Annotated in this window: 228 protein-coding genes, 4 tRNA genes and 3 pseudogenes (2 of these 235 only partly in view); 106 read left to right on the top strand and 129 right to left on the bottom strand. The window is 68.4% G+C overall.

Annotation, left to right across the window (positions count from 1 at the left end):
* Nucleotides 1–1621: the 3' portion of a serine hydrolase domain-containing protein gene (locus tag ACZ50N_RS11165; RefSeq protein ID WP_464475366.1), read on the top strand. It extends 62 nt beyond the left edge of the window; 1621 of the gene's 1683 nt are visible here — the last part of the coding sequence; its start codon lies off the left edge, out of view; it ends in the stop codon at nucleotides 1619–1621.
* Here the strand turns inward: ACZ50N_RS11165 and ACZ50N_RS11160 are convergent.
* On the bottom strand, nucleotides 1611–2360 hold the full coding sequence (locus ACZ50N_RS11160) for a glucosamine-6-phosphate deaminase (RefSeq protein WP_464475365.1): 750 nt from the start codon (nucleotides 2358–2360) through the stop codon (nucleotides 1611–1613). The genes ACZ50N_RS11165 and ACZ50N_RS11160 overlap by 11 nt on opposite strands.
* Before the next feature lie 116 nt (nucleotides 2361–2476).
* Here ACZ50N_RS11160 and ACZ50N_RS11155 point away from each other — a divergent pair, with 116 nt between their 5' ends.
* On the top strand, nucleotides 2477–3328 hold the full coding sequence (locus ACZ50N_RS11155; RefSeq protein ID WP_052765255.1) for a GntR family transcriptional regulator: 852 nt from the start codon (nucleotides 2477–2479) through the stop codon (nucleotides 3326–3328).
* A 19-nt stretch (nucleotides 3329–3347) separates the two neighbouring features.
* Here the strand turns inward: ACZ50N_RS11155 and nikE are convergent, their stop codons facing one another.
* Genes nikE through ACZ50N_RS11140 form a run of 3 tightly spaced genes read right to left on the bottom strand, consistent with a single transcriptional unit; the run spans nucleotide 3348 to nucleotide 6921 of the window.
* The gene (gene nikE, locus ACZ50N_RS11150; protein ID WP_464475364.1) at nucleotides 3348–5024 is read right to left on the bottom strand and encodes a nickel ABC transporter ATP-binding protein NikE; all 1677 of its coding nucleotides are present in this window, start codon (nucleotides 5022–5024) and stop codon (nucleotides 3348–3350) included.
* Nucleotides 5021–5968, bottom strand: coding sequence for an ABC transporter permease (locus ACZ50N_RS11145; RefSeq protein WP_053079283.1), 948 nt, complete (start codon nucleotides 5966–5968; stop codon nucleotides 5021–5023). Before ACZ50N_RS11145 ends, nikE begins: the two co-directional genes overlap by 4 nt.
* The gene (locus ACZ50N_RS11140) at nucleotides 5965–6921 is read right to left on the bottom strand and encodes an ABC transporter permease (protein WP_464475363.1); all 957 of its coding nucleotides are present in this window, start codon (nucleotides 6919–6921) and stop codon (nucleotides 5965–5967) included. The genes ACZ50N_RS11145 and ACZ50N_RS11140 overlap by 4 nt, the downstream gene beginning before the upstream one ends.
* Nucleotides 6922–7045: 124 nt before the next feature.
* Here ACZ50N_RS11140 and ACZ50N_RS11135 point away from each other — a divergent pair, with 124 nt between their 5' ends.
* From ACZ50N_RS11135 to lysA, 5 genes are all read left to right on the top strand, one after another.
* Nucleotides 7046–8683, top strand: a complete 1638-nt coding sequence (locus ACZ50N_RS11135; protein WP_464475362.1) for an ABC transporter substrate-binding protein — start codon at nucleotides 7046–7048, stop codon at nucleotides 8681–8683.
* A complete protein-coding gene (locus ACZ50N_RS11130; protein ID WP_464475361.1) occupies nucleotides 8683–10149 on the top strand; it encodes a leucyl aminopeptidase family protein in 1467 nt (488 codons plus the stop codon). The genes ACZ50N_RS11135 and ACZ50N_RS11130 overlap by 1 nt, the downstream gene beginning before the upstream one ends.
* Nucleotides 10150–10217: 68 nt before the next feature.
* A complete protein-coding gene (locus ACZ50N_RS11125; protein ID WP_052765251.1) occupies nucleotides 10218–11582 on the top strand; it encodes an aspartate aminotransferase family protein in 1365 nt (454 codons plus the stop codon).
* Complete coding sequence (locus ACZ50N_RS11120; RefSeq protein ID WP_464475360.1) at nucleotides 11572–13056, top strand: xylulokinase; 1485 nt, start codon at nucleotides 11572–11574, stop codon at nucleotides 13054–13056. The genes ACZ50N_RS11125 and ACZ50N_RS11120 overlap by 11 nt, the downstream gene beginning before the upstream one ends.
* Entirely contained in the window at nucleotides 13053–14342 is a 1290-nt protein-coding gene (gene lysA / locus ACZ50N_RS11115; RefSeq protein WP_464475359.1) for a diaminopimelate decarboxylase, read from the top strand. Before ACZ50N_RS11120 ends, lysA begins: the two co-directional genes overlap by 4 nt.
* Here lysA and ACZ50N_RS11110 read toward each other — a convergent pair.
* The 3 genes from ACZ50N_RS11110 to ACZ50N_RS11100 are packed head-to-tail and all read right to left on the bottom strand — an operon-like array spanning nucleotide 14339 to nucleotide 19406.
* Nucleotides 14339–14788, bottom strand: coding sequence for a nitroreductase family deazaflavin-dependent oxidoreductase (locus ACZ50N_RS11110; protein ID WP_073683784.1), 450 nt, complete (start codon nucleotides 14786–14788; stop codon nucleotides 14339–14341). The two genes, lysA and ACZ50N_RS11110, sit on opposite strands and share 4 nt — an antisense overlap.
* Nucleotides 14785–16560 carry an aspartate--tRNA ligase gene (gene aspS / locus ACZ50N_RS11105; RefSeq protein WP_464475358.1) on the bottom strand — a complete coding sequence of 592 codons (1776 nt, stop codon included), beginning with the start codon at nucleotides 16558–16560 and terminating at the stop codon, nucleotides 14785–14787. The genes ACZ50N_RS11110 and aspS overlap by 4 nt, the downstream gene beginning before the upstream one ends.
* A 59-nt stretch (nucleotides 16561–16619) precedes the next feature.
* Nucleotides 16620–19406, bottom strand: a complete 2787-nt coding sequence (locus ACZ50N_RS11100) for a helix-turn-helix transcriptional regulator (protein ID WP_464475357.1) — start codon at nucleotides 19404–19406, stop codon at nucleotides 16620–16622.
* A 25-nt stretch (nucleotides 19407–19431) separates the two neighbouring features.
* Here ACZ50N_RS11100 and ACZ50N_RS11095 point away from each other — a divergent pair, with 25 nt between their 5' ends.
* A complete protein-coding gene (locus ACZ50N_RS11095; RefSeq protein ID WP_464475620.1) occupies nucleotides 19432–19929 on the top strand; it encodes an SRPBCC family protein in 498 nt (165 codons plus the stop codon).
* Here the strand turns inward: ACZ50N_RS11095 and ACZ50N_RS11090 are convergent.
* Nucleotides 19923–21500 carry a carboxylesterase/lipase family protein gene (locus ACZ50N_RS11090; protein ID WP_464475356.1) on the bottom strand — a complete coding sequence of 526 codons (1578 nt, stop codon included), beginning with the start codon at nucleotides 21498–21500 and terminating at the stop codon, nucleotides 19923–19925. The two genes, ACZ50N_RS11095 and ACZ50N_RS11090, sit on opposite strands and share 7 nt — an antisense overlap.
* Between ACZ50N_RS11090 and ypfJ the strand changes: the two genes are divergently transcribed.
* Nucleotides 21481–22368 carry a KPN_02809 family neutral zinc metallopeptidase gene (gene ypfJ / locus ACZ50N_RS11085; RefSeq protein WP_464475355.1) on the top strand — a complete coding sequence of 296 codons (888 nt, stop codon included), beginning with the start codon at nucleotides 21481–21483 and terminating at the stop codon, nucleotides 22366–22368. The two genes, ACZ50N_RS11090 and ypfJ, sit on opposite strands and share 20 nt — an antisense overlap.
* Nucleotides 22361–23992, top strand: coding sequence for a DUF885 domain-containing protein (locus ACZ50N_RS11080; RefSeq protein WP_464475354.1), 1632 nt, complete (start codon nucleotides 22361–22363; stop codon nucleotides 23990–23992). Before ypfJ ends, ACZ50N_RS11080 begins: the two co-directional genes overlap by 8 nt.
* Here the strand turns inward: ACZ50N_RS11080 and ACZ50N_RS11075 are convergent, their stop codons facing one another.
* Nucleotides 23993–25015 (bottom strand): Rv2578c family radical SAM protein, encoded by a 1023-nt coding sequence (locus ACZ50N_RS11075; RefSeq protein WP_046365088.1) that lies wholly within the window; start codon nucleotides 25013–25015, stop codon nucleotides 23993–23995.
* Between the two features lie 55 nt (nucleotides 25016–25070).
* Between ACZ50N_RS11075 and helR the strand changes: the two genes are divergently transcribed.
* Nucleotides 25071–27278 (top strand): RNA polymerase recycling motor ATPase HelR, encoded by a 2208-nt coding sequence (gene helR / locus ACZ50N_RS11070; RefSeq protein ID WP_464475353.1) that lies wholly within the window; start codon nucleotides 25071–25073, stop codon nucleotides 27276–27278.
* Nucleotide 27279: 1 nt separating this feature from the next.
* On the opposite strand, the gene ACZ50N_RS11065 is transcribed toward helR, so the two are convergent.
* On the bottom strand, nucleotides 27280–27699 hold the full coding sequence (locus ACZ50N_RS11065) for an Rv2576c family protein (RefSeq protein ID WP_110814801.1): 420 nt from the start codon (nucleotides 27697–27699) through the stop codon (nucleotides 27280–27282).
* 276 nt (nucleotides 27700–27975) lie between these two features.
* Here ACZ50N_RS11065 and urtA point away from each other — a divergent pair, with 276 nt between their 5' ends.
* Genes urtA through urtE form a run of 5 tightly spaced genes read left to right on the top strand, consistent with a single transcriptional unit; the run spans nucleotide 27976 to nucleotide 32731 of the window.
* Nucleotides 27976–29241 (top strand): urea ABC transporter substrate-binding protein, encoded by a 1266-nt coding sequence (gene urtA / locus ACZ50N_RS11060; protein WP_464475352.1) that lies wholly within the window; start codon nucleotides 27976–27978, stop codon nucleotides 29239–29241.
* Nucleotides 29242–29245: 4 nt separating this feature from the next.
* Entirely contained in the window at nucleotides 29246–30130 is an 885-nt protein-coding gene (gene urtB, locus ACZ50N_RS11055) for an urea ABC transporter permease subunit UrtB (protein WP_464475351.1), read from the top strand.
* Nucleotides 30127–31227 (top strand): urea ABC transporter permease subunit UrtC, encoded by a 1101-nt coding sequence (urtC, locus tag ACZ50N_RS11050; protein WP_073684771.1) that lies wholly within the window; start codon nucleotides 30127–30129, stop codon nucleotides 31225–31227. The genes urtB and urtC overlap by 4 nt, the downstream gene beginning before the upstream one ends.
* Nucleotides 31224–32039, top strand: coding sequence for an urea ABC transporter ATP-binding protein UrtD (urtD, locus tag ACZ50N_RS11045; RefSeq protein WP_048423149.1), 816 nt, complete (start codon nucleotides 31224–31226; stop codon nucleotides 32037–32039). The genes urtC and urtD overlap by 4 nt, the downstream gene beginning before the upstream one ends.
* Nucleotides 32036–32731, top strand: coding sequence for an urea ABC transporter ATP-binding subunit UrtE (gene urtE / locus ACZ50N_RS11040; RefSeq protein ID WP_048423148.1), 696 nt, complete (start codon nucleotides 32036–32038; stop codon nucleotides 32729–32731). The genes urtD and urtE overlap by 4 nt, the downstream gene beginning before the upstream one ends.
* 217 nt (nucleotides 32732–32948) lie before the next feature.
* On the opposite strand, the gene hisS is transcribed toward urtE, so the two are convergent.
* Both hisS and ACZ50N_RS11030 read right to left on the bottom strand, forming a co-directional pair.
* The gene (gene hisS / locus ACZ50N_RS11035; RefSeq protein WP_464475350.1) at nucleotides 32949–34208 is read right to left on the bottom strand and encodes a histidine--tRNA ligase; all 1260 of its coding nucleotides are present in this window, start codon (nucleotides 34206–34208) and stop codon (nucleotides 32949–32951) included.
* Nucleotides 34205–34882 carry an MBL fold metallo-hydrolase gene (locus ACZ50N_RS11030; RefSeq protein WP_046365074.1) on the bottom strand — a complete coding sequence of 226 codons (678 nt, stop codon included), beginning with the start codon at nucleotides 34880–34882 and terminating at the stop codon, nucleotides 34205–34207. The genes hisS and ACZ50N_RS11030 overlap by 4 nt, the downstream gene beginning before the upstream one ends.
* A gap of 117 nt (nucleotides 34883–34999) precedes the next feature.
* Here ACZ50N_RS11030 and ACZ50N_RS11025 point away from each other — a divergent pair, with 117 nt between their 5' ends.
* A complete protein-coding gene (locus tag ACZ50N_RS11025) occupies nucleotides 35000–35896 on the top strand; it encodes a peptidylprolyl isomerase (RefSeq protein WP_048423147.1) in 897 nt (298 codons plus the stop codon).
* Nucleotides 35897–35902: 6 nt separating this feature from the next.
* Here ACZ50N_RS11025 and ACZ50N_RS11020 read toward each other — a convergent pair whose 3' ends face one another.
* The 6 genes from ACZ50N_RS11020 to yajC form a co-directional block, all read right to left on the bottom strand.
* Nucleotides 35903–38278, bottom strand: coding sequence for a RelA/SpoT family protein (locus ACZ50N_RS11020; protein ID WP_046365073.1), 2376 nt, complete (start codon nucleotides 38276–38278; stop codon nucleotides 35903–35905).
* Between the two features lie 51 nt (nucleotides 38279–38329).
* A complete protein-coding gene (locus ACZ50N_RS11015; RefSeq protein ID WP_046365072.1) occupies nucleotides 38330–38878 on the bottom strand; it encodes an adenine phosphoribosyltransferase in 549 nt (182 codons plus the stop codon).
* Nucleotides 38860–40524, bottom strand: coding sequence for an ABC transporter substrate-binding protein (locus tag ACZ50N_RS11010; RefSeq protein WP_464475349.1), 1665 nt, complete (start codon nucleotides 40522–40524; stop codon nucleotides 38860–38862). The genes ACZ50N_RS11015 and ACZ50N_RS11010 overlap by 19 nt, the downstream gene beginning before the upstream one ends.
* Nucleotides 40525–40539: 15 nt before the next feature.
* Complete coding sequence (gene secF, locus ACZ50N_RS11005) at nucleotides 40540–41823, bottom strand: protein translocase subunit SecF (RefSeq protein WP_464475348.1); 1284 nt, start codon at nucleotides 41821–41823, stop codon at nucleotides 40540–40542.
* A 3-nt stretch (nucleotides 41824–41826) separates the two neighbouring features.
* Entirely contained in the window at nucleotides 41827–43650 is a 1824-nt protein-coding gene (secD, locus tag ACZ50N_RS11000) for a protein translocase subunit SecD (RefSeq protein WP_464475347.1), read from the bottom strand.
* Between the two features lie 93 nt (nucleotides 43651–43743).
* A complete protein-coding gene (gene yajC / locus ACZ50N_RS10995; RefSeq protein WP_046364856.1) occupies nucleotides 43744–44088 on the bottom strand; it encodes a preprotein translocase subunit YajC in 345 nt (114 codons plus the stop codon).
* Between the two features lie 277 nt (nucleotides 44089–44365).
* Between yajC and gabT the strand changes: the two genes are divergently transcribed.
* Nucleotides 44366–45709: a 4-aminobutyrate--2-oxoglutarate transaminase gene (gene gabT / locus ACZ50N_RS10990; protein ID WP_464475346.1), complete on the top strand. Its 1344-nt coding sequence runs from the start codon at nucleotides 44366–44368 to the stop codon at nucleotides 45707–45709.
* A gap of 217 nt (nucleotides 45710–45926) precedes the next feature.
* Nucleotides 45927–49421, top strand: a complete 3495-nt coding sequence (gene car / locus ACZ50N_RS10985) for a carboxylic acid reductase (protein ID WP_464475345.1) — start codon at nucleotides 45927–45929, stop codon at nucleotides 49419–49421.
* Between the two features lies 1 nt (nucleotide 49422).
* Here car and ACZ50N_RS10980 read toward each other — a convergent pair whose 3' ends face one another.
* The 6 genes from ACZ50N_RS10980 to ACZ50N_RS10955 all read right to left on the bottom strand — a co-directional run bounded on the left by ACZ50N_RS10980 (nucleotide 49423) and on the right by ACZ50N_RS10955 (nucleotide 53455).
* Nucleotides 49423–50106 carry a hypothetical protein gene (locus tag ACZ50N_RS10980; RefSeq protein WP_464475344.1) on the bottom strand — a complete coding sequence of 228 codons (684 nt, stop codon included), beginning with the start codon at nucleotides 50104–50106 and terminating at the stop codon, nucleotides 49423–49425.
* A gap of 80 nt (nucleotides 50107–50186) precedes the next feature.
* The gene (locus ACZ50N_RS10975; protein ID WP_464475343.1) at nucleotides 50187–50573 is read right to left on the bottom strand and encodes a DUF1304 domain-containing protein; all 387 of its coding nucleotides are present in this window, start codon (nucleotides 50571–50573) and stop codon (nucleotides 50187–50189) included.
* A complete protein-coding gene (gene ruvB / locus ACZ50N_RS10970; protein ID WP_046364852.1) occupies nucleotides 50570–51646 on the bottom strand; it encodes a Holliday junction branch migration DNA helicase RuvB in 1077 nt (358 codons plus the stop codon). Before ruvB ends, ACZ50N_RS10975 begins: the two co-directional genes overlap by 4 nt.
* Nucleotides 51646–52233, bottom strand: a complete 588-nt coding sequence (gene ruvA / locus ACZ50N_RS10965) for a Holliday junction branch migration protein RuvA (protein ID WP_464475342.1) — start codon at nucleotides 52231–52233, stop codon at nucleotides 51646–51648. The genes ruvB and ruvA overlap by 1 nt, the downstream gene beginning before the upstream one ends.
* Nucleotides 52230–52811: a crossover junction endodeoxyribonuclease RuvC gene (ruvC, locus tag ACZ50N_RS10960; RefSeq protein WP_082164106.1), complete on the bottom strand. Its 582-nt coding sequence runs from the start codon at nucleotides 52809–52811 to the stop codon at nucleotides 52230–52232. Before ruvC ends, ruvA begins: the two co-directional genes overlap by 4 nt.
* Before the next feature lie 32 nt (nucleotides 52812–52843).
* On the bottom strand, nucleotides 52844–53455 hold the full coding sequence (locus ACZ50N_RS10955) for a TetR/AcrR family transcriptional regulator (protein WP_464475341.1): 612 nt from the start codon (nucleotides 53453–53455) through the stop codon (nucleotides 52844–52846).
* 63 nt (nucleotides 53456–53518) lie between these two features.
* On the opposite strand from ACZ50N_RS10955, the gene ACZ50N_RS10950 reads away from it, so the two are divergent.
* Nucleotides 53519–54367: an alpha/beta fold hydrolase gene (locus tag ACZ50N_RS10950; RefSeq protein ID WP_464475340.1), complete on the top strand. Its 849-nt coding sequence runs from the start codon at nucleotides 53519–53521 to the stop codon at nucleotides 54365–54367.
* On the opposite strand, the gene ACZ50N_RS10945 is transcribed toward ACZ50N_RS10950, so the two are convergent.
* The 10 genes from ACZ50N_RS10945 to ACZ50N_RS10900 form a co-directional block, all read right to left on the bottom strand.
* The gene (locus tag ACZ50N_RS10945; RefSeq protein WP_464475339.1) at nucleotides 54348–54716 is read right to left on the bottom strand and encodes a cupin domain-containing protein; all 369 of its coding nucleotides are present in this window, start codon (nucleotides 54714–54716) and stop codon (nucleotides 54348–54350) included. The genes ACZ50N_RS10950 and ACZ50N_RS10945 overlap by 20 nt on opposite strands.
* Nucleotides 54717–54744: 28 nt before the next feature.
* Nucleotides 54745–56163, bottom strand: a complete 1419-nt coding sequence (locus ACZ50N_RS10940) for an NAD(P)/FAD-dependent oxidoreductase (RefSeq protein WP_133414442.1) — start codon at nucleotides 56161–56163, stop codon at nucleotides 54745–54747.
* A 27-nt stretch (nucleotides 56164–56190) separates the two neighbouring features.
* On the bottom strand, nucleotides 56191–57288 hold the full coding sequence (locus ACZ50N_RS10935) for an ABC transporter ATP-binding protein (protein WP_464475338.1): 1098 nt from the start codon (nucleotides 57286–57288) through the stop codon (nucleotides 56191–56193).
* Entirely contained in the window at nucleotides 57278–58078 is an 801-nt protein-coding gene (locus ACZ50N_RS10930) for an ABC transporter permease (protein ID WP_046364845.1), read from the bottom strand. The genes ACZ50N_RS10935 and ACZ50N_RS10930 overlap by 11 nt, the downstream gene beginning before the upstream one ends.
* Complete coding sequence (locus ACZ50N_RS10925) at nucleotides 58075–58971, bottom strand: ABC transporter permease (protein ID WP_052765288.1); 897 nt, start codon at nucleotides 58969–58971, stop codon at nucleotides 58075–58077. Before ACZ50N_RS10925 ends, ACZ50N_RS10930 begins: the two co-directional genes overlap by 4 nt.
* 28 nt (nucleotides 58972–58999) lie before the next feature.
* Entirely contained in the window at nucleotides 59000–60118 is a 1119-nt protein-coding gene (locus ACZ50N_RS10920) for an ABC transporter substrate-binding protein (RefSeq protein ID WP_464475337.1), read from the bottom strand.
* A gap of 40 nt (nucleotides 60119–60158) precedes the next feature.
* Nucleotides 60159–60746 (bottom strand): type II toxin-antitoxin system RelB family anti-toxin, encoded by a 588-nt coding sequence (locus ACZ50N_RS10915; RefSeq protein ID WP_046364843.1) that lies wholly within the window; start codon nucleotides 60744–60746, stop codon nucleotides 60159–60161.
* 158 nt (nucleotides 60747–60904) lie between these two features.
* Entirely contained in the window at nucleotides 60905–62044 is a 1140-nt protein-coding gene (locus ACZ50N_RS10910; RefSeq protein ID WP_464475336.1) for an FAD-dependent oxidoreductase, read from the bottom strand.
* Between the two features lie 74 nt (nucleotides 62045–62118).
* Nucleotides 62119–62874 (bottom strand): YebC/PmpR family DNA-binding transcriptional regulator, encoded by a 756-nt coding sequence (locus ACZ50N_RS10905; protein ID WP_046364841.1) that lies wholly within the window; start codon nucleotides 62872–62874, stop codon nucleotides 62119–62121.
* Between the two features lie 86 nt (nucleotides 62875–62960).
* Nucleotides 62961–63560 (bottom strand): TetR/AcrR family transcriptional regulator, encoded by a 600-nt coding sequence (locus ACZ50N_RS10900; protein ID WP_464475619.1) that lies wholly within the window; start codon nucleotides 63558–63560, stop codon nucleotides 62961–62963.
* A 54-nt stretch (nucleotides 63561–63614) separates the two neighbouring features.
* Here ACZ50N_RS10900 and ACZ50N_RS10895 point away from each other — a divergent pair, with 54 nt between their 5' ends.
* Genes ACZ50N_RS10895 through ACZ50N_RS10885 form a run of 3 tightly spaced genes read left to right on the top strand, consistent with a single transcriptional unit; the run spans nucleotide 63615 to nucleotide 68311 of the window.
* Complete coding sequence (locus tag ACZ50N_RS10895; RefSeq protein WP_464475335.1) at nucleotides 63615–65366, top strand: CocE/NonD family hydrolase; 1752 nt, start codon at nucleotides 63615–63617, stop codon at nucleotides 65364–65366.
* Nucleotides 65367–65377: 11 nt separating this feature from the next.
* Complete coding sequence (locus tag ACZ50N_RS10890) at nucleotides 65378–66589, top strand: acyl-CoA dehydrogenase family protein (protein ID WP_464475334.1); 1212 nt, start codon at nucleotides 65378–65380, stop codon at nucleotides 66587–66589.
* Between the two features lie 60 nt (nucleotides 66590–66649).
* Nucleotides 66650–68311, top strand: a complete 1662-nt coding sequence (locus tag ACZ50N_RS10885; RefSeq protein WP_464475333.1) for a purine-cytosine permease family protein — start codon at nucleotides 66650–66652, stop codon at nucleotides 68309–68311.
* 48 nt (nucleotides 68312–68359) lie between these two features.
* On the opposite strand, the gene pdxT is transcribed toward ACZ50N_RS10885, so the two are convergent.
* The 12 genes from pdxT to ACZ50N_RS10825 form a co-directional block, all read right to left on the bottom strand.
* Complete coding sequence (gene pdxT / locus ACZ50N_RS10880) at nucleotides 68360–68947, bottom strand: pyridoxal 5'-phosphate synthase glutaminase subunit PdxT (RefSeq protein WP_133414447.1); 588 nt, start codon at nucleotides 68945–68947, stop codon at nucleotides 68360–68362.
* The gene (tesB, locus tag ACZ50N_RS10875) at nucleotides 68944–69792 is read right to left on the bottom strand and encodes an acyl-CoA thioesterase II (protein ID WP_464475332.1); all 849 of its coding nucleotides are present in this window, start codon (nucleotides 69790–69792) and stop codon (nucleotides 68944–68946) included. Before tesB ends, pdxT begins: the two co-directional genes overlap by 4 nt.
* A 10-nt stretch (nucleotides 69793–69802) precedes the next feature.
* Nucleotides 69803–70708: a pyridoxal 5'-phosphate synthase lyase subunit PdxS gene (pdxS, locus tag ACZ50N_RS10870; protein WP_046366064.1), complete on the bottom strand. Its 906-nt coding sequence runs from the start codon at nucleotides 70706–70708 to the stop codon at nucleotides 69803–69805.
* Between the two features lie 65 nt (nucleotides 70709–70773).
* Complete coding sequence (locus ACZ50N_RS10865) at nucleotides 70774–71811, bottom strand: NUDIX hydrolase (protein WP_464475331.1); 1038 nt, start codon at nucleotides 71809–71811, stop codon at nucleotides 70774–70776.
* Entirely contained in the window at nucleotides 71808–72938 is a 1131-nt protein-coding gene (locus ACZ50N_RS10860) for a glycosyltransferase family 4 protein (RefSeq protein ID WP_464475330.1), read from the bottom strand. The genes ACZ50N_RS10865 and ACZ50N_RS10860 overlap by 4 nt, the downstream gene beginning before the upstream one ends.
* Nucleotides 72938–73846: a phosphatidylinositol mannoside acyltransferase gene (locus tag ACZ50N_RS10855; RefSeq protein WP_046366061.1), complete on the bottom strand. Its 909-nt coding sequence runs from the start codon at nucleotides 73844–73846 to the stop codon at nucleotides 72938–72940. The genes ACZ50N_RS10860 and ACZ50N_RS10855 overlap by 1 nt, the downstream gene beginning before the upstream one ends.
* On the bottom strand, nucleotides 73843–74514 hold the full coding sequence (gene pgsA, locus ACZ50N_RS10850) for a phosphatidylinositol phosphate synthase (RefSeq protein ID WP_464475329.1): 672 nt from the start codon (nucleotides 74512–74514) through the stop codon (nucleotides 73843–73845). The genes ACZ50N_RS10855 and pgsA (ACZ50N_RS10850) overlap by 4 nt, the downstream gene beginning before the upstream one ends.
* Nucleotides 74511–75059 (bottom strand): ATP adenylyltransferase, encoded by a 549-nt coding sequence (locus ACZ50N_RS10845; RefSeq protein WP_133414450.1) that lies wholly within the window; start codon nucleotides 75057–75059, stop codon nucleotides 74511–74513. The genes pgsA (ACZ50N_RS10850) and ACZ50N_RS10845 overlap by 4 nt, the downstream gene beginning before the upstream one ends.
* Before the next feature lies 1 nt (nucleotide 75060).
* A complete protein-coding gene (gene thrS, locus ACZ50N_RS10840; protein WP_464475328.1) occupies nucleotides 75061–77130 on the bottom strand; it encodes a threonine--tRNA ligase in 2070 nt (689 codons plus the stop codon).
* An 88-nt stretch (nucleotides 77131–77218) separates the two neighbouring features.
* Complete coding sequence (locus tag ACZ50N_RS10835) at nucleotides 77219–77647, bottom strand: TIGR02611 family protein (RefSeq protein ID WP_046366057.1); 429 nt, start codon at nucleotides 77645–77647, stop codon at nucleotides 77219–77221.
* On the bottom strand, nucleotides 77644–78273 hold the full coding sequence (locus ACZ50N_RS10830; protein ID WP_046366056.1) for a PaaI family thioesterase: 630 nt from the start codon (nucleotides 78271–78273) through the stop codon (nucleotides 77644–77646). The genes ACZ50N_RS10835 and ACZ50N_RS10830 overlap by 4 nt, the downstream gene beginning before the upstream one ends.
* A gap of 21 nt (nucleotides 78274–78294) precedes the next feature.
* Nucleotides 78295–79146 (bottom strand): aldo/keto reductase, encoded by an 852-nt coding sequence (locus ACZ50N_RS10825; RefSeq protein ID WP_046366055.1) that lies wholly within the window; start codon nucleotides 79144–79146, stop codon nucleotides 78295–78297.
* A gap of 37 nt (nucleotides 79147–79183) precedes the next feature.
* On the opposite strand from ACZ50N_RS10825, the gene ACZ50N_RS10820 reads away from it, so the two are divergent.
* Together ACZ50N_RS10820 and ACZ50N_RS10815 are read left to right on the top strand one after the other, a co-directional pair.
* A complete protein-coding gene (locus ACZ50N_RS10820) occupies nucleotides 79184–79681 on the top strand; it encodes a DUF1990 domain-containing protein (protein WP_464475327.1) in 498 nt (165 codons plus the stop codon).
* A 110-nt stretch (nucleotides 79682–79791) separates the two neighbouring features.
* Nucleotides 79792–80511, top strand: a complete 720-nt coding sequence (locus ACZ50N_RS10815; RefSeq protein ID WP_413783435.1) for a GAF and ANTAR domain-containing protein — start codon at nucleotides 79792–79794, stop codon at nucleotides 80509–80511.
* 40 nt (nucleotides 80512–80551) lie between these two features.
* Here the strand turns inward: ACZ50N_RS10815 and ACZ50N_RS10810 are convergent, their stop codons facing one another.
* Nucleotides 80552–83101: a hypothetical protein gene (locus ACZ50N_RS10810; RefSeq protein WP_464475326.1), complete on the bottom strand. Its 2550-nt coding sequence runs from the start codon at nucleotides 83099–83101 to the stop codon at nucleotides 80552–80554.
* Nucleotides 83102–83208: 107 nt separating this feature from the next.
* Entirely contained in the window at nucleotides 83209–83574 is a 366-nt protein-coding gene (locus ACZ50N_RS10805; protein WP_464475325.1) for a hypothetical protein, read from the bottom strand.
* A 38-nt stretch (nucleotides 83575–83612) separates the two neighbouring features.
* Here ACZ50N_RS10805 and ACZ50N_RS10800 point away from each other — a divergent pair, with 38 nt between their 5' ends.
* The 4 genes and pseudogenes from ACZ50N_RS10800 to dosR all read left to right on the top strand — a co-directional run bounded on the left by ACZ50N_RS10800 (nucleotide 83613) and on the right by dosR (nucleotide 87116).
* Entirely contained in the window at nucleotides 83613–83888 is a 276-nt protein-coding gene (locus ACZ50N_RS10800; protein ID WP_133414881.1) for a hypothetical protein, read from the top strand.
* Between the two features lie 725 nt (nucleotides 83889–84613).
* Nucleotides 84614–85612 carry an Acg family FMN-binding oxidoreductase gene (locus ACZ50N_RS10795; RefSeq protein ID WP_464475324.1) on the top strand — a complete coding sequence of 333 codons (999 nt, stop codon included), beginning with the start codon at nucleotides 84614–84616 and terminating at the stop codon, nucleotides 85610–85612.
* Nucleotides 85609–85956 (top strand): annotated as a pseudogene (locus ACZ50N_RS10790) (universal stress protein); the annotation flags it as partial. The gene ACZ50N_RS10795 and the pseudogene ACZ50N_RS10790, both read left to right, overlap by 4 nt.
* A 500-nt stretch (nucleotides 85957–86456) precedes the next feature.
* Nucleotides 86457–87116 (top strand): hypoxia response regulator transcription factor DosR/DevR, encoded by a 660-nt coding sequence (dosR, locus tag ACZ50N_RS10785; RefSeq protein ID WP_046363089.1) that lies wholly within the window; start codon nucleotides 86457–86459, stop codon nucleotides 87114–87116.
* A 2-nt stretch (nucleotides 87117–87118) separates the two neighbouring features.
* Here the strand turns inward: dosR and ACZ50N_RS10780 are convergent, their stop codons facing one another.
* Nucleotides 87119–88759 (bottom strand): glycoside hydrolase family 13 protein, encoded by a 1641-nt coding sequence (locus ACZ50N_RS10780; protein WP_464475323.1) that lies wholly within the window; start codon nucleotides 88757–88759, stop codon nucleotides 87119–87121.
* 227 nt (nucleotides 88760–88986) lie between these two features.
* On the opposite strand from ACZ50N_RS10780, the gene ACZ50N_RS10775 reads away from it, so the two are divergent.
* The 12 genes from ACZ50N_RS10775 to ACZ50N_RS10720 all read left to right on the top strand — a co-directional run bounded on the left by ACZ50N_RS10775 (nucleotide 88987) and on the right by ACZ50N_RS10720 (nucleotide 101415).
* Nucleotides 88987–90297, top strand: a complete 1311-nt coding sequence (locus tag ACZ50N_RS10775; RefSeq protein WP_464475322.1) for an extracellular solute-binding protein — start codon at nucleotides 88987–88989, stop codon at nucleotides 90295–90297.
* On the top strand, nucleotides 90294–91226 hold the full coding sequence (locus ACZ50N_RS10770; protein WP_464475321.1) for a carbohydrate ABC transporter permease: 933 nt from the start codon (nucleotides 90294–90296) through the stop codon (nucleotides 91224–91226). Before ACZ50N_RS10775 ends, ACZ50N_RS10770 begins: the two co-directional genes overlap by 4 nt.
* Complete coding sequence (locus tag ACZ50N_RS10765; protein WP_046363085.1) at nucleotides 91223–92050, top strand: carbohydrate ABC transporter permease; 828 nt, start codon at nucleotides 91223–91225, stop codon at nucleotides 92048–92050. Before ACZ50N_RS10770 ends, ACZ50N_RS10765 begins: the two co-directional genes overlap by 4 nt.
* Nucleotides 92051–92054: 4 nt before the next feature.
* Nucleotides 92055–93254 (top strand): ABC transporter ATP-binding protein, encoded by a 1200-nt coding sequence (locus tag ACZ50N_RS10760; protein WP_464475320.1) that lies wholly within the window; start codon nucleotides 92055–92057, stop codon nucleotides 93252–93254.
* A gap of 20 nt (nucleotides 93255–93274) precedes the next feature.
* Nucleotides 93275–94534, top strand: a complete 1260-nt coding sequence (locus ACZ50N_RS10755; protein ID WP_464475319.1) for a DUF4032 domain-containing protein — start codon at nucleotides 93275–93277, stop codon at nucleotides 94532–94534.
* Between the two features lie 83 nt (nucleotides 94535–94617).
* Nucleotides 94618–95019, top strand: a complete 402-nt coding sequence (locus tag ACZ50N_RS10750; protein ID WP_464475318.1) for a TOBE domain-containing protein — start codon at nucleotides 94618–94620, stop codon at nucleotides 95017–95019.
* Nucleotides 95016–95762: a molybdate ABC transporter substrate-binding protein gene (gene modA, locus ACZ50N_RS10745; protein ID WP_464475317.1), complete on the top strand. Its 747-nt coding sequence runs from the start codon at nucleotides 95016–95018 to the stop codon at nucleotides 95760–95762. The genes ACZ50N_RS10750 and modA overlap by 4 nt, the downstream gene beginning before the upstream one ends.
* On the top strand, nucleotides 95759–96574 hold the full coding sequence (locus ACZ50N_RS10740; RefSeq protein WP_046363080.1) for an ABC transporter permease: 816 nt from the start codon (nucleotides 95759–95761) through the stop codon (nucleotides 96572–96574). The genes modA and ACZ50N_RS10740 overlap by 4 nt, the downstream gene beginning before the upstream one ends.
* The gene (locus tag ACZ50N_RS10735) at nucleotides 96571–97686 is read left to right on the top strand and encodes a sulfate/molybdate ABC transporter ATP-binding protein (RefSeq protein ID WP_464475316.1); all 1116 of its coding nucleotides are present in this window, start codon (nucleotides 96571–96573) and stop codon (nucleotides 97684–97686) included. The genes ACZ50N_RS10740 and ACZ50N_RS10735 overlap by 4 nt, the downstream gene beginning before the upstream one ends.
* An 86-nt stretch (nucleotides 97687–97772) precedes the next feature.
* Nucleotides 97773–100076: a putative bifunctional diguanylate cyclase/phosphodiesterase gene (locus tag ACZ50N_RS10730; protein WP_046363100.1), complete on the top strand. Its 2304-nt coding sequence runs from the start codon at nucleotides 97773–97775 to the stop codon at nucleotides 100074–100076.
* Nucleotides 100077–100130: 54 nt separating this feature from the next.
* Nucleotides 100131–100259, top strand: a complete 129-nt coding sequence (locus ACZ50N_RS10725; RefSeq protein ID WP_464475315.1) for a hypothetical protein — start codon at nucleotides 100131–100133, stop codon at nucleotides 100257–100259.
* A 358-nt stretch (nucleotides 100260–100617) separates the two neighbouring features.
* On the top strand, nucleotides 100618–101415 hold the full coding sequence (locus ACZ50N_RS10720) for a SigB/SigF/SigG family RNA polymerase sigma factor (protein ID WP_046363078.1): 798 nt from the start codon (nucleotides 100618–100620) through the stop codon (nucleotides 101413–101415).
* Between the two features lie 91 nt (nucleotides 101416–101506).
* On the opposite strand, the gene ACZ50N_RS10715 is transcribed toward ACZ50N_RS10720, so the two are convergent.
* The 4 genes from ACZ50N_RS10715 to ACZ50N_RS10700 all read right to left on the bottom strand — a co-directional run bounded on the left by ACZ50N_RS10715 (nucleotide 101507) and on the right by ACZ50N_RS10700 (nucleotide 104361).
* A complete protein-coding gene (locus tag ACZ50N_RS10715; RefSeq protein ID WP_046363077.1) occupies nucleotides 101507–101872 on the bottom strand; it encodes an STAS domain-containing protein in 366 nt (121 codons plus the stop codon).
* Nucleotides 101873–102007: 135 nt separating this feature from the next.
* Nucleotides 102008–102904, bottom strand: a complete 897-nt coding sequence (locus ACZ50N_RS10710) for a ferredoxin family protein (protein WP_133414874.1) — start codon at nucleotides 102902–102904, stop codon at nucleotides 102008–102010.
* Nucleotides 102904–104106: a cupin domain-containing protein gene (locus tag ACZ50N_RS10705; RefSeq protein WP_464475314.1), complete on the bottom strand. Its 1203-nt coding sequence runs from the start codon at nucleotides 104104–104106 to the stop codon at nucleotides 102904–102906. Before ACZ50N_RS10705 ends, ACZ50N_RS10710 begins: the two co-directional genes overlap by 1 nt.
* Nucleotides 104107–104115: 9 nt before the next feature.
* A complete protein-coding gene (locus ACZ50N_RS10700; protein ID WP_048423115.1) occupies nucleotides 104116–104361 on the bottom strand; it encodes a hypothetical protein in 246 nt (81 codons plus the stop codon).
* Nucleotides 104362–104593: 232 nt separating this feature from the next.
* On the opposite strand from ACZ50N_RS10700, the gene ACZ50N_RS10695 reads away from it, so the two are divergent.
* Nucleotides 104594–105865 carry a L,D-transpeptidase gene (locus ACZ50N_RS10695; protein ID WP_048423114.1) on the top strand — a complete coding sequence of 424 codons (1272 nt, stop codon included), beginning with the start codon at nucleotides 104594–104596 and terminating at the stop codon, nucleotides 105863–105865.
* Nucleotides 105866–105899: 34 nt separating this feature from the next.
* Here ACZ50N_RS10695 and ACZ50N_RS10690 read toward each other — a convergent pair whose 3' ends face one another.
* A complete protein-coding gene (locus ACZ50N_RS10690; protein WP_046363073.1) occupies nucleotides 105900–106196 on the bottom strand; it encodes a hypothetical protein in 297 nt (98 codons plus the stop codon).
* A 37-nt stretch (nucleotides 106197–106233) separates the two neighbouring features.
* A tRNA-Val gene (locus ACZ50N_RS10685) sits at nucleotides 106234–106308 on the bottom strand.
* Between the two features lie 311 nt (nucleotides 106309–106619).
* Between ACZ50N_RS10685 and ACZ50N_RS10680 the strand changes: the two genes are divergently transcribed.
* The 7 genes from ACZ50N_RS10680 (at nucleotide 106620) to ACZ50N_RS10650 (ending at nucleotide 108725) form a co-directional block, all read left to right on the top strand.
* Nucleotides 106620–106692, top strand: a tRNA-Gly gene (locus tag ACZ50N_RS10680).
* Between the two features lie 28 nt (nucleotides 106693–106720).
* A tRNA-Cys gene (locus ACZ50N_RS10675) sits at nucleotides 106721–106794 on the top strand.
* 12 nt (nucleotides 106795–106806) lie between these two features.
* A tRNA-Val gene (locus ACZ50N_RS10670) sits at nucleotides 106807–106881 on the top strand.
* A gap of 139 nt (nucleotides 106882–107020) precedes the next feature.
* Complete coding sequence (locus ACZ50N_RS10665) at nucleotides 107021–107407, top strand: hypothetical protein (RefSeq protein ID WP_046363061.1); 387 nt, start codon at nucleotides 107021–107023, stop codon at nucleotides 107405–107407.
* Nucleotides 107408–107456: 49 nt separating this feature from the next.
* Nucleotides 107457–107750, top strand: a complete 294-nt coding sequence (locus tag ACZ50N_RS10660; protein ID WP_413783408.1) for a hypothetical protein — start codon at nucleotides 107457–107459, stop codon at nucleotides 107748–107750.
* Between the two features lie 104 nt (nucleotides 107751–107854).
* The gene (locus ACZ50N_RS10655; protein ID WP_464475313.1) at nucleotides 107855–108055 is read left to right on the top strand and encodes a three-helix bundle dimerization domain-containing protein; all 201 of its coding nucleotides are present in this window, start codon (nucleotides 107855–107857) and stop codon (nucleotides 108053–108055) included.
* 244 nt (nucleotides 108056–108299) lie between these two features.
* The gene (locus tag ACZ50N_RS10650; RefSeq protein ID WP_046363058.1) at nucleotides 108300–108725 is read left to right on the top strand and encodes a hypothetical protein; all 426 of its coding nucleotides are present in this window, start codon (nucleotides 108300–108302) and stop codon (nucleotides 108723–108725) included.
* Here the strand turns inward: ACZ50N_RS10650 and ACZ50N_RS10645 are convergent.
* Entirely contained in the window at nucleotides 108718–109080 is a 363-nt protein-coding gene (locus ACZ50N_RS10645) for a helix-turn-helix domain-containing protein (RefSeq protein WP_046363057.1), read from the bottom strand. The genes ACZ50N_RS10650 and ACZ50N_RS10645 overlap by 8 nt on opposite strands.
* 78 nt (nucleotides 109081–109158) lie before the next feature.
* On the opposite strand from ACZ50N_RS10645, the gene ACZ50N_RS10640 reads away from it, so the two are divergent.
* The 5 genes from ACZ50N_RS10640 to ACZ50N_RS10620 are packed head-to-tail and all read left to right on the top strand — an operon-like array spanning nucleotide 109159 to nucleotide 111957.
* Entirely contained in the window at nucleotides 109159–109644 is a 486-nt protein-coding gene (locus tag ACZ50N_RS10640) for an SRPBCC family protein (protein ID WP_046363056.1), read from the top strand.
* A 31-nt stretch (nucleotides 109645–109675) separates the two neighbouring features.
* On the top strand, nucleotides 109676–110404 hold the full coding sequence (locus ACZ50N_RS10635; protein WP_046363055.1) for a Clp protease N-terminal domain-containing protein: 729 nt from the start codon (nucleotides 109676–109678) through the stop codon (nucleotides 110402–110404).
* 36 nt (nucleotides 110405–110440) lie between these two features.
* Entirely contained in the window at nucleotides 110441–110875 is a 435-nt protein-coding gene (locus tag ACZ50N_RS10630) for a PPOX class F420-dependent oxidoreductase (protein WP_464475312.1), read from the top strand.
* Between the two features lie 60 nt (nucleotides 110876–110935).
* On the top strand, nucleotides 110936–111430 hold the full coding sequence (locus ACZ50N_RS10625) for a hypothetical protein (protein ID WP_046363053.1): 495 nt from the start codon (nucleotides 110936–110938) through the stop codon (nucleotides 111428–111430).
* A complete protein-coding gene (locus ACZ50N_RS10620; RefSeq protein ID WP_046363052.1) occupies nucleotides 111415–111957 on the top strand; it encodes a GNAT family N-acetyltransferase in 543 nt (180 codons plus the stop codon). Before ACZ50N_RS10625 ends, ACZ50N_RS10620 begins: the two co-directional genes overlap by 16 nt.
* Here ACZ50N_RS10620 and zapE read toward each other — a convergent pair.
* The gene (gene zapE, locus ACZ50N_RS10615; protein WP_133414871.1) at nucleotides 111933–112982 is read right to left on the bottom strand and encodes a cell division protein ZapE; all 1050 of its coding nucleotides are present in this window, start codon (nucleotides 112980–112982) and stop codon (nucleotides 111933–111935) included. The genes ACZ50N_RS10620 and zapE overlap by 25 nt on opposite strands.
* A gap of 34 nt (nucleotides 112983–113016) precedes the next feature.
* On the opposite strand from zapE, the gene ACZ50N_RS10610 reads away from it, so the two are divergent.
* Genes ACZ50N_RS10610 through msrB form a run of 4 tightly spaced genes read left to right on the top strand, consistent with a single transcriptional unit; the run spans nucleotide 113017 to nucleotide 117090 of the window.
* Nucleotides 113017–113790, top strand: a complete 774-nt coding sequence (locus ACZ50N_RS10610; RefSeq protein WP_464475311.1) for a pyrimidine reductase family protein — start codon at nucleotides 113017–113019, stop codon at nucleotides 113788–113790.
* A gap of 23 nt (nucleotides 113791–113813) precedes the next feature.
* A complete protein-coding gene (locus tag ACZ50N_RS10605) occupies nucleotides 113814–115364 on the top strand; it encodes an alpha/beta fold hydrolase (protein ID WP_464475310.1) in 1551 nt (516 codons plus the stop codon).
* Between the two features lie 37 nt (nucleotides 115365–115401).
* Nucleotides 115402–116670 carry an arabinofuranan 3-O-arabinosyltransferase gene (gene aftC / locus ACZ50N_RS10600; protein WP_046363094.1) on the top strand — a complete coding sequence of 423 codons (1269 nt, stop codon included), beginning with the start codon at nucleotides 115402–115404 and terminating at the stop codon, nucleotides 116668–116670.
* 9 nt (nucleotides 116671–116679) lie between these two features.
* Nucleotides 116680–117090, top strand: a complete 411-nt coding sequence (gene msrB, locus ACZ50N_RS10595; protein ID WP_046363050.1) for a peptide-methionine (R)-S-oxide reductase MsrB — start codon at nucleotides 116680–116682, stop codon at nucleotides 117088–117090.
* Here msrB and ACZ50N_RS10590 read toward each other — a convergent pair.
* The 4 genes and pseudogenes from ACZ50N_RS10590 to hemE all read right to left on the bottom strand — a co-directional run bounded on the left by ACZ50N_RS10590 (nucleotide 117079) and on the right by hemE (nucleotide 122157).
* Nucleotides 117079–118299 (bottom strand): annotated as a pseudogene (locus tag ACZ50N_RS10590) (putative bifunctional diguanylate cyclase/phosphodiesterase). The gene msrB and the pseudogene ACZ50N_RS10590 sit on opposite strands and share 12 nt — an antisense overlap.
* Nucleotides 118300–119027: 728 nt before the next feature.
* Nucleotides 119028–119732, bottom strand: coding sequence for a hydrogen peroxide-dependent heme synthase (hemQ, locus tag ACZ50N_RS10585; protein ID WP_464475309.1), 705 nt, complete (start codon nucleotides 119730–119732; stop codon nucleotides 119028–119030).
* A 23-nt stretch (nucleotides 119733–119755) separates the two neighbouring features.
* Nucleotides 119756–121096, bottom strand: coding sequence for a protoporphyrinogen oxidase (locus tag ACZ50N_RS10580; protein ID WP_464475308.1), 1341 nt, complete (start codon nucleotides 121094–121096; stop codon nucleotides 119756–119758).
* Nucleotides 121093–122157 carry a uroporphyrinogen decarboxylase gene (gene hemE / locus ACZ50N_RS10575; protein WP_464475307.1) on the bottom strand — a complete coding sequence of 355 codons (1065 nt, stop codon included), beginning with the start codon at nucleotides 122155–122157 and terminating at the stop codon, nucleotides 121093–121095. Before hemE ends, ACZ50N_RS10580 begins: the two co-directional genes overlap by 4 nt.
* An 85-nt stretch (nucleotides 122158–122242) precedes the next feature.
* Between hemE and ACZ50N_RS10570 the strand changes: the two genes are divergently transcribed.
* Entirely contained in the window at nucleotides 122243–122824 is a 582-nt protein-coding gene (locus ACZ50N_RS10570) for a DUF3000 domain-containing protein (protein ID WP_046366792.1), read from the top strand.
* Between the two features lie 6 nt (nucleotides 122825–122830).
* Entirely contained in the window at nucleotides 122831–124108 is a 1278-nt protein-coding gene (locus tag ACZ50N_RS10565; RefSeq protein ID WP_133414864.1) for an HRDC domain-containing protein, read from the top strand.
* A 14-nt stretch (nucleotides 124109–124122) separates the two neighbouring features.
* On the opposite strand, the gene dxs is transcribed toward ACZ50N_RS10565, so the two are convergent.
* The 4 genes from dxs to ACZ50N_RS10545 form a co-directional block, all read right to left on the bottom strand.
* Nucleotides 124123–126036, bottom strand: coding sequence for a 1-deoxy-D-xylulose-5-phosphate synthase (gene dxs, locus ACZ50N_RS10560; RefSeq protein ID WP_046366320.1), 1914 nt, complete (start codon nucleotides 126034–126036; stop codon nucleotides 124123–124125).
* A 28-nt stretch (nucleotides 126037–126064) separates the two neighbouring features.
* Nucleotides 126065–127390 (bottom strand): Na+/H+ antiporter NhaA, encoded by a 1326-nt coding sequence (nhaA, locus tag ACZ50N_RS10555; protein WP_046366319.1) that lies wholly within the window; start codon nucleotides 127388–127390, stop codon nucleotides 126065–126067.
* Between the two features lie 63 nt (nucleotides 127391–127453).
* A complete protein-coding gene (locus tag ACZ50N_RS10550) occupies nucleotides 127454–128662 on the bottom strand; it encodes a class I SAM-dependent RNA methyltransferase (RefSeq protein WP_464475306.1) in 1209 nt (402 codons plus the stop codon).
* The gene (locus ACZ50N_RS10545) at nucleotides 128659–130662 is read right to left on the bottom strand and encodes an APC family permease (RefSeq protein ID WP_198529310.1); all 2004 of its coding nucleotides are present in this window, start codon (nucleotides 130660–130662) and stop codon (nucleotides 128659–128661) included. Before ACZ50N_RS10545 ends, ACZ50N_RS10550 begins: the two co-directional genes overlap by 4 nt.
* 110 nt (nucleotides 130663–130772) lie before the next feature.
* Between ACZ50N_RS10545 and ACZ50N_RS10540 the strand changes: the two genes are divergently transcribed.
* Both ACZ50N_RS10540 and ACZ50N_RS10535 read left to right on the top strand, forming a co-directional pair.
* Nucleotides 130773–131444, top strand: coding sequence for a potassium channel family protein (locus ACZ50N_RS10540; RefSeq protein ID WP_046366316.1), 672 nt, complete (start codon nucleotides 130773–130775; stop codon nucleotides 131442–131444).
* Nucleotides 131441–132106, top strand: a complete 666-nt coding sequence (locus ACZ50N_RS10535; protein ID WP_046366315.1) for a potassium channel family protein — start codon at nucleotides 131441–131443, stop codon at nucleotides 132104–132106. Before ACZ50N_RS10540 ends, ACZ50N_RS10535 begins: the two co-directional genes overlap by 4 nt.
* A gap of 6 nt (nucleotides 132107–132112) precedes the next feature.
* Here ACZ50N_RS10535 and ACZ50N_RS10530 read toward each other — a convergent pair whose 3' ends face one another.
* Nucleotides 132113–132823, bottom strand: coding sequence for a DUF3159 domain-containing protein (locus ACZ50N_RS10530; RefSeq protein ID WP_464475305.1), 711 nt, complete (start codon nucleotides 132821–132823; stop codon nucleotides 132113–132115).
* The gene (locus ACZ50N_RS10525) at nucleotides 132820–133191 is read right to left on the bottom strand and encodes an OB-fold nucleic acid binding domain-containing protein (RefSeq protein WP_046366313.1); all 372 of its coding nucleotides are present in this window, start codon (nucleotides 133189–133191) and stop codon (nucleotides 132820–132822) included. Before ACZ50N_RS10525 ends, ACZ50N_RS10530 begins: the two co-directional genes overlap by 4 nt.
* A gap of 135 nt (nucleotides 133192–133326) precedes the next feature.
* Between ACZ50N_RS10525 and ACZ50N_RS10520 the strand changes: the two genes are divergently transcribed.
* Nucleotides 133327–134043: an alpha/beta hydrolase gene (locus tag ACZ50N_RS10520; protein ID WP_464475304.1), complete on the top strand. Its 717-nt coding sequence runs from the start codon at nucleotides 133327–133329 to the stop codon at nucleotides 134041–134043.
* On the opposite strand, the gene ACZ50N_RS10515 is transcribed toward ACZ50N_RS10520, so the two are convergent.
* Complete coding sequence (locus ACZ50N_RS10515) at nucleotides 134040–134795, bottom strand: DUF3710 domain-containing protein (protein ID WP_464475303.1); 756 nt, start codon at nucleotides 134793–134795, stop codon at nucleotides 134040–134042. The genes ACZ50N_RS10520 and ACZ50N_RS10515 overlap by 4 nt on opposite strands.
* On the bottom strand, nucleotides 134782–135246 hold the full coding sequence (gene dut, locus ACZ50N_RS10510) for a dUTP diphosphatase (RefSeq protein ID WP_073684983.1): 465 nt from the start codon (nucleotides 135244–135246) through the stop codon (nucleotides 134782–134784). Before dut ends, ACZ50N_RS10515 begins: the two co-directional genes overlap by 14 nt.
* 25 nt (nucleotides 135247–135271) lie before the next feature.
* Between dut and ACZ50N_RS10505 the strand changes: the two genes are divergently transcribed.
* On the top strand, nucleotides 135272–135751 hold the full coding sequence (locus tag ACZ50N_RS10505; protein ID WP_046366511.1) for a DUF3093 domain-containing protein: 480 nt from the start codon (nucleotides 135272–135274) through the stop codon (nucleotides 135749–135751).
* Between the two features lie 75 nt (nucleotides 135752–135826).
* Here the strand turns inward: ACZ50N_RS10505 and ACZ50N_RS10500 are convergent, their stop codons facing one another.
* Entirely contained in the window at nucleotides 135827–136129 is a 303-nt protein-coding gene (locus ACZ50N_RS10500) for a DUF4193 domain-containing protein (RefSeq protein WP_046366510.1), read from the bottom strand.
* 179 nt (nucleotides 136130–136308) lie between these two features.
* Between ACZ50N_RS10500 and cei the strand changes: the two genes are divergently transcribed.
* A complete protein-coding gene (cei, locus tag ACZ50N_RS10495) occupies nucleotides 136309–136965 on the top strand; it encodes an envelope integrity protein Cei (RefSeq protein ID WP_046366509.1) in 657 nt (218 codons plus the stop codon).
* Nucleotides 136966–136967: 2 nt separating this feature from the next.
* On the opposite strand, the gene ACZ50N_RS10490 is transcribed toward cei, so the two are convergent.
* On the bottom strand, nucleotides 136968–137828 hold the full coding sequence (locus ACZ50N_RS10490; RefSeq protein ID WP_205879296.1) for an inositol monophosphatase family protein: 861 nt from the start codon (nucleotides 137826–137828) through the stop codon (nucleotides 136968–136970).
* Nucleotides 137829–137953: 125 nt separating this feature from the next.
* On the opposite strand from ACZ50N_RS10490, the gene ppgK reads away from it, so the two are divergent.
* The 3 genes from ppgK to ACZ50N_RS10475 all read left to right on the top strand — a co-directional run bounded on the left by ppgK (nucleotide 137954) and on the right by ACZ50N_RS10475 (nucleotide 141558).
* Nucleotides 137954–138757, top strand: coding sequence for a polyphosphate--glucose phosphotransferase (gene ppgK, locus ACZ50N_RS10485; protein WP_046366507.1), 804 nt, complete (start codon nucleotides 137954–137956; stop codon nucleotides 138755–138757).
* A gap of 197 nt (nucleotides 138758–138954) precedes the next feature.
* Entirely contained in the window at nucleotides 138955–140415 is a 1461-nt protein-coding gene (locus ACZ50N_RS10480; protein ID WP_073684987.1) for an RNA polymerase sigma factor, read from the top strand.
* Between the two features lie 57 nt (nucleotides 140416–140472).
* Nucleotides 140473–141558 carry a methyltransferase gene (locus ACZ50N_RS10475; protein WP_464475302.1) on the top strand — a complete coding sequence of 362 codons (1086 nt, stop codon included), beginning with the start codon at nucleotides 140473–140475 and terminating at the stop codon, nucleotides 141556–141558.
* On the opposite strand, the gene ACZ50N_RS10470 is transcribed toward ACZ50N_RS10475, so the two are convergent.
* Entirely contained in the window at nucleotides 141555–143201 is a 1647-nt protein-coding gene (locus ACZ50N_RS10470) for a hypothetical protein (protein ID WP_464475301.1), read from the bottom strand. The two genes, ACZ50N_RS10475 and ACZ50N_RS10470, sit on opposite strands and share 4 nt — an antisense overlap.
* Nucleotides 143202–143308: 107 nt before the next feature.
* On the opposite strand from ACZ50N_RS10470, the gene ACZ50N_RS10465 reads away from it, so the two are divergent.
* Nucleotides 143309–143725, top strand: a complete 417-nt coding sequence (locus ACZ50N_RS10465; protein ID WP_413783424.1) for a RidA family protein — start codon at nucleotides 143309–143311, stop codon at nucleotides 143723–143725.
* Here the strand turns inward: ACZ50N_RS10465 and ACZ50N_RS10460 are convergent.
* The gene (locus ACZ50N_RS10460; protein ID WP_464475300.1) at nucleotides 143662–144045 is read right to left on the bottom strand and encodes a DUF952 domain-containing protein; all 384 of its coding nucleotides are present in this window, start codon (nucleotides 144043–144045) and stop codon (nucleotides 143662–143664) included. The two genes, ACZ50N_RS10465 and ACZ50N_RS10460, sit on opposite strands and share 64 nt — an antisense overlap.
* 132 nt (nucleotides 144046–144177) lie before the next feature.
* On the opposite strand from ACZ50N_RS10460, the gene ACZ50N_RS10455 reads away from it, so the two are divergent.
* A complete protein-coding gene (locus ACZ50N_RS10455; RefSeq protein ID WP_046365044.1) occupies nucleotides 144178–144369 on the top strand; it encodes a DUF7455 domain-containing protein in 192 nt (63 codons plus the stop codon).
* Nucleotides 144370–144396: 27 nt separating this feature from the next.
* A complete protein-coding gene (locus tag ACZ50N_RS10450; RefSeq protein ID WP_464475299.1) occupies nucleotides 144397–145413 on the top strand; it encodes a YihY/virulence factor BrkB family protein in 1017 nt (338 codons plus the stop codon).
* Here the strand turns inward: ACZ50N_RS10450 and ACZ50N_RS10445 are convergent.
* Nucleotides 145403–145639: a DUF3039 domain-containing protein gene (locus ACZ50N_RS10445; protein WP_046365042.1), complete on the bottom strand. Its 237-nt coding sequence runs from the start codon at nucleotides 145637–145639 to the stop codon at nucleotides 145403–145405. The two genes, ACZ50N_RS10450 and ACZ50N_RS10445, sit on opposite strands and share 11 nt — an antisense overlap.
* 77 nt (nucleotides 145640–145716) lie before the next feature.
* Here ACZ50N_RS10445 and ACZ50N_RS10440 point away from each other — a divergent pair, with 77 nt between their 5' ends.
* From ACZ50N_RS10440 to ACZ50N_RS10430, 3 genes are all read left to right on the top strand, one after another.
* A complete protein-coding gene (locus ACZ50N_RS10440; protein ID WP_111511094.1) occupies nucleotides 145717–146118 on the top strand; it encodes a DUF3099 domain-containing protein in 402 nt (133 codons plus the stop codon).
* 147 nt (nucleotides 146119–146265) lie between these two features.
* Complete coding sequence (gene sigB, locus ACZ50N_RS10435; RefSeq protein ID WP_046365040.1) at nucleotides 146266–147225, top strand: sigma-70 family RNA polymerase sigma factor SigB; 960 nt, start codon at nucleotides 146266–146268, stop codon at nucleotides 147223–147225.
* 138 nt (nucleotides 147226–147363) lie between these two features.
* Nucleotides 147364–148053 (top strand): iron-dependent transcriptional repressor DtxR, encoded by a 690-nt coding sequence (locus ACZ50N_RS10430; RefSeq protein ID WP_046365039.1) that lies wholly within the window; start codon nucleotides 147364–147366, stop codon nucleotides 148051–148053.
* A gap of 3 nt (nucleotides 148054–148056) precedes the next feature.
* Here ACZ50N_RS10430 and ACZ50N_RS10425 read toward each other — a convergent pair whose 3' ends face one another.
* Nucleotides 148057–149106 (bottom strand): DUF4192 domain-containing protein, encoded by a 1050-nt coding sequence (locus ACZ50N_RS10425; protein ID WP_464475298.1) that lies wholly within the window; start codon nucleotides 149104–149106, stop codon nucleotides 148057–148059.
* 163 nt (nucleotides 149107–149269) lie between these two features.
* Here ACZ50N_RS10425 and sthA point away from each other — a divergent pair, with 163 nt between their 5' ends.
* Nucleotides 149270–150685, top strand: coding sequence for a Si-specific NAD(P)(+) transhydrogenase (gene sthA / locus ACZ50N_RS10420; RefSeq protein WP_046365037.1), 1416 nt, complete (start codon nucleotides 149270–149272; stop codon nucleotides 150683–150685).
* A gap of 4 nt (nucleotides 150686–150689) precedes the next feature.
* Here sthA and ACZ50N_RS10415 read toward each other — a convergent pair whose 3' ends face one another.
* Nucleotides 150690–151511: a trypsin-like serine peptidase gene (locus ACZ50N_RS10415; protein WP_046365036.1), complete on the bottom strand. Its 822-nt coding sequence runs from the start codon at nucleotides 151509–151511 to the stop codon at nucleotides 150690–150692.
* Nucleotides 151512–151687: 176 nt separating this feature from the next.
* On the opposite strand from ACZ50N_RS10415, the gene ACZ50N_RS10410 reads away from it, so the two are divergent.
* The 3 genes from ACZ50N_RS10410 to ACZ50N_RS10400 all read left to right on the top strand — a co-directional run bounded on the left by ACZ50N_RS10410 (nucleotide 151688) and on the right by ACZ50N_RS10400 (nucleotide 154511).
* A complete protein-coding gene (locus ACZ50N_RS10410) occupies nucleotides 151688–152677 on the top strand; it encodes a proteasome assembly chaperone family protein (RefSeq protein ID WP_046365035.1) in 990 nt (329 codons plus the stop codon).
* Between the two features lie 67 nt (nucleotides 152678–152744).
* A complete protein-coding gene (locus ACZ50N_RS10405) occupies nucleotides 152745–153767 on the top strand; it encodes an alpha/beta fold hydrolase (RefSeq protein ID WP_046365034.1) in 1023 nt (340 codons plus the stop codon).
* A 57-nt stretch (nucleotides 153768–153824) separates the two neighbouring features.
* A complete protein-coding gene (locus tag ACZ50N_RS10400; protein WP_464475297.1) occupies nucleotides 153825–154511 on the top strand; it encodes a PhzF family protein in 687 nt (228 codons plus the stop codon).
* 35 nt (nucleotides 154512–154546) lie between these two features.
* Here ACZ50N_RS10400 and nrdR read toward each other — a convergent pair whose 3' ends face one another.
* Nucleotides 154547–155011: a transcriptional regulator NrdR gene (gene nrdR, locus ACZ50N_RS10395; protein ID WP_046365049.1), complete on the bottom strand. Its 465-nt coding sequence runs from the start codon at nucleotides 155009–155011 to the stop codon at nucleotides 154547–154549.
* Between the two features lie 156 nt (nucleotides 155012–155167).
* On the bottom strand, nucleotides 155168–155656 hold the full coding sequence (locus ACZ50N_RS10390) for a LysM peptidoglycan-binding domain-containing protein (protein ID WP_237165649.1): 489 nt from the start codon (nucleotides 155654–155656) through the stop codon (nucleotides 155168–155170).
* Nucleotides 155657–155876: 220 nt separating this feature from the next.
* Between ACZ50N_RS10390 and lexA the strand changes: the two genes are divergently transcribed.
* Nucleotides 155877–156584, top strand: a complete 708-nt coding sequence (gene lexA, locus ACZ50N_RS10385) for a transcriptional repressor LexA (protein ID WP_046365032.1) — start codon at nucleotides 155877–155879, stop codon at nucleotides 156582–156584.
* 20 nt (nucleotides 156585–156604) lie between these two features.
* Here the strand turns inward: lexA and ACZ50N_RS10380 are convergent, their stop codons facing one another.
* Both ACZ50N_RS10380 and ACZ50N_RS10375 read right to left on the bottom strand, forming a co-directional pair.
* The gene (locus tag ACZ50N_RS10380; protein ID WP_464475296.1) at nucleotides 156605–158731 is read right to left on the bottom strand and encodes an LGFP repeat-containing protein; all 2127 of its coding nucleotides are present in this window, start codon (nucleotides 158729–158731) and stop codon (nucleotides 156605–156607) included.
* A gap of 136 nt (nucleotides 158732–158867) precedes the next feature.
* Nucleotides 158868–160043: an acyl-CoA dehydrogenase family protein gene (locus ACZ50N_RS10375; RefSeq protein WP_046365030.1), complete on the bottom strand. Its 1176-nt coding sequence runs from the start codon at nucleotides 160041–160043 to the stop codon at nucleotides 158868–158870.
* Nucleotides 160044–160204: 161 nt separating this feature from the next.
* Between ACZ50N_RS10375 and ACZ50N_RS10370 the strand changes: the two genes are divergently transcribed.
* Nucleotides 160205–162484 (top strand): molybdopterin-dependent oxidoreductase, encoded by a 2280-nt coding sequence (locus tag ACZ50N_RS10370; RefSeq protein WP_464475295.1) that lies wholly within the window; start codon nucleotides 160205–160207, stop codon nucleotides 162482–162484.
* On the opposite strand, the gene hflX is transcribed toward ACZ50N_RS10370, so the two are convergent.
* The 5 genes from hflX to ACZ50N_RS10345 are packed head-to-tail and all read right to left on the bottom strand — an operon-like array spanning nucleotide 162474 to nucleotide 167309.
* A complete protein-coding gene (gene hflX / locus ACZ50N_RS10365; protein ID WP_110814836.1) occupies nucleotides 162474–163886 on the bottom strand; it encodes a GTPase HflX in 1413 nt (470 codons plus the stop codon). The two genes, ACZ50N_RS10370 and hflX, sit on opposite strands and share 11 nt — an antisense overlap.
* Nucleotides 163887–163931: 45 nt before the next feature.
* The gene (dapF, locus tag ACZ50N_RS10360) at nucleotides 163932–164807 is read right to left on the bottom strand and encodes a diaminopimelate epimerase (RefSeq protein ID WP_048423576.1); all 876 of its coding nucleotides are present in this window, start codon (nucleotides 164805–164807) and stop codon (nucleotides 163932–163934) included.
* 4 nt (nucleotides 164808–164811) lie between these two features.
* The gene (gene miaA / locus ACZ50N_RS10355) at nucleotides 164812–165726 is read right to left on the bottom strand and encodes a tRNA (adenosine(37)-N6)-dimethylallyltransferase MiaA (RefSeq protein ID WP_046365026.1); all 915 of its coding nucleotides are present in this window, start codon (nucleotides 165724–165726) and stop codon (nucleotides 164812–164814) included.
* Nucleotides 165723–166409, bottom strand: a complete 687-nt coding sequence (locus ACZ50N_RS10350; RefSeq protein ID WP_464475294.1) for a class III extradiol ring-cleavage dioxygenase family protein — start codon at nucleotides 166407–166409, stop codon at nucleotides 165723–165725. The genes miaA and ACZ50N_RS10350 overlap by 4 nt, the downstream gene beginning before the upstream one ends.
* A gap of 24 nt (nucleotides 166410–166433) precedes the next feature.
* Nucleotides 166434–167309, bottom strand: coding sequence for a DMT family transporter (locus tag ACZ50N_RS10345; protein ID WP_464475293.1), 876 nt, complete (start codon nucleotides 167307–167309; stop codon nucleotides 166434–166436).
* A gap of 172 nt (nucleotides 167310–167481) precedes the next feature.
* Here ACZ50N_RS10345 and ACZ50N_RS10340 point away from each other — a divergent pair, with 172 nt between their 5' ends.
* Entirely contained in the window at nucleotides 167482–168864 is a 1383-nt protein-coding gene (locus ACZ50N_RS10340; protein WP_048423578.1) for a DUF349 domain-containing protein, read from the top strand.
* Between the two features lie 3 nt (nucleotides 168865–168867).
* Here ACZ50N_RS10340 and ACZ50N_RS10335 read toward each other — a convergent pair whose 3' ends face one another.
* Both ACZ50N_RS10335 and miaB read right to left on the bottom strand, forming a co-directional pair.
* The gene (locus ACZ50N_RS10335; protein ID WP_133414851.1) at nucleotides 168868–169470 is read right to left on the bottom strand and encodes an Rv2732c family membrane protein; all 603 of its coding nucleotides are present in this window, start codon (nucleotides 169468–169470) and stop codon (nucleotides 168868–168870) included.
* A complete protein-coding gene (gene miaB / locus ACZ50N_RS10330) occupies nucleotides 169458–171002 on the bottom strand; it encodes a tRNA (N6-isopentenyl adenosine(37)-C2)-methylthiotransferase MiaB (RefSeq protein ID WP_133414850.1) in 1545 nt (514 codons plus the stop codon). Before miaB ends, ACZ50N_RS10335 begins: the two co-directional genes overlap by 13 nt.
* Nucleotides 171003–171124: 122 nt before the next feature.
* Here miaB and ACZ50N_RS10325 point away from each other — a divergent pair, with 122 nt between their 5' ends.
* Genes ACZ50N_RS10325 through ACZ50N_RS10300 form a run of 6 tightly spaced genes read left to right on the top strand, consistent with a single transcriptional unit; the run spans nucleotide 171125 to nucleotide 174945 of the window.
* On the top strand, nucleotides 171125–171853 hold the full coding sequence (locus ACZ50N_RS10325; protein WP_082133428.1) for an amino acid ABC transporter ATP-binding protein: 729 nt from the start codon (nucleotides 171125–171127) through the stop codon (nucleotides 171851–171853).
* A 22-nt stretch (nucleotides 171854–171875) separates the two neighbouring features.
* Nucleotides 171876–172709 carry a glutamate ABC transporter substrate-binding protein gene (locus ACZ50N_RS10320; RefSeq protein WP_046365152.1) on the top strand — a complete coding sequence of 278 codons (834 nt, stop codon included), beginning with the start codon at nucleotides 171876–171878 and terminating at the stop codon, nucleotides 172707–172709.
* A gap of 19 nt (nucleotides 172710–172728) precedes the next feature.
* Nucleotides 172729–173409 carry an amino acid ABC transporter permease gene (locus ACZ50N_RS10315; protein ID WP_046365153.1) on the top strand — a complete coding sequence of 227 codons (681 nt, stop codon included), beginning with the start codon at nucleotides 172729–172731 and terminating at the stop codon, nucleotides 173407–173409.
* The gene (locus ACZ50N_RS10310) at nucleotides 173406–174284 is read left to right on the top strand and encodes an amino acid ABC transporter permease (RefSeq protein WP_046365154.1); all 879 of its coding nucleotides are present in this window, start codon (nucleotides 173406–173408) and stop codon (nucleotides 174282–174284) included. Before ACZ50N_RS10315 ends, ACZ50N_RS10310 begins: the two co-directional genes overlap by 4 nt.
* Complete coding sequence (locus tag ACZ50N_RS10305) at nucleotides 174281–174682, top strand: DUF1622 domain-containing protein (RefSeq protein WP_048423583.1); 402 nt, start codon at nucleotides 174281–174283, stop codon at nucleotides 174680–174682. Before ACZ50N_RS10310 ends, ACZ50N_RS10305 begins: the two co-directional genes overlap by 4 nt.
* On the top strand, nucleotides 174679–174945 hold the full coding sequence (locus tag ACZ50N_RS10300) for a hypothetical protein (protein ID WP_046365156.1): 267 nt from the start codon (nucleotides 174679–174681) through the stop codon (nucleotides 174943–174945). The genes ACZ50N_RS10305 and ACZ50N_RS10300 overlap by 4 nt, the downstream gene beginning before the upstream one ends.
* On the opposite strand, the gene ACZ50N_RS10295 is transcribed toward ACZ50N_RS10300, so the two are convergent.
* The 6 genes from ACZ50N_RS10295 to ACZ50N_RS10270 are packed head-to-tail and all read right to left on the bottom strand — an operon-like array spanning nucleotide 174932 to nucleotide 178128.
* Nucleotides 174932–175708 (bottom strand): CbtA family protein, encoded by a 777-nt coding sequence (locus ACZ50N_RS10295; protein ID WP_464475292.1) that lies wholly within the window; start codon nucleotides 175706–175708, stop codon nucleotides 174932–174934. The genes ACZ50N_RS10300 and ACZ50N_RS10295 overlap by 14 nt on opposite strands.
* Nucleotides 175699–175917 (bottom strand): CbtB domain-containing protein, encoded by a 219-nt coding sequence (locus ACZ50N_RS10290; protein ID WP_048423585.1) that lies wholly within the window; start codon nucleotides 175915–175917, stop codon nucleotides 175699–175701. The genes ACZ50N_RS10295 and ACZ50N_RS10290 overlap by 10 nt, the downstream gene beginning before the upstream one ends.
* 18 nt (nucleotides 175918–175935) lie before the next feature.
* Complete coding sequence (locus ACZ50N_RS10285; protein WP_464475291.1) at nucleotides 175936–176247, bottom strand: nitrile hydratase accessory protein; 312 nt, start codon at nucleotides 176245–176247, stop codon at nucleotides 175936–175938.
* Nucleotides 176244–176864 (bottom strand): nitrile hydratase subunit alpha, encoded by a 621-nt coding sequence (nthA, locus tag ACZ50N_RS10280; RefSeq protein ID WP_464475290.1) that lies wholly within the window; start codon nucleotides 176862–176864, stop codon nucleotides 176244–176246. Before nthA ends, ACZ50N_RS10285 begins: the two co-directional genes overlap by 4 nt.
* Nucleotides 176861–177595, bottom strand: a complete 735-nt coding sequence (gene nthB / locus ACZ50N_RS10275; protein ID WP_464475289.1) for a nitrile hydratase subunit beta — start codon at nucleotides 177593–177595, stop codon at nucleotides 176861–176863. The genes nthA and nthB overlap by 4 nt, the downstream gene beginning before the upstream one ends.
* Nucleotides 177595–178128, bottom strand: a complete 534-nt coding sequence (locus ACZ50N_RS10270; RefSeq protein ID WP_046365162.1) for a DUF1097 domain-containing protein — start codon at nucleotides 178126–178128, stop codon at nucleotides 177595–177597. Before ACZ50N_RS10270 ends, nthB begins: the two co-directional genes overlap by 1 nt.
* Nucleotides 178129–178491: 363 nt before the next feature.
* On the opposite strand from ACZ50N_RS10270, the gene ACZ50N_RS10265 reads away from it, so the two are divergent.
* Complete coding sequence (locus ACZ50N_RS10265; protein ID WP_464475288.1) at nucleotides 178492–179544, top strand: GlxA family transcriptional regulator; 1053 nt, start codon at nucleotides 178492–178494, stop codon at nucleotides 179542–179544.
* A gap of 9 nt (nucleotides 179545–179553) precedes the next feature.
* Here ACZ50N_RS10265 and recX read toward each other — a convergent pair whose 3' ends face one another.
* Nucleotides 179554–180084 (bottom strand): recombination regulator RecX, encoded by a 531-nt coding sequence (gene recX, locus ACZ50N_RS10260; protein ID WP_133414848.1) that lies wholly within the window; start codon nucleotides 180082–180084, stop codon nucleotides 179554–179556.
* Complete coding sequence (recA, locus tag ACZ50N_RS10255; RefSeq protein ID WP_046365165.1) at nucleotides 180050–181093, bottom strand: recombinase RecA; 1044 nt, start codon at nucleotides 181091–181093, stop codon at nucleotides 180050–180052. The genes recX and recA overlap by 35 nt, the downstream gene beginning before the upstream one ends.
* Before the next feature lie 192 nt (nucleotides 181094–181285).
* On the opposite strand from recA, the gene ACZ50N_RS10250 reads away from it, so the two are divergent.
* A complete protein-coding gene (locus tag ACZ50N_RS10250; protein WP_464475287.1) occupies nucleotides 181286–182182 on the top strand; it encodes an alpha/beta hydrolase in 897 nt (298 codons plus the stop codon).
* 27 nt (nucleotides 182183–182209) lie between these two features.
* Nucleotides 182210–183343 (top strand): GGDEF domain-containing protein, encoded by a 1134-nt coding sequence (locus ACZ50N_RS10245; protein ID WP_464475286.1) that lies wholly within the window; start codon nucleotides 182210–182212, stop codon nucleotides 183341–183343.
* Between the two features lie 16 nt (nucleotides 183344–183359).
* Here ACZ50N_RS10245 and ACZ50N_RS10240 read toward each other — a convergent pair whose 3' ends face one another.
* On the bottom strand, nucleotides 183360–183554 hold the full coding sequence (locus tag ACZ50N_RS10240; protein ID WP_046365168.1) for a DUF3046 domain-containing protein: 195 nt from the start codon (nucleotides 183552–183554) through the stop codon (nucleotides 183360–183362).
* A gap of 9 nt (nucleotides 183555–183563) precedes the next feature.
* On the bottom strand, nucleotides 183564–184736 hold the full coding sequence (locus tag ACZ50N_RS10235) for a glycosyltransferase (RefSeq protein WP_046365169.1): 1173 nt from the start codon (nucleotides 184734–184736) through the stop codon (nucleotides 183564–183566).
* A gap of 43 nt (nucleotides 184737–184779) precedes the next feature.
* Between ACZ50N_RS10235 and ACZ50N_RS10230 the strand changes: the two genes are divergently transcribed.
* A complete protein-coding gene (locus tag ACZ50N_RS10230; protein WP_048423592.1) occupies nucleotides 184780–185226 on the top strand; it encodes a limonene-1,2-epoxide hydrolase family protein in 447 nt (148 codons plus the stop codon).
* Between the two features lie 73 nt (nucleotides 185227–185299).
* Here ACZ50N_RS10230 and pspM read toward each other — a convergent pair whose 3' ends face one another.
* From pspM to pgsA (ACZ50N_RS10205), 5 genes are all read right to left on the bottom strand, one after another.
* Nucleotides 185300–186115 (bottom strand): phage shock envelope stress response protein PspM, encoded by an 816-nt coding sequence (gene pspM, locus ACZ50N_RS10225; RefSeq protein ID WP_464475285.1) that lies wholly within the window; start codon nucleotides 186113–186115, stop codon nucleotides 185300–185302.
* Between the two features lie 18 nt (nucleotides 186116–186133).
* Nucleotides 186134–186955 (bottom strand): phage shock protein PspA, encoded by an 822-nt coding sequence (gene pspA, locus ACZ50N_RS10220; protein WP_046365172.1) that lies wholly within the window; start codon nucleotides 186953–186955, stop codon nucleotides 186134–186136.
* 123 nt (nucleotides 186956–187078) lie between these two features.
* Complete coding sequence (gene clgR / locus ACZ50N_RS10215; protein ID WP_046365173.1) at nucleotides 187079–187411, bottom strand: transcriptional regulator ClgR; 333 nt, start codon at nucleotides 187409–187411, stop codon at nucleotides 187079–187081.
* An 82-nt stretch (nucleotides 187412–187493) separates the two neighbouring features.
* Nucleotides 187494–187997 carry a CinA family protein gene (locus ACZ50N_RS10210; RefSeq protein WP_464475284.1) on the bottom strand — a complete coding sequence of 168 codons (504 nt, stop codon included), beginning with the start codon at nucleotides 187995–187997 and terminating at the stop codon, nucleotides 187494–187496.
* Complete coding sequence (gene pgsA, locus ACZ50N_RS10205) at nucleotides 187975–188571, bottom strand: CDP-diacylglycerol--glycerol-3-phosphate 3-phosphatidyltransferase (protein WP_048423636.1); 597 nt, start codon at nucleotides 188569–188571, stop codon at nucleotides 187975–187977. Before pgsA (ACZ50N_RS10205) ends, ACZ50N_RS10210 begins: the two co-directional genes overlap by 23 nt.
* A gap of 42 nt (nucleotides 188572–188613) precedes the next feature.
* Between pgsA (ACZ50N_RS10205) and ACZ50N_RS10200 the strand changes: the two genes are divergently transcribed.
* A complete protein-coding gene (locus tag ACZ50N_RS10200) occupies nucleotides 188614–189135 on the top strand; it encodes an amino-acid N-acetyltransferase (protein WP_046366775.1) in 522 nt (173 codons plus the stop codon).
* Between the two features lie 12 nt (nucleotides 189136–189147).
* On the opposite strand, the gene ACZ50N_RS10195 is transcribed toward ACZ50N_RS10200, so the two are convergent.
* Nucleotides 189148–191697: an FtsK/SpoIIIE family DNA translocase gene (locus tag ACZ50N_RS10195; protein ID WP_464475283.1), complete on the bottom strand. Its 2550-nt coding sequence runs from the start codon at nucleotides 191695–191697 to the stop codon at nucleotides 189148–189150.
* Between the two features lie 163 nt (nucleotides 191698–191860).
* On the opposite strand from ACZ50N_RS10195, the gene ACZ50N_RS10190 reads away from it, so the two are divergent.
* The 4 genes from ACZ50N_RS10190 (at nucleotide 191861) to ACZ50N_RS10175 (ending at nucleotide 194666) form a co-directional block, all read left to right on the top strand.
* The gene (locus ACZ50N_RS10190; protein WP_046366551.1) at nucleotides 191861–192175 is read left to right on the top strand and encodes a putative quinol monooxygenase; all 315 of its coding nucleotides are present in this window, start codon (nucleotides 191861–191863) and stop codon (nucleotides 192173–192175) included.
* 19 nt (nucleotides 192176–192194) lie between these two features.
* Nucleotides 192195–193007, top strand: a complete 813-nt coding sequence (locus ACZ50N_RS10185) for a mycofactocin-coupled SDR family oxidoreductase (protein WP_464475282.1) — start codon at nucleotides 192195–192197, stop codon at nucleotides 193005–193007.
* The gene (locus ACZ50N_RS10180; RefSeq protein WP_464475281.1) at nucleotides 193004–193876 is read left to right on the top strand and encodes an SAM-dependent methyltransferase; all 873 of its coding nucleotides are present in this window, start codon (nucleotides 193004–193006) and stop codon (nucleotides 193874–193876) included. The genes ACZ50N_RS10185 and ACZ50N_RS10180 overlap by 4 nt, the downstream gene beginning before the upstream one ends.
* A 127-nt stretch (nucleotides 193877–194003) precedes the next feature.
* Entirely contained in the window at nucleotides 194004–194666 is a 663-nt protein-coding gene (locus tag ACZ50N_RS10175; RefSeq protein WP_464475280.1) for a response regulator transcription factor, read from the top strand.
* Here the strand turns inward: ACZ50N_RS10175 and ACZ50N_RS10170 are convergent.
* The 4 genes from ACZ50N_RS10170 to ACZ50N_RS10155 are packed head-to-tail and all read right to left on the bottom strand — an operon-like array spanning nucleotide 194663 to nucleotide 198806.
* Entirely contained in the window at nucleotides 194663–196339 is a 1677-nt protein-coding gene (locus tag ACZ50N_RS10170; protein ID WP_046366548.1) for a ribonuclease J, read from the bottom strand. The genes ACZ50N_RS10175 and ACZ50N_RS10170 overlap by 4 nt on opposite strands.
* Before the next feature lie 11 nt (nucleotides 196340–196350).
* Nucleotides 196351–197259 carry a 4-hydroxy-tetrahydrodipicolinate synthase gene (gene dapA / locus ACZ50N_RS10165; RefSeq protein ID WP_464475279.1) on the bottom strand — a complete coding sequence of 303 codons (909 nt, stop codon included), beginning with the start codon at nucleotides 197257–197259 and terminating at the stop codon, nucleotides 196351–196353.
* A gap of 19 nt (nucleotides 197260–197278) precedes the next feature.
* The gene (gene thyX / locus ACZ50N_RS10160; protein ID WP_464475278.1) at nucleotides 197279–198031 is read right to left on the bottom strand and encodes an FAD-dependent thymidylate synthase; all 753 of its coding nucleotides are present in this window, start codon (nucleotides 198029–198031) and stop codon (nucleotides 197279–197281) included.
* A 19-nt stretch (nucleotides 198032–198050) separates the two neighbouring features.
* Nucleotides 198051–198806 carry a FadR/GntR family transcriptional regulator gene (locus ACZ50N_RS10155; protein ID WP_236694264.1) on the bottom strand — a complete coding sequence of 252 codons (756 nt, stop codon included), beginning with the start codon at nucleotides 198804–198806 and terminating at the stop codon, nucleotides 198051–198053.
* Between the two features lie 105 nt (nucleotides 198807–198911).
* Between ACZ50N_RS10155 and ACZ50N_RS10150 the strand changes: the two genes are divergently transcribed.
* Together ACZ50N_RS10150 and ACZ50N_RS10145 are read left to right on the top strand one after the other, a co-directional pair.
* Nucleotides 198912–199817: a proline iminopeptidase-family hydrolase gene (locus ACZ50N_RS10150; protein ID WP_464475277.1), complete on the top strand. Its 906-nt coding sequence runs from the start codon at nucleotides 198912–198914 to the stop codon at nucleotides 199815–199817.
* Nucleotides 199814–201217: an APC family permease gene (locus tag ACZ50N_RS10145; RefSeq protein ID WP_464475276.1), complete on the top strand. Its 1404-nt coding sequence runs from the start codon at nucleotides 199814–199816 to the stop codon at nucleotides 201215–201217. The genes ACZ50N_RS10150 and ACZ50N_RS10145 overlap by 4 nt, the downstream gene beginning before the upstream one ends.
* A 2-nt stretch (nucleotides 201218–201219) precedes the next feature.
* Here ACZ50N_RS10145 and ACZ50N_RS10140 read toward each other — a convergent pair whose 3' ends face one another.
* Nucleotides 201220–202317: a GGDEF domain-containing protein gene (locus ACZ50N_RS10140; protein ID WP_464475275.1), complete on the bottom strand. Its 1098-nt coding sequence runs from the start codon at nucleotides 202315–202317 to the stop codon at nucleotides 201220–201222.
* A 122-nt stretch (nucleotides 202318–202439) separates the two neighbouring features.
* On the opposite strand from ACZ50N_RS10140, the gene ACZ50N_RS10135 reads away from it, so the two are divergent.
* On the top strand, nucleotides 202440–203030 hold the full coding sequence (locus ACZ50N_RS10135) for a tRNA-specific adenosine deaminase (RefSeq protein ID WP_464475274.1): 591 nt from the start codon (nucleotides 202440–202442) through the stop codon (nucleotides 203028–203030).
* Here ACZ50N_RS10135 and ACZ50N_RS10130 read toward each other — a convergent pair.
* Genes ACZ50N_RS10130 through ACZ50N_RS10115 form a run of 4 tightly spaced genes read right to left on the bottom strand, consistent with a single transcriptional unit; the run spans nucleotide 203027 to nucleotide 206426 of the window.
* The gene (locus ACZ50N_RS10130; RefSeq protein WP_464475273.1) at nucleotides 203027–203938 is read right to left on the bottom strand and encodes a haloalkane dehalogenase; all 912 of its coding nucleotides are present in this window, start codon (nucleotides 203936–203938) and stop codon (nucleotides 203027–203029) included. The genes ACZ50N_RS10135 and ACZ50N_RS10130 overlap by 4 nt on opposite strands.
* A 3-nt stretch (nucleotides 203939–203941) precedes the next feature.
* The gene (locus ACZ50N_RS10125) at nucleotides 203942–205150 is read right to left on the bottom strand and encodes a winged helix-turn-helix domain-containing protein (RefSeq protein WP_464475272.1); all 1209 of its coding nucleotides are present in this window, start codon (nucleotides 205148–205150) and stop codon (nucleotides 203942–203944) included.
* Nucleotides 205147–205626 carry a dihydrofolate reductase gene (locus ACZ50N_RS10120; RefSeq protein WP_046366138.1) on the bottom strand — a complete coding sequence of 160 codons (480 nt, stop codon included), beginning with the start codon at nucleotides 205624–205626 and terminating at the stop codon, nucleotides 205147–205149. The genes ACZ50N_RS10125 and ACZ50N_RS10120 overlap by 4 nt, the downstream gene beginning before the upstream one ends.
* Entirely contained in the window at nucleotides 205626–206426 is an 801-nt protein-coding gene (locus ACZ50N_RS10115; RefSeq protein WP_046366137.1) for a thymidylate synthase, read from the bottom strand. Before ACZ50N_RS10115 ends, ACZ50N_RS10120 begins: the two co-directional genes overlap by 1 nt.
* Before the next feature lie 43 nt (nucleotides 206427–206469).
* On the opposite strand from ACZ50N_RS10115, the gene ACZ50N_RS10110 reads away from it, so the two are divergent.
* Nucleotides 206470–207207, top strand: a complete 738-nt coding sequence (locus ACZ50N_RS10110; RefSeq protein WP_046366136.1) for an alpha/beta fold hydrolase — start codon at nucleotides 206470–206472, stop codon at nucleotides 207205–207207.
* Between the two features lie 5 nt (nucleotides 207208–207212).
* Complete coding sequence (locus ACZ50N_RS10105) at nucleotides 207213–208133, top strand: HpcH/HpaI aldolase/citrate lyase family protein (protein ID WP_046366145.1); 921 nt, start codon at nucleotides 207213–207215, stop codon at nucleotides 208131–208133.
* Between the two features lie 10 nt (nucleotides 208134–208143).
* On the opposite strand, the pseudogene ACZ50N_RS10100 reads toward ACZ50N_RS10105, so the two are convergent.
* The 4 genes and pseudogenes from ACZ50N_RS10100 to dapB form a co-directional block, all read right to left on the bottom strand.
* A pseudogene (locus tag ACZ50N_RS10100) lies at nucleotides 208144–208601 on the bottom strand (hypothetical protein).
* Nucleotides 208602–208637: 36 nt separating this feature from the next.
* Nucleotides 208638–209093, bottom strand: a complete 456-nt coding sequence (locus ACZ50N_RS10095) for a flavodoxin family protein (protein WP_046366134.1) — start codon at nucleotides 209091–209093, stop codon at nucleotides 208638–208640.
* Nucleotides 209090–209557 (bottom strand): hypothetical protein, encoded by a 468-nt coding sequence (locus ACZ50N_RS10090; protein WP_048423607.1) that lies wholly within the window; start codon nucleotides 209555–209557, stop codon nucleotides 209090–209092. Before ACZ50N_RS10090 ends, ACZ50N_RS10095 begins: the two co-directional genes overlap by 4 nt.
* Nucleotides 209554–210291, bottom strand: a complete 738-nt coding sequence (gene dapB / locus ACZ50N_RS10085; RefSeq protein WP_464468343.1) for a 4-hydroxy-tetrahydrodipicolinate reductase — start codon at nucleotides 210289–210291, stop codon at nucleotides 209554–209556. The genes ACZ50N_RS10090 and dapB overlap by 4 nt, the downstream gene beginning before the upstream one ends.
* A gap of 121 nt (nucleotides 210292–210412) precedes the next feature.
* On the opposite strand from dapB, the gene ACZ50N_RS10080 reads away from it, so the two are divergent.
* The 4 genes from ACZ50N_RS10080 (at nucleotide 210413) to ACZ50N_RS10065 (ending at nucleotide 213504) form a co-directional block, all read left to right on the top strand.
* Nucleotides 210413–211651, top strand: a complete 1239-nt coding sequence (locus tag ACZ50N_RS10080) for an HNH endonuclease signature motif containing protein (protein ID WP_464475271.1) — start codon at nucleotides 210413–210415, stop codon at nucleotides 211649–211651.
* Nucleotides 211652–211855: 204 nt separating this feature from the next.
* On the top strand, nucleotides 211856–212938 hold the full coding sequence (locus ACZ50N_RS10075) for an IS110 family RNA-guided transposase (protein ID WP_046362712.1): 1083 nt from the start codon (nucleotides 211856–211858) through the stop codon (nucleotides 212936–212938).
* A gap of 13 nt (nucleotides 212939–212951) precedes the next feature.
* Entirely contained in the window at nucleotides 212952–213116 is a 165-nt protein-coding gene (locus ACZ50N_RS10070; RefSeq protein WP_464475270.1) for a hypothetical protein, read from the top strand.
* 22 nt (nucleotides 213117–213138) lie between these two features.
* The gene (locus tag ACZ50N_RS10065; RefSeq protein WP_464475269.1) at nucleotides 213139–213504 is read left to right on the top strand and encodes a hypothetical protein; all 366 of its coding nucleotides are present in this window, start codon (nucleotides 213139–213141) and stop codon (nucleotides 213502–213504) included.
* Here ACZ50N_RS10065 and ACZ50N_RS10060 read toward each other — a convergent pair.
* The 9 genes from ACZ50N_RS10060 to ACZ50N_RS10020 are packed head-to-tail and all read right to left on the bottom strand — an operon-like array spanning nucleotide 213491 to nucleotide 221824.
* Nucleotides 213491–214333: a hypothetical protein gene (locus ACZ50N_RS10060; RefSeq protein ID WP_048423642.1), complete on the bottom strand. Its 843-nt coding sequence runs from the start codon at nucleotides 214331–214333 to the stop codon at nucleotides 213491–213493. The two genes, ACZ50N_RS10065 and ACZ50N_RS10060, sit on opposite strands and share 14 nt — an antisense overlap.
* Nucleotides 214330–215523, bottom strand: coding sequence for an NHL repeat-containing protein (locus ACZ50N_RS10055; protein WP_464475268.1), 1194 nt, complete (start codon nucleotides 215521–215523; stop codon nucleotides 214330–214332). The genes ACZ50N_RS10060 and ACZ50N_RS10055 overlap by 4 nt, the downstream gene beginning before the upstream one ends.
* On the bottom strand, nucleotides 215520–216383 hold the full coding sequence (locus ACZ50N_RS10050) for a NifU family protein (protein WP_464475267.1): 864 nt from the start codon (nucleotides 216381–216383) through the stop codon (nucleotides 215520–215522). Before ACZ50N_RS10050 ends, ACZ50N_RS10055 begins: the two co-directional genes overlap by 4 nt.
* Nucleotides 216380–217588, bottom strand: a complete 1209-nt coding sequence (locus ACZ50N_RS10045) for a tetratricopeptide repeat protein (protein WP_464475266.1) — start codon at nucleotides 217586–217588, stop codon at nucleotides 216380–216382. The genes ACZ50N_RS10050 and ACZ50N_RS10045 overlap by 4 nt, the downstream gene beginning before the upstream one ends.
* Nucleotides 217589–217605: 17 nt before the next feature.
* Nucleotides 217606–217797, bottom strand: a complete 192-nt coding sequence (locus tag ACZ50N_RS10040; RefSeq protein ID WP_236694266.1) for a hypothetical protein — start codon at nucleotides 217795–217797, stop codon at nucleotides 217606–217608.
* 5 nt (nucleotides 217798–217802) lie between these two features.
* Nucleotides 217803–218624: a hydrogenase maturation protease gene (locus tag ACZ50N_RS10035; protein ID WP_464475265.1), complete on the bottom strand. Its 822-nt coding sequence runs from the start codon at nucleotides 218622–218624 to the stop codon at nucleotides 217803–217805.
* Nucleotides 218625–218640: 16 nt separating this feature from the next.
* On the bottom strand, nucleotides 218641–220251 hold the full coding sequence (locus tag ACZ50N_RS10030; protein ID WP_046364082.1) for a nickel-dependent hydrogenase large subunit: 1611 nt from the start codon (nucleotides 220249–220251) through the stop codon (nucleotides 218641–218643).
* A 20-nt stretch (nucleotides 220252–220271) separates the two neighbouring features.
* Entirely contained in the window at nucleotides 220272–221237 is a 966-nt protein-coding gene (locus tag ACZ50N_RS10025; RefSeq protein WP_046364081.1) for an NADH-quinone oxidoreductase subunit B family protein, read from the bottom strand.
* A 59-nt stretch (nucleotides 221238–221296) separates the two neighbouring features.
* On the bottom strand, nucleotides 221297–221824 hold the full coding sequence (locus ACZ50N_RS10020) for a DUF1641 domain-containing protein (RefSeq protein WP_464475264.1): 528 nt from the start codon (nucleotides 221822–221824) through the stop codon (nucleotides 221297–221299).
* Between the two features lie 226 nt (nucleotides 221825–222050).
* Here ACZ50N_RS10020 and ACZ50N_RS10015 point away from each other — a divergent pair, with 226 nt between their 5' ends.
* Nucleotides 222051–223112 (top strand): AraC family transcriptional regulator, encoded by a 1062-nt coding sequence (locus tag ACZ50N_RS10015; protein ID WP_046364080.1) that lies wholly within the window; start codon nucleotides 222051–222053, stop codon nucleotides 223110–223112.
* A gap of 4 nt (nucleotides 223113–223116) precedes the next feature.
* On the opposite strand, the gene hypE is transcribed toward ACZ50N_RS10015, so the two are convergent.
* The 4 genes in view from hypE to hypF are tightly spaced (each overlapping or abutting the next) and all read right to left on the bottom strand, a layout consistent with a single transcriptional unit that may run on beyond the window.
* Entirely contained in the window at nucleotides 223117–224184 is a 1068-nt protein-coding gene (gene hypE / locus ACZ50N_RS10010) for a hydrogenase expression/formation protein HypE (RefSeq protein WP_046364079.1), read from the bottom strand.
* Nucleotides 224177–225271 carry a hydrogenase formation protein HypD gene (hypD, locus tag ACZ50N_RS10005; RefSeq protein ID WP_073682892.1) on the bottom strand — a complete coding sequence of 365 codons (1095 nt, stop codon included), beginning with the start codon at nucleotides 225269–225271 and terminating at the stop codon, nucleotides 224177–224179. Before hypD ends, hypE begins: the two co-directional genes overlap by 8 nt.
* Nucleotides 225268–225543: a HypC/HybG/HupF family hydrogenase formation chaperone gene (locus ACZ50N_RS10000; RefSeq protein ID WP_046364077.1), complete on the bottom strand. Its 276-nt coding sequence runs from the start codon at nucleotides 225541–225543 to the stop codon at nucleotides 225268–225270. Before ACZ50N_RS10000 ends, hypD begins: the two co-directional genes overlap by 4 nt.
* A protein-coding gene (hypF, locus tag ACZ50N_RS09995) for a carbamoyltransferase HypF (protein WP_464475263.1) crosses the window boundary here: on the bottom strand, nucleotides 225516–225623 show its 3' end. 2202 nt of this gene lie beyond the right edge of the window; the window shows 108 of its 2310 coding nt (coding positions 2203–2310); its start codon lies beyond the right edge, outside the window; its stop codon occupies nucleotides 225516–225518. Before hypF ends, ACZ50N_RS10000 begins: the two co-directional genes overlap by 28 nt.

The following is a 225623-nucleotide window of genomic DNA, read 5'->3' as shown; positions in this document are numbered from 1 at the left end:
GTGGTCGATCCCGGGAGGTGCGGTCACGGTCGTGGACCGACACGGTGAGGCCTTCACTCATTCGTTCGGCTACGCCGATTTGGCTGCCGGCATCGCCGTCGCTCCCCCGCATCGCTTCCAAATCGGCTCCATCAGTAAGACCTTCACTGCGATCGCGGCTCTGCGCGCCGTGCGGAGTGGACAGCTCTCCCTCGACGAGCCGGTGAGCGCCGTCCTGGACTGGCTGCCCGAACCCCTCGATGACGATTCACTCACAGTGCGCAGGTTGCTCAATCACACTGCGGGCCTGGTGTCCAGCGTCGACGCCGTGCCCGACGACATCGGTCAGGCGATCTCTTTTCGGGGCTCGCTGTCATCAGCTGCACCGGGCAGCTTCTTCCACTACTCCAATCTCGGGTACATCTTGACCGGCCTCGCAGTCGCTCAGATCTCCGGCCGGAGTCTGGTCGAGCTGGTCCGCGACGACATCCTGCGACCCCTGGGCATGTCGGACAGCACCGCCTGCGTCACCTACGACGACGACCCGGCAATGGCCCGCGGCTACCGACCGCTGCGCGACGATCGGCCCTGGATTCCGGGCGACCCCGTGACAGCCGTGCCCTATCTCGAAGTGGCCGGCGCCGACGGCAACATCGCGGCGACGATCGCGGACCTCGCGCGTTTCGCCCGGGTGCTTCTGGGGCGAGGCGCCATCGACGGCCACAGGCTCCTCGAGGTCGAGGAGTTCGCCGCCATGGTGCATGCCACCGCACCGTCGGGAGAGGACGTCCTCGCGCTGCCGGGTGTCCCGGCGTCGACGACCAGTCGGTACGGCCTAGGGGTGAACGTCGAGCAGGTCGATGGCCGCACCGTGCTGTCCCACGGGGGCGGAATGGTCGGCTACGCATCCTTCCTGCTCGCCGACCTCGACCACGGGCTGGCCGTCTGTGTCCTGACCAACGCCAACGGCGACTCGCCGGTGGCCGAAGCGATTGCCCGCACCGTCGCCGCGGAGTACGAACACCCCGGTTCGGTAGCTCGGGACGACCTGGACCCCTCCTGGTGGGACGCGGAGCAGGCCGCCGAACGCGTCGGTGAGTTCACCCACACGGCAGCCGGTTCCGCACCACACATCCTGCGATGTCGTGTCACCGACCGGGCCGGTGCTCGCGTCCGGCTCGGCATCGACTCCGGGGGCGACACCGGAGGCGACACGGCACCGCTGCTGCGCACGTGGGGCGATGCGGCGCTGACGCGACACCGTGGCCTGCGCGCCTTTGCTCTGCGCTTCGACGCCGGCGCATGGCATTGGGGTCCACGCACTTTCCCTCGCGGCGACAGCCGGGGACAGCGACTGCCGGAGCCGGCGGACGCCGCGCTGTGCGGCCGCTACCGTTCCTACACGCCGTGGTTCACCAACTTCCGCGTGGTGGCACGGGGCGGTCGACTTCTCCTGATCGCGCCGGGTGGTGTGGAGGCGCCCGGCGGCGAGGTCGAGCTGGTGCCCCTCGGCGATCGTGTCTATCGCATCGGTGCCGATCCCCGCCTCCCAGAACGCCTCACCTTCGGGCCGCTGGTCGGCGGCGTGGCCGCGTGGGCCGAACGCGACGGCTGCCGCTACTCGCGTGCTTTCACCGACTGAGCATTCGGTCGTTCACCTCGAGGGCGGCCGCAGCAGGCGGGTCGACGATCACGACCGCATGCGGATGGCGCTGCAGGATCGACGCCGGACACTGCGTCGAGACCGGTCCGCGGACGGCGTCGGCGAGCGCCTGAGCTTTTGCCGCTCCGGTGGCGATCAGGACGGCGGTGCGCGTCTGCATGATCGTGGCCAATCCCTGGGTGACACACAGGGTCGGCACGTCATCCAACCGCTCGAAGAATCGGGCGTTGTCCCGCCGGGTCGACTCGGCGAGAGCCGCGACCCGCGTACGTGACTCAAACAGCGACCCCGGCTCGTTGAACCCGAGGTGCCCATTGCGGCCGATCCCCAGGATCTGCAGATCGACTCCGCCGGCCGCACGGATGGCGTCCTCGAAGTCGCAGCACGCGGCGTCGAGATCGTCCCCGATCCCGGTGGGCACTCGAACACGCAGGGGGTCGAGGCCCAGGGGCTCGGTGACGTGGGTGCGGATCACCGCGGCGTAGCTCCGCCGATCCTCGGGTGGCAGACCGACGTACTCATCGAGGGCGAAAGCACGTACCTGGCTCATGTCCAGACCGCCCTGCACGTGCCGGACCAGTTCGGAATACAGGCCCAACGGGCTCGACCCCGTCGCCAGCCCCAACACCGCGGTAGGCCGTCGACGGACGAGCTCGACCACCTGCGCTGCCGCGGTCACCGCCACCCCGGCGGCATCGTGAGCGACGACGATTTCCACGTTTGTCCTCATTCCTTGTATAACGATGTCGACACTATGCGGGACGGCAGCGACACCGCGGGTGCCGGAAGGCAAGACTGGGGCATGATCGGTCGTCAGCCCACCTTGGAGGAGATGTGACCGGAGGGGTACCGGACAAGCCCACAGCGACGGACGCGACCCGGCCGCCGCGTGCCCTGCGTTATCAACATGTCTACGACCTGGTCGTGAACATGATCGAAGAGCAAGGCCTGCGCGAGGGCGACCAACTGCCGAGCACCGCAGAACTCGCCGAGATCGCCGGAGTCAGCGTCATCTCGGTGCGCCGCGCGCTGGACGAACTGACGCGCAGCGGCAAGATCGTGCGGCACCAGGGTGTCGGCACCTTCGTTGCGCCACAGCGGTTGGTCAGTGAGCCGTCGCGACCCGGCGCGTTGCTGGACACCCTGACCAGCCCGGGCGGCGATGTCGAGCTCACCACCGAGCTCGTCAGCATGGTCGTGGGACTGCCCAGCGCGAAACACGCTGCGGCGCTGGGAATCGACGCCGGCCAACCGGTATGGGAGATCAGCCGACTGCGTCGCCTCGGCAGCGCGCCGAAGGTCCTGGAAAAGGCTGTCCTCCCTCTGCAACTCGTACCATCGCTGGACGAGACGCGCATCGCCGACGGCGGATCGCTCTACGGCTTTCTCTCCGAGCGTTACGCGCTCACAGACGATTTCGTCGAGCAGGTCTTCGAGGTCGATCAGCCCAACTCCTGGGAACGCGAACATCTGCAATTGTCGGCGAAGGTCAATGTGGTGCGGATCCGTGGAATCAGCGTCACCGCAGCCGGCGTCGCCTTCGACAGCTTCCAGCAGACCTACCCTGCTCGCGAGTTCCTGTTCTACGTCTCGGGTAATTCCGGGCCGCGGTTGATGGAGTCGCATGACAACGGGCCTTGGTCGGTGCGACCGCTCGGCGCACCGCCGTCCGCCGGCGACGACTGAGGTCATCGGCACGCTCGGGTCACAGCTGCCTCCGCGCGGGGTCGGGGCTCGGCACACTCGCCAGCAGTGTGCGGGTGTAGTCGGCGCGGGGTTCGTGGACGACCTGCCACGCCGCCCCTTCCTCGACGATCGCGCCGTCTCGCATCACGATGATGCGGTCGGCGTAGGCGGCGGCCGTAGACAGGTCGTGGGTGATCATCAGAATCCCCATCCGGTGTTCACGGCGCAACGCGTCGAGCAGTTCCAACACACCCGTGCGCACCGACACGTCGAGCATCGACACCGGTTCGTCGGCGAGGAGCAACCGTGGCCGCAGGACGAGGCTGGCCGCTATCGCCACGCGCTGACGTTGCCCGCCCGACAGTTCGTGCGGGAACCTGTCTGCGAACGCCGCGGGGTCGAGCCCCACGTCGCGCAGCGCTTCCTCGACCAGGGTCCGTCGCTCACCCCTACCGGCGCCGATCCGATGGACCACGAGCGGCTCGGCGACGGTGTCGGCGACGCGCAGTCGACCGTCGAGCGCCTCGTAGGGATCCTGGTAAATCATCTGGACGTCTCGACGCAATGGCCGCCACGCCGCAGCATTCAGGGTGGTGATCTCCTTGCCACCGATTCGGATGGAACCCGACCGCACCGGCTGCATCCCCAGGATCGCCTGCAGCGTCGTGGTCTTGCCGCACCCGGACTGTCCGACGAGAGCGACCAGCTCACCCTCGCCCACCGTCATGCTGACGTCGGCGACCGCGTCCGGCGGTCGCGAGGACGTGTCCTCGTCTGCTTTCTCGCGTGTCCACCGTCGCCGCCGCGGACGTGCCACATCGCCGAATGTCACGCGCAGGTCCGCAATCTCGAGCAAAGGTGTTGCCGGCGGCAGACTTTCGCGGGCATCCTCGACGGCGGCAAGGTCGGGCGTGGACTCGAACAATTGACGGGTGTAGGGATGGGTGGGCCGTCGATACAGGTCCTCGACCGTGCCCTGTTCGACGATACGGCCGTCGCGCATCACCGCGGCCCGCGTGCACGCCTGTGCCACCACGCCGAGGTCGTGGGTGACCAGCACCAGCGCCAGGCCGAGTTCGCTGGACAGCGAGACCAGCAGGCGCAGCACCTGGTCCTGCACCACGACATCGAGAGCCGTGGTCGGTTCGTCGGCGAGGAGCACCTTGGGTTCGCACGCCAGCGCCATGGCGATCACCGCACGCTGTTTCATCCCGCCGGACAGTTGGTGTGGGTACCGGGCGTCGGTGCCCGGCGCCAGCCCCACGAGTTCGAGGAGCTCTCGGGTGCGTTCGACCGCGCGACGGCCGTGGGCGATCCCGTGGACCTCGAGCGCCTCGCGGATCTGCCGACCCACCGTCATGACCGGGTTGAAAGCACTCATCGCACCCTGGAACACCATCGCGACGTCGGTCCAGCGGTGCGCACGGATCCCCGCCTCACCGCCGGCGAGGATGTCACGACCGCCGACGCGGATCTGCCCGCCGACCGTGGCGGTGGGGGGCAACAAACCCAGCGCGGCGAGGATCGTGGTGGTCTTCCCGCACCCCGACTCGCCCACGAGTCCGACCCGCTCCCCCGGCGCCACCGTCAGCGACAGATCCTTGACGGTGTGGATCTGGTTGCCGCCGTGGTGATCTCGCGGGTCGAACCAGACGTCGAGACCCACGAATTCGAGGGCGTTCGCCGGCGCGGTCACAGCGCATCACCCCCGCGTCCCACGAGGGGCCGCATCCGCCACGACGACGTCGACAGGTACGACGAACGCAACCGGGGGTTCAGTCCGTCCTCGATCGAGTTGCCCACCAGGTAGCAGCCCACGATCAACGCCGCGACGCACAGCCCTGCGGGAACGATCGCCCACCAGGCACCGGTGCTGATTGCGCCCCGTTCGAAGGCGTGCTCCATGATGGTCCCCCAGGTGACCGCGGTCGGATCGGACAGACCGAGAAAGGCCAGCGCCGTCTCGTTGAAGACGGCCAGCGTGATCGCCAGCACCGTGTTGGCGATCACCAGCGGTCCCAGCTGCGGCAGGATATGCGTGGCGATGATGCGGGTGTGGCTGGCTCCGATGGAGACCGCCCTGCGGACGTAGACCCGCTCCCTCAGCGACTTGACCTGCGCGCGAATGACTCTGGCCGTGCTGGTCCACATCAGCAAGCCGATGACCATGATGACGTGCGTCAAGCTCGGCCCCCACACGGCGGCGACGACGATCATCAGCACGATCTGCGGAACCACCATGAAGTAATCGGTGATCCGCATCAACACGCTGTCGACCCAACCGCCGAAGTAGCCGGACAGCACACCCACGACCGTTCCGATCACGATGGCGATCACGGCCGCGGTGAACCCGACGAACATCGACACCTGGCCGCCCTGGAGCACGAGACTGAGCACGTCGACGCCGCCGTCGTCGCAGCCGAGCGGGTGGCTGCCCGACGGAGGGTCGAACACCGGACAGCTGGGGATCGACGTGCTGTAGGGCTTGAGCACCGGCGAGAAGACGGACACCACGAGGAACACCGAGATGACGGCGAGACCTACGAGGGCGGGCGGCCGCTTCATGGCGGTACGGAGAGCTCCCCAGGCACCACTGCGCTGTTCCCGCCGCGCCGGGACGAGGTTCTCCTCGGCAGTCATTGCGACACCCGGGGGTCGAGTCGGAAGTACAACAGATCGGCGACGTAGTTGAGCACGACCACGGTCACGGTGATGGCCAGGAATCCTCCCTGCAGCATCGGGTAATCCCGTTGCAACACAGCGTCATAGAGCGCCCTCCCGATGCCCGGCCAGGAAAAGATCACCTCGACGAGGATGGAGCCGCTCACGACAGCGCCCAGGGACAGCGCGACCTGGGTGATCGTCGGCAGCGCGGCGTTGCGCAGGGCGTAGGACCAGATGATCCGGCGCCGCGAGAGCCCCTTGGCGCGGGCGGTCAGGATGTAATCCTGACCGAGGGTCTCCACCATCGCCGAGCGCACGATGAGCGCATTCTCGGCGTAGAGCGTGAGCACGAGGGTCAGTACCGGCAATGCCATGTGCAGGAGGAGATCGGCGAACTGCTCTCCCGGCGACAGGGCAACGGCGAACGGGTCACGCATCCCCACCGACGGCAGCACCCCGGCGAACATGATCAGCAACATCATGCCGAGGAACTGCGTCGGAAAAGCGTAGAACGCGACAGCGACGCCGGTCGCGAGATGATCAGCAAGGGTGTTGCGCCGTACCGCGGCGTACACGCCGACGGCCACGCCGAGCAGGATCGCCAGGATGGTCCCGGTCGCGACCATCGGCAGAGTGTTACCGAATGCCTCGGTCAGGTTGTCCAGCACCGGTTGTCGATTGGTGAACGAGACACCCAGGTTGCCGCGGCAGAGTTGCTCGACGTACAGCAGGTATTGCTGCCAGAGCGACTTGTCGAGACCGAATTCGACCTCCAGTGCGTGACGGAGCGCCGGCGAGGCGTTGGGGATTCGCGACACCCGGGTGACCGCGTCTCCGGGCAGCACCCGGAACAGGACGAAGTTGACCGTCAGGGCTATGACGATGGTGGCCACGGCGAAAAGCGAACGCTTCCAAAGGTACCCGCGCACCCACTCCCCTTCCTCCAGTTGACAACCCGCTCATCTGAGTCATGATACTAAGCACAACAAGTGACCATGCGCACCTCGAACCACGACGTCGAGGCAACGCCTTGTCCAGAGAGGATGCCCGTTGATGAGGTGTAGAGGTGCGCTCGCAGCGCTGATCGCTGTCGCCGTGATGATTGCCGGCGCCGGCTGTAGCTCCCGCGACTCCGGCTCGACAGTTCTGCGGATCGGGGTCAGCGCGACCATCGACTCCCTCAATCCGTTCGTGTCCAGCTCCGACTACAGCAGCGTCGTCTTCGAGTACGTCTATCCGCATCTGACCGAGTACGACACAAAGGACATGTCGCTGCGGCCGTCGTTCGCGACCTCGTGGAAAACCTCGCCCGATGGTCTCGTGTGGACGTTCGACACGGCCGAGAACGCGACGTGGTCGGACGGGAAGCCGCTGACGGCCAAGGATGCAGCCTTCACCCTGAACACCATCGGCAAGTTTCGCGACGGCGCCGCCGGCAAGCTCGCCGGGTTCATGCAGGGGCTGACGTCGGCCACCGCCGACGGCGACAACCGTCTGACCCTCACCTACTCGGCGCCGGTGTCCAATGTGCTCGCTCAGATGACACAGCTGCCGATCCTGCCCGAACACATCTGGTCGCAGTACGCCTCCGGGGACGGCAAGGAGCTCACGACCTTCGCCAACGAGGCACCGATGGTGTCCGGTGGGCCGTTCCGGCTGACCGAGTACCGCAAGGACCAGCTCGCCCTGTTCGACCGCAACCCCGCCTGGTGGGGCACGGCCAAGCCGACCATCAGCGGCTTCGGCCTCCAGATCTTCGCCAACTCCGACGCCATGGTGACGGCGCTGCGGACAGGGCAGGTCGACATGATCGGCGAGTCGACCCCCGCCACCACCGTGCCCTCGCTCAAAGACGCCGGCATGGTCGTCGACACCGCCCCCGGCACCGGTTACTACGAGCTGATCATCAACACCAACCCCAAGAAGAAGAACCACCCCGAGCTGTTGAATCCCGAGGTGCGCAAGGCCTTCGAGTACGCGATGAACCGATCCGAGATGGTCAGCACGGCATGGCTCGGGATGGCCACACCGGGGTCGACCATCGTGGCCCCCGCGACCGGGTTCCACGACAGTTCGATCCAGGGGCTGCCCTTCGACCTCGGGCAGACCAACGCGATCCTCGACGGCCTCGGCTTCCGGCGCGGCGCAGACGGCATCCGGGTGGCCGACGGGGTGCCGATGAGTTACGACGTCATCTTCCCGACCGAGATCAACGGTGCCGGCGACCGGATGTTCCAGACCATGCAGAACGCCTTGCGGGGCGCCGGCATCAACCTGGTGATGCGCAAAATGGACACCGATGCGGCCAGCGCGGCGATCATGGGGCCGGACAACACCTACGACGACTTCGACATCGCCATGTGGGACTGGATTCCGCCGGTGGATCCCGACTTCCAGCTCAGCGTGCTCACCTGTGCACAGTGGGGCAACAACAACGACAGCGGTTACTGCAACCCCGAATACGACAAGCTCTACGCCGCCCAGGGCATCGCCCGCACACGCGAGGAACGCCAGCAGATCGTCAACCAGATGCAACAGCTGGCGTTCACCGATCGGCCCTACATCGTGCTGGTGTACCAGAACGTCATCGAGGCGCACAGTCCCACGTGGACGGGCTTCCTGCTCTCGCCGCTGGTCGGCTCCGTCAACAATCTCTCCACGCAGACGCTCATGCAGGTTCGGCCGGCCTAGTGGACGCCGTATCGCTGACGCACCACGATCCGGCCGAGCTCGCCGCGCTACTCGCCGACCACCAGGGGGCGACCGTCGTCGTCGGCCTGCCGTGTGGATCGCGCGGCGTGTTCGCGGGACCAGGAGCGACGCTGCTCGCCGACGCCCTCGGCCTGGATGTCGTCGATCTGGTCGTGACCGATCCGGAGTTCGACGGCGGTGCCACGGCCCGGTCGGTGCTCGCCGTCCCCGGACCGTCCGGCCCGGTCCGGGTGGTGGCGGTGGGTATCGGCGGCGGACGCCCGACATCACACGGGCTGTTCGACGCCGCTCTGGCTGCGCGGGCCGGAGTGACGGTGCTGTCGCTCCTGGCGCTCGAGGCCGAGAACGCTCTGGGCGCGGTCGCCGAGGGCCACGCGATCTCGGCATGGCAGTACCACCGCGACGGCAGCCCGACCGAGGCACGAATCCATCTCGTCGGTGCGACCGCGACCGATTCCGACGCCGTCCTCTCGCGCGCCGCGACGGTGGCACAAGCCACGGGATGGGTCCGCCAACTGGTCGAGACTCCCCCGAACACGTTGTCGCCCTCGGCTTTCGCCGCCGCAGTCACCGACTTTGCCGAGCAGACCGCGCCCGGTTCGGTGGTCGTCGAGACGTGGGACGCCGATGCACTGCGTGACCGCGGGTTCGGCGCCACCCTGGCAGTGGGCGGGGCGAGTGCCCGCCCGCCGCTGGCCGTCGTGGTGCGGATAGAGGGTGAGGCGCAGGGGATCGGGCTGGCGGGCAAGGGCATCACCTTCGACTCCGGCGGGATCAACCTCAAGCGCGACGGCGGCGAGTTGAGCTGGATGAAATCGGATATGGCAGGTGCGGCGGCCGTCGCGGCGGCGGTGATCGCGGCTGCGGCCCTCGGCCGGACGGCCCCCGCAGTGGCGGTGCTGCCGGTGGCCGAGAACATGCCAGGCGGAGCCGCTCTGCGGCCCGGCGATGTCGTGCGCCACCCCGGTGGACAGACCACCGAGGTCCTCGACACCGACTGCGAGGGTCGCCTGGTCTTGGCTGATGCACTGAGTTGGCTTGTCGGACAGCATCTTTCCGGCGTCATCGACGTCGGGACGCTGACCGACTCGGGGGGCGTCGGCCCCGCGTATTGGGGTTGCTGGACCAATGCGGTGGCTCTTGCCGACGATCTCATCGACTCCGGGAGAAGGGCATTCGATCCCGGATGGCAGCTTCCCCTGCACCCGACCTACAGGGCGATGCTCCCCTCGCGCGTCGCCGACATCGCCAACGCTGCGCCGGATCACCCCGATTCAGGGCAGCTCGCGGCCACGTATTTGCGCTCTCTCGTCGGCGACACACCCTGGGTGCACATCGACAACGGGTCGGCAGCCTGGCTGGAACGCGACGCTCACCCGTGGCCCGCCGGCGCCACCGGCACCCCGGTGCGGGCACTCGTGGAGTACCTCCATCCGTCGGCATGAAGGCTTTCGCCATACATACTTAGTATACTAAGCTTGATCCTGAAGGCTCGGACTCCAAAGAAGAGGATATGGACACACACGCCATGACGTCGTTCGACACCGCCTACGCCGAGCGGACCACCGCCACCAAGGCCCTTTACGACCGCGCCCGCCGCACCATCCCCGGCGGCGCCGGCAGCACGGCACGTCTGCCACGCAACGGCTGGAAGCCCTACCCGCTGTTCATGAGTGAGGGCAAGGGATCCCGGCTGCGCGACGCCGACGGCAACGAATACATCGACTACCTGCTGGGCCTCGGGCCGATGATCCTCGGACATCGCCACCCCCAGGTGACGCAAGCCGTCGTCGATGCGGTCAACCAGTACGGCACGTGCTTCGGTCTGCCCTACGAACTCGAGATCGAGGCCGCCGAGAAAGTCGTCGCGGCCGTCCCCGGTCTCGAGCAGGTCCGCTTCACCAACTCCGGTTCCGAGGCCGTCGGGACTGCCGTTCGGCTCGCCCGCGCCACGACCGGGCGACGGCTCATCGTCCGCTTCGAGGGTCACTACCACGGCTGGCAGGACACGGTGTACTGGTCCAATCACGTCGACCCGGTGCTGGCCGGGCCCGCGGACAATCCGCGCCCCGTCGCCATGGGCCCGGGCGTGCCGGCCGAACTCGAGGACACCCTTGTCGTCCTCACCTGGAACGACCCGGAGAGCTTCGTCCGCCTGATGGAGCAGCGCGGCGAGGAGGTGGCCGCTGTGCTCACCGAGCCCGCGGTGTTCAACACCGGATGCATCCTGCCCGAGCCCGGCTACCTCGAACTGCTGCGGGAACAGACGACCAAGTACGGCGCCATGCTCATCTTCGACGAGGTCATCACCGGCTTCCGGTTCGCCCGCGGTGGGGCCCGCGAATGGTTCGGGGTGCACTCCGATCTGACCACCTACGCCAAGGGCGTCGGCGGCGGATTCCCCGTCGCCGCCATCGGCGGCACCACCGAGGCGATGCGCATGATCGCCGACGGCACCTACTCACACTCGGGCACCTACAACGCCAACGTCGTGCAATGTGCCGCCGTATCGGCCACCATGGACGTGCTGGCCACGCCGGGCCTCTACGAGCGCCAACGCGCACTCGGCGACCGGCTGGGCAGCGGACTCAAAGCGCTGGCCGACGAGAAGGGAATCGACGCGTACGTGGAAGGCATCGGCACGGTGTTCCAGTTCTGGTTCACCGATCGCCCCATCAAGAACTGGCGCGACGCTGCCGCCCACGCTCACGAAGACATCTTCACCCGCTGGTACCAGGAGATGGTGGTGCGCGGAATCCTTTTCCACCCATTGCAATTCGAGAATCTGTTCGTCTCGCTCGTACACACCGACGCCGACATCGACGAAACCCTGACCGCGGCCGAGAGCGCCCTGACCGTGGTGGCGCGTGAGCGCTGAGGCACCGACCCTGGCGATCGGCCTCGACCTCGGAACCAGCAGCCTCAAGGCCGTCGCCATCGACGACTCCGGGCGGTGCGTGGCGCGTGCGCGCGCCGACTATCCGACGGAGCAGCCTGAAATCGGTGCGGCGGAACAGAACCCGAGTCACTGGCTGGCTGCCTGCGACACCGCGGTCCGCGCCCTGGCGCGCGCCACCAACCCGCGGTCGTGGCGGGCCATCGGCCTGTCTGCGATGTTGCCCACGCTGGTGAACCTGGACCTCAGCGGCGCCCCGGTCGGGCCGGCTGTGACGTGGATGGATGCCCGCGCCGAGGCCGAGGGCCAGCGAATCCTGGCCCGCACCGACCCGGAGGTGTCCTACGCCAGGACCGGACAGCGGTTCGACGGCCGCTACCTTCTCGCGATGCACCTTCGTCGGGTGGACCGAGGGCTACCGACTGACGCGATCACGTGCGGCGCCAAGGACTTCCTGTTCGCGACCCTGACCGGTGAACTCCTCACCGACCCGAGCACCGCCGCCGGCTACGGCGCCTACGATCTGCACACCCGGGAGTGGGACGACGACATGCTCGCAGCGGCCGCCGTGCAGTCCGTGCCCGCCGTCGTCTCCTCCGACACGACACGACCCCTTCGCGCCGACGTCGCCGGCCGGTGGGGTTGCGCGGCGGGCATTCCCGTCACCGTCGGTGCAGCCGACTCGGTGCTCGGCGCCTACGGCCTGGGTGTGCGCGGGCCCGGTGACGTGGCCTACATCGCCGGCACCAGCAACGTCATCCTCGGGTGGGCTCCGACTCCCACGACCGATCCGCAGGGGCGCTACCTCGTGACGCCTCTGGCCGGCGACGGGTTCGGCCTCGAGATGGATTTGCTCGCAACGGGTTCAGCTCTGGAGTGGCTCGCCGGCCTGCTTTCCGTCGACGGCCCCGCGGCGGTGGCCGAACTGGCCGCGTCCGGGTCTCTCGACGATGCTCCCCTGGTGCTGCCCTACCTCTCGCCCGGCGAACAGGGTGCGCTGTGGAATCCAGATCTCGTCGGTGCGATCGAGGGACTGACCCTGCGCACCACGCCGGCCGACCTCGCCAGGGGACTGACAGCAGGAATCGTGCTGGAGTCGCGGCGCTGCACCGAGGTACTGGCCGAGGCAACAGGTTCTTGTGGTCCTCTGGCGCTCAGCGGCTCGGGTGCGGCGTCGACGACGTTCCGCCGCGACCTCGCCGACGCCACCGGACGCACAGTCGTCTTCGACCCCCATGAACGCGACCACTCCGCGGTCGGTGCCGCGACGTTCGCCGGATGCGCGGCGTTGGCGTGGTCACCGCACGTGGACCGGCCGATCCACCGAGCCGAGGTCATCGAACCCGATCCGGGCCGCGCCGAGCGGTGGGCCGAACGCTTTGCCCGCCACGACGATTCCGTGCGATCGCTGGCCGCGCGCGTCGCCACGAATCATCCCGCGGAGCAGAAGCGATGACCCAGATCGGCACACCCGGCGACATCGATCTGTCGTTGTACCCAGACGGCACGACACTGGACTCCGCGGGGCGTCTCCTCGTCGGCGGATGCCGCGTCGATGAACTGGTCCACCGATACGGCACGCCCGCGTACCTCATCGACGAAGGCGCGTTGCGCCGGACCGCCCGCCGCTACCTCGACGCCTTCACCCGCCGCCACCCGCGATCGCTGGTCCTGTTCGCGGCGAAGAGCTTCCCGTCGGCATCGGTGATCGGTGTGGTCCAGGAAGAGGGGTGCGGCGTCGACACCGCTGCGGCAGGTGAATTGGCTCTCGCGCTCGCCGCCGGCGCCGACCCCCGTCGAATGGTGTTCCACGGCAACGCCAAGACCGACGACGACATCCGCGCCGCGCTGCGCGCACGGGTGCGCTACATCGTCGTCGACAACCTCGACGACGTCGAGCGCCTCGCCAGGCTCGCGGACGAACCCGTTCCGGTGCTTCTCCGGGTGAGCCCCGCACTCGACGCCAAGACACACCAGGCCATGATGACCGGCCACGACGCGTCCAAGTTCGGGATCCCGTCCGACCAGGTCGACGAGGTGATCGGGATCATCACCCGGGAACCTCGACTCGACCTGCGAGGCCTGCACGCACACGTCGGTTCGCAACTGCTCGACCTCGACCAGTTCTCCGCCGCGGTGCGCGCTCTCGCCCAATTCGGCCGATTCGGCGCCTACGACCTCGGCGGCGGCCTCGGTGTCCGCTACACCAGCTCTGATCACGCGCCGTCGGTCGAGGACTATGCGCAGCACCTGGTGTCAGCTGTCCACCGCCACCTCGGCGAGGGCGTCGAACTGCTGGTGGAGCCAGGACGGTCGATGGTCGCGCGCAACGGCATCACCGCCTACCGTGTCGTCACCGTCAAACGGGGGGCACGCACGCACGTCGCTGTCGACGGAGGAATGGGCGACAACCTCGAGGTGTCGCTGTACGGCCAGCCGTTCCAACCGTCGGTGATCGATCGCAGCGGACCAACTGAAACCGTCGACATCGTGGGCCGGCACTGTGAATCAGGCGACGAGATCGCCCACGGGATCACAGTCGTCCAGCCGCAGGTGGGCGATCTGATCACCGTGCCGGTCACCGGGGCGTACTGCTACACGATGGCCAACAACTACAACACGGCTCTGCGACCACCCGTGGTGTTCTGCCGCGACGGAGTCGCGCGACTGGCGGTGAGGCGGGAAACCCTCGACGACCTCTTGAGGCGCGAACAGCTGCTCCCGCCGCAGGCGCCGAACTAGACGCGGTTCAGCTCGAACAGCGGGATGGTCCGCGACGTGTTGGCCTGGTAACCCGCGAACACCGCCGAGTACTCGACGACTTTCGGCCACGTCGCGTCACGCTCGTCGGCGGGTAGTTCGCGCGCCACCACGTCCCACGTCTCGGTGCCGACCTCGATCCGTGCCCGCGGGTCGGCGCGCAGGTTGTGCACCCACGCCGGATTGTTGGGTGCGCCGGCATACGAACCGACGATGATCATCTTCTCGTCGATGGTCAGATAGGCCAGCGGGGAGAGCCGCGGTTGACCCGATTTCGCACCGACGGTGTGCAGCAACAGCAGCGTGCCACCCTCGAAGGGACCGCCGACCTTGCCGCCGTTGGCCCGGAACTCCTCGACGATCTTCCGGTTGAAGTCGTCGAGGGCCGCGGTGTCGGAGACGAGCTTGCTCTTGTCGATCTCGCTCACGGCTTGTCCGCCTTCTCCGGCTTCGCGTCGATGCCGGATTCTTTGCGCTGCTGCGGCGTGATCGGCGCCGGCGCATCGGTCAGCGGGTCGACTCCGCCACCGGACTTCGGGAACGCGATCACCTCGCGGATCGAGTCCACCCCGGCGAGCAGCGCGACGATCCGGTCCCAGCCGAACGCGATGCCCCCGTGCGGCGGTGCACCAAACGTGAACGCGTCCAACAGGAACCCGAACTTGTCCGCAGCCTCGTCGTGATCGATGCCCATCATCGCGAACACCCGCTCCTGGACATCGCGGCGATGGATACGGATCGAACCGCCGCCGATCTCGTTACCGTTGCAGACGATGTCGTAGGCGTCGGCGAGCGCGGAGCCCGGGTCGGTGTCGAACGTCGCCTCCGAATCGGGCTTGGGCGAAGTGAAGGCGTGGTGCACCGCGGTCCACGCGCCCGATCCGACGGCGACGTCGCCGGAGGCGGTTGCGTCGTCGGCCGGCTCGAACAGCGGCCAGTCCACTACCCAGGTGAACGCCCACGCGGTCGGGTCGATCATGTCGAGACGCTTGGCGATCTCGATGCGCGTGGCACCCAGCAGCGCACGCGCCGCCTTCGGAGTGCCTGCGGCGAAGAACACGCAGTCCCCGGGCTGCGCGCCGACATGGGCGGCCAGACCGTCACGTTCGGCGTCGGACAGGTTCTTGGCGACCGGTCCGGCCAGCTCACCGTCCTCACCGACCAGCACATAGGCCAGCCCCTTGTGGCCGCGCTGCTTCGCGAACTCCTGCCAGCCGTCCAGCGTGCGCCGCGGCTGCGAGGCTCCGCCGGGCATCACCACGGAACCGACGTAGGGGGCCTGGAACACCCGGAACGGGGTGTCGGCGAAGTACTCGGTGCACTCCACCAGTTCCACCCCGAAGCGCAGGTCGGGTTTGTCGCTGCCGAAGCGACGCATCGCCTCGGCATAGCTGATGCGGGGCAGCGGAGTGGGCAGGTCGTAGCCGATCAGCGCCCACAGTGCACGCAGCACCTCTTCGGACACGGCCATCACGTCGTCGGCGTCGACGAAGCTCATCTCCATGTCCAGCTGGGTGAACTCGGGTTGGCGATCGGCGCGGAAATCCTCGTCGCGGTAGCAGCGCGCGATCTGGTAGTAGCGCTCCATGCCTGCGACCATCAGCAACTGTTTGAACAGCTGCGGGCTCTGCGGCAGCGCGTAGAACGAGCCGGGCTGCAGGCGGGCCGGCACCAGGAAGTCGCGCGCGCCCTCAGGCGTCGAGCGGGTCAGCGTCGGCGTTTCGATCTCGATGAAGTCGTGATCGGCCAGCACGCCGCGGGCGGCCGCATTCACCTTGGAACGCAACCGGATTGCGTGTCCGGGGCCCTCACGGCGCAGATCCAGGTAGCGGTACTTGAGCCGCGCTTCCTCGCCGGCGGTCTCGTCGAGCTGGAACGGCAGCGGCGCGCTCTCCCCCAGCACCGTCAACGAGGTCGTGTTGACCTCGACCTCGCCTGTCGCGATGTCGGCGTTGGCGTTGCCCTCGGGACGGATCTCGACGACGCCGGTGACGGCGACACAGAACTCCGAGCGCAAACGGTGGGCCTGCTCGAGGACGGTGCCCTCCCGGAACACGACCTGGGACACGCCCGACGCATCGCGCAGGTCGATGAAGATGACGCCGCCGTGGTCACGACGGCGCGCCACCCAGCCGGCCAGCGTGACCGTCTGCCCGGCGTCGGCGGCACGCAACGATCCGGCGGTGCGGGTACGCAGCACGAAACACTCCTTGTAAGACGGCGGTGATCGACGAGTCAGTCTAGAGGTGAGGCCGGGCGTCAGCGGCCGATGGGCATGGTGCGCAGCTGCCGGCGCGAGGTGATGCCGAGCTTGGCGAACACCTTGCGCAGATGCCACTCCACGGTGTGGGCGCTGATGAACAGCGCGGCGCCGATCTCGGCGTTGGTCATCCCCTCGGCGACCAGCCCGGCGATCTGGGCTTCCTGCGCAGTCAGCGCACTCGCCGAGCCGCCGGCCTTCGACGCACGCACCTTCTCGCCGGTGGCGACCAGCTCTCGACGCGCCCGCTCGGCGAATCCCCGCGCGCCCATCCCGGTGAACATCTCGTGCGCCGCGGTCAACTCGCGGCGCGCATCGGTCCGGCGGTTGGCCCTGCGCAACCACTCGCCGTACTGCAGCCGCGTCCGCGCCAGATGCACGCCGGCCTCGCAGTCGCGAAGGCGCTCGACGGCCTCAGCGAACAGACCCGCAGCCGATGCGTCGTCGGCCACCATCGCCTCGGCCGCCGCCAGGACACCACGCCCCCAGTCGGTGGTGCCGGCGCCGGCCTGCAGGTGGGTCACCGCATCGCGGGCCGCGTCGAGGGCACCGGTGCGTGTCGCGGCTTCGACCAATTCGTAGAGGCACACGCCGTGAAACCCCAGGTTCTCGAACGCGCAGCAGTCGGCAGCGGCCGCGAACGCCTCCGCATAGCGGCCCCCTCCGTTGTGCAGAACAGCGGCGGCATAACTCCCCAGACTCTGCAGCCGGCCCTCCCCGCGGGACGCCGCGTCGGCGGTGAGGGCGGCGATTGCACCCTCGGCGTGAGCCGCGTCGCCACGCCACGCGGCCAGCATCAGCTCGTGGTAGCGCACCGGCGATCTCGCCATGGTCGCTGACGCGATCGACGTCGCCTCGTCGAGAAGCTGCGCTGCGACGTCGAATTCACCGTTGAGCCGGTGCGCGCCCGCTCGATAGGCCAGGGCGCGGGGCAGCCCCGCCAGCGCCCCACCGCGGCGGGCGTGGGTGACCGCGGCCGTCGACAGATGCACGACCGTGCTCTGATCCCAGAGTTCGTGGGCGGCCGATTCCTGCAGGATCGGAAACGCCGGGACCCGCAGCCAGCGGCCGACGGCGGCCTCGTCGGAATCGGCCAGCTCGCGCATCTCGGCCAGCGCCCGGCCCAGCGCCGCCGTGCCCGCGCCCCTGCCGCCGGTGATGCGCTCGGCGACACCCTGCAGCAGGACGTCGACCGGGCGCAGCGGCTCGTCGACGCTGGCGAGGGCCGCCAGCGCCGCCTCGGCGGCCTCCACGAGTCGGCCGGGCGGCGCGGCGCGGCCCGCGTACATCAGCGCCGCGACCGCCTCCAGGTAGCTCTCCCGGGATGCCTCGTCGTCGAGACCCTGCAGCGCGTCGGCGGCGGCGAGCAGCGGTGGCGCGGTATCGGCGACCGCCGGGGCACCGGTGTCGCCGGAGCGGCTGCGGACGAACTGCATCTGGGCGCGCAACCGCGCCACCTGGGCCCGCTGCAGCGGCGTCAGCTCGGCCAATTCCGCGACCGCGAGCAGCGCATCGGCGGCGTCGGTGTCGGCGGCGTCGCGTTTGGCGTGCGCCGCGGCCAGCGCACGGGCCGTGCGCAGCGCCGGATCTGCGGTCAACACGGTGGCGCGTTCGAGGAACGTGGCCGCGGCGGCGACGCCGCCCCGACCCTGTGCCCGCACCGCGCACCGCTCCAGCTCGGCGGCGACGTCGTCGTCGGGACCGTCCGCGGCCTGGGCGGCATGCCAGGCCTTACGGTCAGGGTCCAGCTGCGCGTCGGTGGCGCCGGCCAGCGCCCGGTGTATCTCGCGGCGGTCCAGCAGATCACCCGCCCGGTAGGCCGCCGACCGGATCAGCGGGTGGCTGAACCGCATCCGCGACCCGAACTCGATCAGGCCGTCGGCCTCTGCGGGCGCCAGTGCGGACACCGGCACGTCGAGGTGCTCGGCGGCGCGCACGAACAGCCCGGCATCGCCCAATGGCTCGGCAGCGGCGAGCAGCAGCAGTCGCTGGGTGTCTGCCGGCAGCGATCGGATACGACGGACGTAGGTCTGTTCGACGGCCGCCGGGGACGACCGCTTGCCCGCGATCCAGAAACCGCCGGACAGTTCCGCGGCCGACACGCTGCGCGGCACCTCCAGGATCGCCAACGGCAGCCCCCGCGTCTCGGCGATCACCCGGTCGCGCACCCGGGGATCGAGGCCGGCGAACATCACGGAGTCGAGCAGGTCGCGGGCGTCCGCGTCGGAGAGGCCTCGTACCGCCAGTTCGGGCAGGCCGACCAGCAGCTCGGGGTGGTCCCGCACACCGAACACCAGGGCCACCGGCTCGGCGAGCAACCGGCGTGCGACGAACGACAGCGTCTGCAGCGACACCTGGTCGAGCCATTGCGCGTCGTCGACGACGGCCAGCAGCGGTTGCTCTGCCGCTGCGGCGGCGAAGAGGCTGAGCACCGCGAGCCCGACCAGGAACCGGTCCGGGGTGTCACCGGCCCCGAGGCCGAACGCCACGGCAAGGGCTTCGCGCTGTGGTGCGGGCAGCGCGTCGAGGTGGCCGAGCAGCGGCGCGCACAGCTGCTGCAGCCCCGCGTACGCCAGCTCCATGTCCGACTCCACCCCGGAAACGCCGATGCGACAGAACTTTTCGGCGCGCGCCGCGAGGTGGTCGAGCAGCGCCGTCTTGCCGGCGCCCGCCTCGCCCCGCAGCACCAGGACACGGCAGGACCCCGGTGCCACCGCAGCGATCGTCTCGTCCAGCAGTGCACACTCGGCAGCCCGGCCGTGAAGGGGCGGCTGCGAGATCGGCATGGCCACCACTTTAGGGTTGCTGACCATGCACGCCTGCGCCCGCGTCGGGCTGGATTTCCTGGATTCCGCGCCGTACCGAATCGTCAGCACCGTCGATCTCGCGATCACGCCTGCGCAGCTGTTCGAGGTGCTCGCCGACGAGAACTCCTGGCCGCGCTGGGCCACGGTGATCACCAAGGTCACCTGGACCAGCGCGCCACCGCGCGGTGTCGGCACCACACGCACCGTCACGATGCGCGGTGGGATCGCAGGCAATGAAGAGTTCCTGGCCTGGGACCCGTTCGAGCGCATGGCTTTTCGTTTCAACGAGGTCAGCACCTCGAGCATGGCCGCGTTCGCCGAGGACTACCGCGTGGTTCCGACATCACGAGGTTGCCACCTCACCTGGATCATGGCGCTGCAGCCCGCCAACCTCGCCGGCCGCATCGGACTGTCACTCGGCGCACCGGTGATGAACCGGATGTGCCAGCGGTTCCTGCACAACCTGCGGCGCTACACCGACGAACGGTTCGCGGCTCAGTAGATCGCAGCCCACGCGCGGCGCCGCGTCCGGTCCGGATCGTCCTCGACCGCATCCCGGCGGGTGGCGATCAGCCGGGTCCGCCGATGCTCGACGTCGTAGAGCGGCCAGTTCGCCTCATCGTGCACGCGGTCGCTGCACGCGAAGTCCAGCCAGGTGCGCTGCATGCGCACGCCCACCGACGGCGGAAAACGCCGGCCGAGCGGATGCAATTTGCGCCCGATGAACGAGGCGTAGCTGTGCTGCACGTGCACGATCTCGCTGCCGTGGGTGGCGCCCAGGCCCAGCAGGCGCAGGCTCAGCCCGGCGTGGTCGAACCGGTACATCCGGGTCGGCGCACGGCAGCTGTAGGCGTCGGCGAACGCCCACGCGGGTCCGCCGAACATCACATCGGAGCCGATGGCGATCAGGGCGCTACGCCGCGGATAACGCGGATATGCCTGCAGTACAGAGCTTTTGGCGGTGGGTGCTACCCGGTCGAAGTACGCGTGCACCGTCGCCTGCGTGGTGGGCAGCATCGGTGGCCGGGTCCAGGCGAACATCGTCGCCTCGTGGCTGTTGGTGCCGATGATCAGCGGGACACGGGCGAGTTCGCCGGCGCGGGCCGCGTCGATCGGATGGCGGGGCAACAGCTCGGTGCCGTGCGTCAACCCGTAGGCCAGCGTGGGCGTCTGTGCCGCACTGGCCAGCTGCACCTGACCGGCGGCACGCCGCAGCTGCCGCTGCGGCAGATCCTTGACGTCGGCGGCCGGCACACCGAGGTGGGAGAGGAAGTCACGCGCCCGCGCCGCCCGCAACTCCCGGTCGGCGATCAACGGTAACGCAGGGCTCTGCGCGATCGCCCGGTGGAACAGCCCGCTCGCCTGCGGGCAGGCCAGCAGCGCCAGCACCGATGTCGCGCCGGCAGACTCACCGAACACGGTGACCCGATCCGGGTCGCCCCCGAACGCCGCGATGTGCTCGCGCACCCAGCGCAGCGCCGCGAGTTGATCACGCAGCGCCAGATTGTCGTCGAAACCCGGTCCCAGGTCCCCGAGCTCGAGGCCACCGAACACGCCGATCCGATAGGTCACGTTGACGACGACCACGTTGCCGTTGGCCGCCAGCCGTGACCCGTTGTAGAGCTGGAACTGCCCGGCGCCGTAGACGAATGCGCCACCGGGAATCCACACCATCACCGGCAGCGACGCCGTCGTGTCGGGTGACCACACCGTCACGGTCAGGCACGCCTCGTCGCGGGTCTTGGGGTCGTCGCGACCGCCCCCGACGAACGACGTGGTCTGTGGAGGTAGCGGACCGTGCTCGAGCGCCTCACGTACGCCGGTCCACGGTTTCTGAGGCGCCGGCGACAGGAACCGCCGCGGCCCGACCGGCTGCTCGGCGTACGGCACGCCGCGCCACACCCCGATGCCGCCCTCGATGTCGCCGCGCAGCTCCCCCAGCGAGGTACGCACGACGGTGGATGGTCCGGCGACGACTGCCACAGGGCGAATCGTAGTGTGCGATTCTTGACGGGCCCGGCACACGGGCCCGGCGGCGAAGCGAGGTAGAGCCATGACCTTCAACGAGGGCATGCAGATCGATACCAGCACCACGTCGAGCAGCGGAGGTGGACGCGGCCCCGGCCGGGGCATCGCCGTCGGCGGCGGCCTGGGTGGCCTGCTGATCGTCGTCGTGGCACTGTTCCTCGGCGTCGACCCCAGCTCGGTGATCCCGCAGCAGCAGGCCGGCCCGCAGACCGCCGAGACCCCCGGCTTCGACCTGAGCCAGTGCAAGACCGGCGCCGACGCCAACGAGATCGTGCAGTGCCGGGTGGTGGCCACCGGCAACTCTGTCGACGGCGTCTGGCAGCAGCTGCTGCCGGGTTACACACGGCCCAAGGTGAGCTTGTTCTCCGGATCGGTCGACACCGGATGTGGACCGGCTACCAGCGACGTGGGGCCGTTCTACTGCCCCGTCGACCAGACCGCCTATTTCGACACCGACTTCTTCGAGATCCTGAAAACGCAATTCGGTTCCAGCGGAGGGCCATTGGCGCAGGAGTACGTCGTCGCCCACGAGTTCGGCCACCACGTGCAGAATCTCGAAGGCGTCCTCGGCCGCGCCCAGCAGGGCGCGCAGGGCGCCAACGGCAACGGCGTGCGCACCGAACTGCAGGCCGACTGCTATGCGGGCGTGTGGGCGCATTTCGCGGCCATCACCAAGCAGGAGAGCACCGGCGTGCCGTTCCTGCAGCCGCTCACCGACAAGGACATCGCCGACGCGCTGTCGGCGGCCTCCTCGGTCGGCGACGACCGCATCCAGCGGTCGGCGACGGGCCGGGTCAACCCCGAATCCTGGACGCACGGGTCGTCCGAGCAACGGCAGAAGTGGTTCACCACCGGCTACCAGACCGGTGACCCGGCCCAGTGCGACACGTTCTCGGCACGCGACCTTGGGTAGGACACCAACGGACGTCGACGCCGTCGCCGAACGCTACCTCGACACCTGGGCACAGTTGGACCCGTGCGGCGCCACGGAGGCGGGCATCGCCGGGTTCGACGATCAGATCACCGACTACTCCCCCGCCGGCTGCGCGGCCCGCGCCGACGCCGCGCGCACCGCCCTTCGGGAGCTCGACGGCACCGCACCCGCCGACGACACCGACGTGGTGACCGCCGCCGCGATGCGCGAACGCCTCACGGTCCTGCTCGACCTGCACGACGCGGGCCTCGACGTCGGCGAGCTCAACGTGATCGCCTCGCCGCTGCAGACCATGCGCGACGTGTTCGACCTGATGCCGACCGACACCGCCGAGGACTGGGCGACCATCGGCCGACGCCTGGCACAGGTGCCCGAGCGGGTGTCCGGGTACGCCGACGCGCTGCGGGCGGCGGTGGCGGCCGGTCGCGCTCCCGCCGCACGCCAGGTGCGTCGCGGCATCGCCCAGGCCGGCCAGATCCAGCACCTGTACCTGGACATGGTCGCCGGCGCGGCGCCCGACGATCTGACGCTGCACGCCGAGCTGCGCCGCTGCGCCGAGGACGCCGCCAACGCCTACGCCGCGCTGGTCGGGGTGTTCCGCGAGGAGATCGGTCCGCACGCCCGGGAGGTCGACGCCTGCGGACGCGACGACTACGCGGTGCTGTCACGATCCTTCCTCGGCGCCTCGGTGGACCTCGACGAGGCCTACGCGTGGGGTATGGATCAGTTGAACGCGATTGTGGCCGAGCAGGATTCGATCGCCAATCGACTCTACCCCGGCGCGAGCACCACCGAGGCTCTGCGCCGCCTCGACAGTGAAGACCGTTATCTCGTGCACGGCACCGACGCGCTCGCGCAGTGGATGCAGGACCTCTCCGACCGGACCGTCGACGCGTTGGCGGACACGCACTTCGAGATCGCGGAGCCCCTGCGCCGGCTGGAGTGCCGCATCGCGCCGACGAACACCGGCGGCATCTACTACACCGGGCCATCGGAAGACCTGACCCGCCCGGGACGGATGTGGTGGTCGGTGCCCGCAGGCGTGCACACGTTCCACACCTGGCAGGAGATGACGACCGTCTTCCACGAAGGCGTGCCCGGTCATCACCTGCAGATCGGGCGTGCCGTCGTCCTCGCCGACCAACTCAACCGGTGGCGCAGGCTCGGCTGCTGGGTGTCCGGGCACGGCGAGGGCTGGGCGCTGTACGCCGAGCGGTTGATGGCCGAGCTGGGCTGGCTCGACGACGCCGGCAACCGGATGGGAATGCTCGACGCGCAACGCTTCCGCGCCGCACGCGTGGTCATCGACATCGGCGTGCACTGCGGACTCTCCGCGCCTGACGGCGGCACCTGGGACGCCGCCCGGGCCTGGACGTTCCTGCAGGCGCACAGCGCGATGGCCGAGGAGAACCTACGGTTCGAACTGGATCGCTACCTGGGGTGGCCGGGACAGGCGCCGTCGTATGCGATCGGTCAGCGGATCTGGCAGGAGCTGCGCGACACGGTGACGGGAAACGGTGTGCCGCTCAAAGAGTTCCACCGACGCGCCCTGGACCTGGGCGGGCTACCGCTCGATGTGCTGCGCTCGGCGCTGCTCGACTGATCAGAACAACGCCGGTTGGGTCGGGGCCGCCACGGCGGGGGCGACCGTCGGCCGCGCACCGGACTCCCGAAACGACCCTCCCCGCGCCAGGCCGTGTTTGGCGACCAACGGGGCGGCGCGCTGCGCGAGCATCGCTCGGTAGTCGGCAGGCAGGTAGGCGCCACGGCGGTACAGCTGCCGGTACTCGCCGACCAGGTCCGGGTAGGCACCGGCCAACCAGTCCATGAACCACCCGCGGGTGCTGCCCCGCAGGTGCAGACCGAAGACCGTCACACTCGTCGCGCCCGCGGCGGCGATCCGGCCGAGGAGATCGTCCAGATGCGCCACCGAGTCGGTGAGCCGCGGCAGCACCGGGGCCACCATCACATGGCAGGGCAACCCCGCCTCCCGGATCGCGGCGATCAAGCCGAGCCGCGCCTGCGGCGTCGGCGTTCCGGGCTCGATCGCACTGTGCAGCACCGGATCCCCGACCGCCAGTGACACCGCGACGCTGACCTCGACGCGCCGCACGGCCTCGGTCAGCACCGGCAGGTCCCGGCGCAGCAGCGTGCCTTTGGTGAGGATCGAGAACGGGGTGCCGGAGTCCGTGAGCGCACCGATGATGCCCGGCATCAACGCGTAGCGCCCCTCGGCCCGTTGGTACGGGTCGGTGTTGGTGCCCAGCGCGACGGTCTCCCCCGTCCACGACGGACGACGCAGTTCGCGCCGGAGCACGTCGGCCACGTTCGTCTTCACCACGACCTGGGTGTCGAAATCCTGGCCGCTGTCGAAATCGAGGTACTCGTGCGTGGGGCGCGCGAAGCAGTACCGGCAGGCGTGCGAGCAACCGCGGTACCCGTTGACGGTGTACTGGAACGGCAGCATGGAGGCCGCGGGCACCTTGTTGAGCGCCGACTTGCACAGCACCTCGTGAAACGTGATGCCCTGGAACTCCGGTGTGCGCACGCTGCGGATCAGACCGAGGCGCGCCAATCCGGGAAGTGCCCCGTCGTCGACGTCGACGCTCTGTCCGGACCAACGCATACCCCATGCGAACATACGTTCGATTCGATGTCAAGCAAGTAGCGTGGCAGGCATCATGTCGACTCACGACCACGACACCGAACTCGCCGCCGAACAGCGCTATGTCGCCACGCTGTACGACCATCTCGACGCCGAACGCACCCGCGTGAGCGACCGGTACCGCGGCGCGCTGCGCGGCACCGGCGGCACGCTAGTGGAACGCGACGCCGAGGTGCGCGCACTGGCCCGACAGATGGCGCGGCTCAACGTCGCCGACAGCGGACTGTGCTTCGGCCGACTCGACAGTGTCGACGGGGAGACCGTGTACGTCGGGCGCATCGGTCTTCTCGACGAGGCCGACGATTTCGCGTCCTTGCTCGTGGATTGGCGAGCACCGGCCGCGCGGGCCTTCTACGTCGCCACCGGCGCCTCCCCGGAGAACATGCGCCGGCGTCGCCAGTTCCACACCATGGGTCGCCGCGTCCTCGACTTCACCGACGAGATCCTCGGCCGCCCCGACGCTTCCGGCGATCTGGGCGCCTCGTCGGGTACCGGTGACGCAGCGTTGCTCGCCGCGGTCAACGCCCCGCGCGGTGAAGGCATGCGCGACATCGTGGCCACCATCCAGGCCGAACAGGACGAGATCATCCGGCTCGACCATGCCGGGGTGCTGGTCATCGAAGGCGGACCCGGCACCGGCAAGACCGTCGTGGCGCTGCACCGCGTCGCCTACCTGCTCTACACGCAGCGCAAGCGGATGGAGAGCCACGGCGTGCTCGTCGTCGGCCCGAACGCGGCGTTCCTCGATCACGTCGGGCGTGTGCTGCCCTCGCTGGGCGAGACCAACGTCGTGTTCATGACCACCGGAGACCTGTATCCGGGCCTGCAGGTCGCGGCCCGCGACACACCCGAGGTCACCCGCGTGAAGGGTGCACTGGACATGCTGGGCGTGCTCGCGAAGGCCGTCGCCGACCGGCAGCGGGTTCCCTCCGAGCCCATTCCGATCGACCTGGCCGACGTGTCCGTACGCATCGATCCCGACATCGCGCAGTGGGCGGTGGACGAGGCGCGCGGCAGCGGCAAGACCCACAACGACGCCCGGTCGGTGTTCGCCGACGTGCTGACGTGGGCGCTGACCGAGCGCGCGATCGCCAAGATCGGCAAGGGCTGGCTGACCCGCGAGGACCGCAACGCGTGGGAGCACCTGCGGTCAGAGCTGGTCGAAGAGCTCGACGAGCACGCCGGTTTCGCCGCGGCCCTCGACCAGCTGTGGCCCATGCTGACACCGGAAACGCTTCTGGCCGAACTGTATCTGTCCCCCGACCGGCTCAGCGCAGCCGGCGCCGACCCGATCCTGCTGCGCGCTGACGGGCACGCGTGGACGGTGTCCGACGTGCCGCTGCTCGACGAACTGGTCGACATGCTCGGCCGCGACAAGAAGGCCGAGGCCGCCGCCGAGAAGGATCGCCGTGAAGAAGCCGCCTACGCGGCCGGGGTGCTGGACCTGATGATCGGGCGGGAAGATCTGATGGACGACGAGGACCAGCTGCTGGCCTCCGACGTGATCGCCGCCGAAGAGCTCGCCGAGCGTTTCGAAGAGCGGGACACCCGCGAGCTCGCCGAACGTGCTGCTGCAGACCGGGACTGGACGTACGGACACGTCGTGGTCGACGAGGCCCAGGAGCTCTCCGCGATGGAGTGGCGGGTCCTGATGCGGCGCTGCCCGCGCCGGTCCTTCACGATCGTCGGCGATCTGGCCCAGCGCCGCTCCGCGGCCGGCGTGACCTCCTGGCAGGACACGCTGGAGCCGTACGTCGATCGCCGGTGGCTGTATCGCCCACTTCTGACGAACTACCGGACGCCCAGCGAGATCATGGCCGTCGCCGCCGCGGTGCTCGCCGAGTTCGCCCCGGACGTGACACCGCCGGAATCGGTGCGCTCGTGCGGAGTGGCGCCGTGGTCACGCCATGTCACCGCTGACGAATTGGCTTCTGCTGTCGATGAATTCGTGCGCACCGAAGACGGTCTGGAAGGCACCAGCGTGGTGATCGGACCGCCCGGTACCGCCGGCGCGGTCGCACCCGCGGACACGAAGGGCCTGGAGTACGACGCGGTTCTCATCGTCGACCCGGAGACGATCATGGCCGACGGTCCGCGCGGGGCCGCCGACCTCTACGTCGCACTCACCCGGGCCACTCAGCGGCTCGGTGTGCTGCACACCGGCCCGCTACCCGATGCGTTGCGCGGACTGACCGAGCAGCGCGGGGTCACCTCGAGGGGCTAACTCACCACTGAGTGCCCTGGCACAGCGGACTGTAGGGATGATCGCCCTGGATGACGATCTGTCCGTCGACGGAGACCTCGCAGTGCGCATTCGGCGCCGCCTGGCCACCCTTGGTGGTGCTGCTCGCCCACACGTACGCCCACTGCGGATCGGCCAGCGTGGTCTCGAACGTCCACGGCTGCCCGGGGGCGATGGTGACGGTGTCGCGCTTGATGAAGCTGTAGGCGTCGGCGTTGTAGGCAGCCTTGTCCGCCGGCTGGTTCACCAGATACGTCACGTCGAACTGGTACGGGCCGGCGACGCTGACCGTGTACTGGACCTTGTGGGCCTCCGGCTGGGCGCTCGCGACACCAGGAGTGAGCGCAATCGAAGCGGCCGCGACCATCAGGGACACCCCGACCTTGGCTGTAGCTGTTCGCATGTCCATCACATCGCCCGACGGTACCCAAACCGTTACCGCGGGGTGGGCCCTGCACGCCAGTCCGGGTGAACGGCAAACCAACCAGCGCGCTCGCCACACAGGTTAACCGTCCCGTCACACACAGACATTTGACAGAAACACAGGCGCTCTAACGTCCGAATTCGACACCGACCCGTGTCGACAATCCCGCGTTCGCCCGTCGTCACTCATGCCCCCACAACACTTCGTGCCCAGGTGAACCCGGGTGAGCGCTGTCGACCTTCAGAAAGGCCCTCAATGGAGCATCCTCGGCGCCACCCGTCCCGGCGCACCGCGCTCGCCGCGGGGAGCATCGTCGCGGCGGCCAGCTTGCTGTTGGCAGGCTGTGGAAGCAAGGCAAGCGAGACAGATTCAGCAAATGCGCAGTCCTGCGTGGACACCTCCGGGTCCACAGTCAAGGTCGGATCGCTGAACTCGTTGTCGGGCACCATGGCGATCTCCGAGGTCACCGTCCGCGACTCGATCAAGCTGGCCGTCGACGAGATCAACGCCGCAGGCGGCGTGATGGGCAAGCAGATCCAGCTGGTCGGCGAGGACGGCGCGTCCGAACCCACGGTGTTCGCCGAGAAGGCCGAGAAGATGATCAGCAGCGATTGCGTGGCCGCGGTGTTCGGCGGGTGGACCTCGTCGAGCCGCAAGGCGATGCTGCCCGTCTTCGAGTCCAACAACTCGCTGCTCTACTACCCCGTGCAGTACGAGGGCCTGGAGTCCTCGCCGAACATCTTCTACACCGGCGCGACCACCAACCAGCAGATCGTGCCGGCGCTCGACTACCTCAAGGAGAAGGGCGTCAAGTCGCTCTACCTGGTGGGCAGCGACTACGTCTTCCCGCAGACCGCGAACCGCATCATCAAGGCCTACGCCGGCGCCAACGGGATCGAGATCAAGGGCGAGGACTACACGCCGCTGGGCTCCACCGACTTCTCGACCATCGTCAACAAGGTCCGCACCGCAGACGCCGACGCGGTGTTCAACACCCTCAACGGTGACTCGAACGTCGCGTTCTTCCGCGAGTACAAGAACGTGGGTCTGACCCCGCAGCAGATGCCGGTCGTGTCGGTGTCGATCGCCGAGGAAGAGGTCGGCGGCATCGGCGTGCAGAACATCACCGGGCAGCTGACAGCCTGGAACTACTACCAGACCATCGACACCCCGGTGAACAAGAAGTTCGTCGAGGCCTACAAGAAGGCCTACGGCGCCAACAAGCCGACCTCGGATCCGATGGAAGCCGCCTACACCTCGGTGTACCTGTGGAAGAACACGGTGGAGAAGGCGAAGTCCTTCGACACCAAGTCGATTCAGGAGAACGCCGGCGGCGTAACGTTCGACGCCCCGGAGGGCCTGGTCACGATCGACGGCGAGAACCACCACATCACCAAGACCGCGCGGATCGGCGAGATCCGGCCCGACGGACTGATCTACACCGTGTGGCAGTCCCCCGGCCCGATCCAGCCGGACCCGTTCCTGAAGTCCTACCCGTGGGCCGCCGGCCTCTCCGGCTGACCCCATGGATGTCCTGATCGGGCAGCTGGCAACAGGATTGAGCCTCGGCTCGATCCTGTTGCTGGCCGCTCTGGGCCTGTCGTTGACGTTCGGCCAGATGGGCGTCATCAACATGGCGCACGGTGAATTCATCATGGCCGGCTGCTACACCGCCTACGTGGTGCAGCAGGTGATCTCCAGTGCCGGTGTCTCGCTGATCATCTCGCTGGTCATCGGGTTCTTCATCGGCGGCACGATGGGCGTTGCACTGGAGGTGGGACTCATCCAGCGGATGTACGACCGGCCGCTGGACACGCTGCTGGTCACCTTCGGCGTCGGCCTGATCCTGCAGCAGGTGGCGCGCGACATCTTCGGCGCCCCCGCGGTCAACGTGGTGGCACCGGCATGGCTGTCGGGCGGGGTGGAGATCCTCGGCGCCGTCGTGCCGAAGACCCGCATCTTCATCCTGGTGCTGGCCGTCGTGTGCGTCGCGGTGCTGGCCACGGTGCTCAAGGTCAGCCCGATGGGTCGGCGCATCCGCGCCGTCGTGCAGAACCGCGACCTCGCCGAAACCAGTGGCATCTCGTCGCGGCGCACCGATATCACGACGTTCTTCATCGGCTCGGGCCTGGCGGCCGTGGCTGGTGTGGCACTGACACTGATCGGCTCCACCAGTCCGACGATCGGCCAGAGCTACCTCATCGACGCGTTCCTCGTCGTGGTGGTCGGTGGCCTCGGCCAGATCAAGGGCACCGTGATCGCGGCACTCGCGCTGGGCTTCCTGAACTCGTTCATCGAGTACAACACCACCGCGTCGCTGGCCAAGGTCGTCGTGTTCGTGATCATCGTGATCTTCCTGCAGGTGCGTCCGCAGGGCTTGTTCACCGTGCGGACAAGGAGTTTGGTGTGAGGACCCTCATCGGCCGCTGGCAGACGTGGGCCGGCTTCGGGATCGCCGCGCTGGTGCTGTTCGTGATCGCCCCCGCGGTGCTGTCGGACTTCCGGCTCAGCCTGCTCGGGAAATTCTTGTGCTTTGCGATCGTCGCCGCGGGCATCGGGCTGGCGTGGGGCCGCGGCGGCATGCTGGTGCTGGGCCAGGGCGTGTTCTTCGGGCTGGGCGGTTATCTGATGGCGATGCACCTCAAGATCGCCGACGCGCAGCTGCGCGGTGACGACGTGCCCGACTTCATGCAGATCCAGGGCATGCGCGAACTTCCGTCGTACTGGCAGCCGTTCGCCTCCCCCGCGGTGACGCTCATCGCGATCGTCGTGCTGCCCACCGCGATCGCCGCCGCGCTCGGCTTCGGCGTGTTCAAGCGCAAGGTCAAGGGTGCCTACTTCGCGATCCTTTCCCAGGCGCTGGCCGCCGCGCTGGCCATCCTGCTGGTCGGCCAGACCGGCCTCGGCGGGTCCAACGGGCTCAACAGGTTTCGCACGTTCTTCGGGTTCACGCTCAACGACCCGGTGAACCGCCGCATGCTGTACTTCATCGCCGCCGCGGTTCTGCTGCTGGTGGTCGCCGTGGTGCGTCAACTGATGCAGAGCCGCTACGGCGAACTGCTGGTGGCTGTCCGTGACGGCGAGGAACGGGTGCGCTTCCTGGGCTACGACCCGGCCAACATCAAGGTGGTGGCCTACACCGTCGCCGCGTTGTTCGCCAGCATCGCCGGCGCGTTGTTCGCGCCGATCGTCGGGTTCATCGCGCCGTCACAGGTCGGGATCCTGCCCTCGATCGCGTTCCTGATCGGGGTCGCGATCGGCGGCCGCACCACACTGCTCGGCCCGGTGCTCGGCGCCATCGGCGTGGCATGGGCTCAAACCTTGTTCTCCGAACGGTTCCCGTCGGAGTGGACCTACGCCCAGGGCCTGCTGTTCATCGTCGTCGTCGGATTCTTCCCGGCCGGGCTCGCCGGTCTCGGGGTGTTCCTGCGACGGCGGCGAAAGAAGACCACTTCGCCGGCCGAGGACACCGCTCCCGACGAGGAGAAAGTGGGGGCCAGCTCATGACCGAGGTCGACGCCGCGACGGCGGGTAAGGAGCCCGTCGAGGGCGGTAACGCCGGCATGGGTACGCAGTACCTCGAAGTACGCGGCCTGACAGTCGATTTCGACGGCTTCAAAGCGGTCAGCGGCGTCGACCTGACGCTGTTCCAGGGTGATCTGCGCTTCCTGATCGGACCCAACGGCGCGGGCAAGACCACCGTCATCGACGCGATCACCGGGCTGGTGCCGGCGACCGGATCGGTGAACAAGTCGGGCGTCGACCTGCTCGGCAAGAAGGTGCATCAGATCGCGCGCCGCGGAGTGGGCCGCACGTTCCAGACGGCGAGCGTGTTCGAGCAGCTGACCGTTCTGCAGAACCTCGACATCGCCGCCGGCGCGGGACGTTCGGTGTGGACCCTGCTGCGGCGACGCTCCGGTGTACTGCCGATCATCGAGCAGACCCTGCACACCATCGGCCTGACCCATCTCGCCGACAAACCCGCCGGCGTGTTGGCCCACGGGCAGAAGCAGTGGCTGGAGATCGGCATGCTGCTGGTGCAGAACGCCGACGTGCTGCTGCTCGACGAACCGGTGGCCGGCATGAGCACCGAGGAACGCGAGGAGACAGGAAATCTGTTGCGGCGCATCGGCGCCGAACGCACCGTGGTCGTCGTCGAACACGACATGGATTTCATGCGAGCGTTCGCCACCTCGGTGACGGTGCTCGCTCGTGGCCAGGTAATCGCCGAGGGCTCCGTGGCGCAGGTGCAGGCCGATCCCAAGGTGCAAGAGGTCTACCTCGGCACCGCCGCCGCAGGCGCGGAAGGAATCTCGTGACACTCGAACTCGTCGACGTCCACACCGGCTACGGCCGCAGCTCGGTGATCCACGGCGTCAGCCTCGAGGTGCCCTCTGACGGCGTCGCCGCCGTGATGGGGCACAACGGCGCCGGCAAGACCACGCTGCTGCGCGCAGCCGTCGGTCTTCTCAAATGCTCCAGTGGCACAGTGCGTTTCGGCGGTGAGGACATCACCAAACTGCGGCCCAGCGCCCGCGTGGCGCGCGGGCTGGCCTACGTGCCGCAGGGTCAGCAGTCCTTCGGTCAGCTGACCACGGCGGAGAACCTCCAAGTGGTGGCCGACGGGCGGAAGAACGGCAAGGCGCTGATCGACGAACAGCTCGACCTGTTCCCGGCGCTCAAGGAGCTGCTGACCCGGCGCGCCGGGCTGCTCTCCGGCGGCCAGCGCCAACAGCTCGCGATCGCCCGCGCGCTGATCACCTCGCCGAAGTGCCTGATCCTCGACGAGCCCACCGAGGGCATCCAGCCGTCGGTGGTCGCCGAGATCGAAGCGGCCATCACCGCGCTCACCGCGCGCGGCGATCTGGGCGTGCTGCTGGTCGAACAGCACATCGGGTTCGCGCTGGAATCCGCGCAGCGCTACTACATCCTCGAAGCCGGCCGCATCACGTCGAGCGGTACGGGCGGCTCGGCGTCCGAGGCCGACGTGCGCGCCGCGATGGCCATCTGACCTACCCGCGAGCGGGCGTGTTTGCAGCCAACACGCCGTCACTTTGTGCGACAACGCGCACGCTCGCGCCGGCGATGACGCCTGCTCGGGCGGGCGCCCCGGGCGAAGACTGCTGTGGTCCGCATCGACCGCACCCCACCGAGGGTGACGAGCGTGCGCGCTGTCGCCGTTGTGCGTGGCGTGTTGCCCGCAGACACGCCCGCTCGCGGGAGGTCGGTCAGGTGAGGCGGGCTAGAACGTGCTGGACCACCTGATCGATCGCGATGTCGACCTGCTCGCCCGTCGTCAACGTCTTCACCCCGACGGTGCCCGCCTCCAGGTCGCGATCCCCCGCGACCAGCGCGATCGACGCGCCGGACCGGTCGGCACCCTTCATCGCGCCCTTGAGGCTGCGATCTCCGTAGGCCACGTCGACGCGCGCACCGGCAGCGCGCAACTGCGCCGCCAGCACGGCGAGGCGCACCTTGGCGTCGGCACCCATCGGCACCGCGTACACGTCGACGCGCGCCGCCTCACCGGCCGTCTTGCCTTCGGCACGCAACGCCAGCAGCGTGCGGTCGACGCCCAACCCGAAGCCGATACCCGACAGATCTCGGCCGCCCAGCTGGCTCATCAACCCGTCGTAACGGCCGCCGCCGCCGATCCCGGACTGCGCGCCGAGACCGTCGTGGACGAACTCGAACGTCGTCTTCGTGTAGTAGTCCAGCCCGCGCACCATGCGCGGATTGATCACGTACGGCACACCGAGGGCATCCAGATGCGCCAGCACCGTCTCGAAATGCGCCTTGGCGACCTCGGAGAGGTGATCGAGCATCAACGGCGCGTCGGCGGTCATCTCCTTGACGTGCGGGCGCTTGTCGTCGAGCACCCGCAGCGGATTGATCTCCGCGCGGCGGCGCGTCTCATCGTCGAGGTCGAGACCGAACAGGAACTGCTGCAACAACTCCCGGTACTGCGGCCGGCAGGTGTCGTCGCCGAGTGAGGTGATCTCCAGCCGGAACCCGTCGAGGCCCAGCGAGCGGAAGCCGGCGTCGGCCACGGCGATGACCTCGGCGTCCAGGGCCGGATCGTCGACCCCGATCGCCTCCACCCCGACCTGTTGCAGCTGCCGGTAGCGGCCGGCCTGCGGCCGCTCGTACCGGAAGAACGGCCCCGAATAGCACAGCTTCACCGGCAGCTGACCGCGGTCGAGCCCGTGCTCGATCACCGCGCGCATGACACCCGCCGTGCCCTCGGGACGCAACGTCACCGACCGCTCCCCGCGGTCGGCGAAGGTGTACATCTCCTTGGACACCACGTCGGTGGACTCCCCCACGCCACGGGCGAACAGCGCGGTGTCCTCGAAGATCGGCAGCTCGATGTCGCCGTAGCCCGCGCGGCGGGCAGCGCCGAGCAGCGCGGCGCGCACCGCGACGAACTCGGCGGAGTCCGGGGGGAAGTAATCGGGAACGCCCTTGGGGGCCTTGAAATCGGTCACGTCGTCAAACCTTCGAGGAACGGGTTGGTGCGGCGTTCGGCGCCGATGGTGCTGCGCTCGCCGTGCCCGGGAAGCACCATCGTGTCGTCGTCGAGCACCAACAGTTTCGTCACGATCGAGGTCAGCAGATCACGACCGCTGCCCCCGGGCAGGTCGGTGCGGCCCACCGACTGCTTGAACAGGGTGTCGCCCGTGAGGGCCAACTGGTCGGGTCCCTCCTCGACGCGGAAGACCACCGAACCCTGGGTGTGTCCAGGGGTGTGGTCGACGGCCACCGTGATCCCGCCGAGGTCGAGCTTGTCGCCATCGCGGTCGAGTTCGACGATCTGGCGCGGCTCCCGGAACAGCGCCCCGACCGCCAGGGACGCCAGTCCGAGGGCGAAGCCCTGCCCGAGCGCCTTCACGGGGTCCTTGAGCATGTACCGGTCAGCCGGGTGGATGTAGGTGGGGCAGCCGTAGGTGTCGGAGACCTTCTGCGCCGACCACATGTGGTCGATGTGGCCGTGGGTGAGCAGCACCGCGGCCGGGGTGAGCCGGTTCTCGTCGAGGATGCGGCGCAACGGCCCCATCGCACGCTGGCCGGGGTCGACGACGATCGCATCGGCGCCCTGCTTGGGGGCCAGCACGTAGCAGTTGCACGCCAGGACCCCGGCGGGGAATCCGGTGATCAACACGCCGTCCAGCTTCCCATGCCGAGCTCACAGCGCAGTTCACGAGGGGTCACAGCCGCCATCTCAGCGAGCCCTGGCACACTCGGTGCCGACCTGACCGACCCCGAGGAGGACCGGCCCGTGCCGACGAACGAACAACGGCGAGCCACCGCCAAGCGCAAGCTCGAGCGCCAACTCGAACGGCGCGCCGAGAGGGACCGCAAGCGCCGCACGTACACGATCATCGGGTCGGCCGTCGCGGCCGTCGTCGTGATCGCCGCGGTCGTGGCGACCATCGTGCTGACCAACCGCGACAGCGGCACGCCGACCGCGTCGACGCCGACCGCCGCGTCGACCTCCGACGCGGCCTCGCCGCTGGACGCCCCGGAGCCGGGTAAGCCCGGTGCGCTGCCCCCGTTCGCCGCGCCGGCCGGCCTGGGCAGCAACTGCCAGTACGCCAAGTCCCCCGAGCCGGCCAGCAAGCCCGTGGAACCGCCGCGTGCGGGCAAGGTGCCGACAGACCCGGCGACGGTCAGTGCCAGCATGGAGACCAACCAGGGCAACCTCGGCCTCGAGCTTGACAACGCGAAGTCGCCCTGCACGGTGAACAGTTTCGCCAGCCTGGCCAACAAGGGCTTCTTCGACAACACCCCGTGCCACCGGCTGACCACCGGTGAAGGCCTGGCCGTGCTGCAGTGCGGCGATCCGACCGGCCAGGGCACCGGCGGGCCGGGCTACCAGTTCGCCAACGAGTACCCGACCGACCAGTACCAGCCGGACGATCCGAAGCTGCAGCAGCCGGTGGTCTACCCGCGCGGCACGCTCGCGATGGCCAATGCGGGGCCGGGCACCAACGGCAGCCAGTTCTTCCTGGTCTACAAGGATTCGACGCTGCCGCCGAACTACACGGTGTTCGGCACCATCGACCAGACGGGCCTGGCCACGCTGGACAAGATCGCCGCGGCGGGCACCAAGGACGGCGGCGAGGACGGCGCACCCAAGCTGGACGTCACGATCAAGCAGCTCCAGCTGGACTAGAGGCCGTCAGGCCGCGGAGGTGACGCGGTAGACGTCGTAGACGCCCTCCACGTTGCGCACCACGTTCAGCACGTGCCCCAGATGCTTGGGGTCACCCATCTCGAAGGTGAACCGGCTGATCGCCACCCGGTCATTCGACGTCGTGACCGACGCCGACAGGATGTTGACCTTCTCGTCGGCGAGCACGCGCGTCACATCGGAGAGCAGCCGGTGCCGATCCAGCGCCTCGACCTGGATGGCGACCAGGAACACCGACGACGGGGACGGCGCCCACTGCACGTCGATGATGCGCTCGGACTGCGTCTCCAGCGAGGCCGCATTCGTGCAGTCGGTGCGGTGCACACTCACCCCACCGCCGCGGGTGACGAAGCCCATGATGACGTCTCCGGGCACCGGGGTGCAGCACTTGGCCAGCTTGGTCAGCACCCCGGGCGCCCCCGGCACCGACACGCCGACGTCGTCGCTGGTGCGCTGCCGCACCGGCATGGTCGCCGGCGTCGACCGCTCGGCCAGCTCGTCGGCCGCCTCGTCATCGCCCCCGATCTGGGCGACCAGCCGCTGCACGACGTGGCGGGCCGACACATGGCCCTCACCGACAGCGGTGTAGAGCGAGGACACGTCGAGATAGCGCAACTCGCGCGCCAACGCCGCCATCGTCTCCGCATTCATCAAGCGCTGCAACGGAAGTCCACCGCGGCGCACCTCGCGCGCGATCGCATCCTTGCCTGACTCCAGCGCCTCTTCGCGACGCTCCTTGGCGAACCACTGCCGGATCTTGGCCTTGGCCCGCGGCGACACCACGAACGTCTGCCAGTCCCGCGACGGGCCCGCGTTGGCTGCCTTCGACGTGAAAACCTCGACCACTTCGCCGTTTTCGAGTTTGCGCTCCAGCGCGACGAGCCGGCCGTTGACGCGTGCCCCGATACAGCGGTGCCCCACCTCGGTGTGCACCGCGTAGGCGAAGTCGACGGGCGTGGACCCGGTGGGCAGCGTGATGACATCGCCCTTCGGGGTGAACACGAAGATCTCCTGCACCGCGAGGTCGTACCGCAGCGACTCGAGGAACTCGCCCGGGTCGGCCGCTTCCCGCTGCCAGTCGAGCAGCTGTCGCATCCACGCCATGTCGTCGATCTCGGTGGCGGTGTGGCTCTGCGGAACTCCGTTGCGGCCCTTGGCTTCTTTGTAACGCCAGTGCGCGGCGATGCCGTACTCGGCGGTCTTGTGCATGTCCGTGGTGCGGATCTGCACCTCCAGCGGCTTGCCCTCCGGCCCGACGACGGTGGTGTGCAGCGACTGATACACCCCGAAGCGGGGCTGGGCGATGTAGTCCTTGAACCGGCCGGCGATCGGCTGCCACAGCGAGTGCACCACACCAACGGCGGCGTAGCAGTCGCGCACCTCGTCGCACAGAATCCGGACGCCGACGAGATCGTGGATGTCATCGAAGTCGCGGCCCTTGACGATCATCTTCTGATAGATCGACCAGTAGTGCTTCGGCCGTCCCTCGACGACGGCGTTGATCTTCGACGCATTCAGTGTGGCCGTGATCTGGGCGCGCACCTTGGCCAGATAGGTGTCGCGCGACGGCGCACGATCGGCGACCAGCCGCACGATCTCCTCGTACTTCTTGGGATGCAGGATCGCGAACGACAGATCCTCGAGCTCCCACTTCACCGTCGCCATACCGAGCCGGTGAGCAAGGGGCGCAATGACTTCCAGCGTTTCGCGGGCCTTGCGCGCCTGCTTCTCGGGCGGCAGGAAGCGCATCGTGCGCATGTTGTGCAGCCGGTCGGCCACCTTGATCACCAGCACCCGCGGATCGCGGGCCATCGCGATGATCATCTTGCGGATCGTCTCGCCCTCGGCCGCGGTGCCCAGTGCCACCTTGTCGAGCTTGGTGACCCCGTCGACCAGATGGCCGACCTCGGTGCCGAACTCCTGGGTCAGCGCCTCCAGCGTGTAGCCGGTGTCCTCGACGGTGTCGTGCAGCAGCGCTGCGATCAGCGTGGTGGTGTCCATGCCGAGTTCGGCCAGGATGTTGGCCACCGCGAGCGGATGGGTGATGTACGGGTCGCCGGATTTGCGCAGCTGATCGGCGTGCCGTTCCTCGGCGACGTCGTAGGCCTTCTGCAGCAGGGTCAGGTCAGCTTTGGGGTAGATCTCCCGGTGCACCGCGACCAGCGGCTCCAGCACCGGGTTGACGGTGCTGCGCTGCGAGGTCATCCGGCGGGCGAGGCGGGCCCTGACCCGTCGCGAGGCACTGGTCGCCTTCGTGGCCTCGGTCCGGGGCAGCTCCATCGGCTGCGTCTCCGGCCCGGCCGGCACCGGCGGGGTCTGCACAGCCTGGTTCGCGCGCGGATCTGCCTGGATCTCGTTGGCCATGCTCACCTCCGCTGATCAGCTGCTGTTGGCAGGATATCCGGTTGCCTGAACTCACACGGTGTGTAGAGCCGTCACCGGCAACGGTTCCAGGACGGACCGGCCGCCCAGGGCGGCGAGTTCGAGCATCACGATCGCGCCGCTGACCGTCGCCCCCGCTGCCGTGAGCAACTGATGGGTGGCCGCCAGTGTTCCCCCGGTGGCCAACACGTCGTCGATGACCACGATCCGGCGGCCGGCCAGCTCGACGCCGTCGGCCGGCACCTCCAGCGTGGCCGACCCGTACTCCAGTGTGTAGGTCTCGCTGATCACCGGCGGCGGGAGCTTGCCGCCCTTGCGGACCGCCAGCACACCGATGCCGAGCGAGATCGCCACGGCGCCCCCGAGCAGGAAGCCGCGCGCGTCGACGCCGGCCACCAGATCGGCCCCGCGGGCGATGTCGGCCATCGCAGCGCTGACCTCGGCCAGTCCCCGGGCGTCGGCCAGCACCGGCGTCAGATCCTTGAACAGCACGCCCGGCTCCGGGAAATCGGGCACCTCGCGCAGCAGCGAGGAGATCACCTGGCCGACGTCACGCGTCTGACTCACTGACTCAGCTTCCATCGGTCCATGTTCCATCCCGCGCCCCAGCGCGTCGGATTGGCGCTCACTGCGTACATCTTCGTCGACGCGAGCAGGGTGCGTTGCTGACGGTACAGCGGCAACGTGGGCATGTCGCCCCACAGGATCGGGCCGGCCTCGGCGAGCAAGCGGGCGATCTCCTTGGGGTCGGAGGTCACCGCGAGCGTGGAGATGATGCCGTCGATGCGCTCGTTGGCATAGCGGGGCAGGTTGTTCCCGTCACCGCTGTACAAGGTGTAGGCGTCGATCGCCGACGAGCCTGACGAGCCACTGCCCGTCGCCCCGCCGGTGCTGGCGATCAGCACGTCGATGGCGTTGTCGCGCAACGCCTGTGGGCCGACGTTCTCCCCCGCTGCGTCCTGCACCGTGATGCCTGCGGGTGCGCACGCCTTGGCCATCGCCCCGACCGCGGCCGCGAGCCGGGCGTTGGGTGACTGGTATCCGATGCGCACCGTCAGCGGCTGGTTGCCCAGCGCGGCGCGGGCCGCGTCGGGATTGCCCGCCGCGAAGTCGTTGACCTGGGGGGTGGCCTCCGCGCCGGAGTAGGCATCCTCGGCCGCGGCGTTGAGCCGCGAGTTGGCCGGCGGCACCGACGCGTTGCGGGCGATGACATCGCGCGGGGTGCACAGGGCGACGGCGCGACGGGCGGGCACCGGCGCCAGCGGGCCCTGCGGGGCGAAGATCAGCTGCTCCACACCCGCCGACGCCGAATCCGAGCGGGTGTAGTCATCGGGCAGGTTCAGCGTGCCCGCCGAGCCTGCGGCGATGTCGACGACGTCGTAGGCACCCTCGTTGACCCTGTCCTGCAGATCCGGGCGGCGCGGCCACACGGTGATCTTCGCGGTGACGGGCTTGGTGCCCCACCACTTGTCGTTGGCCACCAGCACCACCGCGCCGTCACCGGTGACCGACTCGATGCGGTACGGCCCCGACGACGGGAAATGCTTGAGATCCAGGTCCGGGGTCAGGTTCCACGTGGTGTTCCACACCTGCGCGATGCGCTCGATCGCAGGCCCGTCGTTGCCCAGCACGGCCCTGGTCACCCCGCCGTCGCCGAGCCCCAGCTCGTCGGCGATGACGTGGGAGGGCATCAGCGACGTCGCCGCGAACAGCTGCCCGTAATCGGTGAACGCCCGATCCTGGGCGAAGCTGACGCGGGCCTTCTTCTGCCCCGGGGTGCAGTCGATCGTCGCGATGTCGGTGTACCCGGCGCGGCTGGCCGCGTCGAAGGTGGGGAATCGACCCGACTGCGCGGCCCACGCCAGCACCATGTCGTCGCAGGTGATCGGTTTGCCGTCGGAGTAGACGGCCTCGGGCTTGAGCTCGTAGTCGAGCACCAGCGGGCTGCGACCCACGACCGCGATGGTGCCGAAGTCGTGGTCGCCCACGATCTGTCCGTCGGGTCCGTGGTAGTTGAACCCGGTCAGCACCCGGGCGAACGCCTGCGCACCGCCCGATGCGGCGCCGGTGACCGTGTTGGTGTTGTAGGTCGGGAGCGTGCCGTCGATCGCGTAGTCGATCGAGTCGGCGGCGTCCGACGAGCACGACGACAGTCCTGACGCGCCGACCACAGCGGCGACGATCGCCGAAGTGACACGGATACGCCACGCACGGGAGCGGTGGGCCATCGGACCTACCGCTCCCTAGCGCTTTCCGGTGCTTCGCTTACCCGACGGCCGGCCCGTCCGACTCGACGTCGGCCGGATCGGCCGAGCGCCCGGGGCGGGCTTGTCCGGCGGCGGCCCGGCCGGCGCGGTGACCGCTGCCGGCTCGGGGTCGACGGTGGGTGTGTCGGCCTCGTCCTCGAAAGTCGCCTCTCCCGCGCCTGCCTTGGCCGCCACGGTCTTGCGTCGGTTGAGCACACGCCGGGTGTGCTTGCTGACCAGGTCGGTGCGCTCCCGCAGGCTGACCAGCAGCGGCGTGGCGAAGAAGATCGACGAATAGGTACCGACGATGACGCCGACGAGCTGGACCAGCGCCAGGTCCATCAGCGTGCCGACACCGAGCAGCCACACCGCGATGACCATCAGCGCGATGATCGGCAGCACCGAGATGAGGCTGGTGTTGATCGACCGCATGAAGGTCTGGTTGACCGCGAGGTTGGCCTGTTCGGCGAAGGTCCTTCGGGTCGTGTGCTCGAAGCCTTCGGTGTTCTCCTCGACCTTGTCGAACACGATCACCGTGTCGTAGAGCGAGAAGCCGAGGATGGTCAGCAACCCGATGACAGTGGCGGGCGTGACCTCGAACCCGACGAGCGCGTACACACCGGCCGTGACGAGCAGGTCGAACACCAGGGTCAGCAACGCGGCGGCTGCCATGTACCGCTCGTAGCGCACGGTGATGTAGACGGCGGCCAAGACCAGGAACACCACGAGGGCGAGCAACGCCTTCTGGGTGATCTGACCGCCCCACGTCTCGGACACCGCGGAGTCGCTGATGACCTGCTTGGACGGCTGGCCGTCGGCGCCCTTGGGCTGGAACTGGTCGAACAGCGCGTCGCGCAGCTTCTCGGTCTCGTCGTTGCTCAGCGTCTCCGACCGGATCTGGAAGGTCGCCGAGTTGCCGCTGCCGACGACGACCACCGACTCCGGCGGCTTGCCGATGGCGTTGTTGAACACCGTCTCGACCTGTGAGGTGGTGGCCTGCCCGTCACCGCGCGGGAACGACACCTTGGTGCCGCCCTCGAAGTCGATGCCGAAGGTGAAGCCGCGCAACACGATCGCGGCGAGCGCGATCAAGACGATGATGCCGCTGACCGCGTACCACAGCTTGCGGCGACCGATCACCTCGAAGGCGCCGGTACCGGTGTAGAGGCGGACGAAGAAGCCGTGCTTGGGCGCGTCGGCGGCGCTGGCCTCGAGGTCGGGCGCCTCCACCGCGGTGGACTCCACGGCGCTGCCGCGTCGATGTGAACTATTGCGTGCCATGCGTTATCCCCGTCCCGCCGCGTGTGCGGCCGCTCGGCGTTCGCGCGCGATCTGCTGAACGGCTCCCAGCCCGTTCAGAGACGGCTTGGCCATGGTCGGCGACTTGGACGCGAAGTACAGCAGCGGCCACGTCACCAGGAACACGACGACGACGTCGAGGATCGTGGTCAGGCCCAGCGTGAACGCGAAGCCCTTCACCTGCCCGACGGCCAGGAAGTACAGCACCGCCGCGGCCAGGAACGTCACCGCGTTGCCCGACATGATCGTCTTCCGGGCGCGCGACCAGCCTCGTGGCACCGCCGACCGGAACGATCTGCCCTCGCGGATCTCGTCCTTGATGCGTTCGAAGAACACCACGAACGAGTCGGCCGTGGTGCCGATACCGATGATCAGACCGGCGATACCGGCCAGGTCCAGCGTGTAGCCGATGTACCTGCCCAACAGCACCAGGATCGCGAACACCATCGCGCCCGAGGCGATCAGGGACAGCGCCACCAACATGCCGAGCACCCGGTAGTAGAGCAGCGAGTACAGCAGCACCGCCACCAGACCCACCGCGCCGGCGATCAACCCCGCACGCAGCGACGACAGACCCAGCGTGGCCGACACCGTCTCGGCCTCCGACGACTCGAAGGACAGTGGCAGCGACCCGTACTTCAGCACGTTGGCGAGTTCGCGCGCCGAATCGGCGGTGAACTGGCCGGTGATCTGAGTGCGTCCGCCGGGGATCGCCTCATTGATGACGGGCGCGCTGACCACCTTGGAATCGAGCACGAACGCCGTCTGCGTGCCGACGTTGGCCGCGGTGAAGTCCGCCCACGTCTTGGCGGCGTCGCTCTTGAACTCGACATCGACGACGTACTCGCCGCGCTGCTGATCGAGCCCGGACGTGGCGTTCGCGATGCCCTCACCGCTGATGATCGACTTGTCGAGCAGGTAGACCTCTTTGCCGTCCTGCGAGCAGGTCACCAGCGGCAGGTTCGGGTCGTCGTTACCGGCCAGCACGTCGTCGTCGCCGCAGCGCGTCGCCTGGAACTGCAGCGCGAGGATCTGGATGGCCTGCTCGGAGCTCTGCCGCAGCCGTTTCTCGTCCTGGATGCGCTGCGCCAGCGGCACGTTCTTGCCCCCCGGCGCGGGCGGCGCACCCGGGGCGGGCGAGGTCGTCGGCTGTGCTGGGTTCGGTGCCGGATTCGGGCTCGGGCTGGGTGCCGGCTGCTGCGGGAACGGGCGGGGCTGCGGAGCCGGCGCGGGTGCGGGTGCGGGCGGCTCCAGCGGCGGCAGGCCGGGGATGTCGGCGTCGGGACCCCCCGCGGGCCCTCCTGCGCCGGGTGGCAGACCGGGCACGGCCGCACCGGGCGGTAGACCGGGAACCGCACCCGGAGGCGCACCGGGAGCACCCGGAGGTGCACCGGCGGGTCCCGCCTGCTCGGGTTGCCCCTGACCGGCAGCCGGGATCGCGTGGATGACCGGGCGGATGTAAAGCCGCGCGGTCTGACCGAGGTTGCGCGCCTCGCTGGTGTCGTTGCCAGGAACCGTGATCACCAGGTTCTGGCCGTCGATGATGACCTCGGACCCGGACACCCCGAGGCCGTCGACGCGCGCGCTGATGATCTGCTGCGCCTGATTGAGGGCATCGCGCGACGGCGGTGAGCCGTCAGGGGTGCGAGCAGTCAGTGTGACGCGCGTACCGCCCTGCAGGTCGATACCGAGCTTGGGCTCGGCCTTCTTGTCGCCGGTGAGGAACACCAGCAGGTAGGCACCGATCAGCAATGCCAGGAACAGGGCCAGGTAGCGGGCAGCATGCACCTGCGTCGAAGACGATGCCACGTGTCTACAAACTCCTCGGGGTCAGGTCGTCGTGCACCGCGACGGCGCGCAGTGACCCGCAAAGGGTACGTGCCGCTGCTGATGCGTCAGCTGTCAGTCTCGGGGTCGCTCGGTCAGCTCGGTGGCACCGGAGGCGGGCTCGGCCGGGAAGTCCTCGTCGGTTGTGTCGAGCTCGTCGTCGTCGGAGGTGATGCGATCACGCACCGCCAGCTTCATCCAGGTGGTGACGACACCCGGCGCGATCTCGAGCTGAACCTCGTCGTCGGTGATACCGGTGATCCGCCCGCGCAGGCCCGAGGTGGTGTGCACCTCGTCGCCGATCGTCAGCGACTCGTGCAGGTCGATGGTGGCCTGCATCGCCTTCTTCTGACGCCGGGACGCGAAGTACATGAAGGCGCCCATGATGATGAGCAGGGGCAGGAAGACGAACAGGTCCATGGCAGCAGTGTCTCTTCTGTTTCGTTGCGGTCTGTTTTCTCGGCAGCCCCTCCATCGGAGGGCCGCACACATGAAGGAATTCGTTGACCAGTGTGCCATTGCGGCCGCCTCGCTTGCCTTCCCCCGCCGGACGGCCCCGCCTGCCGACGGATTTCGTCGCCGAACGGGACGCCCACCACCGAACCCGGTGAATCAACCCCTAGTTCTCGACGGATCGGTGGGGGGACGGACTAGGCTCGGGAGGTCAACGGCCCCACGCAATCAGGAGGTACCTGAGTTGAGCGCTCTCGAACAGAGCCGCCACCTCGCCACCGCCATCCCCGGCCCGCTCTCCCAGGAGCTGATCGCGCGCAAGACGGCGGCCGTGGCGAACGGCATCGGGAACACCATGCCCGTCTACGCGGCACGTGCATTCGGCGGCATCATCGAAGACGTCGACGGCAACCGGCTCATCGACATGGGCTCGGGCATCGCGGTCACCACCGTGGGCAACGCATCGCCGCGGGTGGTCGAGGCCGTGCGCGAGCAGGCCGCGCAGTTCACCCACACCTGTTTCATGGTGACTCCGTACGAGGGGTACGTCGCGGTGGCCGAGGCGTTGAACCGGCTCACCCCCGGCGACGGCGACAAGCGCTCGGCGCTGTTCAACTCGGGCTCAGAGGCCGTCGAGAACGCCATCAAGATCGCTCGCACCTACACCGGCAAGCAGGCGGTCGTGTCGTTCGACCACGCCTACCACGGCCGGACCAACCTCACGATGGCGCTGACCGCGAAGTCGATGCCGTACAAGCACGGGTTCGGCCCGTTCGCCCCGGAGATCTACCGCGCTCCGCTGTCCTATCCGTTCCGCGACGCGGAGTTCGGCGGCAAGGAGCTCGCCACCGACGGTGAGCTCGCCGCCCGCCGGGCCATCACGATGATGGACAAGCAGGTGGGCGCCGCCAACCTGGCCGCGGTGATCATCGAGCCCATTCAGGGCGAGGGCGGTTTCATCGTGCCCGCCGAAGGGTTCCTGCCCACGCTGCTGCAGTGGTGCCGGGACAACGGCGTGGTGTTCATCGCCGACGAGGTGCAGACGGGCTTCGCGCGCACAGGTGCGATGTTCGCCTGCGAGCACGAAGGCATCGTGCCCGACCTGATCGTGACCGCCAAGGGCATCGCGGGCGGCATGCCGCTGTCCGCGGTAACGGGACGCACCGAGATCATGGACGCCCCCCACGTCGGCGGCCTGGGCGGCACTTACGGCGGCAACCCCGTCGCCTGCGCGGCGGCGCTGGCCACGATCGCGACGATCGAGGACGACGGCCTCGTGGCGCGCGCTCGGGAAATCGAAGCCTTGATGAAGGACCGGCTCGGCCGGTTGCAGGCTGAGGACGATCGCATCGGCGACGTGCGCGGGCGCGGCGCGATGATCGCGGTCGAGCTGGTGAAGTCGGGCACGCTGGAACCCGACGCCGAGCTGACCAAGAAGCTGAGCACCGCCGCACACCAGGCCGGGGTCATCGTGCTCACGTGCGGCACCTTCGGCAATGTGCTGCGCTTCTTGCCGCCGCTGACGATCAGCGACGAGCTGCTCAACGAAGCCCTCGACGTACTCGTGTTGCTGCTGCGCGACATGTGATCCCATTCACTGGCTAACAGCTCGACCCGCCCCAGTTGTGACGTGGACCACGTTTCAGCTGGGGCGGAGTGCTGTTCGCAGCCCGCTGCGGCAATTCACAGCAATCTGACAGGTCCAGAATGCCGATCCTCGGAATACGCTTAGTTTTACTAACGTAGTTTCCTGGTGGGCGCGCGATTCGCGCCTGACCGACCACTTTGCTTTCGAAGGATTACTGATGCCGACTGATACCCGAGAAGAACGACTCGCCCACCGCATCGACGATCTGAGCGCCACCGATCCCCAGTTCGCCGCGGCCCTCCCGGACGAGGCCATCGCCGAGGCCATCGAAGACCCGCAGCTGCGCCTGCCGCAGATCATCGCCACCGTGCTCGACGGCTACGCCGACCGGCCCGCTCTCGGCCAGCGTGCCGTCCGGCTGGTCGCCGACCCGCAGACCGGGCGCACCGAGGCCCAGCTCCTCCCCCACTTCGACACCATCACCTACGGCGAGCTGTCGACTCGCATCCACCATCTGCTCACCGCGTTGACCGACGTGGACCCCGGTGACCGCGTCGCGATCCTGGGCTTCACCAGCGTGGACTACACCGTGATCGACACGACTCTGGTGCTGCGGGGTGCGGTGTCGGTGCCGCTGCAGACCAGCGCCCCGGCGGCCACCCTGCGGCCGATCGTCGCCGAGACCGAGCCGGTGGTGTTCGCCGCGTCCGTCGACCATCTCTCCGATGCGGTGGACCTGGTCGCAGACGCCGAGTCGGTGGGCCGCCTCATCGTCTTCGACTATCGCGCCGAGGTCGACGACCACCGCGACGCCATCGCCGACGCGCGCGCCCGCCTCGCCGACGCCGGCCGCTCGATCGAGATCGTCACGCTGTCCGAGGTGCTCGCCCACGGCGCGACATTGCCTGCGGCACAGCCGTTCACCTCACCCGACGACGATCCGCTGCTGCTGCTGATCTACACCTCCGGCAGCACCGGCGCGCCCAAGGGCGCCATGTACCCGGAGCGTCTCATCACCAACGCCTGGCGCCGGTCCGGCCGCTCGGCATGGGGTGGCGAGCAGACCACGCCGTCGATCACGTTGAACTTCATGCCGATGAGCCACATGATGGGGCGCGGCGTTCTCTACGGCACCCTGGGTGCCGGCGGGACCGCGTATTTCGCTGCGCGCAGCGATCTTTCGACCTTTCTCGACGATCTGGCACTGGTCCGGCCGACACAGCTGTCCTTCGTCCCGCGCATCTGGGACACCATTGCCGCCGAGGTGGCCAAGGAAGTCGACCGTCGGCCCGACGATCTCGCCGACGTGTATGCCGACCTCCGGCAGAGTCTTCTGGGCGGCCGCCACGTGATGGCGATGTCGGGCTCGGCGCCGCTGTCACCGGAGATGCGGACCTTCGTCGAAGACCTCATCGACATCCACCTCACCGACGGCTACGGCTCCACCGAAGCCGGCGCGGTGTTCGTCGACGGGCAGGTGCAGCGCCCGCCGGTGATCGATTACAAGCTCGTCGACGTCCCGGATCTGGGCTACTTCACCACCGATCGTCCGCACCCGCGCGGCGAGCTGCTCGTGAAGTCCGAGACCCTGTTCCCCGGGTACTACAAGCGACCCGAGGTCACTGCCGAGATGTTCGACCCCGACGGCTACTACCGCACCGGGGACGTGGTCGCCGAGACCGGACCCGACCAGCTGGTCTACCTCGACCGCCGCAACAACGTGCAGAAGCTCTCGCAGGGCGAGTTCGTCACGGTCTCCAAGCTGGAAGCGGTGTTCGGCGACAGCCCGCGGGTCCGGCAGATCTACGTGTACGGCAACAGCGCCCGGTCCTACCTGCTGGCCGTCGTCGTCCCGACGGAGGACGTGCTGGGTCGCGACGACGCGAAGGCGCTGATCGCCGAGTCGCTGCAGGACGTCGCCCGAGCAGCGGGCCTGCAGTCCTACGAGATCCCCCGCGACTTCCTGATCGAGCCGACCCCGTTCACGCTGGAAAACGGCCTGCTGACCGGTATCCGCAAGCTGGCCCGGCCGCGACTCAAGGAGCACTACGGCGAGCAGCTCGAGGCGCTCTATGCCGAACTGGCCGACGGGCAGGCCGACGAGATGCGCACCCTGCGCGCCGACGGCGCCAACCGTCCCGTGCTCGAGACCGTCGGCCGCGCCGCGGCCGCTCTGCTCGGCACCGCGGCCACCGACGTGCAACCCGACGCCCACTTCACCGATCTCGGTGGAGACTCGTTGTCGGCGTTGACATTCGGCAACCTGCTGCGCGACATCTTCGACGTCGAGGTGCCCGTCGGGGTGATCGTCAGCCCCGCCACCGATCTGGCATCTCTGGCCGCCTACATCGAGGCCCAGCGACAGCCGGGCGCGAAGCGGCCCACCTTCACCGCCGTCCACGGCGCAGGTGCGACCGAAGCACGCGCCAGCGACCTGACGCTGGACAAGTTCATCGACGCCGAAACCCTCTCTGCTGCACCGTCATTGCCAGCGCCCAACACCGAGGTTCGCACCGTGCTGCTGACCGGCGCCACCGGGTTCCTGGGCCGCTACCTGGCCTTGGACTGGCTGGAGCGGATGGACCTGGTCGACGGAAAAGTGATCTGCCTGGTCCGCGCCAAGGATGACGACGCCGCACGGGCCCGCCTCGACGCGACATTCGACAGCGGCGATGAGACGCTGCTCGCCCACTACCGGGAGCTGGCCGCCGATCATCTCGAGGTGCTCGCCGGCGACAAGGGCGAAGCCGACCTCGGCCTGGATCTGCAGGTCTGGCAGCGCCTGGCCGACACCGTCGACCTGATCGTCGATCCCGCCGCGCTGGTCAACCACGTCCTGCCCTACAGCGAGCTGTTCGGCCCGAACGCCGTCGGGACGGCAGAGCTGATCCGCCTCGCCCTGACCACCCGCCAGAAGCCGTTCGCCTACGTCTCCACCATCGGCGTCGGCGCCGGCATCGAACCGGGCAAGTTCGTCGAGGACGGCGACATCCGCCAGATCAGCGCGGTGCGTCAGATCGACGAGAGCTACGCCAACGGCTACGGCAACAGCAAGTGGGCCGGCGAAGTCCTGCTGCGCGAGGCGCACGATCTGTGCGGGCTGCCGGTCTCGGTGTTCCGCTGCGACATGATCCTGGCCGACACCACCTACGCCGGGCAGCTGAACCTGCCGGACATGTTCACCCGACTGATGTTCAGCCTTGTCGCAACCGGGGTGGCGCCGGAGTCGTTCTACCAACTCGACGCCGACGGTCAGCGGCCACGCGCCCACTACGACGGGCTGCCGGTCGAGTTCATCGCCGAGGCGATCTCGACCCTCGGTGCCGCGGTGGCTCGCGAGTCGAAGAGCGGGTTCGAGACCTACCACGTGATGAACCCGTACGACGACGGCATCGGCCTCGACGAGTTCGTCGACTGGTTGATCGAGGCCGGCTACCCGGTGCACCGGGTGGGCGACTACGCTACCTGGCTCGCCCGGTTCACCGCCGCGATCAACGCGCTACCCGAGCGCAAGCGGCAAGCATCGTTGCTGCCGCTGCTGCACAACTACCAGCGGCCGGAAATCCCGATCTCGGGCTCCATCGCACCCACCGACCGGTTCCGGACGGCAGTGCAGGAGGCCAAGATCGGGCCCGACAAGGACATCCCGCACATCACTCCCGCGGTGATCGTCCAGTACGTCAGCAATCTGGAGTTGCTGGGCCTGCTGTAGATCAGTGATCCACCAGGTTGCGGTCGCGCCGGTCGCCGAACAGGCGACCGCGCAGACCGCGCCGCGGTGCACGCTCCTGCGGACCGACCACCTCGGTGGGCTGCGCGCTCACTGGGGCGGTCGCCGTTCGACCGGTCACCGGGACGGGGCCGGTGTGGGTGGGGGCATCGACGGCAACGGGGCGGTTCGCGTATTCGACGTCACGCACACTGCGCACGGAGACCCTGCCCAGCGCCAGCGCGCCAAGGAAGATGATCACCGCGCCGAGCCCGTAGAAGTAGGTCAGGTCGAGCCAGACCCGCTTGGTCTCCGTATCGGCGATCGGGGCGCCGGCGTCGCCGAGCCCGAGCGGGCCCGCCAAGGCCCGTCCGATCACGAACCACGCCCCGCCGGCAACACTCAGCCAGCTGCCGAGCACCGCGGTCGCGCGGTTACGCGAGGTGAGCAGGACGAGACCGCCGAGCACCGTCACGATGCCGGGGAGCACCTCCAGCCAGCCCCGGCCGGTGGTCCAGGTCCACGCCTGATCGGGGGTGAAGGCGAAGTCGAAGTTCGGCCCGATGAACGGGACGAGCGCCCCCCACAGGCCGAGCAGGACGAGAAGGAAGCCGCTGGCGGCGCCGCGGCTGCGGGGAATGGTCATCCGACCGCCGCGAGGTCGGTCTGGGCGCTGAGTGTCGATCATGATGCCTCCTTGTGACGTGCCCGACGTGCGCACAGGAGTACCCCCGCCCCACCGGCGATAACCGAGGCGGGAATCGATCGTTACAGGGTTGAAGCCAGCAGCAGGAGCACGATCGCGACCAGCGGCAACGTCCCCTGCATCACCGCCGCGCGGGCCTTGTCCCGCGCGGAGACGACCAGCACGACCGCCGCGGCGAGCATCGACCCCAGCCCGGCATACAGCAGCGCAGCACCCACGGCGTCGGCACCGGTGGCCGTCGCGACGATGCCCGCGCCCGTCACGATCGCGAGGAACAGGTTGTAGTAGCCCTGATTCAGCGCCAACAGACGCGTGGTCTGGGCCTCTTCCTCGCTCATCCCCAACACCGCTCGCGTGCGCGGCGACGTCCAGGTCACAGACTCCATCACGAAGATGTAGACGTGCAGGATCGCGGCGAGCGCCGCGACGACCAGCGCGGCGGCGGTCATTCGAACAACCCCGTCTGCCCCAGCGCGCCCGCCCCGTTGGGTGGCGTCATACCCAGATGGGTCCATGCCGACCGGGTCGCGACCCGGCCGCGCGGGGTGCGGGCGATCATGCCCGCCCGCACCAGGAACGGCTCACACACTTCTTCCACGGTGGTAGCTTCCTCCCCCACCGCGACCGCGAGAGTCGACACGCCGACCGGCCCGCCTCCGAAACTCTTGGTCAGCGCCGTCAACACGGCGCGATCCAGACGATCCAGGCCGAGCTCGTCGACGTCGTAGACCTCCAACGCGTATTTGGCGATATCGCGGGTGATGACGCCGTCGGCCCGGACTTCGGCGTAATCGCGGACCCGCCGCAACAGCCGGTTGGCGATACGCGGCGTACCACGGGATCGGCGGGCGATCTCGGCGCCGGCTTCAGCACCCAGCTCGATGCCGAGGATGCCGGCCGAGCGGGCCAGCACCCGCTCCAGTTCCGCCGGCTCGTAGAAGTCCATGTGCGCGGTGAAACCGAACCGGTCACGCAGCGGCCCGGTCAACGCGCCGGAGCGGGTGGTGGCGCCGACCAGGGTGAACGGCGCCACCTCCAACGGAATCGACGTGGCGCCAGGGCCTTTGCCGACGACCACGTCGACGCGGAAATCCTCCATCGCGAGGTAGAGCATCTCCTCGGCCGGCCGGGCGATCCGGTGGATCTCGTCGATGAACAAGACGTCATGCTCGACGAGATTGGACAGCATCGCGGCCAGGTCGCCCGCGCGCTCGAGCGCCGGACCCGACGTGAGGCGCAGCGACGAACCCAACTCGGCCGCGATGATCATGGCCAGCGACGTCTTACCCAGACCGGGCGGCCCGGACAGCAGGATGTGGTCGGGCGTGCCGCCGCGGTTCTTCGCACCCTCGAGGACCAGCTGCAGTTGCTCGCGCACCCGCGGCTGGCCAATGAACTCGCCGAGCGAGCGCGGCCGGAGACTCGCGTCGATATCGCCCTCGCCGACCGTGAGCGCCGGCGACACGTCCCGCTCGTCAGCATCGTCGAGCGAGCCGTCCTGATCTCCGCTGAACCGGCCCATCACTTCTTCCCCAGCATCGACAACGCCGCGCGCAGAGCACCAGAGGTGGTCGCGTCAGGATCGTCGGCGAGCACCTTGTCGGTGGCCTCCTCGGCCTGCTTCTGCGCGAAGCCGAGCCCGACGAGCGCCTCGACGACGGGCCCGCGGATGCCGTGTCCGCCGGCAGCGGCGAGCCCGGACGAGGACGACACACCCACCTTGTCCCGCAGCGTCAGCACCAGCAGCTCAGCAGTCTTCTTGCCCACCTTGGGGATTCGGACGAGTGCGGTCACGTCGCCGTCGCCGATGGCCGCCCGCAGGGTCGGGCCGTCGTACATCGCCAGCGCACCCAACGCGATGCTCGGCCCGATACCGGACACCCCGAGCAGTGTCAGGAAGAGGTCCCGGGCATCGGAGTCGCCGAAGCCGTAGAGGGTCTGTGAGTCTTCGCGCACGATCATCGCGGTGATCAGCCGCGCCTCGGTGCCGCGCCGCAACGTCGCCAACGTCGACGGGGTGGCCATCACCTTGTAGCCCACCCCGGCGGCCTCGATCACCACGTGATCGAGCGCGATGTCGAGGACCTCGCCGCGGACCGAGGCGATCATCGCGCGCTCTTCGACATCGTGGAGACCTTGGCCGCCTTGAGGGTGGCCTTGTACTTGCGGCGCTGTTCGGCGGCCATCGCCTCCGCCTCGGCCATCCGGGCGATCATCGGTGCGCGCCAGCAATGACAGATCGCCAGGGCCAGCGCATCGGCCGCGTCGGCCGGGGTCGGCTTCTGTTGCAGGGCAAGGATTCTCGTGACCATTTCGGTCACCTGAGCCTTGTCGGCCCGGCCGTTGCCGGTGACCGCGGCCTTCACCTCGCTGGGCGTGTGGAAGTGCACGTCGATGTCCCGACGGGCGGCGGCCAGCGCGACCACGCCACCCGCCTGCGCGGTACCCATCGCGGTGTTGGCGTTCTGGTTGGAGAACACCCGCTCGATCGCGATGACGTCAGGGGTGTGGGTGTCGAGCCAGTGCTCGACCGCGTCGCTGATCGCGAGCAGGCGGTGCGCCAGCGGGTGGTCTGCCGGGGTACGCACCACATCCACATCCAGCGCGATCACCTGCCGGCCGCGCCCGCTCTGGATCACCGACAACCCGCACCGGGTCAGCCCGGGGTCGACACCCATCACCCGCACGCCAGCCTCCTACAGAACATTTGTTCGAGAGCTTAGCTTTCGGCACCGACCGTCGGCGGCAGGGACACGCGCGCCAGCGCGATTCCGCGGTACTGCGGCGCCAGCGTGCGGCCGGCTGCCAGCAGCGGCTCGGTCGTGCGCAGCGCACGGGCGAGCAGGAACGCACCCTCGAGGGCGCCGATCAATGCGACCGTGAGGTCTCGGGCGAACCGGTCGTCGAGACCCCGGGCGACGAAGTAGGCGGTGCCGCCGTCGATCCAGCCGTCGAAGACGTCCCGGGTGGTCTGCCGGAGCTCCTCGACGGTGTCGGCGACCTCCGCCGCCACGCTGGCAACCGGACACATGTTGGCGAAACCGGTGGCTTCCATGTCCTCGGCGGCCTGGTCGAAGACGCCGCCGACCGCCTCGCCGAGATCGGTGTACGCATCGATGATCGTGGGGATGAGCAGGCCGTACGCCGCGCCGGCGTTGCGGAGCGCTTCCCGTGCGATCGCCACCTTGCCCGCGCGGAAGTGGTGGTACAGCGACCCGATGGGCGCGCCCGACGCCTCGGCGATGTCTTTCATGCCGACCCCGGCGTAGCCGCGGTGGCGCATCAGTTCCGCGGCCGCGGTGAGGATCGATTCCCGGGTGGACCTTGCCATGTTCGCCTCCTGCTGCCAGGCTAGAGCATACGTTCTAGAATCATCGTTCTAGTGGAGGTCCGAATGAAGTCCGTCGAGGTCGCCGCAGGCACCCTGCACTACCGCGAGGAAGGAGATCCCGGCGGGCCGCCGGTGGTGCTGCTGCACGGACTCCTGATGAACGACGCACAGTGGGAGACGGCACTGCCACACCTGCCGCGGGGGTACCGCTACCTGTTGCCCGTGCTGCCGATGGGCGGCCATCGCGCACCGATGCGCGAGGATGCCGATCTGACGATGCCGGGAATGGTGGCCATCGTCGCGGATTTCCTCGACGCCATGGACCTCGCCAACGTCACCCTGGTCGTCTCGGACTGGGGTGGCGCCCTGTTCCTCACCGACATCGGCCGGGACACGCGGGTGTCCCGATTGGTCATCTGCCCGTCGGAGGCGTTCGACAACTTCCCGCCGGGCTGGCCCGGCAAGGTCGCGTGGCTGGCCAGTCGCACCACCGGCACGGTGTGGCTGGCGATGCGGCAACTGCAGATCGGCTGGCTCCGCAAGCAGCGGCTGATGTTCGGAATGATGGCGAAAAAGCCTGTGCCGCAAGCAATTGTCCATGAATGGCTGGCGGCCGGCTTGACCGACCCCGCCATCCGGCGCGACCTGGTCAAGTACTGCCGTACCAGATTCGACAAGGCAGACCTGATCCGGGCGACCGAGCGACTGGCCGACTTCGACCGGCCCGCGCTGGTGTTGTGGAGCGACAACCCGGTGATGCCGGCCGACCATGCACGACGCCTGGCCGAGCTGCTCCCCCAGGGCCGGCTGGAGTTCATCGACGACGCCTACGTGCTGGTGATGCTCGACCAACCCGAGCGCACCGCGGCCGCGATCGGCGCGTTCCTGGGAGCTACCGCGAACCGACGATGACGTAGGTCTTGCGAACCGTCTCGGTGATGCGCCACGTCCCGCGCCATCCCCTGGGCAGCACCAGCAGCGAGCCGGGACCGATGTCCGCGCTCGTGCCGTCCTCGCCGACGACTGTTCCCGAGCCGGTGAGGATATGGCACACCTCGGTGTCGGCGGACCGGTCGGCGGTGAATTCGCCAGGGCCGCACTCCCACACGCCGGCGTGCGTGGTGTCTCCCGACCAGACGTTGAGGGTGGATTCGAACTGATTGTTCACGCTGGTCGGTTTGGCCTGGGGCTCAGGGAGTTCCGCGGTCATCGCATTGGCGTGGCGCAGGTGCGAATCGGCGCCGACGTGCTGTGTGGTCATCGTGTCGTCCTGTCGTCGTCGGTGGCGCTCAGCGGCCGGTGATCTTGTTGGCCAACCGCGCCAGTCCACTGGTCTTCGAGAGCCCGTTGGCCGCCTCTCGGCGGTCGGCGTTGCGATAGAGCGCATACATCGTCTGCACGCCGAGCCACCGCAACGGTTCGGGCTCCCACTTGCGCACGCGCCGGCCGACCCAGGGCAACCGCGTCAGCTCGGTGTCCCGTTCGAGCACCAGGTCGGCGAGGGTGTGCCCGGCCAGGTTGGTGGTCGTGAGGCCGCTGCCGACGTAGCCGCCGGCGGTGCCGAAACCGGTTGCGCGGTCGAAGTCGACGGTGGCCGTCCAGTCACGGGGAACCCCGAGCACCCCGCACCACGCATGCGTGATCGGAACCTGACTCGCCGCGGGGAACATGTCGCGTAGCAGCGCCGTCAGCGCGTCGACGGTCCATTGCTGCGTGGTTCCACGGTTGTCGAGCGTGGAGGCGAACCGGTAGGGAATTCCTCGGCCGCCGAGGGCGATCCGATTGTCGGCGGTGCGCTGGGCGTACATGTATCCGTGCGCGAAATCGCCCAGCAGCTCGGCGCCGGCCCAACCCACGTCCTTCAGGACGTCCTCGGGCAGGGGTTCGGTGACGATCATCGACGAGTTCATCGGCAGCCACTCGCGGCGCTGACCCGGCATCGTCGCGGTGAATCCCTCGAGGCAGCGCAGGACCACCGGCGCGCGCACGACGCCGCGCGTGGTCACCGCGCGCCGGTCCTCGATCCGGGTCACCTCAGTCTGCTCGTAGATCGCGACACCCATGGCCTCCACGACGCGCGCGAGCCCCTGCACCAACTTGGCGGGTTGCACCCGCGCGCAGTGCGGACTGAACAGTGCGCCCACCGTCTTGTCCACCCGGATGCGGCTGTTGGATTCGTCGCCGGTCAGCAGGACGAAGTCCTCCGGTCCCGCACCCCAGCGGGCCTCGTAGTCGAGTGACTCGCGCAGGCGACCCATCTGCGCCGCATTGCGCGCCACGTGCAGCAGTCCGTCCTTGACGATGTCGGCGTCGATGCCCTCGGCGTCCGTCACGCCGATCACCTCGTCGACCGCCGCGCGCATCGCACGCATCAGGGTGACGACACCGTCGTGCCCGTGCGTCGAGGCGTAAGCCTCACGCGAGCCGGCCAATTCGGCCGACAGCCATCCGCCGTTGCGCCCGGATGCGCCGAATCCGGCGAACTCCTTCTCCAGGATCGCGATGCGCAGATCGGGCTGTTCGCGTTTGAGGTAGTAGGCCGACCAGAGTCCGGTCAGGCCCGCTCCCACGATGCAGACGTCGACGTCGAGCGAACCGGGCAGCGGCAATCGCGATTCCGGGAACCCCGCGGCGCGATACCAGTACGACACACTGCCGTTGACGAAGTCGTTGGCGAGACTGCCCGGCGTGTGACCTGCGGATGACATGGTGTGCTCCTGTAGTTCGGGTGATGCTCAGTTCGTGGCGTCGGCGGGGAGGATCGCCGCGTTGTCGGGGTCGAACGTCAACCAGACGTCCTGCCCCGGTTCGGCGCGGGTGATGCTGCCCGCGCTCTCCCGCACCAGCACAACGGTGTCATCCGGCAACCGGACCTCCACCTTGCGCGAGTTACCGAGATAGATGTGCTGTATCACCCTGCCCGGCAGGGCGTTTCCGGCCGGCGGCGCACCGGGGTCGACGACGATCCGGATGCGCTCAGGACGCACGACGACCGCGACGGCCGCACCGGAGTCGGCGTCGCCGCGCCCGGCCACCACGCGACGGCCGCCGACGTCGACGGTCCGCGGGTCGATCACCGTGCCGTGGAACAGGGACGACTCCCCGAGAAAGCGCGCGACGAACACACTTTTGGGATGTTCGTACAGTTCGGTTGGGGTGCCGATCTGTTCGATGCGCGCGTTGTTGAAGACCGCGATGCGGTCCGACAGCACCAGCGCCTCGTCCTGGTCGTGGGTGACGTAGACGAACGTCGTGCCGAGTTCGCCGTGGATGCGCTTGATCTCCAATTGCAGGGAGTCGCGCAGTTTCTTGTCCAGCGCACCGAGCGGCTCGTCCATCAACAGCACGCTCGGTTCGTAGACCATGGCCCGAGCGAGCGCGACCCGCTGCTGCTGACCGCCCGACAGTTCCTTGGGCATGCGCTTGCCGTAGTCCTGCAGGCCGACGGTCCGCAGCGCCGCGGCCACCTTGGCGGCGCGGTCGGCCTTGCCGATCTTGCGTTGCCGCAGCGGGTATTCGACGTTCCCCGTCACCGTCATGTGCGGGAACAGGGCGTAGTGCTGGAACACCATGCCGATGTTGCGGCGGTAGGGCGGCAGGTCCGCGACCGGCCTGCCGTCGATCTGCAAATCGCCGTCGGTGACGTCGACGAAACCCGCGATCATGTTGAGCGTGGTGGTCTTGCCCGATCCGCTGGGTCCGAGCAGAGTGAGGAACTCCCCCGGCCGAGCGTCGAGGTCGATGGCGTCGACGGCGGTCACCGAGCCGTAGCGTTTGGTCAAGCGCCGCAACGTGATCGATGCGCCGTGCGGGGTGGCGGTGTCAGCGGACACGGTTCCTCCTGCTCGAGTAGACGCCCGCGACGACGGTCAGGACCGTGGTCAGGGCGAGGATGACGGTGGCCGCCGCGGCGATCGTCGGGTCGGTGTCGCGCGTCACCGACGCGTACATCCGGACCGGCAGCGTCTGCAGATACGGACTCTGGATGAACAGCGACAGCACGACCTCGTCGAAGCTGGTGGCGAACGCGAACAGCGCACCGGACAGCACACCCGGCGCCACCTGCGGCAGCGTGACGGTGCGGAACGTCGTCCAGCGGCCCGCACCGCACACCGCGGCGGCGTCTTCGAGGCGCCGGTCGAAGCCGGCGAGGCTGGCAGAGACCGGGATGATGACGAACGGCAGCGCCAGCACGCTGTGAGCGACGACGAAACCCACCGTCGTACCCAGCAGATTGAGCCGCAGATAGATCGCGTAGATGCCGATCGACACGACGATCACCGGAACGATCATCGGGGACAACAGAAGTGCTCGCAGTCCCTGGTCACCGAAGAAGCGCGTGCGGCTGAACGCCACCGCCGCAGCGGTACCGCAGATCGTCGCGACCACGGCCACCAGCAGACCGACACGGATGCTGGCCTCCAGCGCCCACAACCACGATGGATCGGTGAAGAAGTTTGTGTACCACTGCGTGGACCACCCGGTCGGCGGGAAGGTGAACGTCGGCCGGTCGGTGAAGCTCAACGGGATGACGACCAGCGACGGCGCCACCAGCCACCCGGCGACCGCCGCGCAGAACACGACAAGGACAGCGCGCCAGAACTTTCCGCTGTGCCGGGTCACGACGACTGCTCCTGGCGAGAGCCGCGGCGCATGACGACCATGAGCACCGCGAGGACGAGGAAGGTCAGCAGGAGCAGTACGACCCCCATCGCCGCACCCCTGCCCCACTGCAGGAGGCTGTTCACCTGCACGTAGATCTGCTGGCTGATCAACGCGTTGTCCGGCGACCCGAGCAGCGCCGGCGTGACGTAGAAACCAAGGCTGCTGATGAAGACCATCAGCGCACCGGCACCCACGCCCGGCATCGTCAACGGCGCCCAGACGCGGACGAAGGACGTCAGGGGCCGTGCGCCCAGACTCGACGATGCGAGGATCAGTCGCCGGTCGATCCCCGACATCACCGCGTAGAGCGGCAACACCATGAACGGCAGCAGAATCTGGCTCATTCCGATCACCACGCCGAGGTTGGTGCGGATGAGCTGGACGTCCCCGAGCCCTATCAGGCGGAGCACCGCGTGCGCGGGGCCGTTGTCCTGCAACAGGATCACCCACGCGAAGGTGCGCACCATCAGGCTGGTCCAGAACGGGACCAGCACCAACATGGTGAGCGCGGCGCGCACCTTCGGCCCGAACGACACCATCGCGTAGGCATACGGGTACCCCAGCAACAGACAGATGACCGTCACCTCGAGACCTGTGGTGAACGTCCGCAGCAGGACCGCGCGCTGAACGGGGTCGCCGACGTACCAGACGAAGTTCTCCACGCCCACCGTCGGATCGGTGAACGCACGCCACAGCATGACCGCGAGCGGCACCACGAACACGCCGACCACCAGGATCACCGACGGGCTCAGCAGCGCATAGGCGCCACGGCGGCGCCGTTTGGCCCCCTCCGACTCGGTGCGCGACCGCGGCGGTGCGGCGCCTCCGGCGAAAACGTCGACCACGGTCATCGTCTACCCAGTTCTCGCTCGAGAATCCTTACTTGGCAAGCCAATCCGAGTACGCGCTGTTCATCGCATCGTTGTTCTTCGACCACCAGGCGACATCGAGCGGGAAGCGATCCTTCGCTCGCTCCGGGGTCGTGGTGAGGTAACTCTTGGCCAGCTCGTCGAGCTGCGGTTTCGCATCGACGTTGATCGGGCTGTAGGACGTCAGCTCCGACAGCTTGGCCTGCTGCTCTGCGCCCAGGTAGTAGTTGATCAGCGCCATCGACGCTTTGGGGTTCTTCGCTCCCTTGGGCACCGCGATCGTGTCGGCCTCCGGCATCCACTGATTCCACATCGGCGCGAACGGCGCACCGTTCTTCACAGCCGAGTAGGCGCGACCACTCCACACCAGCGCCATGTCGACCTGGCCGGCCTCGATGAGCTGCTGCGAGTGGGCCCCGCTGTTCCAGAACACGATGTCCGGACGGATCGACGCCATCTTCGCAAGGGCCCGCGGCGCGTCCAGCGGATACATCTGGTCGGGTGCGACACCGTCGGCGAGCAGAGCACCCTCGAGGACGCCCATGTCCAGCTCACCCGCGATGCCCTCGATGGCCCGCTTGCCGGGGAACTTTGCCGTGTCGTAGAAGTCGGCCCACGACGTGGGCGGGTTGGCGCCGTACTTGTCCTTGTTGTAGACGACGATCAAGCCGTAGCCCATCGCGGGCACCGAGCACTCATCGGTCTTGGCGCTGGGCGGGATCTTGCTGACATCGACGATGCTGGTGTCGATCGGCATGAACAGGTCGCCACAGTGCTGGGCGGTGGTGACGTTGGTCGAATCGACGACGTCCCACGTCACGTTTCCGGACTCGACCTGGGTCTTGATCTTGGCGGTCTCGGTGGGCCCGTCCTGCAGCACCCGTGCGCCCGACTCCTTGGCGAAGGGGTCGATCGCGGCCTGCGTCTGGCCGTCCTGGAAGATGCCGCCGTACGACACGAAGGTGAGTGTCACGCCCTTGAGCGCGTCCTTCTTCACCACGCCGGCCTGGGGCGGACCGCTACCCAGGTCGACATCCGCGCCGGGTCCCGGTCCGCCCGAACACGCGGTGAGCAGCACACCGGTGGCCAGCACTGCAGGCAGACGCTTGACGAAAGTGGTTGAGGCCATGCGGATCTCCTTCTGTCGGCGACGTCGTCGTCGCGGGCGTTCAGTTGGTTGGCGGACTGACGATCCACAGCACTTCGGCCGGGGCGTCACTGTGGTTGTGCAGGGTGTGCGGGGTCGAGGTCCGGTATTCGGCGCTGTCACCGGTCTGCAGCACGTAAGTTCTGCCGTCGAGCTCCAGAGTCGGGCTGCCGGCGATGACGATGAGGATCTCCTGTGCATCACCGTGGACGTACGCCTCGCCAGCGCTGGCCCCGGGAGCCATCTCGCCGGCGTACAACTCGAGGTTGCGCAGCGGCTTCTGCGAGAGCAGGTACTTGGCGCTCAGGTCGGAGACCTCGATCACCGGCCGATCAGCCTTGCGCAGGATGCGCAGTTCGCCGACCTCTTCGTCGGTGAACAAGTCCGGCAGCGTGACGCCGAGTTCCTCGGACAGCCGGCGCAACGTGCCCACGCTGGCATTGACCTGGCCCCGTTCGACCTGGCTGAGAAAGCCGGCCGAGATCCGGGCGCGGTCTGCCAGGTCGCGCAGCGTCAGCTGTCGCGCCAGCCGGAACTGACGGATGCGGCCGCCGACCGCGGCATCCGGCGCAGCAGCCGGGGTCAGGCCGGGGTCAGCGGTTGAACTCATAGGGCAAAAATCTCGTTTCCCGTCATAGAACGCAACGATGCGTGCCAGCGAACAGTTTGTTCGTATTGACGGTCAACCCTAGGAAGCCCGCGCGCAAATCGCAAGGCGTGGATCACAAATGGACACAGACTATGACCTGGGTCACATGAGTGGCAGAGTTAGTGCCGGCCGAGTGCGTGGGGTCCTTCGCGGGTGGGCATCCCGCCGGCGAAGCGGGCCGACGAGAAGGCGGCGACGTCGTCGTCGGGCGTGCGCCCCTCGGCGAGGTCGGCGAGCACCTCACCCATCAACGCCGAGTACTTGAACCCCTCACCGGAATCGCCGCACGCGATGACGACTCCCCCGTCCATCCTGTCGATCACGAACCGCCCGTCCGGCGAATCGGTCCACGAGCAGACCTGGGCGTCCAACACGGTCGGTGTCACCGCGCCGATATCCGCGGCGACGCGTTGCCGGATGGTCTCGGTCCGGCCGGGGTCCGGGGTCCGGTCGTCGTCGCTGTCGACGTAGTCGCGCAACGGGCGGTCCAGACCGACCTTGTAGCCGACGCCCGGAGTCGGCATCGCATAGATGCCCGGCCGCTCGTGAGAGGGGCCGTCGAAGAGACACGGTAGGTCGTCGCCAGCATCCGGCCGGCCGCGCTGGCCGAAGTGCACCACCTGCTCGAGGTAGGGATGGAGGACGAGGTCGATGCCGAGTCCGCCGAGGAGGGCACCGGCACCGGGACCGGGTGCGACGACGACCGCGTCAGCCGTCAGCACTGTCCCGTCGTCGAGCACGACCCGCGCATCCGGCTCCACCGACGCCACCGATCGCGTCAGAAGTGTTGACTCAACGCCGTTTTCGAAGAGTTGTCGCTGCGCCCTGAGTGACTCGGCCGCCAGGACCACCCCCGCCTCGGGTTGCCACACCGCCGATCGGCCGTCGCTGCGCAGCGCCGGGAAGAAGCGCGCGACGTCGGCCGCCGCCACAACGGTGTGATCGATGTCGAGTGCCTGCATCGTCGCGGTCAGCGCGGGCAGTGACACATCGTCGCGCCACAGGAGTCCACGCTCGAGGAACACCGTCACACCGGAACGGTCTGCGAGCTTGCGCATGGCCTCGACACCGCGGACCGCGAGCCGAACGCGCGCCGGGTCGGGATCAGCGAGCCGCCACAGACGAGTGGGTCCCACCGATGAGGACAGCCGGTTGGCCACCCCGTGCCTGTCGATCAACGAGACCCGATGGCCACGCCTGGACAGCTCGGCCGCGGCCGGGAGACCCCAGGCGCCGGCCCCGACGACGACGCACTTCATCCGTGTACCTCTCGAACGATGGCTGACCGTCCAGACGGAACGCCAACGGGCGATCGCCCGCCGGCGTGGTCAGCTCACTCCTCGTCGAGCGCGGCCGCGACGTCGTCGGGGATGTCGATGTTGGTGTAGACGTCCTGCACGTCGTCACTGTCTTCGAGCGCATCGACGAGCTTGAGCACCTTGCGGGCACCCTCGAGGTCCACTGGGACGCTCACCGACGGCTGGAACGTGGCCTCGGCGGACTCGTAGTCGATACCCGCGTCCTGCAGCGCCGTCCGCACCGCGACCAGATCGGTCGGTTCGGAGATGATCTCGAAGCTGTCGCCCAGGTCGTTGACGTCCTCGGCGCCGGCGTCGAGCACGGCGGCCAGCACGTCATCCTCGGTCAGCGCGTTCTTCTCCAGCGTCACCACGCCCTTGCGGGTGAACAGATAGGACACCGAACCCGGATCGGCCATGTTGCCGCCGTTGCGGGTCATCGCTACCCGGACCTCACCGGCGGCCCGGTTGCGGTTGTCGGTCAGACATTCGACCAGCACGGCGACGCCGTTGGGGCCGTAGCCCTCATAGGTGATGGTCTGCCAGTCCGCACCACCGGCTTCTTCGCCTGCGCCGCGCTTGCGGGCGCGCTCGATGTTGTCGTTGGGCACCGAGTTCTTCTTGGCCTTCTGAATGGCGTCGTAGAGGGTCGGGTTGCCGGCCGGATCGCCGCCGCCGGTCCGCGCCGCGACCTCGATGTTCTTGATCAGCTTGGCGAAGTTCTTGCCGCGACGTGCGTCGATCACGGCCTTCTTGTGCTTTGTGGTGGCCCACTTGGAATGGCCGCTCATCTACTCGCTACCTCTTTCACACCGACACTCACATCGACTGTCACGTCGACCTACGTAGAAGTCCGATGGACCAGTCTACGTGCCCGTCAGCCCAGGTCGTGCTCGATGTAGCGCTGCAGCGCGGGTGCCACCGCGGCCACCAGCGCGTCGTCGGTCATCGATGCGACGGGTTCGATGCGCCAGACGTATCGGACCATCGCCAAGCCCATCAGCTGCGAGGAGATCAGTCCGCTGCGCGTCAGGCGATCGGCGTCGTCGTCTCCCAGTTGCGACACCCCCAGCAGGCTGCTCTCCACCACGCGGCGCAACTTCTCGCGGGTGGTCGCCTCGTGCGCCGCGGTCTGCAGGATCGCCCGTAACACCGGGCCGATCTCGTCGTCGGCCCACGCGCCGAGCATCAGCCGGATCAGCGCCTCCCCCAACCGGTCGACCGGCGTCGCCCAGGTCGCGGCCACGCCGTCCAGCCAGCGCTGCGGCGGATCGGTCGCAGCGTCGAGCAGTGCCTCCTTGGACCCGAAGTAGTGGTAGACCAGCGCCGGATCCACGTCGGCGGCCCGCGCGACGGACCGGATCGTGGTGCCGGCGTACCCGGTGTCGGCGAACGCTTCCCGGGCCGCGATCAGGATGCGCGCAGCGAGCACACCACGTTCATCACGCGGCCCCGGGACGGTCAACACGGTGAGCATCGTACCCATGAGTTTCACCTTGCGTTGAAACTAGTTTCACCATACCGTGAAACTATGACGGAACGGCGGCTCAACGGACCTCAGGACACCGGGCGCGACTACCGCAACCTGAGCCGGCCGAGCTTCGGTGTCAGACACCTGATCAACCAGCGCGTCGCGCTGCGCGACGGCGTCGACCTGATGGCCGACGTACACCTCCCTCGTGCGGACGGCCGGTTCCCGGCACTCATCGCCGCGTCGCCCTACCCCAGGCAGATGCAGGACCTCGGTGCGCCCGCCGGTTTCATCGAGGCGGGTGCGACGGATTTCTGGGTGCCCCGCGGCTACGTGCACCTGATCGCCAACGTGCGTGGCACCGGCGGCTCGGGCGGGGTGTTCGGCTTCATGGACGCCCAGGAACGACACGACATGTACGACCTGGTCGAGTGGGCGGCCGCCCAACCGTGGTGCGACGGCAACGTCGGCATGATCGGCATCAGTTACTTCGCGATGACCCAGCTGGAGGCCGCCGTCGAGCGGCCGCCGCACCTGCGCGCGATCTTCCCCGTCGCCGCGACCGCCGATCTCTACGAGGCGGCGTCGCACCACGGCCTGGCGAGTTCGTCGTTCATCACGCCGTTCCTGGCGATGATGGGACTGACCTCCGACCGCAGCGATGCGTTCTGGCGCCGGAACCCTGCGCTGGCGGTGGCCCGCCGCATCCTGAACCTCCCCCAGGTGCACGCGAAGTTCGCCACGATGAACGGCGAGGCCGCCGTCACGATGATGCGCCAGCTCCTCAAGGTGCCGCATCAACCACACCCGTGGGACGACCTGTGGCTCGACACGATGGTCAGACATCCTCTGCGTGACGAGTGGTGGGAGGAGCGCAATCTGCTGCCGCTGCTGAGCAACGTCGAGATCCCCGTCTACCTGGGCTGCGACTGGGAGAACGTGCCACTGCACCTGCCCTCCACGTTCACCGCGTGGAAAGCGTTGCAACACAACCCGAATGTGCGAATGGCGATGCTGGGCCGATACGGCCTGACCTGGCCCTGGGAGAGCCTGCACACCGAAGCGCTTGCCTGGTACGACCACTGGCTCAAGGGCGCCGACACCGGAATCATGGACGGCCCACCCGTGCGCTACGTCCTGCCGGGCGCCGACGGTTGGCACACCAGCGGCAGCTGGCCGCCGCGCGCGGACTACCGGGAGTTCGCCTTGCGTGCGGACGGCGCACTCTCCGAGGACGAGGGCGCACCCGGCACACGGGAGTACCTCACGCTGGGCGCCGGCCTGAACCGCGTCACGTCGAGTCCGATCGATCCGCCCGTCGCGCTCACGTGGACCACCGATCCGCTGCCTGCCGCACTCGACGTCGTCGGCCCCATCGAGCTGCGGCTGCATGCCGCCGCCACCGCGACCGACACCGCGTGGCTGGCCACGCTGCGCGACGTGGCGCCCGACGGAGACGTCGCCGAGGTGACAGCCGGGTGGCTGCGCGCCGGCCTTCGCACGGTCGACGAGGCGCAGAGCCGCGACGGGGCGCCCGAGCTGCGGTGCGACCGCGCGGTGGCGGTGCCTGTCGGTGATGTGGTCGTCTATCGCATTCCCCTGGTGGCCAACGCCCGTCGCTTCGCGGCGGGCCACCGCCTCGAGCTGGTGCTCACCAGTGACGACCAGAATCCGCAGACGCCGGCAATCATGAACTTCCGCCACGCCAGCGTCGGCACCAGCAGCGTCAACACCGTGCACTCCGCATCGCGGCTGCTCATCCCCGTGTTAGCTGAAACACAGTCCCTATCTGCGATTCTTACTCCGGAGTAAGATCCCGTTGCATGACGTTCTCCCTGGAGTTGTCCTCGGACCTGCTCGACGTGCAGAAGTGGGTCCACGAGTTTGCCAACGACGTCGTCCGCCCCGCTGCCGCGGAGTGGGACGAGCGCGAGGAAACCCCGTGGCCGATCATCCAGGAAGCCGCCAAGGTGGGGCTGTACTCCGTGGAGTTCTTCGCCGAGCAGGCTGCCGAGCCCAGCGGGCTGGGCATGATCGTCGCGTTCGAGGAGCTGTTCTGGGGTGACGCCGGCATCGCGCTGTCCATCCTCGGCACCGGCCTGGCCGCGGCGTCCGTCGCCGCGAACGGCACCCCCGAGCAGGTCGGCGAATGGGTGCCCCAGATGTTCGGCTCCGTCGACGATCCCAAGGTCGCGGCGTTCTGTTCGTCCGAGCCCAACGCCGGCTCCGACGTCGGCTCGATCCTGACCCGCGCCCGCTACGACGAGGCCACCGACGAATGGGTGCTCAACGGCACCAAGACATGGGCCACCAATGGCGGCATCGCCAACGTGCACGTCGTCGTCGCCTCGGTGCATCCCGAGTTGGGCACCCGCGGCCAGGCATCATTCATCATCCCGCCCGGCACCGCGGGCCTCAGCCAGGGCCAGAAGTTCCTCAAGCACGGCATCCGCGCCTCGCACACGGCCGAGGTGGTACTCGACGACGTCCGCATCCCCGGCCGGCTGATCGTGGGCGGCAAGGAGAAGTTCGACGCCCGCATCGCCAAGGTGCGCGACGGCAAGAAGGCCGCCGGCCAGGCCGCGATGGCGACCTTCGAGCGCACCCGCCCGACCGTCGGCGCCATGGCCGTCGGTGTGGCACGCGCCGCCTACGAATACGCCCGCGACTACGCCGCCGAACGCGAGCAGTTCGGCCGCAAGATCGGCGAATTCCAGGCTGTCGCCTTCAAATTGGCCGACATGAAGGCCCGCATCGACGCCGCCCGGCTGCTGGTGTACCGCGCCGGCTGGATGGCCCGCAACGGTAAAGCCTTCGATTCCGCCGAAGGTTCGATGGCCAAGCTGGTGGCCAGCGAAGCCGCCGTCTACGTCACCGACGAGGCGATCCAGATCCTGGGCGGCAACGGCTACACCCGCGAATACCCGGTGGAGCGGATGCACCGGGACGCCAAGATCTTCACGATCTTCGAAGGCACCAGCGAGATCCAACGCCTGGTGATGGCGCGCGCGATCACCGGGCTGGCAATTCGCTGAGCGCCGCAGCGCTAACACGGGTGCAACATCGGCGAAACAGGGCAGTCCTAGCTTTGCCGAATGACCCAGGAAATCGGCGATGACGTGCGCAACGCCGCACCCGATGCCGACCTCGACCGGCTGACTGCCACCAAAGAAACCCTCGAGGACTACACGCTGCGCTTCGCTCCCCGCAGCTACCGCAAGTGGTCCACGAGGGTGGTCGGCATCTCCGCTCTCGGCGGCATCGCCTACCTCGCCGACTTCGCGATCGGCGCCAACATCGGCATTTCCTACGGCACCACCAACGCGCTGTGGGGCATCCTCATCTTCGCCGTCGTGATCTTCCTGACCGGCTTCCCGCTGGCCTACTACGCAGCGCGCTACAACATGGATCTCGACCTCATCACGCGCGGAAGCGGATTCGGCTATTACGGCTCCGTCGTCACCAACGTCATCATGGCGACGTTCACGTTCATCTTCTTCGCGCTCGAGGGATCGATCATGGCCCAGGGATTGCAACTGGGGCTCGGCATTCCGGTGTGGATCGGCTACGCGGTATCCACGCTGATCATCTTCCCGCTCGTCATCTACGGCATGAAAGTGCTGTCCACACTGCAGGTCTGGACGACCCCCCTGTGGCTCATCCTGATGGTCGCACCGTTCGTGTATCTCGTCGTCAGCCATCCCGAGTCGGTCAGCCAGTTCTTCGCCTATCAGGGCGAGCAGGGCAACGGGGGTTTCAACCTCGGCTACACACTGCTGGCCGCGGGCGTCTGCCTATCGCTGATCGCCCAGATCGCCGAACAGATCGACTACCTGCGCTTCATGCCACCGAAAACGCCGGAGAACAGCCGCAGTTGGTGGACGTGGATGATCCTCGCCGGCCCGGGCTGGGTGTTCTTCGGCGCGATCAAGCAGATCGTCGGGCTGTTCCTCGCGGTGTACCTGATCGCCAACGTCGCCGGGAGCGCGGGCGTCGCCAATCAGCCCGTGCACCAGTTCCTGGAGATCTACGAGAACTTCCTGCCCGGTTGGCTGGCGATGACCCTGGCCGTCGTGCTGGTCGTGATCAGTCAGATCAAGATCAACGTGACGAACGCCTACTCCGGGTCGCTGGCGTGGACCAACTCGTTCACCCGCGTCACCAAGCGCTACCCCGGTCGGCTCGTGTTCCTCGGCTTCAACCTGCTCATCGCGCTGATTCTGATGGAAGCCAACATGTTCGACTTCCTCAACACCATCCTCGGGTTCTACGCCAACTGCGGCATGGCCTGGGTCGTCGTGGTGGCCTCGGACATCGTGATCAACAAGTACCTGCTGAAGATCTCCCCGCAGGCGCCCGAGTTCCGCCGCGGCATGCTCTACGCGATCAACCCGGTCGGGTTCGGCTCCATGCTGATCGCAGCCGGGGTGTCGATCCTGGCGTTCTTCGGCGGCCTGGGCGAGGCGATCCGCCCCTACTCACCGCTGGTCGCGATCGGCCTGGGCCTGGTGCTACCGCCCATCTTCGCCGTGGCGACCCGTGGCAAGTACTACCTGCGCCGCACCGACGACGGCATCGCTCTCCCGATGTACGACGAGCTGGGCAACCCGTCCGGCGAACACCTCAAATGCCATGTGTGCCATCACGATTACGAGCGCCCCGACATGGCGAAGTGCGAGACGCACGATGCGTTCGTGTGTTCACTGTGCCTGTCCACCGACAAGGTCGCCGACCACGTCCTGCCGGCTCAGGCGTGATTTCGGCGTGGTTGTCGTCGCTGAGCGACGACAACCACGCCGAAATCGCTAGGTCAGGGAGTCGACGAAGAGTTTGTGGACCCGCCGGTCGCCGGTGACCTCCGGATGGAACGCCGTCGCGAGCGTGCGGCCCTGACGAACAGCCACCGGATGCCCGGCCGCGGTCGCGAGCACCTCCACTCCGGCGCCGACTCGCTCCACCCATGGGGCCCGGATGAACACCGCGTGCACGGTTCCCTCCAGGCCGTCGAACGGGATGTCCTCTTCGAACGAATCGACCTGGCGCCCGAACGCGTTGCGACGCACAGTCATATCGATGCCATGCAGCGGCAGCGCCTCCCTGCCGGGCACTCCCGCATCGGCGATCTCGGTCGCCAGCAGGATCATCCCGGCACACGAACCGTACGCCGGCATGCCCTCGGACAGCCGGGCCCGCAGCGACTCGAGCAGATCGAACTCCCGCAGCAGATGGCTCATCGTCGTCGACTCACCGCCGGGAATCACCAAGCCGTCCACCCGGGCCAACTCGTCGACACGACGCACCGTGCAGGCATCGGCCCCGGCTTCGCGAAGTGCAGCGAGGTGTTCGCGGGTGTCCCCCTGCAGCGCCAGCACCCCGACCCGGGGCGTGCTCACGTCGACGCGCGGGTGAAATCGCGGGGATAGCGCGTCAGGCCCTCTTGCATGACCGCGGCCACCATCTCGCCGTACTGATTGAAGATCTTGCCCTGGGTCAATGACCGCCCACCGCACGCCGACGGTGAGGACTGGTCATAGAGCAACCACTCGTCGGCACGGAACGGGCGCATGAACCACATCGCGTGGTCGAGCGAGGCGACCTGCAGATGCTGGCGCACGTCGGGATAGTTCACCTGCGCGGAGCCCAGCAGCGTCAGATCGCTCATGTAGGCGAGTGCGCAGATGTGCAACACCGAATCGTCGGGCAGCGGATCCCGATGCCGGAACCACACCTGCTGCTGAGAAGCCTTGCCCGGCAACAACGTCAGTTGATCGCGGGGAACGATCCGCACGTCCCACTCGTCGAATTGGCGGAAGCTGGCGTCGTCGAAGACCCTGCTCGCCGACTTGAAGTCGACCATGTTGTCCGGCGGCGGGGCGGTCGGCATCGCGTCCTGGTGCTCGATGCCGCTCTGGTCGGTCTGGAACGACGCCGACATCGAGAAGATCGTCTCGCCGTGCTGGATCGCAGCCACCCGCCGGGTGACGAACGAGCCGCCGTCACGCAGCCGCTCGACGGTGTACACCGTGGGCGACCGGGCGTCGCCGGCGCGCAGGAAATACCCGTGCAGCGAGTGCACCTGGAACTTCGGGTCTACGGTGCGCACCGCCGACACCAGCGACTGGCCGGCGACATGGCCGCCGAACGTGCGCTGCAGAAAACCCGACTCGGGGCTGAAGACACCACCGCGGTAGATGTTGACCTCGATCGGCTCCAGGTCGAGGATTTCTTCGATCGCCACAGTGGGGTTTTTACCAGCCGCGTTCTGCGAGCCGATGGGGCACCGGAATGTCGTCGACGTTGATGCCGACCATGGCCTCGCCCAGCCCGCGCGACACCTTGGCGAGCACGTCGGGGTCGTCGTAGAACGTGGTGGCCTTGACGATCGCGGCGGCCCGCTCGGCGGGGTTACCCGACTTGAAGATGCCCGAGCCGACGAACACGCCCTCGGCGCCCAGCTGCATCATCATCGCGGCATCGGCCGGCGTGGCGATACCACCGGCGGTGAACAGTGTCACCGGCAGCTTGCCGGCCTGGGCCACCTCGACCACCAGATCGTAGGGCGCCTGCAATTCCTTTGCCGCGACAAACAATTCGTCTTCCGACAGCGACGTCAGCCGGCGGATTTCGCCGCCGATCTTGCGCATGTGGGTGGTGGCGTTGGACACGTCACCGGTTCCGGCCTCGCCCTTGGAGCGGATCATCGCCGCCCCCTCGGTGATCCGGCGCAGCGCCTCACCGAGGTTGGTGGCACCGCACACGAACGGCACGGTGAACTTCCACTTGTCGATGTGGTTGGCGTAGTCGGCCGGGGTCAGCACCTCCGACTCGTCGATGTAGTCGACACCCAGGCTCTGCAGGATCTGCGCCTCGACGAAATGGCCGATGCGAACCTTGGCCATCACCGGGATGGTGACCGCGGAGATGATGCCCTCGATCATGTCGGGGTCGCTCATCCGCGACACCCCGCCCTGGGCGCGGATGTCGGCGGGCACGCGCTCGAGCGCCATCACCGCGACCGCGCCGGCGCCCTCGGCGATCCTCGCCTGTTCGGGCGTGACGACGTCCATGATCACGCCGCCCTTGAGCATCTCCGCCATGCCACGCTTGACGCGCGCCGTGCCGCGGGCCGGACTACCGAAGGCTTCGGTTTCCACTGTCAACTCCTTCAATCGCTACCGATTCAGTGTAGATACGGCGGCAAATCAATTCGATCCGCAGGTCAGCGGATGGGGCGTACAGGCTGCCGGTCGATCGTGTCGGGCCGGTCGGCCAGGGCGTTCGCCTCGTCGAGCAGATCGGCGAGCTGCCGCGGATAGACCGCCTGACCATCGGCAACCAGTGCAGCGATGATTGTCGCATCGCACCATCGGTGACCGTGGATGTAGGTCCGTTCCAGCCGTGACCGCCCGCCGTCGGACGGCTCGAACCGTTCGGTGCGGTGCACGAAGTACATCTCCTCGCTCCGGATCACGGCCCCGTTGAACTCGATGGTCGCGTCGCGGCGCCACGCCGGCCCGATCATGTCGTCAGGGCTCACCCGCAGACCGGTCTCCTCCTCGAGTTCCCGCGCGGCCGCCTGCGCCAGGGACTCCCCCGCCTGCGCGGCACCGCCGATGGTGAACCACCAGCGGGGTGCGGGATCGGTCGGGCTCTGCGGATCCGATCCGCACAGCAGCAGCACCGCGCCCGCGTCGTCGAGCAGCAGCACCCGCGCCGACGTGCGGGGTGCCGGCGGCGCGGCCTCGCGCGTCGACACCTCCCCGCCCTCGGAGATCTCGAAATACCCGGGCATCGCCGCGGTGCCACCCAATCGCAGCGCACGCACCGCGGGGCGCTCTCGAAGCGCCAGGGTGTCCCGGACCGCGTCGTTGTGGAACCGCCGCGCCAGCAGTACTCGGGCTTCGGCGTCGGCCAGCTCGGCCACCAGGGCGCGCGGCAGCGAGGCGGGGTCGACCCGAGCCAGCGCCGCGGAGAGTTCGTTCTCGGCGGCCTCCCGCGCCGGCCGCGGGGCACGCTCGGCAGCGTCGGCCAGCGCGGCCAGCCGCTTGCCGTCGGGCCCGACCCCATAGGCGTCGACGGCGACTGCCCGCGCCACCACTGCGCGTCGCGCCAGCGCCCCGTCGAGCGCCTGCCAGGACAGGTCGTAGCGCACGTGCAGGCGGTCGAGGCGGTGGGCGGTCTGATATGCCCACAGCGCGATCACGGCGACGGCGGCGACCAGAAGCGCGATCACCACCGCGGTCACCCACGGGATCACCCTGCGACCCGCACTTTCACGCCGGAGCCGGCCACCGTCTCGTACACCCGCATGATCTGCAGTGCCACCACCGACCAGTCGTAGCGCTGCACGAGCTCGGCGGCGCACTCGATGTAGCGGGCCCGGCGTGCGTCGTCGGAGAGCACGTCGATCAACCCGGCAGCCAGGTCGTCGGGATCGTCGACGGAAACCAAGCGGCCACCGCGGCCGTCGTCGAGTACCCGCCGGAATGCGTCGAGGTCACTGGCCACCACCGCGGTGCCCGCGGCCATCGCCTCGACCAGCACGATGCCGAAACTCTCGCCGCCGGTGTTGGGCGCGCAGTACACATCGGCGCTGCGCATCGCCGCGGCCTTCTGCACGTCGTCGACCTGGCCCAGGAAGCGCAGGTGACCGGCCAGCGGGCCGGCCGTCTCGCGCAGCTCCGCCTCGTCGCCGCGCCCCACCACCAGAACCTCGATGTCGGCGAACCGCTCGACGACCGCAGGCAGCGCACCCATCAGCACCGACATGCCTTTGCGCGGTTCATCGAAACGGCCGAGGAACAGGATCGAACGACCCGGGCGCGGATAACCCTCGAGCATCGGTGCGGTGGCGAACGAGGCGACGTCGACGCCGTTGGGAATCTCCACCGCGTCGCTGCCCAGTGCCTCCATCTGCCAGCGGCGCGCGAGATCCGAGACCGCGATGCGGCCGACGATCTTCTCGTGCATGGGCCGCAGGATCGGCTCGAACACCGACAACGTCAGCGACTTCGTGGTCGACGTGTGGAACGTCGCCACGATCGGGCCCTCGGCGATGTTCAAGGCGAGCATCGACAGGCTGGGCGCGTTGGGCTCGTGCAGATGCAACACGTCGAAATCGCCCTGCTGCAGCCATTTCTTGACCTTGCGGTGGGTTGCCGGCCCGAAGCGCAGCCGTGCGACCGAGCCGTTGTACGGGATCGGCACGGCCTTGCCGCCGGAAACCACGTAGTCGGGCAGCGATGTGTCAGCGTGGGGCGAGGCCGGTGCGAGCACGCTGACCTCATGACCGGCCGCGTGCATCACCTCGGCGAGTTGCAGGATGTGGGACTGCACACCGCCGGGCACATCGAAGCTGTACGGGCAGACCATCCCGATGCGCATCAGCCCGCCTCCAGCCTCGCCCTGCGCTCCTCGGACAGGTCGGCCAGCCACTGCGGTTGCATCATGTGCCAGTCGGCGGGATAGGTGGCGATGTTGTCGGCGAATCGATCGGCCAACGCCTGGGTGATGACGGTGACGTCGCCCGACGAGGTGTCGATCTCGGGGTAGATCTTGGTGCCCCACCCGTCGCCGTCGAACCAGCAGTGCGCCGGGAACAGCGCGGCTCCGGTGGTCAGCGCGAGTTTCGCCGGGCCAGCGGGCAGCCGCGTCGGCTCACCGAAGAAATCCACCTGCACGCCGCGGCGGCTCAGGTCGCGATCCGACATCAGACAGACGATGCCGTTGTCGTCGAGCCAGTCCGACAGCACATCGAACGGTGGCCGCTCCCCGCCCGACGACGGAATCACCGTGAAACCCAGGCTCTCCCGGTAGGCGAGGAAGCGGTTGTACAGCGATTCCGGTTTCAGACGTTCGGCGACGGTGGCGAAGGTGCCGAAGTTCTGCGCCAGCCACACCCCGGCCATGTCCCAGTTGCCGCTGTGCGGCAGCGCGAGAATGGCACCGCGCCCCCTCTCCTTCAGCGCATCGAACGCCATGCCGATGTCGAGGACGTCCAATTGGCGCCCCAACTCGTCGTGGTCCATCGACGGCAGCCGGAACGCCTCACGCCAATACCGGGCGTAGGAGGCCAGCGAGGCGTGCATCAGGTCGTCGGGCACGTCCTGCGGCGCAGTGCCGATGACCCGGGCCAGGTTCCTGCGCAGCTGATCAGGTCCGCCACCTCGAGCGGCGTATCGGGCGCCTGCGCCAAAAGCATTGCGCGCCACGATCTCCGGGGCGGCACGCACGAGCCGCCAGCCGGCTGCGTAGCCCCAGTCACTGAGGTGGTCACCGAACGGGATCATCATGGGTCGGTGGTCTCGGGCTTCTCGACGGTGTCGGCGGAAGTCATGGGGTCCATCGCCCCGGGCGAGACGCGCACACTGTGCAACCGCTGCCCGACGGTGAGCACACTGGTCACCGCGAGCACCCACATGGCCACCGGCAGCAACCAGTGCAGCGGCAGGAACGACAGCCCCGACAGACCGGCGCCGGCGAGCACGATCACCAGCCGCTCGGGCCGCTCGATGAGGCCGCCGTCGCCGGTGAGGCCGCTGGCCTCCGCTCTGGCCTTGATGTACGAGATCACCTGGGAGGACACCAGACAGATCATGGTGGCGACGACGAGCCCGGTGCTTTGCAGTCCGAACGCCGCCCACCAGAGCAACCCGCAGAAGATCGCGCCGTCGCTGATGCGGTCACACGTCGCGTCGAGTACCGCGCCGAATCGACTGCCCCCGCCGCTTTCCCGGGCCATAGCCCCGTCGAGCATGTCCGCCAGCACGAACACGAAGACGGTGAACGCGCCCCACCACAGCTGACCCATCGGGAACAGCGTCAACGCCGCGAGCACGGAACCGGCGGTCCCGAGGATGGTCACACTGTCGGGGGTGAGCCCGAGGCGCAAAGCCCCCTTGGCCGCGGGGCGCGACAGCTTGGCGTACGCCGCCCGCGTCATCAGATAGAAATCGCTCACTGCTGGCGATCCCACTCACCGGCCAGCAGCTGTCGCGTGTCGCGCAGGAGCTGCGGAATGATCTTGGAATCCCCGATGACCGTGATGAAGTTCGCGTCGCCACCCCAGCGGGGCACCACGTGCATGTGCAGATGCTCCGACAGCGAGCCTCCCGCCGACGTGCCGAGGTTGAGTCCGACGTTGAAGCCGTGCGGCCGCGACACCGCCTTCATCACCCGAATCGCCTTCTGCGTGAACGCCATCAGCTCGGCACTCTCGTCGACGGTCAGATTCTCCAGTTCCGCCACCCGCCGATAGGGCACCACCATCAGGTGACCGGGGTTGTACGGGTAGAGGTTGAGTACCGCGTAGACCAGCTCGCCGCGCGCGACCACCAGACCGTCCTCGTCGGACATGTTGGGGATGTCGGTGAATGGTTCGGACGACGCCGCCGAGCCCGGCTTCACGGCGTCGACGATGTAGTTCATCCGGTGAGGCGTCCACAGCCGCTGCAGATGGTCGGGTTCGCCTACCCCGCGGTCTACGATCGTGTCGTCCGAGTCCACGTCACCCCTCGCCTGCTTGCGCCTCGACGGTCACGAGATCTGCTGTCGGAGTGCTGTTTTCGCGCCGCTTCACCCAGTCGACAATGGTCTGGACCGCCGCGTCCCGTCCGACACCGTTGATCTGCGTGCGGTCGCCGAACCGGAACGACACAGCGCCTGCTTCGACATCGCGGTCCCCCGCGAGCAGCATGAACGGCACCCGCTGGTTGGTGTGGTTGACGATCTTCTTGGCCATCCGATCGTCGCTGGTGTCGACCTCGGCCCGAATGCCGTGCTTCCGCAAGTCCGCGGCCACCTCGAGCAGATAGTCGACGTGCCCGTCGGCGACGGGAATCCCCACCACCTGCGCCGGCGCCAGCCAGGCCGGGAAGGCACCGGCGAAATGCTCGGTCAAGATGCCGAAGAAGCGTTCGATCGAGCCGAACAACGCGCGGTGAATTAGTACCGGACGCTTGCGGGTCCCGTCGGCGGCGGTGTATTCGAGCTCGAATCGGTCTGGCATGTTGAAGTCGAGCTGAATCGTCGACATCTGCCAGCTGCGACCCAGCGCATCACGCACCTGGACCGAGATCTTCGGACCGTAGAAGGCGGCCCCGCCGGGATCGGGAACCAGCTCCAGCCCTGAGGATTCCGCCACCTCGCGCAGCGTCTCGGTGGCTTCTTCCCAGATCTCGTCCGAGCCGACGAACTTGTCGGGGTCCTTGGTGGACAGCTCGAGGTAGAAGTCGTCGAGGCCGTAGTCGGCGAGGAGCTCCAGCACGAACTGCAGCAGCCGGGCCAACTCGTCGCGCATCTCCTCACGGGTGCAATAGATGTGCGCGTCGTCCTGCGTCATCCCCCGCACACGGGTCAGGCCGTGGATCACGCCGGACTTCTCGTATCGGTAGACGCTGCCGAACTCGAAGAGCCGCAACGGAAGTTCCCGATAGGACCGTCCCCGCGAGCGGAAGATCAGATGGTGCATCGGGCAGTTCATCGGCTTGAGGTAGTAGTCCTGACCCGGCTTGCGGACCGATCCGTCCTCGTTGAACTCCGCGTCGATGTGCATCGGCGGGAACATGCCGTCGGCGTACCACTCCAGGTGACCGGAGGTGATGTAGAGCTGTTCCTTGGTGATGTGCGGGGTGTTGACGAACTCGTAGCCGGCCTCGATGTGCTTGCGCCGCGAATACTCCTCCAGCTCGCGCCGCACGATGCCACCCTTGGGATGGAAAACCGGTAGGCCAGAACCCAATTCGTCGGGGAAGCTGAACAGGTCGAGCTCGATGCCGAGCTTGCGGTGGTCACGTCGCTGGGCCTCTTCGATCAGCTCGAGATGCCGGTCGAGTGCCTCCTGCGACTCCCAGGCGGTGCCGTAGATGCGCTGAAGGCTGGCGTTGGCCTGGTCGCCGCGCCAGTACGCCGCAGAGCTGCGGGTCAGCTTGAACGCCGGGATGTAGCGCGTGGTCGGAATGTGCGGACCGCGGCACAGGTCACCCCAGACACGCTCGCGGGTACGGGGATTGAGGTTGTCGTAGGCGGTCAGTTCGTCGCCACCGACCTCCATCACCTCGGGATCGTCGGCACCCGACTTGTCGTCGATCAGCTCGAGCTTGTAGGGCTCACCGGCCAGCTCCGCGCGGGCCTGGTCCTTGGACTCGAACACGCGGCGCTCGAAGAGCTGACCGTCTTTGACGATCTTGCGCATCTTCTTCTCGAGCGCTTCGAGGTGTTCGGGGGTGAAGGGCTCCGCCACGTCGAAGTCGTAGTAGAACCCGTCGGTGATCGGCGGGCCGATACCCAACTTGGCCTCAGGGAACATGTCCTGCACGGCCTGCGCCAGTACGTGCGCCGCCGAGTGCCGGATGACGCTGCGGCCGTCGTCGGTGTCGGCCGCCACCGGGACGACGTCGACGTCGACCTCGGGAATCCAGGACAGATCACGCAGCCGCCCGTCGGCGTCGCGGACCACCACGATGGCGTCGGGTGCGCCCCGAGACGGCAACCCGGCATCACGCACCGCCGCAGCGGCGGTCGTCCCGGCAGCGACCCGGATCGGGGCTGCTGGTGCGGGGCGAGCGGGCGCGGTCATCAGGGGTTCTCCCAACGTTGGTGCAGTTCTGCGGTGAGGTCGGCCGAACGGGGCGCGGCGACCGCGACCATGCTATCGGTGCGGGACCTCAGGAACCGATACCAATAGGGCTTTGCAACCAGGGCCACTCGAGACCTACCAGTTTGGCCGCGAAGTTGAGCGCCCCGAACAGCCATAGTGTGACGACGACGACGGCGGCGGTGAAGACGACACCCAGGATCTTCACCCACAGGCCCTGTCGTGCGAACCAGTCCATCACCTTGTCGTAACGCTCACGCACCCAGGCGAGCAGGCGGCGCGCCCAGTCGAACTCGGTGGCCAGGATGCCGAGTCCGATGAACACGATCGCCCAGCCGGGCCCCGGATACGGGATCGCGACGATGCCGGCGGCGAAGACGACGGTGCCGACCACGCCGACGGCGATCCGGTACGAGAGGTTGGCGACCGGGCGTTCCCGCAGGCGATCGCGCCAGCTGGCCCAGCGGCGAGAGATCGCGTTCCGCTTCCCGTCGCTCACGGCTGACCCGGCTTCAGCTTGACGAACAGGGAGTGGGCCTCGGCGAGCACCTGATCGCCGTCCAGCAGACGGCCGGAGACGAAGATCTTCCGGTCTATGACGTCGTCGATGCCCGCATCGACCTGCAGAACTTTCTCGACCGGCACGATCTTGCGGTAGTCGACGTGCAGGAAGGCCGTGCGTTGGGCGCGGCTTCGACCGAGTTTGGCGGCGGTGAAGCCGAGCAACGAGTCGAACAGGTGGGCAATGGTGCCGCCGTGCGCGGCGCGGTTGCGGCCGAGGTGATAGCGGGCGAAGCGGGCGGTGCCGCCGATGCGGTTGTCGTCGGTGACGTGTAGATCGACCGGGATGTTCAGGATGTTTCCCCTGTTGGGCAGGTCCATCCGACGTCCTGACGGCGACGACCACTCGTCGGCGTCGAACGGTGCGAGCAGTTCGGACGCCTGCTGGATCAGGTCCGCTGCAGCGGTGATGACGTCATCGGGCGCGTCGGCGGCGCGGGCATGGTCTTGAAGGTCCCGTACCGCCGCGACGAACCGCCCGTAGTCGGGGCCACCCTTGGTGGTGGGCTGCGGCGGGTTGAAGCCTCCCCCGGCTGGGACGTCGACGGACTCGGTGGCGCTCATCCGCTCACCGTATTGGTTGTCTCAGCTCTGAGCGGCACCGGCTTTGCTCAGCGTCTCGAACTCGTCGTCGCTGAGCTCGATGTCTCCGGCAGCCACGTTCTCCTCGAGGTGAGCCACTTTCGACGTCCCCGGGATCGGCAGCATGATCGGCGAGCGCTTGAGCAGCCATGCCAACGCCAACTGCGAGGCAGTCGAACCATGTTCGGCGGCGATGCGCTGAAGAGGGCCGTCAGCAGCTGCCAGCGGTCCGGCTGCCAGCGGGAACCAGGGGATGAAGGCGATGCCGTGAGCTTCACAGGCGTCGACGAGGGGTTCGGCGCCGCGGGTCGTCAGGTTGTACATGTTCTGCACCGAGACGATCGGAGCCACCTTCTGGGCGGCCTCAAGTTGTTCGACGCTGATCTCCGACAGCCCGATGTGGCGGATCTTGCCCTCCTGCTGCAGCTTCAGCAGTTCGCCCACCTGGTCCTCGGCGGGAAATTTGTCGTCGATGCGGTGTAGCTGAAACAGGTCGATGGTGTCCACGCCGAGGCGGCGCAGGCTCATCTCGCATTCCTGTCGCAGGTAGGCCGGGTACCCGAGGACAGGCCACTGATCGGGACCGGTGCGCAGCAACCCCGCCTTCGTGGCAATGACGACGCCGTCGTAGGGATGCAGTGCTTCCCGGATCAGCTCCTCCGAGATGTAGGGCCCGTACGAGTTCGCGGTGTCGATGAAATTCACCCCGAGTTCCACGGCTCGCCTCAGCACGCGCAGACATTCGTCGCGATCTGCGGGTGGACCCCACACGCCCTTGCCTGTCAGGCGCATCGCCCCGAAGGCAAGGCGGTTGACGGTCAGATCGTTGCCCAGGGTCAGCGTCGTCGTGGTCACCGCACCGACGGTACGCCCGCGATGGGAAGCTCAGCTGGTGAAGTTGAGTGACCTGGCGGCTCTGCCGCTGACCTACCCCGACGTGGGCGCAACCGCCAGTACCCCGCCGCCGGGCTACCGCTTCCTGCGCAGGACGTCGGTCATCGGTTGCGGCCGTGAACGTTTCGAGCAAGCGGCCGCGGCGGGGATGCGTTTCGGCATGCTGCGAGGCGCCGGGCTGCGCGTCGAGTCGACAACGCCGACAGCCGAGGAAGGGACCGACGTCCTCGGGCACCTGGGACCGGTCTCCGCCCCGTGCCGGGTGGTCTACGTCATCGACGAGCCGGACCGCCGCGGATTCGCCTACGGCACGCTGCCCGGGCACGCGGTCCGCGGCGAGGAACTGTTCCTGGTGCGCTTCGACCGCACCACTGACCAGGTGATCGCGGAGGTCGCCGCGTTCTCGCAACCCGCGGCGTGGTGGAGCAGGCTGGGCGCTCCCGTGACCTCACTCATGCAGAAACTCATCGCCGGCCGGTACCTCAAGGCCTTGTAAGACGACCCTCCGCTGAGCGCCACGGAAGTGTCAGCACCATGCCCAGGTGATTTGCCATGGTCAGCGGTAGATTGGTGAGCCGAATTGACGTAAGAGTTTGGACGGTGGCGGTGGAAGCTCAGCCTGACGTGGACGCGACGCATTTGCGCGTGGCGGAAGTGGTGCGCGGTCTGCACAACAGATCCGATGCCGACGCGGACACAGTGGTCGCCGAACTGGCTGAACATGCAGCCGTCGAGATTCCCGGCGCGCAGTACGCAGGCATCACGCTCACCCGCAACGCCCGCCAGATCGAGACGCCCGCGGCGACGTCGCACTGGCCACTTCTGCTCGACAAGATCCAGCAGCGCTACCACGAGGGGCCGTGTCTGACGGCGGCCTGGGACGAGCAGACGGTGCACGTACCCGACCTCGAGACCGACACGCGGTTTCCGAATTATCGACAGGACGCGCTCGCCGAGACCCCGATCCGGTCGATCATGGCGTTCCAGCTCTTCATCGCCGGCGAGACCCTCGGGGCGCTCAACGTCTACTCCGAGCAGCCCAACGTGTTCTCCTCTGACTCGCGGACGATCGGGTTGATCTTCGCCGCGCACTCCTCGGTGGCCTGGAACTCCGCTCGCCGGGAGGATCAGTTCAAGCGCGCGCTGTCGAGTCGCGACATGATCGGCCAAGCCAAGGGAATGATCATGGAGCGCTACCGCGTGAACGCCGTGCAGGCCTTCGACGTGCTCCGCAAGCTGTCCCAGGATTCCAATGTGCCGCTGATCCAGGTTGCGACCGATCTGGTTGCCGGCGCGCTGGCTGACAACGAGCAGAAGACCCGCTGACCGGCCTGGCTGAGCGTCGACTCAGCCAGGCCGTAGCGATCTAGCGACCTTCCCAGCGATCGCGGCGGTCACCGCCGACGACGGGTGCCCGCACGACATCGGCATCGGCAGCGGGAGCCCGGGTCACCCCACCTCCCTGCGACGCCGACCAGTCCGTGCCAGCGCACAGCAGATCAGACGGCACCGGGATCTCGTTGGGCAGCGGCACCGGCATACCCGGGATCGACGGGAGATTCAGCGGAGACGGCGAAATCAGGTTGGACACACCTGTGGCCAGCAGCGGAGTGAATCCGTCCGGCACGGGCGGCGCTGAGATCGACACCGCGGCAGGAGCACCGGGTGCGGGCGCCGGCGGCGGAGGTAGAACACCGGTTGCCGACGACGCGGCATCCTGAACCGTGCGCAGCACCCCGGGCGGGGTCAGAAGATCCCGAACCGTCAGCGAGTTACCGGGGGCACCCGGGATCGGGGACGACGGAACACCACCATTGACGCCCACAGAAGCGGGCGGAGTCGGCGGAACCGGCGGCGTGGCCGCACTGGCGGGAACCGTCACTGCACTACCCGGACCACCCGGAACCGGCGGCGTCACCCCACCAGCAGGAACCGTCACTGCACTACCCGGACCACCCGGAACCGGCGGCGTCACCCCACCAGCAGGAACCGTCACCGCACCACCCGGACCACCCGGAACCGGCGGCGTCACCCCACCAGCAGGAACCGTCACCGCACCACCCGGACCACCCGGAACCGGCGGCGTCACCCCACCAGCAGGAACCGTCACCGCACCACCCGGACCACCCGGAACCGGCGGCGTCACCCCACCAGCAGGAACCGTCACCGCACCACCCGGACCACCCGGAACCGGCGGCGTCACCCCACCAGCAGGAACCGCCACCGCACCACCCGGACCACCCGGAACCGGCGGCGTCACCCCACCGGCGTCTCCGAACACCGGAGCGCCTGCGACGCCCGGAGTACCCGGACCGGCAGTACCTGAGGCAGCGGCAACGGGAGCACCTGGAGCGCCGCCAACGCCGGGAGCGCCCGCCTCTCCTACGCCGCCCGCCGGGGCACCCGGGGCACCGGGAACCGGAGGCGTCACCAAACCAGCCTCACCCACCACCGGAGCACCCGGCACACCCGGAACCGGAGGCGTCACCAAACCAGCCTCACCCACCACCGGAGCACCCGGCACACCCGGAACCGGAGGCGTCACCAAACCAGCCTCACCCACCACCGGAGCACCCGGCACACCCGGAACCGGAGGCGTCACCAAACCAGCCTCACCCACCACCGGAGCACCCGGCACACCCGGAACCGGAGGCGTCACCAAACCAGCCTCACCCACCACCGGAGCACCCGGCACACCCGGAACCGGAGGCGTCACCAAACCAGCCTCACCCACCACCGGAGCACCCGGCACACCCGGAACCGGAGGCGTCACCAAACCAGCCTCACCCACCACCGGAGCACCCGGCACACCCGGAACCGGAGGCGTCACCAAACCAGCCTCACCCACCACCGGAGCACCCGGCACACCCGGAACCGGAGGCGTCGCAACCTCGACCGACGAACCCGCCGGAACCGCAGGCGCCGGAGGGGCGGGCGGCGTTGCAATCTCCACCGACGAACCCGCCGGAACCGCAGGCACACCCGGCGCAGGAGGCGTCGCAACCTCCACCGACGAACCCGCCGGAACCGCAGGCACACCCGGCGCAGGAGGCGTCGCAACCTCCACCGACGAACCCGCCGGAACCGCAGGCACACCCGGCGCAGGAGGCGTCGCAACCTCCACCGACGAACCCGCCGGAACCGCAGGCGCCGGAGGGGCGGGCGGCGTTGCAATCTCCACCGACGAACCCGCCGGAACCGCAGGCACACCCGGCGCAGGAGGCGTCACCACACTTGTCGAACCCACCACCGGAGCACCCGGCACACCTGGAGCAGGAGGCGTCGCAACCTCAACCGACGAACCCGCCGGAACCGCAGGCGCCGGAGGGGCAGGCGGCGAGAAGGTCTCGACCGAGCTGGCAACCGGAGTCGCGGGCACACCCGGCGCAGGAGGTGTCGTCACACCCGACTCACCCACCACCGGGGCACCCGGTACACCCGGAGCCGGCGGCGTCACCACACCGGACTCACCCACCACCGGAGCACCCGGCACACCCGGAACCGGAGGCGACGCGATGTCCACCGACGAACCCGCCGGAACCGCAGGCGCCGGAGGGGCAGGCGGCGAGAAGGTCTCGACCGAGCTGGCAACCGGAGTCGCGGGCATACCCGGCGCAGGAGGTGTCGTCACACCCGACTCACCCACCACCGGGGCACCCGGTACACCCGGAGCCGGCGGCGTCACCACACCGGACTCACCCACCACCGGAGATCCCGGCACACCCGGAACCGGAGGCGACGCACCCTCAACCGACGACCCCACCGGAACCGCAGGCACGCCCGGCGCAGGAGGCGTCACCGCTCCCGACTCGCCCACAACGGGAGCGCCCGGCACCCCCGGAGCCGGCGGTACACCAGCACCGACCGGCGTACCCAACGGCGCACCCGGAACACCCGGAGCCGGCGGTGCGATCACGCCCGACTCCCCCACCACCGGCGCACCCGGAATACCGGGAGCCGGCGGCGCGGCTTCGCCTGCGGCAGCTGCAATAGGCGCGCCCGGGGCGCCGCCGGCACCTGGCGCTACCGCGCCGCCCGCGCCCTCGACCGGTGCACCGACACCGGGGAGTCCGGCCGGCGCCACCGTGCCCGCATCACCGATGACCGGCGCACCAGGAACACCCGGAAGAGGCGGAGCACCCGCACCCACCGGAACACCCACCGGTCCACCCGGCACACCCGGAAGAGGCGGAGCACCCGCACCCACCGGAACACCCACCGGTCCACCTGGCACACCCGGAAGAGGCGGAGCACCCGCACCCACCGGAACACCCACCGGTCCGCCCGGCACACCCGGAAGAGGCGGAGCCCCCGCACCCACCGGAACGCCCACCGGCGCACCAGGAACACCCGGCGCCGGCGGGAGAACAGTCCCCGCGTCGCCGACAATCGGCGCTCCGGGCACACCCGGCAGCGGCGGCCCAGCGTTGACCAGCGGAGTCGCGGCGGGTCCGCCCGGCACGGGCGGCAGCGGAGGCGTCACGCCCGCGGCCGGGGTGACCGCTGCGCCCGGCGGAACGGGCGGAACGGGAGGTGTCGCGCCTCCACCCGTCGTAGCCGCCGGCACACCAGGCGTTCCGGGCGTGGACGGTGTGACACCCGATGACGACGCGGAGACCGAGGCCGGCGGACGCGGCGGCGTCGGGGGCAGACCCGCCGACGAGGAACTCGCCGGCGGCACGACCACAGGCGGAGTCGGCTGACCGGGACCAGCAGTGAACGACGACGCGGCATTCTGCAATGCCTGCGGGATGTCGGCGGGCCGACTCACGATTTGCTGGAGGATGTCCACACACGGCACGCCACCCCGATTGGGCGCCGCAGCGGCCAACGGCGTCAACAGTGGCGCGCTCAAGAACATCCCTGCGCTGCCCATCATGACAACGACGATGCCCTTCTTGGTCCGTGACATGCGCTCCCAGTCCTTCTGCGTCGTGCTGCAATTCCGATCAGTTACTGGGCTTACTGAACCGACAATTTGGAAATTCACCGACGCGACAAAAGCTGCGTTATGCAACCGTTGCCAAGGAGAAGCAATCCCGTTGCGATGAGTTCGCGCTGAGCTGCGGTTTTCATTTTTGCCTGTGAGCCAACACGCCAACCTATGAAGGCGCTATGAATCTCAGTCCGGCGGCAGATCCCTCCGCCTAGATCGCCAGAACGGCTGCGCCGAACGCGTCTCGCAAACTCAGCTGCCATCGTTGTGCGCGTGGGCTTTACGCACGCGCGGTCGCTCCCGACAGCCTGATCCCCCGACATCGCGCCGGTATACCGACGACTCGACTCGCGACCACACGGGCCGTATCCCTTCGCTCGCAGACAGGGTTGCTGAGGCCCATCTGGCTCACGTCACACCGTCAGAGGACCATTGGCCCTGTCACCGCGCTCATCGACCGCGCAGTCTGGCTGCAGACGAAGTGGAGGTGCGATGGCGACGCCGCGGATCGGGTCCGAGCTGATCGTCGATGCGTTGCAAGTGGCCTGCCGAGCACCCTCCTTCCACAACACGCAACCCTGGCGCTGGACCTTGACGGGAAACAGGGTCGACCTGTACCTCGATCCGTCCCGGCGCGCAGAAGCGGCCGACGGGAGCGGACGCCAGGCGTTGCTCAGTTGCGGCGCCGTTCTGGACCACTTCCGGGTTGCGATCGCGGCATCGGGATGGATCGGCACAGTCTCTCGTTTCCCCGATCCGCAGAACTCGCGACACCTCGCCAGCGTCGCCCTCACCCTGGCATCCTCGGTGAGCCCCGCACAGCGTCGTCGCGTCGACGCGATCATGGCGCGCCGCACCGATCGCCTGGCGTTTCTGGAATCGCCCGATGGGATGGCTCACCTGGTCGAGGCATTGCACACCTCAGAACACGCCGACGCTGTGCGTCTCGACACCATCTCAGACCAGCACCGCTCGACGGTGGCGGAACTCTCCCAGCTGACCGACGCAATCCGCATGTTCGACACCGACTACCACTCCGAACTGGATTGCTGGACAGATACTTTCGCGACCGACGTCGGCATTCCGGCCACTGCCCTGATCTCGGCGCCGGAGAGTGACCGGGTGGTGGCGATCGGACGGAACTTCCCGGTCACCAATCAACCGGAGCGACGCGCCGAGATCGCCGAGGACCGTGCACACCTGCTGGTCGTGTCTTCCGTCGACGACTCCGCGGACAGCGTATTACGTTGCGGTGAAGCGCTTTCCGCAATTCTTCTCGATGCCACGATGGCCGGGTTGGCCACCTGCATCGTCACGCACGTCACTGAACTCGCCAGCGGGCGCGATGTCGTGGCGTCACTGACCGGCAGTCACGCGATTCCGCAGGCGCTGATCCGCATCGGACGAATCGATGCTCTCGAATCGCCGCCACCGCCCACCCCACGCCGGGACGTCCACGACGTTCTCCACCTGCGGGAGGAGGCTTCGTGAACACCGACACGGCCCCCTCTGTGGTGGTGGGCATCGACGGATCCGCCGCGGCGCTGGAGGCTGCCCTGTGGGCAATCGACGAAGCCGAACACCGCGATGCCACCCTGCGCCTGGTCTCTGTCGTCGATGACGACGAGGCCACCGATGCGGACGGTCCGGCAACAACGTTCGCACAGACCGCCGCGAAGAACGCTGCGAGCGCCATCGAGGCAACCGGGCGACCTGTCCGCGTCGACGTCAGCATCGTGCACGGGCGGCCCGTCGAAGCCCTACTCCGGGCGTCGCGATCGGCGATACTGCTGTGCGTTGGGGCACGCGGGTTGCGACATGCCACCCGAGGCAGGATCGGCTCGACCGCAGCAGCACTGTCTGCCGCCGCGCAGTGCCCGGTCGCCATCGTGCGCTCTCACCGGACACACGGGCGCCGACAGCGCTCAGTCGTCGTCGAGCTTCCCGACCGTGCCACGGCAGGCGCGCTGCTCGACCGCGGACTACAGGAGGCGCACCGTCGCGGTGCCTCCGTGCGAATCCTCGCGTCGTCGCCCCGCACCCCAGACAATCTTGCGCACTGGGAACGCCGGCTCGCCGAATCACGGCGCAAGTACCCGCAACTCGACATCAGTTCGGTCAGTTGTGATTCCGACGCCTCGGCTACGTGGCGGCCAACGCGGACGACGTGGCGTTGATGGTGACCAGCCGCACCCGCCGGGGCGGTGTGACAGAACTCGTGGGAGCAGCCGGAAACTCCGCTCTCCGTGACACCGACTGTTCGATCCTGATCTGCGGTCCTCAGACCGCCCTGTGACCGGAGGGCCGACCACTGAACGATGACGCCGTGAGCAGAGTGAAAGTGTTCCTGGTCGACGACCATGAGGTGGTCCGTCGTGGCCTGATCGAGCTTCTCTCCGCGGACGAGGAGCTCGACGTGATCGGCGAGGCCGGCTCGGTGTCCGAGGCGCTGGCGCGGATTCCGGCGCTGCAGCCGGACGTGGCGGTGCTCGACGTGCGGCTGCCCGACGGCAACGGTATCGAGCTGTGCCGAGATCTGTTGTCTCGCATGCCGGATCTGCGCTGCCTGATGCTGACCTCCTACACCTCCGACGAAGCCATGCTCGACGCGATCCTCGCCGGCGCAAGCGGATACGTGGTCAAGGACATCAAAGGCATGGAGCTGGCGCGGGCCATCAAAGACGTGGGTGCTGGACGGTCACTGCTGGACAACCGGGCCGCCGCGGCACTGATGGCTACAGTCCGCGGCGGCGGCCGCGCCAACGATCCCCTGTCGAGCCTGACCGACCAGGAGCGGGTTCTGCTCGACCTGCTCGGCGAGGGACTGACCAACCGGCAGATCGCGGCGCGGATGTTTCTGGCCGAGAAGACGATCAAGAACTACGTGTCACGTCTTCTGGCCAAGCTGGGCATGGAGCGGCGGACACAGGCCGCGGTGTTCATCTCCAAGCTCGAGCACCAGCGGGCCCACCCCGGCGACGACCTGTTGCGGTGAGATCAGCGAGAACGCAACCAGACCGCGGTGTCGGGCGGCAGGGCGCTCAGCACGCCGGGCGTCGAGGCCAACATCACCGACGCCGACTCAGGTAGCGGCACCTCGGAGTCGCCGGTGTTGACCCAGCATTGCGCGGCACCGCGTTCGAAGGCCACGACCCCGCTGGGCGTCGACAGCCACTTCAGATCGCCCGCGTCGCGCCACAACTGCGCGCGCAGACCGAGAGCACGACGGTACAGATTCAGGGTGGATTCGGCGTCAGCGTCCTGCGCCTCAACGCTGTGCTCGGCCCAGTGCCCGGGCTGCGGCAGCCACGTGACGGCGGCGGAATCAGCGGTGAAGCCGTAGGGGATGTCAGTCGCTTTCCACGGCAACGGAATTCGGCACCCGTCGCGGCCCACGTCGGTGAAGCCGGATTGCACCCACGTCGGGTCCTGGCGCACCTCGTCGGGGAGATCCTCCACCTCCTCGAGGGCCAATTCCTCGCCCTGGTAGACGTACGCGGTGCCGGGCAGCGCGAGTTGGACGAGCGCGGCGGCGCGCGCCCGACGCCGACCGATCACGTGATCGGGGTCCTCGTCTGCCCACCGGCCCCGTTCCCAATCCGTCTCGATCAGGTGACCCGGCTGCGAGCGGGAGAACCGGGTGACGGTGCGGGTGACGTCATGGTTGGACAGCACCCACGTGGGCGGTGCGCCGACCGTGGCAGCCGCGCTGATCGCGTCGTCGACGACCGTCCGCAGCACCTCGGCGCGCCACGGGGCCCGCAGGAAATCGAACTGGAACGCGGTGTGCAGCTCATCGGATCGCAGGTATCGGGCCAGCCGTTCGTTGCTGGGCACCCATGCCTCGGCGATGAAGATGCGCTCGGGCTCGTAGCGCTGCGCCACTGTCCGCCAACCTCGGTAGATCTCGTGCACCCCGTCCTGATCCCAGGCGGGATGCCCTTCGCGTGATTGCACCAGACTCTGCGCTGCATCGTCGGGGTCGGCGGTGTCGGGCAGGTCCTCCGCCTTGATCAATCCGTGTGCCACGTCGATGCGGAAGCCGTCGACGCCGCGGTCGAACCAGAACGCCAGGATGTCTTCGAACTCGGCCCGCACCTCGTCGTTGTCCCAGTTGAGGTCTGGCTGCCCGGGCGCGAACAGATGGAGATACCACTGGCCGTCCGCGAGCTGTGTCCACGCGGGGCCACCGAACACGCTCTGCCAGTTGTTGGGAGGGAGCGAGCCGTCGGGCCCGCGGCCGGAGCGGAAGTGGTAGCGCTGCCGCGCTCCCGGTTCGTCGGCCGCCGCGGCCTGGAACCACGCGTGGTGATCCGAGGTGTGATTGGGCACGATGTCGAGCAGCACCCGGATTCCCAGCTCGTGCGCTTCGGCGATCAGTGCCTGCGCCTCTGCCAGAGTGCCGTAAGCCGGTTCGATGTCGCGATAGTCGGCGACGTCATAGCCGGCGTCGGCCATCGGCGACGGATACCAGGGGTTGATCCAGATCGCGTCGACACCCAGCTGCGCCAGGTACGACAGACGGCTCCGCAGGCCTGCGACATCGCCGACGCCGTCGCCGTTTCCGTCGGCGAAGCTGCGGATGTAGACCTGGTACACGACGGCGGTCTGCCACCACGAGGAATCGGCGGGGGCCACGGCACTCCTTCTGCACTCGACGAACGTGCGTCCACGGTAGTGAACGGGACGACGTCACGACAGCTGAGGCACTTTGACCACCGGCGATCGACGGATGCCGCGCCGAGATGCGACCACAGCGCCGGAGTTCCTGTGAACTGTGACACACTCGTCGCTGAACCGAATGTGCTGGTCGTGGCCCTCGTGCGCAGGATCTCGGGAACCGCGACGTCATAGACGAGGACGAGATGAAACGAATTCAGTTCGCCCGCGGGCGACGACGTCGAGCAATCGCGCTGGCAAGCGCGCCTCTGCTCGCCGCCACGTTGTTGTCCGGCTGCGGCAGCGACGGCGGCCCTCCGACGCTGACGTGGTACATCCTCCCCGACAACGGCGGCTCGGCTGCGCGCGCGCAGGAATGCGAGGCAGCCTCGGGCGGGGCGTACCGGGTGCGGATCGAGTCGCTGCCCTCGACGGCCACTGCCCAGCGGGAACAGATGGTGCGCCGACTCGCCGCCGGGGACACCTCCATCGATCTGGTCAGCATGGACGTCGTGTTCACCGCCGAGTTCGCCAACGCGGGCTTCCTGCGGCCGTACAGCCCCGAAGAGACCCAGCGGCTGACCGCCGGCATGCTGCCCGCCCCCGTGAAAACCGGGATGTGGGAGGACAAGCTCTACGGCGCGCCGTACAAGTCGAACGCGCAGCTGCTCTGGTACCGCAAGTCGGCGGCGGCCGCGGCCGGCGTCGACCCGACCAGCCCCACCTTCACGTGGGACGAGATGATCAAAGCGGCTGTCGGACAACAGAAGAAGGTCGCCGTCCAGGCGCAGCGGTACGAGGGCTACACCGTGCTGATCAACGCGCTCGTGCTCTCGGGCGGCGGCGCCCTGCTGCAGGACGTCGAGGCAGGCCGCAACGCCAAACCGTCGCTGGCCAGCCCGGCGGGCGAGAAGGCCGCCGAGATCGTGGGCACTCTCGGACGCTCCCCCGCCGCGCCGACGGATCTGTCCAACGCCTCGGAAGAGCAGGCCCGCGCGAACTTCCAGTCGGATCAGGGCATGTTCATGGTGAACTGGCCCTACGTTCTCGCCGCTGCCCGCAGCGCCGCCGAGGAGGGCACGCTCGCCCAGTCGGTCGTCGACGACATCGGTTGGGCTCGCTACCCGCGGGTCTCGGCCGACAAGCCCAGCGCCCCGCCGCTCGGTGGGGCCAACCTCGGGATCGGCGCTTACACCAAGCATCCCGATCAGGCGGTGGCCCTGGTGGAGTGCATCAACGCCGAACCGAAGGCGACCCAGTACATGCTCGACGAGAGCGAACCGTCGCCCTACGCCGCGTCGTACGACGACCCGAAGATCCGCGAGGAGTATGCCAACGCCGATCTCATCCGCGAATCGATCGGCGACGGCGGCCCCCGCCCACCGACCCCCTTCTACACCGACATCTCGGGCGCGATCCAGCAGACCTGGCATCCGCCGGCCTCGGTGAACAGCGACACCCCGGAAAGGACAGACCAATTCATGGCTGACGTGCTGGCGGGCAGGCGCCTGCTGTGACGACGCTTCACGATCCGCCGCTGCAGAAAGAGCCGGGCCGACCCTCGGTCAGCGAGCGCGCCAAAGGTGAACGCCGGCTCGGCCTCTACCTGACGCTGCCGTCCTACATCGTCATGCTGCTGGTCACCGCCTACCCCCTCGGGTACGCGCTGGTGTTGTCGCTGTACAACTTCCGGTTGACCGATCCGCAGGGGCGCAGTTTCGTCGGCCTGCGCAACTACGGGGTGATCCTGACCGACCCGGTGTGGTGGAACGACTTCGTCACCACGCTGGCGATCACCGTCGTCACCGTCGCCGTCGAGTTGGTGCTCGGCTTCTGGTTCGCGTTCGTGATGCTGCGCATCGTGCGCGGGCGCGGGCCGCTGCGCACCGCCATCCTGATCCCCTACGGCATCGTCACCGTGGTCTCGGCGTTCATCTGGCGCTACGCGTTCGCCATCGACTCCGGCTTCGTCAACCAGTGGCTGAATCTCACCGATTTCGACTGGTTCGGCGACCGCTGGTCGGCAATCTTCGTCATCTGCCTGTCGGAGATCTGGAAGACCACACCGTTCATCTCGCTGCTGCTTCTCGCCGGACTGGTGCAGGTGCCCGAGGACATGCAGGAAGCCGCGAAGGTCGACGGCGCCACCGCCTGGCAGCGTCTGTGGAAGGTGACGCTGCCCAACATGAAGGCCGCGATCATGGTCGCGTTGCTGTTCCGCACCCTCGACGCGTGGCGCATCTTCGACAACCCGTACGTGATGACCGCGGGCGCCAACAACACCGAGACGATCTCCTTCCTGGCTTACCGACAGAACGTGACGTTGGTGAATCTCGGGATGGGATCGGCGGTGTCGGTGCTGCTGTTCCTGTCGGTCGTGGCGATCGCGTGGATCTTCATCAAGGTCTTCAAGACCGACCTGTCGCAAGTCAGGGGTGACCAGTGACCAAGAACACCAAGTGGTGGACGATCGCCGGCATCGTCATCGTGATCTACAGCTTCGTGCCGATGCTGTGGATGATCAGCCTGGCGTTCAAACCGCCGTCGGACATCGTCTCGGGCAACCCGTCGTTCCTTCCGAGCTCTTTCACGCTGGACAACTTCGCGCAGATCTTCAGCAACGAGCTGTTCACGCGGGCGCTGATCAACTCGATCGGCATCGCGATCATCGCGACCGTCATCTCAGTGATTATCGCGATGTTCGCCGCGTATGCCATTGCGCGCCTGGAGTTCCCGGGTAAGAAGCTTCTGCTCTCCCTGGCGCTGGGCATCGCGATGTTCCCGCAGGCCGCTCTCGTCGGCCCGCTGTTCGACATGTGGCGCGGGCTGGGCATCTACGACACGTGGCTGGGCCTGATCATCCCCTACCTGACGTTCGCACTGCCTCTGTCCATCTGGACGATGTCGGCGTTCTTCCGGCAGATCCCCTGGGAGATGGAGCATGCCGCGCAGGTAGACGGGGCCACGCAGTGGCAGGCGTTCCGCAAGGTGATCGTGCCGCTGGCCGCGCCGGGCGTGTTCACCACCGCGATCCTGACGTTCTTCTTCTGCTGGAACGACTTCCTGTTCGCGATCTCGCTGACGTCGACGGACAGCGCACGCACGGTGCCTGCGGCGCTGGCGTTCTTCCAGGGCGCCTCGTATTTCGAGTCGCCGGTCCCCTACATCATGGCCGCGTCGGTGATCGTGACGATCCCCGTCGTCATCCTCGTTCTCATCTTCCAGCGGCGCATCGTCGCCGGCCTGACTTCCGGAGCAGTGAAGGGATAACCCCATGGCAGCAATCACGATGCGCAATATCGTCAAGAAGTACGGCGACGGATACCCGGCCGTCAACGACGTCAGCCTCGACATCGCCGACGGCGAGTTCATGATCCTGGTCGGCCCCTCGGGCTGCGGAAAGTCCACGCTGTTGCGGATGATCGTCGGCCTGGAAGACATCTCTTCAGGCGACATGCTGATCGGCGACAAGCGGGTCAACGACAAGGCACCCCGCGACCGCAACCTGTCGATGGTGTTCCAGAACTACGCCCTGTACCCGCACCTGACCGTGTTCGAGAACATCGCCTTCCCCCTGCGGCTGTCGGGCAAGTTGTCCGACGAGGAGATCCGCAAGCGGGTCGACGAGGCAGCCAAGACGTTGGAACTGGGCGAGCACCTGGATCGCAAACCGGCGAACCTGTCCGGTGGGCAGCGCCAGCGCGTCGCGATGGGACGGGCCATCGTCAGGGAAGCCGACGCCTTCCTGTTCGACGAGCCGCTGTCGAACCTCGACGCGAAGTTGCGCGGTCAGATGCGCACGGAGATCCTGCGGCTTCAGCGCAAGCTCGGGGTCACGACCGTCTACGTCACTCACGATCAGACCGAGGCCATGACACTCGGCGATCGCGTCGCCGTGCTGAAAAAGGGTGTGCTGCAACAGGTTGCCAGCCCCCGCGAGCTCTACGACCAGCCGGTCAACCTGTTCGTCGCCGGCTTCATCGGTTCCCCCCCGATGAACTTCGTGCCCGCACGGGTGCGCGGCGATCAGCTCGAGTTGCCGTTCGTGACGATCCCACTGCGCGATGAGTGGCGCGGTGCGGTCACTGACGGCACGCTCTACATCGCCGGGATCCGGCCGGGGGCGTTCGAGGACGCCGAGTTCGTCGACGACGACAAGCGTTCGCGCGGCGTGACGTTCGACGTCACCGTCGACATGGTCGAGTGGCTGGGCAATGAGCAGTACGCTTTCGTACCCTTCGATGCGACGCCGGAGATCAAGGATCAGCTGGCAGAACTGGCCAAGGACCTGGACAGCGAGCAGCTGCGCACCCAGCTCTGCGTGGAGCTCGATCCGCTGAGCCGAGTCCGCATCGGCGACAAGGCGACACTGTGGCTGGACGCCGAACGGCTGCACCTGTTCGATCCGCAGAGTGGCGAGAACCTCACGCGGACAAGCCAGTCCAGTGGCCGGCACGCGGCGTCCGCCGGCTGAGCCGACGAGTCCACCCGCTCATGGCCGCTCCTGAGTTGCGGCTGCGTGCCCCGCGCCCGGGGTTGCTCGCCCTGCCCTGGGAGCAACCGCTGGGCAACTGGGCCGCACCGGATGTGCCGCTGCGGGATCTGCCGGTCGGCCCGAGTCGGCACCTGGTTCGGTTCGTCGAGAGCGACGGTGAGTTGTGGGCACTCAAGGAGCTGCCGCCACGCATCGCCAAGCGCGAGTACGACGTACTGCGCACGCTCGAAGACATGGGGCTCAACGCCGTCCGGCCCGCCGGTTTGGTGTTCCAGCCCGACCTCGACACCGCGATCCTGCTGACCCGTTACCTCACCGGCTCGTGGCAGTACCGCCGGATGTTCATGCGTCTTCCCCCTGACGCGCCGAAACACCGGGCCAGGTTGTTCGACGCGATGGCCACGCTCTTGGTGGAACTGCACCGCCACGGCGTGTTCTGGGGTGACTGCTCGCTGGCCAACACGCTGTTCTCTCGTGACGGGCAGGTGTTGCAGGCTTTCCTGGTCGACGCCGAGACCAGCGAAGTCCATCCGAGCCTGTCGAACGGTCAACGCGCTCAGGACATCGACATCACGGTCGAGAACGTGGCCGCGGGTCTGCTCGATGTCGCCGCCCGGTTGGATCGACCGGAGCTGGAGTCGGGCTTCATCGCCGAAGCACTGGCGATCCGGGAGCGCTACGAGCGCCTGTGGGAGCTGCTGCACGCAGCGCCGACGTTCGGTTTCGCCGATCGCTACCGGGTGGAGGGCACGATCCGCAAGCTCAACGAGCTGGGCTTCGCCGTCGACGAGGTGTCTCTGCAGCCGGTCACCTCGGGCGCCGACGAGTTGCGTCTGCACGTCGCGGTCGGTGATCGCCGCTATCACGCCACGCAGCTGCAGCGTCTCACCGGCTTGGACGTCGGGGAAGGGCAGGCCCGCATCCTGCTGGGCGATCTGCACGCCTACCAGGGTCAGCTGTGTCGAGAGGCCGGCCATGACGTCGACGAGCGCACCGCAGGTCAGCTCTGGGCGATGGAGGTGGCGACGCCGACGATGCATCGAGCACACGCCGCGCTCGGACGGACGGGCACGCCGATTCAGGCCTATTGCGATCTGCTCGAGGTGCGGTGGCTGCTCTCCGAGCGGGCCGGCCACGACATCGGAACCGAGCGGGCGCTGCGCGCCTTGGCCGGCAAGGTGGTGCCCTCGGAGTCGGCAGCGCAGCTGGCCGTGGTCGAGACCCCCACCGAGCCGTTCTCCGTACTCGACGACGAGTAGCCCCCTTGCGGTGACGATCGCCCTGTGAATCCGCAGATATGGTTCAATTCACCGAATCTGTCCGTATCTGCGAAAGAAACCCTATGCCCGCGATCCGAATCAAGGAGGCGGCGACGCTGCTCGGCGTCAGCGATGACACGGTGCGCCGGTGGGTCGACAGCGGCGCCTTGGCCGCGACGACCGACGACGCCGGGCGCAAGGTGATCGCCGGCGCCGACCTGGCCGACTTCGCCGTCCGTCAGGCCGACCCGCCGCCCGATCCGCTGGGGGTGTCCAGCTCGGCTCGCAACCGCTTCGTCGGGCTCGTCACGAAGGTGACCTCCGACCGGGTGATGAGCGAGGTCCAGCTGCAGTGCGGGCCGTTCACGGTGGTGTCTCTGATGAGTACGGAATCGGTCACCCAGCTGCGCCTCGAGCCTGGCGTGGTCGCCGTGGCGGCGGTGAAGGCCACCACGGTGATCGTCGAGACGGCGGGCGATCGATGAGACGAACCGTGACGGCCACGCTGATCGCGATGGTCGCGTTGAGCGCCGGATGCTCGTCCCCGCCGCAGAGCACGGGACTCACCGTGTTCGCCGCCGCCTCTCTGAAGAACGTGTTCACCGAACTGGGCTCGGCCTTCGAGAAAGAACACGCCGGCACCACCGTCACGTTCAGCTTCGCCGGTTCGTCCGACCTGGTGACCCAGCTGACTCAGGGAGCCGCAGCCGACGTGTTCGCCTCCGCTGATACCACCAACATGGCGAAGGCAGTGTCGGCGGGTGTGGTGGCCGGCGAGCCGGTCACCTTCGCAGCCAATCGGCTGACCATCGTGACAACCCCTGGAAACCCCTCGCGCATAGGCTCTTTCGCTGATCTGGCCCGCCCGGGACAACAGGTGGTGGTGTGTGCGCCGCAGGTTCCCTGCGGTGCGGCCGCCCAGCGGCTGGAGCAGAGCACCGGCGTCACGCTGCGGCCGGTGAGCGAAGAATCCTCCGTGACCGATGTCCTCGGCAAAGTCACCTCGGGACAGGCCGACGCCGGCCTGGTGTACACCACCGACGCGCGGTCGGCCGGGGCCAAAGTCGACACGGTCGAGTTCCCCGAATCGGCCCGCGCCGTCAACACCTATCCGATAGCCGTGTTGAAGAGCGCCGCACATCATACGGCGGCACAGCAATTCGTGGATCTGGTCACCGGTCCGCGCGGTCGCGAGGCCCTGGCGGCCGCCGGTTTCGCTGCACCATGACCGCGCGGCGGCGGCCCGGGGGCGCGGTTCCCGTCGCACTCCCCTCGTGGATCTACTGCCCGGCTCTGCTCGGCGCGGCGTTCCTGATCGTCCCGCTGCTCGCGATCGTCGCCCGGGTGGACTGGGCGCATTTCATTCCGTTGGTCACCTCCGAATCCGCGAGGGCCGCACTGCTGTTGAGCATCAAGACCGCGACGGCCAGCACAGCCCTGTGTGTGCTGCTGGGCGCCCCGATGGCCCTCGCACTGGCCCGCAGCCGCCTGCGCGGCCGATCAGTGGTGCGTGCGCTGATCCTGTTGCCGCTGGTGTTGCCGCCCGTGGTGGGTGGGCTCGCACTGCTCTACACCTTCGGCCGGCAGGGCCTGCTGGGTCATCAGCTCGAGGTGCTCGGAGTGCGGATCGCGTTCTCGACGACCGCGGTGGTGCTGGCACAGACGTTCGTGTCGCTGCCGTTCCTGGTCCTCAGCCTGGAGGGCGCGCTGCGCACCGCAGGACAGGGGTACGAGCAGGTGGCCGCGACCCTGGGCGCCGGGCCCACCACGGTGCTGCGCACCGTGACGGTGCCGCTGGTGTGGCCGGGCCTGATCTCGGGTGCCGTCCTCGCGTTCGCCCGGTCCCTGGGCGAGTTCGGCGCGACGCTGACGTTCGCGGGCTCGCTGCAAGGGGTCACCCGGACACTGCCGCTGGAGATCTACCTGCAGCGTGAGGCCGATGCCGACGCCGCGGTGGCGCTGTCATTGCTGCTCATCGCGGTCGCGGCGGTGATCGTGGTGGTCACCGCTGGGCGCCGAGCGGCTGGGTCCCTGCCATGAGCGGTGTGTTCGCCCGCATCGTGCTCGCGCAGCGCGGCATCGATCTCGAGGTCAGCGCGGCCGAGGGCGAGGCGGTGGCGGTGCTCGGCCCGAACGGGGTCGGCAAATCCACCGTCTTGCAGGCCATCGCCGGTCTGGTACGTCCCGACAGCGGTCGGGTTCAGATCGGCGACGAGGTCGTCACCGATGTGCAGACGGGGGTGTTCGTGCCCGCCCACCGGCGCGGGGTCGCGCTGCTAGCCCAGCGGCCCCTGCTGTTCCCCCATCTGAGCGTCGTCGCCAACGTCGCCTATGCGCCGAGGTGCCGCGGCGTGTCCCGCCGGGCGGCCAACGAGCGTGCGCGGCAGTGGCTCGACGCCGTCGATGCCGGTCACCTGGCCGAGCGCCGGCCTTCTCAACTGTCGGGCGGGCAGGCTCAACGCGTGGCGCTGGCCCGCGCGCTGGCCGCCGAGCCGCGGGTGCTGCTGCTCGACGAGCCGTTCGCGGCACTGGACGTCGGCGCGGCGGCGGCGCTGCGAGCCACGGTGCGCGATCTGCTGCGTCGCGAATCGCGCACCGCGTTGATCGTGACCCACGACGTCCTCGACGCACTCGCCATCGCAGACGTCGCGGTGGTCATCGAGGGCGGCCGCGTCGTCGAGCAAGGCCCGGTGCGGTCCGTGCTGACCGCTCCCCGCAGCGATTTCGCGGCCGGCATCGCGGGGATGAATCTGGTGTCCGGCATCGCCGGCCCTGGATCGTTGCACACGTCCTGGGGCCTCGAGCTCGCCGGCACGGGCGATGTGGCGCCCGGGACCGCTGCCGTAGCGCTCTTCTCCCCGGCCGCGGTCGCCGTCCACACGGAATCACCGCGGGCCAGCCCGCGCAACGTCATTGCGACCACGATCGCCGATGTGGTGCTGCGCGGTGATGCCATCCGCATCCGGGGCGCCGATCTGCCCGACGGCAGCCTCGGGCTGGCCGCCGATGTCACCCCGGCGGCCGTGCTGGACCTCGGCCTCGAACCCGGGCGAGACGTCTTCTTCGTCGTCAAAGCGCAGGAGGTCGGGCTTCACGCCGCGCCGCATCGGACGCCGCGAACCGCGCCCGGCGGACCCAGCGATGTGCGCTAGCGTCGAATCCCCCGCCCGAGAGATCGACATTTGCTGACAAAGCACGTCGGGCACGAGATAGTAAGCACTATGCGAGCGTTGTGGACATGGGCCGGTACAACCGGCGGGTAATCGCGCTGGTCATCGCGCCGCTGGCGGGCGTGCTCGCCCTCACGGCGCTGCTTGCTGTGGGCGGCCGTGGCGTCGATGCGGGTATCGCGGACGACCTGATCAATCTTGCGCTGCTGGGGTACGCGACCGTGTGCGCAGGGTTGGCCGCCCGGTCGGCGTCCGGTCGCCTGCGGCGGGCGTGGACCGTGATGACGGTGGCTCTGTCGGCCTGGACGTTGGGCGATGCCACCTGGTTCGTCTACGAGGTGATCCTGCGCCAGGAGGTGCCCGTCCCCTCGATCGCCGACGGCTTCTATCTGATGTTCGCTGCTCTGGCCACCGTGGCGATGACTCAGTTCGTCGCCGAGCCCATGCGCCAGTCCCGCGTTCGTATCGTGCTCGACAGCTTCACCGTGACGTTGTGCCTGTTTCTGCTGGCGTGGGTCCTGGTGCTGCACGACGTCTTCGACGCATATCGCGAGGACCGGGCCGCGGTGGTCGTGGCCTTCCTGTACCCCGTTGCCGACATCGTGATGCTGACCATCGCCGTGGTGACGCTGATGCGGACCACCGGGGGCCAGCGGGTCGCGATCAGCCTGCTCGCCGCGGCCATCGCCGTGATGGCGATCGCCGACAGCGCCTACACCGGAATGGTCGCCGACAAGAGCTACCAGTCGGGAGATCTGATCGATGCCGCGTGGGCCTGGGCCGCGGCCTTGTTCGCCGCCGCGGCGGTGGTCAGTCGCGCGGCGCCGACCCCTCGCACTCCCGGCCTGCCGTCACCGTCGAGGGCATCGATCTGGCTTCCCTTCGTCCCGCTGCTGCTGGCCGGAACCATCGGGCCAATGGTCATCATGTCGGGTCTGGAGCGGTTTCTGGTGCCTGCCATCGTCGTGGCCGTCTGTGTGCGGCAAGCCGTCTCGGCGTGGGAGAACCGCCGGCTGGTGACGGCCGCCGTGGATCACGCCCTGCAGGACCCGCTGACCGGTTTGGCGAACCCCACGATGTTCGGCGAGCGGCTGGCCCACGCCATGATGCTGCGGGCCCGCATCGATCGCTCGGTCGCCGTCCTGGCTCTTGACCTCGACGATTTCCGCCTGGTCAACGAGAACCTCGGCCATGACGCCGCCGACAGGCTGCTGATCGACGTGGGCAGGCGACTCGCCGACTCAGTGCGGCCCGGCGACACCGTTGCCCGTATCGCCGGTGATGAGTTCGCGATTCTGCTCGAAGGCCCCTACGACGCGTCCGACGAGATCGCCCACAAGGTGAGGGCCGCATTCGACGTCCCGTTCAGGGTGGACGAGCAGGACATCCTGCTGCGGCCGAGCATCGGCGTGACGGTCGCCTCGATGACCGAGCCCGATCTGGTGCCCGCCACCGTGCAGAGGCGCGCCGTCATCGCCATGCACGCGGCCAAACGGGTCCGGTCGCGAGACGTGCACACGTTCACCGCCGACATGCTCGCCGCCGACGGCGAGCTCACAGAACAGCTCGCCGAACGGCGTCAGAGCACTGGCGGCGCTGCCGAGCTGCAACTGCTCGGCGAACTGCGCAACGCCATCGACAACGACGGTCTCGGCGTCGTCTACCAACCGAAGATCTCTCTCCGCACCGGCGAGATGGTCGGGGTGGAGGCGCTGCTGCGGTGGCCGCATCCCCGGCTGGGCACGCTGCTGCCTGACGCGTTCATCGGCTTGGTCCGGGAGCGCGGGCTCATCCAGCGAGTGACGCGGATCGTGGTGGACCTGGCCCTCGACGACGCGGCGCGATGGCACGAGCAGGGGCTCCGCATGCCGGTCGCGATCAACCTCTTCGCCCCGTGCCTGCGCGAGACCGATCTGCCCGAGCTGTTCGATGCCGCGCTGACGTGCCGCGGGCTGGCCGCTGATCTGATGACCGTCGAGATCACCGAGGACGTCGTGCTCAGCGATATGACGACCGTGACCGCGGTGCTGGGCCGGTTGCGCGCCCACGGCATCCGCGTGGCGATCGACGACTTCGGCAGCGGCTACTCGTCGCTGTCGTATCTCCGGGACCTCCCGATCGACGAGGTGAAGCTCGATCGCCATTTCGTCGCGCCTGTCACGACGGATGCCCGGGCCGCCGCCGTGGTCCGCGCGGTGATCGACCTGACGCACGATCTCGGTATCACCGTCGTCGCCGAGGGGATCGAGGACGAGCAGACCTCTGACTGGCTGCGGCGCCACTCCTGCGACATCGGTCAGGGTTATCTGTTCGGCAGGCCCGTCGGGGCCGCCGACATTGCCGTCATGGCCACCTCGGGCACACATGCCTGACGCCTGAGCGGGTATCCGCGTGCCGTGAGCGTGTGCGAAGGAACAGGACGGTATGTGCCGGATGACCAACCCTCTGCCCAGGCGGTGACCTGCCCGGTCTGCGGACGGGAGACTCCGGTGGAACCCGAGGAGACCGAGGACGGTTTGCGGTTCACCGTCGCGCCACACGACACGGTCGGCTGAATTGCATCGCATGGCGGCCTGAACTGCACTGTCGGATTCGTGGCAGACATTCACAGACGAATCGGCTTGCACTTGGCTTCGCACGCCGTATTGTCGTACGTACGTGCTAAACGTGTGATGTCACCGCAGCACGTCTCAGCCGGAAGCAAACTGGCACCGCGGTGACATACCTACCGCAGTAAGCGCATGTCGAGAACCCGGCGTGACCTCGTTGGTCGTATGCCAATCGCTTGCCGGCGGTCCGCAAGACTTGACGCCGGTTCCGACCGTTCACAGCTCGCCTGAAGAAGCCAGCGAGTCTCCTCGACGTCCTCGGGCACCGGACGCGTCCCGTCATGAAGGAAGGGCGTGAATTCTCATGCCTACTCTTGAAAAGCCGATCACCCCTGGCCGTAACACCAAGCATTCAGGCGGTTACGCCGACGTCGCCGACATGTTCCGAGAACTCGCCCTACTCGACGAGGGCTCCCCGCTCCATCAGCGTCAGCGTGAGGCGATCATCGAGCGATGCCTCCCGCTGGCCGACCACATCGCCCGCCGGTTCCGCGGCCGTGGTGAAACGCACGACGACCTGGTCCAGGTGGCCCGCGTCGGCTTGCTCAACGCGGTCAACCGATTCGACATCGACACGGCCGACGACTTCCTCGCCTTCGCGGTGCCGACGATGATGGGCGAGGTGCGCCGCTACTTCCGCGACCACGGGTGGGCGCTGAAGGTGCCGCGTCGGCTCAAGGAACTCAACATCCGCCTCAAGAGCGCTCGGGCGGAGCTGACGCATCAGCTCAACCGGGCCCCGTCACCCAGCGAACTGGCCGAATACCTCGGTCTCGACCGTGAACAGGTCATCGAGGGGCTGATCGCCGCCGACGCATACTCGACCCGCTCGACCGAGCAGGAGATCACCTCCGAGGGTGACGGGTTGACGATGATCGAAACGCTGGGTGGGCCGGATCCGAACCTGCAGAAGGTCGTCGACATCAACACGGTGCGTCCGCTGATCCTGGGCCTGCCGGAACGGGACCGCCTCGTACTGAAGATGCGGTTCTTCGACAACAAGACCCAATCGCAGATCGCCGACGAGATCGGGGTCTCTCAGATGCACGTGTCGCGGCTGCTCGCACGCGCACTGTCGACCATCCGGGAAAAGGCCAGCTAACAGTGCAGTGGCCTGCTGCCATGAAACGGCAGCAGGCCACTGGCTTCTGTCAAGAAATGTGTTGCGGGAAGGCCGCTTTCGCGGTGACTGTTCAGCGCTTCACGGCGTCGAACGCGTCCTCCAGCGTGGCGTGCAGTGCGAACAGCTCCCCCAGGCCGATCAACCGCATCGGCCTGCTGGTGGCCGGTCCGTCGGCAACGACCATGAATTGCGTTGTGTCACCGCACTTGTCATGGGCATCGACCAACAACCCCATCCCGACCGAGGCCAGAAAATCCAGCGCCGCGAGGTCGACGATCATTGCCGACGGTTTCTTCTTCAGGGCCGCGTCGATCTGACGATCCAGCGCGCCGATGGTGAGCATGTCGAGGTCACCGACGCAGCGGATGACCACGACAGAGTCATGCCAGGAATCAGTGACTATGCAGGGCGACGGAGTCTCCGCCGGATCTGGCATGGATGGAATGGACGGCATGGCAAACTCCCGATCGCTGAGGCTGAAGCGCTGCGTCTCACGGGCTGCTGAGTCTGAACCAAAACGATGGGGCGCGTCATGATCAGTGTATACGTGTTTACGCGAATCACGGGACGGTCACGGCGAGCTGATCGTGCCGATCGACTCGAGGGCGAACGTGCGGACCCGACCTGCGACTGTGGCGCGGCACATCGAGATCAGCGGTTCCGACAGCCGCTCGATCAGCACCACCTCGACCGGTCCACGTGCCCCGTCGAGCACCACCCGGATAGAGGCGTCCTGGTGATCGACCGACAGCGGCGACAGCGCGTCGATGCGGTCCTCTCCGAGGCTGTCGCGGGCGAAATACTGTGCGGCTTGAACGGCGTGCGGCAACGACGTCCGGCCCCTCAGGAACCGGTTGTCCAGGGTGCCGGCGAAGTATTTGTCGATCAGACCGGCGGCGTCCGTGCCGTCGACGCGGCCATAGCAGAGCCCTTCGGGCAGCACCAACATCGTCGCCGCGAATCGGTCTCCCCCGAGATGTGAACACTCCCAGGTGATGTCCGGGTAGCGGGCCGCGATCGCCGCCACCGCCCCTCGGCCGCGCACGGCGCAGCACTGGTCGTGGCGGCCATGCGCGCACACGATGACGACGGGCTCGGCGCATCGGGTCCCGTCACTGCCGTCGAGCGCGAGATCGAGGTAGCTGCTGGGATCGGCGACCTCGCCCTGATAGAGCGCCTCGGAGCCCTCGTCGGAGAACGCCAGATACCAGCGCCACCGCGGGGACGCGGTTCGGCGCCCCGGCTTCCGGATCGCGGCGACGCGCATGCCGGCGGTCTCGAAGCGTCGGGCGACAGCGCGGCCGAGCACAGGGTCGATGATCGACGGCGAGTTCAGGAACGCCGACGGCCCCCACCCGCCACTGAGCTCCAGAAGGGCCCACGCGTGGCCGGCGCTGGCGGTGCCGTACATCGGGTCGCCGCGTGTCAGTGCCTGATCGCTGCACGGTATCGGCTTGCCGGAGCCCATCAGGCGGCCACGACCACGGCCTCGCGCAGCAATCTGCGCACGAGCACCGTGCCGTCGTGGGCGTCGAGTCCGGGCAGCGTGGACGCGTCGAACGTCGCCCCGGACAGCAGTGCCTCCAACGCCGGCCCGCACAACGCCGGGAACGACATCGTGCGGTCCGGTAGCCGCAGACGAACCCGTCCGTCGGCTTCGGCGAGTGTCGCCCACAATCCTCGGCGCCACCGCACGCGTGTGGTCTCGGCGGCGCGCGCGGCATCGAGTGTCGCCAGCGGGGCCACGGCCACCGGCCGGGTCCGGTCGGCGTGGCGGCGGGCCAACCGGTCAGCGACACCGTCGCTGAGTGCGTCGGAGTGGTCGCCGACGGTGGCGGCGAGCGAGGCCAGCACCTTCGTGGCCAGCGCGGCAGCCTCGGCGGTATCGGACGGGTCGACGCCCATCGGGAGCGACGCGCGGAACTCGGCTGTGTCGGCCAGGGTGTCGACGAGGGCCCGGAGTACGTCGATGCCCGTCGTCGCCGACACCCCGATGGTGAGATGGATCGACGTGGCGTCCTCCGACACCGCGGAGTGCAGCCAGCCCCGGGGCAGGTACAGCGCATCGCCGGCGGTCAGCGTCGTGTCGATCACCGGGGCATCGTTCGTGCGCGCGGCGATCGCGGCACGGTGGTCGGTCCACGGCTGGCTCGGCAGCGGATCGGGGTGGACCGGCTCGTGGACGATCCACCGCTTGGCGCCGCTGACCTGCAGAACGAACACATCGTGCACGTCGTAATGGGAATCAAAGCCCCGGTTCCCGGGTGGGGTGATGTAGGCGTTGGCCTGGACGGGGTGCCCGAGGTCGTCGACGGCGTCGCGGACGAAGTCGATCATCGGCGGCCACAGCCGGTGCAGCCCCTGCAGCACCAGGGTGGCCCCGGACGCCAGCTGCGCCAGCACCCGGGCCGAATCGACCTGGTCGGGCATCTCGGCGCCGAATCCCGCGGCGTCGACGTAGCACTCTCGTGCCAGCAGGGAGCCTTCTTTGGCCATGCGGAGGAACGGCGCGCGTACCCCGCGACTGGTGATCAGTTCGTCGACTGCCGTCGGAGACAGCAGGTCGGTGAAGTCACGGGGTAGCGCGTCGGACCTACTCAGAAGGGGTCGTCGACCCCAGTACTGCGCCGCGAAGACGTCGGTGTCGACTGCTACGCAGCGAGTCAGCACGCAAACGTCCTAGGCGGTGCCGTCCGCGCCGCCGTCGTGGCCGCCGGGGTTCGAGCCGCCATCAGCCGGACCCTCGCCACCCGCGGTGCCGTCGGCGCCGCCGTCGTGGCCGCCGGGGTTCGAGCCGCCATCAGCCGGACCCTCGCCACCCGCGGTGCCGTCGGCGCCGCCGTCGTGACCACCGGGATTCGAGCCGCCGTCAGCCGGACCCTCGCCACCGGATTCTGTGGTGATGTCGTCGTCATCAAGTGCCATTGTCGTCACCTTTCCGCGCCGCTGCGATGAGCCGCAGCCTACCGCGCGAGGCAGGACTGCCCGCCCTGATCGGTAACCAAACCAGCCGGTCGGGCACGCGAGATCACAGAGCGCGGCACAGGGGGTAACGATCGGGGCGCGCCGCGCGCAAAGCGCCACCGGCCCAGTAGGATCGGGCCATCGATCCGACGTGGGATCGCCTGGCCATTCGCCGCTAAACACTGGAGAACGCTTGAGGTCTGATCGTCGTGCCCGCATCGCCTGCCTGGCCACGCTGCTCGCGGTGGTCGCCGCGTTCGGCATCGTCTCGTCGAGCTCGCAGCGCTGCAGTGACGGGTGTCAGGCTCTCGCCGCAGGCAGCGCCTCCGCGTTCGCCCCGCCCGCTCCCCCGTCGCCGACGGAGCCCGCGCGGCTCATCGTGACTCCCGGCGCGGGTGCCGAGGACGTCAAACCCGACGCCCGCGTGCTCGTGGCGGCGGTGAGCGGAACGCTGGAGAGCGTGTCGATGGTCAACGACGCGGACAAAGAGATCCCCGGGGTGCTGACCCCGGACGCGAAGGCGTGGAAGCCCACCGTGCAACTCGGCTACGGCCGCACCTACACGATGACGATCACCGGACACGGCCCCGGCGGCATGCCGACCCGGCAGACGTCGAGCTTCAGCACGGTCGATCCCAGCGAGCAGACATCGGTCTACCTCAACACCGTCGGCTATGCGCCGATCCAGGACGGGGGCACCTACGGGGTCGGCATGGTGATCGTGGCCCACTTCGACGAGAGCGTCGACAAAGCGGCCGCCGAGCGGCAGCTGCGGGTGCGTACCGATCCGCCCGTGCAGGGCAGCTGGTACTGGGTGGATGACCAGACCGCGCACTGGCGCCCGCAGCGCTACTACGCGCCCGGAACCAAGGTCAGCGTCGAGGCGAACATCTACGGCGACGAACTGGGCGACGACCTCTACGGCGCCGAGGATCAGAAGGTCGGCTTCGTGATCGGCGACGCGCACGTCTCGATCGCCGATGACACCACCAAGCAGGTGAGCGTGTTCGACAACGGCAAGCTGGTGCGCACGATGCCGACGTCGATGGGAATGGGCGGCACGGAGACCATCGGCGGCAACACGCTGTCGTTCTGGACGCCGCCGGGGGTCTACACGGTGATCGACAAGGCCAACCCGGTGATCATGGACTCCTCCACGTTCGGGCTGCCGGTCAACAGCCGGCTGGGCTACCGCGAGACGATCCCGTGGGCGACCAAGATCAGTTCCGACGGCATCTATCTGCATCAGCTGAACTCGACGGTGTGGGCGCAGGGCAACACCGACACCAGCCACGGCTGCCTGAACCTCAACAGCGACAACGCCCAGTGGTTCTACGCGTTCTCGCGGCCCGGGGACGTGGTCGAGGTGCGCAACACCGGCGGGCCGGCGCTGCGGCTCGATCAGAACGGCGACTGGACGCTGCCGTGGGCGGAGTGGGTGAAGGGCAGCGCGCTGAAGCAGTAGCTGTTGCTGCGCAAGCACTTTGGACCTCGAGAACTCAGCGACGTGAGACGCTGGGTGGGTTTCTCGATTGCCCGCGTTCCTCGATGGCGGAGAAGGTCGACGGAACACCTGAACCGCAGCGCACACGGCGCTGGTGCCGTCCGGCACGAACCTGCCCGGTCTGCTCAACCACATCACCGGGGTGGAACGGTGAATCTTCCTCGGCGACAACGTCATCGACTGGCAGCCAGCATTTCGTGCTGATCCCGGCGAGCCCGTTGCCGAGGTCGGCGACCGTCACCGGACGTCGGTGCAGCAGGCCGACGCTGCGCGAGCTGATCGACGGCGACACGGGGCACTCAAAAGGCCCGACTCTGCCCTGGTCCTGATGGTGGTCCCGGCTGGTTTCGAACCAGCGACCTTCCGCGTGTGAGGCGGACGCTCTCCCACTGAGCTACGAGACCGGAATCCGACGATCCGGACGGGGCAGAAGACTAACACGGGTGTCGTCAGACCCGAGAATCCGCGGGTCCGAGCTCCACTGTCCCAGGCACCTCCCAGCGCCCTCTCAGACAGCGCGGCACCGGTTCAGCTCCCGCAGCGGCACCCTCGCCGGCATGTCCGGCGGCGGGCCGCCCGCCGATTCACGCTCTGGCGCTGGGGATACGCCCTGTTCCGATCCCTATAGCGCCTCGATCAGTAGGTGATTTGTGTACGCCCAACTGCGTGGACTATCGTCGTGCATCGCAACGGACGACGAACTCGGCCGTAGCGCGCGGATGTAGCGCAGTTGGTAGCGCATCACCTTGCCAAGGTGAGGGTCGCGGGTTCGAATCCCGTCATCCGCTCGAAGGTGCACTGGCATCAAAGCCCAGCGGTGGAGTGGCCGAGTGGTGAGGCAACGGCCTGCAAAGCCGTGCACACGGGTTCGATTCCCGTCTCCACCTCCAAGGTGTTTCCCGGCGCGATTAGCTCAGCGGGAGAGCGCTTCCCTGACACGGAAGAGGTCACTGGTTCAATCCCAGTATCGCGCACCACATCTCGTCATCAGTCTGAATGCGATCTTGCCCCCGGGGTAGGTCGACCGTCTGAGCCCGTTCTCGTCATCATCCCGTCCCGTAGCTGTCCGTCGCCCCGCAGCGTGGGCACCATGCCAACGGTTTCTGGCACCCCGCTGTGAACTCCCCAAAGCCCCGCCGCGGCCATCAGTGGATCGTCAGGCAATCGGGGTGGTTCTTCGCAAGTTGGCTGCACATCATCGATGGCACCCGCCGGGAGTTCCGCTGCCCGGCTGACACCCTCGACCAGGAGATCGACATGCCGAACCGCCTCATCGCCGCGACCGCCGGCCTGCTCACCGGGGCAGCCATGCTCACCGCCTCGCTCAGCGGCGCCGCCATTTCACAAGCCTCCAGCGGCGTCGACCAGCAGGGCACCTACCCCAAGGCCGCCAGCTACGACGGCGTCCAAGGCGGCGTCGCCCTGTGCTCGCAGCACGGCATCAAGATGCCGTGCGGACCGAACTTCACCCCCGGCATCACGAAGGCGAACAACCAGGGCTGAGCGCCCCTTCTCCCCACCGGCCCATCGAACATATGATCGAACGGTGGGTCTGCAACAGATCGGCCATGGCGGGCAGCCCCTGCGGACGGTGTTCCGCAGGGTGCACCCGCCTTGTGCCGTTTTGGTCGACCTGGTCGCGATGTTCCCGCGCGAACCGCACAGCGCCGGCCGTTACCACCCCCACGGGCTCCAGATGGACACCGTCGTCGAGGGCCGACTCTCGTGCTGGGGCCTGGGCGAACAGGGGGGCTGGTGGGGGCTGGTCACCTACACGGTCAGCTTCGGCGGAGACAAGCAGTCGGTGACGCATTGGGTGCCCGCCTGGGTGCTGAAGATGAAGTAGCCCTTTGATGTTCACCACACGTGCGCGCCGTTGTCCCTGCACGGTCACCTGAGAATGGCAGCAGCCGATTGACGCAGAGCTGTCCACCAGACGAAGCTGAGCCGGTGATCGAGTTGAGTGAGCAGCAGATCATCGACCAGTTGGCTCAGCGCCTGGCCGATGCCCACGTGTCCGTCGCCCCCGACCGTGTCGCCGCCGTCGTGCACAAGGAGTACTCGCGATTCACCGGCAGCCCCATTCGCGACTTCGTGCCCCTGTTCGTCGAACGGAACGCCAGGGCGGAACTGAGCCGGCTCGGCTGCTGACACCCGGATCGTTATCGATTTTGTAGCAGAGATCTACCTGGCTATTAGGTCGCTCTCAGGTTGGGCTCCTAACGTCATCGACATCAGCTTCTGACACGACATCCCCGATACGCTCGGCCCGCCACCAACCCCCCTCAGGTGGCGGGCCGAGATCGTGTCAGGGCAGCCGGAAACACCGCGTCGCCGAGGAGCGACCGGCTAGTGTTGGCGATCCAGCAACCAACCGGCGACCAGAGGGTGGGACATGATTCGCGAGATCGCGGCGTCGACGCTGATCGGCCTGGCCGCACTGAGCGCGGCACCGGTGGCCGCGGCTGATCCTGGCCCCATGTATTTCGACGAGCCGGGGCACTACGCCAACGACGTCCCCGGGATGATCTACGACGCGCATCTGACCGCGCCGTGCACCAACATGGGGCGCTTCACCTTCGGGCGCGGTCCGGGCGGGGAGGCGCTGCAGTGCCGCTGGATCCCGAATCAGTGGCCGCCGGTGTACACCGGCTTCTGGCAGGCCACCTACGACCTCAAGGGCGTGCAGGACATCGGGGCGCAGTGTCCCAGCCCGCAGTCCGCCGCCCAGGCACCCGATGGGCGTCCGCTGGTGTGCATGGGCGAGCAGGGATGGCAGGCGGGCATCTACAACCGCGAGGGCTTCACACCGATCAACTAGCAGAGCTGCGCAGAGTGCGGCTCGGCTCGGTACCGAAGATCTCCTTGTAGGCGCTGCTGAATCGGCCCGGGTGGGTGAACCCGCAGCGCCCCGCGATCGAGGTGACGGTGTCACGCGTGGGATCGGCGGACTTCAACTCACGGTGGGCGCGCTCGAGACGGATCCGGCGAAGATATTCGAGCGGTGTGACGCCCACGTGCTCACGAAACGCGTACTGGATCGCCCGTGGTGTCACGTCCGCTGCCGCGGAGATATCGCGGATGGTGATGTCGTACTGCGCGTTGTCATGGATGAAGTCCAGCGCACGGCGCAACATCCTGGGGTGATGTGTGTTGGTCTTCTCATCAGGGCGCATAGTAGAAATCGGTTTCCCGAACTTCCGTTGAAACGAAACTTTTCAGTGATTCACGCCACTGCATGCCACGATCGACCCATGACCGATCGCATCGAAGTGTCCCGGACCATCGCCGCTGCTCCCGACGCCGTGTTCGCCGTGCTGCGCGACCCTGCGGGCCATGTCGCCATCGACGCGACCGGCATGCTGCAGGACGCGACGGGCGAACCCGTCAGTGCCGTCGGCGACACCTTCGTGGTGCACATGGACCGTGAGGCCCTCAACGACTTTCCGATGGGCCGTTATGACGTCACCGTCGAGATCACCGAGTTCGAGCAGGATCGGCTGATCGCCTGGACGATCCTCGGCCAGATCCGCCCGCAGATCGGCCACGTCTACGGCTACCGCTTGGAGCCGAGCGGGCAGGACACGCTGGTCACCTCGTTCTACGACTGGTCGGCGATCGACCAGCAGTGGCGCGAGGCGAAGATCTTCCCGGTGGTGTCGGAACTGGCGCTGCGCGGCACCCTCGGCATCCTCGACCGCACGGTCCGGCGCGGCTACCCCCGGTCAACCCAGGGTTGACGATCCCCATTCGTCAACCTACGGTTGACGCATGTCGCAGCCATCCGAGGTACGGATCAGTCATCCCGTTCGCCTCGACGACCTCATCGACGTCATCACCCGTGTCCACGACCAACCGCTCGACCAGCTGACCGACGCGGTGCTGGCCGCCGAGGCGCTCGGCGAGGTCGCCGACCACCTGATCGGCCACTTCGTCGACCAGGCACGCCGATCCGGCGCCAGCTGGACCGACATCGGCAAGTGCATGGGCGTCACCAAGCAGGCCGTCCAGAAGCGATTCGTCCCCAAGTCCCCCACCGATGCCGCGGCGATGGACCCGAACGCAGGCTTTCAGCGCTTCACCCCGCGCGCCCGCGCCGTGATCGTCGAAGCGCAGAACCGGGCCCATGCCGCACGCAACACCGAGATCAGCCCGGCGCACCTCGTCCTCGGCCTCGTCGCCGACCCGACCAGCCTCGCGTCCCACCTGCTCGCCGATCAGGGCCTCGACGCCGAGGCGGTCGAGAACGCGATCACCCTGCCCGCGCCCGCCGACACGGTGCCCGCGCTGATCCCCTTCGACGCCCGCGCCAGGAAAGCTCTCGAGCTGACGTTCCGGCAGGCGCTGCGGCTCGGCCACAACTACATCGGTACCGAGCACCTGCTGCTCGCGCTCTACAGCGATGAACACGACGACGATGTGCTGCACCGTCTCGGCGTCGACATCGACCGTTTCGAACGGGAGCTGCGCGCCGCACTGGAGGCCTTCGAGACCCCGTGAGGGAATGAAATCCGCGGCCGCGCGGTATCACACCGCATGGAACTCAACTCGGCCGCGCGGGAACTCATCGGCCGTGGCGCCGACGCCACCCTGGTGACCCTCAACCCCGACGGCAGTCCCCAGGTGACGCTGGTGTGGGTCGCGCTGCAGTCCACATCCGACGGCGACGAACTGGTGACCGCCCACCTGTCCGAGCACAAAAAGGTGCGCAACGTCCGTCGCGACCCACGTGTCGCAGTGACCATCGTCGCGCCCGGCGGCCCCACCGCCGTGATGCGGCCCTACCTGGCGGTCACCGGTACCGCGCGCATCGTCGAGGGCGGGGCCCCCGAGCTGCTCGCCGATCTCGCCGAGACGCTGGCCGCCCCCGATGCCGGCTTCCCGCCGGCCGATGCGCCACCCGGCTACCTGACCAGGATCCGCATCGACAAGGTCGGCGGCGTGGGGCCCTGGGTGCCCGCGACGCCATAACCCCGCCGAAGGCGTCGGCCGGTGTGCGATCATGCCAGGACGCCTACGAGGGGATTCGCAATGCGGCGCTGGCTCGTTGTCCTGCTCGCCTCCATCGCCACGCTGAGCGGCGTGCTCGCGCCGCCGGCGGGCGCCGCCGTCATCCCGATCGGGCGGCTGGGCGACACGCTGCGCGTCGAGTTCAAGGGCCTGGTCGCCGACGTCGCGGTCCTCGGTATCAACCCCTCCCCGGTGCCCCCCGGCTTCGGATATCCGCCTCGCGCCCCGCGCTACCAGGTCTACCGGGCCGACGTCACGATCACCCCGGTGAAGCTCCCCACGCCGTATGCGATGGGCATCACCTTCGGATTTCGCGGCGTGACCCCGACCGGTGACGCGTACGAGCCGCGCAACAGCGACGCCCCCGACGCGCTGCAGTACGGCATGCAGAACGCCCAGGTCGGTCGTGCGTTCACCGGCGGCGTCTGGTGGGACTGCTACCGCGACCTGGTGTCCAACGTGGTACTGCTCGACCGGATCACCGGAGAACGCCTCGCTCAGTGGAACGTCAGCTGAGTCTGGAAGTCAGGCCCGCCGACGCCACCCGACTGGACGAACTCGCCGACGTCGCAGCGCGCACCTTCCCGCTGGCCTGTCCCCCGTCGTGCACTCCGGACGACGTCGCCGCCTTCATCGCCGGGAACCTCACCCCTGACCGGTTCGCCGACTACCTCGGCGACCCCGACCGGACGGTGTTCACCGCGATCGAGGACGACCGGATACTCGGCTACGCGATGCTGATCGCGGGCGTGCCTGACGATCCCGACGTCGCCGCCGCGGTGACCGCTCGCCCGGCGGTGGAACTGTCGAAGATGTACGTACTGCCCGACGCCCACGGCGCCGGCGCATCTGCAGCGCTGATGTCCGCCGCGCTGCAGCATGCCGCCAGTACGGCCGCGGCGTCGACATGGCTGGGCGTCAACCAGAAAAACGTTCGGGCGCAACGGTTTTACCGCAAACACGGGTTCGAGGTCACCGGCACGAAGACGTTCCGGGTCGGCGCCCACCTCGAAGAGGACTACGTGATGGTGCGCCCCGTCTGACCGGCTGCGGTCAGCGCCAGCAGCCGGGACGTCGCCCGCAGGTACTTCTTGCGGAAGCCGCCGGCCAGCATCTCCTCGCTGAACACGGTGTCGAGCTTCGCGCCGGATGCGACCACGGGAACCCCAGCGTCGTAGAGCCGGTCGGTCAGCGACACCAGCCGCAACGCGACGTTCTGGTCGTCCAGCGGGTGCACGCCCGTCAGGAACACTTCGGTGACACCCTCGATCAACGTCAGATACCGCGACGGATGCATGGTCGCCAGGTGCGCGCACAGCGCATCGAAGTCGTCGAGCGTCGCACCCGACACCGCCGCGGCGCGCTCGGTGACCTCCGCGTCGCTGAGCGGCTCGGGCGCCGGCGGCAGATCCCGGTGCCGATAGTCCGGCCCCTCGATGCGCACTGTCGTGAACATCGCGGCCAGCGTGTTGATCTCGCGCAGGAAGTCCTGTGCGGCGAACCGGCCCTCTCCGAGCTGCTCGGGCAACGTGTTCGACGTCGCTGCGACGGACACTCCCCTGTCGACCAGCGCGGAGAGCAGCCGGGAGATCAGCGTGGTGTTGCCGGGGTCGTCGAGCTCGAACTCGTCGATGCACAGCAGGGTGTAGTCGGCGAGCAGCTCGATGCACTCGACGAAGCCGAAAACCCCTGCCAGCTGTGTCAGCTCACCGAAGGTCGCGAACGCCTTCTGCCCCTCGACGGCGTAATACGACGAGGCGAGCAAATGGGTCTTGCCGACCCCGAAGCCGCCGTCGAGGTACACGCCGACGCCGGGCAGCACCTCCCGCTTGCCGAACAGCTTCTTCTTGCCCGCGCGACGCTGCACCGCCTGCTCGCAGAAACGGCGGCACTCCTGCACGGCGGCCGCCTGCGAGGGCTCCGCCGGATCGGGCCGGTACGAGTCGAAGCTGACGTCGGCGAACGTGGGCGGCGGAACCAGCTGAGCGACCAACCGCTCCGGCGTGACGCTGGGACGTCGATCGGTCAGGTGCGCGACCTCACCGGAGGTGATGCTGGACCCGTGCATGCAGGCACCCTATCGGCGTGCTGAGATTCTGCGTATGGGCGACCACACGGACGGGACGCAGTTCACAGTGCTCGGCACGGTCGGCACGATCGACCGAACCGAGCTGATCGCCCGGTACGCCTATCCCGGCGAGCGCTGGGTGCGGGCCAACATGATCGCCTCCGCCGACGGCGGGGCGACGAGCTCGGGCACCTCCGGCGGTCTCGGCGGCGACGGGGACAAAACCCTGTTCTCGGTGCTGCGCGAACTGGCCGACGTGGTCCTCGTCGGAGCCGCCACGGTGCGCGCCGAGGACTACTCCGGCGCGTCCCCCAGCGCCGAGCAGCGCGCCGCCCGCGAGGCCCGCGGACAGGCCGCCGTCCCCCCGATCGCCGTCCTGACCCGATCCGGCTCCGTCGACCCCGATGCCGCCGTCTTCCAGCAGACCGAGGTGCCGCCGATCGTGTTCACCAGCGCCGCCGCCGCACCGCAGACACGACGCGCGCTGGGCGATCTGGCCGAGGTGATCGACGTGTCCGGCTCGGACCCCGAATCACTGGAGCTGGCACGAGCGGTGACCGTGTTGGCCGAGCGCGGGTTGGGCCGGGTGCTGGCCGAGGGCGGACCCGGAATCCTCGGCCGGCTCATCGCCGACGGCCTGCTCGACGAGTTGTGTCTGACCGTGGCGCCGGTGCTCGTCGGCGGAGCGGCAGGGCGCATCGTCGCCGGGGACGGCGACGATCAGGCCCGGTTGCGTCTGCAGCACGTTCTGCGCGACGACGACGGATACCTGTTCCTGCGCTACGCGCGCGCAGCCGCAGACCAGTGACGGCCATCAGTACTGTGGTCGCCATGCGTCGATCGGTGCCGGCAGTGCTTGCGGTGACGGTGTCGTTGCTCACCGCGTGCTCCCCCGGGTTGGCCGCCAACCCGCGGTACGCCACCGATTCGGGGGCGCATCCGCAGAGCGCCGTGACCACGAGCGACAAGCCCACCGGTCCGCCGCCGATCGAGGTGCCGAAGAACGAGCTGTCCTGGCGTGACTGCACCTCGCGGGTGTTCAGCGCCGCCGCGGTCGAGCCGCCGGCGGGAGTCACGCTCGACTGCGCGAGCTATGACGCCGACCTCGACCCGATCGCCGGGGCCACCGGTTCGGTCAGCATCGGTGTGGTGCGGGCCCGCTCTGCCCAGACCCCCGCGGACGCAGGTCCGCTGGTGATGACGACCGGCTCCGATCTGCCGTCGTCGGTGCAACTGCCCGCCTGGCTGGCCGGTGCAGGCACCGACGTGCTGGCCAAGCACCCCGTCGTCGCCGTCGACCGCCGCGGTATCGGGATGTCGGGCGCCCTGGACTGCCGGGATGTGTTCGACCGCCAGGAGATGTTCGAGCAGGCCCAGTTCCAGTCCGGGGACGACCCCGTGGCCAACCTCGGCGCGATCACGATGACCGCGACCACCAGTTGCACCGACACCATCGCCCCCGGCGACTCGGCCTACGACAACGCCCACGCCGCCGAGGACCTCGAGCGCCTGCGCACCACCTGGGACGTGCCCGCGCTCGCGCTCCTCGGGGTCGGCAACGGCGCGCAGGTCGCACTCGCCTACGCCGGTTCGCACCCCAACAAGGTGGCCCGCCTGGTTCTCGATTCCCCGTTGCCGCTGGGCATCTCGGCCGAGGCCGCCACCGAGCAGCGCGTCAAGGGTGAGCAGGCCTCCCTGGACGCCTGGGCCGCCCAGTGCATCGCCAGCAACTGCCCGCTGCCCGACCCCAAGAACGCCGTCGACACGCTGCTGGCGGCCGCGCGGGCCGGCAACGGGCCGGGCGGCGCGTCGGTGGCGGCGGTGGCCGACGCGATCTCCACAGCGCTGGCCTTCCCGCAGGGCAATCGCGTCGACGCGGGCCGCGAACTCGCCCAGGCGATCGCCGACGCCAACGGCGGCGACAGCAATCGGCTCAACAACCTGATCAACACCGCCGACACGTTGCGCCAGACCGACGGGCAGTTCGTCAATTCCTGCAGCGACGCGCTGAACCGGCCCACGCCCGACCGGGTGCGCGAACTCGTCGTCGAGTGGGGCAAGCGCTACCCGCAGTTCGGCACCGTCGGGGCCCTGGACATGGTCAAGTGCCTGAACTGGCCCAGCGGCACCGCACCGAAGGAACCGCAGGGGCTGACCACGCCGACGCTGCTGCTGGGCGTGCAGAACGACCCCGTCGTCGGCAACGAGGGCGTGGCCGCGGTCGCCGCGACCGCGATCAATGCCGGCTCGACCAACCGGCGGGTGATGTGGCAGGGCATCGGCCACGGCGCGACGATCTACTCGGCGTGTGCGCTGCCCCCGGTGCTCGGCTACCTCGACAGCGGCGCGCTGCCGGCCACCGACACGTACTGCCCGGCCTGACGGCCCGGGTACGTGCCGCTACGGTACGGTGCCTGACGTGCGTGATCTTGTGGTGAAAGCGTTCAGGCCCCGCACGTCCCCGCCCACCACCGCCGCGGTTCTGCGGTCGGTCCTGTGGCCGCTGGCGATCCTGTCGGTGATCCACCGCAGCTACGTGCTGGTGTTCAACCGCTACATCACCGACGATTTCGCGCCGGTCTACCGCGCCGTCATCAACTTCAAGTTCGGCTGGGACATCTACAACGAGCACTTCGACTACGTCGACCCGCACTACCTGTACCCGCCGGGCGGCACGCTGATCATGGCGCCCTTCGGCTATCTGCCCGAGGTGGCCTCGCGCAACTGGTTCATCTTCTTCAACACCGTGGCGATCATCCTGGCCGGCTACTTCCTGCTGCGCCTGTTCGGGTACACGCTGAGCTCGGTGGCCGCACCGGCCCTGCTGCTCGCGATGTTCTTCACCGAATCCGTCACCAACACCTTGGTCTTCGGCAACATCAACGGCGTCATGCTGCTGCTCGAAGTGCTGTTCTTCCGCTGGCTGCTGGACGGCAACCGCAGTCACGAGTGGTGGGCGGGGGTGAGTATCGGGCTGACGCTGGTGGTCAAACCGCTGCTGGCCCCGCTGCTGCTACTGCCGATACTCAACCGGCAGTGGCGGGTCCTGGTCACCGCGGCCGCTGTCCCGATCGCGTTCAATCTCGCTGCCTGGCCGCTGATCTCGGATCCGATGAGCTTCGTCACCCGCACGGTGCCCTACATCTTCTCCACCCGCGACTACTTCAACAGCTCGATCCTGGGCAACGGCCTCTATTTCGGCCTGCCGACGTGGCTGATCCTGCTGCTGCGCATCACCTTCGCCGCCCTCGGTGCTGCCGCGCTGTGGCTGCTGTACCGGTACTACCGCACCCGGGACCCGTTCTTCTGGATGCTGACGTCCTCGGGCGTCCTGCTGGTCACCTCGTGGTTGGTGCTCTCACTCGGCCAGGGGTACTACTCGATCGCCCTGTTCCCATTCCTGATGACGGTCGTGCTGCCGAACTCGGTGCTGCGCAACTGGGTTGCGTGGCTGGCCACCTACGGGTTCCTGACCATGGACCGCTGGCTGCTGTGGCAGTTGCCGTCCACCGGGCGCGCCTTGGAGTACCTGAAGATCACCTACGGCTGGTCGCTCATGGTGATCGTGGTGTTCTGCGTGCTGCTGTTCCGCTACCTCGACGCCCGACGGGACGGCAGGCTGGCCGACGGGATCGACCCGCCCTGGCTCACCTCCAGCAGCCCGTCCGGCACCCGCGTCGCCGAGTAGCCTGGCGGCATGACAGGTCCCAAGCTGCAGCTCACCGACGACCAGTGGCGGGAGCGGCTGAACCCCCAAGAGTTCGCCGTGCTGCGGCGTGCCGGCACCGAGCGGCCGTTCACCGGTGAATACACCGACACGAAGACCGAGGGCGTCTACCAGTGCCGCGCGTGCGGCGCTGAACTGTTCCGCAGCACCGAGAAGTTCGAATCCCATTGCGGCTGGCCGTCGTTCTTCGACCCCGCCGATTCCGACGCGGTGATCCTGCGCTCCGACGACACCCTGGGCATGCACCGGGTCGAGGTGCTGTGCGCGAACTGCCACAGCCATCTCGGGCACGTTTTCGAGGGTGAGGGGTACCCGACCCCGACCGATCAGCGGTACTGCATCAACTCGATCTCGCTGCGGCTGGTGCCCTCAGGTCAGTGATGCCCGGGCGTCAGCCCGTTGACGCCGCTGTTCTTCGAGCAGGGCCAGCATCTCGTCGGCCGGCATCGGGCGGCTGAAGTAGAACCCCTGCGCCACCCGGCAACCGTACTGCCGCAACCGGTCGGCGATCTCGGCGCTTTCCACACCCTCGGCGACCGGCGTGTGCCCCAGCGCATGAGTCATCTCGATGACCGCGCGCACGATGGTCGCCGACGGTCCGTGCGTCAGGATCGGCGCGATGAACTCCCGGTCCAGCTTGACCTGGTCGACCGGGAAGTCGCGCAGATACCACAGGGCCGAATAGCCACTGCCGAAGTCGTCCAGCGCGACCTGGATGCCGCTGGTGCGAAGGCGTTCGAGCGCTGACCGGGTGCCCGGCAGATCGGCGAGCAACCGGTCCTCGGTGATCTCCACGGCGAGCGCCTGCGGCGCAAGCCCGTGCCGGCGCAGAGCCTCGGCGATGTTGGCGCTCAGCGCGGGGTCGCTCACGACGGGGGCGAACACGTTCACCGCGACGGGGATCTCGAAACCCTTGCTGTGCTAGACCGCCGCGTCCCTGAGAGCCAGATCCAGCACCGCGGTGGTCAGCGACGTCATCAGGCCGGTCTCGTTCACCAGCGGCAGGAACTGGTCAGGACTGAGCAATCCGCGGCGGGGATGCGGCCAGCGGACGAGCGCCTCGGCGCCGATGATCTCCTCGGTGAAGAGGTCGTACTGCGGCTGGTACACCACCCGCAGTTCGCCGTGTTCGATGGCGTGCCGGAGCTCGACCAGGATCGGCGGTGGGCCTGCGTCGGCCCGGCCGGCGATGTCGGCGCGCAGCTTGCGGTTCTCTCCGAGGATCACGAACTGTCGGATGGTCACGGCGATCACGATGACGGCGACGGCGACGAACACCGGCCCCATTCCGGCGATCAGCACCGGGGTGCACAGCACCGCCGACAGGAGCACCGGCACGTACGGCAGCCAGCCTGACACCGGGGCCGATGGTGCGTCGGCCCCCTCGGAGCCGGTCCGCCGCGCGCGCACCGCCGCGGCTGCGATCAGCAGGAAGCCCGTCGCCCAGCCGGCCGCCAGGTGGTGCTGATCGTCGTAGGTGCCCGTCGCAGTCAGATAGGCGAAGGCCACGTCCGAGAACGCGATACCGGACAGGCCCGCGGTGAGCAGTGCCATCTGTCCGCGCCGCACCGCAGACGACCGCGACAACATCAGCCCGGCGATGGTGACCAACGCGATGTCGGTCACCGGGTACACCAGGGCCATGGTCACCGACAGCACGTCGCTGCCCCGCGCCGCGTACACCGCACCCAGCCAGATCACCCACACGGCACCGAAGATCGCGGCCGCGACGATCACCCCGTCGATCACGACCCGCAGCTGCGTACCGGGCGGCGTCGCGGCGAGCATGACGATCAGACACAGCCCGGCACCAACCAGGAACAACAGGAAGCCGGCGTCCGCCAACGACGGCGAGGCCACCCCACCGACGACCAGGTCGTAGTAGGACCACACCGCCTCGCCGGCGGCCCACCCGAACAGACCGGCCGCCATGAACGCCCAGGCTGTCCTATCGGGACCGCGGAGTGAGCACGTCGCCCACGCGGCACAGCACCCGGCGATCAGGGCGAAGACGGCGAGACCGACGTCGTCGAGGACGCGGATGACCGTCGGACCACCCCAGCCGAACCACAGCCAGGCACCGTAGGTCGCACCGACACTCAGCGCGCCGGCCGCCACCCCCCTGGTTCTCGGCATGGGGGGATACTAGCAATGGACAGCGGCGGGCAAAACTGCGTTGAGCGGGAAAAGGGTCATTTGCTGGAACAGTATTTTCCGGACAAACCAGGGCATAAAGACTCTACGAAGTGGCTCGTTGCGGCTGTCAATTCTTTGCAGGATCGGGCGTGGATGCGTAAAAGATTCACCTGCCAGCAAAATCAGGGCAACGCCTTGACCAGGCGCTCGACCGACACGCGCGGCCCGGTGTAGAACGGCGTTTCCTCTCGGACATGCCGGCGCGCGTCGGTGGCGCGCAGGTCACGCATCAGATCGACGATGCGATGGAGTTCCGGCGCCTCGAAGGCCAGCAGCCACTCGTAGTCACCCAGCGCGAAGGCCGGCACCGTGTTGGCGCGGACGTCCTTGTAGCCGCGGGCGGCCATGCCGTGCTCGGCCAGCATCCGCCGGCGCTCCTCGTCGGGCAGCAGGTACCACTCCAGGGACCGGACGAACGGGTACACGCAGATGTAGGCGCCCGGTTCCTCGCCGGCCATGAACGCCGGCACGTGACTCTTGTTGAACTCCGCCGGCCGGTGCAGCGCGACATTGCTCCACACCGGCGTCGAGGCGCGGCCCAGCGTGGTGGTGCGACGGAAATCGGCATAGGTGGCCTGCAGCGCCTCCACGTTGTCGGCGTGGGTCCACATCATGAAGTCGGCGTCGGCCCGCATTCCGGCGACGTCGTAGATCCCGCGCACGACGACACCGTTGTCCTGCTGCTGCTTCAGGAACGCCTCGGTTTCATCGACGACCGCCGCGCGCGCATCGTCACCGTCGGCCAGCACCCCGGGCTTGACCGCATACACCGAGAACATCAGGTAGCGGACGGTGGAGTTGATCGCGTCGAAGTCGAGCTTGGCCATAGCGTCTATCGTGCCACGGCGCCTTACCGAGCCACGATCGCCGCCACCGCCCTGGTGGCGGCCGCCACGCAGGCCGGCACCCCGATGCCGTCGAGGTAGGCACCGGCCACTGCGAGCCCCGACGGCAGCCCGGCCCGCAGTTCGGCGACCAGGTCGGCGTGGCGCGGTCCGTACTGTGGCATCGCGTCGAGCCAGCGCACCACCTTGCTGTCCTCCGGGGTCACCGTGATGCCGAACAGCGTCGCCAGGTCCTGCTCAGCCCACATCAACAGCTCTTCGTCCCCCGCCCGCCGGGCGAGATCGTCACCGAAGCGGCCATAGGACAGCCGAACCATCTCGACGCTGCCGCGCCGACCCCACTTGCGCGACGACAGCGTCACCGCCTTGGTGTGCAGACGACCGCGGCCGGCGACCAGCACCCCGGATTGCTCGGGAAGCGGGGTGCCGCCGGGCAGCGCCAGCGCCACCACCGCCGCCGAGGCCACCTCGATGCGGCGCGCGGCGGCGACAGTGCGCGGCGCCAGGTCGCCGAGCAGGGCCGGCAGCCGCGGCGCGGGCACGGCCAGCACCACCGCATCAGCCGGCCAGCGCGCCCCCTCGTCGTCGAGCACATCCCAGCCGTGGGGCGCCGGACGGACGCTGCGCACCGCGACCTGCGCCCAGGTCAGGCCGGACCGGCGCACCAGCTCGTCGATGAGCACGGCGTAACCGCCGTCGATCGCGCCGAACACCGATCCCGGCTGCGGCGGCGGTAGCGCGGTGGTGACGGCCTCGGTGAGGCTGCGCGCCCCGCGATCCAGCGCCGTCGCCACCGTCGGCGCGGCCGCGCGCAACCCGATCGTCGCGGCGGATCCCGCGTACACACCGGCCAGCAGCGGGTCGATCGACCGCACCACCACCTGCTCGCCGAATCGGTCGCCGACCAGTTCGGCGACGGTCGGGTCGGCACCGGGTGTCCAGGGCAGCGGTCGGCGGGGTTCGTCGAGCATCCAGCGGATCGTGGCGTCGTCGACCAGCCCGGTCAATGATGCCGGCCGCGTCGGGATGCCGTTGACGGTGTGCTGCGGCAGCGGATGCAGCCGGCCTTCGCTGTGGATCAGGGGCCGCACCCCGGTGGTGGTCAGCTGCTTGCCCGACAGGCCCAGCTCGCCCAGCAGCGCCGGCACCTCGGGGCGACGGGTGACGAAGGCTTCTGCGCCGACGTCGATCAGTTGCCCGCCGATGCGTTCGGTGCGCAGTACGCCACCGAGCCGGTCCGCCGGATCCAGCAGGGTGATCGACGCATCGGGACCGGCCATCACGCGCAGTCGGTATGCGGCAACCAATCCCGAAATGCCGCCTCCGACAACGCAATACGTCGTCACAGCTGATGCACCAGGGCCACGGCCTCGGTGATGACGTCGGGGTCGGTGGCGGGCAGCACCCCGTGACCGAGGTTGAAGACGTGCCCGAGCGCCCCGGCGTCGACCGCGCGCCGCCCGTCGTCGATGACCGCACGCACCGCCCGCTCCACCACGGGCTTACCGGCCAGCAGCACCACCGGGTCGAGGTTGCCCTGCAGCGCGGCTCCCCGCTGCACCCGTGCCGCCGCATCGGTGAGCGAGGTGCGCCAGTCCACCCCGACGACCGCCGGTACGCCGTGCCCCACGACGGCTTCCGACATGGCGCCGAGCAACTCGGCCGTACCGACGCCGAAGTGCGTCATCGGCACGCCATAGCCGGCCAACTCGGCGAACACCCTGGCGCTGTGGGGCAGCACGTAGCTGCGGTAGTCGACCAGCGAGAGGGTGCCGGCCCAGGAGTCGAAGACCTGGATCGCGTCCACACCGGCCTCGATCTGCGTGCGCAGGAACGCGATCGTCACCTCGGTCAGGGACTCCATCAGGGCGTGCCAGGTATCGGTCTCGCCCAGCATCATCGCCTTGGTGTGCTCGTGGTTGCGGCTCGGACCGCCCTCCACCAGGTAGGACGCCAGAGTGAACGGAGCCCCGGCGAAGCCGATCAGCGGCACCTGCCCGAGCTCGCGCGTCAGCCGGCTCACCGCCGTCGCCACCGGCGCCACCTGATCGGAATCCAGCGCCGTGATCGCAGCGACGTCGGCGCGGGTGCGGATCGGGTGGTCGATCACCGGACCCACATCGGGCACGATGTCCAACGCAACGCCGGCCGCGCGCAGCGGCACGACGATGTCGGAGAACAGGATTGCGGCATCGACGTCGTGACGACGCACCGGCTGCAGCGTGATCTCGGTGATCAGGTCGGCGTCGAAGCAGGCCTGCATCATGGTGTTCTTGGCCCGCAGAGCCCGGTATTCGGGCAGCGACCGACCGGCCTGCCGCATCATCCACACCGGGGTGCGGTGGGGTTTGCGGCCGGCGACGGCAGCCAGGTAGGGCGATTCGGGCAGCTCGCGGCGCGTGTTCATCGCTGCCCATGCTGCCATGCCCGGTGCGCCCCGAATCGGCGCGCCATGAGCACAGACCTGTGAGAATCGACTACCGTCGATCGGCGTGACCTCCGCCGAACCGGCTCAATTCCGTGAAGCGGTGGCGGCGATGAACGCCACCACCGTGCGGCCGGAGATCGAGCTGGGCCCGATCCGGCCGCCGCAACGCCTCGCCCCGTACAGCTACGCGCTCGGCGCCGAGGTCAAGCACGCCGACGCCGCGGTCGTCCCGGAGCGCTCCGACGGCGACGCGTTCGGCCGGTTGATCCTGCTGCACGACCCCGAGGGCGCCGACGCGTGGGACGGCACGATGCGACTGGTGGCCTACATCCAGGCCGACCTGGATTCCACCGAGGCCGTGGATCCGCTACTGCCCGAGGTGGCGTGGAGCTGGCTGGTGGAAGCGCTCGCCGAGCGGGCCGATGAACACACCGCACTCGGCGGCACCGTCACCGCCACCACGTCGGTGCGCTACGGCGACATCTCGGGCCCGCCCCGCGCGCACCAACTGGAGCTGCGGGCGTCGTGGACCGCCACCACCTTGGAGCTGGGGCCGCATGTCGAGGCGTTCTGTGAGGTGCTCGAACACGCGGCAGGCCTGCCGCCCGCCGGGGTGACCGACCTGGGTTCGCGGACCCGCGCCTGATCGTCGATGACCGAACCCGACACCGGCGGCGCCCCGCCGGACGCCGACCACTCCGGCGTCCCCGACGCCCCTGAAGCGACGCCGCTGTTGGCCCCGCGCGAGGGGGTCCCGAACGTCGCGGTCAGCCGCAGCGAAATCGCCCGCGCCGCAGACCTTCTCGCATCCGGTTCGGGCGCCTTCGCCGTCGACGCCGAACGCGCGTCCGGCTTCCGCTACTCCAACCGCGCCTATCTGGTGCAGATCCGGCGAGCCGGCGCCGGCACCGTGCTGATCGATCCCGTCAGCCACGGCGGCGACTCCGTCGAGGTGCTGGCCCCGTTGGCGCAGGTCCTGGCCGAGGACCAGTGGATCCTGCATGCCGCCGACCAGGATCTGCCCTGCCTCGCGGAGATCGGCATGCAGCCGCCGTCGCTGTACGACACCGAACTCGCCGGGCGGCTGGCCAACCTCGACCGGGTGAACCTCGCCTCGATGGTCCAGCAGCTGCTCGGCCTGGCGCTGACCAAGGGGCACGGCGCTGCGGACTGGTCGAAGCGGCCGCTGCCCGACGAATGGTTGAACTACGCCGCCCTCGACGTCGAGGTGTTGATCGAGCTGCGCGACGCGATCGACGAGCAGCTCACCGCCCAGGGCAAAAGCGACTGGGCGCGCGAGGAATTCGAGCATCTACGGACGGCCGAGAGCACGCCGACCCGGCGGGATCGCTGGCGGCGCACCTCCGGAATCCACAAGGTCCGTGACCCGCGCGCCCTGGCAGCGGTGCGCGAACTGTGGCTCACCCGCGACCAGATCGCCCGACGGCGCGACATCGCCCCGGGCCGGATTCTGCCCGACGCCGCGATCGTCAACGCGGCCACCGCGGACCCCGACACCGTCGAGAAGCTGACCGCCTTGCCGATATTCGGTGGGTCCAGGCAGCGGCGCAGCGCCGGCGTCTGGCTCGACGCGTTGGCCCGGGCCCGCACCGCGGAGCCGCCGTCGTCGCAGGAACCGGCCAGCGGCCCGCCTCCTGCGTCGCGGTGGGCCCGACGCAAACCGGAGGCCGCCGCGCGGTTGGAGGCGGCGCGGGCCGCCATCAACGAACTGGCACAACAGGTTTCCGTGCCGCCGGAAAATCTGCTGGCGCCCGAGATCGTGCGCCGGCTGTGCTGGGATTGGGTCGCCACGAACGACACCGCCGCCGCCGTGGAGGCGTTCCTAGGCACCACAGCCGCCCGGCGCTGGCAGCGGGAACTCACCGCACCGGTGCTGACCGCCGCCCTGGAATCGGCACCCGGCGACTAGCGACCGAGCACCGCTCAGTCGAGCTGTTGGCTGACTTCCTTCTCCGCGATGCGGGTGCCCAGCGCCGCCACCCAGCCGGTGATCTGCCGGGCGAGGTTGCGCTCGGTCAGCCCGACCTCGGTCAGCACCTCGCCGCGGGAGGCGTGCGCGAAGAACTCCTGCGGTAGTGCGGCGTCGCGGCACGGCACGTCGATCTCAGCCCGACGCAACGAGGCCGAGACCGCCGAACCGACTCCGCCGTGCACCCCGTTGTCTTCGAGGGTGACCACGAGCTTGTGCGCAGCGGCCAACGTGGTGAGCACCGCGGGGACCGGCAGCACCCACCGGGGATCGACGACGGTGACGCCGATGCCCTGGTTGCGCAGCCGCTCGGCCACCGCCAGCGCCATCGTCGCGAACGGGCCGACCGCGATGACCAGCACGTCGTCGGTGAGACCGTCGGCGGGCTTCGCCAGCACGTCCACCCCGTCGCGCCGTTCGAGCGCCGTGATGTCTTGTCCCACATCGCCTTTGGGGAAGCGAATCGCGGTGGGTCCGTCGTTGACGTCGAGGGCCTCGCCCAGCTCCTCCCGCAGCCGGGCGCCGTCGCGGGGCGCCGCCACCCTCATGCCGGGGACCACGCCGAGGATCGACAGGTCCCACATGCCGTTGTGGCTGGCCCCATCGGGACCGGTGACGCCGGCGCGGTCCAGCACGATGGTCACCGGCAGCTTGTGCAGCGCGACGTCCATCATCACCTGGTCGAACGCCCGGTTCAGGAATGTGGAGTACACCGCGACAACAGGATGCATGCCGCCCATCGCCAACCCCGCGGCCGATGTCATCGCATGCTGCTCGGCAATGCCCACGTCGAAGAAGCGGTCGGGATAGCGCAGCCGGAACGCTGACAGACCCGTCGGACCCGGCATCGCCGCGGTGATCGCGACGACGTCGCGCCGCTTCCCGGCTTGCGAGATCAGCGCGTCGGAGAATGTCGACGTCCAGCCGGGACCGGGGATCGTGGTGGCCAGGCCCGTCTCCGGGTCGATGACGCCGCAGGCGTGCATCTGGTCGTCTTCGTCGTTCTCCGCGGGCGCGTACCCCATGCCCTTGCGGGTGACGACGTGCACGACCACCGGCGCGTTGAACGCACGGGCATGCCGGAGGGCGCTCTCCACGGCGTGTTCGTCGTGACCGTCGATGGGACCGACGTACTTGAGTCCCAGATCGGTGAACATCACCTGCGGAGACAACGCGTCCTTGATGCCGGCCTTGATGCTGTGCATGCACTGGTAGCAGAACTCACCAATCATCGGCACGCCCCGCACCGCTTTGCGGCCTTCCTCGAGCACCCGCTCGTAGCCGGGCTGCAGGCGCAGGCGGGCCAGGTGCTCGGCGAAGCCGCCGATCGTCGGCGCATAGCTGCGGCCGTTGTCGTTGACGACGATCACCACCGGACGCTTGGAGGCCGCGATGTTGTTCATCGCCTCCCAGCACATGCCGCCGGTCAACGCGCCGTCTCCGACGACGGCGACGACATGGCGATTGCGATGCCCGCTCAGCTCGAACGCCTTGGCCAGACCGTCGGCGTAGGACAGCGCCGAGCTGGCGTGGCTCGATTCGACCCAGTCGTGGACGCTCTCCTCGCGAGAGGGGTAGCCCGACAGGCCGTCCTTCTTGCGCAGCGTCTCGAAGTCCTGCGCGCGACCCGTGAGCATCTTGTGCACGTAGGCCTGATGCCCGGTGTCGAACAGGATCGGGTCGTGGGGCGAGTCGAAGACGCGGTGCAGCGCCAACGTCAGCTCCACGACACCGAGATTGGGTCCCAGGTGGCCGCCGGTCGCGGCGACCTTGTGGATCAGGAAGTGGCGGATCTCCTTGGCCAGCGCATCCACCTGTGCCTGCGACAGGTGCTGAAGATCAGCGGGACCGCGGATCTGTTCAAGCATTCGGCCAGTCTACGCACCGGAGCCCAGATCAGTCGTTGCGACGCTGGTACACATCGGGCACACCGTCGCGGTCCTCGTCCACCGTTTCCTCCTCGCATATGCGCCGGTAGGTGGCGTTCCTGGTCAGCAGGACCACCGCAGCCAAGCAGGCCGCCAACAGTGATCCAGACAACACTCCGATCTTCACGAATTCGTCACGCTCGGAGCCCATGCCGAACGCAAGATCACCGATCAGCAGAGACACCGTGAACCCGATGCCCGCCAGCAGCGACATGCCGAACACGTCGATCCACCGCAGCGACGGATCGAGTTTCGCCCGGGTCACCGTCGACAGCACTCGGGTGGTGAGCACGATGCCCAGCGGCTTGCCCAGAACCAGACCGGCGATGATGCCCAGCGTGATCGGGTCGGTCAGCGCCCGGCCGAGACCGTCCAGCCCGCCTATTCCGACCCCGGCGGCGAAGAACGCGAACACCGGGATCGCGAATCCCGCCGAGATCGGCCGCAGCCGGTGTTCGAAGTGTTCGGCGAGCCCCGGCCCGGCGTCGGGTCCCCCGGCGGCCTCGCTACGCAGCACGGGCACCATGAACCCCAGCAGTACGCCGGCGACGGTGGCGTGTACGCCCGACTCGTGCATCAGCACCCAGGTGATGACGGCCAGGGGAATCAGCAACCACCAGGAGCGGATCCGACGCTGCACGCACAGCGCGAACAGCCCGAGCGGTATCAGCGTGGCCGCCAATGCGACCAGGTTGATCTTCTCGGAGTAGAAGACCGCGATGACGGTGATGGCCAGCAGGTCGTCGACGACCGCCAACGTCAGCAAGAAGGTGCGCAGCGCCGAGGGCAAGTGGGTGGCGATGACCGCCAGCACGGCCACCGCGAACGCGATGTCGGTCGCCGTCGGAATCGCCCAGCCGCGCAGGGCCCCGTCACCGGTGCCGGCGTTGATCGCGACGAAGATCAGCGCGGGCACCGCCATGCCTCCGACCGCGGCGGCGATGGGCAGCGCGGCACGGCTCGGGTCACGCAAGTCGCCGGCGACGAACTCTCGCTTGAGCTCCAGACCGACGACGAAGAAGAAGATCGCCAGCAGCCCGTCGGCCGCCCACACCCCCAGCGTCAGATTCAGGTGCAGGCCCAGCACGTCGGAGCCGACCTCGAGATCCCGCAACGCGAAATAGCTGGCCGACCACGGCGAATTCGCCCAGACGAGCGCGGCGGCGGCCGCCACCAAAAGGATGACGCCGCCGACGGTTTCCTTGCGAAGGATCTCACTGACGCGACTGGTCTCCGCCCAGGAGCCGCGGCTGAACAGTCGCCGCCGCAAAGGCACAGGGGTGTCACCGGCCATGAATTGCCTCCTTGGTCGTCGAATCCACGCCGACCAGACTTCCCGGCACACCTGCGGGTAACCCTACCCCCGGGTGAGCACCGCCACACACTCGACGTGATGGGTGAGGGGGAACGAATCGAACACCCGCAGGTTCTCGACCTGGTAGCCACCCTCTCGATAGAGGCCGACGTCGCGCGCGAAAGAAGCTGCCTCACAGCCGATGTGGATGATCCGGGGCACCTCGGCTGCGGCCAGCGCGGCGATCACGTCGCGCCCCGCCCCGGTCCGCGGCGGGTCCAGTACGGCGACGTCGGCGGGGACGGACTGCCCGGCCAGCGCACGGCGCACCGAATCCGTGACCACTCTGACGGTGTCGAGGTCGCCGAGTGCGGCACGCGCGGCGCGCGCCGCTCCACGCGATGTGTCGACGGTGAGCACGCGACCGCTCTCCCCCACCGCGTCCGCCAACGCTGCCGCGAACACCCCCGCACCGCCGTAGAGATCCCACGCGGTCATTCCCGGCTCGAGTTGCGCCCATTCGGCCACCAACGCGCTGTAGAGCGCCGGCGCGTCCCGGTGCGCCTGCCAGAAGGCGGTCACCGGCACGCGCCATGTCCGCCCGGCAACCCGCTGGACTCCTTCGTAATCACCTTCTCGCACTTGGGTTTTCTGGCCTTTGACCGCCACGACGACGTGTCGGCGCCCGTCGTCGTCGACGGCGACGTGCACCGCGGCACCGGGAGGCCACCGCTGCTCCGCCACGCCGGACAGCAGCGTGTCGGGCACCTGCGCACAGTCGAGTCGGTGCACGAGATCGGCGCTGTGGTACCGGTGGAACCCGGCCCGCCCGTCGTCCGACACAGCGAGGCGCACCCGAGTGCGCCAGCCGGTGTGACCGGCGTCCCCGACCGCCTCCGCAGCCGCCTCGTCCTCAGCACACCAGTGATAATTGCCCAGCCGCGCAAGCTGATTGGCGACGACGGCACCCTTGAGACGACGCGCAGCCGCAGGCTCGACGAATGCCAGATCGCAGCATCCCGATCCGCCCACACCCGCGATGGGGCACCAGGAGTCGACGCGATCCGGCGACGGCTCGATCACCTCCACCGCCTCGGCGTTCCAGAACTTCTCCCGCGTCGACGACGCGCCGACCAGACGCGCCCGCACCGTCTCTCCGGGCAGCGCGTGGCGCACGAACACCACCCGGCCGTCGTGGCGGGCGACGACACTGCCACCGTTGGCGGGGCGACCCGTGGTCAGGATCAACTCTGCCGGCGAGTCTGCGCTCAATCGAGGAATCCCTTGCGCGCGTCGCCCGGAGCCGACTGCGGCGCAAGCTTTTTCAGCCGTTCCGACGACGACAGCTGCCACGGCACCGACGTCACCATCACGTTGGGCTCGAACAGCAGCCTGCCCTTGAGCCGCAGAGCGCTCTGGTTGTGCAGCACCTGCTCCCACCAGTGACCGACCACGTACTCGGGGATGAACACGGTCACCACCGTGCGCGGCGACTCCCGGCTGACTCGCTTGACGTAATCGAGGACGGGCCGGGTGATCTCGCGGTAGGGCGAGGCGATCACCTTCAGCGGCACACTGATGTCGCTGGACTCCCACTTGTGCACGAGTTCGCGGGTCTCCGCGTCGTCGACGCTGACGGTGATCGCTTCCAGCATGTCGGGACGGGTGGCACGCGCGTAGGCCAGCGCGCGCAACGTCGGCATGTGCACGTTGGACACCAGCACCACGGCGTGGTTGCGGCTGGGCAGCACGATGTCCTCCATCTCGGCGGCTCTGGCCTCGAGTTCACGGCTCACCGAGGCGTAGTGCTTGTGGATCAGCTTCATGATGAAGAACAGCGCAGCCATCGCGAGGATCGCGATCCACGCTCCGACCAGGAATTTGGTGAGCACGACGATGATTAGCACCGTTCCGGTGCACAGGAAACCGATCGTGTTGATGATGCGTGAGCGCATCATCCGGGCCCGCGCGGACGAGTCGGTCTCGGTGCGCAGCAGCCGTGTCCAGTGCCGCACCATGCCGATCTGGCTGAGGGTGAACGACACGAACACCCCGACGATGTACAGCTGGATCAGAGCGGTCACCTGCGCCTGGAACGCCACGATGAACGCGATCGCGCCGAATGCCAGGAACAGGATGCCGTTGGAGAACGCCAACCGGTCACCGCGGGTGTGCAGCTGCCGCGGCAGGAATCGGTCCTGGGCCAGGATGGACCCCAGCACCGGGAACCCGTTGAAGGCGGTGTTCGCGGCCAGCACCAGGATCAGCGCGGTCACGCCCGCGATCAGGTAGAGGCCGATCGGGAAGTCGTGGAAGACGGCGTCGGCCAACTGGGCGATCAGCGTCTTCTGCTGGTAGTCCGGCGGCGCCCCGCCGAGCTGTTCCAGTGGGCGCTCGGCGATCTGCGCACCCGTGGCGCGCGCCAGCATGATGATGCCGATGAACAGGGTGATCGCGATGACGCCGAGCAGCAGCAGCGTGGTCGCGGCGTTGCGGGACTTGGGTTTCTGGAACGCCGGCACACCGTTGCTGATCGCCTCGACACCGGTCAGCGCCGCGCTGCCCGAGGAGAAGGCCCGCGCGATCAGGAACACCAGCGCGAACCCCAGGACATCGCCGTGCTCGGAGTGCATCTCGAAACCCGCCGACTCGGCACGTAAGTGATGGCCCAACACATAGATCTGGAAGAAGCCCCAGCCCAGCATCACGTACATACCGATCATGAAGGCGTAGGTCGGGATCGCGAACGCCGTGCCCGATTCTCGGATACCGCGCAGATTCAGCGAGGCCAGCACCAGGATCGCGATGACCGCGAACCACACCTTGTGCTGATCGACGAACGGTATCGCCGACCCGATGTTCGACATCGCCGACGACATCGACACCGCGACGGTGAGCACGTAGTCGACCAGCAGTGCGCTGGCGACCGTCAGACCCGCAGTGGGCCCGAGGTTGGTGGTCACCACCTCGTAGTCGCCACCGCCCGACGGATAGGCGTGCACGTTCTGCCGATAGCTGGCGATCACGATCAGCATGACCGCCGCGACCACCAGACCGATCCAGGGCGCCATCGAGTAGGCCGACAGCCCGGCGACCGAGAGCACCAGGAAGATCTCTTCGGGGGCGTAGGCGACCGAGGACAGCGCGTCAGAGGCGAACACCGGGAGCGCGATCCGTTTCGGCAGCAGCGTGTGCGCGAGCTTGTCACTGCGGAACGGCCGGCCCAGTACGAGCCGTCGGGCGGCCGTCGAAAGCTTGGACACGAGTGCCAAGACTAAAGCCCGACGGTCGCGAGGCGTTGCAAAGCGGTAGCGTTCCTCAGTGCGCGGGTGGTAACAGCCCTCGAAACCGCCACATTCGGCCCCGCCGGAAAGGACCCGCAGTGCGTGTAGTGGTGATGGGATGTGGCCGCGTCGGCGCGTCACTGTCCGACAGTCTGGCCAGGATCGGCCACGACGTCTCCGTCATCGACCGTGATGGCACGGCTTTCCACCGGTTGTCTTCCTCGTTCCCGGGCCAACGCGTGCTGGGGATGGGCTTCGACCGTGACGTGCTGATCCGGGCGGGCATCGAGGACGCTGCGGCATTCGCGGCGGTGTCCTCCGGCGACAACTCGAACATCATCTCCGCGCGTGTCGCCCGCGAGACCTTCGGCGTGCAACGGGTGGTGGCCCGCATCTACGACGCCAAGCGCGCCGCGGTCTACGAACGGTTGGGCATCCCGACCGTGGCGACCGTGCCGTGGACCACCGACCGGCTGCTCAACGTCCTGATCCGCGAGACCGAGACCACGAAGTGGCGCGACCCCAGCGGCAACGTCGGCGTCACCGAACTCGCGCTGCACGAGAGCTGGGCAGGACGACGCCTGACCGATCTGGAGGCCGCGACGTCGGGCCGGGTCGCGTTCATCATCCGCTTCGGGGCGGGCCTGCTGCCCGATCCCAAGACGGTGATCCAGGCGGGCGATCAGGTGTACCTGGCGGCGATCTCCGGCCACATCGCCGAGGCGCTGGCCATCGCGGCGCTGCCGCCGAGCGAGGAGGCCGACTCGTGAAAGTAGCGATTGCCGGGGCGGGCGCGGTCGGCCGGTCCATCGCCCGCGAGCTGGTGGAGTCCCACGACGTCACCCTGCTCGAGCGGGACTCCGATCACATCGACGTGGAGGCCATTCCGGCCGCGCACTGGCGGCTCGGTGACGCCTGCGAGCTGAGCCTGCTGGAGGCCGTCAAGCTCGAGGAGTTCGACGTGGTGATCGCCGCGACGGGCGACGACAAGGCGAACGTGGTGCTGAGCCTTCTGTCGAAGACCGAGTTCGCGGTGCCCCGGGTGGTGGCCCGCGTCAACGATCCGCGCAACGAGTGGCTGTTCGACGAATCCTGGGGCGTCGACGTCGCGGTGTCGACTCCGCGCATGCTGGCCTCACTGGTCGAGGAAGCCGTCTCGGTGGGTGACCTGGTGCGGCTGATGGAGTTCCGCAAGGGTCAGGCGAACCTGGTGGAGATCACGCTGCCCGACGACACACCGTGGGGCGGCAAGCCGGTCAAGCGCCTGGAGTTGCCACGCGACGCGACGCTGGTCACGATCCTGCGCGGCCCGCGGGTGATCGTGCCGGAACGGGACGAACCCCTCGAAGGCGGCGACGAGCTGCTGTTCGTGGCCGTGGCCGAGGTCGAGGACGAGCTGCGCGAACTGCTCCTGCGCCCCCAGCAGCGCTGAGCGCGCTCAGCGCTGCTCGGCCACGCTGTCAGCGCTGTCGCCGCTGTCGCCGCTGTCGGCCGGCTCCGGCCCCCGCACCGCACGGCGAGCCGCACGGATCGCTCCGTAGGTGACCAGGGCGGCGATCGCGGTCAGCGGCCATCCCATCGCGATCCGCGCCACTCCCAGCCAGCCGGTCTGATCTTCGTCGTAGAGGTGCTGCTGCACGAGGAAGCGAGCCGCGAACACCGCCACCCAGACCAGGGTGGCCACGTCGAACGCGTACACCGCGCGCCGCACGTCGCGCCAACCGCGATCCTGCGTCTGCACCCAACCCCAGATGTAGCCGACGATGGGCCGACGGATCACCACGGAGACGGCGAACACCACAGCCCATAGCAGTGAGGTCCAGATGCCCAGCAAGAAATAACCTTTGGACGCGCCCACCAGATAGGCGATCAGCGCACTGATACCGACGCCGAAGAAGCCGGAGATCGCCGGCTGCACGGAGTCCTTGCGGATCAGCCGCCAGATGAGGATCAGTGTCGCGACTCCAAGCGCAGCGCCGATGGCGGGCAGGAGCCCGAAGGCCGTCGACACCGGGACGAACACCAGGACTGGCAGCGACGAGTAGATCAGGCCGCTGATGCCGCCCATCTGCTCCAGGACGGCAGCGCCGCGCGCCGGTGTGCTCTCTGGTGTGACCTCGGTGCCCGGTTCGTCGCCGGGTGCGCTCACTTCTGGATCTCGTAGTGGGGGTTGTAGATCGCCTTGGCGCCGTTGTCGAGCTTCCCGACCCGGCCGTGCACCTTCAGGGTGCGACCCTGCTCGATACCGGGGATGCGGCGCTGGCCCAGCCAGACGAGCACCACCGAGTCGGTGCCGTCGAACAATTCGGCCTTCACCCCGCCGGAGCATCCCTTGCCGTTGCATTCGACGCTGCGCAGCGTCCCGATCATGGTCACCTCTTGACCGCGCTGGCAGTCGATCGCCTTCTGCGCCCCGGTGCTCTCCACGTCGTCGCTGAGTTCCTCGACGTCGAGCTGCTCAGGGTCTTCGGTCAACCGACGGGTGAGCCGTCGCAGGTAACCCTCGGCCGTGGCCATGGCTTCTCCTGACCTCTAACACGTTGTGCTGGTGGTACTCCAACCGAACGCCACGGTAGACCTGTTGGTTCCCAGATGCGAACGCCGCGGCGGGGCCGCGAGTGAGCGAATTCCACGACGAGGCACGATCGAAACATGACGGTCGATCTGCACGGTGTCACGACTGTGCTCCTGCCCGGCACCGGCTCCGACGACGACTTCGTCCACCGAGCGTTCGCGCCGGCATTGCACCAGCTCAGCGCGGTGGTGGTGACCCCCGCGCCGCAACCGCATCGGCTCATCGACGGCTATCTCGACGCCCTCGCCGATGCCGCCCGCGCCACCGCGGCCCCGATCGCGGTGGGTGGGGTGTCGATCGGCGCCGCCGTCGCCGCGGCGTGGGCTCTGTCACACCCGCAGAATGTCGTCGCGGTGCTCGCGGCGCTGCCGGCGTGGACCGGTGAGCCCCACACCGCGCCCGCCGCCCAGGCCGCACGGGCATCGGCGGCGCTGCTGCGCCGCGACGGGTTGACGCCGACCACCACGGCGATGCAGGCGTCGAGCCCGGCATGGCTGGCCGAGGAGCTCACCCGGTCGTGGACCGCGCAGTGGCCGGCCCTCCCGGACGCCATGGACGCGGCCGCCCGCTACGTCGCACCCACCGTCGGCGAATTCGAGGGGCTCGGCGCGCCGATGGGAGTGGTGTCGGCGACCGACGACGCGGTCCATCCGTTGCAGGTCGGACTCGAGTGGGTGGCCGCCGCGCCCCGTGCGGCGCTGCGCACGGTCACGCTGGCCGACATCGGTGCCGACCCGGCGACATTGGGCGCGGCGTGCGTCGCCGCGCTGGCGGCGGCGCAGCGCGACGACTAACCGCCGGTGATGGTGCGCAGCTGCTGCATCGCCGAACCCTGCGCGGCGCGACGCGCCCCGTCGGTGGGCGGCTGCGGCGGCTCGGGCTGCTGCTCCTGTTGTTCGGGTGCGGCCTGCGCCTGCTGCGCGGCGGCAGCCTGCTCGGTGGCAGCCCGCAGTTGCTCGGCCATCAGCTCGGGCAGCGCGACCGGAAGAGGAGTGCGTACCGGCAGCGGGGTGTCGCCGCGGCGGACCACGGTGTCGGCGAGCGCTTCGCGGGCCTGGTCGACCAGTGCGCGGATGCTCTCCTCCGGGCCGTTGACCACGCAGCGGATCATCCAGCGATAGCCGTCGACGCCGATGAAGCGGACGACGGCGGGACCGCCCGAGCCCACCACTTCGCGGCCCCACGGACCGTCCTCGATGCTGACCTTGGGGACGTCCTTGCGTAGCGACTCAGCCAGCTCAGAGGCCACTTCACGCCACAGGCCGGTCGATTTCGGCGCGGCATAGGCAGCGACGGTGAATCGGCCGTGCGGCGTCACCACCCAGACCGCGCTGGGCACGCCGGTCTCGTTGATCTCGACCTGTACCTGGCCCGCCTCGGGCATCGGGATCAGCACCGAGCCCAGGTCCAGCCGTGCGATGGCCGCCTGCTCGGGATCGTCGAAATCGTCGATGTCGAACGGGCCTTCGAGTTCCTCGTCGGCTTCCACTGCTACCACCTCAGCGCTTGTCGGTACGTCTCTGCGGCCATCGTCACAGACTGGCATGCCCGCCGGAAGATCCGTGGCCACCCGAGCCGCGGGTCGTGTCGGCCAATCCCGCCTCGTCGAAGGAGTCGACCTCCACCAGCTCGGGTAACTCCACCCGCTGCACCAGCAGCTGGGCGATCCGGTCACCTCGGTGCACGACGATGGGGGCTCGCGGATCGAGGTTGATCAGCGACACCTTGATCTCGCCGCGATACCCGGCGTCGATCGTCCCCGGGCTGTTCACGATCGAAAGACCAACGCGCGCAGCCAATCCCGACCGCGGGTGAATCAGCCCGACCATGCCGTGCGGTATCGCGACGGCAATCCCGGTGCCGACCAACGCCCGCTCCCCCGGGGCCAGCTCGACGTCGACGGCACTGAACAGGTCGACGCCGGCGTCCCCGTCATGGGCCCGCTCGGGCATCGGCAGTTCCGGATCCAGGCGAACGACCGGCAGGGAGGTGGGCACGGCGTCAGAGATTACTCTTGGCCGCGTGTCCGACACGCACACCACCGCCCGCAGCGTTCGCTACCGCGAACGGCTCTGGGTGCCGTGGTGGTGGTGGCTGCCTGGCCTGGGGCTCGCCGCCCTGATCGCGCTCGAGATCAATCAGGGCGTCCCGGCGCTGCCGCTGTGGCTGCCCTATGCGCTACTGCTTCCCGTCGCCGCCGTCGCCTTGCTGTGGCTCGGCCGGATGGAGGTGTCGGTCGTGGACCCCGGGACGGGCAACGCCGAACTGTGGGTGGGCCGGGCACACCTTCCCGCCTCGGTGATCACCCGCTCGGCGACGGTGCCCAAATCAGCGAAATCGGCGGCGCTGGGCCGACAACTCGACCCGGCCGCCTACGTCGTCCACCGCGCATGGGTGGGTCCGCTGGTGCTGCTCGTGCTCGACGACCCCGACGACCCGACGCCGTACTGGCTCGTCAGCGCTCGCCACCCCGACAGGGTGCTCGCCGCGCTGAACTCCTAGGCCGCGCTGAACTCCTAGGCCGCACCTTCTGGCCCCACTCCTCAACGCGGCTCGTCCCTCGCCGCTTGATCGTCGTCAGGCCGCGCAGTCCGAGCAGATCATCACGCCGTTCTTCTCACTGGCCAACCGGCTGCGGTGATGCACCAGGAAGCAGCTCGAACACGTGAACTCGTCCGCCTGCTTCGGGATCACCCGCACAGACAGTTCCTCGCCCGACAGATCGGCGCCAGGCAGTTCGAACGATTCGGCGGTCTCGGATTCGTCGACGTCGACGACAGCAGACTGAGCTTCGTTGCGGCGTGCCTTCAGTTCCTCGAGGGAATCCTCGGAAACATCGTCGGTCTCTGTGCGCCGTGGGGCGTCGTAATCGGTAGCCATGGCCTATCCCCTCCGTGAAGCTCGTTGCAGCGTTGGTTTTGTACCAGCGTCGAACGCTTCCACCAAATGATTCGTGCCCGGAATGACCCCTGATCTAATGTGATTTGCGTCACATCGACGGCGGTCGTCCTGTCGGTGCCGGTCGGAAGGCCGCGCCAACGGCCTCTAGAGTCTGTGCCGTGGTCGCGCAAATCACCGAGGGCACCGCGTTCGACAAGCACGGGCGCCCGTTCCGGCGGCGGAACTTCCTGCCGGGAGCCTTGATGTTCGCAGCACTCGCCGTGGCCGCGCTACTGGTCTGGGTGATCGCGCTGTCCCAACCGCCGGAGGTGCGGGAAGTGGCGGTGTGCAACCGCCCGCCCGCCCCCGCCGACCCCAACGCGCCCACTCCCACGCTCGGGGAGCAGGTGTCCCGCTCGACGATGACGGACGTCACGCCCGCCAAACTCGCCGACACACGGATCAAGGTCCTCAACGCGAGCGGTCAGGGCGGTCAGGCGGCCGAAGTGGCCGGCGCCCTGCGTGATCTCGGCTTCACCGAACCAGAGGCCGCCAACGACCCCGTCTACGCCAACGGCCGCCTGCAGTGCCAGGGCCAGATCCGGTTCGGCCCCGCCGGCCGTGCCGCCGCGGCGTCGGTGTGGCTGGTCGCGCCGTGCACCGAGCTGTTCCAGGATCAGCGCCAGGACGACACCGTCGACCTGGCGATCGGAACCGACTTCACCGAGCTCGCCCACAGCGACGACATCGACGCGGTGCTCGCCAGCCTCATGCCCGACGCCACCGCTCCCGCGGATCCGTCGCTGCTGACCAAGATCCACACCCAGACCTGCTGACCTCAGCGGTCCCCGTCGCCGTCGAGGTCCACTCCACAGCGGCGCAGGACGTCGTCGAACTCACCGGCCACCCCGGGTGCGGCCGCCACCATCAGTCCGGCACCCGCCCCCGTCGGCGCCCGCACCACCGCGCCCGCCTCCGCGGCGATCAATCCCCCGGCCGCCCAGTCCCACAGGTGCACGCCGTCTTCGAAGTAGGCATCGAGCCGGCCCGCGGCCACCATGCACAGGTCCAGGGCGCAGGAGCCGATCCGCCGCAGGTCCCGGATCTCGGGCAGCAGCGCGGCCACCACGGCACCTTGGCGCCGGCGATCCTCGGGCTGATACGAGAACCCGGTGCCCACCAGCGCCATCGGCAACGACGACACCCCACTGCAATGCAGCCGCGTCGTCTGCCCCGCCCGCACCACCCACGCTCCGTGGCCCGCCGCGGCGGCGTAGACGGCGCCGTGGGCGACGTCGGCGACTGCTCCAGCGACCGACACCCCACCGCGTTGCACACCGATCGACACCGCGAATGCCTCGATGCCGTAGACGAAGTTCACGGTGCCGTCGATCGGGTCGAGCACCCACGTGAGGCGATCATCCTGCCTGCCGTCGGGTCCCCCCTCTTCCTCCCCCAGGATCGGTTCACCCGGGCGCAGCTGTGCCAGCCGCTCCCGCAACAGACGCTCGGTCTCGGTGTCGACGATGGTGACCGGGTCGGTGGGCGTGCTCTTGGACCGGATCGCGGCATCTGCGTCGGCCTGACTGGCCTGGTCGAACACCTCGGCGCGGCGCCGCAGGACGAACGCCGCGGCTTCTTCGGCGAGCTGCTGGGCGACTGCTGCTACGGCCAATGGCTCGGTGTCGATTTCGCTCACACCGACCATCGCAGCACACCGGCGCGCGCGACGGCGGCTCGGGATGGGCGAGTGCCGCCCACCGCGATTGGCCAGCCGATAGGGTGGGCAGCACCGTGGCCGCCCACCTGCGCAGAGGAGCTTGCATGACTGCCACCGACTCACCTGCCGTCGCATCCGAAAGCGGCTCGCAGCGCCGCGGATTGGGCATCGATGTCGGCGGAAGCGGCGTCAAGGGCGGCATCGTCGACCTCGAGACCGGGACCTTGATCGGTGAGCGCTTCAAGCTGCTCACCCCGCAGCCGGCCACCCCGGACGCCGTCGCCGCCACCATCGCCGAGGTGGTCAAGCACTTCAACTGGGAGGGGTCGCTGGGTGTCACCTATCCCGGCGTGGTGTCCGACGGGATCGTGCGGACCGCGGCCAACGTCGACAAGTCCTGGATCGGCGCCAATGCGCGCGAGGTGATCAGCGGGGCGCTGGGCGGTCAGCCGGTGACGGTGCTCAACGACGCCGATGCCGCCGGGCTCGCCGAGGAGAAGTTCGGGGCCGGTCGCGGCCACACCGGGGTGATCGTGCTGCTGACGTTCGGCACCGGGATCGGTTCAGCGGTGATCCACAACGGCGCGCTGCTGCCGAACACCGAATTCGGACACCTGGAGGTGGGCGGCAAGGAAGCCGAGCACCGCGCCGCGAGCTCGGTCAAGGAGCGCAAGGACTGGAGCTACGAACGCTGGACCAAGGAGGTCACCACAGTGTTGGTGGCCATCGAGAACGCGATCTGGCCGGACCTCTTCATCGCCGGCGGCGGCATCAGCCGCAAGGCGGACAAGTGGATCCCGCTGCTGGAGAACCGCACCCCCGTGGTCGCCGCGGCGCTGCAGAACAGCGCAGGGATCGTCGGCGCCGCGATGGCCGCCGAGGTCGACGTCACGGCTACTCACAAGTAACCAGCGCGGCGCGCGCGTCAAATTTGCCGCTCGGCACGGTGCGCACCCACACTGTCGTTACAATGGTCGACGGCGGCCGCCTACACCGAGAGCGGCGGAGCATCCTCACTAGAGATCGTCGCCGACATTCGACATAGCCGACACTTTTCGGTTGCGCATCCGCGCGCGCCGAAACCCGCACGATTGGAAGGGTGTACGTGGCAGCGATCAAGGCAAGCCCGGCGACCGATGAGCCGGTGAAGCGCACCGCCGCCAAGACTCCCGCGAAGAAGGCGCCCGCGAAGAAAGCGGTCAAGAGCACGCCGGCCAAGGCCGCCAAGCGCACGGCCAAGGCCGCCGACGCTCCCGCCGGACGCGGTCGAGCCAAGAAGGCGGGCGACGCCGCCGACACGGATCTGAACGCCGAGGAGCTGGACTCCAACGACGACCTCGACGCCGAGCCCGGCGAGGACATCGACGTCGAGGACGGCGACCTCGAACTCGACGACATCGACGTCGACGAGGACAGCGCCGGCGACGACGCCGAGGACAGCGACGACAGCGATGACGAGGGCGAGACCCCCGCGGCCGCCACTGAGGCCCCAGCGGCAGCCGGCAAGGCCGCCGCTGCAGGCAAGGACGGCGCCGACGACGACATCGCCGAGCCGTCCGAGAAGGACAAGGCGTCCGGCGACTTCGTCTGGGACGAAGAAGAATCCGAGGCGCTTCGGCAGGCCCGCAAGGACGCGGAGCTCACCGCCTCCGCCGACTCGGTGCGCGCCTATCTCAAGCAGATCGGCAAGGTGGCGCTGCTCAACGCCGAGGAAGAGGTCGAGCTGGCCAAGCGCATCGAGGCCGGCCTGTACGCCACGCAGCTGATGGCGGAGCTCACCGAGAAGGGCGAGAAGCTTCCCGCCGCGCAGCGCCGCGACATGATGTGGATCTGCCGCGACGGCGATCGGGCGAAGAATCACCTGCTGGAAGCCAACCTGCGTCTCGTCGTGTCGCTGGCCAAGCGCTACACCGGCCGCGGCATGGCGTTCCTCGACCTGATCCAGGAGGGCAACCTCGGCCTGATCCGCGCGGTCGAGAAGTTCGACTACACCAAGGGTTACAAGTTCTCGACCTACGCCACCTGGTGGATCCGGCAGGCGATCACGCGCGCGATGGCCGATCAGGCACGCACCATCCGCATCCCCGTGCACATGGTCGAGGTCATCAACAAGCTCGGCCGCATCCAGCGCGAGTTGCTGCAGGACCTGGGTCGTGAGCCCACTCCTGAAGAGCTCGCCAAGGAAATGGACATCACGCCGGAGAAGGTGCTGGAGATCCAGCAGTACGCGCGTGAGCCCATTTCGCTCGATCAGACCATCGGCGACGAGGGCGACAGCCAGCTCGGCGACTTCATCGAAGACAGCGAGGCTGTCGTGGCCGTGGACGCGGTGTCGTTCACGCTGCTGCAGGACCAGCTCCAGTCGGTGCTCGAGACGCTCTCGGAGCGCGAGGCCGGTGTGGTGCGGTTGCGTTTCGGGCTCACCGACGGCCAGCCGCGCACTCTCGACGAGATCGGCCAGGTGTACGGGGTCACCCGCGAGCGCATTCGGCAGATCGAGAGCAAGACGATGTCGAAGTTGCGCCACCCCAGCCGCTCGCAGGTTCTGCGCGACTACCTGGACTAGTTCGCGCCAAGCGTCGTCCAAGGATTGTTCAAGGCGGTCCGCTTACGGTCTACGACCATGGGACGAACTCTTCCGCCGGTGGCGGTGATCCGGGCTGTCGATCGGGTGCGTGCGACGTTGGCGCAGTGGCACCGTCGCACCGCCCCGGGAAACGTGGCACTGCTCGAACTCGCCACGGGGGCGTGGACCACGCAGGTGCTCTACGTTGCGGCGAAGCTGGGTATCGCCGACGAATTGGCCGGCGGCCCGCGGCATTTCGCCGATGTCGCGAAGGCGGTGGGAGCACATCCCGATGCCGTGCACCGGCTCATGCGCGCGCTGACCAGTCGCGGCGCACTGCGCGAGCGCCGCGACGGACGCTTCGCGCTGACGGCGGTGGGTCAGGCGCTGCGCGCCGACACTCCCGCATCGATGCGCGACATGGTGCTGTTCATCGGACACCCCGCGCGATGGGCGGACTGGGGCAGCCTGGACTACTCGGTGCGCACCGGCGAGCCGGCCGCCGACATGCTGCGCGGGATGCCGTTCTTCGACTATCTCGACACCGATCCCGAGTTCGCCGAGGTGTTCAACAACGCGATGACCGCCGCCAGCGGACTGTCGAATGAGGTTGCGCTGCAAGCGTATGACTTCAGCGGCTGCCGGCTCGCCGTCGATGTCGGCGGGGGCCACGGGGCGGTACTGGCGACCATTCTGCAGAGTGCGCCGCAGGCGCGCGGAGTGCTGTTCGATCTCCCCGCAGTGGTCGAGGGGGCGGGGCGGGTCTTCGACGCCGCCGGGGTGGCAGGGCGCGCGAGCGTCGAGAGCGGATCGTTTCTCGACAGCGTGCCCGCCGGCGCCGACCTCTACGTGATGAAGAACGTCATCCACGACTGGGACGACGAGCACTCCCTCACGATTCTGCGCAACATCCGGACCGGCATCGACGCCGACGGCAGGCTCGTACTGTTGGAAATGGTGCTGCCCGAGCGCGCGACCTCGTTCATCGGCCACATGCTGGACCTCGAGATGCTGCTGATGCTGCACGGTCGGGAACGCACCCGATCCGAGTACTCAGAGTTGCTGCGCCAGGCCGGTTTTCGACTGACGAAAGTGATCCCGACAGTCAGTCCGCTGTCGGTGATCGAGGCGGTGCCCGCTTAATCCGCGCGGTTACCCGCCCCGCCTGCGCCGCCGCTGCCGCCGGCACCGCCGGACGTACCACTTCCGGCACTTCCGGCGCTGCCCGACGAACCGGCCCCGCCGGCGTTGTCACCGCGGGAACCACCGCTGCCGCCGCGGCCACCGACACCGCCCGCGCCTCCGCCGCCGGTCGATCCGCCGGCGCCGTCGCTGCCGGCAGAGTTCTGTTCCTCGCTACCCGCGCCGCCGCGTCCCCCGGCTCCGCCGGTGCCCCCGGCACCACCGGTTCCGCCACGGCCGCCCGCACCGCCGTCGCCGCCGTCACCGTCGGTCACGGTGCCGCGCACCGGATCGGACACGTCGACCCCGCCGTCGCCGCCGTCTCCTCCGATTCCGCCCGCCGCGCCGGTGCCACCTCGACCGCCAGAACCACCGGCTCCGCCGGCACCACCGGTGCCCGTGAGCCGGCCCGCGCGACCGCCGGCGCCTCCTGCTCCTCCTGACGCACCCGTGCCGCCCGTCGCACCGGTACCGCCGGCCCCGCCGTTGCCGCCCGCACCGCCGAAGCCGACCGTGGAGCCGATGTCGACGTTGCCACCGTCGCCGCCGTCGCCACCCCGCGCGCCGGTGCCGCCCACGCCGCCGTTACCGCCCCGGCCACCGAACGCGGCTGCGCCGGGCGCGACCTGCTGGGCCAGCCCTGCGCTTCCGCCGTCGCCGCCCATGCCGCCGCCGGCGCCATTGCCGCCGTCTCCGCCGTTACCGCTGATCGTGAACAGGTGACGACCGAAAAGTCCGCGGGCGCCCTGGCCGGTGCCACCCTGGCCGCCGGACTGGTTGCTGCCCGCGGCTCCGTCGCCGCCGCGACCACCCGTGGCGCCGGTGATGGCTCCGTCGACGACGGCACCGGCGAACGGCGACCCGGAGGTACCCAGATAGCTGGGGTTGCCAGTGGCGGCACGACCGACGGGAGCCGGATTGTCGCCGTCGAGGCCCACCCCGCCCTTGCCGCCGTTTCCGCCATTGCCACCGTTGCCGTAGAGGCGTCCGGCCGCACCGCCGGCGCCACCCTTTCCGCCGGCCATGCCCGGTCCGCCGTCTGCGCCGTTGCCGCCGTCACCACCGTTTCCGGTGTCGGCGAAGCGCCCGGCGTTCCCACCGGCACCGCCGTCCTGGCCGGGAGAAGTGCCGTCTCCCCCGCGGCCGCCGTTTCCGCCAAGAAGTCCGCCGTTGCCACCTTTGCCACCGTTGGCGCCGTCGCCGCCGTCTCCCCAGAGAAGACCGCCATTGCGTCCGTTGCAGGCGGCGCCTGTGCAGTCCAGCGGCGCGTCGGCGCCATCGCCGATCAGCCAGCCGCCAGGGCCGACCATCGTCGGCCTCGGGGTCGCCGACGTGCGGGTGGTCGATGCCACAGCTGCGTCCCGACGATCCGATCCCGCCCAACCGAACAGCCAGAGTTGTTCACTGCCAGCACCTTCGGGCGACAGCGCGCTTTCCGTCGAGGTCAGCACGACATCCAGACGCGGAGGTGCGCCGTGGCCGGGCGACAGGCTCAAGACGACGCCGATGCCCATCATGGCCGCGCCACCAGTGCCGGCTGCCAGCCATTGACCGACAGTCGTCCGCCCGCCCGTTTTCTTCGTCCCGTACCCCTCGTTGGGCATGCGCGATCCCCCCGCCGCTTTGCTTGTGAATTGCTGAGATCTAACCGGCAAATCCGCGCGAGAGTCAATAGGCGCGCCGGGTCATGTCGGCGCATATGGTCTGCGGCGTGCACCATCGCGTCACCGTGTCCTCAGGCTCCCCGTTCGAAGACCGCGTTGGCTACTCCCGCGCGGTGCGGGTCGGGCCGTTCGTCGCAGTCGCCGGCACCACTGCACCCGGCCCGACCGCGAGCGCTCAGACCAGAGAAGCGCTGCGGCGCATCGCCGCCGCACTCGCCGAGGTGGGCGCGTCCCTGTCCGATGTCGTCCGGACTCGCATCTTCGTCACCGACATCGCGTCGTGGCCCGAGGTGGGCGCGGTGCACGCGGAGGTCTTCGGGGCGATCCGCCCCGCGGCGACCATGGTCGAGGTGTCGGCGCTGATCGATCCCGGTCTCGTCGTCGAGATCGAAGCCGACGCCTACGTCACCGGCGGGGACGAGGGCGGTAGCGGGGCGAACACCCCGTCCGGACCCGGGGCGTAGGGAGTGACGCGGATCACAGCCGCAACCGGCAGTTCTCCGTACAAATGTGGGAACTCCATGCCATCTGGATCAGTCGGAACCCCCGGCTCCCAGCGAACAGGAGATGTCAGGTGAGCCCCGTCGATGTGCAGCAGCACCAGGTCCGTGCGACCGGCGAAGAGCCGGTTCGCGGGCAGATGGACCTGCTCGGGCGTGGACAGGTGCACGAACCCCACATCGGTCAACGACGAGGGCCGGTGCGCTGCGCACCTCATCGCAGCCGTCCACTCGTCAGAAGTGCACAGGTGCACATAGTCCGCGACGCGTGCCGAACTCGACATACCAGCCGCCTTTCCGAGCCGTCAATCGGACGGCCGTGAGACACGACACACCCGTAAACCCCCGGGGAACAAGGCCGAAACCCCGAGCGTCTGACACAGTAGAACTACGTCGCTACACCCTATGGAGGTGCCATGACCGCAACGCTCACCAGTCCGGAATTGACCAGGGCTGATCGCTGCGACCGGTGTGGAGCGGCGGCCAAGGTGCGTGCCAAGCTCCCGTCAGGTGCCGAGCTGCTGTTCTGCCAACACCACGCCAACGAGCACGAAGCCAAGCTCGTCGCGTTGGCCGCGGTGCTCGAAGTGAGCCCGGTGGAGTCGTAGCCCGAAATTCGGCATGCTGGGCTGGTCATGAGTGACCAGTCTTCGCGCTCGGGTGACCGACCGCCTCGCGCCACCCCGTCTCGTCATCACGTCAGGCAGATCTCGCTCAGAGCCCTGTCGAAGAGTTGGGACGATTCGATTTTCTCCGAATCGGCTCAGGCTGCTTTCTGGTGCGCGCTGTCTCTGCCGCCATTGCTCCTCGGCATGCTGGGCAGTTTGGCCTATATCGCGCCACTGTTCGGTCCCGACACCCTGCCGGTGATCGAGAACCAGCTGATCAGCACTGCGGGACGGTTCTTCTCGCCCAACGTGGTCAGCGAGATCATCGAGCCGACGGTGCGCGACATCGTCAGGGGTGCCCGGGGCGAGGTCGTGTCGATCGGCTTCGTGATCTCGCTGTGGGCGGGGTCGTCGGCGGTTTCGGCATTCGTTGACTCGATCACCGAGGCGCACGATCAGACACCTCTGCGGCACCCCGTGCGGCAGAGGTTCTATGCGCTCGGGCTCTACGTCGTCATGCTGGTCGGCGCGATCGCCACGGCGCCGTTCCTGGCGCTCGGCCCCCGCAAGATCGCCGAGTTCATCCCCGACAGCTGGGACAACGTGCTGCGCTTCGGGTACTACCCGGTGCTGTTCGTGGCGATCACCGTGGGAGTCCTCGTCCTGTACCGGGTGTCCCTCCCCCGGCCGCTGCCCACGCATCGACTGATTCTGGGCTCCGTGCTGGCGACCACGGTGTTCCTCGTCGCCACCTGGGGTCTGCGGGTCTATCTGACCTGGATCACGAGCACCGGATACACCTACGGCGCGCTCGCCACGCCCATCGCGTTTCTTCTCTTCGCGTTCTTCCTCGGGTTCGCGATCATGATCGGGGCGGAACTCAACGCTGCGATCCAGGAGGAATGGCCCGCTCCGGCCACCCATGTCAACCGCGCACGTGAATGGCTGGAGGCGCGAACGGAAGCGGCGCGCGGCAATGGGGCCGTGCCGGCCGGCGCCCCCACGACGCCGGCGGTGCAGGACTCCGACGCCGCTACTTCTTGAGTTGTTCGTAGATGCGTTTGCAGTCCGGGCACACCGGCGATCCCGGCTTGGCCGAACGGGTCACGGGGAACACCTCACCGCACAGCGCGACCACATGCGTGCCCATGACCGCACTCTCGGCGATCTTGTCCTTCTTGACGTAGTGGAAGACCTTCGGGGCGTCGTCGTCGGTCCCGTCGTCGACGCGTTCGTCGGTATCGGGGCGTTCGATCGTCTGGGTTTGCATGACGCCATTCTGCCTGGGAATGAATCGGTAATAAATGCGGCAGGCATTGCTTGCTTCCGATGTGGAACAGTGGAGATATGAAACAAGGCCAAGAGCTGAGTTTCGACGACGAGGGCCAGCCCGTACTCATCACCAGGGCCGCCCCCGCCTACGAGGAACAGCACCGTCAGCGGGTCCGGAAGTACTTGGCATTGATGTCCTTCCGCATCCCGTCACTCATCCTTGCCGCGGTCGCCTACGGCATCTGGCACAACGGCCTCATCTCGTTGGCCATCGTCGTGGTGGCGATCCCGCTGCCGTGGATGGCCGTCCTGATCGCCAACGATCGGCCGCCGCGTCGCGCCGAGGAGCCGCGCCGCTACCAGAACCAGACGCGCATCCCGCTCTTCCCGACCGCGGAGCGGCCCGCACTCGATATCCGCCCTCCGCGCGCACCGCAACCGGATCCGGCCGATTCCGACGGCGACTTCCGCAGCTGAGCGCGTTCTTGCTCATTTCTCAGCACATTCTCAGGTCGTGCCCGAATAACCGCTGATCAGAAGGTGTGAAGCGGATCCATCGTGGGAACTCTGAGCGGGTCTGGGGCGTTGAAGCTCTTGAAAGTTCCACCCGATCAGGAGGCCGTCATGGCAAATGCCACCACCAGCCGCATGGACCAAGACCTCGACGCTCAGTCCCCCGCCGCCGACTTGGTGCGGGTGTATCTGAACGGGATCGGGAAGACGGCTCTACTCAACGCCGCCGACGAGGTCGAGCTGGCCAAGCGGATCGAGGCGGGGCTCTACGCGCAACACCTTCTCGCGACTCGTAAGCGGTTGGGCGAGAACCGTAAACGCGATCTCGCCGCAGTGGTTCGCGACGGCGAAGCTGCCCGACGTCACCTCTTGGAAGCCAACCTGCGGCTCGTGGTGTCGCTGGCCAAGCGCTACACCGGCCGAGGGATGCCGCTGCTCGACCTGATCCAGGAGGGCAACCTCGGGCTGATCCGCGCGATGGAGAAGTTCGACTACAGCAAGGGTTTCAAGTTCTCGACCTACGCCACCTGGTGGATCCGTCAGGCGATCACGCGCGGGATGGCCGACCAGAGCCGCACCATCCGCCTCCCCGTGCATCTGGTCGAGCAGGTCAACAAGCTCGCCCGCATCAAGCGCGAAATGCACCAGAATCTGGGCCGCGAGGCCACCGATGAAGAGTTGGCGGCCGAGTCCGGCATTCCGGTCGAGAAGATCAACGATCTCCTCGAGCACAGCCGGGATCCGGTGAGCCTCGACATGCCGGTCGGCAGCGACGAGGAAGCACCGCTGGGCGACTTCATCGAAGACGCCGAGGCGATGTCGGCGGAGAACGCCGTGATCTCCGAGCTGCTGCACACCGACATCCGGTACGTGCTGGCCACTCTCGACGAACGCGAACAGCAGGTGATCCGGCTGCGCTTCGGTCTCGACGACGGGCAGCCGCGCACGCTCGACCAGATCGGCAAGCTCTTCGGCCTGTCGCGCGAGCGGGTCCGCCAGATCGAGCGGGAAGTGATGGCCAAGCTGCGCAACGGCGAACGCGCGGACCGGCTCCGCTCGTACGCCAGCTGACCCTGTTCTGCCAGTGAGCCCGTCGGACCACCCGGCGGGCTCACTGCTGTGCGGCCCGGTGTGGCCCGGGTCGCTGCAGGAAGAGCCGCTATCGAATGCGGTGGCCGGTAGACTCGCCCCCGACGGAGGGCTACGCGAATGAACGATCTTGTCGACACCACCGAGATGTATCTGCGAACCATCTACGACCTCGAGGAAGAGGGCGTGGTACCGCTGCGCGCACGCATCGCCGAGCGCCTCGAGCAGAGCGGCCCCACCGTCAGCCAGACCGTGTCGCGGATGGAGCGCGACGGACTGCTCCGCGTCGCCGGCGACCGGCACCTCGAGCTGACCGACAAGGGCCGCGCACTGGCCGTGGCCGTGATGCGCAAACACCGCCTCGCCGAACGGCTCCTGGTCGATGTGATCGGTCTGCCCTGGGAAGAAGTGCATGCCGAAGCGTGCCGCTGGGAGCACGTCATGAGCGTGGACGTCGAGCGCCGGCTGGTGCAGGTCCTCGACAATCCGACGACGTCGCCCTTCGGAAACCCGATTCCGGGCCTGTCCGAGCTCGGCGTCGACAGCCTGCTGGACGAGACGCGCAACCTGGCCCGCCTGACCGAGATGCCCGCCGGCATGCCCGTCGCGGTGGTGGTGCGCCAGCTCACCGAGCATGTCCAGGGCGACGTCGATCTGATCGCTCGGCTCAAAGACGCCGGCGTCGTACCCAACGCGCGGGTGACTGTCGAGGTCAACGACCACGGTGGCGTGATGATCGTGATCCCGGGCCACGAGCAGGTCGAACTCCCCCACGAGATGGCGCACGCCGTCAAGGTCGAGAAGGTCTGACGCTCATCCGGCCCGCCGGCCGAACGTCTGGCGCGGAGGCAGCCGGACACCGAGCTGCGCGGCGAGCCGGTACCCCGTTCGCGCCAGCTCCCTGATCTGCTCCGGGCGCAGCCCCGACTGCAGAGCCTGATCGAGCATCCCGGCCATCCGGTGGAGCGGCTGGCAGCGCAGTGCGGCGTCCAGCGATATCCCGGCCAAGGGCCCGTCTCCGCGCGCGTATGCCGAGAAGGCCAGCAGGACAAGGGCTTCGACGCGCCACGGGGTGGGCAGCCGGCGTGACAGCTCGGCCCACAGCGCCTCGGCCATGCCGGCGCGGTCGCCGACGGCGAGCGCGTAGAGCGTGTCCCGCACCCGCGGATCGGTCAGCGACAGCGCCAACCGGCTGGCCTGCTCGTCGCGGACCGGGTCACCGCCCGCGAGTTGTTCGGCGCACTCCAGGGCATGCTCGATGTCGCTGCGTGCGCACGCACCCGCGCGCGCACCCTCGAGCGGTCCGGCCGCCTCGATCATCTGCGCGAGCACGGCGCTGTGCGCAGGGTCGGTGACGGCGACGACATCGAGCAGCTCGTCGCGACGGGCATAGAGCCGCCGGCCGTCCAGTACCGCCGCCGCAGCGACAGGCGACGCGCTCGGGTCCTCGACCGCGCCGGTCGCACCGCAGCCGTCCGCGCAGCTCCACCGCCCACCAACGGCCACGACGTCACAGACGTGCGCGGCGAGCAACTCGATGCCCCATCGCGCCGCCTCCACCGCCAGGTCGCTCGCCCATTCTCGATACAGGTCCTTGCACATGGGACAGCTGGCACCCTCGGCGTCGACGATCACCGCGATCACCGCCTCCGCGCCCGCTGCGGCCGCCAACTCGGCCAGGTGTGGCACGCACGTCTCCCGCGGCTCGGACAGATCGGCACGCATGACCGCGCCCATCTCGTCGTCGACGACGGTGACGAGCACGATCGATTTCTCGGGCACGAAGCCGAGCACGGCGGGCAGCGCCGCGATCAGTGCACCAGGCCGGTCGAGGGGTGCTTCGGGGTGTGGTGTTGAGGACATACCGCCAACCTGGCAACTGACTCCGACACCGTGGCGCTGTGACTACTGCGGTCGCACCGAACTGGGGATGAAATCGGCTTTGGGGACAACGCGGCGGCAGTGTTCACGAGAAGTTGACCTCCGCCGGCATGCGTAGCCGGCGTACAGGCGCAAGTCTGTCTGCATGGCTTCGATGCTGGAATACGACCTGGTGGTCATCGGTTCGGGTCCGGGAGGGCAGAAGGCCGCGATCGCCGCCGCCAAACTCGGCAAATCGGTGGCGGTCATCGAGCGCGGCCGCATGCTCGGCGGCGTCTGCGTCAACACCGGCACCATCCCGTCCAAGACGCTGCGCGAGGCGGTCGTCTACCTGACGGGTATGAGCCAGCGCGAGCTCTACGGCGCGAGCTACCGGGTCAAGGACAAGATCACTCCGGCCGATCTGCTGGCCCGCACCACCCACGTCATCGGCAAGGAACAAGACGTCGTGCGCTCCCAGCTGATGCGCAACCGGATCGACCTGATCTCCGGGCACGGCCGCTTCGTCGACGCACACACCATCGAGGTCGAAGACCCCGAACGCCGCGAGCACACCACGGTGAAAGGTCGGTACATCGTGCTGGCCACCGGGACGAAACCCGCCCGCCCGCCGGGAGTGGAGTTCGACGACGAACGCGTTCTCGACTCCGACGGCATCCTCGACCTCAAGACCCTGCCGACGTCCATGGTCGTCGTCGGCGCCGGCGTGATCGGCATCGAGTACGCGTCGATGTTCGCCGCGCTGGGAACCAAGGTGACCGTCGTCGAGAAACGCGACGCCATGCTCGAGTTCTGCGACCCCGAGATCATCGAATCGCTGAAGTTCCATCTGCGGGACCTGGCCGTCACGTTCCGCTTCGGCGAGGAGGTGACCGCCGTCGACGTCGGCTCGAGCGGCACGGTGACGACGCTGGCCAGCGGCAAGAAGATCCCCGCGGAGACGGTCATGTACTCCGCCGGCCGGCAAGGCCAGACCGAGCACCTCGACCTCGCCAACGCCGGCCTGGAAGCCGACGCCCGCGGCCGGATCTTCGTCGACGACAACTTCTGCACCAAGGTCGACCACATCTACGCCGTCGGCGACGTCATCGGATTCCCTGCGCTGGCGGCCACCTCGATGGACCAGGGCCGGTTGGCGGCCTACCACGCCTTCGGGGAGCCGTGCCACGGGATGACGGAGCTGCAGCCGATCGGGATCTACTCCATCCCCGAGGTGTCCTACGTCGGCGCGACCGAAGTGCAGCTGACCAACGACGCCGTGCCCTACGAGGTGGGGGTTTCCCGATACCGGGAGCTCGCGCGGGGGCAGATCGCCGGCGATTCCTACGGAATGCTCAAGCTGCTGGTGTCGACGGAAGACCTGTCGCTGCTGGGGGTGCACATCTTCGGCAGCAGCGCGACGGAGCTGGTGCACATCGGGCAGGCGGTGATGGGATGCGGCGGGACCATCGAATACCTGGTCGACGCGGTGTTCAACTATCCGACGTTCTCCGAGGCGTACAAGGTGGCGGCGCTGGACGTGATGAACAAGTTGCGCGCACTCAAGCAGTTCGGCGTCTGAGGCCTCAGCTACAGCCGTCGTCGAAACTCGCCGGCGGATCGTCCGACGGTCCACCCGCTTCCGCACGCGCCACGAGCGCGCGAACGGCATCCCCGAAGGCCGGCGTGTAGGACACCTCGTCGCGGCAACCCCCGCCGTCGAGTCCACCGATGATCCCCACCACGGTCGAACCCACCTCCCACGGCGCGCCGGAGAAGCCGGCCACGATGCCGTCGCAGTGCACGACCGGGAACCCGTCGCGCGGGGGTGCGGTCGGCGCGGAGCACGCGGTCGGCCCTCCCCCGACGCCGACGCCGTAGCCGACGACTGTCACGGCGGTGCCGGGCGCGGGTGTACTGCCCAGCTGTAGGCCGCCGTCGGCCAACGATCGCAGGGAGTCGCCATCGTTGCGGCTCACCCGGGCGACGGCGACGTCAGCGGCCGGATCCTGATCGGCCAACCAGCGCGGATCGAGATAGATGGCGTCGAGCCGCCACCGGGCATCGGGAGATGCCGCGTCGGAGAAGCCGGGCACGAACGTGGTGTCCGCGCCGTCGGTGACGCAGTGGGCGGCCGTGAGGATCAGGTCGGCAACCGCGGATTTGAGCACCGAGGCCGTGCAGAAATGCAGGTCGTCCGTGCCGTAGAACAGCGCCCCCATGTGGGGGTCCGGGGACACCGGATGCGCGGCCCCCGGCGCCGCGTCGCTGGCCGTCGGCACTGCTGCCGCCGGCGCAGGGTCTGCTTCGCCCGCCGACGGCGGAGCCGGGTAGGCGGTACCGCACGCGGTCAGCGAGGCCGTGGCGAGCACGGCCAGCGCGGGCCGGACGCAGGCGAACAGGCGCATACCCTCCGATGATCCTCCATGTGGCGTTTTCGTGACGGCCGACGAGGGTAGATCGGCCGTCACGCCGCGGAATGTCACATCGGTGCACGGTTGTTCGAAGACACGGGTGAGATGGCCGCCGACCGGTGAGGGACACTGGTCCGGAGAACCGCGACTAAGGACAGGAGGCGAGGGACATGGCTGACGAGACTGAATCCGGTCAGCACTACCAACCCGAGCAGACAGGCATGTACGAGCTCGAGTTCCCGGCGCCCTCGCTGTCCTCCGCCGACGGTCGCGGACCGGTGTTGATCCACGCATTGGAAGGCTTCTCCGACGCGGGCAGGGCCATCAAGCTGGCCGCCGAGCATTTGAAGACCACGCTCGACACCGAATTGGTGGCCTCGTTCGCGATCGACGAGCTGCTCGACTATCGGTCGCGGCGCCCGCTGATGACGTTCAAGACCGATCACTTCACCAGCTACGAGGAGCCGGAGCTCAACCTGTACGCGGTGCGCGACAGTGTCGGCACGCCGTTCCTGTTGCTGGCCGGGCTCGAGCCCGATCTGCGCTGGGAGCGGTTCATCACCGCCGTGCGATTGCTGTCGGAGCAGCTGGCGGTGCGGCGCGTCATCGGTCTGGGCGCGATCCCGATGGCCGTGCCGCACACCCGTCCGATCACCCTGACCGCGCACGCCAACGACAAAGAGCTGATCTCCGAACACCAGCCCTGGGTCGGGGAGGTGGCGGTGCCGGGCAGCGTATCGAATCTGCTGGAGTTCCGGATGGCCCAGCACGGACACGAGGTCGTCGGTTTCAGCGTCCACGTGCCGCACTACCTGGCCCAGACCGACTATCCGGCGGCGGCCGAGACACTGCTGGCAGAGGTGGCGCGCAGCGCGTCGCTGCAGATCCCCACCGCCGACCTGAGCCGGGCGGCCGCGGAGGTCGCCGAGAAGGTGAACGAGCAGGTGGCTGCGAGCGCGGAGGTCGCTCAAGTGGTGGACGCCCTGGAGAGGCAATACGATGCGTTCGTTGCCGCACAGGAGAACCGGTCCCTCCTCGCGCGCGACGAGGAACTGCCCAGCGGCGACGAACTCGGCGCCGAATTCGAGCGGTTCCTCGCCCAGCAGGCCGGGGAGTACCAGAAGGACAAAGACAAGGACGATCCCCGGGACAGCTCGTAATCGTCCCGGGTCCACACGGGTCCCGTCCCGACGACGAAGTGGGCGACATGACAAGTGACGGCGGGCGATGAGCGAGCGCAAACCGAACCTGCGCACGGTGCGGGAACTGACACCGACGCTGCAGTACCGCACGATCCACGGCTACCGACGGGCGTACCGCATCGCCGGGTCCGGCCCCGCCATTCTGTTGATCCACGGAATCGGTGACAACTCGACCACGTGGAGCACGGTGCAGACCGCGCTGGCGCAGCGGTTCACCGTGATCGCACCTGACCTCCTTGGCCACGGCAAGTCCGACAAGCCCCGTGCGGATTACTCGGTGGCCGCTTATGCCAACGGCATGCGGGACCTTCTGAGCGTGCTCGGCATCGACACCGTGACCGTGGTCGGGCACTCGCTCGGCGGTGGCGTGGCCATGCAGTTCGCCTACCAGTTCCCGCAGTTGGTCGATCGGCTGATCCTCGTCGGCGCCGGCGGGGTGACCAAGGATGTCAACATCGCGCTGCGGGTGGCATCGCTGCCGATGGGCACCGAGGCGCTGGCGTTGCTGCGGCTACCGCTGGTGCTCCCGGCGCTGCAGCTCGTGGGCCGGCTGGGTGGGGCGATGTTCGGTTCCACCGGTGCGGGTCGCGACATTCCCGACATGCTGCGGATCCTCGCCGATCTGCCCGAGCCGACAGCCTCGTCGGCGTTCGCACGGACGCTGCGGGCCGTCGTGGATTGGCGTGGCCAGGTCGTCACGATGCTCGATCGCTGCTATCTGACGCAGTCGGTGCCGGTGCAATTGATCTGGGGCAGCGGTGATTCGGTGATTCCGGTCGGCCATGCCGAGATGGCTCACGCTGCCATGCCGGGGTCGCAGCTCGAAATCTTCCCGGGCTCAGGGCATTTTCCGTTCCACGACGATCCCGACCGGTTCGTCGAGGTGGTGGAGAAGTTCATCGACGGGACGCAACCCGCGGTTTACGACCAGGAATACCTGCGCACGCTGCTGCGGACGGGAATCGAGGAGAGCGCCCTGTCCGGCCCGGCGGACACGCGCGTCGCCGTTCTCGATGCCATGGGGGCCGACGAGCGCAGCGCCACCTGAGAGCTGCGCCCATCGAGGGGCGGCCGCTGCGGCACATTCACGACGTAGCATCGGCTCATGGCCATCGATGTGACCGTGCTGCGAGTGTTCACCGACGACAAAGGTGACTTCGGCAATCCTCTCGGCGTCATCGACTCCGACACCGTCTCCCCCGCGGACCGGCAGCGTATTGCCGCCGAATTGGGCTACAGCGAAACGATATTCGTCACGACACCCGAGCCTGGAACCCGCACCGCACACGCCCACATCCACACTCCGACCACCGAAATGCCCTTCGCCGGACACCCCACGGTCGGCGCGGCGTGGTGGCTGTCGCAGCAGGGCGCGCCGATTCGGACGCTGCAGGTGCCCGCAGGCCTTGTGCAGGTCGATTACTCCGACGAGCTGACCTCGGTGAGCGCGCGCGCCGAGTGGGCGCCAGAGTTCGCGATCTATGACATCGACAGTCTCGAGTCGTTGGCGGCTGCCGATCCCGAGGACTACGGCGATGGCGACAAGCACTACCTGTGGACCTGGCTCGACCGGGAAACCGGGACCATTCGGTCGCGAATGTTCGCCGCGGGGCTCGGCATCCGCGAAGACGAAGCGACGGGTGCCGCGGCCGTGCGCATCACTGAGTACTTGAGTCGGGACCTGACGATCGTGCAGGGTCGCGGCTCTGTCATCCACACCGTGTGGAGTGCCGAGGGCTGGGTTCAGGTCGCCGGCCGCGTGGTCGAGGACGGTCGGCGCCAGATCGACTGAGCGACCGTCGGCGCAGAGCAGTCGACTGGCGAGCATCAGCCGCCCGCCGACACCTCGCGGTGCGCCCGGAGGGCTTCGATCTCACGCTCGAAGTCTTCGGCGGAGGAGAAGGATCGGTACACCGAGGCGAAACGGAGGTACGCCACCTCATCGAGGTCGCGCAGCGGACCCAGGATCGCGAGACCGACCTCGTTGCTGGGCACCTCGGGAGATCCGGTGGCGCGCACCGCGTCTTCCACCTTCTGCGCCAGAAGATTGAGTGCATCGTCGTCGACCTGCCGCCCCTGACAGGCCCGTCGCACCCCTTTGATCACTTTTTCTCGGCTGAACGGCTCGGTGACGCCACTGCGTTTCACCACCGCCAGCACCGCGGTCTCCACCGTCGTGAACCGCCGACCACACTCGGGACACGAACGGCGCCGACGAATCGCCTGGCCCTCGTCTGTCTCCCGGGAATCGACCACCCGCGAATCAGGATGTCGGCAGAACGGACAGTGCACCACTGCTCCTTCACCGCACCGACGGACCGCTTCGAACGTCTTCGAGCGTACCTGCGGTAGCAGCGCGCAGCTCAGCACAGTGCCCATGGGCGCGTTCCAGACCGCAATGTCCACGATCGCCACCACGCTGCCTGTTCGCGAGCCTTGTTGCTGAGGTCAGGCGATCGGAGCGATCAGCGTCTGGCCGGCAGTCAGCGCGACCGTCTCGAGTTGGTTGAGCTCGCGGATCTTCGCCACCACGTCCGTCACCGGCGCGTGCGGCGCGACGCGCTGGGCGACCTCCTGCAACGACTCTCCCGTGTGCACCTGAACGACTGCCAACCGGCCAGGCACGTCTTCCTGAGGCCCGACGACGCCGCCCGCCTGGGCCACCAGACCCAGCCACAGCGTGATGGCGGCGGCGACGAGCGCGAGCAGCACCGTGGCCGCGGGGGTGATGGGACGGCGTCGGTGCGACGCCCGCGACACCAGGACGCCACTGCCGCGGTACTGCAGCGGCGCACCACCGGGACGCTGGCGGCGTCCCGGCCGGACCGGCCGGGCAGACCGGCCGACCGGTGCCGCCGAGGTGGCCGGCCCGATCCGCACGGGACGCGCGGTGCGGCGCGCGGGCTGACGGACATCGGCCTCATGGAGAACGGTCATCTGACTGCCTTTCGATCCGTGGATTCGCTCTTGTGTTCGAACAGTACTCGATCATGTGTTCGATGAATAGAACATGTGATCGAACTGTTGCGAACGCTAACCGAGGGCACCGACAAGTCGGTTCGGGCCGCCGACGACCCCGAGACAAGAGCAGACGCGAGGCCGACACACCTCGAACACATGTTTGATTACTCGTGTCTCGCGCGTTACATTCGTCGTCATGAGCGACGACAGCAGCGACACCACGTCCGGTCCGGAGTCCGCCAACCGACGTGACCGCGGGTCAGGTCTGACCGAGCGTCAGCGCACCATTCTCGAGGTCATCCGCTCCTCGGTGACCACCCGCGGCTACCCGCCGAGCATCCGAGAGATCGGCGACGCCGTCGGTCTGACGTCCACCTCGTCGGTGGCACACCAATTGCGCACGCTCGAACGCAAGGGCTACCTGCGTCGTGACCCGAACCGTCCCAGGGCCGTCGACGTGCGCGGCATCGACGACATGGCCGCCAATCCGGTTGTCGCGACCGAGGTCGCCGGCTCGGACTCCCTGCCGGAGCCCACCTTCGTGCCGGTGCTCGGGCGCATCGCGGCCGGTGGACCGATCCTCGCCGAGGAGGCCGTCGAGGACGTGTTCCCACTGCCCCGCGAGCTCGTCGGCGACGGGTCCCTCTTCCTGCTGAAGGTCGTGGGTGAGTCGATGGTCGACGCGGCGATCTGCGACGGCGACTGGGTCGTGGTGCGGCAGCAGAACGTCGCGGACAACGGTGACATCGTCGCCGCCATGATCGACGGCGAAGCCACCGTCAAGACGTTCAAGCGGACCAAGGGGCAGGTGTGGCTGATGCCCCACAACCCGGCTTTCGACCCCATCCCCGGCAACGACGCCGCCGTCCTGGGCAAGGTCGTGACGGTCATCCGCAAGATCTGAGCCGACACCGACGCGGTTCGTCAGCCTCCGCGGACGAACCCGTTGGTGCGGGCAATTTCCTCTGTCGCGAACCAGATTTCGGCCCGAGCCTCGTCGTAGTCGGCACTCCCGGGAGCCCAGTACAGGCCCGATCGAGTGTCGGCTTTGATCGGGTAACCGTCGGGAATCGCGTCCGGGTCGTCGTCGAGAGGCAGGTGCAGCGCGGTACCCATCGGGACGATGTCGTCGTCATCATCGATCCGGGCATGCCTGCCGGTGTCGAGGACGGCGTCCCGCTCGAATACCGGAGCGGCGAAGGGCGCCGCGGGCAGTGCCGACGTGATGCCCTCGCCATCCGAATCGAGACCATCCGAATCGAGTCCGTCCGAATCGAGACCGTCCGAATCGAGACCGTCCTCGTCGCTCGGCAGCCCCTCGCCCATCGGTTCCTCGGCAGCCAGCTCCTCGTCCGTATCGGGCTGCGCGAAATCGTGCTCGGGTGCGGACTGAACCCGGGTCGGCGCGGTGTCGATGGAGTCAGGGTCGTCCTGCTCGACGAACGGATCGTCAGCGTGCTCACCGGAGGCGGAGCGGTCAGCCGCGGAGTCGCTGAGCCCCCACAGATCGAGCCCGCTCGGCTCGTGGCCTTCGGCAGGGGTCGACGAGCGCTCGGCGGATGTCACCGATCCCAGACCCTCACGTGCATAGCGGTCCCCGAACAACGCGTCCTCGCCCACGTCCACCGGCTCGTGGCCGTAATCGTGCGCGTCGTGGTCTTCCTGCTGATGTGGGGCCGGGGCGAACAAGTCGTCGTCCTGATCACCGCGCCGGCGCCGGGCCACCACGAGCCCGACCACGGCGAGCACGAGCAGAACAGGGATGATCGCCAGCAGCCACCATGCCCAGTGCGTCCCGGACCCGGAGTCCGCGGCGCGGCCCTGCGCTGACGGCGGGGCCTGCGTCGCCTGCTGTCCGGGGACCTCCAGACCGGCCAGCTGAGAGGCCAGGTTCGCCGGTTCGGTGCTGAACCGCTTGCTGGCGGTGTCATAGGTGATCGCGCCACCGCTGAACTTCTGGGTGATCGCGTCACCGTTCTGCGTCTGATCGTCGACCGGGGCGCCGAGCTCGCCCGTGGCGCCGCCCAGCTTTTCCCACGCGGCGTTCATGGCACCACGGACGATGACCGCGCCGTAGTCGGGTGTCCAAAAGATCACCGGCTTGTCCGCGGCCGCGAAACTGCTCATCCTGCTCGCCGGGGCGACGCCGCCGTCCTTCTCGCCGCTGATCGGGAAGCCGAGGTCCCCCTCCGGGCCGCCCACGCTCTCGTACTTGGCCAGCACCTGGCCGGTCACGACGTTGGCGCCGGTAGCGGGGCTGTAGAAGATCTTGCCGTTGACGAAGTTCTGGCCCAGCCCGTCGGAGCCGATCTTGTACGGTTCACCGTCGCTGGCGCCCAACGGTCCCAGTGGCCCGCCGGCGGCCCGGCGGGCGGCGTTGATCGCAGCGACCGGGTCGTCCGGCACGGAGAGGTCGGAGAGCTGTCCGGCGAGATCGGCCGGGTCGGTGGTGAACGTCTTGGCACGTGAGTCGTAGGAGACCTGGCCCCCGGTGAACTTCTGCGTCACCACTGGACCGTCATAGGTCTCGTCTTCGGCGGGAACGCCGAGGACACCCGACGAGCCGCCGAGTTTGTCCCAGGCCGCGTTGATCGGCCCGCGGACCACGTGCGCGCCGGTGTCCGGTGTCCAGAAGATCACCGGGTTGTCGGGCGCGCTCAACGTGCTGTTGACGCTGTTGGGCGCGCGCCCGGGCCCCTCGTCGATGGTCGGAAAGCCGAGATCGCTGTCGGCGGGTCCGCCGAGCGACTCGTACTTGTCGAGGATGGCGCCCTGCATGAAGTGCGCGCCGGTGCTCGCGGTGAAGAAGACCTTGCCCGAGGCGAAGTTCTGCGCGAATCCCGAACCGATCGGATAGACATCGCCCGACGGCGGGCCCAGCGGGCCGGTGTCGCCACCGGTGGCCTGCCAGGTGGCGGTGATCGCGTTGCCTGCGTCGACGTCGGGTTGTGCCGTGGCCACAGGCGAGACCAGGAGCGCAGTGGCGACTCCGAGCAATCCGACGGTCCAACGACCAAACCCACGACGGCGCAGCATGAGCTGCCGGGTCATTCATCCTCCCCGTGGTCGGCGACTTGAGTAACTCCATCACGGTTCAGCGAAAATTACCGCGTGCGTTCACTCTGCGTCAGCGGACCGCGTTTACCAAGCCACCTCGCCGTCAGCGCCGCAAAATGGCACTGACCGCCTACACACCCAGGCTGCGACCGATGATCTCTTTCATGATCTCGGTGGTGCCGCCGTAGATGGTCTGCACACGCGCGTCGAGATAGGCCCGCGCAACGTCGTATTCGCGCATGTATCCGTAGCCGCCGTGCAGTTGCAGGCAGCGGTCGATGAGGTGGACCTGCTTCTCGGTGGAATACCACTTGGCCATCGCGGCCTGCTCGACGGTGAGCTTGTCCTCCAGATGCAGCCGGATGAACTCGTCGACCATCAGCCGGACGACGGTGGCTTCGGTGGACAGCTCTGCCAGCAGGAAACGGCTGTTCTGCTGGCTGCCGATCGGCTTGCCGAAGGCCTTGCGCTCCTTGGTGTACTGCAGCGTGCCGGCCAGCACGGCTTCCATCGCCGCCGCGGCCATGATCGCGATGCTGATGCGTTCCTGCGGCAGGTTCTGCATCAGGTAGATGAAGCCCTGGCCCTCTTCGCCGAGCAGGTTCTCGACCGGCACCTTCACGTCGGTGAACGACAGCTCGGCGGTGTCCTGGGCGTCCAGCCCCACCTTGTCGAGTTTGCGACCGCGCTCGAAGCCCTCCATGCCACGCTCGACCACCAGCAGTGAGAAGCCCAGCGCGCCCTTGTCGGGGTCTGTCTGGGCCACCACGATCACCAGGTCGGACAGGATGCCGTTGGTGATGAAGGTCTTCGAGCCGTTGAGGATGTAGTGGTCGCCGTCGCGGACCGCCCGGGTTTTGATGCCCTGCAGATCACTGCCGGTGCCGGGTTCGGTCATCGCGATGGCGCTGATGTATTCGCCGCTGCAGAACTTCGGCAGCCAGCGTTGCTTCTGCTCTTCGGTGCCCAGCCGGATGAAGTACGGCGCCACGACGTCGTTGTGCAGGCTGAAGCCGAGACCGCTGTAGCGGCCGGCGGTGACCTCTTCGGTGATGACGGTGTTGTAGCGGAAGTCGGTGACCCCGCCGCCCCCGTACTCCTCGGGGACCGCCATGCCGAGGAAGCCCTGCTTGCCTGCCTCCACCCAGACGCTGCGGTCCACCAGCTTGTCGGCCTCCCACTGGTCGTGGTGCGGCGCGACGTGGCGTTCGAGGAACGTCCGGAAGGAGTCGCGGAACATCTCGTGTTCCGGTTCGAACAGCGTGCGCTCGTAGGCGATGACGGACTTTTCGGCTGCAGAGCCCATGGAGGAATCCTCGCGTCGTTGATCGGATCGGGAACGTCGGAACTTTTCAGCCACGGTACCCCACCCAACCGGATGGTTGGGCCCCGGCGAGGCAGGGATTGGCCCACCCGCCGCGACACACGGTGCCCGCCCGGGCCGTACCCGCCCTACACTCAGGCCCCATGGGCACCAGCCTCACCCACTGGGGCGCCTTCCGCGCCACCGTCGAGGCCGGCGACGTCGCCTCTGTCGCCCCGATCGCCGGCGACACCGACCCGTCCCCCGCACTGGGCAATCTGCCCGGCTCGGTCCGCCACTCGGCGCGTATCACCGGCCCGGCGGTGCGCCGGGGCTGGCTCGACGACGGGCCGGGACCGAGCAATCGCCGCGGCGCCGACGACTTCGTCGCCGTCAGCTGGGACGAGCTCACCGAGCTCCTCGCCGCCGAGTTGCGGCGTGTCATCGACCGCCACGGCAACAGCGCGCTCTACGGCGGTTCGTACGGCTGGGCCAGCGCCGGCCGGTTCCACCATGCGCAGAGCCAGGTGCACCGGTTCCTCAATTGCCTTGGCGGCTACACGTTTTCCCGGCACTCCTACAGCCTGGGCGCCACCGGCGTGATCATGCCACGGGTGGTGGGCACGCATGACGATCTGTTCAAGCGGTCCACCGCCTGGGACGTCATCGTCGAGCACACCGAGTTGCTGGTGTGCTTCGGGGGGCTCGCGCTGAAGAACATGGGGGTCAATCACGGTGGTACGACGGCTCATCCGGCCCGGGATGCGCTGCACCGCTTCCGCGCGGGCGGCGGCAGGATCGTGTCGTTCTCCCCGCTGCGTGACGACGTCGACGGGCCTTGCGACTGGTTCGCGCCGGTGCCCGGGACGGACGTCGCCATCATGCTGGCCCTGGCGCACGTGCTGGCCACCGAGTCGCTGGCCGACCGTGACTTCCTGGCCACCTACTGCACGGGATACGAGCGGTTCGAGCGCTACCTGCTCGGCATCGACGACGGTGTACCCAAATCGCCGCAGTGGGCGGCCGGGCTCTGCGGGCTGGACCCCGAGGACCTGACCGCGCTGGCTCGCCAGATGGCCGCGCACCGCACGATCGTCACGGTCAGTTGGTCGTTGCAGCGCACCAGGTTCGGCGAGCAGGCTCCGTGGATGGGGTTGACGCTGGCCGCGATGCTGGGTCAGATCGGCCTGCCGGGCGGCGGCTTCGGCCACGGGTACGGATCGATGAACGAGCCGGGGTTGCCGCCTCTTCGCTGCGCGCTCCCCCGGCTGCCGCAGGGCGTCAACCCGGTCACCTCGTTCATTCCCGTCGCGGCCATCAGCGACATGCTGCTCCATCCCGGAGAGTTGTTCGACTACAACGGGTTACGGCTCACCTATCCCGATGTCAAAATGGTCTACTGGGCCGGCGGCAACCCGTTCCATCATCACCAGAACATTCCGCGGCTGCGCCGAGCGTTGGGGCGCGTGGACACCGTCGTGGTGCACGATCCGTACTGGACCGCGATGGCCAGGCATGCCGACATCGTCGTGCCGTCGACGACGTTCCTCGAGCGCGACGACTTCTCCGGATCCCGCAACGATCCGGTGCTGATGGCGATGCCCCGGCTGACCGAGCCCTACGCAGGCGCGCGCGACGACTACGACACCTTCGCCACGCTCGCTGCCGCCCTCGGCGTCGAAGTGGACTTCACCGGGGGTCGCACCTCGGCGCAGTGGCTGCGCCACCTGTACGACACATGGTCACAGGCGTTGGATTTCGTGGTGCCCACGTTCGACGAGTTCTGGTCGGCCGGGCAGGTGCGGCTTCCGGTGGAGGACGGGCTGACCCTGCTGGCCGACTTCCGCGCCGACCCGGTGGCGCACCGGCTCGGCACCCGCAGCGGGCTGATCGAGATCTTCTCCGACGACATCGACGGCTTCGGGTATTCCGATTGCGCGGGACATCCCGCGTGGTTCGAGCCGTCCGAATGGCTCGGCGGCCCGCGCGCCCAGCGCTATCCACTGCATCTGATCGCCAACCAGCCGGCCTCCCGCCTACACAGCCAGCTCGACGGGGGCAAGACCAGCCAGGAGTCGAAAGTGGCCGGGCGGGAACCGATTCGGATGCATCCGTCCGATGCGCAGGCGCGCGGGCTGCACACCGGCGACGTGGTGCGGGTGTTCAACGACCGCGGCGCCTGTCTGGCCGGGGTGCTCGTCGACGAGCGGGTACGGCCGCATGTGGTCCAACTGTCGACCGGGGCCTGGTACGACCCGATCGATCCTGCCGACCCCGAGGCGATGTGCGTCCACGGCAACCCCAATGTGTTCACCGACGACATCGGAACGTCGTCCCTGGCCCGCGGCTGCACTGGTGCGCACGTCCTCGTCGAGATCGAGAAGTACGCCGCGACACCGCCTCCGGTGCGCGCACATCAGCCGCCGCGGATCGTCAGGCGGTAGCGAACTCGGCGAGGCCTGCGGCCAGTGCGACCGGTACCCGGGCGGTGATCCGGGTGCCTGCCTCGGTGTGTTCGGTGGCGTCGATGCGGCCCTCGGAGTGCATCCGTGCGACGAGATCCCCGCGGTCATAGGGAATCGTCACATCGACGGCCGTGTCCGTGGGTTCGACGAGTTCGGCCATCGTGGCCCGCAATTGGTCCAGTCCGTCGCCGGTGTGCGCGGAGACGAACACCGCGCCGGGCAACGCGCGGCGCAGCGTGGCCAGCATCAGTCCGCTGGCGGCGTCGGTCTTGTTGACCACCAACAGTTCTCGCGGTGCAGCGATGCCGTATTCGGCGACGACGTCGTTGATCACCGCGCGCACGGCGTTGATCTGGGCCAGCGGGTTCACATCGGAGCCGTCGACCACGTGCACCAGCAGTTCGGCGTCGACGACCTCTTCGAGGGTCGACCGGAACGCCTCGACCAGCTGGGTCGGCAGATGCCGCACGAACCCGACGGTGTCGGTCAGCACGAACGGCCGTCCGTCGTCGAATTGCCCGCGGCGCGTGGTGGGTTCGAGGGTGGCGAACAGCGCGTTCTCGACCAGTACGCCGGCACCGGTGAGCGCGTTGAGCAGACTCGACTTGCCGGCGTTGGTGTAGCCGACGATCGCGACCGACGGCACCTCGCTGCGCCGGCGCCCACTGCGCTGGGTGTCGCGGATCTTCTTCATGTCTTTGATCTCGCGACGCAGCTTGGCCATCCGTTCCCGGATGCGGCGGCGGTCGGTTTCGATCTTCGTCTCACCGGGACCGCGGGTACCCACGCCGCCTCCGGCACCGCCGGCACGGCCGCCCGCCTGACGCGACATCGATTCACCCCAGCCGCGCAGCCTGGGCAGCATGTACTCCATCTGCGCGAGCGAGACTTGCGCCTTGCCCTCCCGGCTGGTGGCGTGCTGGGCGAAGATGTCGAGGATCAGCGCGGTGCGGTCGATGACCTTGACCTTCACCACCTTCTCCAACGCATTCAGCTGGGCGGGGCTCAGTTCACCGTCGCAGATCACGGTGTCGGCGCCGGTGGCGATGACGACCTCGCGCAGCTCGGCAGCCTTGCCGGAACCGATGTAGGTGGCGGGGTCGGGCTTGTCGCGGCGCTGGATCACACCTTCGAGCACTTCGGAGCCGGCGGTTTCGGCGAGGGCGGCGAGTTCGGCGAGGCTGGCGTCGGCATCGGCGGCCGAGCCCTCGGTCCAGACGCCGACCAGGACCACGCGTTCGAGGCGCAGCTGGCGGTACTCGACCTCGGAGATGTCGGCCAGTTCGGTGGAGAGCCCCGCGACGCGGCGCAGAGCCGCGCGTTCTTCGAGGGCGAGCTCACCCGCGCTGGGGGTGTCGTTGCGGAATTCGGGATACGTCATAGGCGAATCAAGGTTCGCACGGAGAACACTGTTCATGCACCCGCTTTAACGCCCATGGGCAGCCCACCATTCCTCGGCGAGCTCGCCGTGGGCGACCAGCACCGAGGGTCCGCGCAGATAACTGGTGGCGTCGGTGACAGACACGGTGACGGTGCCGCCCGGGATGTGCACGGTCACCTCGCCGGTGTCCTCGCCCTGCTGGGCCAGCGCGGCGACAGCGGCCGCGACCGTCCCGGTGCCGCAGGAGCGGGTCTCGCCCACGCCGCGCTCGTGCACCCGCATCGTGACCGCACGGTCGGCGTCCAGCACGGTGAGCACCTCGACGTTGACCCCGTCGGGAAACGTCTCGGGGTCGAAAGTCACCGGTGCCGCCACGTCGAGTCCGGCCAGCGTCTCGGTCGTCAGCTCGGCATCGACGCAGGCCAGGTGCGGATTGCCGACGTCGACGGCGAGCCCGGCGAACGGCCGTCCGCCCACGGTGGCCGTGGACGAGCCGAGCACATTGGCTTTGCCCATCTCGACGGTCACCTCGGCGCGCACCGGGTCGGCGGAGTGCAGCACCACCGGGCGGGGGCCCGCGAGTGAGCCGACCACGAATTCGTCGCGGGTCTCGAGCCCGCTGGCCCGCAGGTAGTGCGCGAACACCCGCACCCCGTTACCGCACATCTGGGCGATCGACCCGTCGGCGTTGCGGTAGTCCATGTACCAGTCGCCGGGCGTGAGCCCCTCCGGCAGCCGGTCGAAGACCCCCGCGTCGAGCGCTGCGCCCGCGGTGGTCACCCGCAGCACCCCGTCGGCGCCGAGACCCTGTCTGCGGTCGCACAGCGCGGCGACAGCGGCCGGCGACAGCGTCAGGGCGGCCTGCAGGTCGGGCAGCACGACGAAGTCGTTCTGCGTGCCATGCCCTTTGGCGAACTTCACCTGGTCAGGATACGTCCCGCCAGATGCGCACGGCGCTGGCTGCGAGATCGGCAGCCGCGCCGTCCAGCCAGGTGATGCGGTGATCTCGGCGGAACCACGAGCGCTGCCTGCGCACATAGCGACGGGTTCCGACGAAGGTGGGTTCGCGAGCGGCCGAACCATCGCCGCCGGCGTCGAGATCGGCCAGCACCTGTGCGTATCCGAGCGCCCGGGCCGCGGTCACGCCGTCGCGCAGCCCACGCTCCCGGAGCTCGCGCACTTCGTCGATCAGGCCCGCGGCGAACATGGCGTCGGTGCGCTGCGCCAGCCGTTGATCGAGAACCTCGGTGGCCCAATCCAATCCGACGATCGCGGTGTTCCAGCGGGGTGTGCCGATGGTGGGCGCCGAGGCCGCGAAGGGCTGACCCGTCAGCTCGACGACCTCCAGCGCGCGCACGATCCGCCGCCCGTCGGTGGGCAGGATCGACGCCGCTGCGGCCGGATCGACCCGTGCGAGCTCACGGTGCAGCCCGGCTACTCCGACCTCTGCCAGCCGGGCCTCCCACCGGGCCCGCACGGCCGGATCGGTGGCGGGGAACGACCACTCGTCCAGCAGGGACTGAACGTAGAGCATCGAGCCACCGACGATCACGGGGACCGCACCGCGGCCCAGGATCGCCTCCACGTCCGCGGACGCGGCCTGTTGATAGCGGGCCACGGTCGCGGTCGCGGTGACGTCGAGGACGTCGAGCTGGTGGTGCGGGATGCCCTGTCGCTCGTCGGGGGGCAGTTTGGCGGTGCCGATGTCCATCCCGCGGTAGAGCTGCATCGCGTCGGCGTTGACCACCTCGATCGGGTGGCCGATCAGGTCGGCGACGGCCAGCGCGAGCGCCGACTTGCCGGTGCCGGTCGGGCCGATGACGGCCAGCGGCCGGGTCACGGTGTCCAGACGCCCACGGTGTAGCCGACGCCGTAGGGGGCTCCGCGGTAGAGCTGCTCGGCGGCGCGGGGTCCGGGTTCGGCCAGTCCGGCCAGCACCTGGAACGCGACGCGGCCCACGATCCCGTCGGGCAGCGCGGCCAGCGCTGCACGATCGCCGCCGGCGAGTGCGTCGTCGAGGGCGGCCTGCACCGGGACGGAGTCCGGATCGTGGCCGCCGGGGGCTGCCGCGGTCAGGGTGTTCGCGCCGTCGGCGACGACGAGCACCCCGACGGGGTCGGGTCCGGCGTCGAGCTCGCGGCGCAGGGCCCGGCCTGCGGCCACGGCCGCCTCCGGCGCGGTGCGCTCGGTCCAGGTGCGCACTTCGACGACAGCGGAGTTCGGGACGAGACCTCGCAACCAGCCGGCGATCAGCGCGCACAACGGTAAAGCTCGGGGCCCGCCGACCGCCGCATCGGACAGTCGGACTGCGACGTCGACCCCGTAGCCGGCGAATGTGCCGACGGCGTCGGGCCCGATCGCGGCGTCGGCGTCGGCGACCCCGACGGCGACCCAGCGCGACGGCAGCCTGCCCGCGGCCGTCACCGCCGCGACACGCAGATCGGCGACCTCCGCGGCCGCCGCACCGGCCAGTTCGGGCACCATGACCGGCGGCGACGGAACGATCGCGATGGCGGTCAGCACGCCCACCAACCTAACCGGCGCACCTCAGGCGGGTTCTCGTGTGGCCGCTTCGCCCCGAGCGAGGGCCGCGGTCGCGACGACCATCACGACCACCGCGACCACCAGCACGAAGACCCCCGCCTCCCCGGGCCGCAGCGTCTCGCCGAGCACCACGACGCCCAGCACGCTGGCCACCACCGGTTCGGCGACCGTCATCGTCGGCAACGACGCCGTCAGCGCCCCCGAGCGGAACGAGGCCTGCTGCATGGCGGTACCGGCGATCGCGACCGCCGCCCACACATACAGTTCTGGCGTCTTCAGCAGCGTCTCCACCCCGGCCCAGCTGCCCACATCCAAGCGGGTCACCACCGCTTTGGTCAGCACCGCGAACAACCCCCACAGCGCGCCGGAGACCACCGCCAGCAGGACGGCGCTGACCGTCGGAGGGGCCACCTGCGCGGCAAGCAGGCACAGCGCCAGCGCCGGCCCCAGTAGGGCCGCCACCCACACCCAGGTGTGCAGCGACGCGCGGGACGCACCCTCGGTCGGATCGCCCACCGTGACGATCACGGCGACTGCCGCGGCCAGCAGGGCGGCCCACAGCCACTGCCAGTTGGTCACCCGCCGGCCCGACAGCCGCGCACTGATGGGAAGCGCGAAGAGCAGGGAGGTCACCAACAGCGCCTGCACCAGGAGCACCGACCCCAGGCCCAGCGCGGCGGCCTGCAGCGCGAAGCCGACCGCGGCCACTCCGCTGCCCAACCACCACCGGCCGTCGCGCAGCAAGCGGGCGAACAGCTCCACGTGGCCGACGGGTTCGTCGGTGACGTCGTGGGCGCTGCGCTGGTGGATGACGTCGCCGATGGCGATGAAGAGGGCTGCCGCCAACGCCAGCACCGCGGCGATCTCCGCCCTGGCCATCGGCCACCTCCCCGTCCACCCGATCCGATTTCGCACCGAGCCTAGAGACCGCGGGCGCCAAGCCGTGGGCGCAGCGCCGGGCGACCTGTTTGAATAGCGTTCACACCATCTTCAGGCGCCGCGCTGCGCGGCAGGTGCGCGGGACCCCGCGCGGAGACACGAGGTAGCTGACATGACGATGACCGGACCGGGCGAATCCGCAGACACCGGCGTACCCGAGACAGGCTCCGCGCCGGCGTCCCCGCCGCGCCCGGGTCCCTCGAGCGTCAGACCCAAACCAGGACCGGCACGTCCCGTTCCGCGTCCGGCGGCGCCCGCGGCGGCACCGGCCGTCGCGACCGTGCCGTCGGTCGACCCCCATCGCTTCGGCCGCGTCGACCCCGACGGCACGGTGTGGCTGATCACCGCTGCCGGGGAACGGCAGATCGCATCGTGGCAGGCCGGCGACACCGAGGCCGCCTACGCGCACTTCGGGCGCCGCTTCGACGACCTGCACACCGAGGTGGTTCTCCTCGAACGCCGGCTGGCGTCGGGTTCCGGCGACGCGCGCAAGATCCGCACCGCGGCGGTGGCCTTGGCCGAGAGCCTGCCCGAGGCGCACGTGCTCGGCGATGTCGATTCGCTGGCCGAGCGGCTGACCGCGATCGTCACGCAGGCCGACAGCGCCTCGCAGGAGGAGAAGGCCAAGCGCGAGGAGTTCCGCGCCCAGCAGACGGCTCGCAAGGAGGCGCTCGCCGTCGAGGCCGAGGAGTTGGCCGCCACGGCGACGCAGTGGAAGGCCGCCGGTGACCGGATGCGCGCCATCCTCGACGAGTGGAAGACGATCAGCGGCGTCGACCGCAAGACCGACGACGCGCTATGGAAGCGGTACTCGGCGGCGCGCGAGACGTTCAACCGACGCCGCGGTTCGCACTTCGCCGAACTGGACCGCGAACGCGCCGGCGCCCGGCAGGCCAAGGAAGCTCTGTGTGTGCGCGCCGAGGAGCTCAGTGACTCCACCGACTGGGGAGCCACCTCGGCGACGTTCCGCGACCTGCTGACCGAGTGGAAGGCCGCCGGCCGGGCGGCCAAGGACGTCGACGACACGTTGTGGCAGCGGTTCAAGGGCGCCCAGGACAAGTTCTTCTCGGCCCGCAATGCCGCCACCGCCGAGCGCGACGCCGAGTTCTCGGCCAACGCCGAAGCCAAGGAGGCGCTGCTCGCCGAGGCCGAGCGGATCGACCCCTCCGACCGCGACGCCGCGCGCGCGGCACTGCGCACGATCGGCGACAAGTGGGACGCCATCGGCAAGGTTCCGCGGGAGCGCGCACCCGAACTCGAGCGGCGCATGCGCGCGGTGGAGAAGAAAATCCGCGACGCCCCGACAGGTGGCGTGGATCCGGAGGCGCAGGCCCGTGCCGATCAGTTCCGCGAACGCGCCGAACAGTTCGAACGCCAAGCGGAGAAGGCGGAAGCGGCCGGTCGCGCCAAGGACGCCGAGCAGGCGCGCGCGAGCGCGCAGCAGTGGCGGGAGTGGGCCGAGGCGGCCGTCGAGGCGCTCGGGAAGAGGCGCTAGCCCCTACGTGGCCGGCTTGTCGTCCTCGCCAGGGGTGTCGCCGTAGGTGTCGAGCAGACCTTTGCTCTCCCGTTCGGCGAGCAGCCGGCGGCGGTGCTCCTCGGTGGCCAGCTGTAGGGCGCTGCGCGCGGCGACCACGCGGGCCCAGTGGTAAGCGAGCAGGATCACCGAGAACCACGCGACCAGCAGGCCGATGCCCGGCCCCGGGTAGGGCGCGGCGGCGGTCTGGCGGGACCACACCGCCAGCAGTCCGAGGAACGATGCCACTGTCGAGCCGGCGAGCGCGATCCACGCCAGCGCCCAGCGCCGGGTGAGCAGCGCGAGGATCGAGAATCCCGCGCCGAACACGAGCGCCAGCCAGGCGAACACCTTGTGCGGCAGCGCGATTCGGCTGGCGTGGGCGACATCGGAGCTGGCCAGCACATCCAGGCCGCGCGCATCGCCGGCGTGCGGCAACGCTAGCGTCGCCAACAGGGCGAACACGAAGATCGCGATGGCCAGCGCTCGGGGTCCCGGGTCGATCTCCCGGGCGATGCGGCGCTCGGCCTCCTCGAGGTCTTCCCGCAGGTGGTCGAAATCGTCGGGACGGCCGGTCATCGGGCGCATCCCGCCGCGACCGGGGCGGACTGGGCGGGCGCACCGATGCCGGGCATGCCGAGGCCTGTCCCGGTGCTGGGCCGCTGCCCGTTCTCGTGTGCGTCGCCGGCGCGGGTGCGCCGGTGCGCGATCAGCGTCGCATCGGCGATCAGGTGGTGCGGCGCCGCGCCGGTGACCGTGGTGACGACGACGTCGCCGGGCCGGATGGCCGCGGCGTCGGGCCCCGGCGCGAAGTGCACGAGTCGGCCGTCGCGCGCACGGCCCGACATGCGGGCGGTGGCGACGTCCTTGCGGCCCTCGCCGGTGGCGACGAGCAGCTCGACGGTTCGGCCGATCTGGGCCGCGTTCTCCTCCATCGAGATCGTCTCCTGCAGCTCGATCAGCCGCTGATAGCGCTGCGACACAACGTCTTTGGCGACCTGATCGGGCAGCTCGGCGGCGGGCGTACCGGGCCGCTTGCTGTACTGGAAGGTGAAGGCGCTGGAGAACCGCGCCGCGGCGACGACGTCGAGGGTGGCCTGGAAGTCCTCCTCCGTCTCACCCGGGAAGCCGACGATGATGTCGGTCGTGATCGCCGCATGCGGGATCGCCGCACGCACCCGGTCGATGATGCCCAGGTACTTCTCGGCGCGGTAGGAGCGTCGCATCGCCTTCAGCACCCGGTCGGAGCCGGACTGCAGCGGCATGTGCAGCGTGGGGCACACATTGGGGGTCTCGGCCATCGCCTCGATGACGTCGTCGGTGAACTCGGCCGGATGTGGCGAGGTGAACCGCACCCGCTCCAATCCGTCGATCTGCCCGCAGGCGCGCAGCAGCTTGGCGAATGCGCCGCGGTCGCGCGGCTGATCCAGGTCGGCGAACGACACGCCGTAGGCGTTGACGTTCTGACCGAGCAGCGTGATCTCCAGCACGCCCTGGTCGACCAGAGACTGCACCTCGGCCAGCACGTCACCGGGCCTGCGGTCGACCTCTTTACCGCGCAACGAGGGCACGATGCAGAACGTGCACGTGTTGTTGCAGCCCACCGAGATCGACACCCACGCGGCGTAAGCGGATTCGCGCCGCGCCGGCAGCGACGACGGGAACTCGCGCAGCGCCTCGGCGATCTCGACCTGGGCGGTGCGGTTGTGCCGGGCCCGGTCGAGGAGCGCCGGCAGCGAGCCGATGTTGTGGGTTCCGAACACGACATCGACGTACGGCGCCTTGCGCAGCACCGTGTCGCGGTCCTTCTGGGCCAGGCAGCCGCCGACGGCGATCTGCATGTCTGGGTCGGCCTGTTTCCGGGGCGCGAGGTGGCTGAGGTTTCCGTACAACTTGTTGTCGGCGTTCTCGCGGACCGCGCAGGTGTTGAAGACCACGATGTCGGGGTCCGCACTGTCTGCGGCGCGCTGGTAGCCGGCCTCTTCGAGCAGGCCGGCGATGCGCTCGGAGTCGTGCACGTTCATCTGGCAGCCATAGGTGCGGACCTGGAAAGTGCGTGCTGAGCGATGGGCTGTCGCCGCATCGCCTCCCCTGGTCACCACCGAAGTCACGGCGACCATCCTACGGCGGCGAGCTGGGCGTCCCGCCCCGCGCCAGATTGCACGAGTTGTGGGGCCATCTGTGCGTTCCCTGGGTAAGGTCACCTCCCATGGAGAGCCCCAGGGAGTCCCCTGACGTGCCGATGATCTCTATGAAGGCGGTCAACAAGCACTTCGGCTCCCTGCACGTCCTTCAGGACATCGACCTCGATGTCGGCAAGGGTGAGGTCATCGTCGTCATCGGCCCGTCGGGCTCGGGCAAATCGACGTTGTGCCGCACCATCAATCGCCTCGAGACCATCGATTCGGGCACGATCACGATCGACGGCCAGACGCTGCCCGCGGAGGGCCGCAAGCTCGCCCAGCTGCGCAGTGACGTCGGCATGGTGTTCCAGTCGTTCAACCTGTTCGCCCACAAGACGATCGTCGAGAACGTCATGCTCGCCCCGGTCAAGGTGCGCAAGAAGGGCAAGGGCGATGCGCGCGCGGCCGCGATGACGCTGCTCGAACGGGTCGGGGTGGCCAACCAGGCCGACAAGTACCCCGCGCAACTGTCGGGCGGTCAGCAGCAGCGCGTGGCGATCGCACGGTCGCTGGCGATGAGCCCGAAGGTGATGCTGTTCGACGAACCGACCAGCGCACTGGACCCGGAGATGATCAACGAGGTGCTGTCGGTGATGACCGACCTGGCCTCCGACGGTATGACGATGCTCGTGGTCACCCACGAGATGGGCTTCGCCCGGCGTGCCGCGCACCGAGTGGTGTTCATGGCCGACGGCGCGATCGTCGAGAACGCCGAACCCGCGCAGTTCTTCGACAACCCGACCTCTGATCGCGCCAAAGACTTCCTCGGCAAGATCCTGCATCACTGATTGCGAAAGGAACCCCTTCACCATGGCTTCAAGGCCGACCTTCTCCTCCCGCGCGGTGGCCGCTCTCGCGCTGGCCGTCGCCCTCCCGTTCGCCGCGACCGCGTGCGGCGGCGGCAACAGCGGAGGCGGTGGCGGGGGTGGCGACACCATCGTGATCGGCACCAAGTTCGACCAGCCCGGCCTGGGCATGAAGAACCCCGACGGCACGATGAGCGGTTTCGACGTCGACGTCGCGACCTACGTCGCCGGTGAACTGGGCTACGCCCCGGACAAGATCGAGTGGAAGGAATCCCCGTCGTCGCAGCGGGAGAACCTGATCCAGAACGGTCAGGTCAGTTTCATCGCGGCGACGTACTCGATCACCGATGCGCGCAAGGAGAAGGTGTCGTTCGCTGGCCCGTACCTGATCACCGGCCAGAGCCTGCTGGTGCGGGCGGACAACAACGACATCACCGGCAAGGCCTCGCTGGAGGGCAAGATCCTCTGCTCGGTCTCCGGGTCGACGCCGGCGCAGAAGATCAAGGACGAATACCCGAAGGTGCAGCTGCAGCAGTTCGACACCTACTCGGCGTGCATCGAGTCGATCAAGAACGGCGCTGTTGACGCGGTCACCACCGACGAGGTGATTCTCGCCGGCTACGCCGCGCAGAGCCCTGGCACGTTCAAGATCGTCGGCCAGCCGTTCTCCGAGGAGCGCTACGGCATCGGGCTGAAGAAGGACGACAACGAGCTGAAGACCAAGATCAACGATGCGCTGAAGAAGATGGAGGACAGCGGAGCCTGGAAGGCCGCGTTCGACAAGAACCTCGGCCCGGCCGGCATCACGGCTCCCGCACCGCCGCCGCTGGACAAGTAGCCACCGGTCCGACTCCCCCGTGAACATCTTCACCGAGTATCGAGCCGAGATCTTCGCGGCGTTCTGGACGACGATTCAGCTGACGGTGTTCTCGGCGGTCGGCGCGCTGGTGCTGGGCACGGTGCTGGCCGCGATGCGGCTGGCGCCGGTGCCGATGCTGAACTGGCTGGGCACCGCCTACGTCAACGTCGTGCGCAACACTCCGCTGACGTTGATCGTGCTGTTCTGCTCGTTCGGGCTGGCGCAGACGTTGGGCATCACGCTGGCCGACCGGACATCGCCGACGTTCATCGCCGACAGCGGGTTCCGTCTGGCAGTACTCGGATTCATCGTCTACACCGCGTCATTCGTGTGCGAGACGGTGCGCTCGGGCGTCAACACGGTTCCCCTCGGGCAGGCCGAGGCAGCGCGGTCGCTGGGCTTGACGTTCGGCCAGAACCTGCGGATCATCCTGCTGCCGCAGGCGTTTCGCGCGGTGATCGCCCCGCTGGGGTCGGTGCTGATCGCGCTGACCAAGAACACCACGATCGCGTCGGCGATCGGCGTGGCCGAGGCGGCGCTGCTGATGAAGGAGATGATCGAGAACACGGCCGCCGTGCTGGTGGTGGGCTCGATCTTCGCGCTGGGCTTCGTGATCCTGACCCTGCCGTTGGGGCTGCTGTTCGGCTGGCTGGGCCGTCGACTGGCGGTGGTCCGGTGACCGGGTCGTCGGTGCTCTTCGACGCGCCGGGGCCGCGGGCGCGGGTGCGCAACCGGCTGATATCGGCCGTCACCGTGGTGGTGGCGGTCGCGATCGCGTGGGTGATCTACACCCGGCTGGACGAGAAGGGTCAGCTGACGGCCGCCAAGTGGGAGCCGTTCCTGACCCCCGATCTGTGGCGCACCTACATCCTGCCGGGCATCGAGGGCACGCTGACCGCCGCCGCTGTGTCGATCGCATTGGCGCTGGTGCTGGGCTTCCTGCTGGGCGTCGGACGTCTCTCCACCCACCGCGGAATCCGCTGGGTGTCATCGGTGATCGTGGAATTCTTCCGCGCGGTGCCCGTGCTGATCATGATGATCTTCGCCTACTTCCTCTACGCCAACTACGACGTCTTCGCGTCGAAGTACCTGGCGCTGGCAGGCGTGATCACGGGGCTGACGCTGTACAACGGCGCCGTGATCGCCGAAATCGTGCGCGCCGGCGTGCACGCGCTGCCGCGGGGTCAGGCCGAGGCCGCCTCGGCGCTCGGGTTGACGTCGGGCCAGACGATGCGGTCGATCCTGCTGCCTCAGGCTGTCACGTCGATGTTGCCGGTGCTGGTGTCCCAGGTCGTCGTCGTCCTCAAAGACACCGCGCTGGGATACCAGATCACATTCGTCGAGCTGGTGCGTCAAGGCACCAATGTCGGCTCGTCCTACGGCAACTACATTCCGGCGCTGATCGTGATCGCACTGTTGATGATCTGCCTGAATTTCACGTTGTCGTGGCTGGCCACCCGGCTGGAGGCGCGCCTGCGACGCTCCCGCAAGGGTCCGGCGCCGATGGACGCCGAACCGCTGGAACTGCAGGGCGACCGCAGTCGCGGCGTATGACCCACACGCTGGCGGCCTGGGAGATCCTGCCCGAATCGGCCCTGCGCACCCTGGTCGACACCATGGTGCGGCTGATCGAGGCGTGCGGCGCGATCGTCATCATGATCGGCGCGCTGGTCGCGATCGTGAAATTCGTTGCCGCACTGGGCCGACGCGACATCAACCAGTTCTCGTCGGTGCGGCTGACGTTGGCGCGTTTCCTGGTGCTGGGGCTGGAGTTCCAGCTCGCCGCCGATGTGTTGCGGACCGCGATCTCCCCGTCGTTCGCCGAGATCGGCAAGCTAGCGGCGATCGCGGCGATCAGGACGCTGCTGAACTACTTCCTCAACCGAGAGATCGCCCAGGAACAGCGGGAGATCGAGGCGCAGAAGCAGGCGCGTCCGGCGCCCCCGCCATGACGATCGTCGTCGCCGCGTCGTGGTGTCTGGCCATCGCAGCCATCGCGATCGGCGTGGCCGCTCTGCTCGTCTTCCGCCAACCACTGCCCGCGTTGCGCGCGATGCTCGACCTGTTCACCGCGGCAGGGCTACTCCGGTTGAGCGTCGACATGTCGTGGACGGCGGTTCTCGGTGTGGTCGCGGTGATCGCGGTGCGGCGCGTCGTCACGCGGAGTCTGACCGCCGACCTCGACCTGTCAGGCCCGGCTGTCAGCTCGCACTGAACTCCGGACTGACGCTGCGAGGTTCACGCCCGGCGCGGCGGCGAGCCGCCAACGACGACCACACGCTGCCGATGACCAGCCAGAGCACTGCCTGGATCAGCACGGTGTACAGCCGGAAGTCGGCGAGTGTCTCGGCGGGGAAGCCGTCCGGTATCTCGTGGAAGCTCGGCAGCAGGATGGCTGCCACGCCCATCACCGCGGCGTAGCCGAGCACCGCGATGCCGGTGAGCCGCCGCAGCGGTACGCGCCGCGCAGAGGCCACCGCTGCGGCCAGGGCGACACAGCCGACGACCACCGACAGGATCGTCATCGTCAGCGACGCCGAAGTCCGTTCCGCGACAGTGTCGGCCAGTCCGACCCCGGGCGGGTTCGCCGGATACTTCAGCGCAGGCACGAACGCGACCGTCACGAACATCCCCCCGGCCAGCAGGAGCGCCAGCGCGGTGGGGTCCGGCGTGACGCCACGTGCGGCGAGGGCGTTGGCCACCACGGTGTGGGCGACCGCGTAGAGAACTCCCATGACGACGCCGAAGCCGATCACGCCGACGGCCGCGCCGACGTTCTCCTGGACCGACCGGGTGAACAGTTCCGCAGCGTGGTCGTGTCCGCCGCCGGCGGTGTGCTCGAGCGCCGCCTCAGCGTCCACCGCGGCATCGATCAGCGGCGCGATCGCCACCCGACTGACGAGGAACGTCACCACACCGGCGACCGCACCCGGCAGCAGGTAGCGCAGAACCGCGTACGACGACGCCGTCAGTGGCACGGGAACCCCAGGAGATGGCGCGCGTCATGCAGGAATTCGTGGATGTGGGTGTCGGACCCGAAAACCGACACCGCACCCTGGTCGTATCCCAGGAAGTAGTAGCCGATCAACGCCAGCAGCGTGATGGCGCTCAGCCTGGCGGCGGTGCCGAGCCGGCCGGCATCGATGTCGAGCCGGGGTACGGACAGCGCCTGGTTCGCATGGTTCATCGCCGATCTCTTCCTGTCTCAGTGGTCGTGGTCATGGTCGATGGCGTGGTCGCCGTCGTCGGTGTGCACGGGGGCGGTCAGGAGTTCGTGGCGGTCGACGAGCTTCTCCAGGGTGGCCACCCAGTGGTCGTAGTACTCCCACTGTCCGCGTTGGGATTCCGGCGTGCCCTCCCACTCCCCGATTGTCGCGATCAGGGTCTCCTGGAACTCACTCCACGGGTAATGCCGGAACTCCGACAGTGCGAGCGCCAGACCGAACGCACGGCGCTGCCATTCGTGGTCGAACTGCGGGGCCGCCTGATCGGTGGTGCAGGTGTCGTGCAGCTTCATCGGACCGAGCCCGCCAGTGCGACGCCGATCATGGACTCGGTGGTGACGAGGTCCATCAGCATCTCATCGGTGAAATCATCAGTGCCCAATGGCCTTTCGGGAATCACGAACCACCGCGAATGTCCGCTGGAGTCCCAGACCTTGATCTCGGTCTCGACCGGCAGATCGACGCCCACTTCGGCCAGCACCGCACGGGGCTCGCGGGCAGCGCGGGCCCTGAACGTCGGGTCTTTGTACCAGTACGGCGGCAGACCAAGCACCGGCCACGGGAAGCACGAGCACAGGGTGCAGATCACCAGGTTGTGGACGCCGGCCGTGTTGGCCACCGCCTGAAGATGTTCTCCCTCCGCCCCCGCCATGCCGTCGGGCAGGTCGAGCTCGGCGATCGCAGCGGGGGTGTCGGTGACGACTTTCTCGGCAAACACCGGGTCGGTCCAGGCTTTCACCACGATCTTCTTGCCGTTGAGCGGCGTCATCTCGGTCTCGAAATAGGCGAGCACCTTGTCGACCGTCTGCGGGGTGATGACGCCCTTCTCGATCAGCAGCGCTTCGAGTGCCGCAGCCTTCTTGGCGCTGGTCTCTTCCCGGTCGGGCGGGTAGGCGAATTGGTCGGTCATGACTCCTCCATCGGTTCCAGATAGGCCTCGAACAACTCGGCGTACAACGACAGCGGGCCCGATTCGGCTCGGGCGCCCCAGATCTCGGCGGGGTCGAAGGCGACGATGTAGATGGGCATCGGATCGCCGATGCCGTCGCCGGTCTCGCAGAAGTAGGCGTAGTCGCCTTCGAAGATCCGTTCCACGGTTCCGATCCGGCCGCGTAGATATCCTGGAAGACGGCTGTGCGCATCGGTACGCGGGTTGGCGATCCGCACCGTGTCGCCCACGGCGAATGTCGGGTGCGCGGTGTCACGCCGCGGTGTGTCACCGGATCGCAGGTAGGCGATCACCTGTTCGTCGATCTCCGGGATATCGTTGGCCGGTGTGGCCGACGAGGCCTCGGCCATGCGTGCCGCGAGCTCCTCTTCGGTCACGTATCCCTTGTCGACGAAGAACGCGGTGATGCCACCGAGCCATTTCTCGTAGTAGCGGAACTTGAAGTAGTCGAAGGGATTCATCCCCTCGGCCCCGGTCCGCAGGTCAGCCCAGGTCCATTCGTCGGCGAAGGTGGTGGGCACCGAATCGATCGGATACCCCGGCGCAGCGGAGCCCAGGTGGTTCGACAGTCCCATCATCGCGACGTGGATGCCGAAGATGCGCTTCTCCCACTCCTCGACGAACACCCGCTTCTCCAGTGCCAGTGGCGACGGCAGACCCTCCAGTCCACCGAGATAGTGCTGCAGTTTCATCAGGCCGGGTTTCCTTCCGTGGCAGGGGTTCCATCAGGTGCGGTGGCCGACTTCGCGGTCATCGCGGTCGCCAGGTATTCCGACAGAAGTCCGAACGACGCCCCGAGCACGCAGGCGACCGCCGCGACGAGGCCGGGATGAGAGATCGTGGTGACGGTGACGTCGTTCCCGGTGCCCGCGACGGTCGACACCGTGGAGGCGAATCCGACGACGACGGCCGGCGTGGTGGACAGCAGCCCCACCCACGACGCCTGCACCATCAGCGCGCTACCCACGCCGACGGCCACCGCGACCGCAAGCAGGCTGCCGCCGAGCAGGTACGCGGCGAACAAGCTGGCCGAGGCGATGACGACGCCGGTGAGATTCGACGCGACCGAGCGCACCCATGCGGTGGGGCCTCCGCCGACGAAGAAGAAGGAGGCCCACGCCAGGAACACCACCCAGATGGGCACCGTGATGATCTCGGCGGTCAGCGCAACCGCGACTCCGCCGAGGACACCGATACTCAGTGTCAAGGCTGTTCGTGAATCCATGAGCTCACCTCCGCCACAGGCTGACCGCGCGCCGGGTGGCGTGCGTACCGTCAAAAAGAGCCTCACGACAACAGGTTTCGCGTGCGTAAATCGCGTGTGTCACCAGCCGTCCGGAGCGGACACGATCCCTGCAGTTCCGGACGTCGACACCACCGCCGACACCGCACATCGGCCGCGTCGGTGGGGGCGTCGCCGCAGGCCGCGACGATCGGCAACGCCGCTGTAACAGCCCCGCGTTAGCGTGATGCGCCCACGCTGTCGGGAGCGAACGTGATGAGCTGTGCGACCACAATCAGCACACAGGGGGCGACGAAGGGGCACACACCGGTGGCCGAGGACAGCAGGGCAGCACGGTCGGCGCGAGTGACCCAGGCCCGCACCACGCACGCCCGACGGTCGAAGGCGCCCAAGACGATCGTATTCGCCCTCTACGACAAGGTGACATTGCAGGACGTCGCGGCACCGTTGGAGATCTTCGCGCGTGCCAACGATTTCGGGGCCGACTACGAGGTCATCCTCGCCTCCCCGACAGGCGCTGCGGTGGAGACCACATCGTTTGTCGCGCTCAAGGTGCACCGAGCGCTGAGCGAGGTACCCGCGCGGTTCGACACGCTGATCGTGCCGGGCGGGGTGCCGCCGAACTTCACCTTCACGCCGGGTGAACACGACATCCCTGAGGAACGGACGCCTGACGACGTACCGGCCGCGCTGGACATGGTGGACGCCCTGGCGTCGCGGGCGCGTCGCGTCGCGTCTGTGTGCACCGGGGCTTTCGCGCTGGCCGCGCTGGGGTTGCTCGACGGGCGGCGCGCGACCACTCACTGGGCGCACTGCCGGCACCTAGCGAGGGTCTACCCGGACATCGAGGTGGTTCCCGATTCACTGTTCGTCCAGGACGGGCGATTCATCACCGGGGCCGGCATCAGCGCCGGTATCGATCTCGCGCTGGCCTTGGTGGAAAGCGACTACGGCCCGGACGTGGCGCGGCGGGTGGCGCGATGGATGGTGGTCTTCCTGCAGCGTCCTGGCGGTCAAGCCCAGTTCAGTGTGTGGACCGAGTCCGCGCCTTCCGTGTCCAGCGGGCTGCGCGCCATCCTCGACGCGATCATCACCGATCCGGCCGCCGACCATTCGATCGCGGCGCTGGCCGATCGCGCCGCGGTCAGCGAGCGACATCTGGTGCGGATGTTCCGGATTCACGTCGGTATGACGCCGGCGCGATTCGTCGAACAGGCCCGGCTGGAGGCAGCGAAAGTACTCTTGGCGACCGGCGATCACGGCCAGGAGGCGGTGGCGCGCCGCGCGGGATTCGGGTCCGCCGACACCATGCGGCGGACCTTTCGTCGCGCCCTCGGAGTCACACCGAGCATGTACCGCAGCCGATTTCGCACCACCGGTATCCAGCAGCCGCTGTAGCACGGCACGCTAGACCCGGCGCCGCTCCCGCTCGTTGGCCAGTTCGGCGGTGACGACGTCGAGTGCCATCGTCTGGCTGTAGCCGCGACGCGCAAGCATCCCGACGAGTCGACGTGCCACCTTGTTCTCGGCGTCACGGTCCCCCGGATCGCCGAGCTTCTCCCGTCGCAATCGGTCGCGGACCAGCTCCTCGGCGCGCGTCCGCTCGGCACCCGCGTCGATTCCGGACAGCGCCGCGCTGATCACCTCGGCGTCGACACCCTTGTTCCGCAGCTCGGCGGCCAAGGCGCGCTTGCCTTTTCCCGCATGCATCCGCCGTGACCGTACCCACTGCTCGGCGAAGTCCTCGTCATCGATCAGGCCGACCTGCGTGAGGCGGTCGAGCACATGGGCGGTGACGTCGTCGGGATATCCGCGCTTGGCCAGCTGCGTCTCCAACTCGGCGCGGGTGCGGGCGCGTGCGGTGAGCAGGCGCAGGCACACCGCCCGCGCCTGCTCGGCACGATCAGAAGTCGACGGGAGCGGGGAGGACATCGTCATCGGTCAGCACGGCACCGATCCCGAGCTTCTCCTTGATCTTCTTCTCGATCTCGTTGGCCACGTCGACGTTCTCCAGCAGGAACTTGCGGGCGTTCTCCTTGCCCTGCCCCAGCTGCTCGCCCTCGTAGGTGAACCACGAACCCGACTTGCGGATGAAGCCGTGCTCGACGCCCATGTCGATGAGCGAACCCTCGCGGCTGATGCCGTGGCCGTACAGGATGTCGAACTCGGCCTGCTTGAACGGCGGGGAGACCTTGTTCTTGACGACCTTGACCCGGGTCCGGTTACCGACGGCGTCGGTGCCGTCCTTGAGCGTTTCGATACGCCGGACATCCAGGCGCACCGACGCGTAGAACTTCAACGCCTTACCGCCGGTGGTGGTCTCGGGCGAGCCGAACATGACGCCGATCTTCTCGCGCAGCTGGTTGATGAAGATCGCCGTGGTGCCCGAATTGTTCAGCGCGCCGGTCATCTTGCGCAGCGCCTGGCTCATCAGGCGGGCCTGCAGACCGACGTGGCTGTCGCCCATCTCGCCCTCGATCTCGGCGCGGGGCACCAGGGCCGCCACCGAGTCGATGACCAGGATGTCGAGCGCTCCGGAACGCACCAGCATGTCGGCGATCTCGAGCGCCTGCTCACCGGTGTCGGGCTGGCTGACCAGCAGCGCGTCGGTGTCCACGCCGAGCTTCTTGGCGTATTCGGGATCCAGCGCGTGCTCGGCGTCGATGAAGGCCGCGATTCCGCCGGCGGCCTGCGCATTGGCGACGGCGTGCAGAGCCACCGTGGTCTTACCCGAGGATTCCGGGCCGTAGATCTCGACGACGCGCCCGCGCGGCAGACCGCCGATGCCGAGGGCGACGTCCAGGGAGATGGAACCGGTGGGAATGACCGAGATCGGCTGACGGACCTCTTCGCCCAGCCGCATCACCGAGCCCTTGCCGAAGTTCTTGTCGATCTGCGCGAGCGCCAGTTCCAGGGCCTTCTCGCGATCGGGGGCTTGCTGCGCCATGATGTACCTCTCCGGGTAGTCGTTGTCGACCGGTTCTCGATCGGTTGGCCGTGACGCTAGGCCAGGGCACCGACAAGTCGCGTGGGCGAACTCCACCCACAGTAGACGAACACGTGTTCGATTCAAGCGGACACGCCGACGGGCTAGCGTTTTCCGATTCAGCGGACACGCCGGCGGGCTAGCGTTTCCGCCATGACCACGCCTGAGGACGTTCGCATCCCGGCCGGTGCCGACCAACTCGCCGCGTACCTGTACCGGCCGGCCGGCTCCGGCCCGACCGCTCAAGCCCCATGCATCGTGATGGCCCACGGCTTCACCGCCACCCGCGACGACGGACTTCCCGAGTACGCCGAAGCCTTCTGCCAGGCCGGATACGTCGTGGTGGTGTTCGACTACCGCGGGTTCGGCGCATCCACCGGCACGCCCCGGCAGCTGCTCGACATCGGGATGCAGCAGACGGACTACCACACCGTCGTGGCGTGGGCCCGTCGGTTGGACGGCGTGGACCCCGACCGAATCGCGCTGTGGGGCTCGTCATTCAGCGGCGGGCACGTCCTGGCCGTCGCCGCTGCCGACGCACGCATCGGTGCGGTGGTCTCCCAGGCGCCGTTCACCGACGGGCTCGCGACATTGCGGGTCCAACCACCGGCGTTCGTCCCGAAGGCATTGGTCGCGGGGGTCAGGGATCAGCTCGGCGCCTGGCGCGGCCGCCCACCCCACCTGCTACCCGCTGTCGGCACACCGGGCGCCTTCGCCGCGATGACATCCCCGGATGCGCAGCCGGGCTTTGAGGCGATCGTCGGAGCGGAGTCGTTGTGGCGCAACGAGTTCAGCGCCCGAGTCGGACTAAGGCTGGGTCTCTACAGGCCAGGAACTAAGACCGCGCACCTGGAGATGCCGTTGCTGATCTGCGTCTGCGACGACGACAAGGTCACCCCACCCGGCCCGACTGTCCGCGCCGCCCAGCGCGCTCCGCGGGGAGAACTACTGCACTATCCCTACGGCCATTTCGACATCTACCACGACCCTCGAGTCAAAGCCGACCAGGTCGCGTTCCTGCAGCGCGCCGTCCCCGTCCGGCACGAATAAACCCCGCCGCCCGGGACTTTCGCGACGATGACCTCCTCCATGTCAGCCGGCACCGGCTTTCTGACGTCTCTGCAGCGCTGGTGGCATGACACCGGCGATTACGCGTGGCTTCTCGACTTCCTCCGCCCGCGTGGACTCTTGCCTGGCCTGCGGGCGACGATCTGCGCGAGTGGCGTCATCGTCGGAATCGCCGCGGTGTGTTTACAGTTCGTCCCCTTGCATCACCCTGCGGCCGTCAGCCACGCCATCGCAACGGCGCTCGCGGTGGCCGGACTGACCTGGGCTGTGTACTGGGCGCTGGCGCCCTGGCCCACGGAACGAGTGTCCGCGGTTCTGTTCATCCTGGTGGATCTGGGGATCATCGTCGCGACGGTGCTGCACGCCGACCCGCTCCAGGCGATGGGGACGACCACGCTCTTCGCACTTCCCGGCGCCTACATCGTGTTCTTCCACGGCCCGCGAATGCACAGCGTGCATCTGGTCCTGGCGGTGCTCACGATCGTCGGAGTCGGCCTCTGGTTGGGGTGGTCAAGACAGCCGGACGCGATCGCGTTGGCGGTGTCGAAAGTCGCGATCGGACTGGTCATCGTTGCCGGCATCCTGCCGGTGCTGCAGTTCGCGTTCTGGCTCATCCGGCACAGTTCGGTGGAGTCGCTCATCGATCCGCTGACCGCGCTGTCGAACCGCCGCGGTCTGGACAACCATCTGGAACGGATCGCTGTGTCATCCCGCGGCGGTGAGCTGTGTGTCATCGCCATCGACCTCGACGGGTTCAAGGGCATCAACGACCGGTTCGGGCATCAGGCGGGAGACGAGGTGCTCGTCCGAACCTCACGACGTATCAGCGAGACGGTTCGGCAGTCGGCCTTGGTCGCACGCACCGGAGGAGAGGAGTTCGTCGTCGTGGAACGCTCCCCCGCAGCGGCCGCCGGGGTGATCGGCGAACGGATTCGGGATGCCATCCGCGCAGCAGCCCATCCACCGGTCACCGCGAGCATCGGAGTGGCGGCGACCGCCGGGCGCGACGGGATCAGCTTCCAGGATGCCCTCCGTGCCGCCGATGCGGCGATGTACCAGGCCAAGCGCGAGGGCGGCGACCGCGTGGTGATCGCGGCTCACACACCCGCCGAGTACGAACCCCTCAGACCACCGCCGGAGTGATCAGCACCGAGCTCGCTCACCACTGGTCGCGCGGCACGTCGAAGTCGGCACACAACGCCCGCCAGACGTCGCGGGGCTCGACGCCGTCTTCGATCGCCTGCGCCGCGGTCCGCCCACCCATCGTCGTCAGCACGTGGTCGAGCAGCATCGACGATGCCCGCACCGGGCCGAACTGCCGCTCGACCAGCTCCTGGAATTCCGTCAGCCGCACGGGCCCAACCTACGCGGAGGCCCGCAGCGCGTCGTGACAGACTCCGACCGGATCAGCGACCGCATCAGCGGTGGCGCCGGCGCGCAGTGCGGCGTCACGGTGGCGCGCCGAGCCCAGCACCTCAGCGGTGGCCGTACCCAGAGTCTCGGAGTTCAGCGGCCGGACCAGCTGCGCACTGCCTTGGCGCACAAGGCGATTGGCGATCTCCCACTGATCACCACCACCGGGCACCACCACCATCGGCACGCCGGCGAGCAACGCTTTGGAGACGATGCCGTGCCCGGCACCGCACACCAGCAGGTCCGCTCGCGACAGCAGTTCGTCCTGACGGCCCAGCCCCACCACCGCCCAGGGCGGCACCTCGCCGTCCGGGCCGTGCAGCTGCGAGACGGCGACGCGCGCGCCCTGGGGTAACACCTGCCCGGGGATCAACGTCTGGAGCGCCAGATCGGCGAGTGCGACGGCGCCGGTGCTCGCCGTCGACGGTGCCACCATCACGACGGGTCCGTCCCCGGGTGGCAGGTCCAACACCGTCGTCGTCGGCTCGAAGTGCAGGGGGCCGACGACGACGGCTTCGGCGGGCCAGTCGGGGCGCGGCACCTCCAGGGCGGGCAGCGTGGCGATGAGCCGCCGCAGCGGACCGGGGTCGGCAGCAGGCAGCCCGATCTCGACGCGCACGGCGGCGCGTTGGCGCAGCCCCGCCCGCCAGGACCGCGCGCTGAGCGCCCGCAGCACCGCATCGCGGGCCCGGCCACGCAGCCCGACGCCCGGGGCGAGGCCACTGCCCAACGGCGGCAACCCCTTCGACGGCCGGTACAGCGGATGGGTGTTCAGTTCGATCCACGGCACGCCGATGAGGTCGGCGACCAGTCCCCCGCAGGTGGTGATTGAATCCGACACCACCACATCGGGTTTCAACGATTCGATGCGCGCCCTGTTCAGTACCGCCATCCGGGCTGCGCGCTCGTGGATCTTCGCGCCCGCGTCGGCGTCGTCGTCGCCGGCCATGACCCGCAGCCCGTCGAGTTCGACGGCGTCGAACCCCTCTCCCCGCGCGGTGTCCAACCATCGCGTGCCGGTCAGCAAGGTCGGTTCGTCCCCTGCCGCCAGGAAGCGCCGGCACAACGCGATCGCGGGAAACGCGTGACCGGGGTCCGGTCCGGCGACCACCGCGACACGCATGCGGGCTACCCTGCCACAGCGCCTGCGGTTAGTGTCGATCGGTATGACCGACGAGGCCCGCCCGACCCTGTTGCCGATCACCGACAACGCCGCTCTGGTGCAGAAGTTCCTGCTCGCGCTGGCCGACGAGGATTTCGACGCCGTCGAATCGTTGGCCGCTCCGGACCTGGTGTGGCAGAACGTCGGGTTGCCCTCGATTCGGGGCCGTTCGCGCATCATGGGGTTGCTGCGCCGCGGTGAAGGCAAGGTCGGGTTCGCGGTGGCGTTTCACCGCGTGGCCGCAGAAGGCGACACGGTGCTGACCGAGCGCACCGACGCGATCCTGCTGGGGCCGCTCCGGCTGCAATTCTGGGTGTGCGGGGCGTTCGAGATCCGCGACGGACAGATCACGTTGTGGCGGGATTACTTCGACATGGTCGACGTCATGGTGAAGGCGCCGCTGAAAGCGCTGGTCGGGCTGGTCGTCCCGGCGCTGCGACCCCGCTTCTAGGGTTACTTGTTCGGGCTCCTCAACGCGGCTCGTCCCTCGCCGCTTGATCGTCGCCCTCAGGGCCTCAGGCTCCTCAGGCGCGCAGCCGGCCCAGCTCGTCGAAGGCCTGCGCCCATCCGGTCAGCCGGTCGGTCGCCGAGGTGAGCTCGTCGCGGTAGCGCCTCTGCACCATCGGCGAGCTCGACATCGAGCCTGAATTGGCCGCCGACACCAATTGCGCTGCCGCCGACACCATGTCGCTGTACTGGCGGGCACCGCGATCGAGCTGCGCGGAGAACGCGGCGATGGTGGGCGCCAGGTGCGCGCGGGCTTGGGGCGCCGAGCTGACGGTGCGCTCCATCGACACCACCTCGGCAGCGGTCGCCGACATCGTGGCGGCGGTCCGCTCGGCAGCGGCCCGCAGTTCGCGCAGCTCCCCGTCAGGCAGCAGGCGGCCGCGCTCCATCACCCCGAGCAGGCAGACGAGCCCGCGTTCGGACGACGTCAACGCCGCCATCGGCGCGCGGGCGGCAGAACCCCACGGCGGTAACCGCCGCGCTGCCGCGCTGCGCGCCGGGGGCAACGGCTCACCGCGCAGCCAGCGGTACCGCAGAAACGCCAGTGTGGCGAGGAACGCGGCACCGACGGCGATGGGAGACGGGATGAACAGCGCCCACACGGGGGTGTTCCAGGACGCGAGCAGCGCGGTCACCCCCACCCAGAACACCGACGACAGAGCGAAGAACACTCCGAGGCGCAGCGCCCAGCGCCGCTTCCGCAGGAGCTTGGCGCGCGGATCGGCGGCCGCGTTGAGTTTGTCGGCGAGCGTGCCGGACCACTCCGCGGCGGTGTCGATGCCGCGCTGGGTCAGCGTTCGCCAGGCGTCGGTTCGTCGGGTCCGAGTGCTCACCACATGCTCCCGTGAATGTTATTGCGACAGCGGGTTTTCCGGCGTCGGGTTGGCGGCCGGGGTGGCCGGTGACTGCGTGGGCGTTGCCGGAGCCTGGGCGGAGCCGGCGGGCAGCTGCTCGCCGCGCATGGACGCCCGGATCTGCTCGAGCCGGGAATGTCCGGCCATCTGGACACTGGCCTGCTGGACCTCCATCATGCGGCCCTGCACCGAGTTCTGGGCCAGCTCGGCAGCGCCCATCGCGTTGGCGTAGCGACGCTCGATCTTGTCGCGCACCTCGTCCAGGCTGGGTGTGCTGCCGGGGGCGGCGATCTCGCTCATCGACCGCAAAGACGCGCTGACCTGTTCCTGCATCTTGGCCTGCTCGAGCTGGCTGAGCAGCTTCGTGCGTTCGGCGATCTTCTGCTGCAGCACCATCGCGTTCTGCTCGACGGCCTTCTTGGCCTGTCCCGCCGCCTGCAGCGCCTGGTCGTGCAGGCCTTTGAGGTCCTCGACGCTCTGCTCGGCGGTCACCAGCTGCGCGGCAAACGCCTCGGCCGCGTTGTTGTACTCGGTCGCCTTCGCGGCATCGCCGGAGGCGACGGCCTGGTCGGCGAGTGTCAGTGCCTGGCGGACGTTGACCTGGAGCTTCTCGATGTCGGCCAGCTGACGGTTGAGCCGCATCTCCAGTTGGCGCTGATTGCCGATCACCTGCGCCGCCTGCTGGGTCAGCGCCTGGTGCTGACGCTGGGCCTCTTCGATCGCCTGCTGGATCTGCACCTTGGGATCGGCGTACTCGTCGACCTTGGAGCTGAACAGCGCCATCAGGTACTTCCACGCCTTGCTGAACGGATTGGCCATGAGAACGTTTCCGCCTTCTCGAAGTCTTCGGGTCAGTGGAACAGGGTCACCAGCACGGGTTCCCTGTCATCGCAGGTACCCAACTTATCGGTTCTGTACAGCTCGCCACACCCCTGTCGGGGATCAGGCGACCGCCATCGAGACGACCGGGGCGACGGCCTGCGGGATGACCACCTTGGTGCTGGCGTCGATACGCGAGGTGCTCACTTCGGTGCGGGCCTCTTCGAGCGCCATGTCGTCGCCGGCTTCGGACAGCACCCGCGACAGCGGAACGTCGAGCGCGCCGCAGATGGCGCTGAGCAGTTCGCTGGAGGCTTCCTTGCGACCGCGTTCGACTTCGGAGAGGTAGCCCAGGCTGACCCTGGCGGTGTCGGACACTTCACGCAGGGTGCGGCCCTGTTCGACCCGCACGCGGCGCAACACGTCGCCGATCACTTCGCGCAGCAGTGTCGTCATCGCGCTCTCCTTCGTCAGCTCTGGATGGCGTGCTACTCGACCCAACGCACGACGGCCCCCGGATGGTTCCCGGCTGCGTCGCTCATTGGTTCTCGACGAGAAGTCGCAGGCGCGCCAGTGCGGCGTGCACCGCGGCCAGCCGGATCTGCCAGCGACTGCCGTCGAGGTGCAGCGCCAGCACCTCGGTGTCGACAGGCCCTGCGAGGCCGACGAACACCGTGCCGACCGGGTGCCCGCCGTGCGGTTCGGGGCCGGCGACGCCGGTCAGGCCCACGCCCCAGGTGGCACCGCAGCGCTGCTGGGCGCCGACGGCCATGGCCCGCGCGGTGGGTTCGGCGACCGGGCCGACGTCGGCGAGCAGCTCCGGGGCCACGCCGGCGAGCTCGATCTTGGTCTCGACGGTGTAGGTGATGAGGCCGCCGCGCAGCACCGCACTCGCCCCCGGCACGCCGGCCAACGTCGCGGCAACCAGGCCGGCGGTCAGCGACTCGGCCGTCGCCACGGTCTGGCGGCGCACGGTCAGATCGGCGACCAGCGCAGCGGCATGGCCGTCGACAAGCGGGTCACTGACGGGCAGGTCGCCCACGGGAATCCCTCACCGCCGAGATGAAGTAATCGACCCCGGTCAGGATGGTGAGCACCACGGCGGCGAGCATGACGATCCACGCACCGGTGGCCCAGGCCCCGGTCAGGGGCAGGATGAGCAGTCCGATCGCAACGGCCTGCACGGTGGTCTTCACCTTGCCGCCGCGGCTGGCCGGGATGACGCCGTGGCGCAGCACCACCAGGCGCAGCAGTGTCACGCCGAGCTCGCGGGCCAGGATCACCACCGTCACCCACCACGGCAGGTCGCCGAGCATCGAGAGCCCGATCAGCGCCGCCCCGATGAGGGCTTTGTCGGCGAGCGGATCGATCAGCGTCCCGAATTCGGTCACCATGCCGTAGCTGCGGGCGAGCGCCCCGTCCAGGCGGTCAGTGATGACGGCCACCGTGAACACGGTGAACGCCATTGCCCGCCAGAAGGTTTCGTGGCCATCGCCGACGAAGAGGAAGGCCAGGAACACCGGGACGAGAATCAGTCGGACGCCGGTGAGCGCGTTGGCCAGATTCGCCACTCGAGCGCGCGGAACCACAGGATCGGTCTGTGGTTGGCCCGGCACCGACACAGAATACTGGTTGCTCGAACCGATACCCTTCCCCGTGTGAGCTCTGATCCGGGCGAGACCGAACGTGGGCCGGTGGTGCGCCGGGCCAGGACATCTGACGTGCCTGCCATCAAGGCGCTCGTCGACGTCTATGCCGGCCGCATCCTGCTCGAGAAGAACCTGGTGACGCTGTACGAGTCGGTGCAGGAGTTCTGGGTGGCCGAGGTCGCCGGTGAGGTCGTCGGCTGCGGCGCCCTGCACGTCCTGTGGTCCGACCTGGGCGAGGTGCGCACGGTGGCAGTGCATCCGAAGGTGCGCGGCCGCGGGATCGGCCACCTGGTGGTGGACCAGCTCCTGACGGTCGCCCGCGAGCTGCAACTGCAACGGCTCTTCGTGTTGACGTTCGAGACGGAGTTCTTCGGTCGGCACGGTTTCGCCGAGATCGAGGGCACCCCGGTGACCGCCGAGGTCTACGAGGAGATGTGCCGTTCCTACGACATCGGTGTGGCCGAGTTCCTCGACCTCTCCTACGTCAAACCCAACATCCTCGGTAACACCCGAATGTTGTTGACGCTCTAACGTTCCCCTGCCTCAGAAGTCCGGCTCCTCGTCGGCATCCCCACCGATGGCATCGCTGCCGCCGCGGATCAATGCCAGCGTGCCGGCCAGCTCGTCGGGCTTGACGAGAACCTCGCGGGCTTTGGAGCCCTCGGAGGGGCCGACGATCCCGCGGGTCTCCATCAAGTCCATCAGCCGGCCCGCCTTGGCGAAGCCCACCCGCAGCTTGCGCTGCAGCATCGAGGTGGAGCCGAACTGCGATGACACGACGAGTTCGACCGCCTGCAGGAACACGTCCATGTCGTCGCCGATGTCGGGGTCGACGTCCTTGCGCTCGCCGGCCTTGACCGCGGTGACGCCCTCGACGAACTCCGGCTCGGCCTGATCCTTGGCCGCGGTGACGACGGCAGAGATCTCCTCGTCGGTGATGAACGCGCCCTGCAAGCGGATCGGCTTGTTGGCGCCCATCGGCAGGAAGAGGCCGTCGCCCATACCGATCAGCTTCTCGGCGCCGGGCTGGTCCAGGATGACCCGGCTGTCGGTCAGCGACGACGTGGCGAACGCCAGACGCGACGGCACGTTGGTCTTGATCAGACCGGTGACGACGTCGACCGACGGCCGCTGGGTGGCCAGCACCAGATGGATTCCGGCGGCGCGGGCCTTCTGGGTGATCCGCACGATGGCGTCCTCGACATCGCGGGGCGCGGTCATCATCAGGTCGGCGAGCTCGTCGACGATCGCGAGGATGTAGGGGTAGGGCTTGTAGACGCGCTGGCTGCCCAGCGGCGCGGTGATCTCCCCGGTGCGCACCTTCTCGTTGAAGACGTCGATGTGACGCACCCGGGAGGCCTGCATGTCCTGGTAGCGCTGTTCCATCTCCTCGACCAGCCAGGCCAGCGCAGCGGCGGCCTTCTTGGGTTCGGTGATGATCGGCGTGATCAGGTGCGGAATACCCTCGTATGGCGTCAGTTCGACCATCTTCGGGTCGATCAGGATCATCCTGACCTCGTCGGGGGTGGCGCGCGCCAGCAGCGACACCAGCATCGAGTTCACGAAGCTCGACTTGCCCGAACCGGTGGAGCCCGCGACCAGCAGGTGCGGCATCTTGGCGAGGTTCGCCGAGATCATCTCGCCCTCGATGTCCTTGCCGAGGCCGATGACCAGCGGGTGGTGGTCGGAGCGCACCACCGGGTCGGTGAGGACGTCGGCCAGGCGCACCATCTCACGGTCGGTGTTGGGCACCTCGATACCGACCGCCGATTTGCCGGGGATCGGCGCCAACATGCGCACGCTCTCGGTGGCCACGGCGTAGGCGATGTTGCGGTGCAGTGCGGTGATCTTCTCGACCTTGACGCCGGGCCCGAGCTCGACCTCGTAGCGGGTCACGGTCGGCCCGCGCGTGCATCCGGTCACCGCGGCGTCGATTTTGAACTGCTCCAGCACCGAGGTGATCGCGTCGGTCATGTGCTGATTGGCCGCCGTCAGCCGTTTCGGCGGGTCGCCGGCGATCAGCAAGTCCAGGGACGGGAGCGCGTAGGGACCTTCGACCACGCGGTCCAGGCTCAGCGCGGGCTCTTTGCGCGGCTGCTTCTTGCGGGTCTTGGCCGGGGGCGGCACATCGGCCACCTCGTCGTCGACGGGGTAGTTCTCCATCGGAGTTCCCGCCGGCTTGCTCAGCGGCACGGTGGGTTGAGTCGACGACGATGATGTGGGCCAGGCGGGGTCGTCGCCGGACACGTCGGTGTCGTAGTAGCCGTCGGAGAAATCGTCTGCCCCGGCGGCCGGGCCGGATTCGATCTCCGCGGGGTCGTCGAACCAGTCCTCGTCGAAGTCCTCGTCGAGGTCGCCGTCCTCACCACGCCACCGGGTGGAGAACATGTAGTGCAGGGTCGCGGGCACTTCGCGAATGGTCGTGCCGGTGATCAGCAGGACGCCGAAGAGGGCGCCGATCACGAGCAGGGGTGCAGCGATCCAGGCGGTCAGGCCGTCGGCCAGTGGGCCGCCGATCGCGAAGCCCACGAAGCCGGCCGCGTGCTGGCGCGCCGTGGGGTCTTGCGGCGCACCCGACCACAGGTGCAGCAAGCCCAGTGCCGGAAGCGTGATCATCGCCGCACCCAGGATGAAGCGGGGGCGCGCCTCGGGATCGGGCTCCGAGCGCATCAGCGTCACACCGATGACCGCCAGGGCGAGCGGCACCAGCACCACGGCGTCGCCGACCAGCATGCGCAGGAAGGTGTCGATCCACTCTCCGACCGGACGCGCTGCGTCGAACCAGGAGCTGGCGGCCACGACGACAGCGAGAGCGAGCAGGCCCAGCGCGATGCCGTCGCGGCGGTGGCCGGGTTCCAGATCGCGGGCGCGACCGACCGAGCGGGCGGTGCTCCCGGCTCCCTTGGCGAGCATCAGCCATCCGGCGCGGGCACCGCGGCCGACGGCGGTGCCGGCGGCCGCCACCGGTGAGGGGCCTCGGCGGGCCGGCTTGCGCCGCGGAGGCGCCGGGCGCGCGGACCGCGCAGAGCCCCGCGAACTGGGCTTCGACCTGGTCGAACGGGCGCCAGCGCGGGACGCGGTCTTACTCGCCATGCCTCTCAGCCTAGTCGCATGAGCCCCAGATGCACCATCTGCCACACAGGTCACAGATGGGTCTCGATGCACCCCGGCCCGCGATCAGGTGTGGGCCGCCGACACCGTCGGCGCGAGACAGTACGGTGAGGCCTGTTCAGTCACTCTCAACGAGGAGTCCCGTATGCCCGTCGTCGTCGTTGCGACCATGACCGCCAAGCCCGATTCCGTGGACGCCGTGCGCGACGCCTGCACGAAGGCGATCGAGGCCGTGCACGACGAGCCCGGCTGCGAGCTCTACGCCCTGCACGAGGCCGATGGCACGTTCGTGTTCGTCGAGCAGTGGGCCGACGCGGAGGCCCTGCAGGCCCACGGCGCCGCACCGGCGGTCGGCACCCTGTTCGGCACCATCGGCGAGCACCTCGACGGCGCCCCCGACATCAAGATGCTCGCCCCCGTGGTCGCCGGCGACCCGGCCAAGGGCCAGCTGCGGCCCTGACGGCTCCGGGGACGTGACGATGGGCGAACTCACCGGCAAGGTCGCATTGATCACCGGCGCCGCGCGCGGGCAGGGCCGCGCACACGCGGTGAAGCTCGCCTCCGCCGGTGCCGACATCATCGCGCTCGACCTGTGCGCGCAGATCGATTCGGTGCCCTACCCGCTGGCCACGCCCGCTGACCTGGCGGAGACGGTGGCACTCGTCGAGAAGACGGGTGCGCAGATCGTGGCATCCGAGGTCGACGTGCGCGATCGCGACGCGCTCAAATCGGCGGTGCGCGGGGGCACAGAACGTCTCGGTGAACGGCTCGACATCGTGGTCGCCAATGCGGGCATCGCGCCGATGACCGCGCCGCAGGCCTGGCAGGACGTCATCGACGTCAACCTGACCGGCGCGTTCCACACCATCGACGTCGCGATGAAGCCGATGATCAAGTACGGCAACGGTGGCTCGATCGTGCTCACCAGTTCGGTGGCCGGTCTGGTGGGTGTCGGAGCGCCCATCGCGGGCGCGGTCGGGTACACCGCCGCCAAGCACGGCATGGTCGGGTTGATGCGGGCCTACGCCAATTTCCTTGCCGCATACAGCATTCGCGTGAATTCGATCCATCCCGCCGGGGTGAACACCCCGATGATCGACAACGAGTTCACTCGGTCGTGGCTCGACGGGATGACCGACGAGACCGGTCCGGACATGAGCAACGCGCTCCCCGTGCGGGCGCTGGAGGCGGAGGACATCGCCAACGCGGTCTACTGGCTGGTGTCTGAGGCCGGGCGCTACGTCACCGGCGTCGCGCTGCCCGTCGACGCCGGGTTCGTCAACAAGCGATGACGCGCGGCAATCCCGCCGCGCAGACGGCGTTCGGCCCGATGGTGCTGGCGGCGATCGAGCAGAACGAGCCGCCGCAGCGCCGGCTGGTGGACGACGATCTGGCTGCGCAGTTCCTGCCGGCTCGGATGCGGGCGCTGGTGGCGACCACGCGCGTGGCACCGGTGCGCCGGACCGTGATGGCGGCCGTGCAGCGCAGCGGGCCGGGCCTGTGGTCGAGCATCGCGTGCCGCAAGCGTCTCATCGACGAGCGGCTGTCCGATCCCCTCAACGAGACCGACGCCGTCGTCGTCCTCGGCGCCGGCCTCGACACTCGCGGCTGCCGGATCGCCCGGCACAGCGACATGCCCGTGTTCGAGGTGGATCAGGCGGTCAACATCGAGCGGAAGGCCGCGGTGCTGCAGCGGGTGCTGGGCGGCACACCCCCGTCGGTGCATCTGGTGTCCGCCGACCTCGAGCGCGACGATCTTCTGGCCGCGCTGCAGGCGGCCGGGTACGACGATTCACGGCGCACCTTCTTCATCGTCGAAGGGGTGACGCAGTACCTCTCCCCCGATGCCGTGCGCACCACGCTCGCGGCTCTGGGTACCGCGGGTAAGGGCAGCCGACTGGTGTTCAGCTACATCCGGCAAGACTTCGTGGACGGCACGAATCTCTACGGCGCGCCGTCACTGCACCGGCGGTTCCGCGGTCGGCATCCCGTGTGGCACACCGGCCTGGTTCCCGAACAGCTCGGTGAATGGCTGTCCGATCTGGGCTGGCAGCTCGTCGAGCAGGCCGGCCCCAGCTATTACCGGGACCTCTACATCCGCCCCACCGGCCGCAGGCTGGCGGCGTCTCCGATCGAGTGGACAGCGGTCGCCCAGCGTTGAGGTCGACATCGAGGGACCTTTGCCCCTTCCTTGCTTCCGTGTGGCCCTAACGCACGCACCCCGGATCCGGGATCGTCGATGGCAACGCCGGCAGAAGCGGCACGGCGCCGGGCGAGGGGGAAACGACGTGACCGCAGTTCTGGTCGCCGGGGCAGACAAGCAGACCTCGACGATGATCCGCAGAACGCTTCGCGCTCAGGGTTTTTCGGTGACCGTGGTGGCCGACGGGCGGTGTGCGTACAGGGACGCCCGCCGCGGCAACTTCGATCTGGTGATCCTCGGGGCGCGCATGCCGGGGATGGACGGGTTCGAGGTGGTGCGGCGGCTGCGCGCCGACGGCCAGGGGCTGCCCGCCGTGTTGCTGACGACCTGTAGCCCACGCGCACGCGCCGGCGCGACGTTCAGCACCTCGGCAGAAGCGCTCGTCTCGGTCGCCCCGTTGCGGGCCGACGAACTCGTGCAGACGGTGCGGAGCCTGGTGTCACCGCGCCGGGCCACCCGGCCCGCCGAACTGCGCTACGGCGGTCTGCGGGTGGACCTCGCGAGCCGGCGGGCACACGTCGGGGACTACTGCGTCGACCTGTCGACGCGCGAATGCGATCTGGCTGCGACGTTCCTGCGTCATCCAGGCCAGGTCCTCAGCCGCGAGTACCTGTTGCGGCAGGTGTGGGGCCATGACGAGCCGGAGTCGAACGTCGTCGACGTCTACGTTCGTTACCTGCGCCGCAAACTCGGCGCGCACTGGTTCACCACCGCGCGGGGGGTGGGCTACCGGCTGCAGGCCGGTTAGACCTCGATGACGGTCGGCACGATCATGGGCTGACGGCGGTACGTCTCGCCCACCCACTTGCCCACGATTCGCCGCACCGCCTGGGCGATACGCGCCGGGTCGGTGGTGTTCTGCGCGGCCAGGTTCTCCAGCTCGGCCTCCACGCGGCGCGCGACCGGCTCGAGCGCCTTGGGATCTTCGGAGAAGCCGCGCGAGGACAGATGGGGCGGGGCCACCGCCTGACCGGTGCCGCGGCGCACCACCACGGTCACCGAGACGAAGCCCGACGACAGGATGAGCCGCTCGCCGAGGGTCGCGTCGCCGACGTCGCCGGTGACGAGCCCGTCGACGAACATCTTGCCCACGGCCACCGCGCCGGCGATGGAGACTCGACCGCCGGCCAGATCCACGCTGACGCCGTTCTCGGCGATCACGATGTTCTCCTCGGCGACCCCGGTGCTGGCCGCCAGGGCGGCGTTGGCGCGCAGCATCCGCCAGGTGCCGTGCACCGGCATCACGTTGCGCGGGCGCACCCCGTTGTACAGGAACAGCAGTTCACCGGCGTAGGCGTGGCCCGAAACATGCACGCGCGCTTGACGATTCGTGACCACGCGAGCACCGACCTTGGCCAGCGAGTCGATCACCCCGTAGACCGCCTCTTCGTTGCCGGGGATCAGCGACGAGGACAGGATCACCAGGTCGCCGGCGGTCAGCGTGATGCTGCGGTGCTCACCGCGCGACATGCGCGACAGCGCCGCCATCGGCTCCCCCTGCGTGCCGGTGGTGATCAGCACGACACGGTCGGCCGGCATCATCTCGGCGGCGGCGATGTCGAGGACGTCGGAGTCGGCGACCGTCAGATAGCCGAGGTCGCGGGCGATGCCCATGTTGCGCACCATCGACCGGCCGACGAACGACACTTTTCGGCCCAGTGAGACGGCGGCGTTGATGATCTGTTGCACGCGGTCGACGTTCGAGGCGAAGCACGCGACGATGACGCGCCCGTCGGCCCCGCGGATCAGGCGGTGCAGGGCGGGGCCGATCTCGCTTTCCGACGGGCCCACGCCGGGGATCTCGGCGTTGGTGGAGTCGCACAGGAAAAGATCCACGCCGGCGTCGCCGAGGCGCGACATGCCGGGCAGATCGGTGGGCCGGCCATCGGGGGGAAGCTGGTCGAGTTTGATGTCGCCGGTGTGCAGCACGGTGCCGGCCCCGGTGTGGATGGCGACGGCCAGACATCCCGGGACGGAGTGGTTGACCGCGAAGTACTGGCATTCGAAGACGCCGTGGGTGGAGCGCTGCCCTTCGGCGACCTCGACGAGCTTCGGCGACAACCGGTGCTCGCGGCACTTCTCGCGTACCAGGGCCAGGGTGAACTTCGAACCGACGATCGGGATGTCGGCGCGCATCTTGAGCAGGTGGGGAATCGCCCCGATGTGGTCTTCGTGGGCGTGGGTGACGACAAGGGCCTCGACGTCCTCGAGCCGGCCCTGCACGTGGCGCAGGTCCGGCAGGATGAGGTCGACGCCCGGTTCGTCATGGGTGGGGAACAGCACCCCGCAGTCGACGATCAGCAGCCGGCCGAGATGCTCGAAAGTGGTCATGTTGCGGCCGATTTCGTTGATGCCGCCCAGCGCGGTCACCCGCAGGGCACCGGTGGCCAACGGGCCCGGTGCGACGAGTTCGGATTCCACAGGTGGTCCCGCTACCGCAGCACCGCGGCGGCCCGCAGGTCCGCGGCCAGCGCCTCGAGTTGGTCGTCGGTTGCCGGGACCTGCGGCAGCCGCGGTTCGCCGACCTCGAAGCCCTGCAGTCGCAGCGCCGCCTTCGACAGCGTCACACCGCCCAGCCGGGTTTGCGCCGCCGACAGCGGCGCGAGCGACACGTTGATCTTGCGCGCGGTCGCCACATCGCCGGAGGCGAAGGCGGACAGCATGTCTCGCAGCTGTCCCGCCGCGACGTGACCCCAGACGCTGATGAAGCCGATTGCGCCCATCGCCAGCCACGGCAGATTCAGCGCATCGTCACCGGAGTAGTAGGCCAAACCCGTCTCGGCGATGATCTGGCCGCCCCCGGGCAGGTCGCCCTTGGCGTCCTTGATCGCGACGATGTTGGGGTGCTCGGCCAGCGCCCGGATGGTGTCCCATTCGATCGGCACGACCGAGCGCGGCGGGATGTCGTAGAGGATGTTGGGTAGGTCGGTCGCGTCGGCGACGGTGCGGAAGTGCGCGAGCAGGCCTTCCTGCGGCGGGCGTGAGTAGTACGGGGTGACGACGAGCAGCCCGTGCGCACCTTCGGCGGCGGCGGCCTTGGCCAGCCCGACGCTGTGCGCGGTGTCGTAGGTGCCCGCTCCGGCTACGATGCGCGCGCGATCGCCGACGGCCTCCAGCACGGCCCGCAGCAACGCGATCTTCTCGGCGTCGGTGGTGGTCGGCGATTCACCCGTGGTTCCGGAGACCACGAGGCCGTCGCAGCCGGCGTCGACGAGGTGGGTGGCCAGGCGCTTCGCGGTCTCGATGTCCAGCGAGCCGTCGGGCTTGAACGGAGTGACCATGGCCGTCAACAGGGTGCCCAACCGGGCGGTGACGTCGAAGGCGGCGGTACTCACGGGCACCAAGATTACCCTCCCCGCCTCAGCCCTCCGTGGCCAACGGGCTGGTCGCGACCTCACTGCCGTCGGCGAGCACGGTGATCTCGAAGTCAGCGAACACCGCGGGCGCCGTGTCGGCGAGCTGTCGCAGGCACTCCACGGCCAGGCGCCGGATCTCGACGTCGGCGTGTTCGCTGGCCCGCATCGCGATGAAATGCCGCCATGCCCGGTAGTTGCCCGTGACGACGATGCGGGTCTCGGTGGCGTTGGGCAGCACTGCGCGCGCGGCCTGCCGGGCCTGCTTGCGCCGCAGCGTGGCGTTCGGCACGTCGGCGAATCGTTCCTCGAGGCGGGCCAGGAGTTCGACGTAGGCGGCCCGGCTGGCATCGGCGGCTTCGGCGACGATGCGGGTGAGCTCGGGGTCGCCGTCGACGCCGGGGGGTGCCACCACCGCGACGTCGCCTTCGGGCACGTACCGCTGCGACAGCTGCGAGTAGGAGAAGTGCCGGTGGCGGATCAGTTCGTGGGTGCACGACCGGGAGATCCCGGTGATGTAGAAGGACACCGAGGCGTGTTCGAGCACCGAGAAGTGTCCGACGTCGATGATGTGTTGCAGGTATGCGGCGTTGGTCGCGGTCTTCGGGTTGGGCTTGGCCCAGCTCTGGTAGCAGGCTCGGCCCGCGAATTCGACCAGCGCCGCCCCGCCGTCGGCGTCGGTGCTCCAGTCGACGTCGGGGGGCGCGGTGAATTCCGTCTTGGCGATCAGCTGCACGCGCAGCGGCGCGATGTCGGCCACCGGCGCAGCCTAGCTGCTCTCACTCGGTGAGCACGCCGGCGCGGCGCATCGCGGTCGTGATGTGGCCGAAGTCGATCGTGCCGTGCGCGCGGGCCAGCGCGTCGGCGTCGTCGGCGCGGCCCTCGGTGATCGCGGCGACGATGAGTTCGTGCTCGCGCAGGGCCCGCTCCTCGACGGCGCGCATGGTGTCGGGTTCGCCCCACAGGTGCGCGGGCGCCCCGATGCTCACCCGGGCCTTGAGGTCGTTGAGCACGCCGGCCAGCACCTCGTTGTGCGCGGCGTCGGAGATGGCCGCATGCAGCCGGCTGTCCGCCTGTTGGGCGTCCAAACCCGTTTGGGCGGTGCGGTACTCCTCGAGTCGCCGTGTCAGGACCGCGATGTCGGCGTCGGTGCGGGCCTCGGCGGCTGCCCGGCACACCGCCCCCTGCAGGCGGCACACCGCGTCGCAGTGCACGCGCAGTTCGTCGAGTCGGCCGGCCAGCGTGCGCCCGACGGCTTCGGTGGACGACTCGGGCCACTGCTGACGGACGAACGATCCCCCGCCCCGGCCTCGGCGCGTCTCGAGCAGCCCGCGATCGACCAGCCGCGCGAGCGCCGCACGCACGGTCATCCGCCCGGCGCCCAGGTATGCCGCCAGGTCACGCTCGCCGGGAAGCCGCGCGCCGGGCAGGTATTCGCCGATCGCGATCGCGGTGACCAGCCGATCGGTCACTTCGTCGACGCGCGTCGACGAGTCCAGTTGTCGGTGCAGCACGCCGGACGGCGCCTCACCCACGGGTGATCCGTTGTGCCCCATCAGCGGAATCCCCTTCTCGTCACCGACATGTTAATTCGTTTGATTGGTCTTGCGGCAAGACCTTTAGAAGTTCATGCTGATGCGATGCAGCGCGACACCCGTCTGATTCCCTTCCGCTACCATCAGACCTGGGTTCAGATCACCACGCCGGACACCGTGAAACGCGGAGCGCTGCCGCTGTTCGTCCTGCACGGCGGACCGGGCATGGCGCACAACTACGTGGCCAACATCGCCGAGCTCGCCGACGAGACCGGCCGGGTCGTGATCCACTACGACCAGGTCGGGTGCGGGCAGTCCACCCACCTGCCCGACGCGCCCGCCGATTTCTGGACGCCGGCGCTGTTCGTCGACGAATTCCACACGGTGCAAAGCACACTCGGGATCGACAACTACCACCTGCTCGGCCAGTCGTGGGGCGGCATGCTCGGCGCCGAGATCGCGGTACGCCGCCCCGCCAGGCTCGCCTCGCTCTCGATCTGCAATTCGCCTGCCTCGATGGAACTCTGGGTGCAGGGCGCTGCAGAACTACGGGCACAACTGCCACCGCAGACCCAGGACGCCCTCGACCGGCACGAGGCGGCCGGCACCGTCACCGACCCGGAGTACCTGGCCGCGACGATGGAGTTCTATCGCCGCCACGTATGCCGGACCGAACCGTTCCCCCAGGACTTCCTCGACTCCGAGGCGCAGATGGAAGCCGAACCGACGGTCTATCACACGATGAACGGGCCCAACGAGTTTCACGTCGTGGGCAGCCTTCGGGGCTGGACGATCATCGACCGCCTGCCCGACATCGAGGCGCCGACCCTGGTGGTCGCCGGGGAATTCGACGAAGCCACACCCGCCACCTGGCAGCCCTACGTCGACCGCATCCCCGACGCGCGTGGTCATGTCTTCGCCGAATGCAGCCACTGCAGCCATCTGGAGAAACCCGAGGAGTTCCGCGCCGTGATCGCGGCCTTCCTCGCCGAGCACGAGGACACCCCATGACCGACACTGAACCCGCCACCCAGCGCACGCTGGAGTCCTTCGGCTACAAGCAGGAACTGCACCGCTCGGTGTCGACGTTCGACCTGCTGGTCTACGGGCTGGTGTTCATGGTGCCGATCGCGCCGTGGGCGATCTTCGGCACCGTCTACAACAGCTCGTCCGGCATGGTGCCCCTGGTCTATGCGATCGGGTTGATCGCGATGATCTTCACCGCGATCGCGTACGCGCAGATGGCCAAATCGTTCCCGCTGGCCGGGTCGGTGTTCTCCTATGTGGGTCGCGGAATCCATCCTGGCGCAGGATTTTTCGCGGGCTGGGCAATGCTGCTGGATTACCTGCTGGTGCCGACGCTGCTCTACGTGTTCGCCGCGGAGTCGATGATCGGGCTGTTCCCGGACACCCCGCGGTGGATGTGGGCCATTCTGTTCGTGCTCGTCAACACGGCGATCAACCTGCTGGGCGTCGATTCGCTGAAGATGGCCAACCGGGTGTTCCTCGCGATCGAGCTGGTGTTCGTGGTCGTGTTCGTGGTCATCGCCGTGCGCGCGATCAGCGGCGGCAGCCTGCCCGACGTCGGATGGAGTACGAGCCCGATCTGGAATCCGGAGACCGTGAGCGCGCCACTGCTGGCTGCCGCACTCTCGATCGCGGTGCTGAGCTTCCTCGGCTTTGACGGCATCTCGACACTGGCCGAAGAGTCCACAGGCACCCGCAATCCGGCGGGCAAGGCCATGGTCGGCGCGCTCTTCATCGTGGCGTTCCTGTTCATCCTCCAGACGTGGCTGGCGAGCCTGCTCGCCGGCGGCCGTGAGGCGTTTCCCGACGACGAGGTCGGCAACGCGTTCTTCAATCTGGTGCAGGCGGCCTCGTCCACCGGCTGGATGAACGCGTTCTTCGTCGTCAACGTGCTCGCCGTCGGGTTCGCCAACGCGATGGCCGCACAGGCGGCGACCAGCCGGCTGCTGTTCTCGATGAGCCGCGACCGTCAACTCCCCCACTTCCTGTCGAAGATCAGCTCGCGCCAGGTGCCGATCGCAGCGATCCTCACGGTCAGTGCGTTGTCGATCGTGCTGGTGCTGTTCTTCGTCGGCCAGATCGGTCTGATCTCCTCACTGGTCAACTTCGGCGCCCTCTTCGCGTTCTGCCTGCTGCACATCTCCGTGGCCTGGTACTACCTGAGCCGCAAGAAGTCGAAGAACTACCTGCTGCATCTCGTCGTGCCGGCGCTGGGTTTCGTGATCATCGCCTACGTGCTGATCAACGCCGACTCACTGGCCAAGATCGGCGGCATCGTGTGGCTGGCGATCGGCACGATCGTCTACGTGGTGAACAGGGTGCGCGGCGTCACCGCGGGACCGTCGGCCGATCACGCGGTCGACAAGGCCGAACCGATGCGCTGAGCTCAGTCCTGTTGCCGGCTCGACGGGGTGAGAAGCCGGTGCTCGACGCGGTCACCGCCGGCCCGTTTGGCGCGGTACATGGCGGCGTCGGCGGTGGCGATCATGCGATCGAGGAAATCGTCCAGGTCCGCGTCGTCGGGATCGTCGACGTGGTCATCGAGCAGCGCCGTGCACGTGCCCAGGCTGGCAGTGATGTCGAAGGGCAGCGCCGCGATGCCCGCCCGGACGGCGTTCGTGGTCTCGGCGTGACAGGACGGCGTACCGGTGTCGGCGACCACGAACTCCTCACCGCCGACACGGCCGAGGACCGCCGCATCGCCGCAGGTGTGCCTCAGCACGTCGCCCACGTCGGCAAGCGCACGGTCGCCGGTCGCGTGGCCGCGGGAATCGTTGAGCCCCTTGAAGTCGTCGAGGTCGATCATCGTGACATTCACGGCGGCGCCACTGCCCTGATCAACGATCAACTGCCGCAGGGCCTGATGGAACGAGCGCCGGTTCAGCAGACCGGTGAGCGAGTCGCGACCGGATTCCGCGAGATCGGCGTGCAGGGAGTGCACCAGCGAGTAGATGCCGAACGGCACGCCGACGTTGAGCGCCACCGCGGTGACGGCCGCGCTGATCGTCACGGCGACATCGCCGGTGTCCGCGATCAGTCGGGTCGCGGTGATCACCGCACAGACCGCAGCGACCCCGCCGTTGCCGACGACGTCGACCAACCGGTGGAAGTAGGCCAGGTATCCGCCGAGCACCGCGAACATCACGCAGCCCATCAGACCCGCATAGGCGTACGACATCGACAGAGAGCCCGCGGCGATGCACGCGCAGCACACGAGGTTGTAGACCAGCGATCGGGTGCGGGTCGGCCAACCGGGTAGCCATACGGTCGACACAGCGATCGCGCCGACGCCCGCGGCGATCGCCACCGCCCGCGCGACCGGGGTGGATGCACCGACCGGGCTGGCGAGCAGAATCAGCGGCAACGTGCCGAGGGTGCAGGTGAAGGCGAAAATCGCTATCCGCCATTGAGTTTCGAGGCCCCGATCACGCAGGTACGCGCTCAACGCATCGAATCGTCCGCCGTGGCGCCACCACCCAGACATGCATGGGTCCCGTCAGGTTCTGTCGTCGTCTGATCATGTTCATTGTGCCCGCTTCCGGGGCAGCTGCGTGCACCTTGTTTGTCGTGCCCAGCGAATCCGCCGCAGCGACGTTAGGGTTTTTCATGCCCGACTCCGCCACGATCGCCTCACGCCTGCTCGACGTCATCGACTTCGACATCCTCCCGCTGACCGAGCGCGGAGTGGCCGGCGGCAACAAGGTCTTCGGAGCCGCGCTGCTGAACAAGTCGGATCTGTCGCTGGTGATCGCGGGGACCAACGACGAGACTCGTAACCCGTTGTGGCACGGCGAGATCAACACGCTGCGGCAGTTCTACGAGCGATCCGACCGGCCTCCGACGACGGACCTGATCTTCCTCACCACGCACGAACCGTGCACGCTGTGCATGTCTGCGATCACGTGGGCGGGCTTCGACAACTACTACTACTTCTTCAGCCACGAGGATTCCCGCGACAGCTTTGCGATCCCCCATGATCTCGCGATCCTCAAGGAGCTGTTCGGCCTGGACCCCGGCGGCTACCGCCGCACCAACGCATTCTGGACCGCGTATTCCATCTCGGACCTGATCGACGCTGAAGCCGAGCCGCTGCGCTCGGAGCTGCTGACTCGACGAGACAGTATCCGCGCCCGCTACGACTCGCTGTCGTTGCAGTATCAGGAATCCAAGAGCGACAACGAGATTCCGCTCGCCTAACCCATGGGATTCGAGGCGACGAAGTCGACGACGACCGTCGCCAGCTCGGGCCCCTTGTCCTCCTGCAGGAAATGACCGCCGCCGGCGATGGTCACCTCGGGCTGGCCCTGCGCCCCGGGGATGAGCTTCCGCAGCGGGGCATCGCCACCTTTGGTGATCGGGTCGGAGTCGGAGAAGGCGCACAGGAACGGCTTGTCGAACCGCCGCAACACCTCCCAGGCCGCCCGGTTCGCGGGTGCCGCCGGGTCGTCCGGGCTCGTCGGCACGAGCGTCGGGAACTGTCGCGCCCCGGCCTTGAACGAATCGTCGGGAAACGGGGCGTCGTAGGCGGCGATGACGTCGGGTGACAGCGTCGACACGCATCCCCCGGCGATGATTCCCCCGACCGGGAAGTCAGGGGTCTCCTGGCTGAATCGCTGCCACGCGAGGAACGCCTCGCCGGGATGCTGATCACCGGTGGGCAGTGCGGTGTTGGCGGCCACCACCCGGGCGAAACGGTCGGGGTGCTCGCCGACGAGGCGCAGTCCGATGAGCCCACCCCAGTCCTGGCAGACCAGCGTGATGTCGGTCAGGCCGATCGCCTCGATCGCGCCCCACGTCCAGTCGACATGCGCCTGATAGGTGTAGTCCTCGCGCCGGCTCGGTTTGTCGCTACGGCCGAAGCCGACCAGATCGATGGCGACGGCTCGCAGTCCGGCACCGGTGAGGACCGGGATCATCCGGCGGTACAGGTAGCTCCACGACGGCTCTCCGTGCAGGAGCAGCACCACCTCGGCGTCGCGGGGACCCTCGTCGAGATAGTGCACTCGCAGGCCATCCGCGTTGACACCGACATCCACGTAGTGCGGCGCGAACGGGAAATCCGGCAGATCGGTGAAGCGCTGGTCGGGGGTACGGAGAACGTCCATGCCTCAGTGAAGCAAGGCTGTGCGCAGCTGCGGGACCAAATCGCCGCGCTCACCCACGACGACATCGGCGAGCCCCAGCCAGCCGGCCATCTGCTTCAGCTGCGCGGCGAGTTCGGCGGCGACGTGTGCCCGGTCGCGGCCGTCCTCGGTGAACGCGCCGAGCACGTGGAGAGCACCGGCGACCCGATCGGCCTTGAGGTCCACCCGCCCGACGAGCCGCCCGTCGAGCAGGAAAGGCCATACGTAGTAGCCGAACTGCCGCTTCGGAGCCGGGGTGTAGATCTCGATGCGGTAGTGGAACCCGAACAGCCGCTCGACGCGGGGCCGGAAGAAGATCAGCGGATCGAACGGGCACAGCAGTGCCGTACCGCGGTCGCGCCGCGGCACGATCTGGCCGGCGCGCAGGTAGGCCGGCGCTGCCCACCCCTCGACCTCGACGGGTTCCAGTTCGCCGTCGGCGACCAGCGCGGCGATCGCGGGTTTGACCTGTCGGGCGCTGAGCCGGAAGTAGTCCCGGATGTCGGCCTCGGTGGCGATGCCCAGCGCGGTCGCCGCGCGCAGCGCGAGCTCGCGCACCGCGTCCGGCTCGCCCACCTGCCGGGCCACCACGTCGGGCGGCAGGACCCGTTCGGTCAGGTCGTAGTGCCGGGCGAACCCGATGCGCGTCGCGGTGGTCAGCACGCCGGACGCCCACAGCGCTTCGGCCACCCATTTGGTGTCGCTGCGATCCCACCACGGGCCTTTGCGGCCCCTGGGCTCGGATTCCAGGTGGGCCTCGATCTGTCCCGCGGTGGCAGGTCCGAGCTCGGTGATCGCGGCCACGATGTCCTCGGCGAGCTTGCCGTTGCGCTTGACGATGTCCCTACCCCAGCGGCCGTGCTCGTACTCGGCCATCCGCCAGCGCATGAGCGGCCAGTCGTCAACGGCCATCAGCGCGGCCTCGTGGGCCCAGTACTCGACGAGCAGCCGCGGCGACCGGGCCGAATGGCTCCACGCGGCGCGGTCCAGTAGGTCCCGGTCGTAGGGGCCGAGGCGGCTGAACACCGGGGCGTAGTGGGCCCGCACCGCCACCGAGACAGAGTCCAGCTGCAGCACCTGGATGCGGGCGATGAGGCGCTTGAGGTGTGCGCGGGTGACTGCACCGGCCGGTTTCGCCTCACCGAACCCCTGTGCCGCGACGGCCACTCGGCGGGCCTGCGCAGCGGTGATCATGCCCGCAGATAGGTGCCGAACCGGTAGCGCAGGCCGGACGCGCTGTCCTGCCAGGCGCCCACCGTGCCCGCCCAGCGTTCGTCGAGGACCGGCGCCAGCGCGTCGTCGTCTTCCCGTCGCAGGTCGATGTCGATCTCGGTGACCTCGCACCGCGTCGCCCGCGGAAGCGCCAGCCCGTAGATTTCGGACCCGCCGATCACCCACGCGTCCTCGAGCGCGACTCCGTCGAGCTCCGTGCGCGTCTCTGCCCCGTCAGCCACGTAATCAGCATGCCGGGTGAGTACGACATTTCTTCGCCCAGGCAGTGGCCGGAACCTGGCGGGCAGCGATTCCCAGGTCCGGCGACCCATGATCACCGTCTGCCCCATGGTCAGCTCCTTGAAGCGGGCCATGTCCTCGGGCACCTGCCACGGAATCCCGTTGTCGCGGCCGATCACCCCGGAGCTGGACTGCGCCCAGATCAGATTCAGGCCCACTAGACGGCCACCGGCGCTTTGATCGCCGGGTGCGGATCGTAGTTTCTGACGACCACGTCCTCATAGGTGTAGTCGAAGATCGAATCACGTTGCGCCAGAACGAGTTCAGGATACGGTCGCGGGTCGCGGGAGAGCTGTTCGGTGACCTGCTCGACGTGGTTGTCGTAGATGTGGCAGTCCCCGCCGGTCCATACGAAGTCACCCACGGCCAGACCGGCCTGTGCCGCCATCATGTGGGTCAGCAGCGCATAGCTGGCGATGTTGAACGGCACCCCGAGAAACAGATCGGCACTGCGCTGGTAGAGCTGGCAGCTCAGTCTGCCGTCGGCCACGTAGAACTGGAAGAACGCGTGGCACGGCGGCAGCGCCATCTGCGGGATCTCGCCGACGTTCCATGCCGAGACGATGTTGCGCCGACTGTCCGGATCGCGCTTGAGCAACTCCAGCGCCGCACTGATCTGGTCGATGTGCTCCCCCGACGGCGTCGGCCAGGATCGCCATTGGACGCCGTAGACGGGGCCGAGATCGCCTGTCGGCGAGGCCCATTCGTCCCAGATGGTGACACCGTGCTCTTGCAGCCAGCGCACGTTGGAATCGCCGCGCAGAAACCACAGCAATTCGTAGACGATCGACTTGGTGTGCACCTTCTTGGTGGTGATCAGCGGGAACCCCGCGCTCAGGTCGTACCGCAGCTGATGGCCGAACACGCTGCGGGTGCCGGTGCCGGTCCGGTCGGACTTCGGGGTCCCCTGCTCGAGCACCAGACGCAGAAGGTCCTCGTACGGGGTGGGAATCGGCACGGCCCATAGCTTACGGGCCGCGACCGGGAGTAGAACGGAACCCATGCCGAGGATCACCGACTCTGTCACCACCGCTGACGGCTCCTGCCCGGTCAGCCTGCACACCCCCGACGGGGACGGCCCATGGCCGGGCATCGTCATGTACCCCGACGCCGGCGGCGTCCGGCCGACCTTCCGCGCGATGGCTGACAAGCTGGCCGAACACGGCTACGCGGTGCTGGTGCCCGACGTCTACTACCGCGACGGCGACTGGGCGCCGTTCTCGATGGCGACGGTGTTCGACGACGAGGCCGAACGCACCCGGCTGTTCGCGATGATGGGCAAGGTGACCCCGGACGTGATGGCCGCTGATGCCGCCGCGTTCTTCGACTATCTGGCCGCGCGACCCGAGGTGCGGGGCGACGCGTTCGGTACGACGGGCTACTGCATGGGTGGGCGGACATCGCTGACCGTGGCCGGCCTGGTGCCCGAGCGGGTGGCCGCGGCGATGTCCTTCCACGGCGGCGGGCTGGTCACCGACGAGCCGAACAGCCCACACCACCTCGCCGACCGGATGCGGGCAGCGGTGTACGTCGGTGCGGCCAAGAACGACCGGTCGTTCACGGTCGATGACGGCGAAGCCCTGGACAAGGCGCTCACCGCGGCCGGGATCGAGCACACCGTGGAGTTCTACGACGCGTTTCACGGCTTCGCCGTGCCCGACAACGGGCCCTACGACGAGCCCGCAGCGCGGCGACACTGGGAGGCGATGCAGTCGTTTTTCGGCGCTCACCTAGGGTGAGCGGCGTGTATGACCAGACCTTCAGCGAATCGGACTCCGGCGAGCACGGCTTCCGGATAGATCCGGTGCTGGCACGCAGCTGGCTGCTCGTCAACGGCGCGCAGTACGAGCGGTTCGCGCCTGCGGAGCAATCGCGGGCCGACATCGTCGTGCTCGACATCGAAGACGCCGTCGCGCCGAAGGACAAGGCGAGGGCCCGCGACAACGTGATTCGCTGGCTGGCCGATGGACACGACGACTGGGTCCGGGTGAACGGTTTCGGTACCGAGTGGTGGGCCGGTGATCTCGACATGCTCGCCGGCTCCTCGGTGGGCGGCGTGATGCTCGCGATGGTGGAATCTGTCGATCACGTCACCGAGACAGCCAAGCGCCTGCCGAACGTGCCGATCGTCGCGCTCGTCGAGACAGCCCGCGGACTGGAGCGCATCACCGAGATCGCCGCAGCCAAGGGCACTTTCCGCCTTGCATTCGGCATCGGCGACTTCCGCCGCGACACCGGGTTCGGCGACAATCCGACCACGCTGGCCTATGCGCGCTCGCGCTTCACGATCGCGGCCAAAGCCGCGCACCTGCCGGGAGCCATCGACGGGCCGACGGTCGGTTCGAGCGCCCTGCGGTTGAGCGAGGCAACCGCCGTCTCGGCTGAGTTCGGGATGACCGGCAAGATCTGCCTGACCCCGGATCAGTGCCCGACGGTCAACGAGGGACTCTCCCCCTCGCTCGAGGAGATCAGCTGGGCCAAGGAGTTTCTCGTCGAATTCGAACGCGACGGCGGTGAGATCCGCAACGGCTCAGACCTCCCCAGGATGGCCCGCGCGAACAAGATCCTCGATCTGGCCCGCGCCTACGGTATCGAGCCCTCGGCATTCGACGATGTCGACGATCCGGTGCACATCCCGGCGCCGTCGGACACCTATCACTACTGACCGCGGCCTACTACTGAGACGTGCGGCGGCCCTTGAGGAATGATGCGAGCCCGCGCAGGATGCCGCGGGCTGCGTAGACGCCTGCGAGGATCGACAGCACGATCATCACGACGAACATCAGCACCCAATTCGTCCGTGAGTGGTCGACGTTCCACCACCGATGGTGAAGAGCACCGCGCAGATGAACACGACGATGTCGCGCCAGTTGCCTTCGTAGGACGCGGCGAGCTGGCGAAGTTCCCGGTTCTTGTCGACGGCGCCGATCAGATCGTCGATACGGATGTCGATGACGCGCTGGAGTTCTGCTCGCCGCTCCACCTGCTCGGCGGGGATTCGATCGAGCAGGTCCATGTCCTTGACGATCAACGCGCGGATGTCCGGCGGCCGCAGATTACCGGCGGCGACGCCGAGCAGGGCGCCCCCGGCGATCGGGGCGCCGGCGAGTGCGATCTCGGCGATACCAGGCATGATGCTCCTCTCCCAACGGGCGCAGCATACCGACGGTCACTCCATCAGCGAAGCAGCGACTGTCGCGCCGAGATTCCAGCACGCCTCGAGGTCGGCCTTGGTGGGTCTGCCCGCGATCACCACATGCTCGGCCGCCTTGACCCATCCCAGTCCGGCGGTGATGCCGTCGACCGCCCGCTCGGCCCCCTCGGTGCCCTCATTGCCGTGCAGCCACAGCCCGAACGGCCGCCCCCGCGTGGAATCCAGAAGCTGGTAGTAGCTCTGGTCGAACGCATGCTTGAGAGCGCCGGAGATGGAGCCGAGATTCGCCGGAGTCCCGAGGAGATAGCCGTCGGCCTCGAGCATCTCGACCGGCGATACCGTGAGCGCCGGTCGCCGGACGACGTCGACGCCGTCGATGTCGGGGTCGGTCGCGCCGGCCACCACCGCCTCGAACATCTCGTGACAGTGCGGCGACGGAGTGTGGTGGACGATGAGCAGCGTCCTGCTCACCGCGACCCCTCTTCCATCTGCACGGCCTTCTTCATGGTCTCGCGGGCGCGGCTACGGTCGCCGGCGTAGTCGTAGGCGCGGGCCAACCGGTACCACCGCCGCCAGTCGTCGGGCTGCGCCTCGACTTCCTCTCTGACAGAAGCGAAAAGCGCGTCGGCAGCGTCTCGTTGGATGCGGCCCGACGGCCGGCGGGGCAGGTCGCTGATGTCGAGCTCCATGCCCTGTTCACGGGCGAGTCGGGCGAGCCGTTGATGCGCGAGACCCGCACGCAGAGTGGCGATCAGCGCCCAGGCACCGACGACGGGCAGGATCAGGATGGCCACGCCGAGGCCGATGGGGGCCGCTTCACCGGACTTGATCAGGATGACCGCGGCGCGGCCGAGCAGCACAAAATACACCACGAGCGCGACGCTCATGAAGCCGATGAGCAGCTGGGTGCGCAGTGCGCGGCGGCCTTCGGTCATGTCAGGTCGAGCAGCGGTTCCAGACCGACGGTCAGGCCGGGATGGTCACCGATCTTGCGGACGGCCAGCAGCACGCCCGGAACGAACGAGGTGCGGTCGATGCTGTCGTGCCGAATGGTGAGCGTCTCCCCCTGCGTGCCGAAGAGGACCTCCTGGTGGGCGACCAGTCCGGCGAGGCGGATGGAATGCACCGGTATGCCGTCGACGTCGGCGCCGCGGGCACCGTCGAGCCCGGTACTGGTGGCATCAGGGTTGGGCGGCATGCCTTTTCGCGCCTCGGCGATGATTTGGGCGGTGCGTGCCGCGGTGCCCGACGGCGCGTCGGCCTTGTGCGGATGGTGGAGTTCGATGACCTCGACGGATTCGAAGTACTTCGCGGCCTGCTGGGCGAAGTACATCGACAGCACGGCGCCGATCGCGAAGTTGGGGGCGATCAGCACCGACACGTCGGGCTTGCCGTCGAGCCAGCCGCGGACCTGGTCGAGGCGCTCGTCGGTGAACCCGGTGGTGCCGACCACAGCGTGAATCCCGTTGTCGATGAGGAACTTCAGGTTGTCCATCACGACGCTGGGGTGAGTGAAGTCGATGACGACCTCGGTGTCGGTGTCAACGAGGGACGAAAGCGAATCCCCTGCGTCGACGCCCGTGGTGAACGTCAGGTCATCGGCAGCCTCGACGCCTGCCACCATCGCCGCACCGACCTTGCCCTTGGCGCCCAGCACTCCGACTCGCATGCGCCGAGCCTAACGTGTCGGCGATCCGCGCCTCCAACCTCACGAAACTCGTTGGCACCATGCGTCCGTGTCGTCACGCCGCGATCCCAACTTGTCGGTGCTTCGAACTAGTGTTCGATGTATGGATGTGGTCGCCGGTGCGGTGCAGGGGTTGCGGGCTCAGCTCACGATCCTGTCCGAGGCCTGCGACACGCTGACCCACCCGGAGTTGGTGGCTCTGTTGTCTGAGGTGACGACGGTGGTGCGATCGGTGCCAGCGCTGGAGCATCAGATCCTGGCTCGGCTCACCACGGAGACGGAGCCGCGCCGGCTCGGTGAAGCGTCGTGGAAGAAGGTCCTGACCACCGCACTGCGGGTGTCCGAGCGCGATGCGAAACGGCGCCTGGCTGACGCGGCCGCGTTGGGTCCGCGGCAGGCGTTGACCGGGGAGCCGCTGGCGCCGTTGTGGGAGGCGACCGCCGCCGCGCAGGCCGCCGGCGCCTTGGACGGCGAGCATGTCGCGGTGATCGCGACGTTCCACAAGGACCTTCCCGGGTGGGTCGATGTCGACACCCGCGCCGCAGCCGACCGCCAGTTGGCCTCGCTCGGTGCCGGTCTGACACCCGAGGATCTGAAGAAATCGGCGGATCGGTTAGCGGCGATGATCGACCAAGACGGCCCCGAGCCCACCGATGCCGACCGCGCACGCAAACGTGGCATCAGAATCGGTGAGCAGCAAGCTGACGGGATGAGCCGACTCACCGGCTGGATCACCCCGGAAGCACGCGCCACCTACGAGGCAATCCAGGCCAAGCTCGCGGCGCCGGGGATGTGCAACCCCGATGACGAGACACCCTGCGTCGACGCAGAACCCGACCCGGAAAAGGTGCGGGGTGATACCCGTAGTGCGGCGCAGCGCAACCACGACGCGTGGCTGGCCGTCGGCCGCATGGCCCTGAGCTCCGGAGACCTCGGCTCGCACAACGGATTACCGGTCACCGTGATCGTCTCCACAACCTTGCAGGAACTCGAGAAGTCCGCGGGGGTGGCGGTCACCGGTGGTGGCAGCCTCTTGCCGATGGCCGACCTCATCCGGATGGCCACCCACGCCCATCACTATCTGGCGGTGTTCGACCGCCACACCAATCAACCGCTGTATCTGGGCCGGACGAGACGGCTGGCGAGCCCGGCGCAGCGGATCGTGCTGCACTCTTCCGCGCGGGGCTGCACCCGGCCCGGCTGCACGGTGCCGGGCTACTGGACCCAGGTCCACCACATCGACGACTGGAAAACCGGCGGGGCCACCGACATCACCACCCTCACCCTCGCGTGTGGGCCGGACAGAGAGCATGGAGGGGCGCCACTGTCGGCGGCGGTCTGACTCCGGCCCTGACTGACACCCTTAACGGGTTGTCCTGCGTGTTGATCTGTCGGCTGTCGTCGATGGTGGCGTGCTCGACGTCACCGACGTGACGGCTGTGACTTCATAGGAGCTTGCGCCAACAGGCCCCCATCTCTGTCCTGTCCAACCATCGACGCCGGTGACGCCCACCCATCCACCGGATAGAGGACGGCAGGAACCAGCATGACAAAGCTATCGCTAACTCGTCACGTCGTAGCGGGCGTCGACACTCACAAAATGACCCATCACGCCGCCGTTTTGGATGCTGGCACGGGCCAGCTATTGGGTGATCAGGAGTTCGCAGCTACACCGGCGGGGTATCAACGCCTGCTGTCCTGGGCGCAGTCGCTCGGCGGCCTCACCACCGTTGGTATCGAGGGCACCGGCTCGTTCGGGGCTGGCTTACACCGTCATCTGCAAGCCCAGGGCGTGAGAGTGATCGAGGTGGCCCGACCTAACCGCCAAGACCGCCGCCGACAAGGCAAGTCCGATCCAATCGATGCGATCAACGCCGCCCGCGCGGTACTCAGCGAATCAGCCACCACCACCCCAAAAAATCGTGACGGTCATGTCGAGGCCGTACGACAGATCCGGGCTACCCGCCGCAGCGCAGCCAAGGCGCGCAAAGCAGCGCTTCAGCAGATCCACGGCCTGCTCTGGTGCGCACCCGAAGATCTGCGAGCAAAACTCGCCAGCTATGACCGCGCCGCCCTGGTCTCACGCTGCGCCCGGCTGCGCATACCGACCGCCGGCGCCATCGACGATCCCACGATCACCGCCCGCAGGATGCTGCGACGCCTGGCTCGACGGATCCAATATCTCGACGAGGAGATCGCCGAAGCCAACACCGAACTCAAGGACATCCTCACCAAACACGCACCAAACCTATTAGCCATCAACGGAGTTGGAACTGAAGCCGCTGGCCAGCTATTGACAACTGCCGGCCAGAACAGCGACCGACTCTCTTCCGAAGCGTCTCTCGCTCGCTTGTGCGGGGTAGCTCCCATTCCAGCCAGCAGTGGCAACACCACTCGCCACCGGTTACATCGCGGCGGCGACCGTCACGCCAACTGCTCCATCCACCTCATCGTGATCAATCGTCTGCGATGGCACGAACCCACTCAGCGCTATCTCGAACGGCGGATCCAAGAAGGAAAGACCAAAAAAGAAATCATCCGCTGCCTCAAACGGGCAGTCGTACGCGAGCTCTACCGAGCACTCCAAGCCGACCTAGCCGCACCCAAAGAAAGCCTTGACGCTGCATAGGAGCATCAATCGGATGGTCGAACAGACCGGCTGGACCACGAAAGTCAACGACCGCGGCCAGACCGAATGGCTGCCCCCACCCGACCTCGACACCGGGCCACGCCGCGACGCGCGCCGCGTGAACGGCTACCACCACCCCGAACGCCACCTCCTGCCCGAAGACGACCACGGACCGTAGCGGCGGGGTTACTGTCGACCGTATGAAGGTCGCCCCTGTCGTGGGAACCGTTGCCGCCGGCGTCGTTGCAATGGGGTGCGTTCTGGCTGCGCCCGCGTCCGCCGCACCGAACTATGGAAGCAACGGCGTGTTCGGCGTGACGACTCAGCCGCGCGACGGCTGGTCGACGTCGTTCATCCCGCCGGGCCGGTACCGCGTCGATCAGTCGCCGAGCATGCAGCCCTATCAGAGCCCGCCCGGGTACTGGTTCCGCTGTCGCGACTTCCCGTGCATCGGCGGCAACATCATCGCCACCGGAGATGGGCTCCGCACCGAGCCCACGTTCGTCGACATCCTGCCCACCGACGTCGCGGTCTCCTTGCACAACGTCACGCTCACCCCCGCCTGAGGGCGAGTGCCGGGTCGAACGTCGCCCTGGCCCGCACCGATGCCGCTGCTGCGGCGACCACCACCACGGCGTCCCCGTCGCGGCCCTTGGCGAACACGATCTCGGCACTGTCCGGCCCGTCGCGGTGGGCCATCAGGTAGTCGTAGAGCAGCCAGTCCAGCGCGCAGGCCGCGTCGTACACATCCGAACCTGACTGTCCCACAGTCGATGTCACCGTCCGCAGCGCCTCGCAGTGCTCATCGCGGGCAGCATCTGCGTTGGTGCCCGAGCTGTCGAACAGGATCATCGACAACGTGAGTGGCAGCCGCGCACCCGACTCGGTCCGCACCACCCACCGGCCACCCTTCCACGGGCGATCGGGATCGACCTGCACCATCTCCCCGTATCCACCGACCACCCCGAGCGCCGGCTCATCCAACGAGCCGTCCAGTGGCGCCGGGCCCAGCATGTCGAGCGCCTGCCGGGCCAGGATCGACATCAGCACTGCCGTTCCGACGATCCGCCCCGCCCGGGAGTCGGGGCTCATCCCGAGAAGATCCGCAGCACGCGAGTAATCCAGGCAGGCGTCGTCGAGGCAGCGGTAGAGCTCAGCGAGGTCCCCCCGCTCGTGTGCAGTCGGCCGCCGGCCCGCACCCAGTAGCTCACCGAAGCGGCGGGCCGCGTCGATCATCGCGTCGTCGAGGGCGGCGAGATGTGTGGCGGTGAGACGCTCAGGTTCTTCATCGGCATCACTGCCGGCGACGAGTTCGGCCACCGTGGTCGCCGTGCCGTCAGCTCGCGTCCACCGAAAGCCGATCTGGCCGTCGCACTGCACGATGCGCGGTCTCACGATCGCCGCCACACCATCACGCGGTTGTTGCCCGAATCGGCGATCGCCATCACCTCACCGTGCAGGCTCAGCCCATACGGCCAGCAGAGCGTGTCGTGCCCCACCAGCGCCCAGCGGTTCTCCCCGTTCGACGTGAAGCCGGGTTGGGCCAACACGTGATCGGCCGGCCGGCCGCCGAGCGGCTCGGCCGGTATCCGGTCCCACAACAGCACGCGGTTGTTCGCCGTGTCGGCCACCGCCAGGGTGTCGCCATCGAGATCCACCGCGTAGGGGAACCGGAACCGGTCACCCGAATGCGGCCCGTACGGCCATTCTTCGGCTGAGCGGAAGTCGTGTTGCCCGAGAACCGAATTCGCTGCGTGATCGGACGCAGGGTGTGGCGACCAGCCGAGTACGCGGTGATCACCCGCGTCGGCCACCAGCATGACCTCGTCGGTGCCGCTGATGGCGTGCGGCCAGCGGAAGCTCGCCGGGCCTGGCGCCTCCCCCCGGTTCTCCTCCCGCGAATGCGGCGACGGCTGGCCGACCACGATGTCCGCCGGCTGCCCCGGATCGGGGATGCCGCCATCGAATCCGAGCACGCGCCGGTTGCCGGTGTCGGCCACCCAGAACCGCCCGCCGAGCACCGCGAAGCCGAACGGCCAGTAGAACGTCGCCGCGGAACACTCGCCGCCCGCGTTCGGTTCCACCGATGCGGCATCGCTCTGCCCCAGAATCACATCGGGGGCGACATCGTCGCGCTGCGGCACCGAGTTCCAGATCAGGATGCGGTGATGCCAGGCGTCGGCGACGATCAGCCGCCCGTCGACGATCGCGACGCCTGTCGGCAGATTCATGCCGCGCTCCGGGCCGCGGCCGGCCGCGGCCCGGCCCTCCGTGCACCCGTCGGCCTGCCCCAGCACCACGTCTGCCGGTTGCTCGTCGACGCTCGGGACACCGTGCCAGACGAGCACCCGATGGTTGCCGGAATCTGCGACGACGAGGTGAGAGTCGTCGACGAAAACGCCTCGGGGCGAATACATCCACGACATGCTCGGCGCCGCCTGCGGTAAGGCCAGTCCACCCGGCGCGGGTGCACCGAGCCAGGTCGTGGGGCGCCAGCCGCCGGTGTGGTCGTCGGCCAGCACCGCGGTCGGAGTGTGCCCGGCAGGGCGGCCGGCCACCGTGCGCCGCACCGTGTAGCGACTCATCGGCCGGTCCGAACCCAGATCACTCCCTCGTCGACGCGCAGCGGCAGCTGCGCGAGTTGCACACCGGGAACCGAGACGCACTCCCCCGACGCGGCGTCGAAGCAGAATCCGTGCCACGGACACGTCAACGTTCCCGCCGTCGTGTCGATGATCGCGTCGTCGAGCGGAAGGGCTTCGTGCGCACATTCGTTGCGGTAGGCCGCCAGCCGCTGCCCGACGTTGACCACGATGACACCGTCGCAGGGTGTGGCGATCTCGCCGACGGGAACCTCCTCGGCACGTCCCGCCCGCACCCAACCGTCCTCGACCGGCCGGGCCGGCATCCGCAACGCCTCGACCGGGATCAGCGCCGGGGAGGGTTCGGCCGGCGCCACCTCGACCGTCCGCAGTCCCGGAAGTCCCTGTCGCAGAGCCTGTTCGACCAGTTCGCGCAACGTCACCGAGGACATCGAGCAGCCGTTGCAGGCTCCCTCGAGCCGAACGACGGCGACGTACCCGCCGTCGAGCGGGTCCACGCGCACCAGGGCCACGTCGCCTCCGTGGCTGTGCAGCTGCGGGCGCACCCCGGCCAACGCGCGCTCGGCAAGTGTCACCGGGTCGGGCCGCAGGATGCCGTGCAGCGTCAACAGCATGCGCACCACCGGATCGTCGACCAGATCGAACAGCAGCGGGCGCGCTCCGTCGTCGGCTCGCATCCGCGTCACGATGGTCGTCAACCCGGCACGATGGATGTCTTCCAGCGCCGCCTTCAACTCCTCGGCGGCAGCCCGCGCCGCAGGTTCCAGATCGGCGAGCGCGCCCACCGCCGCGTCGACCCGGCCGGCCAGCTCCTCGAGACCCACGCCGTCGGTGACCGTCATCGCGCGCCCTCCCGGGAGATCTCGTCGAGCACACCGCGCACGGACCGCACCGAGTCGGTGTCACCCGCTTCCTCGAACAAGAACCGCGCCTCGTAGAGCTTCGCCTTCGCCTGGTCGAACACGCCGAGGTGAGCCAGCACGTTGCCCTGGTTGGCCAGCACCCGGGCGCGGCCCTGCGGATCGCTGTCGCGATCCCGGGTGGCCAGCACCGCCTCGTAGATCTCGACGGCTTCCACCAGGTTCTCCTGCCGGTGCCGAGAAGGCTGGTACACCAACGAGTTCGCGAGGTTGAGCTGCACGCTGGCCCATCGCTGCGGGTGGTCCTCACGGGTGAACACGGTCAGCGCCTGACGCAACGACTGCGCGGCGATGCCGAGCCGCAACTGGCTCGACGCCTCCACCATCGGCATCGTCAGGTAGGCGATGGCGAGGTCGGCGTGCGCGGACGCCCACAGCACCGGGGCGTCCTCGCGCCGGATCAGTTGCAGCGCAGAGTGATAGTGCGGGATCGCCGCCGGCATCATCTCGGGATGCTGCGCTGCCTGCTCGTGCAGAATCCCCGCCGCGGTGAGGTGAAGTTCGGCTCGGACCACCGCCAGCCCGTCGGCCTCGTCGAGCAGAGCGAGCGCCCGCTGCAGGCGGGTGAGCGCTGTCGGCTCCGCGAGGTCGCTGCACAGCACCGCGGCGGCGCCCACCAGCACCCCGGTCAGCGCGCGGCTCACCGACGTCGCAGCCTCGGCGGCGGTGTCGAGCAGCGCGACCGCGTCGTCATGTCGCCCGTCGTCGATGGCCGCGGACGCAGCCACCGCGAGCACCGCAGCCGACACTTCGCCATCGAGCCCGGTGGCATCGGGCACGCTGGTGCTTCGTCCGAGGACGAACTGGACGACGTCCACGAGCACACCGAGGGCTCCGAGATCTTCCCGCAGCAGCGAGGGATCGGCCGCGTCAGGGTCCAGCACGAAACGGTTGTAGCGCGAGACCGGATCGTCGCCGTCGAGGGCCGCCAACGCGGCCTCGCGATCTCCCTCGTGGGCGTGCCGGTGTCCGGTCAGGCGCTCCGGCCACACGTCCGGCAACCGCCCGGACATCAGGGCGATGCGCGCCGCATCGGTATCCGTCCCCGCGGGAATCAGCAAGTAGCCCAGCGGTAGGCCGAAGACACCCAGCGGCTGCGGGCGCGTCACCACAGCGACCTCGGTCACGGCACCTCCCTGGACCATCACAGCTCCCGCTCCGCGGCTCGTTTGATGAGATCGGCGGCCAGTTCGGCCCGCCGGCGACTGCGGTGGGTGCTGATCCGGGTGCGCACCACCCCGTCGTCGAACACGACCACGACCTCGACGACCCACTGGCCCCGCTCGGGCACCACCACGGTCTCGACCGTGCGTGCCACGTCGGAGGGGTCAGCCACGCAGATCACCCGTCCCGCTCCCGGCCTCCGGCGATCGGGATCCGCAGCGCGGTCTGCTCATCGTCCCAGCATCCGCGGAACACGCCGTGCAGCGGGCTGTGTCGCAGCACCTCGCTCACCAGGACGCTGCGGTCACCGGCGGGTGTGCGCTGTTTGAGCAGGAGCCCGCCGCTGCGTGGTCCGCGCAGCGGGATCAGCCAGAACTCGTCGTCGCGCAGCACGGCGGCGACGGCATCGGACGGAAAGCGGGCGGCCGCCGTAGCGGCGTCCAGACGCAGATAACCGTCGGCGGTGAACTCGACGGTCACGTCCCGGTCGGCGTCCGGCCGCAGCGGAGCCAAAAAGTGCCGCTCGATCCTGTCGATGACCTGCTCCATGGCTGCGGTCACCGGTGCCGACAACTCAGCGCCCATCTCCACACCGGCGACCTCGATCAGGAACACGGTGATGTCGGTCGGGCAGTCGGCGCCTAACGCCCAGCGCGCGAACGCAATCGCGTGATCCCATCGGAACGAGTGGGTGTGCAGGCCCTGCAGCGGAAGTTCGGCGAGGTCAGCACCCGGCACTTCGAACATGGTCCCCGGCGCCGCGCCGGTCGCCGCCGCGTCGACGATGACGACCCGACGGGCACCGCGCATCTGGAACGCGACATCCATCCCCGCCGTGCCGCCGTCCACCAACTTCGCTCCGTCGGGAACACCGCGCTCCCACAGGTGTCGCACCAGGACCGGCCCGACTCCGTCGTCGCCGCGCAGCAGGTTCCCACATCCCACGACGAGCACGTCGCATCCCGGCGGCTCCAGAAGCGCCTCCGGGGTGTCGGCCATGTCTGCAGAAGACAGCTCACACCATCCCGTTGATGACGAACTTGCTCAGCTCGCGGCCGCTCTTGCCGTCGTAGGCGTGCACGGTGCAGACCAGGCACGAGTCGAAGCTTCGGGCGACGTGGCCGAGTTCGACGGGGTCCTCGGCGTCGACGATCGGCGAGCCCACCAGCGCCCGCTCGATCGGGCCGAGCACGTCCGAGCCGTCGCGTGGGCCGATGTTCCACGCGGTCGGAGTGACCACCTGATAGTTCTTGATCTTGTTGTCCTCGATGACGATCCAGTCCGACAGCGATCCCCGCGCGGCCTCGGTGGACCCGAACCCTTTGCCCTCGGCGTACTCGGTCGGCTTCGAATAGAAGCTCTCCTTGAGCTCGAGGTTGTCCAGCCACTGACGCACCCACTGGTAGTACTTGGGGGCTTCGTGCATGCGGGCGAGCTGACGCACCATCACCGACGGGCCGATCTTGTTCATGATGTCCAGGAACAACGGATCGTCGTCCTGGTGGGCGGCGGCATTCGGGCCGGCCGCGGCCAGCCGCCGCGCCAGCGGACCCGCCTCGAGAGGGATGTTGCCGAGATCGCCGACCGCGTAGCGGGGCGACTTCGCCCAGCTGTACTTGCCTTGTTTGCGGCCGAGCTCGGGGTCGATCGGGATGGTCTCTCCGTCGAAGGGGTGCAGCGGCCTGTCCCCCTGATAGAACGAGTGCGTCACGTCCTCGCGGACATTGGCCTGATCGAACTCGTGCCAGGTGCCGCCGGCGTAGATGCCGGAGCGTCCGATCAGCGCGGCGTTGCGCCCGTCGATGGTCGGGTTCTCGTAAAGCGTGGGATCGAAATACGTTCCGGTGGCGATGTAGTTGCCGACGCCCTGGCCGTACTTGTCGAGGCCGACGTCGAGGCAGTAGCGGATGAAGAACCCGCAGTCGCTGTTGTACTGCGCCTCGTTCTCGTCGACCCAGGCCAGCACGTCTTCCCAGGTCTTGTTCTCCAGCCAGCGCTCGACCGAGCACCCGAGCCACTGCTTCTCCAGCCAGTTGTCGTTCCAGTGCTCCAGGATCGCGATCGACCGGGTGACGTCACTCAGTGTGGGAGCGCACATCACACCGCCGGGCACCATGAAACTCGAGTGCGGCCACTGACCACCGAAGATCGCATACACCTCAACGGGTTTCGCGCTCAGCACGACTCCGGGCTGATAGCTGGTCCCGACATAGGGAGCGAAGCGTCGGACGGCCTCGCCGTAGAGCGACGACTTGGCGTAGTTCTTGTTGGTCAGGTCGATGGCGAACAGCGCGTAGAAATAGCGTGGGATCGACTGCAGCGTCTCGCACGCCTGACAGATGTTGCGGATCAGCGTCGCGTTGTGCGGCATGTGGGTGCGCCAGGCCGTGTCCAGCGCGTAAGCCGACTTGTACAGGTGGCTGCCGCCGCAGATACCGCAGATGCGCGGGCAGACCACCAGTCCGGACTGGGGGTCCTTGCCGCGCAGGATGATCTCGAACCCACGGAACATCGCAGCCTCGGTCCAAGCCGACGTGACGACTCCGTCGTCGATCGTGACGCGGACGTCGAGGTCACCCTCGACACGGCCCAGCGGGCTGACGAACAGATCCAGTTGTGACGTCATCACTATTCCTTCCGGTGGCCCTAGACCACGAACATGTCTTCTTTGGACCACTGCGGCGCTGCGATACGCGCAGCCGCGGCCAGGCCCATGTACGTCAGATGGTCGGTTCCCTCGGGCACTTCTTTCGGGATCATGCCGCTGACCTTCTGGGTCTTGAACAAGGTGCCCGGCGCGAGGTCGAAGTGCGGGAACTCCGGCTCGGTGCAACCCAGGCACGGCATGCCGGCCCGCGTCTTGGAGGACTGCCGGTTCCACAGGATGCGGTTGCACGGCGAATGCGTCATGGGGCCGCGACAGCCGAATTCGTAGAAGAGGCAACCTGTTCGGGTGCCCTCGCCGAACGACATCGTCGACTGCTTGTACTCGAAGAACTGCACGCGGGTGCACCCGGTCTGGGTGAACGTCTTGAAGAAGGTCTCCGGCCGGTGCAGATCGTCCAGGGTGATGTCGCCGGCGCGCCCGGTGGCCAACGCGACCAGGATCTGGGTGATCCAGTCCGGATGTGCTGGGCACCCGGGCACATTGATGACCGGCAGGCCCATCTTGGAACGGAAGTCCGGACCGAGGAAGCCGCCCTTCTCCCGCTTGTGGAACTGCAGCCCCGTGGAGCCCGACGGATTGGGCTCCATCGCCGGGATGCCGCCCCAGCAGGCGCAATCCCCGATGGCGACGACGATCTGCGCGGCGCCGGCCAGGTCGGTCACCCAGTCTTTCATCGGGCGGTCGGCGAACATGTCGGCGCGCCCGCCGTAGGCCTCCATCACCGTTCCCTCGAACACGAAGATGTCGAGCGGTCGCTGCCCGGTCGCGCAGTCGGAGAACAGCTTCTGCGCGTTCTGCCCCAGTTCCAGCCCCAGAGACGGATGCCACAGGAGGTCGAGACCGAAGTCGACGATCAGGTCGACGACGTTCGGCTCCTCGGCATTGAGGAACGACATGGTGTTGCCGCTACAGGCACCACCCTGGAACCACAGCACCGATGCCATGGGGACTCCTCTCTCATTGCAGGGACCGGCCCTGCGGAGCGAATTCTTCTGTATGTCAATCAGACTCGTCGGCCGAAGATACGAGCCATCTCGATCAGGTAGACCACGCCGCGTGTGACGTCGGGGTCCTTGGCCGCACCGCGCACCGCTTTCCACAGGCCGCGCACTCCGCGGGGCGTCGGCGCAGTCGACTGGCGCGCTGACACCATGGCCTCGCCCAGCGCCGCAATCACCTCCGCTCCGGCGGGCTCGGTCAACGGTGACTTCAACAGCGTGGTCAGCGCCGGCGCCGCGTGCACCAGCGCGCCGGACAGTTGGCTCAAGCTGGCCGACAACTGGCTCAGCTCAACAGATTGGCCCTTGAAGTCGCCGAGCGCGGAGGTGAGATTCGCCGTGATGTCGTCGCCGCGGCGGACGAACGCGTCGAGGCCGGAGACGAGCACCGCGAGCAGGTCTGCGTGCTCGAGCAGCGTGGTGAGCGCGTCGGCGACGCGGGGGTCGTCGAGACGGTCGCGGATCGCGGCGGACGGTCCGGCGGGAACCGGTGGATCCAAGACGGGGATTCCGGCTTCTCCGTTGGCTCCCATGCTGAACCTCCCACGAGGGCTCCCCCGTGCGAGGGAGGCTGCCTGCTCCCCAAACGTACTCAGCCGACCCCGCCCTGCCTATCGCTTTCGCGCAACACCTATCAGGATTGCGCACAGATGGCTACGCTGAAGCGAGCCCGATGTTTAGGAGTCTTGCCGTGCGGAACCGAATGCTCTGTGCAGCACGCAAAGTTAGCCTTGCCTTCGCACGCACGCCTCAGGCCTGATGTCTCGCTTGACCCGTCTCGGCTACATCGACATCCGCCGCACCAGCGATCCGGTCCGCCGCAAGGTGCGCTCCCGCGGCGTCCCGCCGGCGTTGACCGGTCACGAGATCTTCTACACCGAGGACATCCCCACTGCGGCGCGGCTGATGGGTCGTGCCCTGTCTCCGCTGAGCCTGACGGTCGATCCCACAGAAGCGCACGGATTCGCGGCCACGATGCACGGCGTGCGGCTACGCAACGTCAGCATGCTCTACCTGGACCTGCATGTCCCCGCGACCATCGTGATCCCCGAGTCCGGCCGCTACTACGGCGTGCACATGCCGATGAACGGCGTCGCCACCGTGGTGCATCCGTCGGCCACCTTTGTGGCCAACACCATGCGCTCGCTGGTGTCGAGTCCAGGGGTGCCGCTACGCCTGGAACTCGGCGTCGACGCCCCGCAGCTGCTGATCCGCATCGAGGCGCACGCGATGACGGCCCACGTGACCCGGCTGCTGGGGCGTAACCTCCTGCGGCCGTTGGTGTTCGAGCCGGAATTCGATCTGGCGACGGAGGCGGCCATGCGGTGGCACGCCGCGGTGCAGCTGGTGCACACCGAGGTCTACCACGCCGGTTCACTCATCCAGAAGGGTCGCGCCATCGGACCCGTCGAGGAACTGGTGATGAGCAGCCTGCTCTACCTCCAGCCGTCGAACTATCACGCCGACATCACCGCCCCGTCATCCCCCGACCCCCGCCGCACCGTGATCCAGCAGGCGATGGATTTCATCGAAGACCATCTGGCCGAACGGATCACGATGGATTCCCTGGCGTCGGCGGTACACATGAGCGTCCGGTCGATCCAGCAGGGTTTCCGGTCGGAGCTCGGCATGTCGCCGATGGCGTTCGTCCGCGAACGACGGCTCGAGAGGGTGCACGAGGAACTGACCGACGCCATCCCCACGGACGGCGTCACCGTCACCGCCGTCGCGGAGCGGTGGGGCTTCCACCACCTCGGCAGCTTCTCCGTCGAGTACCGGAAACGCTGGGGCGAGGCGCCGTCGGAGACGCTGCGCCGCTGAGGCGTCAGCAGATCCGTGGAAGTTGCTCGCCGAGTTCACGTTCCACCACTCGGGTGGTGCCGAACGGCGTCCGCGTGACGGCCATACCGGGATGTTCGGCGACCACCCGGCCGATCACCGCCGCCTCCGCACCCTCGGCGCGAGCGCGCATCGCGGCCAGCACGGCCTCGGCCGCCTCGGCCGCCACGAAGGCCACCATCTTGCCCTCGTTGGCGACCTGCAGCGGATCCAGGCCCAGGAACGAGCAGGCCGACGCGACGGCTTCGGGCACCGGGATCGCGGCCTCGTCGAGCTCGACTCCCACCGCCGCGGCCCGCGCGATCTCGACCACCGATGCGACGAGCCCTCCGCGAGTCGGGTCACGCAGCGCGTGCACCCCGGGTCCACCTGCAGCCAGCATCGACTCCACCAGCCGGTGCAGCGGCGCGCTGTCGGTGCGGACCTCGGTGCCGAAGTCGATACCCTCCCGCACGCTCATGATCGCCACGCCGTGCTCACCGAGGGCACCGGAGACGATCACCACATCCCCCGGGCGCACCCGCTCGGGCCCGATCTCCACTCCCGGCGGGACGACTCCCACTCCCGCGGTGTTGACGAAAAGCTGGTCCGCACCGCCCCTTCCGACGACCTTCGTGTCACCGGTGACGATTGGGACACCCGCGGCGGCGGCCGCAGCCCCCATCGTGGTGGCGATCGCCCCGAGCACGTCGAGCTCCAATCCTTCCTCGAGGATGAAGCCCGCGGTGATGCCGATCGGGCGGGCGCCGCTGCACGCCAGATCGTTGATGGTGCCGTTGACGGCGAGATCGCCGATGTTGCCGCCGGGGAAGAACAACGGCTGCACCACATAGGAATCGGTCGTCAGCGCGATGCGGCCCGCGCCGGTCTGCAGCACCGCGGAGTCCCGCGCCGGGCCGGCCCGTCCCCCGAACGCGGGCAGGAACAGATTCTCGATCAGCTCTTCGGACAGCACCCCGCCCCCGCCGTGGCCGAGCACCACCCGGGCAGTCTCCCGCAGCGGCAGCGGGCACACCCAGTCCGAGGGGTCGATTGACGCCGGCGCCTCAGACATTGGCCAGACGCCGGAACTGGTAGTACGCGGCACAGGCGCCTTCGCTGGACACCATCGTGGCGCCGAGTGGGGTGCGCGGCGTGCACGTGCGTCCGAACGCCGGACACTCGTGGGGTTTGAGGAGTCCCTGCAGCACCTCACCGGCGTGGCACTCCGCGGACTCGGCGACCTGCAGGTGACCGACACCGAACCGCCGCTCGGCGTCGAAGTCGCTGTACTGGGGCGCCAGTGTCCAGCCGGACCGGGGAATCATTCCGATGCCCCGCCACTGCCGGTCGGTGACGACGAAGACGTCGGCGAGCGTCTGCCGGGCCGCCGGGTTCCCCTCGTCGCACACGGCGCGGGGATAGGCGTTGCGCAACTCGGGTGTCCCGTCCTCGAGCAGGTCGACCACCTGACGTACGCCTTCGAGCAGGTCGAGTGGTTCGAAGCCGGTCACCACGATCGGCACCTCGAACCGGTCGACAAGCGGCTGATACTCCGAGGTGCCCATCACCGAGCACACGTGCCCTGCGGCCAAGAAACCCTGCACGCGGTTGGTGGGCGAGGACAGGATCGCGGTCATCGCGGGTGGCACCAGCACATGGGAGATCAACACCGAGAAGTTCGTCAACCCCAGCCGTTGCGCGTGCAGCACCGCCATCGCGTTGGCCGGCGCAGTGGTCTCGAAGCCGACGCCGAAGAACACCACCTGCTTGTCGGGGTTGTCGGCGGCCACGCGCGTCGCGTCCAGCGGCGAGTAGACGACGCGGACGTCCCCACCCCGGGCCCGGACCGAGAACAGGTCCCGGGTGCTGCCCGGCACCCGGAGCATGTCGCCGAACGAGCAGAAGATGACGTCGTCGCGCGATGCGATCTCCAGCGCGCGGTCGATCATCTCCAGCGGTGTGACGCACACCGGGCAACCCGGCCCGTGGATGAACTCGACCGCGCCGTCGAGCAGCTGGTCCAGTCCGTTGCGGATGATCGAATGAGTTTGTCCACCACAGACTTCCATCACCGTCCAGCTTCTCGTGGCCCGGCGGCGGATCGCGTCGACCAGCGCTCGCGCGGCGGTCGGGTCACGGAACTCGTCGAGGTACTTCATGCCGTGTCCCTCCGCGCCGCCGGTTGTTCACCGGCGAGCTCCTCGTCCAGGACACCCAGTTCGGCGAACATGCGCAACGTCTCGTGTGCCGACGCCTCGTCGAGTCGCGTGATCGCGAAACCGGCGTGCACGATGGTGTATTCGCCGATAGTCATGTCCGGCAGATAGGCCAGACACACCGTCTTGGTGGTGCCGCCGAAATCGACCGTCGACATCCGCGTCCCCGCCTCGTCCCAGATCGCGGTCACCCTGCCGGGGATACCGAGACACATGGCCCACTCCTTTCTCGAGCCGCCGCCAGGCGCAGCGCCGCGACGGCGGCCTGCCCCAGAGCGACACCGCCGTCGTTGCA

Source organism: Mycolicibacterium obuense (assembly GCF_055397605.1).
Note: the sequence above shows the minus strand (reverse complement) of the source record. Positions and strands in the feature narration are given on the sequence as shown.

Bases quoted from the DNA above. Each gene is read 5' to 3' on its own strand.
- ACZ50N_RS11145 (WP_053079283.1), bottom strand. From the start codon at position 5,968: ATGACTGCCGAGGAGAACCTCGTCCCGGCGCGGCGGGAACAGCGCAGT.
- ACZ50N_RS11135 (WP_464475362.1), top strand. From the start codon at position 7,046: ATGAGGTGTAGAGGTGCGCTCGCAGCGCTGATCGCTGTCGCCGTGATG.
- ACZ50N_RS11125 (WP_052765251.1), top strand. From the start codon at position 10,218: ATGGACACACACGCCATGACGTCGTTCGACACCGCCTACGCCGAGCGG.
- lysA (WP_464475359.1), top strand. From the start codon at position 13,053: ATGACCCAGATCGGCACACCCGGCGACATCGATCTGTCGTTGTACCCA.
- ACZ50N_RS11100 (WP_464475357.1), bottom strand. From the start codon at position 19,406: ATGCCGATCTCGCAGCCGCCCCTTCACGGCCGGGCTGCCGAGTGTGCA.
- ACZ50N_RS11095 (WP_464475620.1), top strand. From the start codon at position 19,432: ATGCACGCCTGCGCCCGCGTCGGGCTGGATTTCCTGGATTCCGCGCCG.
- ypfJ (WP_464475355.1), top strand. From the start codon at position 21,481: ATGACCTTCAACGAGGGCATGCAGATCGATACCAGCACCACGTCGAGC.
- ACZ50N_RS11090 (WP_464475356.1), bottom strand. From the start codon at position 21,500: ATGCCCTCGTTGAAGGTCATGGCTCTACCTCGCTTCGCCGCCGGGCCC.
- ACZ50N_RS11075 (WP_046365088.1), bottom strand. From the start codon at position 25,015: ATGCGTTGGTCCGGACAGAGCGTCGACGTCGACGACGGGGCACTTCCC.
- helR (WP_464475353.1), top strand. From the start codon at position 25,071: ATGTCGACTCACGACCACGACACCGAACTCGCCGCCGAACAGCGCTAT.
- ACZ50N_RS11065 (WP_110814801.1), bottom strand. From the start codon at position 27,699: ATGCGAACAGCTACAGCCAAGGTCGGGGTGTCCCTGATGGTCGCGGCC.
- urtA (WP_464475352.1), top strand. From the start codon at position 27,976: ATGGAGCATCCTCGGCGCCACCCGTCCCGGCGCACCGCGCTCGCCGCG.
- urtB (WP_464475351.1), top strand. From the start codon at position 29,246: ATGGATGTCCTGATCGGGCAGCTGGCAACAGGATTGAGCCTCGGCTCG.
- urtD (WP_048423149.1), top strand. From the start codon at position 31,224: ATGACCGAGGTCGACGCCGCGACGGCGGGTAAGGAGCCCGTCGAGGGC.
- ACZ50N_RS11020 (WP_046365073.1), bottom strand. From the start codon at position 38,278: ATGGCCAACGAGATCCAGGCAGATCCGCGCGCGAACCAGGCTGTGCAG.
- ACZ50N_RS11015 (WP_046365072.1), bottom strand. From the start codon at position 38,878: ATGGAAGCTGAGTCAGTGAGTCAGACGCGTGACGTCGGCCAGGTGATC.
- ACZ50N_RS11010 (WP_464475349.1), bottom strand. From the start codon at position 40,524: ATGGCCCACCGCTCCCGTGCGTGGCGTATCCGTGTCACTTCGGCGATC.
- secF (WP_464475348.1), bottom strand. From the start codon at position 41,823: ATGGCACGCAATAGTTCACATCGACGCGGCAGCGCCGTGGAGTCCACC.
- yajC (WP_046364856.1), bottom strand. From the start codon at position 44,088: ATGGACCTGTTCGTCTTCCTGCCCCTGCTCATCATCATGGGCGCCTTC.
- car (WP_464475345.1), top strand. From the start codon at position 45,927: ATGCCGACTGATACCCGAGAAGAACGACTCGCCCACCGCATCGACGAT.
- ACZ50N_RS10980 (WP_464475344.1), bottom strand. From the start codon at position 50,106: ATGATCGACACTCAGCGCCCAGACCGACCTCGCGGCGGTCGGATGACC.
- ACZ50N_RS10975 (WP_464475343.1), bottom strand. From the start codon at position 50,573: ATGACCGCCGCCGCGCTGGTCGTCGCGGCGCTCGCCGCGATCCTGCAC.
- ruvB (WP_046364852.1), bottom strand. From the start codon at position 51,646: ATGGGCCGGTTCAGCGGAGATCAGGACGGCTCGCTCGACGATGCTGAC.
- ruvA (WP_464475342.1), bottom strand. From the start codon at position 52,233: ATGATCGCCTCGGTCCGCGGCGAGGTCCTCGACATCGCGCTCGATCAC.
- ACZ50N_RS10955 (WP_464475341.1), bottom strand. From the start codon at position 53,455: ATGGCAAGGTCCACCCGGGAATCGATCCTCACCGCGGCCGCGGAACTG.
- ACZ50N_RS10950 (WP_464475340.1), top strand. From the start codon at position 53,519: ATGAAGTCCGTCGAGGTCGCCGCAGGCACCCTGCACTACCGCGAGGAA.
- ACZ50N_RS10945 (WP_464475339.1), bottom strand. From the start codon at position 54,716: ATGACCACACAGCACGTCGGCGCCGATTCGCACCTGCGCCACGCCAAT.
- ACZ50N_RS10940 (WP_133414442.1), bottom strand. From the start codon at position 56,163: ATGTCATCCGCAGGTCACACGCCGGGCAGTCTCGCCAACGACTTCGTC.
- ACZ50N_RS10925 (WP_052765288.1), bottom strand. From the start codon at position 58,971: ATGACCGTGGTCGACGTTTTCGCCGGAGGCGCCGCACCGCCGCGGTCG.
- ACZ50N_RS10920 (WP_464475337.1), bottom strand. From the start codon at position 60,118: ATGGCCTCAACCACTTTCGTCAAGCGTCTGCCTGCAGTGCTGGCCACC.
- ACZ50N_RS10915 (WP_046364843.1), bottom strand. From the start codon at position 60,746: ATGAGTTCAACCGCTGACCCCGGCCTGACCCCGGCTGCTGCGCCGGAT.
- ACZ50N_RS10910 (WP_464475336.1), bottom strand. From the start codon at position 62,044: ATGAAGTGCGTCGTCGTCGGGGCCGGCGCCTGGGGTCTCCCGGCCGCG.
- ACZ50N_RS10905 (WP_046364841.1), bottom strand. From the start codon at position 62,874: ATGAGCGGCCATTCCAAGTGGGCCACCACAAAGCACAAGAAGGCCGTG.
- ACZ50N_RS10900 (WP_464475619.1), bottom strand. From the start codon at position 63,560: ATGCTCACCGTGTTGACCGTCCCGGGGCCGCGTGATGAACGTGGTGTG.
- ACZ50N_RS10895 (WP_464475335.1), top strand. From the start codon at position 63,615: ATGACGGAACGGCGGCTCAACGGACCTCAGGACACCGGGCGCGACTAC.
- ACZ50N_RS10890 (WP_464475334.1), top strand. From the start codon at position 65,378: ATGACGTTCTCCCTGGAGTTGTCCTCGGACCTGCTCGACGTGCAGAAG.
- ACZ50N_RS10885 (WP_464475333.1), top strand. From the start codon at position 66,650: ATGACCCAGGAAATCGGCGATGACGTGCGCAACGCCGCACCCGATGCC.
- ACZ50N_RS10860 (WP_464475330.1), bottom strand. From the start codon at position 72,938: ATGCGCATCGGGATGGTCTGCCCGTACAGCTTCGATGTGCCCGGCGGT.
- ACZ50N_RS10855 (WP_046366061.1), bottom strand. From the start codon at position 73,846: ATGATGATCCCGTTCGGTGACCACCTCAGTGACTGGGGCTACGCAGCC.
- thrS (WP_464475328.1), bottom strand. From the start codon at position 77,130: ATGACCGCGCCCGCTCGCCCCGCACCAGCAGCCCCGATCCGGGTCGCT.
- ACZ50N_RS10830 (WP_046366056.1), bottom strand. From the start codon at position 78,273: ATGAGCGCCACCGAGTCCGTCGACGTCCCAGCCGGGGGAGGCTTCAAC.
- ACZ50N_RS10795 (WP_464475324.1), top strand. From the start codon at position 84,614: ATGGCGACGCCGCGGATCGGGTCCGAGCTGATCGTCGATGCGTTGCAA.
- ACZ50N_RS10775 (WP_464475322.1), top strand. From the start codon at position 88,987: ATGAAACGAATTCAGTTCGCCCGCGGGCGACGACGTCGAGCAATCGCG.
- ACZ50N_RS10760 (WP_464475320.1), top strand. From the start codon at position 92,055: ATGGCAGCAATCACGATGCGCAATATCGTCAAGAAGTACGGCGACGGA.
- ACZ50N_RS10755 (WP_464475319.1), top strand. From the start codon at position 93,275: ATGGCCGCTCCTGAGTTGCGGCTGCGTGCCCCGCGCCCGGGGTTGCTC.
- ACZ50N_RS10750 (WP_464475318.1), top strand. From the start codon at position 94,618: ATGCCCGCGATCCGAATCAAGGAGGCGGCGACGCTGCTCGGCGTCAGC.
- modA (WP_464475317.1), top strand. From the start codon at position 95,016: ATGAGACGAACCGTGACGGCCACGCTGATCGCGATGGTCGCGTTGAGC.
- ACZ50N_RS10740 (WP_046363080.1), top strand. From the start codon at position 95,759: ATGACCGCGCGGCGGCGGCCCGGGGGCGCGGTTCCCGTCGCACTCCCC.
- ACZ50N_RS10735 (WP_464475316.1), top strand. From the start codon at position 96,571: ATGAGCGGTGTGTTCGCCCGCATCGTGCTCGCGCAGCGCGGCATCGAT.
- ACZ50N_RS10730 (WP_046363100.1), top strand. From the start codon at position 97,773: ATGGGCCGGTACAACCGGCGGGTAATCGCGCTGGTCATCGCGCCGCTG.
- ACZ50N_RS10720 (WP_046363078.1), top strand. From the start codon at position 100,618: ATGCCTACTCTTGAAAAGCCGATCACCCCTGGCCGTAACACCAAGCAT.
- ACZ50N_RS10715 (WP_046363077.1), bottom strand. From the start codon at position 101,872: ATGCCAGATCCGGCGGAGACTCCGTCGCCCTGCATAGTCACTGATTCC.
- ACZ50N_RS10710 (WP_133414874.1), bottom strand. From the start codon at position 102,904: ATGGGCTCCGGCAAGCCGATACCGTGCAGCGATCAGGCACTGACACGC.
- ACZ50N_RS10700 (WP_048423115.1), bottom strand. From the start codon at position 104,361: ATGGCACTTGATGACGACGACATCACCACAGAATCCGGTGGCGAGGGT.
- ACZ50N_RS10650 (WP_046363058.1), top strand. From the start codon at position 108,300: ATGATTCGCGAGATCGCGGCGTCGACGCTGATCGGCCTGGCCGCACTG.
- ACZ50N_RS10645 (WP_046363057.1), bottom strand. From the start codon at position 109,080: ATGCGCCCTGATGAGAAGACCAACACACATCACCCCAGGATGTTGCGC.
- ACZ50N_RS10640 (WP_046363056.1), top strand. From the start codon at position 109,159: ATGACCGATCGCATCGAAGTGTCCCGGACCATCGCCGCTGCTCCCGAC.
- ACZ50N_RS10635 (WP_046363055.1), top strand. From the start codon at position 109,676: ATGTCGCAGCCATCCGAGGTACGGATCAGTCATCCCGTTCGCCTCGAC.
- ACZ50N_RS10630 (WP_464475312.1), top strand. From the start codon at position 110,441: ATGGAACTCAACTCGGCCGCGCGGGAACTCATCGGCCGTGGCGCCGAC.
- ACZ50N_RS10625 (WP_046363053.1), top strand. From the start codon at position 110,936: ATGCGGCGCTGGCTCGTTGTCCTGCTCGCCTCCATCGCCACGCTGAGC.
- zapE (WP_133414871.1), bottom strand. From the start codon at position 112,982: ATGCACGGGTCCAGCATCACCTCCGGTGAGGTCGCGCACCTGACCGAT.
- ACZ50N_RS10610 (WP_464475311.1), top strand. From the start codon at position 113,017: ATGGGCGACCACACGGACGGGACGCAGTTCACAGTGCTCGGCACGGTC.
- ACZ50N_RS10605 (WP_464475310.1), top strand. From the start codon at position 113,814: ATGCGTCGATCGGTGCCGGCAGTGCTTGCGGTGACGGTGTCGTTGCTC.
- msrB (WP_046363050.1), top strand. From the start codon at position 116,680: ATGACAGGTCCCAAGCTGCAGCTCACCGACGACCAGTGGCGGGAGCGG.
- hemQ (WP_464475309.1), bottom strand. From the start codon at position 119,732: ATGGCCAAGCTCGACTTCGACGCGATCAACTCCACCGTCCGCTACCTG.
- hemE (WP_464475307.1), bottom strand. From the start codon at position 122,157: ATGAACACGCGCCGCGAGCTGCCCGAATCGCCCTACCTGGCTGCCGTC.
- ACZ50N_RS10565 (WP_133414864.1), top strand. From the start codon at position 122,831: ATGACCGAACCCGACACCGGCGGCGCCCCGCCGGACGCCGACCACTCC.
- dxs (WP_046366320.1), bottom strand. From the start codon at position 126,036: ATGCTTGAACAGATCCGCGGTCCCGCTGATCTTCAGCACCTGTCGCAG.
- nhaA (WP_046366319.1), bottom strand. From the start codon at position 127,390: ATGGCCGGTGACACCCCTGTGCCTTTGCGGCGGCGACTGTTCAGCCGC.
- ACZ50N_RS10525 (WP_046366313.1), bottom strand. From the start codon at position 133,191: ATGGCCACGGCCGAGGGTTACCTGCGACGGCTCACCCGTCGGTTGACC.
- ACZ50N_RS10520 (WP_464475304.1), top strand. From the start codon at position 133,327: ATGACGGTCGATCTGCACGGTGTCACGACTGTGCTCCTGCCCGGCACC.
- ACZ50N_RS10515 (WP_464475303.1), bottom strand. From the start codon at position 134,795: ATGCCAGTCTGTGACGATGGCCGCAGAGACGTACCGACAAGCGCTGAG.
- ACZ50N_RS10500 (WP_046366510.1), bottom strand. From the start codon at position 136,129: ATGGCTACCGATTACGACGCCCCACGGCGCACAGAGACCGACGATGTT.
- ppgK (WP_046366507.1), top strand. From the start codon at position 137,954: ATGACTGCCACCGACTCACCTGCCGTCGCATCCGAAAGCGGCTCGCAG.
- ACZ50N_RS10475 (WP_464475302.1), top strand. From the start codon at position 140,473: ATGGGACGAACTCTTCCGCCGGTGGCGGTGATCCGGGCTGTCGATCGG.
- ACZ50N_RS10470 (WP_464475301.1), bottom strand. From the start codon at position 143,201: ATGCCCAACGAGGGGTACGGGACGAAGAAAACGGGCGGGCGGACGACT.
- ACZ50N_RS10460 (WP_464475300.1), bottom strand. From the start codon at position 144,045: ATGTCGAGTTCGGCACGCGTCGCGGACTATGTGCACCTGTGCACTTCT.
- ACZ50N_RS10455 (WP_046365044.1), top strand. From the start codon at position 144,178: ATGACCGCAACGCTCACCAGTCCGGAATTGACCAGGGCTGATCGCTGC.
- ACZ50N_RS10450 (WP_464475299.1), top strand. From the start codon at position 144,397: ATGAGTGACCAGTCTTCGCGCTCGGGTGACCGACCGCCTCGCGCCACC.
- ACZ50N_RS10445 (WP_046365042.1), bottom strand. From the start codon at position 145,639: ATGCAAACCCAGACGATCGAACGCCCCGATACCGACGAACGCGTCGAC.
- ACZ50N_RS10440 (WP_111511094.1), top strand. From the start codon at position 145,717: ATGAAACAAGGCCAAGAGCTGAGTTTCGACGACGAGGGCCAGCCCGTA.
- sigB (WP_046365040.1), top strand. From the start codon at position 146,266: ATGGCAAATGCCACCACCAGCCGCATGGACCAAGACCTCGACGCTCAG.
- ACZ50N_RS10430 (WP_046365039.1), top strand. From the start codon at position 147,364: ATGAACGATCTTGTCGACACCACCGAGATGTATCTGCGAACCATCTAC.
- ACZ50N_RS10425 (WP_464475298.1), bottom strand. From the start codon at position 149,106: ATGTCCTCAACACCACACCCCGAAGCACCCCTCGACCGGCCTGGTGCA.
- sthA (WP_046365037.1), top strand. From the start codon at position 149,270: ATGGCTTCGATGCTGGAATACGACCTGGTGGTCATCGGTTCGGGTCCG.
- ACZ50N_RS10415 (WP_046365036.1), bottom strand. From the start codon at position 151,511: ATGCGCCTGTTCGCCTGCGTCCGGCCCGCGCTGGCCGTGCTCGCCACG.
- ACZ50N_RS10410 (WP_046365035.1), top strand. From the start codon at position 151,688: ATGGCTGACGAGACTGAATCCGGTCAGCACTACCAACCCGAGCAGACA.
- ACZ50N_RS10405 (WP_046365034.1), top strand. From the start codon at position 152,745: ATGAGCGAGCGCAAACCGAACCTGCGCACGGTGCGGGAACTGACACCG.
- ACZ50N_RS10400 (WP_464475297.1), top strand. From the start codon at position 153,825: ATGGCCATCGATGTGACCGTGCTGCGAGTGTTCACCGACGACAAAGGT.
- ACZ50N_RS10390 (WP_237165649.1), bottom strand. From the start codon at position 155,656: ATGACCGTTCTCCATGAGGCCGATGTCCGTCAGCCCGCGCGCCGCACC.
- lexA (WP_046365032.1), top strand. From the start codon at position 155,877: ATGAGCGACGACAGCAGCGACACCACGTCCGGTCCGGAGTCCGCCAAC.
- ACZ50N_RS10380 (WP_464475296.1), bottom strand. From the start codon at position 158,731: ATGACCCGGCAGCTCATGCTGCGCCGTCGTGGGTTTGGTCGTTGGACC.
- ACZ50N_RS10375 (WP_046365030.1), bottom strand. From the start codon at position 160,043: ATGGGCTCTGCAGCCGAAAAGTCCGTCATCGCCTACGAGCGCACGCTG.
- ACZ50N_RS10370 (WP_464475295.1), top strand. From the start codon at position 160,205: ATGGGCACCAGCCTCACCCACTGGGGCGCCTTCCGCGCCACCGTCGAG.
- hflX (WP_110814836.1), bottom strand. From the start codon at position 163,886: ATGACGTATCCCGAATTCCGCAACGACACCCCCAGCGCGGGTGAGCTC.
- ACZ50N_RS10345 (WP_464475293.1), bottom strand. From the start codon at position 167,309: ATGGCCAGGGCGGAGATCGCCGCGGTGCTGGCGTTGGCGGCAGCCCTC.
- ACZ50N_RS10340 (WP_048423578.1), top strand. From the start codon at position 167,482: ATGACGATGACCGGACCGGGCGAATCCGCAGACACCGGCGTACCCGAG.
- ACZ50N_RS10335 (WP_133414851.1), bottom strand. From the start codon at position 169,470: ATGCGCCCGATGACCGGCCGTCCCGACGATTTCGACCACCTGCGGGAA.
- miaB (WP_133414850.1), bottom strand. From the start codon at position 171,002: ATGGTCGCCGTGACTTCGGTGGTGACCAGGGGAGGCGATGCGGCGACA.
- ACZ50N_RS10325 (WP_082133428.1), top strand. From the start codon at position 171,125: ATGATCTCTATGAAGGCGGTCAACAAGCACTTCGGCTCCCTGCACGTC.
- ACZ50N_RS10320 (WP_046365152.1), top strand. From the start codon at position 171,876: ATGGCTTCAAGGCCGACCTTCTCCTCCCGCGCGGTGGCCGCTCTCGCG.
- ACZ50N_RS10305 (WP_048423583.1), top strand. From the start codon at position 174,281: ATGACCCACACGCTGGCGGCCTGGGAGATCCTGCCCGAATCGGCCCTG.
- ACZ50N_RS10300 (WP_046365156.1), top strand. From the start codon at position 174,679: ATGACGATCGTCGTCGCCGCGTCGTGGTGTCTGGCCATCGCAGCCATC.
- ACZ50N_RS10290 (WP_048423585.1), bottom strand. From the start codon at position 175,917: ATGAACCATGCGAACCAGGCGCTGTCCGTACCCCGGCTCGACATCGAT.
- ACZ50N_RS10285 (WP_464475291.1), bottom strand. From the start codon at position 176,247: ATGAAGCTGCACGACACCTGCACCACCGATCAGGCGGCCCCGCAGTTC.
- nthA (WP_464475290.1), bottom strand. From the start codon at position 176,864: ATGACCGACCAATTCGCCTACCCGCCCGACCGGGAAGAGACCAGCGCC.
- nthB (WP_464475289.1), bottom strand. From the start codon at position 177,595: ATGAAACTGCAGCACTATCTCGGTGGACTGGAGGGTCTGCCGTCGCCA.
- ACZ50N_RS10270 (WP_046365162.1), bottom strand. From the start codon at position 178,128: ATGGATTCACGAACAGCCTTGACACTGAGTATCGGTGTCCTCGGCGGA.
- recX (WP_133414848.1), bottom strand. From the start codon at position 180,084: ATGACGATGTCCTCCCCGCTCCCGTCGACTTCTGATCGTGCCGAGCAG.
- recA (WP_046365165.1), bottom strand. From the start codon at position 181,093: ATGGCGCAGCAAGCCCCCGATCGCGAGAAGGCCCTGGAACTGGCGCTC.
- ACZ50N_RS10250 (WP_464475287.1), top strand. From the start codon at position 181,286: ATGACCACGCCTGAGGACGTTCGCATCCCGGCCGGTGCCGACCAACTC.
- ACZ50N_RS10245 (WP_464475286.1), top strand. From the start codon at position 182,210: ATGACCTCCTCCATGTCAGCCGGCACCGGCTTTCTGACGTCTCTGCAG.
- ACZ50N_RS10235 (WP_046365169.1), bottom strand. From the start codon at position 184,736: ATGCGTGTCGCGGTGGTCGCCGGACCGGACCCCGGTCACGCGTTTCCC.
- ACZ50N_RS10230 (WP_048423592.1), top strand. From the start codon at position 184,780: ATGACCGACGAGGCCCGCCCGACCCTGTTGCCGATCACCGACAACGCC.
- pspA (WP_046365172.1), bottom strand. From the start codon at position 186,955: ATGGCCAATCCGTTCAGCAAGGCGTGGAAGTACCTGATGGCGCTGTTC.
- clgR (WP_046365173.1), bottom strand. From the start codon at position 187,411: ATGACGACACTGCTGCGCGAAGTGATCGGCGACGTGTTGCGCCGCGTG.
- ACZ50N_RS10195 (WP_464475283.1), bottom strand. From the start codon at position 191,697: ATGGCGAGTAAGACCGCGTCCCGCGCTGGCGCCCGTTCGACCAGGTCG.
- ACZ50N_RS10190 (WP_046366551.1), top strand. From the start codon at position 191,861: ATGCCCGTCGTCGTCGTTGCGACCATGACCGCCAAGCCCGATTCCGTG.
- ACZ50N_RS10185 (WP_464475282.1), top strand. From the start codon at position 192,195: ATGGGCGAACTCACCGGCAAGGTCGCATTGATCACCGGCGCCGCGCGC.
- ACZ50N_RS10180 (WP_464475281.1), top strand. From the start codon at position 193,004: ATGACGCGCGGCAATCCCGCCGCGCAGACGGCGTTCGGCCCGATGGTG.
- ACZ50N_RS10150 (WP_464475277.1), top strand. From the start codon at position 198,912: ATGCAGCGCGACACCCGTCTGATTCCCTTCCGCTACCATCAGACCTGG.
- ACZ50N_RS10145 (WP_464475276.1), top strand. From the start codon at position 199,814: ATGACCGACACTGAACCCGCCACCCAGCGCACGCTGGAGTCCTTCGGC.
- ACZ50N_RS10140 (WP_464475275.1), bottom strand. From the start codon at position 202,317: ATGTCTGGGTGGTGGCGCCACGGCGGACGATTCGATGCGTTGAGCGCG.
- ACZ50N_RS10135 (WP_464475274.1), top strand. From the start codon at position 202,440: ATGCCCGACTCCGCCACGATCGCCTCACGCCTGCTCGACGTCATCGAC.
- ACZ50N_RS10130 (WP_464475273.1), bottom strand. From the start codon at position 203,938: ATGGACGTTCTCCGTACCCCCGACCAGCGCTTCACCGATCTGCCGGAT.
- ACZ50N_RS10125 (WP_464475272.1), bottom strand. From the start codon at position 205,150: ATGATCACCGCTGCGCAGGCCCGCCGAGTGGCCGTCGCGGCACAGGGG.
- ACZ50N_RS10110 (WP_046366136.1), top strand. From the start codon at position 206,470: ATGCCGAGGATCACCGACTCTGTCACCACCGCTGACGGCTCCTGCCCG.
- ACZ50N_RS10090 (WP_048423607.1), bottom strand. From the start codon at position 209,557: ATGACCGAAGGCCGCCGCGCACTGCGCACCCAGCTGCTCATCGGCTTC.
- dapB (WP_464468343.1), bottom strand. From the start codon at position 210,291: ATGCGAGTCGGAGTGCTGGGCGCCAAGGGCAAGGTCGGTGCGGCGATG.
- ACZ50N_RS10080 (WP_464475271.1), top strand. From the start codon at position 210,413: ATGGATGTGGTCGCCGGTGCGGTGCAGGGGTTGCGGGCTCAGCTCACG.
- ACZ50N_RS10075 (WP_046362712.1), top strand. From the start codon at position 211,856: ATGACAAAGCTATCGCTAACTCGTCACGTCGTAGCGGGCGTCGACACT.
- ACZ50N_RS10070 (WP_464475270.1), top strand. From the start codon at position 212,952: ATGGTCGAACAGACCGGCTGGACCACGAAAGTCAACGACCGCGGCCAG.
- ACZ50N_RS10065 (WP_464475269.1), top strand. From the start codon at position 213,139: ATGAAGGTCGCCCCTGTCGTGGGAACCGTTGCCGCCGGCGTCGTTGCA.
- ACZ50N_RS10055 (WP_464475268.1), bottom strand. From the start codon at position 215,523: ATGAGTCGCTACACGGTGCGGCGCACGGTGGCCGGCCGCCCTGCCGGG.
- ACZ50N_RS10050 (WP_464475267.1), bottom strand. From the start codon at position 216,383: ATGACGGTCACCGACGGCGTGGGTCTCGAGGAGCTGGCCGGCCGGGTC.
- ACZ50N_RS10035 (WP_464475265.1), bottom strand. From the start codon at position 218,624: ATGGCCGACACCCCGGAGGCGCTTCTGGAGCCGCCGGGATGCGACGTG.
- ACZ50N_RS10030 (WP_046364082.1), bottom strand. From the start codon at position 220,251: ATGACGTCACAACTGGATCTGTTCGTCAGCCCGCTGGGCCGTGTCGAG.
- ACZ50N_RS10025 (WP_046364081.1), bottom strand. From the start codon at position 221,237: ATGGCATCGGTGCTGTGGTTCCAGGGTGGTGCCTGTAGCGGCAACACC.
- ACZ50N_RS10020 (WP_464475264.1), bottom strand. From the start codon at position 221,824: ATGGGAGCCAACGGAGAAGCCGGAATCCCCGTCTTGGATCCACCGGTT.
- ACZ50N_RS10015 (WP_046364080.1), top strand. From the start codon at position 222,051: ATGTCTCGCTTGACCCGTCTCGGCTACATCGACATCCGCCGCACCAGC.
- hypE (WP_046364079.1), bottom strand. From the start codon at position 224,184: ATGTCTGAGGCGCCGGCGTCAATCGACCCCTCGGACTGGGTGTGCCCG.
- hypD (WP_073682892.1), bottom strand. From the start codon at position 225,271: ATGAAGTACCTCGACGAGTTCCGTGACCCGACCGCCGCGCGAGCGCTG.
- ACZ50N_RS10000 (WP_046364077.1), bottom strand. From the start codon at position 225,543: ATGTGTCTCGGTATCCCCGGCAGGGTGACCGCGATCTGGGACGAGGCG.